Below are 230,686 nucleotides of genomic sequence, written 5' to 3'. Positions count from 1 at the left end.
CCGAATGTATGCTTCGTTTAAAAACCGTTAAAGCACTGATTGCGACCAATAATGATTTTCTAAAAAAAGGGTACAGAATCAAATTATATGATTGTTACCGTCCTTTAGACATTCAGAAAAAAATGTGGGAGATTGTGTCGAATCCAGAATATGTGGCAGATCCAAAAAAAGGCTCCATCCATAACAGAGGAGGAGCCGTAGATATTTCTTTAGTTGATGTAACAGGAAAAGAAGTTGATATGGGGACTTCTTTCGATTTTTTCGGAATTCAGGCCAGTCATAATTTCAAACAGCTTTCAAAAGAAATTCTCTCAAAAAGAGCTTATTTGAAAAAAGTGATGATTAAAAACGGCTTTAATTCATTTGATTCAGAATGGTGGCATTATAATTTAAAAACAGGTCTAAAAGATAAAGTTGCCAATCAGAAATGGAAATGTGATTAACTATTCAACACATCGAATATTTTCGATAAAATAAGTATTAGGATGTGTCAATTTACCATTTAATTCAGAAGTTAGATCTGCTTTTACGATATAATCTTCGGTATTAGTCAGGTATTTAATTCGCATGATCGAAATCGGTGATTTTTTTAGTTCTTCAAAATTATCTTTCATAAACATAAAGATCCCTGTATTTACACGGTTATCAAAACCTTTGTCATCGCGAATTAATGTACCGCAGTTTTCCTGATTAATGTGCATTAAGGTTACAATCTTTCCGTTTTCTAATTGTAAAAATATTTTTGAATTTTTGTCAAAACAGTTAGCCTTAATAAAGTCTTTACTTTTTTTGTATCGACTGCAGGTTCAGTGTTGGTAAACCATCTGTTTGTGCCAGAGAGAAGAAAATATAATTAAAGTCGCCTCCAAAATATTTTTCACTCATTAAATATTCGTTGGTAACTTTATAACTTCCAATTGAGTCATTTACATTTACGCTGTATTCACATGGTTTTTGGGCAAATGCGGTAATAGTTAATAAAAAAAGAGTTAGAGTAAATAGTTGTTTCATTGTTTAGATTATTTTGCTTGCAAATTAAAACTATTTTGTTATCTTTTACATCTGTTGTAAAAAAACAATACAAATTCCCTCCATTTTTTATTTTCCATTTTTTACGAATGTTTTCAACTGTTTCAGGAAAATTACGAGTCGTTATATTAGCCTGCTGATTAGCAAGTTCGGGTTTCATTTCATTTTTATTGTATGAAATAACTTTTTGGATCTCAAATCTGCGCCCTGGAAAATCAATTAAATTTTCTGAAGTATATAAATGCGAATGCTTGTGTAATTTATCAATTTCAAAGGAAATACTCACTTCGTCAAATCCGCCCGATTTCATTATAGCGGCATTCGGTTCGTAAAGATATTTTTTGGGTAAATCAAATAAAGGAAATGACATTTCTTCGCCTAAAACAAATTCAAAAGTTTCTGTTTTTTCTTTTAGAAGATTGGCTGTTTTTATGGTGATATCTCCCGAATAATTTTTGTGAATTTCAAAAAGCGGCTCTTTAACTTCATTTTCAAGAGCGATTATATGAATGTTTTTTACATTTTTTAATTCAGATAATCCAGCCGAAATATCTAATAATGGCGCTGTTTTAATTAAAATAGAATCTGCTTTTTCAAAATAAAAATCAAGAAGTTCAGGAACATTTGGCAGACAGTCTTTCAGCATAAAAACTTTGCCTTTTGCATCGTTTCTTCTTGACGGATCAATATAAATCCAATCGTATTTTTGATTGGATTCTTCTAATAAATGAATAGAATCTCCAACATGAAAACTACAATTTTCAACTTTTAATTGATTAAAATTATGCTTTACAACGGCGACCAAATCTTCATTGATTTCGCAGTGTGTTATACTATTAAATTTCTTCGAAAAATAATAATCATCCACACCAAATCCGCCCGTAAGATCAATTAAAGTTTGGCCGGAAATCAAATCAGCTTTATACGCTGACCGTTTTTTCAGATGAAGTCTGCTCAACTGAAATCTTGCTTGGATAAATAATATTAGAAGCCGAAAACCAAGTTGGAAGTTTCTCTTTTGCTTTTGTTCTCGCCTCAATTTGGTTTAAAATTAAAATCCATTCCACATCGGGAAATGGATTTTTTTGCAACGCTAATTTCGTTATGTCTGCACCAGTATTTTGAATTATAAATTCCTGAATATCTGGACGCAAAATAGAAGTGTTCAAAGCTAAATTCTTTGGGTTAAAACGGATATAATTTTATTGTCAGGAAAGAATTCTTTTAAAATTACTTTTACCATTGTAAAAAGAGGAACTGCAATAATCATTCCGACGATTCCAAAAGTAATTCCACTAATTAAAATAATTAGAAATATTTCCAGCGGGTGCGAATTTACACTTTTTGATGAAATTATTGGCTGGCTGATATTGTTATCAATCGCCTGAACGACTAAAAATCCGATTACCACGTAAATAGTTGTCGGCAGAATTTCAGATCTGAAATCTTGTCCGATTAAGCTGATCATTGTTAAAAGTCGTTGCTAAAATAGTTCCTATAATTGGTCCTAAATACGGAATGATATTTAAAATAGCACACAAGAATGCTATTACAAATGCATTTTTGTTTCCAAATATTACCAGTACAATTAGGTATAGTATAAAGACAACAGTTAATTGCGAGCAATAAACCAATAAAATAGCGAGTTAAAAAATGATTTATTTTAATAACCGAATTGATGATTTTATCCTCATTAGAGTCTGGAAGTATTTCTCTTACTGTAGTTTTAAAATTATCCTGATCTTTTATAAAGAAAAAAGTAATAAAGAAAACAGAAACTAATCCCATTCCCATATCAGCCATAAAATTTATGATTGAATTTAGAAAGCCTGTAAAATAGGTGAAATCTAACATTGAAGTGATCTTAGAATCTTTTAGAACTTTATTTAAATCAACATGTTGAATATTAAAATAAGCTTCAATACTCTGTTCTGTTTCCATGAATTGGGATTGCGGCTGATTGGTGTCTAACAATGATAAGTTATTGGCTTGGGAAATAATTAACGGCACAAACAAAAAGATAAAACCAACGAGAAGCAGAACAAAAAGAATAATCGTTGTGGCGCGACCATCGAATTACCAAATTTAAGTTTTTGTTTAAAAAATAAGATCATCGGATTTGCGAGCAGGCATAATAGTAATGAAATACATAAGTATACAATTACGGTTTGAATTGAATATAAGAAGTATAATACGATGCCAATTATTAAGATTGTTGCTAAAGCTCTTAAAATTCCGTTCGAAATAGTTTTTGACGTTATCATGTTTTGATTTTAGACTATAAATATAGCGAAAAGCTTTTTAAAATATGGGTTTAAACAAAAAAAGCGAGATGAAATCCATCTCGCTTTGTCGGTTATTTTTAGCGACAATTATTGTGCAAATGAAGCTCTTGCGCCTCCAGATGTAAAAATTGCAGAAATTCTGTTTTTTTGTCCTGTCGAGAACATGTACATTGCCGCATCATCAACATAATCCATATAGTTCATAGTCATCTCTACAGGTGTACCAGAACAAGTACTGTAATGTGGATATGCAGGAACTCCATAGTTTTCTTCGTTATGAGTAGGAGTGTCGGCAACAAGATCGCTTCCGCAATTTGCATCTCCCCAGATATGACGTAAGTTCATCCAGTGTCCTACTTCGTGAGTAGCTGTTCTTCCTAAATTAAATGGAGCATTTGCAGAACCAGATAATCCAAAGTAACGAGGGTCAATAACCACGCCGTCTGTAGCAGAAGAACCTCCAGGGAATTGCGCATAACCTAAAATACCGCCTCCAATGTTACACGTCCAAATGTTTAATTTAGTTGTTGGAGAAGTAGGAGCGATTCCACCTTGAGCTGTTTTTTTCATGGCATCATTTGTTCCCCAAGAAGTTTTGGTAGTAGATTTTCTAATAACTTGATCCAAAACAAATGTAATTCCTATATTCGCCTTAACTCCTGAAAACAATGCTGGTACATTATTGTAATCTGAATTTAAAGCATTAAAATCTTTATTCAATACATCGATTTGTGATTGAATTTGTCGTCGCCGAGATATTTTGTGCAGTCGTTCTGTAAAGAACATTAACTACAACTGGAATCTCAATTTTTCCATTTACCAAACGGCCTGTAAAATTAGTAAGAGCATGTTTTGAAGTAAAAGCTTCAATTTCGTTCATCCTGATTGCCATCATCGGATCTGCTTTTAATTGAGCTTCTAAAACTTCTTGTGTTGCGCATCCACGACGAGAACGGCAAGTGCATCTGAATTAGTGGCATCAGATTGTTCATTTTGACATGCAAACAATAGTAATGTTGCAAATGCGGTAATAATAACTTTTTTCATAATAATTTGGGTTTTTGTTATAAAAATGTTGATTAGTTAAACATTGGCGCAATTTTATAACAAAATTGAATTACAGAAAAATTTTATAAAGAATATTTTGTGAGAATTTTTACAGTACCTTACAAACACTGGTTCTTACAAAAAAGAAGTTTAAAATATTAATAAGATTTTACTTTATTTTTATTTTTTTAAATGTATTTCGTCGTAAATATTTGTACGTTAAACGATTATTTCGAGAAATCATATTATTTAAAATCAGGAAAATGGTTAGAAATAATCTTAAGAAGTAAATTTTTTATCTGCAAGTAAGTTCGTAAAGCGCAATGCTCATCGCCTGCACAACATTCATACTGCTGTTTTTGCCAAACATATTAATATGCACAATTTGGTGTGAAAGTTTTAAGAGTTCATCAGAGATTCCATTGATTTCACTTCCAAGCAGTAGTGCAATTTTTTTGTTTTCTGGAATAATGACTTCTTTTAGCGGTTTACTGTTTGAAGCGATTTCTAAAGCAATAATTTCAAAATCATTGTCCATTAGAAAAGATTGAAGTTCTGTAAAATCTTCAATTACAGAATGCTTGCACATGAAGATGTGTACTTCTAGAAGTTTTATTAATTTTACGAGGTGTCAGCGGAATATCTTTTCCGAAAAAGATAATATTTTCTACCCCAAAAGCCTCAGAAATTCTGAATAATGAACCAATATTCTGTTGAAAGTAAATGTGATCACAAACTAAAGTTATGGGATAAGTTTTTCTTTCAAATTGATTTTCTTCGTGAGTAAGTCGCATTTTTTTAGGTGAAAAGTGAATAGTAAATGGTGAATAGTAATTAGTAACTAGTGATTAGTGAATAATGATGAGTCGGATTGTGTATGAAGTTTTTTTTTATTTTATGAATTGCTAATTAGTAATTACTAATTACTAATCACTAGTTACTAATTACTAGTTACTAATCACTAATTACTAATCACTAGATACTAGTACTAATTAGTAAAAATATAATTGATAATGTTGGCACCCATTTTTAGTGCTTTGTCTCTAACATTTGCAGGATCATTATGGACTTCGGCATCTTCCCAGCCATCGCCCAAATCACATTCGTAAGTGTAAAGCAATACCAATTTATTGTCTACAAAAATACCAAATGCCTGCGGACGAGTTCCGTCGTGTTCATGAACTTTTGGTAATCCATTTGGAAAAGGAAAAGGTTTTTGAAAAATAGGATGATTTGCGGGAATTTCGACTAAACTATTATTAGGGAATATTTTTTTGATCTCTTTTCGAATAAACTGATCCATTCCGTAATTATCATCAATATGCAAAAAACCGCCGGCAGTTAAATAATTCCGAAGATTACTTACATCTGAGTCGCTGAAAACTACATTTCCGTGACCTGTCATGTGTACAAAAGGATACGACAACAAATCTGGATTGCTTGGTTCAACCGTAGAAGGTTTACTTTTTATACGGGTAGAAATATTGGCATTGCAAAAACTGATTAGATTGGGCAGAGAAGTTGGATTGGCGTACCAATCACCGCCTCCGCTGTATTTAAGCAAAGCAATTTCTTGTGAGAACGAAGAAACTGAAAAAAGTAATAATAAGTAAAATATTTTTTTCATAAACTATAATTATCTAGTCGTTTTACTTTTTGATTTAAGTCTCCGTTTGTCATCCTGAGGAACGAAGGATCACACTAGAAACTCCACAAAATTTGCCGACGATCTTTATCTAATCGATTGTGATCCTTAGTTCCTCAAGGATGACAAGATTGGGTTTAATCTTTGTCGAGCCAGTTTTTGTCATTTCGACAGAGGAGAAATCTTCGCAAGAAACTCCGCGACTAACTTTATCAAAGTTCGAAACTTTGACAAAGGTTTTATGTAACCAATCAGCTAGATATTCTCATTAAAAAAAACAACACTATGGCAGGCTACAATAGCGGCTGTTTCGGTTCTTAAACGTGTATTTCCTAAAGTTACTGGTTTGTAATTGTTTTCTAATGCCAATGCAATTTCTTTCTCAGAAAAATCGCCTTCGGGTCCAATTAAAATCGTGACATTTTCATTTGGTCGCAAGACTTCTTTAAGAGATTTTTTATCTGTTTCCTCACAATGCGCAATCAATTGTAAACCTTGATGCTGTTTTTTGATAAATTCTTTAAACGAAACTGCTTCATTTAATTTTGGCAGAAAACTTTCGTTACACTGTTTCATTGCCGACAGAATAATTTTCTCAAAACGGTCTTTGTTGATTACTTTTCGTTCAGAACGATCACAAAAAATTGGTGTTATTTCTTGAATTCCAATTTCAGTTGCTTTTTCCAGAAACCATTCAAAACGATCATTCATTTTGGTTGGCGCCACGGCTAAATGCAGATGAAATTTTGGTTTTTCGGCATTGGATATAGAAAGTACTTCAACGATACATTTATTGTCTGAAGCCAATGTAATCTGGGTTTCAAATAATAATCCTGAACCATTTGTAACATGTAGAATGTCGGAATCTTTTTTTCGAAGAACTTTTATAATGTGACGACTTTCTTCTTTATCAAAAGAAAAGCTCTGAGTTGTTTCGTCTATATTCGGATTGAAAAATAACTGCATGATTAAAATTGAATTCTTGCTTTAGAAACAACAGCAGAAGTTTCAAAACGATTAGATAAGTATTTTTGATAGCCCACAATTCCAATCATTGCGGCATTATCTGTTGTATATTCAAACTTCGGAATAAAAGTTTTCCAGCCGTATTTGCTTTCGGTTTCTTTTAATGTGCTTCTAATTCCTGAATTTGCAGAAACCCCGTCGCCAATTGCGATTTGCTTAATTCCAGTTTCTTTTACCGCCATTTTAATTTTATCCATTAAAATTTCGATAATCGTATGCTGAATTGAGGCACAGATATCATTCAGGTTTTCCTCAATGAAATTTGGGTTTGCTTGTTTGTTTTTTTGAATGAAATATAAAATAGCTGTTTTAAGTCCAGAAAAACTAAAGTCTAATCCAGGCACTTTTGGTTTTGTAAAAGTAAATGCTTTCGGATTTCCTTCTTTTGCGTATTTATCGATCAAAGGTCCGCCCGGATAAGGGAGTCCTAAAATCTTTGCACTTTTATCAAATGCCTCACCCACAGCATCATCTGTTGTTTCTCCGATGATTTCCATATCAAAAAAACTATTTACTCGTACAATTTGCGTATGTCCGTACGCTTATAGTTAAGGCTAAAAAAGGAAATTCTGGTTTGTCATAACCTTCTTCATCAATAAAATGGGCTAAAATATGGGCATGCATGTGATTTACAGCAATTAACGGAATTTGTAAAGCCAGAGACAAAGACTTGCTGAAAGAAGTCCCAACTAATAAAGATCCCATTAAGCCTGGACCTTGCGTAAAAGCGATTGCGCTTAACTGTTCTTTTTGTACATTTGCTTTACGAAGTGCGGCATCTATAACGGGTACAATATTCTGCTGGTGCGCTCGCGAAGCCAATTCAGGAACAACACCTCCGTATTGATTGTGAATTAATTGATTGGCTACAACATTTGACAATACTTTGTCGTTATGTAAAACCGTGGCGACAGTATCATCGCATGAACTTTCGATGGCTAGAATAAAAACCTCTGGATTTTGCATATAAAGGCACAAATTTTGAATTATATTTGACAAATCAAATTATTTATTTGATTTAAGAAGTGACCAAAATTAAAGAATTTTTATCAAAAACAGCCGTTCTTTGTCTGTTCAAAATAAATTTAAAAGAAAACTAAAATTAAAACAGTTATCAGAAAAGTAAAGAAAATAATATCACGAACCCTAATTGGTCGCTTTTACTTTTGCTAATACTGGCTATTACGCTGTCAGTCGCCTGTTGTGCAGACTCAGATTGCTAATTATGTGACCAACTCTTTAAACGAAGATTTTAAGGTTAATATCAGCGTTGAGAAAACGGCAATTAACATTTTTGGCGGTGTCAAGTTAAAAAAAGTGATGATTTTAGATCATCATAAAAAAACACTGATTTACTCTGATATCATTACTACAGATATTGCGAGTTTCAGCCGATTACTTGACGGTGATTTAATTTTCGGAGATTTACGCTTAACAGGTTTGATTTTTAACCTGAAAACCTACAAAGGAGAAGACGAAAATAATATCAATAAGTTTATTAAAGCTTTTGAAACAAAAAATCAAACACCTTCAAAATCTACCAAACATTTTTTGCTGACTGCTAAAAATGCTTATATAGATAAAGGGAGATTTTCTGTAGTTGATGAAAACAAAGCCACACCGTTATTTTTAGATTTTACAAAACTAAATGCTTACATCAGTGACTTTAAATTGTATGGACCGGATGTAAATACGAACATTCATCGATTTTCATTTATGGATCACCGCGGTTTGTATGTATCCAATTTTGCTGGAAAATTCACCTATACCAAAAAACAGATTAAGGTTGAAAACCTGGCTGTTAAAACCAAAAGATCTTCCATTTATGGGTTAGCAGTTTTAAATTATAAACCAGAAGATTTTCTTGATTTTACAGATAAAGTGAAGTTTAATGTAGTGTTAGACTCGGCTTCTATTGCGACAAATGATATCCGTTATTTTTATGATGGACTAGGCAAGAATCAACATTTTAAAATCAAAACAAAATTAAGCGGTCCGCTGAATGATTTAACGCTTTCTAAATTAAGATTAAGCGATACTAACGGATCAAAAATTAACGGAACAATAAACTTCAGAAATCTTTTAGGCAGTAAAACGCGGCGATTTTCTATGGACGGAAAATTCGATAAACTGCTTTCCAGCTATGATAATATGGTTGTTTTGCTTCCAGAGGTTTTAGGAAAAAAACTTCCAAAAGAACTTAAAAGAATTGGTAAATTTAATATTGTCGGAAAAGCTAAGGTTTCGACGACAGAATTAGAAACCAATTTTAAAATGGCAACCGACCTCGGAAACGGGCAGGTAGATCTTCATATGAACAATATGGATTTTATCGATAAAGCTTCGTATTCGGGAAATATTATCTTGACTAATTTCGATGTAGGAGCCGTATTAAATCGAAAAGATGTTGGAAAAACAACTTTAAATCTTGATGTTGACGGAGTTGGTTTTACAGAAAAATATTTGAATACTATTATTAAAGGAGATATTTCGAAATTAGATTACAACAAGTATACCTATAATAATATAGTAGTCAACGGAAATTTTAAACTTCCTTATTATAAAGGACAAATTGCCGTCAATGATCCAAACTTAAGTTTAAGTTTTGATGGTTTATTGGATTTGAGTAAAAAAGAAAACCGTTACGATTTTCATATCAATGTGGAGAATTCAGATTTAAGAAAATTAAAATTCGTTGGTGACTCAATTTCTCATTTTAGAGGAGATGTTGTGGTTCAGGTTACCGGAAATTCTATCGAAAATCTTCAAGGAGATATTTTTATAAAAGATGCCGAATATCAAAATCCGAAATCCAATTATGTTTTTGAAGAAGTAACAATCAGCTCCAATTTTGATGCAGATCGATTGAGAACTATTACCATTGGTTCCAATGATGTTGTGGACGGAAAAATTGTTGGAAAATTCAGATTTGACCAATTGGATAAATTGGTAATGAACTCTGTTGGAAGTTTATATACTAATTATAAACCTTACAAAGTTAAGAAAGGACAGTTTTTACGCTTTAATTTCCGTGTTTACGATAAAGTCGTAGAAATGCTTTATCCAGATATAAATATTGACTCTTCTACGGTTGTACGAGGAAAGATAGATTCGGATCTGCAGGAATTTAAATTCCGTTTCAGATCACAGAAAATTACGGCGACCAAGAATACATTTGATAATATTCGAATCAATATCGATAATAAGAATACCCTTTACAATGCGTTCATCGAATTAGACAGTATTAAGACGCCTTATTACAAGATTCGCGATTTTAATTTGATCAATGTTACATCAAAAGATACATTGTTTGTACGCTCCGAATTTAAAGGAGGAAATACTGGAGAAGATTATTTTAATCTGGATTTATATCATACAATAGATAAAAATAAAAACAATATTGTCGGAATCAAGAAATCCGAGATGAAGTTTAAAGACTACTTATGGTACTTAAATGAAGACGCCGAACAAGACAATCAGATTGTTTTTGATCAGTATTTTAAAAATTTCACCATAGATAATATTGTTTTATCTCACGAAAATCAGAAAATTGATTTGAATGGTGAGATTAAAGGGAACGATTATAAAGATCTGGTGCTGAATTTTGAAGATGTTGACATCAATAAAATTACGCCCGTAAATTCTAAATTTGTATTCAATGGTAATTTAAATGGTAATATAAATTATAAACAGAATAAAAATGTTTACCAGCCCACAGCGACCATAAAAATTGATCATCTTGTTTTGAATAAAACAGAATTGGGTACGCTTAATTTTGATATTTCTGGAGATGAAACATTTAGAAAATTCACAGTTAATTCGTCTATACAAAATGGTTTTACAGAATCATTTAGAGCTAACGGAACTTTTGCAGTAGAGAATAAAGAAACTATAATGGACATGAACATGAAATTGGAAGGATTTAATCTGGCCACTTTAGGAACAATTGGAGGTGATGTTTTATCTAATGTTCGTGGTTCGGTTTCTGGAAATGCCTCTGTTGTTGGAAATTTGAAAAAACCAGAAATCAACGGTCGTTTGTATGTTGAAAAAGCAGGAATGACTGTGCCTTATTTAAATGTCGATTACGAATTAAGTGATCGAACAGTAATTGATTTGACCAATGAAAAATTCCTGTTTAGAAATAATCAGCTGACGGATACTAAATATGGAACAAAAGGACTGCTGAACGGAAGTATCGAACATCAGAATTTTGGTGACTGGAAATTAGATTTAAATATAACATCAAAACGTTTACTGGCACTTGATACAAAAGACAGCGATGATGCTGACTTATTTTGGTACGGCTTTTATTAACGGATCAGCAAGTATTCGTGGCCCTGTAGAAGGTTTATTTATTAAGGTTGATGCTAAATCTGAAAAAGGAACCGAAGTCAAGATCCCTATTAATAATGTGCAAAGTGTTGGAGAGAGCGACTGGATTCATTTTGTGACGCCAAAAGAAAAGTATAATCTCGCTAATGGAATTGTTGAAAAAACAAGAAATTACAACGGACTTGAACTGGAATTTGATTTTGATATTACCCCAGATGCTGAAGTAGAAGTTATTCTCGATCGAAATTCTGGACATGGTATGAAAGGAAAAGGATACGGATCGCTTTTGTTTAAAATTAATACGCTTGGTAAATTCAATATGTGGGGAGATTTCCAGGCATACGAAGGAACATATAACTTTAAATACGGCGGACTTATCGATAAAAAATTCTCGGTTAAAAAAGGAGGTTCGATTATTTGGGAAGGAAACCCGATGCGTGCCCAGTTAAATTTGGAAGCGGTTTATAAAACTACAGCAAATCCTGCAGTGCTTTTAGATAATGCTTCTTCATTCAATAAAAAAGTACCAGTCGAAGTTGTTATTGGATTAAGAGGAGATTTAGCGAGTCCAGAACCTAATTTTGATATTCAATTTCCATCTGTGAGCGGCGTGTTGAAATCGGAAATACAATATAAGTTAGACGATAAAGACATTCGTCAGACACAAGCATTATATTTATTGTCTACAGGTTCGTTTATGAGTACAGACGGATTCAGTCAGGGAGATTTCTCTGGAACATTGTCAGAAACGGCATCAAGTTTATTTGGTAACATTATAAAATCTGACAATGATAAGGTAAATATCGACTTAAACTATATTGCTTGCAGACAGAAGAATGGGACAGGAAGCAGATGGTCAATTCGTAGCTAATATATCTTCTCAGGTTAATGAACGCATTACCATAAATGGAAAATTAGGAGTTCCGGTCGGCGGTGTAAATGAATCTGCAATTGTGGGTGATATTGAAATTCTATATCGTGTCAATGAGGATGGTACAATGAATCTGCGACTATTTAATAAAGAAAATGATATTAATTATATCGGACAGGGAATTGGATATACGCAAGGAGTTGGTATTTCTTATGAAGTAGATTTTGATACTTTTAGCGAATTAGTCAATAAACTGTTTAAGAATCATAAAATTGAAAAGGCTGTAAAAGGATCATCTGATGATCTTCAGGATTCTTATCTCAATCCTGACTATATGAACTTTACAAGTAAAAAGGATTCAGATAAAAACAAAAAGAAAACTGCCAAAGAGGAAGAGAAAAGGAAAAAAGAGGAGGAGAAAAAGAAAAAGGAAGATGAAAACAAGCAGAAACAAGAGCCAAGTAATAATCAGGGACTAATTCCCGACAATGATTATTAACACTTTGTTAAAAAAAGACATTTATAAAACCATTATTCTCATAATGGTTTTTTTTGTGCTAAATTTAGCGGCTCTATTAGAATTTTTCATCTGAGCGAGAAATTCCGATTTTTATAACACTTCATTTAGGTATTGTTAATTTTGACGATTTAATTAAAAAGATAGTGATTTATTATTTTTAATGAAATTTTTTCCTAGAAAAAACTTATTAACGAAAACGTTTGAATTTAACATATTTTATTAATTTATGATAATCGTAACCTGAAAAGTGCTTAATGTTTGCTAATTTTACACTTTAATACTTAAATAATGCCAAAAACAATAAAAAAAGTAGGTGTTCTTACGTCAGGAGGAGACTCACCTGGAATGAATGCTTGCAATTAGATCAGTTGTTCGAACTTGCGCATATCATAATATAGAATGCATCGGAATTTATAGAGGGTATCAAGGAATGATTGAAGGAGACTTCAAAGAAATGGGACCCCGAAGCGTAAATAATATTGTAAACAAAGGTGGAACGATCCTAAAATCGGCTCGTTCAGTTGAGTTTAGAACCCCAGAAGGTAGAAAAAAAGCACACGAAAATCTTTTAAAAGCAGGAATTGATGCTTTGGTGGTTATTGGTGGAGATGGAAGTTTTACTGGAGGTTTGATTTTTAATTCAGAATATGATTTCCCAGTTATGGGAATTCCGGGTACAATTGATAATGATATTTTTGGTACGAGTTTTACTTTAGGTTACGACACTGCCTTAAATACTGTTGTAGATTGTATTGATAAAATTAGAGATACAGCAAGTTCGCATAACCGTTTATTCTTTGTAGAGGTTATGGGTAGAGATGCTGGTCACATTGCGCTTAATGCAGGTATTGGAGCAGGAGCAGAAGAAATTCTTATTCCTGAAGAAGACTTAGGTTTAGATCGTCTTTTAGATTCACTTCAAAAAAGTAAAGCTTCAGGAAAATCATCAAGTATAGTAGTGATTGCTGAAGGAGATAAAATTGGTAAAAACGTATTCGAATTAAAAGATTATGTTGAAGCTAATCTACCAGAGTACGATGTAAGAGTATCTGTTTTAGGACACATGCGACGTGGTGGTTCTCCATCTTGTTTTGACCGTGTTTTAGCAAGCCGTTTAGGAGTAAAAGCAGTAGAATCTTTAATTGAAGGAAAATCAAATTATATGGTTGGACTTAAAGAAGATAAAGTGGTTTTAACGCCGCTTGAGCAGGCTATTAAGGGGAAATCTGAAATAGACAGAGAATTATTAAGAGTGTCTGACATTATGTCGACATAATCCAATATAAAAGTTTAAAAGAAGAGAAGTTTATTGTGAGGAAATTAGACTTTGAAATAGTGTAATAAAAACAAAAGCAAAAATTTAGTAAAATGTCAAAAGTAAAATTAGGAATAAACGGATTTGGACGTATCGGAAGAATCGTTTTTAGAGAGTCTTTCAATAGAGATAATGTAGAAGTTGTTGCAATCAATGACTTGTTAGATGTAGATCACTTAGCTTATTTATTAAAATATGATTCAGTTCACGGTCGTTTCGATGGAACTGTAGAAGTTAAAGAAGGAAAACTTTACGTAAACGGAAGAAATATCCGTATTACTGCAGAAAGAAATCCTGCTGATTTAAAATGGAACGAAGTTGATGTTGATGTAGTAGCTGAATGTACTGGTATCTTCACAACTATCGAAACTGCAAATGAGCACATTAAAGGTGGTGCTAAAAAAGTAATCATTTCTGCTCCATCTGCAGATGCTCCAATGTTTGTAATGGGAGTAAACCACGAAACTGCAAAAGCTTCTGACTTAGTTGTTTCTAACGCTTCTTGTACTACAAACTGTTTAGCTCCTTTAGCTAAAGTTATTCACGATAACTTCGGAATCGTTGAAGCTTTAATGACAACTGTTCACGCTACAACTTCAACTCAAATGACAGCTGACGGACCTTCAAGAAAAGACTGGAGAGGTGGACGTCTTGCATCAATCAATATCATTCCTTCTTCAACAGGTCTTGCAAAAGCGGTTGGAAAAGTAATTCCAGATTTAAATGGAAAATTAACTGGTATGGCTTTCCGTGTTCCTACAGCTGACGTTTCTACAGTGGATTTAACTGTAAAAGTAGCTAAAGAAACTTCTTATGAAGAAATTATGGCTGTTTTGAAAAAAGCTTCAGAAAACGAATTGAAAGGTATCTTAGGATATACTGAAGATGCAGTTGTTTCTCAAGATTTTATTTCAGACAAAAGAACTTCAATCGTTGATGCTACTGCTGGAATTGGTTTAAATTCAACTTTCTTCAAATTGGTTTCTTGGTATGATAATGAGTACGGATACTCAAGCAAATTAATTGATTTATCTGTACATATTGCAGGTTTAAAATAATAATAAATATTTTTGAAAAATCCCGTTATCCAATAGCGGGATTTTCTTATTTTGTTACCTCTATGATTAATGTAGAAAATACACTTTTGAATTAGTAATAGGGAAGACCTAATCCAAAAACAAAAAAAAATGAAATTAATAGTTGATAGTGGATCTACTAAAGCCGATTGGATTGCAATTGATGATAATGGAAAAGTATTATTCACGACACAAACCCTAGGATTAAATCCTGAAATTCTTGACGGTCCGGAAATTATCGAAAGATTAAACGATCGTTTTGATATTTTACAAAACAAAAAAAATGCTACTCATTTATTCTTTTACGGTGCCGGTTGTGGTACTGATAGAATGAAAACAGCACTATCACAAATTTTCCAAGAGTATTTCGTTAACGCTATTGTTGATGTTCAAGAAGATACTTATGCGGCAGTTTACGCAACAACTCCAAAAGGACAAGAAGCAATTGTTTCTATTTTAGGAACTGGTTCTAACTGCAGTTATTTTGATGGAAAAGTATTGCATCAAAAAGTTCAGTCATTAGGATATATCGTTATGGATGACTGCGGCGGAAATGTTTTCGGAAAAGAATTAATTAGAAAGTACTATTTTAATAAAATGCCTAAGGAATTAGCTTCTGAACTTGAAAAAGAATATGATGTTGATCCAGATTTTATTAAAAATAAATTATATAAAGAACCAAATCCAAATGCTTACTTAGCAACGTATGCGAAGTTTTTAATTAAGCACAAAGACACTGAGTTCTGCAGAAAAATTATCTTTAAAGGAATGAAATCTTTCGTTAAGAATTACATTCAGCAATTCGATAACTGTAAAGAAGTTCCAGTTCATTTCGTAGGTTCTATTGCATTTTATTTGAAAGATGAGTTACAAGAGACTTTCAATAAATATGAACTTCAATTAGGGAATGTTTTAAGAAGACCTATTGATGGATTAATTGCTTACCATGTCGCTAATCAATAGTTCTGGTTTTATGGAAATTGCCATTATTGCTCATGATGGAAAAAAAGCTGATTTAATTGATTTTTTAATTAAAAATGAAGCTGTTTTACACAATGAAAAAGTAAGGCTGATTGGTACAGGGACAACTGGAGGAAAAGCTGAAGCGACTGGATTTAAAACGCAAAGAATGCTTTCTGGTCCTCTTGGAGGCGATGCGCAGATTGCAGGAAGAGTAGCGGAAGGAATAACTCAAATGGTTTTCTTTTTTAAAGATCCACTGTCAAGTCATCCGCACGAAGCTGATATTAATATGCTGATTCGTGTTTGTGATGTACATAATGTCATGCTGGCAACCAATGAAGCAACGGCACAATTATTATTAGATGCTATTGCACAGCAATTATAGAAATTTCAACATTTACATTTTTTGGCAGACAAGCCACTTGAACCGTTTCACGAGCTGGAGCGGTTTTTTCGTTAAAATAGGAACCGTAAACCGTGTTTATTGCTCCAAAGTTATTCATCTCCATAATGAAAATAGTAGCCTTTACTACATTCTCAAAAGTCATCCCTGCAGACTTCAAGAATTGCGGCAATGTTCTGCATAACCTGATTGGTTTCGTCATTAATATTGTCTGTAATCAGTTCTCCTGACTCAGGATTAATTGCAATTTGTCCAGAAGCATAAAGTGTATTTCCAGATAAAACGGCCTGATTATAAGGTCCGATTGGAGCCGGAGCTTTCTCGGTAAAGATGATTTTTTTCATAATAAAGTTATTTGATTCGAAAGTAGTTTATCTATTAGAAACGCTTCGTTTGTTCCATTTAATATCACTAAGCATACCAGATTTAATACCGATGAAGAAATTCCAGTTAGAGTTTGTTCCAAGCGGTACGCCAGTTAAATGCCATTCTCCAGCTCAATAAGTCTCTTTCAAAACGGAATTGAGTAAAAGTAACACCTTTTTGTACAAAGTCATAACCAGTAGAAACCCCGCCTTTCCATTTCGGCGTAATATCTGTATTGATCGAAACCATTAGAGAGTTTCCTGAAATTTCATTTTGTCTTCCCGTATTTGAGTATGTAAGGGAGTAAGCTAAAGTCATATCCCATGGAATTTTCGAATTAAAAAACTCCGTAATTACATCTTCTTTTTCAGGTTCATCGACAAACTGGCTGTTACGGCTGTCATTCAAGTCGGTATTTGTACCAAACAAATCATCGCTTCGACCTCCATTCCGCTGACTCTGTGTATTTTTTCTCTTTGCCGGTGCCCTTATTTGAAAACGAATAATTTACAGTTACATTCGCACTGGTTAATCGAAATAAACTTCCTCCATTATCAATGTTGAACTTATTGATTTTTTGGTTACCACTATCAAGCGCATAAGGATCAAGTGTTGCGCCAAAATTCATGTTCATTTTATTGTCAAAAAATTGTGTTCCACCGCTTACTAAAACAGGTCGCCATGCAAATGTTGATGTTCCATCAGCATCGAAGTTGTAACTTGTGCTCAAGTTTAAGTTGTTTAACAGCATTATCTTTTTTAGGCTCTGTTTTTGTGCTGTCTCGATCTCTAACTTTGGCTTCAAAAGTATTGCTTAATGCAAAACCGACAATGTTAGAATTTTCTTTGCTTGGCTGTCCAAAAATACCATTCTCAAACCTTGTATATTCATTAGTTATTCTTCCAGTTGCATCAACTGCATAAGTGTCGTAATAACGCTCAAAACTTGGGGTGTAAGCATAAGTTATACTCGGACGCATTACGTGTCTAATAGACTGTATTCTTTTATCTTCTCCAAAATTAAAAGTTCCGTAAATAGTAGTTCCTAAATTGGTGCTGAAATTGTAAGTTCTAAAAGAATCAAAACCATTTACAGGTGTATCTACAGATTTTCCTTGAGAGGGATCGTAGCTTTTATCTATAGTTTTATTAACCCATGTTTCTTGATAAGTAGTAGAAGCTCCAGCACTAAAATATTTAAAAAGCTTAAAGTTCGTACTCAACGGAATAGTGTCTTCGCATTCCTAACTGGGCATCGTTAAACATCTGCGGTTTAAAAAATAATGAATCTTTTGTTTTAAAGTAGTTTTTACCACTTACGCTGTATTGAAGGTTAATGTTTTTAATAAAACCTTTTTTAACGCCATTTTTACCAACAAAAGGATATACACGGTCAATACTTCCCTGTAAAGATGGAAGTGTCATAATAATGTCTTCTGTCTGCGTATTTTGACTATGTGTTGCAGATAACGCAATACGAGAACCAGGAATCGTATTAAAAGTTTTGTTGTAGGTAATAGAGGAACTTAAAGTATTATTTAAGTTCGATCCAATATTGGCTTGGTTGATAGACTGCTTGAAGTATTTACTACTACCCATGTTAACCGATGCTGAAAAGGTTGAATTAGGGTTTGATTTTGTGTCTTTAGAGTGCGACCATTGAATGTTGTAAATACCTTGTTTTGTATAATCCGGATAACCACGCTCACTATTAATAAGATTTTCAAAACGAACATTGATATTTCCGCGATACTTGTATCTTGTAGCATACGCCGATTCAAAACGCATGGCGTAACTTCCATTGGTATAATAATCTCCAAGTACGGTTAAATCATAATTATCGCTCAATGCAAAGTAATAACCTCCATTTTGCAATGAAAAACCTCTTGTATTCGAATCGTTGTAACTTGGAACTATAATTCCTGAAACGCTTTTTTCTTGACTCAAAGGGAAGTATCCATAAGGTAATGCTAGTGGAGTAGGAACATCAGCAATAACCATTTGAGTTAAACCTGTTACGATTTTTTTTCCAGGAACAAATTTGATTTTTTGAGTTCGGAAATAATATTCTGGATGATCAATATCATCGGCAGTGGTAATAATGGCATTCTTTAAATAATAAACAGAATCATTTTCTTTTTTAGTAACCGCTGACTTTTATGTTTAATTCACCTTGTTTGGTTCTTGAATTGTAAATTAAAGCTTTTTTTGTTTTGAAATTAAAACGGATAGAGTCGGGTTGTACTTCGCTTGATCCTTGTTTGAAGTTTGGATATTGAGTTAAAACTCCCGCAGAATCTTTAATTCTTCCGGCGTAAACTTCATCTTTTTCGTAATTAAGAACAATTATACCAGATTTTAATTCAACATCTTTATAGTATAATTCTGCCTCATTATACAAAGTGATCGTTTTTCTCTTTTGATCTATCTTCGCATAATCTTTAGCCTTGTATCGCACCTTTCCGTCCAAAAAAGCTTTTTTCGGTTTTACGGTATCAAGCTTTATAGTGTCTGTAATTGCTGGAGCTTCTTTATCTGTTTGTTTTACAGCAGGTAAAGGCTTTTTTTTATTTTTTATTTCTTGCGAATATAAATTACCACAACCTATAGTTAGGAAAAATGATATTAAAACGATATTAAATAAGTTTGTATGCAAAGGTTTAAATGCTATTTTTGTAAAAGTATGGCGTGTTTTTTGACATGTCAAACTTACATATAATTTTTTGGCAAAAATAATCAATTCTAAAAATTATAACTGTCTGCATTTTATTAAAATTAACTTTTAGATTTATGAATAGAATTAACAAATTTAAGGTAATATTTACTTTATTTCTAACGATACTGTCTTTTTATGCTCATAGTCAGTCAAATGTGTTTAAGGTGACTTTGGATGCCGGACACGGAGCTCATGACTTTGGAGCAGTTTATAGCGACAGAATTGAAAAAAATATTGCTTTAGCTATTGTTTTAAAAGTGGGCAAAATTTTAGAGCTTAACCCAAATGTAAACGTAATTTATACTCGTAAGACCGATGTTTTTATAGATTTGGTCGAAAGAGCAAATATTGCAAACAGAGCAAACTCAAATATTTTTGTTTCTATTCACTGTAACGCAAATAAAGTTACTACTGCGGACGGAACTGAGACTTATGTAATGGGATTAAGTAAAGTTGCCTCTAATTTAGAAGCCGCGAAAAAAGAGAACTCGGTAATTACTTTAGAGAAAGATTATCAACGTAAATATGAAGGATTCGATCCAAATTCTCCTGAATCAATGATCGGAATGACTTTAATGCAGGAAGAATATTTGGATAACAGTATTTCATTAGCAACTAAAATTGAAGATAACTTTGAGAAATTAGGTAAAAAACTTCGTCAAGGCGGTGTAAAGCAAGCGCCGTTTATGGTACTTCATAAAGCATACATGCCGAGAGTTTTGGTTGAAACAGGTTTTGTTTCTAATCCGACAGAAGGAAATATTTTAAATTCAGAAGAAGGACAGGACGACATTGCGAGAGCAATTGCCGAAGCGATCTTAAGTTATAAAAGAGAATATTTTGGATCAGGAGCACCAGAAGTCGCTGAGAGTAGACCAGTAAGAGATACTTCAACTCCAGTAAAACCAAAGACTGCGGCTGTAACAGTCGCGAAGAATGCCCCAAAAGGAACATTTTTTAAAGTACAGCTAATAGCAAGTATCAAAAAAACACCTTTAGAACCAAAAAACTTTAAAGGACTTAAAAATGTATCAATGCTATATGAAAACAATATTTATAAATATTTCTACGAAGAAACTTCAAGTTACGAAACAGCGCAAAAATATTTGCAAGAAGCTAAAAGTAAAGGGTATGGCGCAAGCATTTTTAGTGGCAACCAAAGATGGAGAAAAAATCAATATTCAGGACGCAATTAAATAATAGGCGCAAGTTCGAATATTTATATTAATTTTGTATAAACACTTAGAATTTTGAAACTAACAAGAGAAATTAAAACGGCTATATTAGTCATCGCATCGATTTTATTATTTATCTGGGGATATAGTTTTTTAAAAGGCAGAGACCTTTTTACAAATTATAAAGTATTATATGCTGAATATGATAATGTTGAAGATTTATCAGCATCAGCACCAGTAACACTTAACGGACTTGCGATTGGTAAAGTAAATAAAATTACAATTGACGAAGTAACAGGTAAATTACTAGTTGAACTTCAATTAAAAACTGATTTTCCAGTTTCTAAATCAAGTACAGCGACAATCTATTCCCCAAGTTTAATTGGAGGAAAGCAAATTAAAATTGTTCCTAACATGGCTGATAAAGAATTAGCTGAAGACGGGCAAAAATTAACTTCTACTGTAGAACTGGGCCTGACAGAATCATTGGGAGGGAAAATAGAGCCAATTCAGCAGAAGCTGGATAAAATGCTTGTAAATATTGACGTTCTAGTTACTGGATTAAACAATACTTTAGATAAAACTACGCAAGAAAACCTAAAGAAAACAATTGCTGAGTTGAGTCAGACTATGCGACAATTTCATAGAGCTTCTGGAAGTTTGAACAATATTTTGGATACCAATAAAGGTCAAATTAATAGTGCAGTGTCAAACTTGAATAAAATGTCAAGTAACTTTAATAAGATATCAGATTCTTTGAATAAAGCAGATTTAGGAAAAACAGTTCGTAATCTTAATCAGGCTTTGGCAAAAGTTGATGGCTTAATGAATAATTTAAATTCTGGTAAAGGTACTGCAGGTAAATTATTAAATGATGATGCGCTTTATAATAACTTAGCTAAAACTTCAAAAGAGCTTGAATTGTTATTGCAGGATGTACGTCTTTATCCAACGCGTTACGTAAACGTTTCTCTTTTTGGAAAGAAAAATAAACCATACGTAGCACCGCCAGCAGAAGAAACAAACTCAACAGATAAAAAATAATTATAAATGAGTTATTTAGATAATATTTTATTCGCAATACTTCTTATAGTAGGTTTCGGTTTTTTTGCGGCGAGCGTAAAAAAAAATCATCCGAAATATAAATTTGGGAGTTGATGTAGATCGAAAAGATAATCCTAAAGCTCGTTGGAAAAACATGGCATTGATTGCTCTTGGGCAGTCAAGAATGGTGAGACGCCCTGTTGCTGGAATACTGCATATCTTTGTATATGTTGGTTTTATAATAATTAATGTCGAATTATTAGAGATTATTATTGATGGACTTTTTGGAACACATAGAATTTTTGCTCCTTATTTAGGTGTAGTTTATGATGTTTTAATTGCGTCATTTGAAATATTGGCAATATTGGTAATTTTTGCGGTTACCGTATTTTGGATTAGAAGAAATTTTATCAGACTGAAACGTTTTATTCATTCTGATTTAAAAGGATTTCCCAAAAGCGATGCCAATTACATTCTGTATTTTGAAACCGTTTTAATGATTTTGTTCTTACTAATGAATGCCGCAGATCTTCATTTACAAAATGTTCCAGGCGGTGTTTTTCATAAAGCAGGAAGTTTTCCAGTAAGTCAGTTTATTGCACCGATTTTTAATGGTCTGTCAAATGAATTGGTAGTGCTTTTATTTGAAGTGTTCTGGTGGATGCATATTGCAGGTATTTTAGTTTTTATGAACTATTTATACTTCTCGAAACATTTACATATTCTTTTGGCTTTCCCAAACACCTATTTTGCAAACTTGAAACCAGAAGGGCAGTTTGATAATTTAGAATCTGTAACCAAAGAGGTGAAGTTAATGATGGATCCAAATGCTGATCCGTTTGTCTGCGAAGCACCGCCTGCAGATGAAAATGCTTGCGCCATCTAAATTTGGAGCAAGTGATGTTCAGGATTTAAACTGGGTTCAGTTGTTAAACGCTTACACGTGTACAGAATGCGGACGTTGTACATCTGCTTGTCCAGCAAATCAAACAGGTAAAAAATTATCTCCTCGTAAGATTATGATGGATACAAGAGATCGTTTAACTGAAGTTGGAAAAAATATTGATGCTAATAAAGGTGTTTTTGTTCCAGACAACAAAATGCTTTTAAATGATTATATCACTCCAGAAGAATTATGGGCTTGTACGTCTTGTAATGCTTGTGTAGAAGAATGTCCGGTAAATATTAGTCCGTTATCTATTATTATGGATATGCGTCGTTATTTGGTAATGGAACAAAGTCGTCGCTCCAATGTCATTAAATGCGATGATGACTAATATTGAGAATAATGGCGCTCCTTGGCAGTACAGCCAGCAGGATCGATTGAACTGGAAAAACGAAAATTAAAATAGTGTTTAATCGGTTAATTGTTAATTTGTTTAATCGTAATTAGGGTTCGACAAGCTTGCGATTAACAATTAAACAAAATCAACGATTAACTTTTTAATTGATTGAATAAAATATTATAGGTTTTTAGTGGGTTATAGTTAGGAGTACGATTAACCAAATAAACGATTAACCGATTTAACAACAAAAGAAGATGTCAGAAAGTTTAGTAGTGCCAACAATGGCAGAAATGCTAGCCCAGGGAACACAGCCAGAAGTTTTATTTTGGGTAGGTTGCGCAGGGAGTTTTGATGATAGAGCAAAAAAAATTACTAAAGCATTTGTGCGTATTTTAAATCGTACGAATGTTTCTTTTGCGGTTTTAGGTACAGAAGAGAGTTGTACTGGAGATCCTGCAAAAAGAGCTGGAAATGAATTTTTGTTTCAAATGCAGGCCATGATGAATATCGAGGTTTTGAATGCTTATGAAGCAAAAAAAATTGTTACCGCTTGTCCGCATTGTTTTAATACGTTAAAAAATGAATATCCTGAATTAGGCGGTAATTACGAAGTAATTCATCATACAGAATTTTTGAAATCATTAATTGATGATGGAAGGTTAACTGTCGAAGGTGGACAATTTAAAGGAAAGAAAATAACTTTTCATGATCCTTGTTATTTAGGAAGAGCAAATAAAGTTTATGAAGCGCCGAGAGATTTAATTCAAAAGTTAGATGTTGAATTAGTCGAAATGAAACGTTCTAAATCAAATGGTTTATGTTGTGGGGCAGGCGGAGCACAAATGTTTAAAGATGCCGAACCTGGAAACAAGGAAGTAAACGTACTTCGTACAGAAGATGCTTTGGAAGTACAGCCGGATATTATCGTCGCGGGTTGTCCGTTTTGTAACACGATGTTAACAGATGGAATTAAACATGCACATAAAGAGGGAGAAGTAAAAGTAATGGATGTTGCAGAGTTAATTGCTAATGCGCAAGATCTTTAATTTGTTAGGTTCTAAGGTGCTGAGTTTCTAAGATTCTCAGGTTTTTAACTTGAAACCTAAAACTTGAAACTTTCAAAAAAAAAAACAACAATCTAAAATCTAAAATTAAAAAATGTATATACCTTTTGAAGATTTACCTGGTGAATCCAGAGTTTGGATTTATCAATCGAACAGAAAATTTTCTGAGGAAGAGTTTTCTGAAATCGAAACTGATTTAAAAGCTTTTGTAGAACAATGGGACGCACACGGTACCAGTCTTGAAGCTTCTTTTTTATTGAAATATAACAGATTTATAATATTGGCTGTTAATCAAGATGTTCAGGTCTGCGACGGGTTGTTCTATAGATAGTTCTGTAGAATTTATCCAAAGTTTGGAGAAGAAATATAATGTTGATTTATTGGATAAAATGAATGTTACTTTTAAAAACGGTGAACATATCGCTCATAAAACATTAATCGATTTTAAGAAAATGGTTAAAGATAAATCGGTTTCTGAGAATACGATTGTTTTTAATAACTTGGTTAATAATATTGAAGAATTCAACGAGTCTTGGGAAGTTCCTGCCGCCGACAGCTGGCACAGTAGATTTTTCTAAGAATCGCTTATGATATTTTAAAAGGCATGAAATTTTAGATTTTGTGCCTTTTTTTGTTTTATACTTTTTTTTTGTCATTCAAGGATGACAAAACTGAGTGAAGCTATTCAACAAATTGTACCGTGTGAAAAATAATAGAACTATTCAAAAAGATAATTCAGAAATTCAAAAGTTGGATTAAAATCTTTTATCAAATCAATTTTTCTTACCCTAATCCATCCTTTCAATTGTTTTTCTCTTGCAATTGCTTCTTGGATCCAAGTGAATTTCTCGTAATACACCAAAAATTCAATGCCATACTTAGAAGCGAAGGTTTTAACATTATTTTGAATCTTTTCCTTATGCTCGCTTAGTCTTTCTCTTAAATTTTGAGTTACCCCAATATAGAACGTTGATCGATTTTTGTTTGTAATAATATAAATATGGTAGGTATGATACCCATCTTGAGGATTAAATATTTTTACTTTTTTATAAGAATATACTTGTTTTATTTTTTTGTCATCCTGGGGAACGAAGGATCACACTAGAAACTCAATAAGGTAATTCCGTAAAGTAAAATAGTCAATCTTTGTCGATTCCCGAGTGTGATCCTTCGTTCCTCAGGATGACAAACCGTGCGAAGTATGGAAAAAGTAAACAACCAATCTTTGTCGATTCCCGAGTGTGATCCTTCGTTTCTCAGGACAACAAAACCGTGTTAGTTATGGAAAAGTAAAGAACTAATCTTTGTCGATCCCCGCGTGTGATCCTTCGTTCAGAATGACAAACTGGGGTTAGCTTTGTAAAAGTTTTACACTTTGACAAAGTTGGCGCTAGTAAGTTCTTATAAAAACAAAAACGTCTAATCTAGCCCCGATGGGAGCGTTATCCTTTTTCTGTTCTCGTTTCTTTAACGAGAACAGAAAAAGATATAGCGGACAGCGGGACTAATGGTTCTTTTGGAAATAATTGTCTCGCTCATCGAATTATTTATCAACTATAATTAATCTAATTTTGTCAAAAATCTAACAATTTAAAAGGCTATTTAAACGCTATTTTTGAGTATTTTCGTAGAATTAAATTTAATACATGAAAATAGCAATAGTTTGTTATCCTACTTTTGGCGGTAGTGGTGTAGTAGCTACTGAGTTAGGTCTTGAATTGGCCAGAAGAGGACACGAAATACATTTTATCACATACAGTCAGCCAGTTAGATTGGCTCTTTTAAATCCGAATGTTCATTATCACGAAGTAAATGTTCCGGAATATCCTTTGTTTCATTATCAGCCTTATGAATTAGCGCTATCGAGTAAGTTGGTAGATATGGTGAAGTTGTACAAAATAGAACTTCTTCACGTGCATTACGCGATTCCACACGCTTACGCAGGTTATATGGCAAAACAGATGTTGAAGAATGAAGGGATTAATCTTCCGATGATTACAACGCTTCACGGAACGGATATTACTTTGGTTGGAAATCATCCTTTTTATAAACCGGCAGTAACTTTTAGCATCAATAAGTCGGATTATGTGACTTCGGTTTCGCAAAGTTTGAAAGATGATACGTTGAAGTTATTTAAAATCAAGAATAAAATTAAGGTGATTCCGAATTTTATTGAACTTGATAAAGTTAAAAAAGATCCATTGGCGCCATGTCATCGTTATGTAATGGCAAATGAAAATGAGCGTATTATAACGCATATTAGTAATTTTAGGAAAGTAAAACGTATTCCAGATATTATTAAGATTTTCTATAATATTCAGAAAGAAATTCCGGCTAAACTAATGATGGTTGGTGATGGACCTGAAAAAGAAAAAGCGGAAATTTTATGTCAGGAATTGGGGATTTTAGATAAAGTAATTTTCTTTGGAAACAGCCATGAAATTGATAAAATTTTATGCATGACCGATTTGTTTTTGCTTCCTTCTGAAACGGAAAGTTTTGGTTTGGCGGCTTTAGAAGCTATGGCGTGCGGTGTTCCTGTAATTTCTAGTAATTCGGGTGGTTTGCCTGAGGTGAATTTCGATGGTTTTTCGGGGTATTTAAGCAATGTTGGAAATGTTGAAGAAATGGCTGAAAATGCGTTGAAAATCTTGAGAGATGATACGGTATTGAATCAATTTAAAGCAAATGCGCTTGAGGTTGCTAGAAAGTTTGATATTAAAAATATTCTGCCTAAGTATGAGGCTTTGTACCAAAAAGCAGTTGATGACTATAAATATGAAAAGCATTAATTTTAAAAAGAAATAAATGAAAAAAGTAATTTCTGTATTAGCGGTTTTTGTTATGATTTCTTGTGGTGTAAAGAAAACGGAAGAGTCGAAAGCTTTGTATGAGGTTTTGACTACGCAGTCTAATGGCGGACAATATTAAATTCTTCGAGATTTTGACTGAGCCAAATGAAATTAAAATGCTTGAAAACGATCCGATTTTAGCTGATAAAATGAAGAATCCTAACGTTCATGATTATAACTATGTAATCTTGAATATGGGGGAGAAAAATACCAGCGGTTACTCTATTGATGTTGAAAAGGTAGAAGAAACGGATAAGAATATCATTATTACAGTAAAGGAAAACAGTCCTGCTCAAGATGCAATGACAATGCAGGTAATTTCATATCCTTACACTGTGGTGAAAATTCATTCTAAGAAAGAAATTATTATTAAGTGATTTAAGTTTTTTGGTTATTAGTTCTTAGTTCTTAGTGATTAGTCATTAGTTCTTAGTTATTAGTCATTAGTTCTTAGTTCTTAGTGATTAGTGATTAGTCTTTAGTATTTAGTCTTTAGTATTTAGTCCTTAGCGATTGTTCTTAGTGATTGGTTCTTAGTGCTTAGTCTTTAGTCTTTAGTAGTTAGTTCTTAGTGATTGGTTCTTAGTCTTTAGTAGTTAGTGATTAGTTCTTAGTCTTAGTAATTAGCTATGGTTATGAGTTTTATGATTTAAATGTCAGGCTGAGCGAAGTCGAAGCCCTTTTTTATATCTTAATGCCTTTGACTTCTCTAACGGAAACTTAGTTTATTTAAAAGCATAAAAAAAACCTGTCGTTTATAAGCGACAGGTTTCTTTTTACAATTATTTTTTAATTTTATTTTAGAATCTGAATTTAACGCCTAATCCAACGTCGAATCCAAAGTTGTCATCGTCATAATATCCTGAACCAATTTCTGGTCTAGCATCTAACGATAGTGTAATTGGCACTTCACTAAATCTATATTCAATACCAATATCTCCAGCAACAAAAACGTAAGTTCCGCTGTCATTATATCTGAAATTGTTGTTGTAGTAATCGTAATCCCATGCGACAACACCTCCACCGACACCAGCGTACCAGTTAAAACCTCCATCGATGTTCCAAACCCATTGGTAAAGAGCAACACCTTTAACAGCGTCTACATCTCTGCTGTTTCTCCAGCCTAAATCAAATTCAAGTCTGTTTTTTTGGCTTAATCCTAGTTGGTATGATACTTCACCTCCAAATCCGTTATTGTCTCCTAAACGTAAACCTAGGGCATGTTTCGAAATTTCTTGTGATTGAGCCGTAAACGCTAATCCTAAAAGCATCATGGCAGATAAAATGATTTTTTTCATAAAATGGTTAAATTAATTTTTTTCAAATGTATAATTACAGTCCAAGACAAAACGTATAAAATTTTTGAAAATTGTTATATAATTCACATTTTATAAATTTTAGATTCATAAAATTGTTAAAAAAAGTATTTGTAGTATAAGTTATTTTAGGATTATGGAAGATATTAATTGTGATGTTAAGATGTCTTCCATTTCAAATAAATTCTCTTCCTCTGCAAAATTTGTCGCTTTATAAGAGAATAATTTCCAACGTTTTTTATGGTATTCCAATGCTGTCAAGTTTTCTACCCAATCGCCGGAATTAAGGTATAAAGTCGATCCGTGTTTGTTTTCTTTAGTCATGATTTTTGGTTCGTGTATATGACCGCAGATTACGTAATCGTAATTTTTTTCGATTGCTAAATCGGTTGCAGTAGTTTCAAAATCAGAAATAAATTTAACGGCTTTTTTAACGCTTGCTTTTATTTTTTTGGAAAACGAATAAGGTTCGCGTCCTAATTTTGACAAACACCAGTTTACAAATCGATTGATTAGAATTAAATAATCATATCCTAATCCGCCTAATTTTGCAATCCATTTCGAGTGCTGTACGGAAGCGTCAAAAACATCTCCGTGAAAAATCCATGCTTTTTTATCGTCTAATTCTAAAACTAATTTATCGACTAAAGCAAAATTTCCCATATTCATGTCGGTAAATTTTCGAAGTATTTCGTCGTGATTTCCAGTAATGTAATACACTTTTGTTCCTTTAGAAGCCATTCCGATGACACGTTGAATGACTCTTAAATGTGCTTTTGGGAAGTACGATTTTCGAAACTGCCAAGCATCAATTATGTCGCCGTTTAAGACTAAAATTTTAGGTTTAATGCTTGAAAGATAGTTGTTTAATTCTTTTGCATGACTTCCATAAGTTCCCAAATGTACATCAGAAAGAACGACCAATTCGACATTTCTTTTTTTCAATTTTTCTTGATTTGAAGTTTTACAAATGAAAGAAATTCTGAGTCTTTTTGTTTTATCAAAAGGTTATGAAAAAGCGGATAATTTTACCAAATTGTGATTTTTATACGGTTTAATGTTTAGTTAATAATACCAGTTTTAAATTTTTTAATTTAATTCATAAAACTTACATTTGCTCAAAACAAATTACAATGGCAGGAAACAGCTACGGCACCCTATATAAAGTTACAACATTTGGAGAATCTCATGGTGAAGCATTAGGCGGTATTATTGACGGATGCCCTCCAGGAATAGAACTTGATTTTGAAGCGATTGAATTGGATATGGCCCGAAGAAAACCGGGACAGTCGGCAATTGTTACCCAAAGAAAAGAACCAGATGCAGTTCAGTTTTTGTCTGGGATCTTTGAAGGAAAGACTACAGGAACACCAATTGGTTTTATTATTCCAAATACCAATCAAAAATCAGATGATTATTCACATATAAAAGATAATTACAGACCAAGCCACGCTGATTATGTTTACGATCAGAAGTATGGTTTTCGTGATTATCGCGGCTGATGGAAGAAGTTCTGCAAGAGAAACTGCAAGCAGAGTGGTAGCTGGAGCAATTGCAAAACAAATGCTTCCAGAGATTAAATTTAACGCTTATGTTTCATCTGTTGGTCCAATTCATTTAGAAACGCCTTATCAAGAATTAGATTTTTCGAAAATTGAAAGTAATCCGGTTCGTTGTCCAGACGAAAAATCGGTCGCGATTATGGAGGAATATATTCGCGATATTCGCAAGCAGGGAGATACTGTTGGTGGTGTTGTAACTTGTGTAATTCAAAATGTTCCAGTTGGTTTAGGAGAACCTGTTTTTGATAAACTTCATGCAGAATTAGGAAAAGCAATGCTTTCTATTAACGCAGTAAAAGGTTTTGAATACGGAAGTGGTTTCTCAGGTTCTGAAATGAAAGGAAGCCAGCACAATGATTTGTATAATCCTGACGGATCTACAAAAACAAATCTTTCTGGCGGAATTCAAGGCGGGATCAGCAACGGAATGGATATTTATTTTAGAGTAGCTTTTAAGCCTGTTGCAACTATTATGCAGACTCAGGACTCATTAGATAATAAAGGTAACATTACACCAATGACTGGAAAAGGACGTCATGATCCGTGTGTAGTGCCTCGCGCAGTGCCAATTGTAGAAGCTATGGTCGCAATTGTTTTGGCAGATTTCTATTTGTTCAACAAAACATATTAATAAAAGGTAAGACAGTGAGGGTCTTATATTTTAATAATTAAAAAATAATTTAATGCAAGAAGTTACAGAAACTAAAAAAAAATCATTTCTTTCAGGATTAACAGGGCAGATTATAATTGCAATGATTCTTGGAGCTATTTTAGGAATCATATTACACAATACAATTTCGCCTGAAGCAAGACAGTCATTTAGTACTAAAATAAAAATGCTGGCAACAGTTTTTATTCGTTTGGTGCAGATGATTATTTCTCCTTTGGTTTTTACCACTTTGGTAGTAGGAATTGCAAAATTGGGAGATATTAAAACTGTTGGAAGAATTGGAGGAAAAGCTATTGGATGGTTTTTTACGGCTTCATTTATTTCTTTACTTATTGGATTATTCTACGTAAATATTTTACAGCCTGGAGTTGGTTTAAAACTGGAACATGTTGACATGGCAGCTACTTCTGAGGTAACAGGTAAAACCCAAAATTTATCTTTCGAAAACTTTGTAGAACACATTGTGCCAAAAAGTATTGTGGAAGCAATGGCAACAAATGAAATACTGCAGATTGTAGTTTTTTCTATTTTCTTCGGATTAGCAAGCGACTTCTTTAGGCGAAAAAGTAAAGCCCATTGTTAACGCTTTTGATAAATTGTCGCACATTGTTTTAAAAATGGTAAATTATGTCATGAACTTTGCTCCAATTGGAGTATTTGGAGCTATTGCGACTGTATTTGCGATTAGAGATGCTGAAGAATTGGTAATTACGTACTTTAAATTTTTCGGATCGTTTTTAATTGGTATAAGCACATTGTGGGTTCTTTTAATAGCTGTAGGTTATATTTTCTTAAAAGGAAGAATGACAGAGTTATTAAAACGTATTACAGGACCATTAGCAATTGCTTTTGGAACAACGAGCAGTGAAGCTGTATTTCCTAAATTGACTGAAGAATTAGAAGGTTTTGGAGTAAAGGATAAAATTGTTTCTTTCATGTCACGCTTGGTTATTCTTTCAACCTTGACGGAAGTATGATGTATATGACTTTTGCAAGTATTTTTATCGCGCAGTTCTACAACGTGCATCTTGATTTGGGAACGCAGATGGCCATGCTTTTAGTTTTAATGTTAACCAGTAAAGGTATTGCAGGTGTGCCAAGAGCAAGTTTGGTCGTTGTTGTGACAACTTGTGGTATGTTTGATATTCCAATTGAAGGAATTGCATTAATTCTTCCAATTGATCATTTTTGTGATATGTTTAGAAGTGCAACCAACGTACTTGGAAATGCCCTAGCGACTTCTGTAGTAGGTCAGTGGGAGGAAAATAAAGAATAAGAGATAAGAAAATTAATACTAAGAATTTGATTTTTTAGTCTTAATATCCTAGATAACAATAGAAAAGCTGTATTTTTTTATGAAATGCGACTTTTTTTTATTTTAAAGTGTATATTTGGCAAAATTGCCGATTAATGCCCCAAATACGGATTTTTTTACTCTTACTTTTTGGTCTGAATTGCTTCGCCAATTCGGCGATTTCGCAATCTAACTGCAACAAAGATCCAAAGATAGATAAGCTTGTAAAAGAAGCACTTTTAAACTTTAGGGAATCAAATTTTGAGCAGTCACTTAAGATTTCGAGAACAGCTTTAAATGTCGCAACATTAATAAAAGACTACTGTCTGATTTCTCGTTCCTATAATATCATTGCGGCTAATTACAATGAATTGTCAGACTATGATAAGGCTATTTTTTTCTATAAAAAAAGTTTATACTACGCCAATAAAACTAGCAATGATTCTCTAAAATGCAATATTTATAATAATTTGGGCAACATGTATTGTTTTGAGAAAAAACAATTTGATGAGGGAATCCGATATTATAAAAAATCTGTTGCATATAGTTTGAAGATTAACGATCTAAAGGAAGTTTATTTTACAAACGTGAATATTGCCTGGGCTTACTTTGATGTTAAAAATTACGATCAGGGCTATCTTTTTCTAAAATATATAAATAGTACTAAAAACAAATACAGTGACGGCTCTACCGAAGTTATTGTAGATATGCTGAATGCAGTTTATTTAAGTCACAAAAATAAAAATACCGCCGCAAATACCTTTTTTTAAGTGCAATTGAGGCAGGAAAAAGATCTGATGAAAAAACAGATTTATCGAATGTTTATTTAGAATATTCCAAGTTCTTGGATAAAATTAATAAACATAAGCAGGCGTATCAGGCATTGGTAAATCATAACGAAATATCTGAAGAACTATATAACGAGAGAAAACTTAAAAAAGCATCAATAGCTGGAATTGGTCTGGAACTGGATGAATACAAAAGGCAGATTGATAAAATCGAAAGTGAAAAAGTAGAACAGTCTCAAAGTCTTAAAAAATCAAGAATTATTGTAATTCTCTTTATTCTTATTTCTTTTATTCTTTTGTTTTTAATTGTCACGTTGGTTAAGAATATCCGTTTTAAGAAAAAACACAATTTAGAGCTCCTTAAAGCGAAAGAAATTGCAGAAGAAGCTTCCTTGCTCAAAACTCAGTTTATATCGACTATAAGCCATGAATTGCGTACGCTGCTTGTATGGTGTTGTTGGAATTACAAATATGCTTTGCTGGAAGAGCATAAAGAAATTTCGAGAAGCCAGCATTTGAGTTCGCTCAAATTTTCGGCCAGATATTTATTGTCTTTGGTAAACGATATTCTTCAAATTAATAAAATCGAAGAAAATAAAATTGTACTCGAAAATTTGACATTCAACATTGCTGATGAAATAACGGTTATTAAAAACTCGCTTTCTTTTCTTTCCCAAAAAAATAATAATAGAATTTCGATCGATATTGATCCTGCAATTCCAGAATATTTGATTGGAGATAAATTACGTCTGGCTCAAATTTTAATGAATTTAGTGAGCAATGCATTGAAATTTACAAAAGATGGACAGGTAGAAATAATAGTGTATCTCAGTAAAGTGGAGGGAAAACTTAATTTTCTTCATTTTTTAATTAAAGATAATGGTATCGGAATCGCTATTGTCGATCAAAGCAAAATTTTTGAAAAATTTGTTCAGGTCGGAAGAAAAGACGAAGATTACCAAGGAACAGGTTTAGGATTAAGTATTGTAAAAAGACTGCTTGGACTTTTTGGAAGTACAATTACATTGGATAGTGATCTTGGCAAAGGTACTTCGTTTTCGTTTGAAATTGGTTTTGAACATGATTTAGCAAAAACGAAAAGTATTATCGATGAAATAGAAGTGGATTTAACTTCAAATGAAGTGTATAGCATTTTGGTGGTCGAAGATAATTTGATCAACCAGCTGGTGACAAAAAAATTATCGAGAAAAATAATTATATCTGTAAAGTGGTAGACGACGGTTTTGGCGCGCTTAAAATTTTAGAAGACCAAGAGTTTGATTTGATTCTGATGGATATAAATATGCCGCTAATGAACGGATTTGAAACCACAAAAAGAATTCGCCTTTTAGGAATAGATACTCCAATTGTAGCTTTGACCGCTTTTGATAAAGATGAAATTACAGATGAAGCAATTTCGTCTGGTATGAATGATATAATCATTAAACCTTTTGAGCCGGTAAAACTATTTAAAATAATCAATTACCTTATAAAAGAAAAAAACGCTGTTTAGTACCAGCGTTTTTTATTTTTTTTAGAAGTATTTGATTTTCTAGATTTGTGAGCATCTCCGCTTCTGTTAGAAGAGTTTTTAGGCTTTTCTCCAGCTTCAGGACTTCCTGACTGCCATTGATACGGATGATCTGCAATTGTTTTTACATCAACTTTTATCAATTTCTGAATGTCTTTCCAATACGGAAGTTCATCTTTTCCACAGAAAGAAATCGCAACACCGCCGTTTCCTGCACGACCCGTACGACCAATACGATGAACATAAGTTTCAGGAATATTTGGAAGGTCAAAATTAATTACAAATGGCGACTGATCAATATCAATTCCTCTTGCTCGCAATATCTGTCGCGACCAAAACACCAACTTCTTTGTTTTTAAAAGCATCCAAAACTCTTTGTCTTGCATTTTGAGATTTATCACCGTGAATTGCTTCAGCAGGAATATCTTTTTTGCGAAGTGCTTTTACAACATTATCGGCACCGTGTTTTGTTCGAGAAAAAACAAGAACATTTGATAAATCTTCATTTTTAATTAAATGATATAATAGATTTCTTTTTTCTGTTTTGTCAACAAAATAAATGCGTTGTTCTACATTTTCTGCTGTAGATGAAACAGGAGAAACTTCTACTTTTTCTGGATCTTGAAGAAACATTTCAGCTAATTCACGAATTGCAATTGGCATCGTAGCAGAAAAAAGTAATGTTTGTCTGTTTTTTGGAGTCAGTTTTACGATTTTTTTGACATCATTTATAAAACCCATATCCAGCATTTGATCGGCTTCATCTAATACTAAAGTGTGCAGATGATCTAAATCAAGGAAACCTTGTTTTTGAAGGTCAAGCAAACGTCCCGGAGTTGCAACTAAAATGTCAATTCCGTTTTTTAAAGCGTCAACTTGCGGATTTTGAGAAACACCTCCAAAAATAGTCAGCTGTGTTAAATTAGTGTATTTGGCATAAGTTTCAAAACTCTGGCCTATTTGTACCGCCAATTCGCGGGTAGGTGTAACTACAAGAGCACGAATTTGTTTGGCTTTTTTTGATGAACCAACAATTCGGTGTAATTGGTGTATAATTGGAATAGCAAAAGCGACCGTTTTTCCTGTACCTGTCTGCGCACAGCCAATTAAATCGCGACCCGCTAAAACTATCGGAATAGATTTTTCCTGAATTGGTGTCGGATTTAAATAGCCTTCTTCAAATACGGCTTTTTGTATACTTTTTGAAAGTGATAAATCTTCGAATAACATATCTTAGGTATTAAGTATTTTAGTTTTAAGTACTAAAATGCCGTGCAAAGATAGTTTTATTCGGTCAATCGTTTGTTTGAATTGGCGATTATTTGGCAAAACCGCTTCATTTTAGAATTCGATTTTGCCATTTAATTAATCTTTTTCGATGTTTGCCTTGATAAAATCGGTTACTAAATATCCTATTAATTTACCAATTAAATTATTATTAGGGGCATTGTCTAAATCTGGAGCTCCTTCGCAGACATGCAGATAAGTCGCGTTTTTGTGTTCGGCGAAAAAAGAAACAAACTGTCTCAATTCTTCTACAGAAAAACCACTGATTGTCATAGCGTCGCTGGCAATATTTGGAATAGCATCTAAATCAATTTCAATTCCAAAAGCATCATTTTTGACAAAATCCAAAGCGGCAATCATTTCTCGATTGAAGTCTTTTTCTTTTCTAATATTTACGCTGTCGTAGGTATTATAGCGAACTCTGTCTTCCAGTTTTTTAATAATATCTAAGACACTTTTTGAGGTATAATTTTCGTGTAATCCAAAAATGAAATATTTCTTTAAGAAACCTTCTTCATAGGCGTATGAAAATCCGTTACCACTGTGACGTCCTTCCAAGATCCTAAAATCAGAATGGGCATCAAAATTAATGGCGTTAATAGGTTTTCCTTTCGCTAAAGCGGCACCTTTAATATTTCCGTATGCATTATTGTGGCCTCCGCCGATAATAATTGGTGTTTTTCCAGCTTTAATTATAGTAAAAATGATGTGAGAAACTTCTTTATCTATTTTCTCCACCAGCTGACTTAACTTCGATCTGTCGTCAATATCATTAAAATCAAGATTTTCGACTTGGCGCATTTCGTCTGCAACATTAATTTGTCCTAAAACAATAATGTTACTTCCTTTACAAAATCGATTGTGTTGAATATTAGCAATACTTTTTATCGCACTCTGCCATGCAGATGTTGCTCCAGGTCTCCCATAATTGGCGCGTACACCAATATCTTCGGGGATTCCAAGAAGTACATATTTAGCTTCACTGTCCTTTAAAAAAACAACTTTATCAGCCCCGGGAGGGATAACAATCATTTTTTCTCCGAACTTTATTTCACCACTTCGATGATTTGTGACTTTTGCTAAATCATTTATAGTGAAAGGGATTAATTTCTCCATTAAAAAAATTTATTTTCCAAAAATAATATAATTGTAGAAACTTACGTTATTACCTTATATTAATTCTTAAATTTGTTATTAAAGAAAATTATTAAATATGGAAAACCCAAAGAACAACAATTCAAGTCTAAAAGCGATAATCGCAGTTTTAGCAGTCCTACTGATTGGTAGCTTAGTGTATATTTTTAAATTATCATCTGATACAGATGTAGTTAAAACAGAACTTACAACGACTCTTACAGAGAAAGAATCTGTTATGAAAGATTTGCAGGAATTAAAAGCAACGTATGATGCTTGCAATCGCTGAAAACACTTCTATGTCTGACGAATTAATCCAAGAAAGAGATAAAGTAGTAGCTTTAATGGATGATTTAAACAAGTCTAAAGGTGATGTTTCTAAATACAGATCTCAAGTACAGGCAATGCAAAGTAAAATGAAAACTTTGGTTGCTGAAAATGATGAGTTGAAAAAACAAAACGGAGTTTTGACTACTCAAAGAGACAGTACTATTGTAGTTCTAGGTGAATCTAAGAAATATAACGAAGTATTAGTTGGTCAAAACGAAGAGTTAGCTAAAACAGTAGAAAAAGGAGCTAAATTATCAGTTTTAAATACAAAAACTTCAGCTTACAAATTGAGAAGCTCTGGAAAACAAATTGAAACAGATAAAGCAAGTCGTGCTGATGTTTTAAAAGTTAGTTTTACTATCGCTGAAAATCAAATTGCTAAATCTGGAGATAAAACGTATTATGTACAAGTTATCGATGCTAAAAACAATGTTTTAGGAGAAAAGAAAACAGAAAGTTTTGGTGATAACTCATTAACTTACAGTTTTAAAACTACTGTAAAATATGAAAACAAAACGGTACAGGTTAGTGAAGATCTTCCAGGAAAAGATTTTGCTAAAGGAACTTACTTTATCAATGTATTTGATAATGACGAATTAGTTTCTAAAACTAGTTTCAGTTTAAGATAATTTCTGCCGAAGGGATACAATACCACTTAGATATTAAAGGTCTGTGATTTTTCACAGGCCTTTTTTGTTTTTAAATGATGTCCCATGGTTGGAAAAAAAATCTATTAAAACTTTGGAAAAATAGAATAAAAATTAACACAGAGAGCGTAAAGTTCTTTAAATATTTAAATTGAGTGAAAATATAAAACTCACAAAGCTTTGCGAACTTTAGATAGTGTAAAACAACTCAAATCTTAGTAAACTCTGCGATAAACCTTCGTGTCCTCTGCGTTAAAAAAAAATAATTAGATCTATACTGTTTTAATGTTTAGTCGTAAACATTTACCGTTGATCAGTTATAACCGTGGACTGTATTTATTATATGATTTTACCTTCGATAAAAACTGATTCAATCAAATTGCTTCCAAAAGCGTATGGAATTTGATAATACGATGAAATAGGTTTTGTTAGTATTAAATTGGCTTTTTTTCCTTTTGTAATACTTCCATGGGTTTCTGAAAGTCCCATTGCGTAGGCGCCGTTTATTGTTGCCGCATTTATAGCTTCTTCTGGAGTCATTTTCATTTTAATGCAGGCCGTTGCCACAACAAAATTCATATTTCCAGATGGAGTAGAGCCAGGGTTAAAATCTGTTGCTAATGCTATTGGTAATCCTGCTTCGATCATTTCGCGTGCCGGCGTGTATGGAATACTTAAAAAGTAAGAGCAAGAAGGTAAGGCTACAGGCATTGTTTCTGTGTCTTTTAAAGCTTCAATGTCTTCTGGGTTCATAATCTCAAGATGATCAACAGAAAGCGCGTTAAATTTAACGCCAGACTGAATACCTCCAATAGAGTTGAATTGGTTTACGTGAATTTTTGGTTTTAGGCCAAATTCAATTCCTGCCTGCATGATTTTTTCGGTTTCTTCAACGGAGAAATAACCGCTTTCACAGAAAACATCTACATATTCAGCTAGTTTGTCGTTAGCAATTTCTGGGATCATTTTATTGATAATTTCTTCAATATATCCATCTTTATTGTCTTTGTAATGTGTTGGAAAGGCATGTGCACCTAAAAATGTAGCTTTAATAGAGATTGGATAATTCTCAGCTAATTTTTGAATTACACGAAGCATTTTTAATTCCCCTTCAATAGTTAATCCGTAGCCCGATTTTATTTCAACAGCACCAGTTCCTAAATGTATTACTTCTTCCAGACGAATTTTAGATTGCTCGTAAATTTCTTCTTCTGTAGTTTCATTAAGTTTTTTAGCCGAATTTAAAATACCGTCGCCACGATTGGCAATTTCCTCATAAGTTAGTCCGTTAATGCGGTCAACAAATTCTTGTTCACGATTTCCTGCGTAAACAATATGAGTGTGACTGTCGCACCAAGCGGGAAGTATTACTTTTCCTGATGCATCAATAATTTTGTCAGCATTGATTTTAGGAAGGTTTTCCATTGGTCCGAAATCGGCAATAAGGTTATCTTCTAAAACTAAAAAAGCATTTTTTATAGTAGGAAGTTCTGCCATTTCAGCTCCTGAAACTTTAGCGATTGAAGTTTCGCGGACTTGGAGGAGTTCTTTTATATTTGTAATTAAAGTAAGCATGCGAGTGAATTTAATTATTTTAAAACTAATGATATAAAACACAAATTTCACAAATTATCACGAACTAATCCGTGAAATCTGTGAAATTCGTGTTTGGTATTTGAAATTTAAAATATTGAAATTTTATTTCAAATTTATTCTGAAACCGTGATTTCGAATATTTTATCCCAGTATTTTCCAGTAACAAAAATAGTTTTAGTAACAGGATTGTATGCTATTCCGTTTAAAACTTCGGCATTTTTGCTTTTTACCAATTTACGAAGATCAGATAAATTGATAATTCCTTCAACTGCACCAGATGCAGGATTTACAACAGCAATTGCATCTTTCTGCCAAACATTTGCATAGAATTTTCCGTTGATAAGTTCTAACTCATTAATTGCTTTAATTTTTGCAACTCCAGAATATACATTAATGTAATCAATTAACTTTTGAGTAGCTGGATCCATTTTCCAGATTTTCTCTGTTCCGTCAGAATGATAAATATATTTGTCGTCATGTGTCATTCCCCAGCCTTCGATATCTTTATCGTATTTAAAAGTTTTTTCCAGCTTAAAAGTATTGGCATCATAAATAAAACCTGTTTTTTCCTGCCATGACAATTGGTATATTTTTCCGTTGAAAAATGTAATTCCTTCTCCAAAATATTCTTTAGGAAGATCGACTTGTTTGATTACTTTTCCTGTTTTGTAATCAACTTCTCTAAAATAAGAATCTTCTTTTTGTCCCGTGCTTTCAAAAAGTCTTCCATCGTGAAATTCTAAACCTTCTGTAAATGCAGTAGTATCGTGCGGAAAAGTATTTACGATTTTAAATTTTAAAGCTTTTGGTTCAACATCCGAAACAACTTCAATTCTTTTGGTAGCATCAGAAGAATCTCCGCCAAAATAAACAGTAGCTTTTAAGTACTGATACCCTAATTTTTGATCTAATAATTCAAATCTAAATTCTTCAGCGGCTTTTGTACTTCCAACTCTTTGGTCGTTTACGAAGTAGGCAACGCTGTCGATTTCTTTCGATTTTGGGTTTAAAATTCCGATTGTAAGCGCATCTTTTTGCGTTAAATGAGCCGGAAAAGCAGAATCATCGATAGTAAATAAAGAATTTTCACTTTTATTTTTATCTCCACATCCAATTAATGTGATTCCTAATAAAATGACAGTTAGGAAGTTATAATTTTTCATAGTTTAAAATTTGAATAAGCCAATATACGATGATATTTTTATAGCGAGCAAAGCTCTTGCAAAAATATAAAAAGATTGTATATTTGCACCGGCAAGTCCTACACGACCAGCTCCTGCAGACTCCCCCAGGATGGGAACATAGCAAGGGTACGCGGTTGAGCGGTGCGATGTAGGTCGCTTGCCACTTTTTTTTAGAATAAATTTAATTTGTAATCTTCCTTTTCAGGAGGATTTTTTTATTTTTGGACCTATCTAAAGTTAGATGTTATTGGTTAGAAATTAAATGCTGTGTATTGTCACTCAGATTAAAGCCGATTCCAAAAACTTATAACTATAACCCAAAACTCATAACTCAACAAAATGAATAAAGTCGTTTTAATTACTGGAGGATCATCAGGGATTGGAAAATCTATTGGTGAATTTTTGCATCAAAAAGGTTTCGTTGTATACGGAACGAGTAGAAATCCTGAGAAAGTCTTAAATTCAGTTTTTCCTTTAGTTGCTTTGGATGTTCGAAATTCGGAGTCAATTAAAACTGCTGTTTCTAAAATTATTGAAACTTCTGGCAGATTAGATATTGTGATTAACAATGCAGGAGTTGGAATTACTGGGCCTTTAGAAGAAATTCCGACGGAAGAAATTCGCAATAATTTTGAAACTAACTTCTTTGGACCAATTGAAGTTATGAAAGGCGCAGCGCCACAAATGCGTAAACAAAATTCGGGACTTATTATAAATATTACTTCGATCGCAGGATATATGGGGCTTCCTTATAGAGGTGTTTATTCGGCATCAAAAGGAGCTTTGGAGTTAATTACTGAGGCTTTGAGAATGGAGGTTAAATCTTTTGGTGTTGAAATTACAAATGTTGCGCCAGGAGATTTTGCAACAAATATAGCGACGGGACGTTATCATGCGCCAGTTGTTAAAGATTCTGCATACGAAAAGGTTTATGGCGATGTTTTGGCAACAATGAACGATCATGTTGATGCAGGAAGTAACCCGAATGAGATGGCAGAAGCGGTTTATAAAATTATTCAAACCAAAAAGCCAAATGTACACTACAAAGTTGGTGCTTTTATGCAGAAGTTTTCTATTGTTTTAAAACGCGCTCTTCCAGATAAAATGTACGAAAAAATGTTAATGAATCACTATAAATTATAATATTATGGATAAGATTACAGAATTATGGCCTACAATTTTTGGCGTTTTAGTTATAGTTTTTATTTGGTTTGTAATTCGTAGAATATTCTCTGCTGTAAGTGATAGAATAAATAATTCTGAGATTTACAAAGAAGAAACGGTAAAAGTTCTTCAAGAAATTAGAGATGAATTGAAAGAGTTAAATAGAAAAAACTCTTCAGGAAATTTATAAATGGTTAATTTTTAGTTGCTTTTGAAAATAAGAATGTTGCCTTTTTTAAAACTGAATTAAATTTCTTCTTTACAATTATTTTGTGAATTTTAGTATAATTTACAAATTGATTTGGTTTTTGAAATTGTTATTGGTATTGATTTCGTAATTTTGCGACTGAATTTGCGTGAGGGATAAAAGCTGATCTGCCTCGGCGGAGCGTTAGCCCAACCAGATTTGAAAAGGGGATCATTAATGTTTTGTTGAGTGAACCTTTTACAAATGTGGTCACGCCTTGTTAATCAACACAATTTAAATATAATAGATTATGAAATTTTTATTGACACAGCTAATTTAGCTCAAATTAAAGAAGCACAAGCTTTAGGTGTTTTGGATGGTGTAACAACTAACCCGTCTTTGATGGCGAAAGAAGGTATTACCGGAAAAAACAATATTTTAAAGCATTATGTTGACATTTGCAATCTTGTTGAAGGTGATGTAAGTGCTGAAGTTAATGCGCTTGATTTTGACGGAATGGTTAAAGAAGGTGAGGAGCTGGCTGAATTACATGACCAAATCGTTGTAAAACTTCCTATGACTAAGGAAGGTGTTATGGTCGCAAAATATTTTTCTGATAAAGGAATTAAAACTAACGTGACTCTTGTTTTCTCTGTAGGGCAAGCGCTTTTGGTCGCTAAAGCTGGTGCTACTTATGTTTCTCCGTTTGTTGGTCGTTTAGATGATATTTCTACTGACGGATTGAATTTGATTCAAGAAATTAGAGAAGTTTACGATAACTACGGTTACGAAACTCAAATTTTAGTCGCTTCTGTTCGTCACACAATGCATATTGTGAACTGCGCTAAAATTGGTGCTGATGTTATGACTGGACCTCTTTCTGCAATTTACGGATTGTTGAAACATCCTTTAACAGACATTGGTTTAGCTCAATTTATAGCTGACTTTGAGAAGGGAAATAAATAATTCTCAGATACTTATAAAATTAAAATCGCCTTTTTTTCTAACGAGAAAAGGCGATTTTTTTTACTTTTATATGAATCTTAAATAGTTGATTATGAAAGTTGTATTGATAATGTTGTCTTTTTTCGCAGTTAGTTTTTCAGTAAATGCTCAAGCGAAAGTTATTACTTCTGTAAATGAGGCTGGAGATGTGGCTACTTATGAATTGGATAGTTCTGTAAAATTTCAAACGCTGGCAAAAGGACTTCGGTATAATATTACGAGACATGAGTTCAAAGGTCCGGAGATGAAAAACAGCTACAGGTCGCTTTTGGTTATGGATGGCTTTTATTCGAAAACATTAAATAAGGAAATGACTATTTCTGCTGTTTTAAGTGACGGAAGTGTTATAGAGTCCAAAAAGATTATTGAGGATGACGGCTTTTTTGATGGAGCCTGTACTTTGAAAATAAAAGACCCTGAAGCGCTTTTAAAGGCTGATATAGATAAAGTAATTGTTCATGCTGATAAAGATGTCGTTTATTCTTTATCGGCTAAAAACAAGGCTGTTTTTAAAAAGAATTTGAGTAATGTTATTAGTGCTAGGTAAAGGGGCTAAGGTTCTGAGGTTCTAAGATTCTAAGGTTTTTTATAAAAGATAACTGTTGTTCTGAAAAAAAAATCAATCCCCATTATTATAAAGTTGGAATTTGGAATTTTTATAATAATAGAATAGATGTAGTAAACCTGACAGGTTTTTAAAACCTGTCAGGTTTGTTTGAATTAAAAATCCAAATACCAGTCATTGTAAAGTTGGAATTTGGAGTTTAAAAAAAATTGGAATTTTTATAAGAATATATGTAGTAAACCTGACAGGTTTTTAAAACCTGTCAGGTTTGTTTGAATTAAAAACCCAAATTCCAGTCATTTTAAAGTTGGAATTTGGAATTTAATAAATTGGAATTTTATAAAAAACCTCTCGGATTTCTTTAAAGTAAAAAGTTCCAAATCCCAATTAATAAGAATTGGAATTTGGAATTTATCCCGAGTCTTCGGGATTGAATTTTTTTATAAATTTTTAGTGACCTCCGCCACCACCTTCAACGTGGTTGATACCTTGTTTTTTTAATATAATAGGGCAGTAGTAGCCGTAGAATCCTAAATACGCAAACCCTAAAAGAGGCACGATATAAGAGAAATGTGTCCACGTAATTCCGAAAATTCCTCCTGGATGAGAAACGTCAAAGTCACAAATACTTCCTTGAACTAATGGAATAACACCACCTCCAAGAATCATCATGATTAAGAAAGAAGACGCTTTTCCTGTATTTTTTCCTAAACCTGCAATAGCTAAATCGAAGATCGACGGCCACATAATAGACAAGAATAAACCTCCTGAAATAAAGAAGAATTTAGCTATTTCTGGATTTGGCCAAACTAAACCTAAAACCATCATTAATAACCCTGAAATTCCGAAAAGCATTAAAGTTTTTCCAGCATTTTTACCTCCAACAAAACTTACTGCGATAAACAATAAGATCCAGATTGGGTAAATGTAAAATGAAGAAACATCATGTGCGGCAAAGATATTTGCTCCAATAATTACTCCAAATGCTAAAGCAGGAACGATGAATTTTAATGCAGTGTTTACAAGATTTGAAGTGTTGAAAACGTTCACACCACCATTCCAACGGCCAATCATTAAACTTCCCCAGTAAAGGGCAATAAAGGGTGCGATGGCATCTTCCAGAACGTTTCCGAATTCGGCAGTATGCAATAAAGCTGGCAAATTACTAATAATTGTAACCTCAGTTCCAACATAAATAAAGATTCCTAACATTCCTAAATAAAGTCGCGGGTAATCTAAAATGTTGAATTTTTCGTGAGCAGTTTTAACTACTTCAACTTCTTCTTTTTCAGGATCTTCGATTTTAGAGAAGTTCATAAAAATGGCAACAACAATAAATGCTAAACCAAGAATGATGAAAGGTAATTTGATATCTTCTAATGAAAGTGTAGTGTTTTTGTTGTCTCCCATTCCGAATAAAGCGATTCCTAAAAGAATAGCTCCAATTGTTGTTCCAAAAGAGTTAATACCTCCTGCTAATGTTAAACGGTGTGCTCCGGTTGCAGGACTTCCCATTTTAATAGCTAACGGATTAGCAACAATTTGTTGTATTGAGAATCCTAAACCTACAGTAAATAAAGCTGTTAAAAAGAAAGGGAAACTTTCCATTGTTGCTTGCAGGAATGAATAAAAATGATCCTACTGCTGAAAGGAGTAAACCAGCTGAAAGGGTCTTTTTATATCCGAATTTTTGTAAAACGTCCATTTTCAAGGATACTAAAAAGAAAATAATAGATCCTACGAAGTATGCGGCATAAAAAGCCCAAGCCACTAATTGTGATTGTACTTGCGATAAAGTGAATACTTTTTTGAAAACTGGGATAAGGATATCATTGGCAGAACCAACAAAACCCCAAAAGAAGAAGACGATTATCAACGAGATAAACTGCCCCCATTTGGTTTGCACATTTTCTGAACTCATAATAATAAGGTTAATTTTTTATTTTATTGTTTTTTGAAGACCGTAAATATATTTGTTAGGATTATCAAAAAAAAATAAAAAGGTATAAATAATGTTAAATTTATACCAACGGCACTCTTTTTTCAACAAAGTGTTAATTTTAACCTCTTTAGAAAATGTAATTTGTAATTATATTTACTCTAAAATTTTATTTTTTACCTCTTTACTGTAGTTTCTTCCTATCGGAATGTTGTATGATTGGATCTGAACACGGTTTCCTTCTATGGATTTTACCTTGTTTAGTGCAATTACATACGATTTATGGATTCTAAGAAAGCGATCGGCAGGGAGTTCTTCAGATAAGGATGTAAGAGATTTATGTGTAATATAGGTTTTATCAGGTGTGACAACTTTAATATATTCCTTCATTCCTTCGACAAACAAAATTTCCTCAATATTAATTTTCATCATTTTTTTATCTACCTTAATAAAAATATGAGAATCACCTTTTGTAGTTTCAACTTTAATATTGTTTTTGAGATTGTATTCGGTTGTAATTTTATTGATGCATTTAATAAATCTCGGAAGCGGAATAGGTTTTACTAAATAATCTAAAACATCCAGATCATAACTTTCGGCGACAAATTCCCTAAAAGCAGTTGTAATGATAACTTTTGTTTTGTTTTCTATTAGACTAATAAGTTCAAAACCGGTCATCATAGGCATGTTGATATCTAGAAAGACGGCATCGACAGGTGTACTGTTGATAAAATCCAGCGCCTCTAAAGAGTTATTGAATGTTCCTATAACTTCAAAATCTGTAAAATTGGTGAAATAATTTTGCAGGACTTTGATCGCTAATGGCTCATCATCAATTAACACGCATTTAATCTTCATTCTGAGTAGGTATTTGTAATCTGATTATGTAGAAATTAAGTTTGGTTTTGTGCTTAAGGCTAAAATTGTTTTTATAAATGAGTTTTAATCTCTTTTTTGTGTTCACTAAACCAATTCCTCTTTTCGGATTATGACTTTGTGAAATTACAAAATTATTTAAGATTTCAAAATCGAGCGTTTTATTGTCGGTCACTTTACAATTGATCTTAATCTTTAAATTTTTATTGTTTACGCCTCCATGTTTAAAGGCATTTTCTACTAATGAAATAAAGATAAGCGGCGGTACTACAACATCTTCGATATTCGATTCCAAATTTACGGTTACTTCGACATTTTCAAAACGAAGTTTTTCGATTTCAATGTAATTTTGAATGTAATCGATTTCTTTTATTAATGGTACAAATTTAGTTCCTTTTACATCGTAAAGCACATATTCCATTAAATTAGAAAGCTTAATAATTACGTCTGGAACTTTCTTTGACGATTCTAATGATAACGCATATAAATTATTTAAAGTATTGAAAAAGAAATGCGGCTGAATCTGATTTTCGAGATATTTTAATTTGATTTTAAACTGATTTTCTCTTAAAGATCTATTCCTTTCTCTTTCCTTAAGCCAAGTTAAGGTAAGGTAGACAGAAGATGCCATTGCAACAACGTATAATTCACCTATGCATACTGCTACAATATGATTGATTTCGAAAGGATGATATTCTCTATTCGCTTCCGGCCAGATATTTTCTGAAATAATATAATAAGTCAGTGCCGTTTTTAATAAATAGATTCCAAAAAGACTCATTAACAGCCAGACTGTATACTGAATGTATTTTTGCTTTAATACATATTTGGGTACTAAAACAAATAAATTCAAATATACTAAAGGAATTACAAGTGAAAATTCAATTAAGTTAGATTTGAACGCGTAGGGGTAATCATTAAAGTAAGCACCCCATCTTAAAAAGTTCAATGTAAAGTATACTCCCCAAAACCAAATGTGATTTTGCAGTTTTATATCAAACTTAACTTTTCGTATTTCTTTCAATTGGTGGTAATTAGCTTATTTTGGGTTTTTCTTAACATCATTAATTATTGTGCAACTTTAAACAATTAAAGGCAAAGGCGCAATTTTTTTGAATAAAATTTCATAAAAAAAGGAAATTCGTCTTTTATTTTTGAAATAGAACGTTTTCGTAAAACGCATTATTGAATGATTTATGTCGTTCGTTTAAATTTTATTGCTGTTGGTTTAATTTATTTTTTTAACAATGTCTTAAGAATAATTTTACTTCATAACTAACAAAATAAAATAAACATGAAAAAAATTTTCTTAATCTTTATGATTGTTTTTACGGCGCAGGTTTCGCTTGCACAAGTAAAAAGTGTCAAGGGTGTGATTACAGATTCTGATGGTTTACCATTACCGGGTGCATCTGTTGCAGTGCAAGGAGGTCAAAAGGGAGCTACTACCGATTTTGACGGATTGTATACCATCGAAGCTCAAAAAGGTCAGACTTTAGTTTTTACTTATGTAGGACTGGAAACTCAGACAATTGTTGTAGGTGATCTTGCAACTATTAATGTAAAATTGGTTCAAGGTGCTTCAAATGCCTTAAATGAAGTTGTTGTAACCTCTTTAGGTATTAAAAAATCAAGAAAATCTTTGGCTTATGCGGCGCAAGAGCTTAAAGGAGAAGAATTAACTCGTGTAAAAGATGCCAACTTAATTAATACTGTTGCTGGTAAAATTGCCGGTGTTGCGGTAACAAGAAGTTCTTCTGGAGCAGGTGGAACAACAAAAGTTGTTATTCGTGGTAATTCTTCTTTCGTAAACAATCAGCCATTATATGTAATTGATGGTATTCCATTATACAATGGAGGTGCTGGACAGCCAAATGGAACTTTTGGAGATTTAAATGGTGGTAACAAAGATGGAGGAGATGTTGTTTCTTTAATAAATCCAGATGATTACGAAGGAATGACAGTTCTTAAAGGTGCTTGCAGACTTCTGTTTTATATGGTTCTCAAGGAGCAAATGGAGTAATTTTATTATCTTCTAAAAAAGTAAAAGCTGGTTCAGAATCTTTCAATGTAAATTCAGTAACTACTTTTGAAAGTCTTGCTTATCTTCCTGAATTTCAATCGGACTATACTTCTAACGCAGGTGACCCTAGAAGCTGGGGTGCAAAACAAAAAGTAGAAGGAGATAAAGACATTAAAGATTTTTTTGAAGTAGGAAATACTCAAATTACTTCTATGACTTTTTCAAAAGCTACAGAAGGTGCTTCGACAGCTTTAAGTTATGCTAATACAGATTCTAACGGTATTGTTCCAGGAAATCACTTAAAGAAAAATAACTTTGGAATTCGCCAGACTAGTAAATATTTTAAAGATAAGTTAAGCGTTGCAGTAACTGCAAATTATGTTACTCAGACAATTAACAACAGACCAACTAACGGTTTGTATTTTAACCCAATCGCTGGTGTTTACAGTCACCCAAGAGCTTTTACACTAAATGATTTGAAAGAGTTTGAGGTTTTTGATCCTGTTAAAAACATGATGCGACAAAACTATCCTGGTTTCGCGACAGTAAACGAAAGCAATGAAAACCCTTATTGGCAGATCAACAGACAAAAATCTGTAGATACAAATAATTTCTTTACAGGTTCTATCGCTTTAGATTATAAAATTGCTGAATGGTTTCATTTAACTTCAAGATACAGCTATAACAGAAACGAAAGTAATTTCCAAAAAGGAATGTACGGAAGTTCTGCTAGTTCTTTAGTACATCCAACAGGAAGATATATCAACGCAAATCTTATAGGAACTCAAAATTATGCTGATTTAATTGCTTTGTTTAATACAAAAATTAATGACAATTTTAGTTTTAATGGAACTTTAGGAACAAGTATCAATCATTCTAGAGCTACTGGTCTTACAGTTGATTCAGGAATTGGAGGAGGTCTTGTTTATGATAATATCTTTACTTTAGGAAACTTTGTAAATAATAACGGAAATGTTCAAACTGGTGCAGAGAGAGAAGTTCAATCTGTATTTGCAGCGACAACTTTAGGTTACAAAGATTATTTATTCTTAGATCTTGCAGGAAGAAACGATTGGTCTTCTACACTTGCAAATACTGATACTCCAGGGTATTTTTATCCATCTGTTGGAGCAACTGCAATTCTTAGCGAAATGGTCGCAATGCCTGAATTTATTAGCTATGGTAAAGTTCGTGCAACCTTTGCTCAAGTTGGTAACGATATTGCTTCTACAATTACAAGTCCTACATCTGGTATTGTAGCTGGAAATATTGTAAATCCTCCTGTTGGACCAAAACCAGGTACAAGTTTAAAAAACGAATTAAAATCTGAATGGGAGTTTGGTACAGAATGGAGAATGTTTAATAACAGATTAGGTTTTGAAGTGTCTTACTATTCTTCTGATACTAAAAATCAATTCCTTCAAGTTCCAGCAGAATCTACAAACCCTAATGGTTATACTAACTATGCTATTAATGCAGGTAGTATTTCAAATAAAGGTTTTGAGGTTGTTTTATTTGCTGATATTATTAGAGGTGAAAAATTCAATTGGGAATCAAGAATTAACTACTCACAAAACAAAAGCAGGGTAAATGATATTCCATCAGAATCTACAGGAGGAAGAATTGTTCTTACAGATCCAGGATCTAACTCATACAGATATTCATTAATTGAAGGAAGACCATTTGGTGTAATCGAAGGATATGACTTCAAGAGAGATGCTCAAGGAAGAATCTTAGTTAATGATGATAATACATTACAAAGAACAGATTGGACAGAAATAGGAAATGCAAATCCTGATTTTATGTTAGGCTGGTCTAATACATTCAAAATTGGAGCTTTTACTGCTAATATTTTACTTGACGGTCGTTTTGGAGGCGAAGTACTTAGTTTAACACAAGCAATCAATGATTTCAACGGTGTTTCAAAAGCAACAGGTGATGCTAGAAATGCTGGTGTAGTTAATATCAATGGTGTTAAAGCCAGCGACGGGACTGCAGTTACTTCAATGGATCCTTACGAATATTACAGTAATACAGCAGGAAGAAACGGTGTCAGCAGTCAATACATCTATGATGCTACAAACGTTAGTGTTAGAGAGATATCTATTGGATATACATTCAATAAAGCAACATTGCCATTTGTTCAAACTGCGTCAATCTCTTTAATTGCTAGAAATTTATTCTTTATTTATAAAGATGCTCCATTTGATCCAAATGTGGCACTAAGTACAGGTGAAGGTTTACAAGGTGTTGATGTATTCGGAATGCCGTCAACAAGAAGTATCGGTCTTAATTTAAACTTAACATTCTAATCTTACTATCATGACATTAAATATAATAAAAAGAACAGCGATATGCTTCTCGCTTCTGACAGCTATTAGTTGTACAGATAATTTTGACGAGATGAATCAAAATCCTGTAGGAGCTACTACACCGGATTTAGAGCAAAATTTTAATAATATAAAAGGTTTAATTAAGCCTGCCTTTACGAGACTTTATATTTCAGATGTTACTTGGCAGTATCAGTCGCAACAGAGTTTGCAAGCAGACGGCTGGTCTGGATATATGACTTCTCCGAATGAGTTTGGGGGTATTAACAACCACAGTTACAATCTAAATCCAGCTTGGAATACTTATGCTTGGGATGATGCTTATGTAAATATCATCGCCAACTTATATAAAGTAGAACAAAGAGCAAAAGGAAAATACGATGAGTTTTATGCATGGTCACTTATTATAAAAGTGGCAACTATGCGACGTATTACAGATATGTATGGACCTGCAGTATATTCTAAATTTGGAGGAGAAGGTTTAGCAACTTACGATTCTCAGCAGCAAATTTATACACAGATGTTTAAAGATTTAGATTTTGCTGTTACAGACTTGACGGCAAGAGTAGCTAGTGGTGAACTTTCTAAATTTACAGAAACAGATCAGTCAAATTATGCTGGGAACTATACGCAATGGGTTAAATATGCAAACTCACTACGTTTGAGATTAGCAATGCGTATCTCTAAAGTGGATCCTGCTTTAGCTAAAACAGAAGCAGAAAAAGCGGTAAGTCATTCTATAGGAGTTTTCAAAATTAATAATGATTTAATCAAAATTAAATCTCCATTAGATTTAAATGTTATAGATGTAATGAGCCATGTTTGGGTAGGTTTATCAATGGGAGCTGATATGGAGTCTATTTTAGTAGGATATGATGATCCTCGACTAGCGAAATATTGGGAATCTTCAACTCAGGTTCCAGGAGAATACAGAGGAGTTAGAACAGGAATTGTTTATCCAACGCCTTCGACTTATGCTAATTTTTCAAGAACTGGAGACAGAACAAAAACTGGAGAAGTTACTTGGATGTCTACAGCCGAAGTTTATTTCTTAAGAGCTGAAGGTGCTTTAAGAGGATGGAATATGGATGGTGCGGCTAAAGATTTATATGAAGCTGGTATTAAAGCATCTTTTGACCAAAATGGTGCTGACGGTGCAGTTGCTTATATTGCAGATAATGTAAAAGTTGCAAAAGATTATGTTGATCCAATCAATGCTGTAAATAATGCACCAGCAGTTTCTAAAGTAACTGTAGCTTGGGGCGCGACGAATGAAATCAATTTAGAAAAAATTATCACTCAAAAATGGATTGCCACATATCCTGATGGGCAAGAAGCTTGGTCTGAATATAGAAGAACAGGTTATCCAAAATTATTTAGAATCACTAACAACAAAAGCGGCGGAATTATCAGTACTGAGTTAGGTGTAAGAAGATTGCCTTTTGCCCAGTCTGAAACTACAAACAACCCTAAAGGAGTTGAATCTGGTGTAGCTGTACTTGGCGGTCCAGATAACGGAGCAACAAGACTTTGGTGGGATGTTGATAAAGCAAACTTCTAAAAAGAAACAAGGATATTGAGTTTGGTTAGTAGTGAATAGTATAGATAGTGAAAGCTGTCTATACTATTTCTTAAAACCAAAATGATAATTACTACAAAAAAGAAAAGAAATGAAAGGTGCTTTAGAAATAAAACCTGATATCAGTTACAAAAGCGCTGGAAAATTTGAAGAAACTCGTTATGAGAAAATTCATAACGAAATCTTCAAAAGTTCTATAGAAGCTTCTACAATTGTGGCACAGGAAATTGCGCAGTTAATTAGATCTAAGCAGGAGAAAAATAAATCTTGCGTTTTAGGTCTGGCTACGGGTTCTTCTCCTATTAAAGTTTATGAAGAGCTGGTGAGAATGCACAGAGAAGAAGGACTAAGTTTTAGCAATGTAATCACTTTTAATCTGGATGAATATTATCCAATGACTAAAGAGAACAATCAGAGCTATCATTATTTCATGCATCAGCATCTTTTTAATCATATTGATATCAAACCTGAAAACATTAATATTCCTGACGGTACAGTTGCAATTGAGGAAATCAATCAATATTGTATCGATTACGAAATGAATATTAAAAACGCAGGAGGCCTTGATTTTCAATTGTTAGGAATTGGACGTACAGGACACGTTGGTTTTAATGAGCCAGGTTCGCATATTAATTCGGGAACCCGAATTATTACATTGGATCATATCACAAGAGTCGATGCTTCATCTGCCTTTAATGGTATTGATAATGTGCCGAAACGTGCTATTACAATGGGAGTTTCAACCATCATGAGATCGAAACGTATTGTTTTGATGGCATGGGGACAAAATAAAGCGGATATCATCAAAAGAACTATTCAGGGCGATATCAGCTCAGAAGTTCCAGCAACATTTTTACAGAATCATCCTAATGCTACTTTCGTTTTAGATCAGTCTGCGGCTTCAGAATTAACCCGTTTTAAAACACCTTGGTTAGTTGGGGAATGTCTTTGGACAACTGAATTAAAAAGCAAAGCTATTGTTTGGCTGTGTCAGAAAACGAAACAATCTATTCTGAAATTGACAGATCGTGATTATAATAATAACGGAATGTCTGATCTTTTGGCTCAGGAAGGTTCTGCTTACGATATGAACATTAATATGTTTAATGTCTTACAGCACACTATTACAGGCTGGCCGGGAGGAAAACCAAACACAGATGATTCGCATCGTCCTGAAAGAGCTAATCCAGCAAAAAAGAGAATTATTCTTTTTAGCCCGCATCCAGACGATGATGTGATTTCTATGGGAGGAACATTTTCGAAGTTAATCAAACAAGGTCACGATGTTCATGTAGTTTATCAGACTTCTGGAAATATTGCGGTTACAGATGATGAAGCATTAAAGTTTGCTGAAGTTGCCAGTGATTTTCTTAAAGGTCATTCTGATATTAATTTTAAAGAAGTAATTGAATTTCTAAACAATAAATCAGAAAATCAAATTGATTCTTTGGAAGTTAGAAAATTAAAAGGACTTATTCGAAGAAGAGAATCTTATGCGGCAACACGCTATATTGGGCTGAAGGATGAGAATACACACTTTTTAGATCTTCCTTTTTATGAAACTGGACAAGTAAAAAAAAATCCGTTAGGTACAGAAGATATTGCTATTGTAAAAGATATTATCGCAAAAATAAAACCGCATCAAGTATTTGTCGCCGGAGACCTTGCAGATCCGCATGGAACTCATGAAGTATGCTTGAATGCCATATTTGTCTGCTTTAAAAGAACTAAAACCAGAACCATATATGCAAGACTGCTGGTTATGGCTTTACAGAGGAGCTTGGCACGAATGGGATATTCATGAAATTGATATGGCTGTTCCGCTAAGTCCGTCAGAAGTTTTATTAAAGCGACATGCGATTTTATATCATCAGTCTCAAAAAGACAGGGTTATGTTTCAGGGAAATGATTCGAGAGAATTCTGGGTTAGAGCAGAAGATCGAAACAAAAACACAGCCATCTTATACGATGAATTAGGTTTGGCTGAATATGAAGCAATAGAAGCCTTTAAACGTTTTGATTACTAATGAATTGAAGATTCGGTTTTGAACGAATCAAATGACAAAATTCAGATGTTTACTGAGAAATGTGAGGTAATGCAGGACGCATTCTGAATTTTGTCATTTTTTTATATAATTTTAGGATACTTACAAAAACTATCCAAACCAAAAAAAAGAAAAATGAAATATCTATTTGTACTATTATTTGCAGGTATATCTGCAGGTGCTCAAATTCAAAAAGAAGCGACTCAACCTTATGCCTTGGCCTCAAAATGTTGTTATTAATGAAGGAAATTTTAATTTAACTAAAAATTTTAAAGTTAACATTACAGGAAATCCAAATCCGCGAATTTTTGGTGGAGTAACTCGTTTTTTGCGCCGTTTAGATGGTAGAACAGGGATGTTTTTCGAGCAAGGTTACATTGCCAAATTAAATGAAGTTCCAAATGCCGAATTGCAGATCAATTGTACAAAAAGTGGAAAAATCGGTTTATACGAAGATGAAAGTTACCACTTAGATATTACTTCAAATAAAATTACTTTAAACGCTTCAAGTGATTTAGGCGCATTGCACGGTTTAGAGACATTGTTGCAAATGCTTCAAAATAATTCAAGCTCTTTTTACTTTCCAGCTTCAAAAATCTCAGATTTCCCAAGATTTACTTGGAGAGGTTTAATGATTGATGCTTCAAGACATTTTCAGCCGGTTGATGTTATCAAAAGAAATATCGACGCATTGGCGGCAATGAAAATGAATGTTTTTCACTGGCACTTGGTAGATGATCAAGGCTGGAGAATTGAAATGAAAAAATATAAAAAGTTTATCGAATTAGCTTCAGATGGACTTTATTACACACAAGAGGAAATTAAAAATATCGTAAAATACGCAGATGAGCGCGGTATTTTGATAGTTCCAGAAATAGATGTTCCAGGTCACGGATCAGCAATTTTGACTGCTTATCCAGAAATAGGAAGTAAGGTGATTACTTTGACTGGCGGGACATCCGAAAAAAATATTCAAGGTACAGCAATCGCTACCTATGGAATTGAAAGAAATGCAGGTATTTTTTCGCCTACATTAGATCCTTCAAATCCTAAAACATATCAAATATTAAGCGGTGTTTTTGATGAGGTTTGTCCATTATTTCCAGGTGCTTATTTCCATATTGGAGGAGATGAAAACGAAGGAAAAGACTGGGATGAAAACCCTAAGATTCAGGAGTTTAAAAAGAAACATGATTTAAAAACCAATCACGAATTACAAACTTACTTTACCATGCAATTGGCACCGATGTTAAAGAAACACGGAAAACAATTAATGGGATGGGAAGAAATCTTAACCAAAGATTTGTCTAAAGAAGCTATAGTACATTCTTGGAGAGGTCCAAATGAAGGAATGGCGACAGGACAATCTTTAGTAGATGCGGTAAAAAAAGGGTATAAAACAGTTTTGTCAAATGGCTATTATCTCGATTTGATGTATCCAATTGCAAGTCATTATTTAAATGACCCAATGCCAAAAGGAGCAAATTTAACTGCAGAAGAAAAAGCTAGAATTCTAGGCGGTGAAGCTACAATGTGGACAGAACTAGTAACATCAACAACGATAGATTCCAGACTTTGGCCTAGAACAGTCGCAATTGCAGAAAGACTGTGGTCTGCAGAAGATATTGTAGATGTAGAGAACATGCGTAAACGTTTAGAGTCTGTTTCCTTTAGATTAGAAGAACTGGGTATTACTCATATTCGTAATAAAGATGTGATTTTACGAAATATTGCAAATAATCAGGATATTAAAGCGCTTGAAGAGTTCTCGTTTGTAAGTGAACCATTAAAAGGATATACACGTAACAAGGGCGGAACAGAATACCAAATGTATTCTCCATTTACATTGTTTGCAGATGCCTGTGGTCCAGATGCCAAAGATGCTTTAGCATTTGATGCGAGCAGTTACACAATATCTGTCTAATAAATCGGCAGAGAATAAAGCTAAAGTAACAGCATTTTTCAATAAATGGATTGCCGTACATAAAGGCTTAACCGACTTAAGTGCCAATTCGCCATTAGTGCGACCATTATTGCCCTTGTCTAAAAAATTAAGCGACGCTTCGCAAGAACTATTATTAGTTCTGGATAATAAATCGACTTTGAAATCGGATAATTTGAAAAAGTTAGTCGAAGATTGTAATACAAAAGATCATGCAGATGTTGAACTAGCTGTTTATACAAGCTTGAAAAAATTATTGTAAAATTAGTTTGAATTAGTGTTTAGTAAATTATTGCCTTTATTAATTTAAAATTATTTATCTCTGCCAGAATCCATTCTGGTAGAGATATTTACAAAAAAAGAAATTTTTCTGGTCAGATCAAATGACTAGAATCAGATATATTTTCAAGAGTTAATAACAAAGTTCATGAAAATTAAGTGAGGTAAAATTTTTGGTGGGTTAAAATTGAGTTTGGTTATTTATTTTTTAATCTAAATTTTATTTCAAAACAATGTATCGAGTTTAGGTAATTTGTTATTTGGTTTTTACCTGAATAAGGACATTTATAGAACCTGACAATTCGTTGTCAGGTTTTTTTATTTTTAAAGAAAAAATAATTGTTTAAATAAATTTTAACGCTATTTTTATCACATAAAATCAAACCAAAAACCATGAGAATATTTTCTATTATTAAATATGTATTTCTTATTATTGGCGTCGCTTTATTGACCGGTGCTTTTTTTCTTTATCAAAATAAAAAGGCTTTTGTAGAAAAAGCAGAAAGTGCTCAGGGAACTGTTATAGAAATGGTGGCAAAAAGATCTGACAATTCTACAACATACAGTCCAATTGTTTCTTTTAAAACAAAATCAGGACAAGAAATCACATTTGGTTCTTCAATTAGCAGTAATCCACCAAGTTATAGCGTGAATGAAACTGTACAAATTTTATATGATCCAGCAGATCCAAAAGACGCAAATATTAATAGTTTTAGTTCACTTTGGATTGGTTCGCTAGTTCTGGGAGGAATAGGAATTGTGTTCTTTTTAATTGGTTCATTAGGTATTTTCTTTGACTATTTGAAAAAGAAAAAGGCTGACAAATTTGCGTGGCGACGGTAAGCCAATTTCAACAAAATTTACTCATGTACAGCTAAATTCCAGTTTGAGTGCTAACGGTAGAAATCCTTTTCAGATTTACAGCCAATGGCAGGATCCACAAACTAACGAATTATATGTTTTTAAAAGTGAAAATATCTGGTTTGACCCGACTGATTTTGTGAAAACAGAAACATTAAAAGTATTTATAAATCCGGAAAATCCTAAGAACTATACTATGGATACTTCATTTTTGCCAACTCTTAAAAATTAAAATAATATTACAAAGAGAAATCACAATAGTTAAAAATGTGATTTCTCTTTTTTTAGAATAAAGATCAGATCAGAAATAAGTCTCGTGGTTTAAAACTAATTAGAGGTAAAATTAATTTTAAGTACTTTTGAAATAAAATTATTTTTTAAGAATCCATGCAAAAAGCAATCAGCATAATTTTACTTCTATTATCCACATCAATTTTTAGTCAATCTAAATTTGGAAAACCAGAAGTTGATCCAATTCAAATTCAGAAAAACTTTACTGAGTGGTCGGTTTATCAAAACAAAAATATAATGCTTTCAAGGGATTTTATTGCTCTTGATTTGACTTCAAAAGAAATTTCAAAAGAAGCTTTTTTGAATGCGTTAGCAAATGAAAATTTTATTCCAGTTCGGCTAAAATCGGAGAACTCCGTATACTATTATAAGTTATTCAAAATCCAGCCCAAAACAGATACCAGTATAAAAGCAACCATTAATCAAATAGGTTTTGATGCTTATAAAAACTACAAAATGGAAGGATCCGTTTTTCCTGAATTTTCATTTAAGGATTTAGAAGGAAATTTGGTTTCAAACGAATCCATGAAAGGAAAAATTATCGTTATTAAATGCTGGTACATTCATTGTACGCCTTGTATAAAAGAATTTCCGCAGGTAAATAAATTAACTGAAGAATACAAAGACCGAAAAGATATTGTTTTTATAAGTCTGGCAGAAGATTTACCAGAAGAATTAAAAACATTTTTGGCTAGAAAACCACTGTCGTATGCTGTAATTCCAGATATGAAAATTTATATGAACGAAGCTTTGCAGTTGAATTCATTTCCAACCCATTTTATTTTGAATAAAGACGGGATTATTTCTAAAGTGCTTCCTAATTTTGAAAGTTTAGAAGCGACGCTGGCAAAAGAAAGCAAATTGTAATTTTTTTTAAACCATATAAGTAATATAGGAAATTATAAGTTTACTTATATGAACTTATAGAACTGTTGAATTAATCTCGCAAAGACGCCAAGTCGCAAGGTTTTTTTTACTGTGTTTTTAAGTTATTAAGTTTAAATGAACTTATATCACTTATATGGTAAATTTTTTTTGCATAAAGTTTCTTTTCTCTGCGCCTTTGCGTCTTTGCGTGAAATTTTCTTTACAGCATAAAAACTTAGAACCTTAGTACCTTTGCAACTTAGAACCTTTTTCCGTACTTTTGCACCAAATTAATTAAAAAGACATTCATGTTAACAGTCAATAATTTATCAGTTCAATTTGGCAAACGAATTTTGTTTGACGAAGTAAATACCACATTCACTCACGGAAATATTTACGGCGTTATTGGAGCCAATGGTGCTGGAAAATCAACATTTCTAAAAATCATTTCAGGTGATATGGACCCAACTTCTGGGCACATTCATTTAGAACCGGGAAAACGTATGTCGGTTTTAAACCAAAATCACAACATGTTCGACGAGCATACTGTTTTGGAAACCGTTTTAATGGGAAATAAAGTTCTGTATGCTGTTAAAAAAGAAATGGATGAACTTTATTTAGATTATAATGATGCGAATGCAGACAGAATAGGCGAGCTTCAGGTTCAATTTGAAGAAATGAACGGATGGAACGCTGACTCTGATGCGAGCATCAATGTTATCTAACTTAGGAATTAACGAAGAGCATCATTATACATTGATGAGCGATATGGAAGGAAAAATGAAAGTTCGTGTGCTTTTGGCGCAGGCTCTTTTTGGAAACCCAGACGTATTAATCATGGATGAGCCTACCAACGATTTGGATTTTGAGACAATCGCTTGGTTAGAAAACTTCTTGGCAAACTACGAAAATACTGTAATTGTTGTATCTCACGACCGTCACTTTTTAGATGCGGTTTGTACACATATTTCTGATATTGATTTCGGAAAAATCAATCACTATTCAGGAAACTATACTTTCTGGTACGAGTCTAGCCAATTAGCGGCAAAACAACGTGCACAGCAAAACAAAAAAGCAGAAGAGAAGAAACAAGAATTGGAAGAATTTATTCGTCGTTTTAGTGCAAACGTGGCGAAATCGAAGCAAGCAACTTCTCGTAAAAAAATGATTTCGAAATTAAATATTTCAGAAATTAAACCATCAAGCCGTCGCTATCCTGCGATTATTTTTGATCAGGATCGTGAAGCTGGAGACCAGATTTTAAATGTGGAGCATTTATCTGCGTCTGTAGATGGAGAAGTTCTTTTTAAAGATGTTCATTTGAATATGGCAAAAGGCGATAAAATCGTTCTTTTCTCTAAAGATTCACGTGCAACAACTGCTTTCTACGAAATCTTAAACGGTGAACAAAAAGCAGATGCTGGAACATTCGACTGGGGAATTACAACCAATCAAGCGTATTTGCCAGCTGAAAACCACGATTTCTTCGAAAATGATTTGACGTTAGTAGACTGGTTACGCCAATATGCTAAAACAGAGGAAGAGCGTGATGAGGTATTTATTAGAGGTTTCTTAGGAAAAATGATTTTCTCTGGAGAAGAAGCTTTAAAAACGTCTAGAGTTTTATCTGGAGGAGAAAAAGTGCGTTGTATGCTTTCTAGAATGATGATGGAACGTGCTAACGTTTTAATGCTGGACGAACCAACAAATCACTTAGATTTGGAATCTATTACAGCTTTCAACAACTCATTAAAAAACTTTAAAGGTTCTATAATTTTTACAACGCACGACCACGAGTTTGCACAGACTGTCGGTAACAGAATCGTAGAATTAACACCAAATGGAGTAATCGACCGTTACATGACATTTGACGAATATCTTGATGATGAAAAGATTCAGGAACAAAGAAAAAAAAATGTACAATCTTTAATTTTTAAATTCCAATAAATTGTAAATTCCAATAATTGAAATTCCAAATTCCAATTTACAATATTTGACTTTACAACTTTGTCAAAGTTTACAACTTTGACAAAGTTCCAGATCCATAAAAAAAATCCCAAATTCCAGATTAAACTTGGAGTTTGGGATTTTTTAATTTTTTATTGACTACTATTTACGGCCGAACATTTTTGCAAAAATCCAGATAATAATCGCAACAATAAAGATTACGATAAAAATTCCGAATCCCATTCCGGCTTTAAAAATGTCTCCTACTAGTTCGCGACTTGTAAATGAAAATAGTATTACGAATACCATTAACAAACGTGTAATTTTATTTTGCATGATGTTGAGTTTTTAAATTCAAGAATAAAATTACTTCAAGAATAAGGGAAATGTGTTATAGAATTTTTGAGAAATGTTTTAGGATTTATGGATTGCCAGAATTTAGTAGATTAAAGATGATTCTCAATATCCATCATCTGGTGTAAAATTCTAATGATTTCTAATTGATTTTCTTTTATATTAATCTTGTAGAATATTAAGTGTGATTTTGCTTTACTTCTAAAATAACCTTTTCTAATATGATTGACATCATTTCCGGATTTAGGATTTAAACATAAATATTCGATTTCGTTTATAATTAAATCTATATATCTATGTGCTTGTTCACGTGACCAATTTTCAAAAGTATATAACCAAATTTTTTCTAAATCAAAGGATGCTTCTGTACTGATCTTATAATTCATTGCCAGAATACTTTTTATCTAGATCGTCCAAAAAGCGAACACGATCAAAATCTTTTAGAAAACCAGATTTTTCGCCTTTTTTTAATTCCTTAATTAGCTCACTTTTTTTTGTCTCCTCATCTTCAAACATTCTTAACGCTGCTCGTATAACTTCGCTGGCAGATGAGAATCGTCCAGTTTTTATCTGAGAACTTATAAAGTTATCAAAATAATCACCTAATAATATTGATGTATTTTTTGGCATGACTTAAAAATTTATCAAATATACCAATTATTGGTATTTACTGCAAGTTAAATATTATAAGTGAATTCTGTTTGGTTGGAATAATTTTTATCATTTAATTTCTAAAATATGTTCGTTAAAGTATTGGTAATATAAAGTTTTAAAATAAAAAATAAGAAAGCAAAGTTTGTTTTTCTTTGATCATTTGAAATTTGAGAGAATTATGAATTATTCTCGAAAAAATATTTCCCCACTTAACACCCTTACAAATAAATTCTGATTTCGTATATTTGCCCAACCAAACATTACAATTACTTATGAGCCAAAAAGTATTACTTAATTCGAAAGAAGTTACTATCATACTCCATCGTTTGGCTTGTCAGTTAATCGAAAAACATCTTGATTTCTCCGATACTATTTTGGTGGGAATTCAGCCAAGAGGTGTTTATTTAGCTGAACGTTTAAAACAAATATTAGAAGACGAATACAAGGTTCCTGAAATTTCTTTAGGATATCTAGACATCACTTTTTTTAGAGATGATTTTCGACGTACTGATAAACCGCTTGAAGCCAATAAAACGCAAATCAATTTTATAGTAGAAGACAAAAAAGTCATTTTTATCGATGATGTTTTGTTTACGGGACGCAGTATTCGTTCGGCGCTGACCGCAATTCAATCTTTTGGAAGACCTTCAGAAATTGAATTATTAGTGTTAATCGACAGACGTTTCAGCCGTAATTTACCAATTCAGCCCGATTACAGAGGCCGTCAGGTAGATGCTATTAATGGCGAAAAGGTAAAAGTGAGCTGGAAAGAAAATGATGGTGAAGATGTTGTTCACTTAGTGACTAATTAAGTTTGGTTAATCGTTTAATCGGTTAATTGTTTAATCGATTGATTTCGATTACTCAATTAAAAAATAGTTGAAGCGTGAAATTGTTTATTGATTTAACGGCCAAAAAAGGACGATTAAACGATAAAACAAATAAACGGTTAAACAGCAAAAAACGATTAAACAGTAAATAAACAAATAAACAATAAAAATGAAAGAATTAAGCGTAAATCATTTATTAGGAATAAAATATATCAATGAGAATGATATTAACCTGATTTTTGAAACGGCAGATCATTTTAAAGAAGTCATTAACCGACCGATTAAAAAAGTTCCTTCATTACGAGATATTACCATTGCCAATATTTTCTTTGAAAACAGTACCAGAACCAAACTTTCTTTTGAATTAGCGCAGAAACGTTTATCTGCTGATGTCATCAGTTTTTCTGCGACTCAATCATCTGTTAAAAAAGGAGAAACCCTGATTGATACTGTAAATAATATCCTTTCGATGAAAGTTGATATGGTTGTAATGCGCCACTCCAATCCCGGAGCGGCTTATTTTTTATCTAAAAATGTCAAAGCCAGTATCGTAAACGCCGGAGACGGAGCGCACGAACATCCTACACAGGCTTTATTGGACAGTTATTCTATCAGAGAAAAATTAGGAGATGTTGCCGGAAAAAAAGTTGTGATCGTTGGCGATATTTTACACTCGCGTGTAGCGCTTTCGAACATATATGCTTTGCAAATGCAGGGCGCAGAAGTAAAAGTATGCGGCCCAAAAACGCTTATTCCAAGATATATTGAATCTCTTGGTGTTACGGTTGAACCTAATTTACGTAAAGCTTTAGAATGGTGCGACGTTGCCAATATGCTTCGTGTACAAAACGAACGTATGGATGTGAATTTCTTCCCATCAACACGCGAATATGCACAGCAGTACGGAGTCGATAAACCGCTTTTGGATTCTCTTGGAAAAGAAATCGTAATCATGCACCCAGGACCAATCAACAGAGGAGTAGAGATAACTTCTGAAGTTGCCGATTCTGATCATTCTGTAATCTTAAATCAGGTTGAAAATGGTGTAGCGATTAGAATGGCGGTTATTTATTTGTTGGCGTCTAAGATTCAGTAAATGTTGTAGTGTTCAGTTTTAAGTGATCAGTTTACAGTCGCAGTATTCAGCGCTAAATACCTATTATATTTGTCAGGCTGAGGGAAGTCGAAGCCCACGTTTACATAGTACGTTTCGATTTTAAAAAGCACTTCGACTTCGTTCAGTGTGACACTTGTTTAAAAACTTAAAACTGAGACCGAGACTGAAAACTCTAAAAAAAAACTTCGTACCTTAGCTAGTAGAAAATCAATTTTTATATAAGCCCCACAAATTTAAAAAAATGAAAGTAGATCAAAAAGGACATACCATTACTATTAAAGACACACAGGGAGATGTAAATTCTTTCCTTGAAAAAGTGACGCAAGCAGATTAAAACCTTCGAAAAACACAATATTATAATCGATTTGTCATCAGATTCTAAAATCTCAGAAGATGATTTGAAGCTTTTTTTACCGCTTTCTAAAACTCAGAAAAAAGGAAAAAAATCATTCGTAATTGTAGCTTCTGATCTTGATTTTAATGCTGTTACTGATAAATTAGTCGTTGTACCTTCTCTTTTAGAAGCTCACGATATTATTGAAATGGAAGAAATCGAGAGAGACTTAGGGTTTTAGATTTCAGATTTTAGTCCCGAAGCCTCGGGATAGATTTTAGATTAGCACTGAATCTAAAATGCTTTTATCAATTCTAAAATTTTTTAATCAATCTAAAATCTAAAATCAACAATCTAAAATGAAGTTGACTATACTTGGCTGTTATGCCGCAACTCCCAGAACACTTACTAATCCAACTTCGCAGGTTTTAGAGATTAAGAACAGATTGTTTTTAATTGATTGCGGTGAAGGAACTCAGGTGCGACTCGAAAGAATAAAATTAAATTTTCAAAAATTAATCACATCTTTATCTCGCATCTTCATGGAGATCATTTATATGGATTAATTGGAACGATTTCGACTTTTTCGCTTTTAGGAAGAACAACCGATTTACATATTTACGCTCCAAAAGGAATTAAAGAATTAATTCTTCTTCAACTAAAATTGACAGAATCCTGGACGACTTATAATTTGTTTTTCCATGAATTAGAGTCGAAAGAAAGTGAAGTTATTTTTGAAGATAATCGCGTGATTGTAAAAACGATTCCGCTTAAACATCGTGTGTATACGAACGGTTATTTATTTCAAGAAAAACCTGGAGAACGAAAACTAAATGTGGAAGCTGTTCAGCAATACAATATTCATACAGCATATTACCAGAAAATAAAAAATGGCGGTAATGTGACGCTTGATGACGGAACTGTAATCGAAAACGAAAAATTATCTTTTGATCCAGTGCCGGCTATGAGTTATGCTTTTTGTTCGGATACGGTTTACAATGAAGCAATAATTCCGATTATTCAAAATACAGATATTTTATACCATGAATCTACTTTTCTAGAATCAGAAGCTCCTTTGGCATTTAAAACACTGCATTCAACTGCAAAAGAAGCAGCGAGTATTGCTTTGAAAGCCAATGTAAAACAATTAATTTTAGGTCATTATTCCACACGCTACGATGGAATTGAGCGTTTTAAAGAAGAAGCTGAAACTATCTTTCCCAATGTGCTTTTGGGTGATGATGGATTGAGTTTTGAATTCTAAGATTCTGAGTTATTAAGTGACTAAGTTTCTAAAGTTTTTAATCTAAAATCTATCCCGAGGCTTCGGGACTAAAATCTAAAATAAAAAATCATGAACGATTTAAGCAATTATAGAAAGTCTTACGAGAAAAGCGAATTACTGGAAGACAATATTCCAGAAGATCCGATTAATCTTTTTAACAGATGGTTTCATGAAATGGAGGATTTCGACGGAAGCGGAGAAGTAAACGCCATGACCGTTTCGACAATCGGTTTGGATGGTTTTCCAAAATCCCGTGTTGTTTTATTGAAGAAATTTTCCGAAGAAGGATTTATATTTTATACCAATTATAATTCTGAAAAAGGAAAGGCGATAGAAGCAAACCCAAATGTCTGTCTGTCATTTTTCTGGCAGGAAATGGAGCGTCAGGTTATTATAAAAGGAATTGCCCAGAAAACCTCTGAAATTATTTCTGATAATTATTTTGATTCAAGACCAGAAGGAAGTAAACTCGGCGCAATCGTTTCGAATCAAAGTGAAATCATTCCGTCCAGAACTTTCTTAGAAGAAAATTTAAAAAAACTAGAATCAGAATTTGAAGGAAAATCAATTCCGAGACCTGAAAATTGGGGCGGTTATTTGGTTACGCCATTACAAGTAGAATTTTGGCAGGGAAGAGCTAACAGGTCGCATGACAGAATACGTTATACGAGTCAATCTGATTTTACGTGGACGATCGACAGATTATCTTCTTGATTTGTAAGATTTTTATATTTAAAAATAAAAATCAGATGTAGTTCATCGATTTATTTTGTAGTTTAACGGTAAATTGAATATGTTTGGTATAGAAAATCAGACAAAATTATTCAAAAATAAATTTAAAGGATTTGCCCCAACATCTACTTTAAACTGCTAAAATGCTGTTGATTATGAAAAAGATTATGCGCATCATGTTGTTCATTGCGATTCTATTCGCAATGAACGCATGTTCTGCAGATATTGCCGAAGGAAGCGCGAATAATACTCCGATAGAACCGCTTGCGACCAATTATACTTACAATGATACAGAAATAGAAACAATGAAGTTGATAAATGAATACCGTGTGAGTATTGGTTTAAACACTTTGGAAAGAATTAATCATATATCTTTTAAATGTGAAGAACATAATAAATATATGATTGAAAATAATGTTGTAAATCATAATGACTTCGTCGAAAGAGCCAAAAATATTACAAATGTTTTAGGAGCCACAAAAGTTGCTGAGAACGTTGCCTACAACTATAAAACTCCTGAAGCGGCTTTGAGAGCCTGGCTGGAGAGTCCAGGCCACAAAGAGAATATCGAAGGCGATTATACGCACTTCGGATTATCTGTGACTACAGACGCGACTACAGGTAAAAAATATTACACTAACATTTTTGTTAGAATTTAATCGAATATTGAACAGGTTGGTTTTTTAGAGGTCGTTGTAATTCTTAGAATTGCAACGACTTTTTAATTAAAAAAAAGCTGTCAATTATTGACAGCTTTTCTATTGATCTTGATGTATTACAAAGCAGTTATAATAAATTCGCTTCTTCTATTGGCTTGATGTTCTTCTTCGGTACATGAAACTCCATCTGCACATTGATTTACAAGCTGGGTTTCGCCATAACCTTTTCCACTTAGTCGGTCTGGAGCTACACCATTTTTAACGAGCCATTTAATTGTCGATTTTGCTCTTCTTTCAGATAAGACTTCATTATATTTATGCGTTGCTCTGCTGTCTGTGTAGGAACGAATATCCAGTTTCATTGTCGGATTATCGTTTAAAACAACCAGTATTTTTTCTAAATCTAATGCCGCTTCTGTTCTAATATTGAATTTATTTAAATCGAAATAAATCATTTTAATGCCAAAACATTTTCCAAGATCATCGCCAACTGTGACTTTACAGCTTGATTTTTCCAAAGCAATTGGAAGACTGGTTTTACCGCTTGTTTTTGCAATAGTTACACTTAATTCTTTGGTAGTATATTCTGGTTTTTCAGCTCTTACATAATAGGTTTTTCCGCATTCTACAGCAAAAGAATATTTCCCGAAGCCATCTGTAACAGTTGAATTTTTAACGGACATTTGATTATCAAATAAGGTAATTTTTGCTCCAGGCAGAATGATTCCTGTTTCGGCATCCGTTACTACACCTTCAAGCTCTTGAATGCATTTTAGTTTTTTGGTTTCAAGAAATGTATAAATATCATCAGAACCTTGTCCGCCGTCTTTATTTGAACTAAAGAAGCCTCGTCTGGTACTGGGATCAATAATATAGGCAAAATCATCTTTTGGTGAATTTATATCAGCTCCCACATTTTGAACATTACTGATTGTTCCATCTTCTTCGAGATTCGCGACAAAAACATCTAAACCGCCTAATCCTGGATGTCCATCTGATGAAAAATAGATTTCATTTTCATTTGTCACATAGGGATAAGTTTCTTTTCCTTCTGTATTAATTGTATTTCCAAGATTTTCAGGAGTTCCGTATCCGCCGTTAGGATTAATGCTGACTTTATACAAATCGGATTGTCCTATTGAACCCGGCATATCAGAAGAAAAATATAGTGTTTTTTCATCTGGACTTAAAGCTGGGTGTCCCGCGCTGTAATTATCGCTGTTGAAAGGAAGTTCAGTAATGTTACTCCATTTATTTTTTTCGTCTAAAGTGGCTTTGTAAATTTTGATTAAAGTAATTTTATGATCGTCTTTACCTTTTTTTCCATCAATAAAATTATTTCGTGTAAAATAAACTGTTTTTCCATCTTCCGTAAAAACGGGTGATGCTTCGTGAAATTTAGTATTAATAGCAGATTTAAACTTATTTACTTTTAGTGCTTTTTCAGATTCGGGATCGAGATCAGCATTGTATATATTAGTAAAATATTCTCCAGTCCATTTATGTTTGCGCTGCGAAAAATTTCCAGTATCCCTAGCCGAAGCAAAATAGATTTTGTTGTTGTAAACGATAGATCCGTAATCTGAATATTTGCTATTAATCCCCGCATCTTCAATTTTATATCTACCAGAATTAGCTTTAATCTGATCTAGATAATTTACATCATTTTTGTAAAGTTTTGCCCTATTATCGCTTTTGGACTTGGTATTAAATTCATCAAAAATTTTATTTGCTTTACTAATATCTCCAGTTGATTTTAGAGATTGTGCATATCTATAGTAATATTCTGGTTCGACAGCAGTATTCATGGCAAATAACTCGCCGTACCATTTTGCAAGCACCTTCAAAATCAGAATTAAAATAGTAGGAGTTGCCTAACTTTTTAAACATATCTTCAGATTTATAGCCTTTGTTGGCTACTTTTTCATAGGTTTTTATGGCATCAACATAGGCGTAATTATCATATTTTTTATCTCCTGAATTTATTTTTGACTGCTGTGCATAACTGTTATATGAAAAAACACTTATAATTGTAAGGAAAAGTAATGTATAGTTTTTCATGATAGTTTTTTTTAGAAGAAACGAGGGGTTGTCATTTTACCATTGTTTTTGAAGAATTCAAATCGCAGAAAAATTTCATGTGATCCAGAACTGTAGTTTCTTAAATTGGTGGTTTCATTGTCATATCCATAACCAATATATAATCCGTCACTAATTTGAAATCCCGCCATTGCACTTACTGCAAGCATCCCATCTGTAAGCAACTCCCAAAGTTAATTTTTCAAAAAACATAAAATTTGCAGATACGTCGACTTGAAGCGGTGCTCCTTCGACCATTTTAGTTAAAACTGCTGGCTTGAATTTTACTTCTTGAGAAAAATCAAAAACGTAACCTCCTATTAAATAATAATTTATTTTGTCTTTATAAATGGCTACATCATTATCATCATAGCGATTTGTTTGAATGAAATTTGGAACCGATAATCCTATGTAAGCTTTGTCAGAATGCCAGTAAATACCAGCACCGACGTTTGGAGAAAAATCATTGTCTAGATTCTGAAATTGCGTGTCGCCTTGAGTCTCGGGATTTAATTTATTTATATCAAGATTAAAAATATCCGCTGTACCTTTTATACCAAAAGAAAGTTTCCATGTTTCAGAAGTAGGTACGCTATAAGAAAGATCTACAGAAAATTGATTTTCGTTTGTGGGGCCAATTTTATCGTTAACTAAAGATACTCCAAGACCAATATTACTATTGTTTATTGGGGTGTTAACAGAAATTGTATTGGTTTTAGGGGCGCCATCTAATCCGACCCACTGATCGCGATGTAAAGCAAATATGCTTAATGCACCACGAGAACCAGCGTATGCAGGATTTATGTTTATTGTATTGTACATGTACTGGGTAAACTGTGCATCTTGCTGTGCATGCCCTATATATGTCACTAATAAAATGATGAAAAAAAATAGTTTTGTTCTCATAATAGATGATTTTATTGCCATTGATTTTAACGTACTGTAAATCAAATAGTTTTTTTTGTTTAATAAATGTTATTTAGACAAATAGAGATACCCGTCTAGTTTATTATCTTGGATATTGTTCTGCCCATCAAGTGATTTGTAATTAATGATATAGAAGTAAGTACCAGTTGGTAAACCATCAGATTGCTTAACCGTGGTTCTGCCTCTAGAAGTTCCATCGAACATATTGGTTGTATTGTTATAGTTTGTGGTTTCAAAAACCAGAACTCCCCATCGATTATATATTTCAACCTTATTTTCGGGATAACAGATTAAATCATCAATATTGTCAATTTTAAAAATATCATTCATTCCGTCGCCATTAGGAGAAAATGCATTACGAGCCAAAACATTTCCGCAGGCCAATACTTTACAGTCATTATTTACTTCCATATTTAAAGTGATTGTTCTTGGGCATTTTTCGTCAGCTATTAAATAGTCAAAAGAATAATTTCCGAGTGCCAAACCAAAAGGATTAAAAATACTTCCTTGAAGGGTATTTGTATTATTTTTATCAACCCAAGTTCCAGTAATAGGACTGCCCGTTGGAAGTAAATCAGTCAAGTTGATTAGCGATGAATCATCATTACATGCTGTACTTAAAATTTCTGTAACACCATTTGGATTTACTGTAATAGTTACAATTGCCGTATCGCAGTTTTCAGAACTCAATTTATCACAGATTCTATAGTTGTAAGTGTAAGTTCCTGCTGGTGTTAAACTTGAAACGGTTACATTTCCAGAGCTGTCAATTGTAATATTTGGATCTGTTTTAGCACTATTGTTTTCTGTAAGAAGTGTAAAGTTTACTAACGCTAACGTTGCGGGACTAGCTCCTTTAAAGTCATTGCTTAATACGTTTCCAACAAGTCCAAAAGTATTGCATCCGATATTGATATAATTGTCATCATTTGCGACTACCGGAGTTGGCAGCGAAGGAGGAGTTGATACGATTACCGTCACAATAGCCGAATCACAGTTTCCAAAATCTGCTTTTTCACAAATTTGATAAGTCAATGTATAAGTTCCCGCGGGTGCATTAGCCGCAACATCTATAGATCCATCAGGGTTTAGGGTTATTACTCCTTTTGGGTCTGGGGTTACAGTGGTTAATGTAACATCGGCAGGATTTACCGGAGTGTTATTTAATATATCGTTAGTAAAAACGTTTATGATATTCGTTACCGCTCCAGATCCTGTAATTGGTGCTGGGCTGTCATCATTTGCAACAATTACAAATGTAGGTCTTGCAATACAATACGGATCAGCTGGCGGATAATTTACTGTAATAGTTTCAGTTGGATTTAAAGTTAGGATCAAATTAGCTGTAGGACGAAATTTTTCAAATCCGTCTGCGCCTTGTACCCATTTATTATTTTCAAAAATCCATCCCGGCCAGTCAATTCCTTTTCCAGTTCCGTCAACAACAGCTCCAGGCCATAATAAACGACCGCTTAATGGTAAATTTGTAAGGGTTGTAACAACGTTATTGCTGTTGTCTGCCCAAGAAATTGTTAAGCCGTTTATAGGGGTAAAGTTTACAGGAGTTACTACATAATCAACATACGGAACGTCATTAACACATATTGGTGTAGCCGTTACTGTCATTTTTGGTGCTTCTATTGTAATGGTAACTGTTGCTGTATCACAATTATCGGGTTGATTTGTTTCACAAATTTGATAGACCAGCGTTAATGTTCCTACAGGTGCATTTGGTAAAACGTCTACAGAACCATCAGGATTTAAGTTTAAATATGTATTTGGAGTTATTGTGGTTAAAATTACATCAGCTGGTTTTACAACTACGCCGTCAAGAGTATCGTTTGAAAATACATTTATAACATTGGTAACAGTATGGTTTACGCCGGCAATAGGTCCTGCATTATCATCATCAGCTACGATCTTTTTGTAGACTTTACAATTTACGGTAAAGGTTTGAACCAGTTCTGTTTTATTTCCAGCACAATCGGTTAAAGTATATGTTCGAGTTAAAATATAGACGTTTCCATCACATCCATTATTAGTATCTGCAAAAGTTACATTTACTGATGAACTGCAATTATCCGCGACATCTTTTATGTCCGTTGGACTTCCAGCAGGAATTAAATCAATGCTTGCTAAGTTAGTTACATTCGCAGGAGCTGTGCCTGTGGGAGCCGTTTTATCTCTTACTGTAATTATTTGAGTGTAAGAAACTGTATTGTTGCCGCAATCGCTGGTTTTCCATGTACGGGTTAAAGTATAATTTGAAGGGCATCCATTTTGAATATTTGATTTTGTTTCAGAAAATACTATTGGTAAACTGCCATTACAATTATCAGAAGCATTCATTTCTGCAGGTTCAGGAACTGCATCGCAAGATACTTCCGTATCAAGCGGAAGGATTCCAGTAAATATTGGCGCAGTTGTATCTTGAATCGTAATCACTTGTGTGAATGTGTCAGAAATGTTTCCACAGTCATCTTTCACAGTCCAAGTATTGGTATAAGTTCCAGCATTTCCGCAATTAGCAGAAGCTGTAAACTGACCGCTCATTTTTACAATATTGGTAACATCATTGTCGCAGGAATCAGAAGCAGTTGGAAATAAAGCTTGAGCGTCTGTCAAAGCTGGCGCGTTGCCGCATTCAATTGTTTTATCTAAAGTTCCTGCTTGAGTTGTCCAAATTGGAACTGTATTATCTTGTACAATTATGGTTTGACTAACTGGAAGCGAAATATTGCCGCAAGCATCTTTTGCAGTCCAGGTTCTTGTTTTAGTATAGGATCCAGCACAATTTCCTGTTGTTATACTATCTACATAAGTTAGAGAAGAAATAGTTCGATTATCGTCTGAGGCAGTGCCTGCTCAAAAACTGGTTCTACTGGACAATTAATTGTTGTGGTTTGTGGTAACGGATTTATTATTGGTTTAACCGAATCGCCATCTAAAATTACAAATGATTCAGAAATACTACATCCATTTGCATCTGTAATAGTAACAGAATAATTTCCGGCGGTAAGATTATTAACTGTCGCTTTTGTTTGCGTAGGATTTGTATTCCAAAGATAATTATATCCAGTAGTTCCTCCAGAAACTGTAACTGTTGCTGTACCATTATTGTCACGCTGCAAGTAACATCTGTTTGAGTTTTTACCGCACTAAGTACATTTTGAGGTCGCGAAATTGTAACCGTACAAGTTGTAGTGTAACCTAATTTATCTGTAACAGTAACAGTATGTAAACCCGCATTCAGAGCGAGTGCCTGAGCGGTTGTTTCGTTATTATCCCAAAGGTAAGTATAGTCACCATTACCACCAATAGCAGTTACAGTTGCTTTACCCGTATTTTCTCCAAAACATTTAGCGGGACTGTCCTGCAAAATCTTGCAAGAAAGTATATTTGGTTCTGTTATAGTAACGGAACAGGTTGTCGTACAGCCTTTAGAATCGGTTATGGTAACCGTATGTAAACCTGCATTCAAAGCAATAGCTTGAGCAGTTGTTTCCTTATTATCCCATAAATAAGTATAACCGCCATTTCCTCCAATTGGTGTTACTTTTGCCTCTCCATTACTTAATCCATTTGCAGTAACCGATTTGTTTTGAGTAATCGAACAGCTTAAAGCAGTATTTGGCTGTACAATAGTAACAGAATTCGATTGAGAAGAACAAGAATCTGTTACGGTTAAAGTATAAGTTCCCGCAGGCAGATCTGAGACCGAAGCTGTAGTTCCGACTTCAAAATTTGCGCTGTTTTTCCAAGAATAAGTCACTGTCCCAACTGCATTTGATACCGCGCCAGCTGTTACAGTTCCGGTACTTTCACCAAAACAAGAAACATCTGTTTTAGAAGAATTATCCAAAGCTAAACACGCACTTGGCTGTACAATACAAATTGTTAGTGTTCCTTGACAGCCATTTTTATCGGTTGATGTAACCTCATAGTTTCCAAATCCTAAATTATTTAGGGTTTGAGAAGTACCAGCATATACAGCGCCATCTTTTTTCCATGAATAAGTATATGGTGCGACTCCTCCAGAAGCATTGTTTACAGTAATTGATCCCGTAGATTGATTAAAACATTTTACATTCACATGAGAAGCTTTTAACTCTGTAACGGTAACAGTACTTTTTGTAACTACAACTGGTTTTATATCGTAACAATTAGAGCTATTGGTTCCTTTAATGTAATAAGTACCAGGAACAGTTGCTTTAAAATCTGTATACGGAATTGTAGCCGTTTCGTTGGCCCAATACGTATACGTTAATCCTGATGTGCTTCCAGCAGTGATACTTGAAGTGGTTAAATCTACTGAAGTCGCTGGCGCACAAATAGGAAACGGGTTAGTTATAGTTATTGTTGGTTTTGAATTTATATTTACTACTATCGCTTTTTTAGGACCAATGCAGGCATTAGTTTTTCCTTCAGCAACATAATAGGTATATTGTCCCGCAACAGCAGTTGAAGGAGTTAAGGACTGTCGCCCTGTTGAAGACGCAGTTTCGTAATAGTATAATGTATATTCTGGTTTACTTGGTACAGCAGTCAAAGGAACTGCAGTATCACCAACACAATAATTTATAGGATCTGTAACAGTTGGTTTTGTTGTAATGCTCTCTATATTGATGGCAAATTGAAAAAAGCATCCACTATCAGCTCCGGGAGGAATTGCGTAATAAGTTGAATTTCCTACTGTTGCAGGGAAGGTATTGTTAATTGTATATTGTGTGGTTGTTCCTGCCACTACTGGATAAGCATTGTAAAATGTAGATCCAGGAGGAAATGAACCTGTTACATCTGTAATTGATATTGATGATGCATTATTGCAAAACGTAAAAGCAATTGTAGGCGAAGTCGACTGACAATTAGCATTAGTATAATTGGTAGAATTTATTGTGGTTTGAAGCGGTGCAGAAATTGCTGTTCCCATGCAGTTTCCAGACGAAGTATAACCTAAAATTAAAGATTTGTTATTTACAGATACGCCAGAATTTATACCTTGTCCGCTTAACAAACCGTTTACTTGAATTACATTGCTTTGCAGTTCGAATTTTTAAGCAAGGCACAGTTTTCCGTAGATTTTAGTTTGAATGTTAATTCGGCTAAAACAGTAGTAGGATCAGAAGGTAAGGGCAGTGAACCAATATTCCAAACAATAGATCCGTTTGCACCAATTGTAGGTTCATACGTCAATGAATTTGGAGTAGGTGCGGGACTGAAATTTATAGTTTTTGCTAAACTTCCATTAACAAATGAAGCGTTATACGGAATTGGAATTACAATTTTGCTGTTTTGTACAGCTTCAGAACCTCTGTTTTTAATTTGTATTTTATAACCAAGTTCTTCACCAGGTAAAACATCGTATGGACCAGCTCCAGCAGAATTCCCATTAATTGTCGTAGCCGTAAGCGTGCCTTCAATCTCTGGAACATAAGCATCGACTGCCATAACAATTGAAAATATACTGTAGGTGTCAATAGTCGATCCATATTTAAAAGTGGTAGACGTTTGATTGTTTCCAATTATATCTTTTGCACTATTTGGAAGATCAAACATACTAATATCAATTCCTGAATTATTGACCAAATTCGGATTTCGGGCATTTCCTCCAGTATTAATTGATGAATTAAAGAAATTATTTGTTGAATTTCCTGCTCGGCTTAAGCTTAGATAATTGTTAGTATTCAGTTTTCTAATTTGAAAATAATCGCCATCATAATTAACATCACCTTCACCTGCCATAACACCAAGCTTAATACCAACTGGTCCCGATGTAACAGAATTAAACCCAGAAACTGGAATAGTATAATTTGCAGTGGTTTGATTTTGTACAAAAGCATGACCATCAAAAACGGTAATATCTCTATTTTTCATGTTAGAATTTTCGTAAACCACGACCAAACCCCATCCAGCATATTTTCCTATCGCGCCTCCATTAGATCCTTCAGTTGCGGCAATATTGGCGACAAAATATTCCCCAATTCCGTTTGTTTTCACATAGTCGGTAACTTCAGCATAAGCTGTAAACATATTATTATCAGCATTTGTTGGAAAATAAATATCAGAAGCAGTAAACTCATCATAAGAAGTATCATTAGGCCCTTTAAATAAAATTTTTCTTTTGTTTAAAGTTTTGGTCACACCATTTTTAGTCACATTGAAAGAATCTGGACTAGTGCTGGCATCAGAAACTCTTCCTGTCCAGTACAAACCCGCATAAACAATGTTATAGCAGTTTGTTAGTTTCGTTCCCCCATCATTCAGTAAATCTAAAGTAGCCGAAGAAGAGTTATGAGTTTGATTATCATTATCCTTATCCACATAAATCATTGGATTTGATGCGTTGGTTCTGTCTACAGCATAATTCTGCAAAGTCAAATTCGTGTTTCCAATCATCGTAAAATCCCCTTTAATTTTATAGATTGTTTTTTCAGGAGAGTACGAAGAAGTTCTTTCTTTAAATGGTTTAATTACTTGCGCATTTATTTCAGTTGTACTAATAGTCAGTATTAAAAAGAAATAAAAAACCGCAAAATATGGAGAGTATAGTTTTTTCATAGTCATAAGTTTTTTAAATTATCCGCCTATAGAAATTTTATAAAGAAGAACATATTTTGAAGTATTATTTTTAATCAAATTATTGATAACAGAAGGATTTGTTTCGATTTCAGAAACGATGAAGATATATTTCAACTTTCCAAAACCAGAGAAAGAATTCAAGTCAATAGACTGATTTAAATCTGAAGCCTTTTCAATTTTAATTGTTGCGATTTCAATATCGTTTTTTAAAGAAACAGAAGAGTTAAGGCTCTGGATAGAATTAATATCTGAGAATAAAGAAGTAGGCTGTTCACCATAAACCGTTATTTCGCTTGAAGAGGCATAGACGGCAGATTGTAAATCATACAAAAGATGGTTGAGGTGGCTAAGATTAGAATCCTGTCCAGAATTTTCCAAGTTCATTAAGTAAGAATCCACATTTTCAGTTTGAGAAAATGAAAAAGTGGTAATTAAAAAAAACAGGACAAAAAATATATTTTTTTGAAAGATGTTCTTTTTGAAAGAAAAAATAAACTTACAATTATTGACAAATTTTACTGCTTTTGCAAGAGTAGATTTAGTTCCCATAACTTCAGATTTTGTTTTAAAGTATTAATAGTATTTTAACAGAATCAAAGTTATATGGTAGGTTTATTTTTGATTTTTTTTGTCTGTAACTAACCTAAAAACTCGTTGAAGTGTTCTTTTTGTAAAAAAAACAGCGTCGAAAAGCACTTTTTTTAGCCTGATAAAGTAATTTTTTTTGAAGTATTTTTTTGCTTTTTTGATCAAAATTATTCTTTTTTAAATATTGTAAATGACTAATAATCAAATATTTAGTTAAAATTATATAAATATTAATAGTATCGATCAAGTACTTATTTTATAGACGAAGTACATAAAATTGAAAATTTTGAGTTTTATATATTTTAGTGTCATTCCCGTTTTACGAAGTCCAGATTCTTGTTAAAATTTGGATTAAATGTTAACGGAAATAAAAAAAAGAAAAGGTTTAAAATATCTTTTGTAAATTAGAACTTAATTAAAAATATAAGCCTGCAGATCAGGTTTTTAAAATTGCTCCTTATGAAAAATCTCATTTTAATACGTCATGCTAAATCAAGTTGGGAAGCACCATTAAAAGATTTCGATCGTCCGCTGATGAAAAGAGGAATCCTAGATGCGCATGATGTATCATTACATATTTCAGATTATCTGCCTAAAACCTTTATAATTTGGAGCAGTACTGCGGCGAGAGCTTCGGAGACAGCTTTAATATTTGCACAAAATCTTTCTTATCCTATAGAAAGCATCATTTATAAGGACGACCTTTATACTTTTGATGAAAAACAACTCGAAAAAGTTATCAAATCGTGTGATAATAGTTTTGAAAGCGTTATTCTTTTCGGACATAACGAGGCTATTACAAATTTTGTTAATAAATTTGGGGATGTTTTTATAGATAATGTTCCAACATCGGGCTTTGTCTCCCTGCAGTTCGATGCAGACAACTGGAATACTATCAATAAAGGCAAAACACATAAAACTATTTTCCCCAAAGATTTAAAATAATTACAGTGTACGAACAGAAATATATCGATAGAGAAAAAAGCTGGTTAGCGTTTAATGCAAGAGTGCTTCAAGAAGCGACAGATAACACGGTTCCGCTTTTAGACAGACTGCGTTTTGTTGGAATTTTTTCAAACAATTTAGATGAATTCTTTAGAGTTCGCTACGCGACCATTCGTAGATTAAGTCTCTCTGGGATTTCTGGCGAAAAATATCTGGGCGGTGTTTCTGCTCAGCAGTTAATTAAAGATATTACAGAAATTGTAATTCAGCAACAATCAGAAAGTTTACGTATTCTAGGAAATATTGAAGCAGAGCTTGAAGCCGAAAATATTTTTATTATCAACGAAGATCAGATCACGCCTAAACAAGAATGTTTTCTAAAAGACTTTTTTACACAAAAATTAAGTCCTGAATTGGTAACAATCATTTTGAACGATCTGGCTGTTTTTCCTATTTTAAAAGACACATTGGGTTATTTGGCAGTTCGTTTGGAACTTAATAACGATGAAGTTCGTTACGCTTTAATCGAAATTCCAAAAAACATAAATAGATTTGTTGTTCTTCCTTCTGATGATGAAAAACAATATGTAATTCTAATTGATGATGTTATTCGTTTCAAACTGAAAAATATCTTTAATATATTCGATTACAAAACAGTATCTGCACACATGATCAAAATTACTCGTGATGCACAATTAGATATTGATAGTGATTTGAGTAAAAGTATGCTCGAAAAAATCGCGACATCTGTAAAAGATCGTAGAATAGGTGAACCCGTTCGTTTTATTTATGATAGTTTAATTGAAGAAGATACTTTGCGTTTCTTCTTAGACAAAATGAAAATTGTAGAAACCGACAGTATAATTCCGGGAGGAAGATATCATAACCGTCGTGATTATATGAGTTTCCCGAATTTAGGACGTTTCGATTTGTTGTATAAACCAAATGAACCGCTTCCAGTTCCAGGTTTAAGTTTGGACGGAAGTATTTTGGAGAAAATCAGTAAAAAAGATTATTTAGTACACGCTCCATATCAGTCTTTTTCATATCTGACAAAATTTTTGCGTGAAGCGACTTTAGATCCAAAAGTTACCAGTATTAAAATTACTTTATATCGTTTGGCTAAGAACTCGCAGATTATTAGTTCGCTGGTTAATGCCGCTAAAAATGGTAAAAAGGTCGTGGTGCAGATTGAACTTCAGGCACGTTTTGATGAAGCTTCGAATATTTCATACGCAGAACAAATGCAGACAGAAGGGATCGAACTTATTTTCGGAATTAAAGGCCTAAAAGTACACAGCAAAATTTGTGTTATTGAAAGAACCGAAGAAGGAAAAAATCGTCGTTACGGCTTTATTTCAACAGGAAATTTCAACGAATCTACTGCTAAAATTTATACAGATGTAACCCTTTTTACGTGTCATCAAGGAATTTTAAAAGACACATCAAAAATATTTGAGTTTTTTGATATTAATTACAGAGTGCATCGATACAAACATTTAATCGTGTCGCCTCATTATACAAGAACCAAATTTATAAAACTGATTGACCGCGAAATTCTGCATGCACTGGCAGGTAGAAAAACACATATAAAATTAAAAATGAATAGTTTATCCGATTTTAAAATGATCGATAAATTATACGAAGCTAGTAATGCCGGCGTAAAAATACAGCTTCAGGTAAGAGGAATTTGTTCGTTAATTCCAGGAATTCCAGGAATGAGCGAAAACATAGAAGCAATAAGTATCGTCGATAATTATTTAGAACATTCTAGAATTTATATTTTTGGAAATGCAGGTTTAAACGAAGTATACATTTCATCAGCCGATTTTATGACAAGAAATCTGGATGGAAGAGTCGAAGTAACCTGTCCTATTTATGACCTTGAAATTAAAAAAGAATTAATAGATAATTTCAACATTGCCTGGAAAGGAAATGTAAAAGTAAGATATCATTCCTATAAATTAGATAATAAATATAAGCCTAAGAACCATCATGCCCCATTTAGAGCACAATTTGAAACCTATAAATATTATCAAGATAAATTTGCAATACTAGAAGAGGTTCCTCAAAAAGTAAATTAATAACAATACCAATTTCAAAATCATAAATTGAGCATGATTAATATTAGGAAATTTGCGGCGATAGATATCGGTTCAAATGCCATGAGGCTATTGATATCGAACGTTGTAGAACAAGATGGCAAAGAACCGCAGTTTAATAAAAGTTCCCTTGTTCGTGTACCAATTCGTTTGGGACAAGACGCCTTTACAGTTGGAGAAATTTCACCAGAAAATATAGATCGAATGGTTGATGCCATGAAAGCATTTAATCTTTTGATGAAAGTACATAAAGTAGAACGTTATATGGCATTTGCAACTTCAGCGATGCGAGAAGCTTATAATGCAAAAGAAGTGGTGGCTCTAATTAAGAAAAAAGCCGACATTAAAATCGAAATTATCGATGGTAAAAAAGAAGCGACAATTATTGCTTCTACAGATTTGCATCATTTACTAAAAACAGACGAAACCTATCTTTTTGTTGATGTTGGAGGCGGAAGTACCGAGTTTACTCTATTCTCTGATGGAAAAATGATCAACTCAAGATCTTTCAAAGCGGGAACAGTTCGTTTATTAAATAATATGGTTCACGATGTAGTTTGGGATGAAATTGAAAAATGGATTCGAACTAATACGGCCGATTACGAAGAGGTAACTCTAATTGGTTCTGGAGGGAATATCAATAAATTATTTAAAATGTCTGGAAAGCGGCAAGAAAAACCGCTTTCGTACATTTATATTAATTCGCAATATGCTTTCTTGAATTCATTGACTTACGAGCAAAGAATCGCCGAATTAGGCTTAAACTCTGATCGTGCCGACGTTATTATCCATGCAACACGTATTTACCTAAATGCAATGAAATGGAGTGGTGCGCGCCAGATTTATGTTCCAAAAATCGGACTTTCAGATGGAATCGTAAAAGCAATGTATTACGGTAAAATTTAATGAAATCTGTCTTTCAGTCCATTCAGGATTTTTCTGCGGAAGAATTAGATCTTTTAAACGATTTAATTACGTTCCGTACATTAAAAAAAGGAGCTCTTTTATTGACTGAAAATCAGGTTTGTAATGAAATAGTGTTTATAAAAAAAGGAATTCTTCGTTCCTTTTTTATGAATCACAAAGGCGATGAAATTACCAATTGTTTTGCTTTCGAAAATGAATTTATGGCTTCTTTTGCAAGTTTTATAACCGAAGAAAAAGCCGAAGAAAGTATTCAAGCTTTAACAGATGTGGAAGTACAAATTCTGGACCGCAAAGCCTTAGAAAAATTATATCAATCAGGTTCTAACTGGCAGGAAGCAGGTAGAAAACTTACCGAATTAGAATTTGTAAATCTGCATAAAAGAATGGTTTCTTTTCAGAAATTATCTGGTGCACAGCGTTATGAAGAACTTTTTGAGAATCATCAAAAATATATTCAATTAATTCCATTGCAATATTTAGCTTCCTATTTAGGAGTTACACCAAGACATTTAAGCCGAATTAGGAAAGCAGTTTTGTGATTATTTTGTTTTTCGCCGATTTTGCAGATTGAGCGGATTCTTTCTTCTCAGTTAATAAGCTAAAAATAAATCTGCTTAATCTACAAAATCTGAGAGAGAAATAAATTTTTCAGGACATTTGTCCAGTAAAATAAAATGTACTAAAAGTATTTTTGAAAAAACATTAATATGAAAAAAATACTGATTATAAACGGACATCCAAATCCCGAAAGCTTCAATTTTGGAATCGCTGAATCTTATAAAAGCGGTGCTGAAGCTTCTGGAGCCGTTGTAGAAACCATTACAATTGCAGCGCTAAACTTCAATCCAAATTTAAAATTCGGCTACCAAAAACGAACAGAATTAGAACCCGATTTACTCGAGTCTTGGAAAAAAATTAAAAGAGCAGATCACTTAGTTTGGATTCATCCCGTTTGGTGGGGCGGACTTCCTGCTATTACAAAAGGTTTTATTGATCGCTTATTTCTGCCAGGAATGGCTTTTCAGTATCGGGAAAACTCGGTTTGGTGGGATAAATTATTGAAAGGAAAAACAGCGCATATTGTTACCACTTTAGATCAGCCAAGCTGGTATTATCGCTTGTTTTATGGAAGACCAAGCGTAAATCAGTTAAAGAAATCTACTTTGGAATTCTGTGGTGTAAAACCCGTAAAAGTCAGCTATATTGGAGTTATTAAAGGTTCTGAAGAAAAGCGGCGAAAAAAATGGCTTGAAAAAGTTTATAAATTCGGACTGCACCAAAAATAGTTTGTGACTACTGCGACTCTAATCATTCAATTCTAATCCAAATGTTGAACGCAAAAGTTCAATGTTTGGATTGATTTCTAAGAAACGATTGTATCTGTCTTGGTCGTTATAACTTCTTTTTAATTCTATTTTCTCATTCACAACAACTTCAATTGTGATGTCATGATTATGTAAATGTCCTTTCAAATGTCCCAAAAGAGCATTCATCTGACTTTCAAATTCTAGTTTAGAACCTTCGTTTGGCAGTTCGTAAATGATTTTTGTTCCATCCAAAACAGGATCGTTGATCAATAGAATAGATTCCATAATCTTGAAACCTTTTTGTCCTAAACGCTCTGCAAATTTGTTCCAATGCAATAACATTTCAGTTTCTGTAAACTCCTCAGTTAGTAAGACAGATGTAGGTTTTACGTACGATTTTGTACTCGCTTCTAATTCCTTTTTCTTGCGGATACTCGCCAAAGAAAATGCAGAAACTTTTGGAGTATTACTTGTTTCGGTCTTCGGAGTTTCTGGAGTCTGAACCTTCGGAGTTTCAGCGACCGGAGTTACATTTGCAGTATTTGAAGCGACGAGATTTATCATTGTCATTTTGATTGACATTGACAGTGATTTTTTCCTCCGAATTTGGAATTTCGGATTTAGTACTCGGAATTTGGGACTTAACTTCAGTTATAGAGAAGCTTCCGTTTTTATAATAAGTGGGCGGAATTATGAATTGCTCAACTTTTTTTTTCTCCATCAAAGTTGATAGAGGCCAATTGCATCAAGCATAATTCGACTAAAAGGCGCTGATTCTGACTCAATTTGTATTTTAAATCGCAGTCGTTTGCAATATCAATTCCTTTCAATAAAAATTCCTGAGAACATTTTTGCGATTGAACGCCGTACATTTGCTGTGCTTGTTCTCCAACTTCTAATAATGCAATAGTTGCAGGCGTTTTGCTCACCAAAAGATCTCTAAAATGAGAAGCTAATCCAGCAATAAAATGATGCCCGTCAAAACCTTTTGCCAGAATATCGTTGTATGCCAATAAAAGTTCTGGAATTTTATTTTCCAAAAGTAAGTCGGTAATCGAAATGTAAGTTTCGTAATCTAAAACGTTTAGGTTTTCGGTTACGGCCTGACGTGTTAAATTAGTTCCGCAATATGAAACCACACGGTCAAAAATAGATAAAGCGTCACGCATGGCACCATCTGCTTTTTGAGCAATAATGTGCAGTGCATCATCTTCAAAATTGATTCCCTGACTTTTAGCAACTTCAGCCAAATGTTCTTTAGCATCTTTTACTGTAATTCTCTTGAAATCAAATATCTGACAGCGAGATAAAATCGTTGGAATGATTTTGTGTTTTTCTGTTGTTGCTAAAATAAAAATAGCATGCTTTGGCGGTTCTTCTAATGTTTTAAGAAAAGCATTAAAAGCGACCGAAGACAACATATGAACCTCGTCAATAATATATACTTTGTATTGTCCGGTTTGCGGCGGGATTCTAACCTGATCAATAAGGCTTCGAATATCATCAACCGAGTTGTTTGAAGCAAAGCATCTAACTCAAAAACGTTAAAAGCAAAATCTTCATTCGGATCGTCATATCCAGGCTGGTTTATTTTACGGGCCAAGATACGCGCGCAGGTAGTTTTACCAACTCCACGTGGTCCAGTGAACAAAAGGGCAGAAGCAAGGTGATTGCTGTCAATAGCATTCAACAAAGTGTTGGTAATGGCTTTTTGCCCCACAACATCCTTAAAGGTCTGCGGGCGGTATTTACGAGCCGATACTACAAATTGTTCCATATTCTTTTTTATTCGATAGCAAATATATGACTTTTGTTTCGTTGTTTAAAGTCGATTTTATTTATTTGACGAAATTCTTTTTCTTTAAAATTACAAAGATTAAACTTAGAAATAATACGATGTTGACAATCAAAGAAATGATGATGTATCTGCTGTTTTTTTCAAGTTTTGCCTCGGTTTTTTCTTTATCAGAAATTTCTTTTTGAGTTTTTTTATATATCCTTAATTTCTCTAATTGATAAATCCAATCTTGTAAATTTCGATTTTCAAATTTCAGATCCCAAGCATAAAAAGACAATGCTTTTATTTGATCATCTGTCTTTTGAGAGATTTTGATATCTGGTGGAGGAGGCATGGAGTCACTCCCGTAGGGTTTAAATCCAGTACTTGGAGAACAACCACTCACTTCGATAGTTTTATCGTCATTAAAATTGGCATAAACAATCCAAAGTTGTTTAACAGATGGAATAATAGAACAATTACCAGAATATTTTTGTTTAATGAAAAAAGAATTGTAATTTCCTTTAAAGAGTTCTAAGATTCTAAAAGTATAAATTCTGTTTATTGAGTCCACTTTTATAACTTCTCCGTAAAATACAATTTCATGCTTTAATCCTACTTCTACCATATTTTCTCGTTCAATTGGCTTACATTCACAAGAAAATGAATTGTTCCAAATAAAAAAGAATGCAATAACAAAAATGTATCTAAGCTTCATAAAGTTGATTTTGAATACAATAATAATTAATTTTTTGTAATAAAAAATGCACTATTTTTATTCCAAATGTAAAATGATGAATTATAAAAAAAGTAGTTCATTTATAAAGTTGATATGAAGTAATACTATACGATTTCAAAATGAAAAAAATAACAAATAATTTTTTTATCCTATCTGTCCTGATTTTTATAGGATGTAATAGAACAGCTGAAAAGTTAGAAGAAAGAACAGCTGTAGATAAAAATTTGGAAATTTTCAATGTAAGTAAAAAACAAAACATAATAACTGCTGAGATTATTGATAAGACATCTGATGCGAATTTGGAACAGATGATTTCAGATAACATCTTGGAATGGATTAGTATGGATTACGAGAATGAACTTCTTCAAGTTAAATCGTTAACGAAAGGGCAACAAATGTTCTGGTCAACTTGGAAATTAGAAGGTGAAGTGAATAATGGCGGATTTAATCAGTTTTATTATAATTCTAATCAAGAATTTGGTCAAATGGCTGAAGATGGATTTCAAATCATAGGATTAGAAAAATATGCTGAATTAACTCATAAGGCAAACAAGATTTATAAAGAAAACAAAGTTAATTTAGAAAAATTTGATGATGGAACAATGAAAAGTTTCAGTGAATCTTATAAAAATAATCCTTTAAATGAAATAGATCATGAATTTTATGAGTTGCAGTCAAAGCAGGGAATTAGTGATGCTCGAATTAAGTACATTCGCAATCATAAAGATGAATTTACTAAAGTCTTTTAAACTTTTATGGAACAATATAACTTCGTTAACGATACATTAAAACTAAAAGTAAAGAAATCTCCATTCTTAGTTAGAACAGTAATGTTTGCATTAGCTTTTTCGTTTTTTATTTTTCCAATAGTTGGTGCAATTTTTAGTGTCTTACTTGGAAGCGGTTTACATATTGGTTTCTTTATTGGAATTGGTATCTTCTCCCTAATTGGATTTTATACACTTAGAGTTTCTTTATGGAATACTTATGGTGAAGAAACTATTACATTTTTAGAAGATAAAATTATTTATGAAGCCAATTATGGCTGGTTTAAAGATGGAAAAAAAGAAACATTAATTTCAAATCCGAATTATCATGCTATACCTGCTGGATATGAAGAAGATAATGAAGGCGTTTTAGTTATTGCTTCTGAAAATACTGAAATACAATCTGTTGTAAAAATGAAAATGCCTCATTTAGAAGAATTGATTTCGGTTTTAAAAACTTCAAAAATATAAGATATTTATTTCTTTTTTACTGGAAATGATATAAACTCCTTCTAATATCATATAATGTTTTGATAGTTAATCTGTTTAATTTTAGATAGTTAATTATTAAAAAAATGTTATTATGAAAATTCAAACAATTTTACTGGGAATCGGACTTTTTGTTTCACTTGCAAACTTGCGCTCCAAAAGATGCAGATATTGAAAAAGCTATCAGCGAAAAACTAAGCGACACGCCAAACATACAGGTAACTGTGCATGATGGTGTAGCGACAATTACTGGAACCTGCGACGACGAAATTTTCAAAAAAAATATCGAAAAAAGTGTTAGAGCAACAAAAGGAGTAAAATCTGTTGTGAATACCTGCGAGATTGCGAGAGCCAATCAAGAACCAGCGGCGAGCAACTGTTGTTATTAATCCTGATACAGAGTTAGATAAATCGATACATAAAGTTGTAGATGCTTACGATGGAGTAAGTGCTACGGTTGTAGGCGGTGTAGTAACACTTTCTGGTGAAATTAAAAGAGATAAACTACAGCCCTTAATGCAAAGTATACAGGAATTGAAACCGAAAAAAGTGGATAACAAATTAATCATTAAATAGTTATGATGAGTTTACAAGATAAATATAGAGATGTGACAGATTTGGCAGGTGAATTAGGTATCGCCAATTTGCAGGTAAGAGAACAAGATAATGTTTTGTATATAGACGGTCAAGCCAAATCGGCGGCAGATAAAGAAAAATTGTGGAATGCTTACGGAAAAATAGATCCGGATTATCGTTCTGCTGATGTGGTAATGAATATTGAAGTCGAAGAAAAAGTTTCAAAAGAATATACCGTTGAAGCTGGTGATTCTCTTTCTAAAATAGGAAAAGCATATGGCGTTTCTTGGCAGGATATATTTGAAGCCAATAAAGATATTATTTCCAATCCTGATTTAATTCAGCCCGGTTGGAAATTGAAAATACCAACAGTATAACTAATGTTATGGTGTTTAAGAAAGTCCGTCGTAATGATGGGCTTTTTTTTATGGAAATAATGGATTTAAAAAGTAAATTTTACTAGTTTTTACCGCAAAGGGCGGAAAGATTTTCCAAATTTTATGTCATGTTGAGCGAAGTCGAAACACTCAAACTATAAAGGTCTTCGACTTCGCTCAGACTGACAAACATTGTGGTTACTTACTTAAAATGGAAAGATAATTTGTTATGAAATCTAATGTCCTAGCCCCGATAGAAGTGAAAATCCTTTTGTGGCGGCGTTCGCCATAAAAGATTGTAACGAATAGCGGGATTTAGCTCCTTAAAATCTATCTTCCTCTAATACTCAAGTTAAATAAAAACTGTGCTGTTTCCTGATCTGAATCGGCAGAGAAACCAGCAACGTAAACACCCTTTTTACCACTGGTAGATTTAATTCCGTATACAACTGCCTCATCTGCGGGGTCAGATTCCCCTTCGTATCGATACACATGAACAATTTCAAACTTTTCAGGATTTTTTTTAATCATGTCTGCATTTCGATTAAAATCGCACGTAAATCCTTTTTCATTCAATTGATCTAAAGCCTTTGAGACAGTTGCGTAATGATACATTCTTTTCATGATAACTGAATTTAAAATTAATAGATTTTTAAAGATAACTATTTTAAAATTAAAAAGTTAGGATAAAAGTCATAAAATCGGAAATTTAAAACTAATATAGTTAAGTGATAAAATCGTACTTTTGTCAGCGCAGACCGCCTTATCGTCGTCTCGTCTTTTGGGACGAGAGGGAGGAAAGTCCGGACACCACAGAGAAGCATAGCGGGTAACACCCGTCGGCGTTAGAAATAGCGCAAGGACAAGTGCAACAGAAAGTATGTACAGGTAATGCTGTAGTGAAACCAGGTAAACTCTATGCGGTGAAATACCAAGTATATCAGCATTTAAGGGCTTCTCGTCCGTTGTTGAAGGGTAGGTAGCTTGAGTTCCGAAGTAATTCGGAATCTAGATAAATGATAAGGTATTGTCGCGTTGCAAAACGAGACAAGAACAGAATCCGGCTTATAGGTCTGCTTTTTTTATATATTTGTGAAACTATCTAAACCTGCTTCATGAATATTGCTTGCTCCAAAACCTTCTTCCAAAACTAAAAAAAGTATTTTTCGCGCTGTAATTACCAATCTGACATTTTGGGTTTTGATTGCTATTATTGCCGGGGTTTTGCTTGGCCATTTTTTCTCCTGAAAATGGAATAAAAATGGAAATTTTAGGTAAAAGATTTGTTGATCTAATTAAACTCTTTATAGGTCCAATAATTTTCCTGACAATTGTTTTGGGGATTTCTGGAATGGGAAATCTAAAGAAAGTCGGCCGAATTGGTGTAAAAGCTTTAGCTTATTTTGAAGTAGTTTCGACAGTCGCGCTGGCAATTGGTGTTGCCGTTGCTTATTTGTTTCAACCTGGAAAAATTGACAAATCTGGATTGACTTTGGGCGATGCAAGTCAGTATACAAATGCGGGTGCAGAAAACTTTTCGTGGCTTCAGTTTTTCTTTTCCAATTTTACGTCGCAGGTTTTACTGGCGGCAATTGTATGCGGAATTGCTCTGAATTTTTATAAAAAAAGAGAACAGACTATTTTGGTTTTAGAACGAATTTCAAACGTAGTTTTTCTAGGCTTAAAATATGTAATGTATCTCGCGCCAATTGGTGCTTTTGGCGGCATGGCGTATACAATTGGAAAGTTCGGATTGGGAACTTTAATTCCGCTTGGCAAATTGATGCTCTGCGTTTATTTAACGATGGCGCTTTTTGTGTTTTTAATCTTGGGAAGTATTCTGAGATATTACAAAATAAGTATTCTTTCGATTTTAAAATATATTAAAGAAGAACTTTTACTGGTTTTGGGAACATCATCATCAGAAGCCGCTTCTGCCGAGTATTATGGTAAAATTGGAAAGAATGGGCTGTAGTAAATCGGTTGTTGGATTGGTGATTCCCACGGGTTATTCTTTTAATCTTGACGGAACTTCGATTTATTTATCAATGTCGGTAATATTTTTAGCGCAGTTGTACGATGTACATTTGAGTTTCTTCGAAATTTTGACCGTTATCGGAATTTTGATGATTACTTCAAAAGGTGCGCGGGAGTTACTGGAAGCGGATTTATTGTTTTGGCATCGACTTTAACAGCACTTCATAAAATTCCAGTGGAAGGTTTGGCTTTTTTATTAGGAGTCGATAAATTCATGAGCGAAGCCAGAGCTATTACAAACCTAATAGGAAATACGGTTGCAACAATTATAATCTCTAAAACCGAAAGAGATTTTACAGAATTGAATCTTGATCCAGTTTTAGAAGAAGTTCTTTAAAGGTGCAAAGGGACAGAGGTACATAGGTACAAAGTTTTAAAAGTGTCTTTAAAACTTTGAACCTATTAATTTTTCACTCCAAAAAAATATTGATTTGAATACAGTTTTAGAGGAATAGTTTTTTTAAAATTTGAAGGGACAAAGGTTCAAAGGTTCAAAGTTTTAAAATTGGCTGTAGCCTTTGTCTCTTTGAACCTCTGTATCTTTGTCCCTCCAAAAAACACTATGATTCGTCTTTTGTTGTACGAACCAAACTGATTCCTGACATAAAAAAAACGATTCCCAAAATACCGTAAATAATCAATGATTTGATATCTCTGGTTTCTCCCGATGTGCCGGAAAAAATCACGGCAGTATATATAAGTCCTACAATTCCGAGTATTGTCAATAATCCTCCGAAAAATCTTTTTAGGTTCATGATTGTTAGATTTAAAATTTCTACTCAAATGTATTATTGAAATTGCTATTAATTGTTATACAATTGTTTACTAAACTTATATGATTTGCAGGACGAAGTTCGAACCAATTTAACAAAAAACCATGACCAAAAACTACTTCGTTCTATTTCTTTCTGTCCTTTTTATTACTGCTGCCAACGCTCAAGATGATGCTCCTGTTTCTGTGGTAAAACATCAATTTAAGATAAACGCTTTATTATTGCCTGGCTTTGTATATGAACATGGATTTTCTACCAAAAATACTTTGTATTCTGAAGCAAGTATAGTTCTTGGTTATCGACATAATAGCTGGTACGACGAATCTACTTGGTATTTTACACCAAGAATTACAGAACAGTTTCGTCATTATTACAATTTAGAAAAAAGAAGCGGCTAAAGGAAAAAGAACAGACTTTAATTCTGGAAATTTCATTGCTTTACATGCTAATTATGACTTTCAGTCTATATCTGCAAATAAATGGTTTAACGAAGAAATCCCTTCTTTTGCAATAGGTCCGGTTTGGGGAATTCAACGTACTTATAAGCGAAAATTAAATATAGATTTGTATGTTGGAGCAGGAGTATTAATCGATAAATATGATACGGAATTTACTCCCCTTGCAAACTTTAGTTTAGGATGGGTAATTGGAAAATAAAATTTCATTTAAAATAGAAAAACCTTGACTTATCAAGGTTTTTCTATTTTAAATTCTAAGCCAATATTACGAACACTTTCAATTTTGATTTTTGGATCTGAATTAAAGTATTTTCGAAGTCTGCTGATAAAAACATCCATACTTCGGCCGGAGAAATAATCGTCTTTTTTCCAAACTGACATTAAAATTTGATCTCTCTTTAATAATTGGTTATGGTTCAGATATAAATACTCAATAAGAGAAGCTTCCATTTCTGTAAGCTGTTGGACATGATTTTTATTATTGAGGGTTAGTCTTTCATTATCAAAAACATACGAGCCAATTTCAATTATATTATTCCCTTCCAGACTTCTTTTTTGTTCGATTCTCTTTAGGATATTCTGCAGACGCAGAATCAATTCGTCGACTTCAAAAGGTTTTATGATATAATCATCTGCACCCAGCTTCAATCCAATAATTTTATCTTCTTTTAGCTTTCTTGCGGTCAGAAAAATAAATGGAATTTCGGGATTGATTGTAATTATTTTTTCGGCCAATGAAAATCCGTCCATTTTTGGCATCATTACATCAAAAACACAAATATCAAAAGTCTGGTTTTTAAAATATTCTAAAGCTATTTCGCCATTTTCTGCCCAGATAACTTCGAATTGATGCAGTTCTAAATATTGTTTTAAAATGGTCGCAAAATCAAAATCGTCTTCAGCTAAAAGTAATTTTTTCAAAATAAGGTAATTAAACTTTTAATAAAATAGTAAACTGAGTTCCTTTTCCTAAATCGCTCACAACGTTAACAGAACCCTGATGCGCTTTGATAATTTGATCAACATAGTACAATCCTAAACCTAAGCCTTTTGTATTATGAAGATTTCCCTGTTGTACGCGATAAAACTTATCGAAAAGGAGTGATTGCTTGTTTTTCTCAATTCCGATTCCGTCATCTTCAATGCTGATCGAAAATTGATTTTCTATAATTCTGGTTTTTATCGTAATTGTTTTCGAACCATATTTTACAGCATTTTCCAGAACATTTAAAAAAGCAGTTGTCAAATGGAATTTATCTAAAACTAAAATCGTTTTCTGTGTTTGAAAATCGGTTTTAAGATTAATTTTTGGAAATGTAATTTTAAAATCATTTACAATGGAAAGCAGAAAATCTTCGGTTTCTATTTTTTCTTTCTGTAATTCAATTTCGTTTTCTGCCAAAGAATTCGCCATCACCTGATCAATTAAACTCTGCAGACGATTGTTTTGGCGCGAAATGGTATTGACAATTGCATTGAAATTTTCGTCGTTGTCACGAATATTTTTCTGTTCTAAAATCTTTGTCGAAATACCCAAAGTCGCTAACGGCGTTTTAAGTTCGTGCGTAATGTTATTGATAAAATCAGTTTTTACATCGCTAACTTTTTTCTGTTTAATTAAAGCTTTTAAAGCGATTATGAAAAGTGTTATAATCGTAAGAATAGAGAATAAAGATAGAATAAGAATAAATGTCATTCTTCTTAAAATAATCATTTCCCAATCGACAACTGAAACATACATAGAATCTTCTGTCAATAATTTATATTCCTGATTTTCAAAAGTTCCGTTTGTGGTGCCAACATAACTTCGAACCAAAAAAGCTTGGTTTAAAGAAGCCAGATTTCCATATAATTTATTTTCAATAAAAGGCTTTTCAGAGAAAATAGTGTCTACTTTTCTTGTGTTTTTGTAGAGTATAAATTTGTTTAGAACAATTGCGAAATCAATTTTGAAATTGGGTAAATCGCGTTCAAACTTTCGTTGTATTTTTTGTGTTATAGAATCTCGAAATTCATTTTCTAAAACACTGTTTTTGATGTCCAATTTGGTGTCTTTTCCTTTAATATAATTCTGAGACAAATTTTTATAAAGCGCTTCTTTTTTAGAAACCAACGCCGAATCAATGTAACTGTAATTATTAGTGATCTGTGCAATTTCATTTTTAATCTGTGTATGGAACTGCGCCACTTTATATTCATATGCGGTTTTTACCAAATAGCATTGCACCGTCATTAATACAATTAATGCGACTACAGAAAATGCGATTAATAAATTGATTCTTTGCTTCATTTATATAACACGAAGATTAAACTGATTGTATATTTTTTATTTTCTCGCAGATTTTGCAGATAAATTGTATCTGAAAATCTTAGTAAATCTGCTTAATCTCCAAAATCTGCGAGAGATTATTACACACAGAAAAAACGATTTATACTAATTCCTATATTTTTTATTTTCCCGCAGATTAAGCAGATTTTGCAGATAAATTGTATCTGAAAATCTTAGTAAATCTGCTCAATCTCCAAAATCTGCGAGAGATTATTACACACAGAAAAAACGATTTATACTAATTTCTATATTTTAATTTTCTCGCAGATTAAGCAGATTTTGCAGATAAATTGTATCTCAAAATCTTAGTAAATCCGCTTATTCTCCAAAATCTGCGAGAGATTATTACACACAGAAAAAACGATTTATATTAATTCCTATATTTTTTATTTTCCCGCAGATTAAGCAGATTTTGCAGATAAATTGTATCTCAAAATCTTATTAAATCTGCTTAATCTCCAAAATCTGCGAGAGATTATTACACACAGAAAAACGATTTATACTGATTTCTATATTTTAATTTTCTCGCAGATTAAGCAGATTTTGCAGATAAATTGTATCTCAAAATCTTATTAAATCTGCTTAATCTCCAAAATCTGCGAGAGATTATTACACACAGAAAAAACGATTTATAATAATTTCTATATTTTAATTTTCTCGCAGATTAAGCATATTTTGCAGATAAATTTTATCTCAAAATCTTAGTAAATCTGCTCAATCTCCAAAATCTGCGAGAGATTATTACACACAGAAAAAACGATTTATACTAATTTCTATATTTTAATTTTCTCGCAGATTAAGCAGATTTTGCAGATAAATTGTATCTCAAAATCTTAGTAAATCTGCTCAATCTCCAAAATCTGCGAGAGATTTACAACCCGCCGATCTGTAAAATTTCGATTTTACTTCTCGATTCAAAAATAATGCTTTTATAAGACAATTTCGAGATTAACTGTGCATTAACCTTCGATTAACTTTCGGAGCGCCTTTTTAGAAGCATTTTTGCAGTGTAATTAACCAAAATTTTTATTTAAAAAATGAATATTTACCTGCCCCTAAAACTTCTAATTGCACTTTTGCTTTTTTGTTCTTTCATTTGTCGCAAACGCTCAAAATGAAATTCCGAAAGATTCTATTTCGCAAAAACTAAACGAAGTTGTTATTACTCAAAACAAAAAGACTTTTACCAATTCAAACGGAAATATAAAAATCGATGTTGCGAATTCTATTTATAATGCAATTCCAAATCCTGTTGATCTGCTTTCCAGACTTCCGTTGGTGCAGGTAAACCCAAACCGCGAAAGTATTTCAATTGTGGGAAAAGGAAATCCGCTTATTTATATCGACAATCAACGCGTTGGAATGAATGAGTTAAATGCCTTGGCTGTCGCCGATATCAAAACAATTGAGATCATTCAGAATCCATCTTCAAAATATGAAGCCGAAGGTCGAGCTGTGATTTTAATTACCAGAAAATTGAGTAAAAAAGACAGTTTTAAAACAGAGATTACCGAAACAGCCTCTTTTAAAAAACATTATAATAACTATTTGGGTTTTAATTCCAGTTTTAAAAAAGGTAAATTGGAGTGGAAAGCCAATTTCAATTACAATCGCCGAAATCCTTGGGAAAATCACAGTATTGCTTATCAGATTCCGCAGGCCGGTATTATTTCTGATTATGATGTAACGGCCAATTCTCATGTCAATCAATATATTTTTGGAGGAGGTCTGTTTTATAAAATTAATGAAGAAGATTATTTTTCGGTAAATGTCAATTCTAATCTTCGAAACGATACTTTTGATATTAATACGTTTACTTTTAATCAAAATCAAAATGACCAGAACAATGTTTTTACGCTAAGCGATAATTCGAGTAAAAGAATTTCATCAATTCTTTTGTGAATTATTCTAAAAAAATAAAAGCAATTGACACTAAACTTTTTGCTGGTTTTCAATATTCGAATTTCAATCAGCATTTGTGGAGTTTGGTTGAAAATAATTATAATGAAACCGAATTGGAATTATCTCAAAACCGTGATCAAAAATTTAATGTTGATGCTTTTTCGGGGCGAATTGATTTAGAAAAAAAGTTTAAAAACGAAATGAATCTAGAATACGGCGGACTTTATTCGGCGCACAAAATCTAAATCAGATTATGATGTTTTTGATTATCAAAAAGATGAAAACACCACTTTTGATTATAACTTTAATGAAGCCAATTTAGTCGCTTATTCACAGCTTTTTGGGAAGATTAAAAAAGTCAGTTTTTCTGTTGGACTTAGAGTTGAAAACACGAATGTAAGCGGAAAATACAGTACAGATAATGCTTTTTTAATTGATAAAAACTATACCAATCTTTTTCCAAAAGCGCAGTTTTCGTTTTCAATAGACAGTACTAAAAATGTAAGTGTAGATTATTCTAAAAGTATTTCGAGACCCAATTATTCTTCTTTGAGTATGATTGCCACCTACATAAATCCGTATTTTATTTACGGAAGTAATATCAATTTAGGGCCTACATATATGGATGTTATTTCGACTGTTTTTCAGTATCATGATAAATCGCTAAAACTGACTTTGTATCAAAACAGAAATCCCGTCTATCAAGATTTTGTATTTGATAATGAAAATAACATCTTGACTTTTACAGAGAAAAATTTCCAAAAAGAATCGGGATATAATATTGAGCTGACATTACCTTTTACCTATAAATTCTGGACAAATACAAATTCTTTAGTTTTTACTAAAAATAAAATTGAAGATGAAAATGCATTATTTAATTCTTCTAAACCTTATTTATATTATTACTCCAATAACAGTTTTAAACTCCCAAAAGATTTTACATTCGTCTTGTCTTTTTGGGGAGCAACCAAACAAAAAGAAGGTGTTTTTGAGCGAAATGCAAAATTGATTTTTGATATGTCGCTGGCAAAATCCTTTGGTAAAAACTGGAATTGTACTTTGAGTTACAATGATGTTTTTAAAAACACTATTTACTCAGAAAGATTTACGATAAATAATATAAGTTCTAGAGCGAGATATTTGGTTGATGCAAATGAAATTTCTGTTACCCTTCGATATTCTTTTGGAAAAATAAAAGAAAGTGAATTTAAGGAGAAAAGTGTAAACGAGAATGAAAGCCGAATCAAGTAAAATGAAAAATTCAAAAAAAAAAAATTCAAATTCCAATTTGAGACTTGGAATTTGAAATTTAAATATTAAAAAATTGAATTAATTATCCTTCGTCTTCTTCAACTTCTTTTTTAGAACTGTCGTGCGGTAATTCCTCATCGTCATCGGTCGAATTCAATTCAAAGAAACTAAAAAACGAACCGCCATAACTTTTTTGAAAAGAGAAATTACTCAGATGATCCATTTTAGTGTATTTAGAATGCTCGATAATCATCATCCCGTCATCCTCCAATAAATCTTTTTCAAAAACCGTTAAAACAATTTTTTCAAAAGTTGTCTGATCCAATCCGTATGGTGGATCGGCAAAAATAATATCGTAAGTTGTTTTGCAGTTTTCTAGAAACTTAAAAACATCACTTTTAGTCGCGACAATATCAAAATCATATTCTGATGAAATTTGTTTGATAAACTTTACACATCCAAAATCACCGTCAACAGATGTAATTGGAGCACTTCCGCGTGAAGCGAATTCATAACTGATATTCCCAGTTCCCGAAAATAAATCGAGCACCTTTAAGCTGTCAAAACTAAAATGATTATTCAAAACATTAAATAATGCTTCTTTACTCATATCAGTCGTTGGTCGTACAGGCAGGTTTTTTGGCGGAAAAATTCTGCGTCCTTTGTATTTTCCTGAAATGATTCTCATGATTGAAATAAGATATAATGTTTTTGATTTTGAGCAGTTGTGAAATTGTTCTTTTCTTGCAGTTTTGTAACGTCTAGAAAAGAAATATGACGGATATATTTGTATGCAATAGCATAAAACGGATCATTTTCTGTAATGGTTCCCAGTAATTCCAATTGAAAACTTTCTGGGTTCAGGCTCAATTGTTCTGCGGTAAATAAGATGTAATAAATAAAATCTTCCGGTGTATTGTATTCAAAAGAATTGAACAATAAAAGCTTCTGATTTTGAACGACAATAATCTCGAAATTCCCTGGATTAAAATTAATTACCATTTTCTTTTCGTCATTATTGCGCGAATTATCCAGAATTTTTTCGACCAAAATACTATTGGCATGTTTGTAATCAAAAGAACCAACATTGTCAATCAAGAAATTATTGATGTTGATGTACGGAATGTAAACCGAATTCATCTGATAATTTGAAATTTGATCAAAGGTAAAAAAGTCAGTTTCAAATACCTTGGTAGTATATTGAAGATAACTTCCTAAATAGTTTTCATCAAACAAAGCGACTGGCACAAAAGTCGAAAGATTGTTAGTATGAATAACCAATACTTCATCATACGTATTTCTTAATTCAGGATTATTCTTGAATGCATCGCTGAATAAATCTTCAATTTTAGGAGTTTTGTAGGAAGTCTCAAACTTAATTTCTTTAAACGAAGTAATCACATTATTTAAAGTATCGAAACAGCAAAATGAAAATCCAGTCAGAGAAACCTGAATAGAAAGTTTTTTGTAATTTTTTGAAGTAATGTTAGTGTTTTGTAATGACATAGTTGATTTACAATTCGTTACCTGTTTTAAATCAAGAAAGAATTTAGGCGACCACAAACTTACAAATTAAAAAGGAACAATTATAACTGCAATTTCAAAAAACAATTTGAATTAAACTTTACTGTAAGGTTATTAAACGGTTTATTTATTTGAAATATAGGGAGTTGTGTTTTGTGTAGATATGATTTGATTGTAGTCTTAAATGTTTAGCATTATTGCATTGAATTTTAAAGTTTGGAATTTGGAATTTGATTCTTGGAATTTAAAATTAAAAAGTCGACCTTTGTATTTCAATATTACTTTATGAATTCTGCACTGTTTTACGGTATTTTACAAAAACGATTTCCTTTTGCTCCAACTCACAAACAGGATATTTTTTTTCAGAAAATTGCAATTTTTTTAACCGAACCTCAAAATGATACAATTTTCGTTTTGAAAGGATACGCCGGAACGGGAAAAACAACCGTTATTTCGACTATTGTTCATAATTTGGGCGATATCAATAAGAAGTTTGTGTTGCTTGCACCAACAGGCCGCGTGCAAAAGTAATTGCTAATTACTCCAATACGCCAGCATTTACGATCCATAAAAAAATATATTTTCCTAAAAAATCATCGGGTGGAGGAGTGGCTTTTACCAAACAGCAGAACAAACATAAAAATACCATTTTTATCGTCGATGAGGCTTCGATGATTTCAGACAGTACTTTAGACAGCGGTTCACTTTTGGATGATTTGATTAATTATGTCTATTCTGGAAACAATTGTAAAATGATTCTTTTGGGAGACACAGCACAGCTTCCTCCTGTAAATTCAGATATTAGTCCAGCGCTTGATATTCAGACTTTAGGAATACATTACGATAAAGAAATCGAACATATCGAACTGGACGAAGTAATGCGTCAGGAAGAAAATTCGGGGATTTTATTCAATGCGACGGAATTACGTGAACTTTTGAAAGAAAGTTTTATAACCGAGTTCCGATTTAATGTAAAGAAGTTTAAAGACATTGTTCGTTTAACCGATGGTTACGATATTCAGGATGCAATAAATATGGCGTACAGCAATTATAGCATTGAAGATACGGCTTTTATTGTTCGTTCGAATAAAAGGGCAAATCAATACAACGAGCAAATCAGAACCCGAATTTTATTTAAAGAAAGCGAACTTTCTGTCGGCGATTTTTTGATGGTTGTCAAGAATAATTATTTTTGGCTCAAAGAAACCGATGAAGCGGGATTTATTGCCAACGGAGATATTATTGAGGTTTTAGAATTATTCGGAATCAAAGAATTATATGGTTTTAATTTTGCAAAAGTAAAAATCAGAATGGTCGATTATCCAGATCAAAAACCGTTTGAAACGGTTTTAATTTTGGATACCTTAAAAAGCGAATCTCCGTCTTTAACCTACGAGGAATCAAATCGTTTATATGAGGAAGTGATGAAAGATTACGAAGATGAAACTACGAAATACAAAAGATTCCAAAAAGTAAAGGAAAACGAATATTTTAATGGTTTACAGGTAAAATTCTCCTACGCAATTACCTGCCATAAATCGCAAGGAGGGCAGTGGAATACGGTTTTATCGATGACCCTTTTTACCAAATGGCATTGACCGTGATTACATACGATGGCTTTACACGGCAATGACACGTGCTAAAAATAAGTTATATTTGATAGGATTTAAAGACGAGAATTTTGAAGAATAGTTTTTTTTAAATGTAAAATTAAAGGATATGAGGTTCTCACAAAAGATAGGAATGACTTCTATTAGAAATGTACTTCAAGTTGATTCTATAGATAAGAAATTAGAGAATCGACTTTGGAATACAATTCAAGAAAGTTTTTTTGATAAAATAGGATTGAATGTTTACGGCACTTATAAAAATTCAGATTTAGGTAATCTTTTGATTTTTATTTGGCAGGAATTTTATGGAAATTTAGTGGATGAGATTCCTCATAAAAGTATTGATGAGATTTCAACAATGAAATTTATTGATTATGTTAAAACATCTTTTTTTAATTGCCAGTGGTTTGAAAAATATGATTTTTTGGAATTTTTATCTAAGATAGATATTGATGGTGAGATTGGATTCGTGAAGAATTGTAATGATTCTTTAAAAAAGGAGATGTCAGCATATCGTTTAATTGATGGGTGTGTAGTTCAAATTACATCAGAAGAAGAAGTAAAAGAGATTGAGGAGGCTATTTGCAATTCAAATAAATGGGAACCTGTAAATATTCATTTGAAAACTGCAATTTATTACTTTTCGAATAGAGAGAATCCTGACTATAGAAATTCGATAAAAGAAGCTATTTCTTCAATAGAATCTTTATGTGTAATTATCACAGGAGATTCAAAGGCTACATTAGGTCCAACATTAGGAGTTATTGAGAAACAGTATAAAATTCATGGTGCCTTAAAAAGTGCATTTACTTCTTTGTATGGATATACAAGTGATTCAGGAGGTATTAGACATAAATTATTGACGGATGACATTGAGGTTTCTATGGAAGATGCGAAGTTTATGTTAGTTTCTTGTTCTGCATTTATAAATTATTTACAGGTTAAGATTGAAAAGTAGTATTAAAATGACAACATTAAACGATTTACATTCCATTTCATCAAAGTTTTCGAATACTGATAAAATGCCGGTTTTGTTTTTGGGACACGGAAGTCCGATGAATGCGATTGAAGAAAATCAGTTTGTCGCAGGTTTTCGGGAATTGGCCAAAACATTACCGCGACCCAATGCCATTTTATGCGTTTCGGCGCATTGGTTTACCAAAGGAACAAAAGTGACTGCGATGGAAATGCCCAGAACCATTCATGATTTTGGAGGTTTTCCGCAGGCTCTTTTTGATGTGCAGTATCCTGCAAAAGGAAGTCCAGAATTAGCTCTTGAAACTCAGAAAATCCTAGATCCCGTAATGGTCGAATTAGACGAACACTGGGGATTGGATCATGGCGCATGGAGCGTAATTAAACATTTGTATCCCAATGCAGATGTTCCTGTAATTCAGTTAAGCATTGATTATACCAAATCGGGTCAATATCATTTTGAATTGGCGCAGAAATTACAAGCATTACGTTATAAAGGTGTTTTGATTATTGGAAGCGGTAATATTGTTCATAATCTACGAATGGTTGATTTCAGAAATTTTGATAAAGACAATTATGGATACGATTGGGCTATAGAAGCGCGCCAGACTGTAAACGATTATTTATTGGATGGTAATTTTCAGCCTCTGATTGATTTCGAAAAAATGAATAAAGCCGTTCAGATGGCTGTTCCAACGCCAGAACATTATTTGCCATTGCTTTATACTTTAGGTTTAAAAGACAAAACAGATGAATTGGATTTGTTTAATGATAAATTATTAGCTGGTTCTTTAAGTATGACTTCAGTAAAAATTATATAAAGAAATTCAGTAAATCTCTGTGAAAATCTTTGTGAATCTCTGTGTTAGATTATTTTGCAAAGTTGCACGTAGATTTTTTACAGAGTTTTACAAAGAAAAATAAATTTAAAAAAATTAGAATGAAAATAATAGCGGTAATTCCGGCGCGATATGCATCAACACGTTTTCCTGCAAAATTAATGCAGGATTTAGGAGGTAAAACGGTAATTTTAAGAACCTATGAAGCTTCTGTTGCAACAAACTTATTCGATGATGTTTTTGTAGTAACCGATTCTGATTTGATTTTTGATGAAATCGTTTCCAATGGGGGAAAAGCAATTATGAGTATCAAAGAACACGAATCTGGAAGCGATCGTATTGCCGAAGCCATTGCAGATCTTGATGTTGATATTGTGGTAAATGTTCAAGGTGATGAACCTTTTACAGAAGCAAGACCTTTAGAGCAGGTTTTGTCTGTTTTTAAAAATGATCTGGATAAAAAGATTGACTTGGCTTCGCTAATGCGCGAAATTAAAGATGAGGACGAAATCAACAATCCAAACAATGTAAAAGTTGTGGTGGATCAGTCGCAGTTTGCGTTGTATTTTTCAAGATCTGTGATTCCGTATGCAAGAGAGAAAAATGTTGGAGTACGATATTTCCAGCACATCGGAATCTATGCTTTTAGAAAACAAGCTTTGTTAGACTTTTACAGCCTTCCTATGAGATCTTTAGAAGCTTCTGAGAAACTGGAGCAGTTACGTTATTTAGAGTTCGGAAAACGCATTAAAATGGTTGAAACAACCCATGTTGGAATTGGAATTGATACGGCTGAGGATTTGGAAAGAGCTAAGGCTATGTTGAAGGATATTTAGATTGATTGTAATTGAACACTGATAAAACGGATTCGCTTTCGCGAAAGCGCTGATGCGACTGGATTTTTACGTACAATTTGTCATCCTGAGGAACGAAGGATCACACTCGTTAATCGGCAAAGGTTGATGACTTTCTATTCGGAGTTTCTTGTGTGATCCTTCGTTCCTCAGGATGACAAATGCAAAAAAAAGCTCCAAAATTTTGGAGCTTTTTTAGTATCTAAAACATTCTAAATCTTAATATAAACTAGGAAATTTAGAAGGATTAACTTCATGCATCATGTCGTACACTTTCTCAAAAATATCTTCTGCAGAAGGTTTAGAGAAATAATCTCCGTCAGTTCCGTATGCAGGTCTGTGCGCTTTAGCGTACTAAAGTCTGCGGTTTGCTGTCTAGATATTTATATGCATCCTGTTCTTCTAAAATTTGTTGTAAAATGTATGCCGAAGCGCCACCAGGAACATCTTCGTCGATTACTAAAAGACGGTTTGTCTTCGCAATACTTTTTACAATATCTTTATTAATGTCAAACGGAAGAAGCGATTGAATGTCGATAACTTCGCAGTCAATTCCTTGCTCTAATAATTCGTTAGCGACCTGCTGTACTAATCTTAAAGTAGATCCGTAAGAAACTAAAGTAATATCTGCACCCTCTTTTAGTGTTTCTACAACTCCAATTGGAGTTTTGAATTCACCAAAATTCAGCGGTGTTTTTTCTTTTAGGCGGTAACCGTTTAAACATTCAATTACCAAAGCAGGTTCGTCACACTCTAAAAGTGTGTTGTAAAATCCTGCGACCTGCGTCATATCTCTCGGAACCAAAACGTGAATTCCACGAATCGCATTGATAATCATTCCCATTGGAGAACCAGAATGCCAGATTCCTTCCAAACGGTGTCCACGGGTTCTAATGATTAATGGTGCTTTTTGTTTTCCAACAGTTCTATATTGTAAAGTAGCTAAATCATCACTCATGATTTGAATAGCATACAATAAGTAATCTAAATATTGAATTTCGGCAATTGGTCGTAAGCCTCTCAAAGCCATTCCAATTCCTTGACCGATAATAGTAGCTTCACGAATTCCGACATCGGCAACACGAAGTTCTCCGTATTTTTCCTGCATGCCTTCTAAGCCTTGATTTACGTCACCAATGTTTCCAACATCTTCACCAAAAATTAAAGCTTCTGGATATTTAGAAAATAAAACATCAAAGTTATCACGTATAATCATTCTTCCATCTGAATCTGCTTTTGCATTTTCAGCGTATTTAGGGAGAACTTTTTCAACAGAAAAAATATTTTTAGAAGATTCAGAATACAAATTACTGCTGAAATTTTTCTGAGTTTCGGCGATGAAATTCGTAATCCAATTTGATAAAAGCACTTTACTGTTTGGAACTTCAATAAAACGAAGAATCTTTCTAGCGTAAACCAATAGTTCCTTTTTCAAAGGCGCTTTGATTACACTTAGCTCAGCAATTAATTTTTTAATTCTGTCTTTATGATTGATACTTGCTTCAGCAATTTGTTCCAATAAACTAAGAAGATTTTTTTGATCTTCTATAATCGGATTGATGAAAGAATTCCAAGCTTCTTTTTTAGCTTCTAAAACCTCTTTCTTTAATTCGAAATCAAGTTCTGCTAATTCCTCAGGAGAAGCAATATTAATGGCAATCATCCATAAACGCATTTGGCGGATACAGTCAAAATCTTTTTCCCAAGCCAGTCTTTCTGCACTTTTGTAACGTTCGTGAGAACCAGAAGTAGAGTGGCCTTGAGGTCGCGTCAATTCATTTACATGAATTAAAACAGGAATATGTTCTTCGCGCGCAATTGCTCCGGCTCTTTCATAAGTCGAAACCAATTCGGCATAATCCCAGCCTTTAACTCTAAAGATTTCATAACCTTTAGCGTCTTCATCGCGCTGGTATCCTTTTAAAATTTCAGAGATATTTTCTTTAGTAGTCTGATGTTTTGCATGAACCGAAATTCCGTATTCATCATCCCAAACACTCATAACCATTGGTACTTGTAAAACTCCTGCGGCGTTTATAGTTTCAAAAAATAAACCTTCAGAAGTACTTGCATTACCAATAGTTCCCCAAGCAACTTCATTTCCATTTACAGAAAATTTGTCTTTGGTAGTAATTCCGTCAACATTTCTATAAATTTTAGAAGCCTGCGCTAATCCCAATAATCTTGGCATTTGGCCCGCAGTTGGAGAGATATCTGAGCTTGAGTTTTTTTGTTTAGTTAAGTCTTTCCAAGAACCGTCTTCGTTTAGACTGTGCGTTACAAAGTGTCCGCCCATTTGTCTTCCGGCAGACATTGGATCAAAATCTAAATTGGTATGACCATATAAACCAGCAAAAAACTGCTTTGGACTCAATTCGCCAATAGCCATCATAAAAGTTTGATCACGATAGTATCCAGAACGGAAATCACCATTTTTAAAAGCTTTAGCCATGGCCAGCTGTGGTACTTCCTTTCCGTCACCGAAAATTCCAAATTTAGCCTTTCCTGTTAATACTTCTTTTCGACCTAAGAGACTACATTCACGGCTTGTTACAGCAATTCTGTAGTCATTCAATACCTCAGTTTTGAAATCTTCAAATGTCAGTGTAGTATTGTTTTTTTCTTTTATCATAATCTTGAAGGGTCATGTTTATGTCGCGAAATTACTTAAAAACAATCAATAATCATAATTCTTTAAACTAAATATAATTTAATTATTTGTATTTAAAATCAAAAAACTACGTACTTTTTTTATGTTATTTCTATTTAAAATTTATTATTATTGGTAAATCCGCAAGTTTTTGTTTAAAATTTATTTGATTAAAACCATTTTCGGGTAAAAAGAGTGACTAAAGTTTTTGGCGAAAATGTGATAATAAATCGTATTTTTTCATTGTATTTCGTTTGTGCAACTTCCCATCCGTTATTAGAATAAACAGGGAAATAAAGTTCAAAATAGTCTGGAACCAGATTTAATCGAACGCCAGTATCGTATGCAAAGTAATCTTTATGATGTTTATTTTTCAGAAAACCAACGTCACCGTAAAGTTCTACCCAATTCCAAACAGCATAACTGGCATTTAAAGTGGTCATCCATTGATTGGCGTAAGAAGGTTCTAATTGTGACTTAAAACCACCTTCGGCAATTACATACTGCTGACTGAAAAAGCCTGTCGTTTCCGATCTTCCAAAGAGATTATAATCAAATAAATAATCCGTTGGGCGATCTAAACCAAAACTAAAATAATCTGAATTTGTTGTATTGTAAATGAAACTTCCAGCAAATAATCTTAGGTTTAGTTTGCGATTATTTTGAAATAATCTTCGATATTCAACTTCTCCAGAAACTTTTCCAAAGCCTCCCGAAAATTGTAAATCGGTCATAAAGTTAAAATGATCAATCAATTCTGTTTTTGTATTGGAATATCGGGCGTTAAAAACAGAATAATTTGGTTCTGAATTGTCAGTGATAAATTCGCTCGCTTCACGATTTACAATGACCTGGCGAAATAAAAACTGTTGTTTTCTATTGTCTCTAAAATCTTTTTCGCGAATGCGGAAAACTACCATCGGATTCAATCTTAAATAAGTTGCATCTGGAGCGTAGTGAAAATAGTTCTGACTGATAGAATAACGTACATTAAATAAAGTGCTGTTTCTATAATATTGATTCCAAGAAAAAGCAGATGAACCTGAAATTGTCCCCGCCTTTATGGAATATGCGGGATTTATATCGAAATTAAAAGGCTTATCTAAAATGGTTTTATTATGAAAACGAATTCCCGGCGTAAAACCATCATAGTAATTATAAGTTAAAGTCGGAATATATAAAATCTGATTGTAGTAAGGATCTTCTAAATCCTTAGCAAAATTAAATTTAATCGGGCGATTGGTTACCGCAAGATGTTTTAATGATTTCCAGTTGTTTCTTTGGTTGTATTCAGGAACTTCATTGTCATAGTTGATAACAATTTTATCCGCATTTTTTCTGTCAAATTCGTAAACAGAATCTTTGGTTTTTGGTTCAATCCATTCTTTAAAAACGACTTGATTTTTTTTAAGGCCGTAAACAGGAATAGGAGCATAAATTCCAGTTTTATTTTTAATCCAGAACTTTACACTGTCTGCGGTTCTCGAAACATGCGAAAATTTATAATCAATAATATCTCTCGAATCAATTATCGTAGAAAAGAACCAATCTATATTTTTTGGACTTTTTTTAATTAGTATTTTTTCAAAATCATAACGATTCGTTTGTTCCTGTTTGTTGAGATTGTAAAATTCTTTTATGCTTTCAGGAACAATATTATGATTCAAATAATCATCCAAATAACTCAAACTTAAACCTGCGCGGTACTTGCTCGCGATTTGTTCGTTAAATTTGATTAAAGTGTTTTTAGGATCTCCTAAGGGCTGATCTAAATTTTTACGCGCCATCAGCATATAATAATAGCTGTATTGCTCATTAAAAGTTAGGTTGGTAATATTGTAACTTTTAAAAAGTTTCATGTCCGAAAGTCTTCCCAGCATTTTTTTATCCAAATGATTTTCTTCCATGTATTTCATCATGGCATAAATCTGAATTCCGTCGTAAACCCAATTGTCTTTTCGTGGATCAAGACGCAGACTATTTTTGAGATATGTACTTAAAAATGTTTTTAAAAACTGAATTTCAAATATAAAATCATCTGAAAACGGACTTATAAACGAAGGAAGCTGATTTAACCCATAAAAAGGATTTCTGTCATAATCTATCTGAGAAATCGTGATTTTTTCATGCGGATATTTACCAATAAAAGTTTCAGCAAAAGAGGCAACTCTGTCAATAATTAGGGCTTTCTGAATTTCGTCAATCTTCTTGTTTTTTAGATTTGTCTCTACTTCTATAGATCCATTATCATACGCTCTAAAGCTATTTTGTCTTTCGATATACAGACTAAAATCAGTTCTATTTTTACCCGAAAACGAATATGTGCTGTAATCGCTGTACTCTGTATTTTTAGAAACCGAATTCAAATCTGTTGAAACAGAATACTGATTCGGGATTTTAATCTCAACTTCATAATCTGTTGCGAGCATTCGCAATATCATCTAAATTGAAATTGTTATATGCTATAAACGAATGATTTTCATAACGTACAGGACTTATAAACCAGTTTTTTAAAGCCATTCCGCCATTTTGGTCGAAGCCAAAATTGGTAAACTTATCGTTAGGGGTTTTTGAGATATAAGTAAGATGTAAATCAATTTTTTCGCCAGGGGCAAGTTTCCGATTTAATTTTACGATAATATAATCAGGATTTTTGTCTGTTCTTTCCCATTCAAAAGCCATGGAATTGCTGTCTAAAAGATTTAGAATGGTAGTTTTTCCTCTATCTGCCGCTTTTGCTAAATGAAAGCCTCGGTAAAATTCATCCGAAAAACGTTTTGCCAAAGGCGTGTTTTTATCTGCGAAAGCATTATTCCAATCGTTTAAAGTAATTGAAATTAAGGTGTCGTTAGAAGTATTGTAGTACGTAATATCTTGTTTTACGTTCAGTGTTTTTAGTTCGAGATTTACCGCCACCTCCATCTTAGATTGATGTTGTGCTGTAAGTTTTATTGAACTTAATAAAACCAAAACGGTGCAGATAATTTTAAAAAACAATTTCAAGTATGGCGCAAAATTTATCAGATATACTTAAGTTACGTACATAAAGTTACTTCGGATTTTTGTAAAAATAGCATAAAAAAAAGCTGTTTAAAAAAACAGCTTTCAATTTTTATGATTTTAACCATAATCAAGGAATAGTCGAAAATTTAAATTTGCTTAGTTTCGATGCTAAGATTAAAAGAACTTATATCACTTATATGTTGGAAAAAAATTAGAAATTCGGACTTAGATCGTATTTCTTGTAGAATTTATCCAACACATCAACTACTTCATCTTCAGTATCTACAATCTTAAATAAGTTTAAATCATCTGGACTTACCGTATGCATTTTTTCAACCAAAACAGTCTTAACCCATTCGATCAAACCAGACCAAAATTCAACTCCAACCAAAATGATCGGGAATTTTCCAATTTTCTTAGTTTGAATTAAAGTGATCGCTTCAAACAACTCATCCAAAGTTCCAAAACCACCTGGCATAACCACAAAACCCTGCGAATATTTTACGAACATTACTTTTCTCACAAAGAAATAATCGAAATTCAAGTTTTTATCGTGATCAATATACGGATTAAAATGCTGTTCAAAAGGCAGTTCGATATTCAAACCAACCGAAATGCCGCCACCCAAATGTGCGCCTTTATTTCCAGCTTCCATAATTCCAGGACCACCGCCTGTAATTACACCATATCCCGCTTTACTAATTTTGTAAGCAATTTTTTCGGCCAATAAATAGTACTTATCATCTGGTTTTGTTCTCGCAGATCCAAAAATAGAAACACAAGGACCAATACGTCCCATTGCTTCGTAACCATTTACAAACTCCGACATAATTTTAAAAATTGCCCAGCTGTCATTCGTTCTAATTTCATTCCACGTTTTTTGTTTCAAACGGTCCTGAATTACTTTATCTTCATCATTATCAAAATCTTCTAATCTCATTTTAGGTATTTTAATTTATTATTTTGTTATTTTTTTCCTTGTTTTCATCTTGAGCGTGGTCGAAGGATAAGGAGCTATTTCCTGCTGTCCGCTCTATCTTTTGTGGTGAACCCCACCACAAAAGGATGCTTGCTTCCCATCAGGGCTAAGGCAGTTGGTTTCATAAGTTATTTAAATCTTGAAATAGAAATCTCTCAAAATTCAAATTTTTTACAAAAACGGCTAGCTAAATTAAGTCTTTTTTTGAGAATTGTCACAAGAATGCATATTTATTAATTTAAATGTAACAAATATGATTGGGTTGGTTTTGGTTTTTGGTTCATTATCAGTGTATTAATAAGTTGAATCAAAATTGGATCTTTATTATTTAAAAAGCTCCATTAATTTGACAAGTCAATGTATGATACGCAGAGAAAATCATTGGCATTTTTTTCATTCCCAGAAACGAGGAATCTCCGTAAGAAACTCCTCAATCAAAAATCGCAAATCTTTGTCGAGCTCCCTGTGGAGATTCCTCGTTCCTCGTAATGACAATGATTATGGAAAGATCCGAAGTATGCTATATTGTAGGGACGGATTTTAATCCGTCCTTTTTATATAAATAAATTACTCTAACTCTTTTTTCAAAAACTTAGCCGTATAACTTTTTTTATTTTTAGCTACTTCTTCCGGAGTTCCTTTTGCGATTAATTGTCCGCCTCCTTTTCCGCCTTCAGGGCCAATGTCGATAATGTAATCTGCAAGTTTGATTACGTCCATATTGTGCTCGATTACCAAGATGGTGTTCCCTTTATCAACCAATTTATTGATTACTTCCATTAAAACACGAATATCTTCAAAATGCAATCCGGTTGTAGGTTCGTCAAGAATGTAAAATGTATTTCCAGTATCTTTTTTAGACAATTCTCCAGCCAGTTTTATACGCTGCGCTTCACCACCCGAAAGCGTTGTACTTTGTTGTCCTAGCGTAATATAACCTAAACCAACATCTTGAATCGTTTTGATTTTTCTATATATCTTAGGAATATTTTCAAAAAACGGAACTGCTTCATCAACCGTCATATCCAAAACATCTGAAATAGATTTTCCTTTGTATCTAATTTCCAAAGTTTCTCTATTAAAACGTTTCCCTTGACACGTTTCACATTCAACATAAACGTCAGGTAAAAAGTTCATTTCGATTGTTCTTACACCAGAGCCTTCACAGGTTTCGCGAGCGTCCGCCTTTTACATTAAAACTAAAACGTCCCGCTTTGTATCCGCGAATCATACTTTCAGAAGTCATGGTAAACAGATTTCTAATTTCTGTAAAAACTTCTGTATACGTTGCTGGATTCGAACGTGGCGTTCTTCCAATCGGACTTTGGTCAATATCAATTACTTTATCAATATGTTCTAAACCTTCAATCTTTTTATAAGGCTGTGGTTTTTTTACGCCGTTAAAATAATATGCATTTAGAATAGGGTAGAGGGTTTCGTTAATTAAAGTCGATTTCCCGCTTCCTGAAACTCCTGTAACGCAGGTTAATTGGCCTAAAGGTATTTCGATCGAAACATTTTTCAGGTTATTTCCGGTTGCTCCAGTTAGTTTCAAAAACTTCCCATTTCCTTTTCTGCGTTCTTTCGGAATCTCTAATTTCATCGTACCATTCAGATATTGAGCGGTAATTGTGTTTGATTTTAGAGTTTCTGCCGGCGTTCCAATACTAATGATTTCTCCGCCGTATTTTCCAGCTTTTGGACCAATATCAATTACATAATCTGCTGTTTCAATCATGTCTTTATCATGTTCTACTACAATAACAGAATTTCCGATATCACGTAATTGTTCCAAAGATTTAATTAGTTTTTGATTGTCTCTTTGGTGTAAACCAATACTCGGCTCATCCAAAATATACAAAACCCCAACCAATTGCGAACCAATTTGTGTAGCCAGACGAATACGCTGTGCTTCACCACCAGAAAGTGATTTTGAACTTCGGCTTAAAGCCAAATAATCTAAACCAACATTCATCAAGAAATTCAAACGGTCTTTGATTTCCTTTACAACTTCAGAAGCAATTAAAAGCTGTTTATCGGTTAAATGATTATTTAAATCACTAAACCAAGCTGTTAAATCTGAAATATCCATATCACATAATTCCGTGATATTTTTCCCATTTACTCTAAAAAACTGTGCTTCTTTTTTTAGACGAGAACCTTCACAGACAGGACATTTAATTTCGTCCATAAAGTCTTTTGCCCAGCGTTTTATACTCGTTGTGGCACTCTCGTCGTATTGATTTTTGATGAAATTCGAAATTCCTTCAAAATCGATTTTATATTCTCTTGTAACGCCAAGATCTTTTGAGTTTACAGCAAATTTATCTTTCCCGCCATGTAAAATCATGGACATCGCTTCTTCAGGAATTTTCTCAATTGGATCCGTAATTTTAAAACCAAATTTTTCTCCAATGGTTTCTAACTGCTTAAAAATCCAAGAAGATTTATATTCTCCAAGAGGTGCAAAACCACCGCTTTTAATAGATAATTTAGGATTCGGAATAATCTTTTTTACATTGATTTCATGAACCGTTCCTAATCCGTTACAATGCGGACAGGCTCCTTTTGGAGAGTTGAATGAAAATAAATTCGGCTCTGGATTTTGGTATGAAATTCCAGTTGTTGGACACATTAAATTCCTGCTGAAATAACGAACTTCATTGCTGTCCTGATCTAAAATCATCAAAACATTTTCACCATGATGCATTGCGGTATTGATGCTTTCAGACAATCTTTTCTGATTATCCGGCGTATCTTCAATCTGCATTCTGTCTACTACAATTTCAATATCATGCGTTTTGTAACGGTCTAATTTCATTCCAGAAACCAAATCCTGAACTTCACCGTTTACACGAACTTTTAAAAATCCTTGTTTAGTGATTTGTTGGAATAATTCTGCATAATGTCCTTTTCTGGCTTTAATAACAGGAGCAAGAATATTAATTCGTTTTCCATTATAATCCTGAATAATCAAATCTTTAATTTGTTCATCAGAATACGAAACCATTTTTTCGCCTGTGTTGTAACTGTAAGCGTCTGCGCCACGAGCGTATAAAAGTCTCAGGAAATCATATATTTCAGTAATTGTTCCAACCGTAGAACGAGGACTTTTACTCGTAGTTTTTTGTTCGATCGCGATAACCGGAGAAAGTCCATCGATTTTATCCACATCCGGGCGTTCTAATCCGCCAAGGAATTGTCTCGCATACGCCGAAAAAGTTTCAACATAACGACGCTGGCCTTCGGCATAAATAGTATCAAATGCCAAAGATGACTTTCCAGAACCAGATAAACCTGTTATAACAACAAGTTTTTCTCTCGGAATGGAAATGTCTATATTTTTTAGATTATGAACTCTTGCACCAAGAACTTCAATAGTATTGTCTTTTTCTAACATAATTTTGAGCAAAACGCAAAGTTACCACTTTGATTTGTTCTTTTTGTGCTCGATAGCAAAACTTTATGTTACAATTAGTAACAAAAAACGCTAACTGTGAGTTAGCGTTTTCTTTTTCGGGTTGCCATATATTCTTCGATAGCTTCTTTGGTTGTGTACCAATTTCGGCCTTCTTTGTAAGCGTCAATTTTTCCTGTTCGGGCTAGTAAGCTTACATATTCCTGACCGTAATGGGCTTCTGGTTCGCTCACGATATTTTGTATGGGCTGATAATCGTAAGTGCTTCCTGGCATGGCTGTTAAATAGATATTTAAAGTTCTTTCGAGAGCCTGACACATCAAAAGAGTTAATTTTTGATAATTGCCATTGTTTGCCTGGTTAAGCGCTTCGTAATATTTCTTTCGATCATTCTTTAAAATAATTGCAGGAGGAAAGCCGCAACGCATCAATAATAAATTCATGCTCAAACGAACGGTTCGCCCATTTCCATCAAAAAAAGGATGTATCCAGACTAGTTTATGATGGTAAATAGTAGCGAGTTCAATATCATTTAATCCTAAAGGATTTGTGTTTATAAACTCAATTAATTCATCAAGATAATCTGAAACTTTATTTGCATTTGGAGGCATAAAGTTAGCACCAGAAATACGAACAGCCGCCATTTCGAATGCGTCCTGCAAAATCATCCTCAATAGATCGAAGGACTAAGCCATGAATCGAAAGAATATCAATACTTCTTAGTTTGTAATTATCATCAACAATTGAATATAAATAATCAATTGCTTTATCGTGATTGTGAGTTTCGAAATGTTCCCGAAGCGATTTCCCCTTAATCGTGATTCCTTCCTGAATTACCATTTGGGTTTCGCGCAAGCTCATTGTATTTCCTTCAATGCTATTAGAATTGTATGTCCATTCTAGAGATAAACTCTCGCGAATTTTGTGCAAAGCGATATTGGGCAATGGTCTGCTGTTTTGCAGGTCAAGCCTTTTTTTGTATAATCGATCAAATGTTGATTGAAATTCTTCTCGGTATGTTAAGTCAATATTCCACATAATCCTACAAAAGTACTTCTTAATATCGGATGGTGCAAATTTTTAACTTATCCGATATTAAGCTTATTCAATTGTCATGGAACGCAGTTTTGTTCTATAAGCCTCTAGTGCTATTGATTTAGAAATGAAGCCGTGGTATTTGCTATTTCGTAAAACAGGAAGAAATGCCGATTTTGAAATTTCAAATTTACTCATGACGATTTCCATGCTGTCAAAAGAAGTAATGGTTGCGTACCGGCGTTTTCATCACATCTTTAATTTGTGTGTATTTCACGCGGTACGGATTGAAAATAATTTCTCGGATATCATTAAAATGTACAACTCCGACCAAATCTTTTTCATGATCAACAACGGCAAAAACAACTTGATTAGAATGCGAAATAAGATCGACTAATTTGCCTAAATTTTCATCAGGATGCACCGTTAAATAATCACATTGAATGATAGCATCAATATCTAAAGTCGATAAAATATTAGAATCTTTATTACTGGTAAAAGCGTGGCCTTTTTTAGCTAATCCTTTTACGTCAAGCGAATATTTTTCAAAACGTTTCGAAATAGCGAAACTAATGGAAGATACAATCATAAGCGGAATCATTAATCCGTAACCTCCTGTTATTTCTGCAATTAAGAAAATAGCCGTCAATGGGGCATGAAATAAACCACTTAAAATTCCAGCCATTCCAACCATTGTAAAATTGGAAATAGGAAGTTTTGATAAACCTACGAGCGTTACAAGTTTAGAAAAGAAATAACCTAAATACGATCCTAAGAATAGAGAAGGAGCGAAGTTACCACCGTTTCCGTCGCTTCCAAGAGTAAGACCTGAAGCAAAAACTTTCATCATCATTGTTGCGCCTACAAAAAGCAGTAAAACCCATTGATTGTTTCTAAAATCTGCAAACAAAGTATTGTCTAATATTTTTCCTGGATCTGATTCAGATAAAGTTTTAATACTTTCATAACCTTCACCAAATAAAGTAGGGAAAATAAAAATAAGCAATGCTAAAAGCGACGAACCAATTAATGCTTTTCTGTAAGGACCAATTTGCTGCTTTGAAAAATAATGCTCTACTCTTTGAAAATTACGAGAATAGTAAATAGCAACCAGTCCGGTAAGAACTCCTAAAAGAACATAAAAAGGGATATTATGATAATCGAATGTTTCTTGTTTTTTGAAGCTTAAAAGAATGCTTTCGTCCAAAACAATGGCAGAAACTAAGGCACCAGTTGCGGCAGAAATCATAATAGGAGTAAAGGCAGAAATGCTGACATCTACCAGTAAAACTTCAATAGCAAAAAGAACTCCAGCGATTGGCGCATTAAAGGCGACCGAGATTCCAGCGGCAACACCGCATCCAATTAATAATGTTCTGTCTTTGTATTGCAGTTTGTAGTTTTGGGCAAAATTAGAACCAAAAGCGGCACCAGTTATCACAATTGGACTCTCTAAACCTGCCGAACCACCCAGACCAACAGTTAACGAACTCGTAATAATTTGAGCGTACATCTGCTTTTTCGGAATGATACTGGCTTTTTTAGCCACCGCATAAAGGATTTGTGAGGTACCTTTTTGGATAGTTCCGTTCAGGACTTTTTTAACCACAAAAACAGTCAGCATTATTCCAACAATAGGTAAAATACTATTGATGAAACTTAATTTCAGAATTCCGTTAATGTAAGTTGCAAACGAAAATACGCTGTGCGCAAAAGTTTTAAGGACAATAACGGCAAGGGAACACGATATTCCAATTAGAACGCTCGATAAAAAAATAAACTGTTTTGGAGTCATTAAGGATTGTCCCAAAGCAATTATGCTTTCTAATCTTCTGAAATATTTCTTTAGCATTCTCTTTAAAAATTATCGTTCTTACAAAATTAGTTTATAATCTTAGATTAAAAAAATAAAAGGACCAGTATTAAAAACCAACAGCGGTATCATCTCCTCTAAAGTCAGCTCCTGCTTCTAATTTTTTATCTGGTAAAACCAAAATAGCATCTACTTTTCCAATAATAGGAGTTGGTTTTTCGTTTATGAGATAATTTTTAGCTTTTAGTTTGTCTATGGTTTTGGTATCAAAAGTGTTAGGTTCAAAGGTAATTAAATCAGGCGACCATTGATGATGAAAACGTGGTGCATTTACGGCGACCTGCATACTTAAATTATATTCATACACATTTAAAATAGTTTGCAAAACAGAAGTAATAATCGTAGAACCGCCTGGAGTTCCCACAACCATAAATAGTTTTCCATCTTTTTCGACAATTGTTGGCGTCATAGAACTCAACATACGTTTTTGGGGTGCAATGCTGTTGGCTTCATTGCCAACCAATCCAAACATATTTGGAGAGCCTGGTTTGGCACTGAAATCATCCATTTCATTATTTAAGAAGAAGCCTAACTCATCGCAATAATATTTTGAGCCGTAACCGTCATTCAATGTTGTGGTCGCGACAATTGCATTTCCAAATTGGTCTACAATAGAATAATGTGTAGTTTCGGTACTTTCGGCATAATTCACTTTTCCTTCTTTTATTTCAGAAGATAATGTCGCTTTTTCAGGATTAAAACTTGCCATTCGGTTTCGTAAATAATCTTCGGACAATAATTCTTTTACAGGTATTTTGACAAAATCTGGATCTCCTAAAAAGAAACTTCTATCAGCATAAGCTCTTCTTTCTGCTTCTACAATAACTTGAATGGATTGATCAGAATTATGTCCCATTTTAGCTAAATCATACGGCTCAAGCATTTTTAAAATTTGCGCTAAACAAATTCCGCACTGCTTGGAGGAGCCATCGAAGTAATTTTTAAATCTTTATAAGTAAACTGAAGCGGTTTTCGCCACTTTGCTTCATATTTGGCTAAATCCTGCAGGGTAATGATACCGCCTTTTTTCTGAAGATAATCGACTAAAATTTTGGCCGTTTCGCCTTTGTAAAATTCATTTCGCCCTTTCTTCTGGATTCTTCTTAAAGTTTTGGCAAGTGCTGGATATTTTATAGTATCGTTTTCTTTAAAGTTTCCAGATAAAAGTGAAGATTCCCCGTTTATTTTAACAATGCTTTCGTGATAATCCTTTAGTCTCTTTTCTTGTTTTTGTGTAACTATAACACCTCTTTCTGCTAAAGCAATAACAGGTTCTAAAATTTTAGAAATGGGCATTGTTCCGTACTTTTTATGTACAGCAAAAACACCGGCAATAGTTCCAGGAACACCAATCGCAAGAGCAGTTTCGGTACTTTTTCCTTTAATGACATTTCCGTCACTGTCCAAAAACATATCTTTTGTAGCCGCCAATGGTGCTTTCTCTCGATAATCTAAAGAACCGACTTCACCATTTGCTTTTCGATACACCATAAAACCGCCGCCACCAATATTTCCAGCGAAAGGAAAAGCAACTGCCAGCGCCAATTCGGTTCCTACCATAGCGTCAAATGCGTTTCCGCCTCTTTTCATGATATCGGCTCCAATTTTGGAGGCTTCTTCGTGGGCAGAAACAACCATTGCTTTTGTTACAACTAATCCAGTTGGATTTGCATTCGTCTGTTGTGCATTGGAGTTGAAATATATGAGGGCAATTAAAAGCGTAATTTTTTTCATTTAAGCGTAGGTTTATAATGGAGAATAACGATTTAAAGAGAAATCAATTTTGCTTTGGCCTGTACTTTTATTTCTTCAAAAAAGGAAGTAAATTCTTCTTCAAAATCGTCGTAAAATTCATTCAGTTCTTCAATTGCAAATTGCATTTTAGAAATATTCTTAGAACGGCGGTCCATTTGAGTCAGAATTTGATGGATCCCTTCAGTAGTTTGATAACTTAAAAGCCAGTTTCTCTCAATCATATAAGGCATTAAACCTTGTGTTTTTTCGGTTAGAATATCATAATTATCATGCGGCGAATTATAGAATCGATTGATGAAACTCTCTAATTTTTCGTCTGAATAATTAGTCCAGTTTTTGGCCAAAAAATGATCATAAACAATATCTACAATTACTCCCGAATAATGATGGTATCTGTCGTGTAAGCGTTTGGTGCTTTTTCTAAAAATATCGTGCGAATCGGTATAAGTATCTATGAAGCGATGCAGTAAAATTCCTTTTTGAACATCTTCTGGAAAATGGGCAAAATGTTTTCCGCGAATTCCATCGGCCATAAAATTTCCAATTTTGATTAAATCATTTTCGCCAGAAAGATATATGTGGGCTAAGAAATTCATTTTTTTTGAGTTGCTAAGGTTCTGAGATTCTAAGTGGCTAAGATTCTCAGGCGCTAAGTTATTTTAGTAAATGTATAAAAACTTTTTTAAATGATTTTGTTATAAAACTGAGTTGTTCTAACACAGACGTGTAATGTTAATTTTGAAATCTTACAAAATTAGCACCTGAGTAACTCGGTAACTTTTCTATATTTGTAATAAAATAACCCTAACTCACAAAAATGACTCTAATAAAATCTATTTCTGGAATCCGTGGGACGATCGGAGGAAAAGTAGGAGATAATTTAACTCCTGTTGATGCAGTAAAATTTGCGTCGGCATACGGAACTTTCTTAAAAAATAATATTGCTAAAGATAAATTGACGGTTGTAATTGGTCGTGATGCCAGAATTTCTGGACCAATGATTCACAACTTGGTTGTAAATACTTTAATAGGTTTAGGAATCAATGTAATTGATCTTGGACTTTCTACAACACCAACCGTTGAAGTTGCTGTGCCTTTAGAAAAAGCGGATGGCGGTATCATTTTAACTGCTTCGCACAATCCAAAACAATGGAACGCTTTAAAATTATTGAATGCTAAAGGAGAATTTTTGAGCGGTGCAGACGGTGCTAAAATTCTTGAAATTGCTGAAGCTGAAGCTTTCGATTTTTCAGATGTTGATAGTTTAGGTGAAATTACACTAAACGATGCGTACATGGATATTCATATCGATGAAGTTTTAAACTTGCCATTGGTTGATATTGAAGCCGTTAAAGAAGCTAAATTTAAAGTTGTTGTTGATGGAGTAAATTCATCTGGAGGAATTATTATTCCTAGACTTTTAAAATTAATGGGAGTTGAAGTGGTAGAATTATACTGCGAACCAAACGGACATTTTCCGCATAATCCAGAACCTTTAAAAGAGCATTTGACGGATATTTCTGAATTAGTTGTTAAAGAAAAAGCGCATTTAGGAATCGTTGTGGATCCAGATGTAGATCGCTTGGCTTTTATCAGCGAAGACGGAGAAATGTTTGGTGAAGAATATACTTTGGTTGCTTGTGCAGATTATGTATTAAGTAAAACCCCAGGAAATACAGTTTCGAATATGTCATCTTCTCGTGCCTTACGCGATGTAACTGCCGCACATAACGGAAGTTATGAAGCAAGTGCAGTAGGTGAGGTGAATGTTGTAGAATTGATGAAGAAAAATAACGCTATTATCGGTGGTGAAGGTAACGGTGGAATCATCTATCCTGAATTGCATTACGGAAGAGACAGTTTGGTTGGAGTTGCTTTATTCTTGACGCATTTAGCAAATAAAAAAATCAGTGTTTCTGCTTTAAGAGCCTCTTATCCGGAATATTATATGAGTAAAAATAAAATTGAATTGACACCGCAAATTGATGTCGATGCGATTTTAACTCAAATGACAGAGAAATATAAAAACGAAGATATTTCTACAATTGATGGCGTGAAAATTGATTTCGCAACAGAATGGGTTCATTTAAGAAAATCAAATACAGAACCAATTATTCGAATTTACACTGAAGCACCTTCTCAAGATGCGGCAGATAAATTGGCTCTTCGTATCATTGACGAAATTAAAGTAATAGCTGGAATCTAAGATTTTAGTTTTTTAAGAGAACAAAGGGCTGTCTTCAAAAAAGTAGACAGCCCTTTTTCTTTTTTTTACGAAAACTCAGCTTTTTAGTTTGTCACGTGAAGTTATCATTCCATAGGAATGTTTCATTGGTAGAAAAAAATTGCCAGCCGTATTTACAAGTTCCGTAGGAACGTTTGATATGTAGATCGTTAAAAAATGATGTGAATCAAACGTTCCTACGGAACGAAAAATCGGATAACGTTATAATTTTCTACCGATGAAATGCTCCGATGGAGCAAAATATTTAGACTACTAGAAAGAATGTCTCCATTTTTGATACTGTATTTATTTTTTATGATAGCCTGAAATTAGCTCTTTAGTTTGTCACGTGAAGTTATCATTCCATAGGAATGTTTCATTGGTAGAAAAAAAATGCCAGCCGTATTTACAAGTTCCGTAGGAACGTTTGATATGCAGATCGTTAAAAAATGATGTGAATCAAACGTTCCTAAGGAACGAAAAATACGCTAACATTATAATTTTCTACCGATGAAATGTTCCGATGGAACAAAATATTTACACTACTAGAAAGGATGTCTCCATTTTTGAGACTGTATTTATTTTTTATGAAAGCCCGAAATTAGCTCTTTAGTTTTTCACGTGAAGTTATCATTCCATAGGAATGTTTCATCGGTAGAAAAAAAATTGCCAGCCTCATTTACACGTTCCGTAGGAACGTTTGATATTGAGATTGTTAAAAAATGATGTGAATCAAACGTTTCTACGGAACATAAAATAGGATAACGTTATAATTTTGTACCAATGAAATGTTCCGATGGAACAAAATAGTCGCTAGTTTTTAATAATCTTAACCGATTTTTTTACCTTTCCATAAACAGCATTTACCACATAAACCCCTTTTGGTAATTTATCGCCAATTTTAATATCTTGATTGGTAAAATAAGAATCAGAAGAAAAAATGATGTTTCCATTCATGTCTATAATTTTCAATTTTACAGATTCTGTTTCAGTTGATTTGATATGAAGAATCGATTGGTTTTTTACTGGATTTGGATACACTGTAAAACTATCTTTTCCAAGTTCCGATTCTCCAACACCGAGATTAGCAACCGCAACATCAATATAGTTGAAATTAAAATCGTTTGACTTGAATTTAATTTTCAAGTACACTTCGCCTTTTGGCAATGCAACAGCATTTACGATTTTATCAGCAAAAGTTTGATAACCGCCAGTGGCTGGAAATGTTTCGTCTGTTTTTACCACAACATCATTTACAAGTATGTCAAACTTACCAGTATTAGTGTAAGAAGCCACTCTGAAAGTCAAATTATAAGTTCCAGCATCTGGAACATTTAGCATAAATTCGTTCCAGTCTCCATCTTCAATAAAGCAAACATTTTGTCCTGTATTAGAATCTGTAGTAGTTTGTAAGCCAGTTCCTTTTCTTCTGTAATGTTTATTTGCTTGCGATACGACCTGGAACCGTTATTTTTTTTGAGGTATAAGGTACACTGATATATTCAGTTCCGATAGGTCTTAGAACACCGCTTTCTGGTGCCAATAATGGATTTTCGGCCATGTCTTTCCACGCAGAATTTACTCTTCCAGAAAACCAAGAATAGCGAAATATATCAGGATCATTTTCAAAGCTGGTCAAAATTTGCTTCATGAATGCCGTTTTATCTGCGACCGACTGAATTACTCTATTTGAAAACTCCGTAATCCAAAGCGGGCGGTTAAATTTCTTTAAAAGTCCCGTAACTCCAATTACAGATCCAGCAGTGGCATCATAGGTATGAAAAGCTATATAATCGACTTTGCAGGTGGGACATAATTGAAAGAACTGGTTGTGCCAAACCACAGGGTCAGAAATGCCTCCGTAATTTTCAGGTCCGTTATAAGCTGGCGAGGCGCTGACAATTTCCAGATTTTTTGCTGTCGCTATTTTTTCAATATTGACCCAGGCATTAACCGCTTCTTGAGGCGTTAATCTGGCGCCGTCGTTAAAGTTTGGTTCATTAAAAGCCAAAAGATATTTTGCTCCAGGTTTTATTTTATTGATGAAATCCTGAACTTGCACATCGCTGATTTTTCCCCATGCCATTGGGACAAATTCAACTCCGAGTGATGCATAATTGGCATTTAAAGCGGCGTCAGGTTCTGGAGACCAATTGTACCACCAAGAAAGGCCGGGCCTTAGTGCCAGCATATCTGCCTCAGAATGATATCCATAAGCGATGCCTCGTTTTGGACTCTGTGCAAAGAGACAGCAATGTAGAAACAGTACTAAAACTGTAAAATGTAATTTTGTGATCATGGTTAATGATTTTGTGGTTTTTTACGATAAGTAGAGAACTTCAAATTTATATCCTTTCCCTTTTTTATCAGTCTAAAAAAATCATTACAAAAACACATCAAAAGCCTTGCAGAAAGTTGATTTTGCGTTTTCAAGCCACTATTTAAAAAGAAAATCCGAAAAGCAGATACTGCTTTTCGGATTTTTTTGGATTGTTATTTAACGCGGTGTTTCCATCTTTTGTGTGTCCATAAATAGAATTCTGGAGTTTCAAGAATCTGTTTTTCGACTTCGTTTAAATATCTTTCTGTTATTTCAAAATCATTAAATTCTTTCGGATTATCAGCAATAGGAAGAAAAGTCGCTTCATAATATCCTCTTGCCACTTTTTTAACCTTTACCATTACAACACTCAAATCGTATTTTTTGGCCAGCATTTCGGCTCCAGTATGCACGGGAACTTCAATACCTAAAAATTTCATTGAATGAAAAATGCGGTCTAATTTAGGAGACTGGTCACTTGCTAAACCATACATGCTTAAAATTCCGTTGCGCTGGTTTTGGGCCATTGTTGGAATTGCTTTTCTGGTTTCAATCATTTCTGTATTGTATTTTGATCGAATTTTTCGAATCAATTTATCAAAATAAGGATTGGCAAGTTTTTTATAAACCGCAATTCCTTTAAAACCAATTTTTGGGTTAATGGTCAAAAGCCACTCATAACTTGCATAATGTGAAGCCACAAGAATTACACTTTTTCCTTTTTTAGCATAATCCAAAACCAGATCAATATTCGTTACATGAAATCTCTTTTCCATTTCTTCTGGAGAAATACTCATAGTTTTAATCATTTCTAAAAACATATCGCACATATGTTTGTAGAATTTCTTTTCTATTTGTTTCCTCTCAGCATCACTTAAATGTGGTAAAGTAAGCGCCAGATTCTCGCGCACTACTTTTTTGCGATATCCTATTACTCTGTATACTAGAAAATATACGAAATCTGAGAATAAGTAAAATAATCGAAAAGGTAATATAGAGATCAGCCAAAGTAAAGGGTAGGCTAAAATATAAACGAGAAACTGCATGGAATTTTTTTTACAAATATAAATTAAAAATGATTAATGATTGATATTTTGCTTTCTGCCGAACTTATGTTTTAGAATCTGTATATTTACAATTCACAATAATTATATTTTATGAATATCATTTTAGTAGGGATTATCGTTGCCAACGTTGTTATTAGTTACAAAGGTTTTAATGATCTTTCTTTTTTTAGAAAGTATGAGTTTCATGTAGGAAGTATTCGTTCTGGAGAACAAATTAGAATGTTATCTTCTGGTTTTCTGCATGTAGATATGATGCATTTAATATTTAATATGCTGACGCTTTACTTTTTTGCACCAGTTGTTATAGGCTGGCTTCATGCTTTTTCTTTTATTCTTATTTATTTTGGAAGTTTGATTTTTGGAAATCTCCTCACCATGTTATTTCATAAAAATGATTATAGTTATCGCGCTGTTGGAGCTTCTGGAGCTGTAACCGGCGTTTTATATTCAGCAATATTACTGCAGCCTGACATGATGCTCGGAATATTTTTTATAATTCCGATGCCAGCATATATTTTTGGAATTTTATATTTATTGTATTCTATTTACGGAATGCGCGCCAAAAATGATAATATTGGACACACAGCACACTTTGGAGGTGCTATAGGCGGTTATTTGATTACTTTGATAAAACAGCCGTCTTTATTTACAGATCAAACTTATATGGTAATCCTGCTTGCGATTCCGATTTTGATACTTTTTGTAATGGCAAAATTGGGAAAAATATAATGCTGGCATAACTTTTGAAAAGTTTTTATCAAATATTAAAATATAACAAAAATGAAAAAACTAGTATTATTTTTAACAATCATGTTTATGACTATGTCTTACGGCCAGGAAATCAAACAAGTACCTCTAATTAATGTTAATGGAGAAGGAAAAGTAAAAGTAGCACCTGATCAGGTTTGTATTTCAGCTTCGGTTGAAACAAAAGGGAATAATGCTAAAGACGTTAAAAAACAAAACGACGAAAAGATGGATGCGGTTCTAAAATTCATCAAAAAAATGAATATTCCAACGGCAGATTTCAAAACAAAACAAGTTGCGCTTAATCCGCAGTACGATTATGAGAAAAAGAAAACTTCTTATAATGCTGTACAGACTGTAGAAATTATTGTAAAAGATTTATCTAAATATGATGAATTGATGGAAGGTTTAGTACAACAAGGAATTAATCGTATCGACAAAGTTTCTTTTGAATCATCTAAATTAACACAATATCAATCTGAAGCTAGAAAATTAGCAATGAAAGATGCAAAAGTAAAAGCTGAGGAATACGTATCTGTTTTAGGACAGAAAGTAGGTAAAGCATTTACAATCTCAGACAATTCTCAAGTTTACCACCCACAGCCAGTTTATGTCGCTATGCGTATGAAAGAAGCAGATTCTATGGGAGCTTCAAATGAAACTTTAGCAATTGGAGAAATTGAAATTACAGCTAATGTTAGTGTGAGTTTTGTTTTAGACTAAACGATATAAATTTTCAAATTTTTAAAATCCAAATTCCAATTTTATGTTGGGATTTGGATTTTTTTTGCTTCTAATAAAAGTCTTATACTGTTGTTTTTATGGCTTTTTGAGCACTTTTATATGGGATTTTCAAGTTTAATTTTGCTGAGTTATTTAAGTGAAATAACAATGAATTTTTTAAATTAAAATCGTCTAAAAATCAAAAAAAACAAATGAAAAAAACGGTTTTATTTCTCTCATTATTTATAATTTTCTTTTCCTGCAACCATAATACAGAAATCAAGAAAAATCATGCAATTGTAAAAGATTCTATTGTTCAGAAAGAGGATACAATTGCAGAAAAAAACACAGATACAATATCGACAAAAAAGAAAGGACCTCCAAAACCCGAAGATTTTGACGTAATTGTGCAATTACCAAAAAATCGTTATGCACTTATAACTTTGGAAGCTTATTTGGATAAAGAACAAAATTATGATTGGTTAACATGGTCATATAAACCAAAATGTATAAAAGTATTTGATGACAAAACAAAAAAACAAGTGCCACAAACACTACTAAATAATTATTATTCGGATAAGAGTGATAGCTTAGGTAATTATTATGTTGATTATGGCGATTTTAACTTTGATGGAAAAATGGATGTAGCTGTTAGAGGTAGAGAATCAGGTTACCGAGCTTTTTGTTATTGGAATTTTTTCTTGGCAACTTCAAAAGGCTATAAGTTTAGTAAATCATTTTCGGAAATAATGGATTCTCCAATTGCCTATTTTGAACTTGATGCTAAACACAAAAAAATTATTGCCTACAGAGAAGCTGAATTTAATGGTCGTTTTGAATATAAGGTCCAAAAAAACAAGGCACAATTAGTAAAAGATGTTAGATCTAGCCGATTAGTATTTCAGCCATTTAATTATCATTCAGAAGAATATTGGAATGGAAAAAGATGATTTACACGCGAGGTGCAATCTTCAATAAAGACTTCATAGAAAATGATTATGAAAAAGCATTTTGGTCTTTTAAAATTAAAAATAAAAAAGAAAAAGTTGTAATTTTTGATGATGAACTTTCTAACCTCTATTATTCTGTGGTAAAAAATGACAGTTTAATCGATTATATGTATTCTGAAAAATTCAAATATAATGCGAAAAACAATACACTAGAGTTTACAGATAAAAATAAAATTTACAAAGTGTTTGAAACAAATGATAATATAGGTGTTGAAATAAAATCAAAAGGAAAAACAATAAAATTAATTGGAGATATTAAAAGTAAAAAAGGAAACTTATCTAGGACGATATATTTAAAAAGAAACGAAGAAGACAACTCTAATAGTAATTTTGAAAATGTTGTTATTGAAAAATAATTGAAATTAAATTCCAAGATTTATAAAAATCCAAATTCCAATTTAACTTGGGATTTGGATTTTTTTGCTTCTAATAAAAGTCTTATACTATTGTTTTTATGGCTTTTAGAGCACTTTTATATGGGATTTTCAAGTTTAATTTTGCTGAGTTATTTAAGTGAAATAACAATGATTTTTTTAAAATTAAATCATCTAACAGCTTACAAATTCAAATGAAAAAAACAGCATTATTAATTTCATTATTTATAATCCTTTTTTCCTGCAACCATAATACAGAAATCAAGAAAAATCATGTAATTGCAAAAGATTCTATTGTAAAGAAAGAGGATACAATTGCAGAAAAAAACACAGATACAATATCGACAAAAAATAGTGAAGCGGAAAAAATAAAAGTTGATAAAGGATTGGTTGTTTTGTTACCTAACAACCGTTATGCAGTTATTGTTTTAGATTATGATATTAGAAAAGATAGAGATTGTATAATTAAAAAAGTTAAAGTCTATGATCGTACAACAAAAAAGCAAGTACCAGAGACGAGGCTAGATAATTATTTTGCAAATCAACATGATGATATTGAAGAAGATAAGGTTTGGTATGGTGATTTTAATTTTGATGGAAAAATGGATGTTGCAATAAGTGATAAAGGGTCAGGTTACCGTAATTTTACTTTTTGGAATTTCTTTTTAGCAACTTCAAAAGGTTATAAGTTTAGTAAATCTTTTTCTAAAATAATGGATGATCCTATTGCTTATTTTGAACTTGACGCTAAGAATAAAAAAATTATTGCTTATAGGCAAGCTGAATATGATAATAGCTTTGAATACAAAATTGAAAATAATAAAGCCAATTTAATAAAGTTTACTTCAGAGGGCAGTCGTATTGGACCATTTTATGATCATCATGAAACCTCTTGGATAGGAAAAAAAGAAATTACAACAGATAAGCGTACAATAAAGGAATACAATGAGGAAATTTTATCTTTTGATATTGAGAACAGTAGAGAAAAAAATTGTGCTTTTTATTAATGAAGATTATTCACCAACCCTTTATTATTCTTTAGTAAAAAGTGATAGTTCTGTGGTTTTTGACTATTCTGAAAATTTCAATTATAGCATAAAAAATAATTTGCTGGTATTTAAAGATAAAAATAAAACATATAAAGTTTATGAATCAAAAACTAACGTTGGCGTTGAAATAATAGAAAAAGGGAAGACAAGAAATCTAATAGGAAATTTCAAAAGTAAAAAAGGCAGTTTATCTCGCATAATATCTTTAAAAAGAAACGAAGAATACAGCACTAATAGTAATTTTAAAAATGTTGTTATTGAAAAATAATTGAAATTAAATTCCAAGATTTAAAAAAATCCAAATTCCAATTTAACTTGGGATTTGGATTTTTTATTTTACGTAGATTTTTCGTTGAACTAATTAATATTTAAATTTACTTTTAAAACCACTTTATGACTAATCCTGCGGAATTTTTAAGAACACATATTGAGAAAGTAGTTTCTTTGACAGATGAAGAAGTCGCGTTTATTACTTCTCATTTTACATTAAAAACTTTTGAGAAAGGTCAATTTATTATCGAGGAAGGGAATGATGTAAAAGAAGTATATTTTGTAGTGTTTGGACTTATCAAATTGGTTTATGAAGATAAAGATGCTAAGAAACACATAGTTTCTTTTGCGATGGAAGATTGGTGGGAAACCGATTTTCAGGCTTTTTATACAAAAGGGAAAGCATCATTATCGTTAGAATGTATTGAAGAGACTATGCTTTACAGTCTTTCGCTGGAAAACTTTGAAAAACTGTGTAATGAATTACAGAAAATGGAGCGTTTTTTTCTTCGAAAATCTATTGCAGGACATATTGGATCGCAAACTAGAATATTATCATTCCTGACATCAAATGCACGCGAACGATACGAACAGTTACTGCTTAAAAATCCTTCGTTACTGCGACGTGTTCCTAAATCCTCTTTGGCTTCTTATTTAGGAGTTTCGCGCGAGACGCTGAGCCGACTATTTTGATAATTTAAAATTGTGATGTTTGTCACGTCGCAGAAAATACGGATTTATTGATTTTTGCATCTATAATTTTTAAAATATAAAAGATGGAAAAACGAGTAATAAATCCATGGAAATGGCAGGATGCAAGAAACTATGTTCAAGCGGTAGAAGTGAGTAATGTAAAAGGAACTCTTTATGTTTCTGGACAGACCGCTATTGATGAAAATGGGATTTCCAGCGATGCTGATATGCGAAGTCAGCTGTTTCAGACAATCGAAAATTTGGAAAAAGTAATTTTTGATGCCGATTATGAATTAAAGAATATCGTAAGACTTAATATTTACACAACAGATAGTGCCGCGTTATTTGAAAATTTCGATGTTTTCCAGACTTGGATTCAGCAAAATGAAATAACACAATCGAGTACAGTTCTAGAGGTAAAAAGTCTTTTTGAAACCTTAAAAGTTGAATTTGAAGCTACAGTTGTAAAGTAATCTCTTTTAAAAGTAGTTTTTTTCTGCAAGAAATTTATGTTCATTTCTTAAACTATTCTTTGTTTGCGCTGTTCACTTTTAACTTAACATAGAGTTTATATTTAGGTGACCTTGCGATTGTATACTTGTAAGTTTAAAATACAAACAATGGCAAGGTCACTACTATTACTATTTTCTTTTTTTACTATTTTCTCCTTTGGACAACAGATAAAATTTGAAAGTTTTACTGCAAATCACGGTTTATCTAACAATTCGGTTGCTGATATAGAGAGCGACAAAGACGGAGGTTTATGGATCGCGACTTGGGATGGTTTAAATTATTTTGATGGATATAATTTTAAAATTTATAAAAACAATTTAAATGATCTTAAAACCATTTCCAGTAATTATATTACCAAACTAAAAAAAGATGTCGAAGGACAAATCTGGCTTATTACTAAAGAGGGAAATATAAACAGCTATCTGGGAAATGATGAATTTAAAGAGTTTAAGTTTAAAAGTCTTCCAAAAGATATTCATTTATCTCAAAAAGGAAATATTGTAGTAGAAACCAGCACAGCGTTCTATGAATTTAAAAATAAATCCTTTGTAGAAATACCTCAAAATAAAGTAAAAAGAAAAGATTTTAATTCTCTCAAAAACATTCTGCTGAAAAAATATCCTAAACTTATTATCAATGATATTTTAAAAGATAAATTAGGAAATATATGGTTTGCAACTCGAGAAAATGGACTCTACATTCTAACTAATGATTCTGATGAGAATAATATAGAACATATTACGGCTGATATTTATGCATCGTATTCTTTTAAAAGCAATGAAATCGAAACACTCCACGAAGATGATTTTGGCAATATTTGGTTAGGCCAGAAAGACGGAGGTTTGAGTATGGCATATACTGGCTCTCAGGAAATCAACTCGATTATGCCCCATCCTGTAAAAGAGCCTTTTCTGCCTGCTGAAACTATCAGGGCAGTTACCAAAGACACTAAAGGAAAAATTTGGCTGGGTTATTACACAAGAGGGCTTTATCACTACAGTGAGAACAGACGTCTTTTTGAAAAGTTTAAAATAGAAAAGGCGGGTCTAGATCCAGATTGGGAGCGAATAAGAACGTTGTTTACGTCAAGCGACGGCTCGGTTTGGGCTGGTACATATAAAGGAATTTTGCGTATTTCAGGAAATAACGTCACCAGTTACGAGAACAGTAACGCAGATGGAATGAACATTACGAGATGTTACTCTATTTATGAGGATCAAAATAAACAATTATGGATGGGATGCTGGGGCGGACTTGCTAAATTTAATCTTACAGCAGGCAGATTTGAAAAATTTAAGGGACAAGAATTAGTAAAGAAATACCACATTAGATGTGTTAAGAAAAATAACCAGAACCTTATATTGGCAACAGAAAACAATGGAGTAATTGTGTTTAATTCTACGACAGGCACTATAAAGAAAATTACCACCAAAGAAGGAATTTTAGGTAATAGTATTTACTCACTTTTTGTTGATAATGAATCAGATAATTATTGGATTGCTTCTCTGGGAGGTGTAACTGTTTTTAATAAAAAAACGGGCTTGGTAAAAAACATTACGGAATCGGAAGGTCTGCCAAGTCATATGGTGTACGGAATTATAGACAATGGAAACAAAGTTTGGATTAGTACCACAAAAGGAATTGCTTCTATTGATAAAAAAACATACACGGTTACTTCTTATAATCCGAATAACGGATGGCAGGCACCAGAATTTTCGGAAGGAGCTTATTTTCAGGATTCGAAAGGAAATTTGTTTTTTGGAGGAGTAGCGGGACTTAATTATTTTAATCCAAATACGATTTATTCGAATGAGGCAAAAGCAAAAATAAAATTGAAAGTAGATGGCGAGACAGCTTATGCGAAAGAACAATTGAAAAAAGTTTTTCCCACAATGAATTAGAAATAGAATTAATTCCGATTCTGTTTCCTAAGAAAAAAACAGATGTTTATTATAAACTGGAGGGAAAAGATGAAAAATGGATTCTTGCAGTTCCGAGCAGTAAAATAAAATATTCTCATTTATCTTCTGGTGATTATCATTTTTTAATCAAACAGGGAAGAGACGGAATTCCAGAACCTGTGTTTTTTACCCTTACTGTTGGCAAAGCTTTTTATGAATCAATATCGTTTTATATGCTTTTATCGGGCTGTATTCTACTTTTCTGTATAATAGTCGTTTATGTAAAAAACAAAGCAAGCTCAAACGCGAGAAAAATATCTGGAAGAATTGGTAACGGCTCGTACCTCTGTAATTGAGAATCAGAAAAAAAATCTGGAAGATATTAATGTAGAACTGGATCAGAAAAATAAAAAAATAGAAGAACAAAAAGAAAAACTTTTAATTCTTCACAGCGATTTAAAAAACGAAAATTTTGAGATCGAAAAATTTAAAACTTTTATGCTGGCTGAATTTCAAAAACCAATCTCAGAAATAATTAAAGTTTCCAGTTCCTTTAAAAAAGATACAGAAATACATCGGGAACTATTGCTGAAAACGAGCAAATTGGTAAATCTTATTTCGGAGTGGAATTATTTGGAACACGTTAAAGATCTTGGTCCCGTAAAAAAGACAGCGACTAATTTGTTTCCTGTTTTAAAAAATAATGTAGAAAAATTAAAAAAGAATCTGCAGACTTAATCAGGTAAATTTAAATTGTGAAATTGACAATACAAATTGTTTTGCAATGATCGATATATTACGATTAAAGCTTTCCATGCAGTACTTTTTTAATGACATCTGCAAATATTCGGATAAAGACAGTACATTGAATATTGCCATTAGTCGCGAAAATAATTTGATACAAATTAAAGTCGATTCGGATAGTATTATCTTAAAAAACAACTGGTACAACATTTCTCATTACAGTCCTTATTTTACAGCTTTACAAATTTTATTACAAGATTTAAAGGCAGAGTTAATTCCGTCTTCAGATGGACATTTTCAAGCAGTATTGAATATTCCGATAGAATTTGTTGATCCAGATGTCAATTTTAAAGAAACAATTTCTTGGAAAAATTTTAATTATGAAAATCAATTTTCTGAAGGTAAAAAAATGTCTTTTAGTTTTTGGTGATCCGTATAACAATCCAGTCGCAAATCAGGTTTTGGAAAGCGAAAATTATAACATAATCTATGAAAGTTCGATTTCTAATTTAAACGCAGTAATAAAACAGATTGATATTGTCGCTTTGGTTTTCTATCAGGCATCATTTTCAAAAGAGTCGCTTAACTTTTTACAGTTAAACAAAGAAAATTCGAATATAAAAATACCACTGATTTATATTTCCGAAGATATCAATTACGAACTGGACGAGCAATTATTAGAAATAGGTATAGATACGCATATTAAACTTCCCGCCAGCGTTTCTTTTGTCCGAAAAAAGATCGACAGTTTGATTCATCAAAATGTTGAACCTTTAAGAGAACATAAAATCCAGCAGAAAATATTTGAAATTCTGACCGAAGATAATGAACATGTTACAGCAAATGAAAAACTATTAAAAAGAGCATTAGAAATAATAAAAGAACAATTGCAGAATCCTTTATTTAATGTAGAAATGCTGGGTGAAGAATTGGGAATCTCTAGAGTAAAATGCTATCGCGTATTTAAAGAAACTTTAAATCAATCTCCTTCGGATATCTTAATGTCGCTTCGATTACAAAAAGCTGAAGTCTTATTAAAAACGAAAAGATTAAATATTTCTGAAATAAGTTTTGAATGCGACTACAATGATCCAAAGTATTTTGGACGTTCTTTTAAGAAGTATTTCGGAAAAACACCAAAGGAATATAAAGAATCTAAGGAATTAAAAGAGCAGACAGTTTAGAATTCCTGTTAGCCCTGTATTTACGCAAAGTTAGCCTAATGTTAATGAGCAATAAAGCCCCTTTTTTGCGTTAATTATATCCTAAATTGAATTAAAAGTCCTCTTTTGAAAAACAAAAATCCTCCTTTTGGCAGGATCCATAAAATACTTTTGGCAAAACATAAAAAAGTATTTTAAATGAAAAAAATTTATGCATTGTTAATTCTTGCCCTAGGATGTATGTCATATACCCATGCGCAAGTTTCAGTATCAGGAATCGTGGTTTCTGATGTTGAGAAAGTACCTGTACCAGGAGTATCTGTGTATATAAAGGGAGAACCAAAAGGAGCTGTAACTACAGATTTTGATGGTAACTTTAAGATTAAAGCACAGCAAAACAATGGTGTTTTGGTTTTTTCTTATGTAGGATTTCAAACAAAAGAAGTTTCATTCTCAGGCGGTGCAAAATTAAACGTTTCGCTTGTTGAAGAAGTAAGCACTTTAAATGAAGTAGTAGTGGTTGGTTACGGTTCTCAAAAAAGATCTGATGTAACTGGAGCTATCGGTTCTGTAAAAAGTGAAAATTTTAACAAAGGGGTAGTCGCAAATGCAGGACAATTGATTCAAGGTAAAGTTGCCGGGGTTAACGTTGTTGCAGCTGAGTGGTGAACCTGGTGCAAATCAAGATATCATTATACGTGGTGTTGGAAGTTTACGTTCTGGAACAACGCCGCTTTATGTAGTAGACGGATTTGCATTAGATAATTCTAATACTGGTGTTGCTTCAAATCCGCTAAACTTTATCAATCCTCAGGATATCGAAAGTATTGAAGTCCTTAAAGATGCATCGGCTTCTGCGATCTACGGGTCAAGAGTCGCAAACGGGGTAATTGTAATTACTACTAAAAAAGGATCAAAAGGTCAGACTAAAATTAATCTTAATGTAACTACTGGATTTTCATCTTTAGCAAATAAAGTGGATGTTTTTGGTGCAGATGAATTTAGAAGACAAGTTGTCGCTGTAAACGGAAATTTACAAGACGGCGGATCAAATACAGACTGGCAGGATGAATTAACGAGAACTGGTGTTTCTCAAAATGTTAATTTCTCTATGAGCGACGGAACAGAAAAATCAACTTATGTCGCATCTGTTGGTGTAGATAATCAAGAAGGTATTTTGAGAAATAGTGATTTAAAACGTTATTCTGGACGTTTAAACTTAACTCAAAAAGCATTGGATGATAAGTTTAATGTTGCTTTTAACATGACAGCAACTAAACTTGAAAATTCAAGACCAGACGCTAGAACTGTTGTAGGGAATATGTTGACAATGAATCCTACTGATGCGGTTTATGTGAACGGACAGCCAAATGTTAATTTAAGTAATGATATTTTAAATCCGTTAATTAGCGAGCAAAACTACTCTGATATTACAAATAACAATCGTATTTTGGCGAATATCGCACCGTCTTACGAATTCATAAAAGGATTAACGTATAAATTTAATCTTGGTGTAGATTATTCTATGTCTGAAAGAGACATCCAAGTTTTGCCATACTCATCGGCAACTAATACGACTTTGGGTTCTTTGAACAATATTATGACTACCAATAATAATATTTTATACGAAAACACATTAACGTATAACTTTAGTGCAAAAGCTCACAATTTTACGGTTTTAGCTGGTCAGTCTTACCAAAAAATTCAAGTAAACCAAAAGAGTTACAATTTATCTGGATTCCCTGATAATGGTGTGGAACCAAAAAATCAAATTGAAACAGCAAGCGAACGTACAACACAATCTTCATCTGCTGTAGAAAATGAGCTTCAGTCTTTCTTCGGAAGATTAAATTATGCTTACGATAATAAATATTTATTGACAGCAACAATGCGTGCTGACGGTTCTTCTAAATTTGGTAAAAACAATAGATACGGATATTTTCCATCTGTAGCATTAGGTTGGAATATTACTAAAGAAGATTTTTTAGCTGAATCTGAAACATTGAATAATCTTAAATTAAGAGCAAGCTGGGGACAAACAGGTTCTCAGGAGATTCCTTCTAAAATTACAAAAGCAAGTTATACAGAAAGTAATACAGGAAACGATACGTATCCGCTAGATCCTTCTGCTACAGACTTGAGCGGTTATCCTTATGGTTCAATCTACACACGTTTGGCGAATCCAAATATTCAATGGGAGGTTTCTACTCAAACAAACATTGGTTTAGATTTTAGTTTATTTAATAATAGATTATCAGGTACTCTTGATTATTTCAACAAAGTTTCGGAAAATATTTTATTAGAAGTAGCACCAGTAGATCCTATTCAGCCTACATCAAAATATTGGACAAATATTCCAAACATGCAGATTAAAAACAATGGTATTGAGGTGGCTTTAGATTACAGCAGTGATAAAAGCAAAGATTTCTCATACAGCATTGGTGGAAATGTGTCTTTCACAGACAATAAAGTAGAAAACTCTCCTTATAAAATATTAACAACAGGAGGCGCACAGGGAGGCGGACAATCTGGAGCAACGATCAACGGAGTTCTTAATGGACAGCCTATTGGTTCTTTTTATATGCTTCAATTTACAGGAATTGGTGCTGATGGTTTAAACCAATTTGCAGATACAAATGGAGATGGAAGTATCCTTGACGATGACCGTATCGTTGCTGGAAGTGCATTACCAGATTATATCTACGCTTTTTACTTGAATTTAAGATATAAAAACTTTGATTTTGGTGCGAATTTTAATGGTGCAGGCGGTAATAAAATTTACAACCACGTAGCAATGACTTCATTTAACAGAGGAAATTTAGCAAACTCTTTTAATACTACAGACAGAGCTTCACAATATTTAAATGAATCGTCTACCAATTCAAATACAGTTTCTACAAGATATTTAGAAGACGGAAGTTTCTTAAGATTAAATAATGCAACACTGGGATATAATTTAAGCCCAAAATTAATCGGACTTGATAATGTAATGGATAACATTCGTCTTTCGATTACGGGACAAAACTTATTTGTAATCACAAAATATAGTGGTTACGATCCTGAAATTAACACTGGAACTTCAGTTGGCGACATTCAGTCTTTTGGAATTGACTATTTCAGTTACCCTAGAAGCAGAACCATTGTATTTGGCTTAAACGCAAGATTTTAATCAAAAATAAAAAACATGAAAAATAAAATAATAGTAGCGACTCTTGCATTCAGTTTGTTCTTTACCTGGAGCTGTACTGACTTAGAAGAAAAGGTACTTGACGAATCTTTAGATGGTGCCGGACAAGCAGATGCAATCAGCGGAGCAATTGCTCCAGCATACGGACAATTAAAAGCAACATGGATTCATACCAATAATTTTGGTTTGCGACTAATTGCCAGTGACGAAGGTATTTTACCTTACAGAGGAGGAACAGACTGGTACGATGGAGGTAAATATTTAGCCGTTCACGCACATACTACAACACCTACAAATGACTTAGTTACCAGCACTTGGAACGAGCTTACTAAAAATATTTCCAGAACATTATCTGCTATTGAAGTGTTAACTCCTCTTGCAGAAGGAGGTAATACAGAGGCACAAGGAGCACTTTATGAAATGAAAGCGCTTAGAGCTTATTTAAACATGATGACATTAGACAGCTGGGGGATTGTGTTTAAAAAAGAATCATCAGCAAGTACTTCTGAAATCCTTCGCGGACAAGATGCAGTGACTTATATAGAAAACGAACTTCTATCTGTTGCCGATGTTATTAATAATACAAGAGGACCAGGAAGAATGACTCAGGCGACTGTTTGGGGACTTCTTGCAAAATTAAACCTAAATGTCGCCGTGTATCGTGATCCTTACGGAACGCCTTCCTTTACAACAGCAGATATGGACAAGGTTATTAAATACACAGATAATATTGTTAACTCAGGTAAATTCAGTTTATCACCAGAGTATTTTGACTTATTTGATGATAATAATAATTCAAATAAAGAAGTAATTTTTGCAATGGATCAGCGTGGTGTTTTAAAAGACGAAAATAACCGCTGGGCATATTGGTCAATTCCTGGATCAATGTTTCCAAGACCAGAATCAATTAATGCAGACGGAACGGATGGTCCTGCAATTACATCAGATTTTTATCAAACTTGGGTTGATGCTTACGGTAACGTAGATCCTGCCGATGCCGATTCTAGATTTTATAAAAACAATGCAAAAGTGCCTGAAAATTTAAAAGATCTTACTGGACTTTCACCTTTAAACGATCAGGATCATTATTACTGTGTAAAAGCTGAAGAGTTTGAAATTGACAGAGGAATCATGAGAGGTATTCCATGGGTCGCAAGAAAAGATGCCAACGGAGCATTCTTTAAATGTGATGGCGGCTATAGAATTTACCCAGTGAAACAAATTAAAGGTAACGGACCTGATAAAAATGTTGGTTATGTTGACCTAAAGCTGAAAGTTGATTTTACTAACGAAGGAAGTCTGCACTCTTCTGGATATAGAGTTTCTAAATACCAGTTCAGCCATACTTCACCAGATGGAAATTATTACAGCAGTGTAGATATGGTATTACTAAGATACGCTGAAATTTTGATGATGCGTGCTGAAGCTAAATTGAGAAAAGGAGATAATGCAGGTGCATTGGCCGATATGAATACAGTAAGAACTTCAAGAACGGCACGTGCTCCAATTCCAGCAGCCGCTTCCATCAATTAGTTTAGATATTTTATACAGAGAATATGGTTTCGAATTTTACTGGGAAGGTTTAAGAAGAAATACTCAGATTCGTTTCAGCCATTTTGAAGATAAATGGACGGAAAAAAACAGATACAGATGTAAATAAAAGATTGTTCCCAATTCCGCAGGTAGCAATTGATGGAGCTTCTAACACTCCAGGATATTTAGTACAGAACAAAGGATATTAAAAAAGTTAGTTTTAGTTTGAGTTGAATTTTACTGCTCATTTTCATTTGATGAGCAGTCTTGTGTTAGTTGTTTAAAACAGGGTAGTTTTAAAATTTTAAAACCCCTGTTTTTTTTTATTTTTTTATGAATTTGTTCTAGTTGTTAGAGTAAATATTTTACTTTTTTTATTGCCAAATCAGCCTTTTTTGCCCCAACATAATCGCCGCTGTCTTTTTGTTACCCAATTCATTAATTTATTTCAAAATGAAAAAATCTTTTTTATTCATTAGTCTTTTCTTGTCCTTTTTTGGAGCAGGAAATCAATTGTATTCTCAAAATATAGTTAAAATACATTCTCACAATGATTACAACCAAACCATTCCGTTTTGGGATGCTTATTCAAATGGAGCTTCCTCTATAGAAGCTGACATTTTTTTGAGAGATAATAATTTGTATGTTGCCCACGATCAGCAAAATATTACTGATTCCAGAACAATAGAATCTTTGTATTTAAAGCCTTTAGAAACGGCTTTAAATATGAAATATAAAAAGGAGCAGACAATTATTTTTGTTGATAGACATTAAAACAGATGCCGAACCAACGCTTAATAAACTTATTTCTATTTTAAAAAAGTATAAAACCATAACTGAAAATCAGAATATTAAAATCATTATATCTGGAAACAGGCCAAATTCTGACACCTATTCAAAATATCCTGATTTTATTAATTTTGATTTTCAGGAATTAGGAAAAACTATTTCAAAAGAGAATTGGGAAAAAGTAGCCACGGTAAGTGTCGATTTTAAAAATTATTCCAAATGGAATGGTTTAGGCAGATTAACCGAAGAGGATTATGAGCGCGTAAGTTCCATTATTTCTAAAGCAAAAGCGACCAATAAACCATTTCGTTTTTGGGGAGCTCCAGATACAAAAAGTGCTTGGAAAGCATTTTCAGAATTAGGTGTAGATATTATCAATACAGACAAACCTTACAACTGTGTTCACTATCTAGAAACCCTGCCAAACAGACTTGTTACAGCCAGTAATTTTTCAAAAGTTTATACTCCAACTTATAAAACAGACCAAAAAGATCTTCCCGTAAAAAATGTAATTCTTTTAATTGGAGATGGAAATGGATTATCGCAGATTTCGTCGGCTGTTTTGGCTAACAGCGGTGCATTATCAGTAACACAATTAAAAAGTATTGGTTTTATAAAAACACAATCTGCAGACGACTTTACAACAGATTCTGCCGCTGCAGGAACAGCATTGGCAACAGGTCAAAAAACAAATAACAGAGCCATTGGAACAGACAGTTTGAGAAAACCAATTCCTAATATTTTGGAAATTTTACAAAGCAGAAAATTTTCTACAGGTGTCATCACTACAGATGAAATTACCGGCGCAACACCGGCTTCTTTTTATGCGCATAGAGAAGAAAGATCTGATACAGAAGGGATTTCTAAAGATTTATTAAGCAGTAAATTAAATTTATTTGTTGGCGGAGGCGGAGCCACGTTTAAAAATACAGCACTAGATTCTAAATTTAAATTATTGTCATCTTTAAAAGATATCCAGACAGTAAATCAAGATGCTGTTGGCGTTTTTATTTCTCAAAGCAGAGTGCCGTCTGTTTTAGAAGGCAGAGGAGAAGTATTAGCAGAAGCAACAAAATACAGCCTTGAATTTTTAAACAAAAAAAACAAACCCTTTTTTCTAATGGTTGAAGGTGCGCAGATTGACAGTTTCGGACATGTTAATAATGTCGCCGGAATAGTTGCTGAAACTATAGATTTTGATACAGCTATTACCCAAGCTCTTATGTTTGCTGATAAAAACGAAGGGACACTAGTTATTGTTACAGCAGATCATGAAACATCTGGATTTGCGATTCCGCAAGGAAACGTGAAAAAGCACAAAATCGAAGGAGATTTTATAACGAATGACCATACTGCAACGATGGTGCCTATATTTTCTTATGGACCTCACTCACAGGATTTCCAAGGAGTATATGAAAACAATGAAGTATTCAATAAAATACTTTCATTATTAAAATAAAAAGTAATTAATGCAAAAAAAATAAACCAGACAAATAGAAATAAATGTCTGGTTTATTATAGTATTTCTGTTGACAGAATTAATTCAATACAACTTCATTAGTGTAAACTACACCTTCGTAACATGCATTATAAATATCTTTCAATTCTTCGACGCTTGTTACACGCGGATTGAAACCTGTACATGGATCAATGAATGCATTGTTGGCAATATAATCCAAGTTTTTTTCCCAGTCTTCTTTTGAAATTCCGAATTCTTTTATAGAAGAAATATTATTTACTCTTTTTCTCAATCCTTCAATCGCCTGCGCTAATTCTTCTGCAGTCTGCAATCCGATTACTTTTGCTAAAGATGGAAATTTAGAAGTAGCTGTGCTGTTGTAACGAATTACGTTAGGAAGGAAAATTGCATTTGCACATCCGTGTGGAATACCGTATAGAGCACCAACTTGATGAGAAAGCGAATGAACAATTCCTAACCATGCATTATTAAAAGCCAAACCTCCCATAAAAGAAGCATCGTGCATGTTTTGGCGTGCAGTGATATTAGAAGGATTTTTTACAGCTTCTTCAAGGTTATCAAAAACAATTTCCAATCCGCCTTTTGATAAAACATCAGCAAAATTGTCGTCAATATTCGAAACATAAGCTTCAACACAGTGCGTTAAAGCATCTAATCCCGTATTTGAAGTAACGTGAGCCGGCATCGAAGCGCAGATTTCACCATCGATTATAGCAATATCCGGAGTCAATTCATACGATACAATAGGATATTTGACACCTTTATCACGATCTGTAATTACTGCTAAACCAGTTGTTTCAGTTCCTGTTCCGCTTGTAGAAGGAATTGCAATAAATTTAGCTTTATTTCTAAGTACTGGTACACTGAAAGGTTTAATAAGTGAATCGAATTCAGTTTCAGGATGTTCGTAGAAAATCCACATTGTTTTTGCCGCATCAATAGCCGAGCGTACGCCAATACCTATAATCCAATCTGGTTGAAATTCGCGCATCGCTTCGGCACCTTTAAAACTTGTAGCAGATGATGGATCTTCTTCAACACCATCAAAAACAAAAGTTTCCATTCCTGCTTCATTTAAAAAAGCTACAGCTTTATCTAGAGTACCGCTTTTTTTCATAGAGCTTCCACCAGTTACGACAAAAGCTTTTTTACCTTTTATATTTTTTAATTCTTCAAGACTTCCCGGACCATGGAAAACCTCTCCTGCAACAAATAATTTGCTCATCTTTAATAGTATTTAATTATTGAGACAAAATTACTTCGACAGACAGCGACGAATGTTATACAAATAGGACTATGCGGTATAAATTTGCGCCAATTCCTGCTCGCAGTTCGGTAGGCGTTTCTTTGAGTTTTGCCCTCACAAATTTATTAAGTGCCGACGGAGAGCTGAATCCCAGATCAAATGCAATTTCTTTATGAGACAAATCAGAAAACAATAATTGGCGTTTGATTTCTGTCAGGATGCGGTTATGAATCGCATTTATGGCTGTTTCACCACAATGTTTTTTGGTTATTTCGTTGAGTTTTTTAGGAGTTATCGAAAGCTTTGAAGCATAATATTGTACCGTGCGTTCGCTTCTGTATTGCTCATTCAATAGTTTTTTGAAACCAATATAAATATGCTGATTTGTTTTTTGATGCAATACAGGATGCTGTCCGTGAATGGATTCGATTAGTCCCAATAAAAATACTTTGATATAAAAACGGGCCTGTTCTTTTTTGACAAGACTTGGCTTATTATAGATATTCTGAATGTTTTCTACAAGTGTAAGCGCTTGCTCAAATTCGGGATTTGGAAGTGCTGTACAATTCAAATTTGCAGAAAGATTTACATTGTACGGACTTAATTCATTCTTTAAAATATCAGAACAAAATAACACTTCTTCAAATAAAATTATTTTACCCGTTAAGTCATCACTGAAATTAGTAATACAGCAAACTTGATCTGGAAAGACGATGGAAATTTTGCCTGTTTTTAGAAAATGAATTTTGTCTTCGATTTGTACATCAACTTTTCCAGTTTCTACAATGATAATAAAAAAGTGATCATTTTTACGAGGTCGCAGATAGTTTTCTATATGTTCTTTGTTTAAATCAAAAACACGAAAAGATAAATTTTTGTCTTCTGCTTTTTCAATAATTTTCTTGATCTCTAACCTTTTTATATTCATTTTAAAAAATTCTATTTGCGCAAATTTACGGAAACTATTTTTGGTACTACAGAATTTTAAAAAGTCGCAACCGTGAAATCCTATATAAAAGAAATAGGATTATGGTCTATAAATGCTTAAATTCAAGCTGTTAATAATGTAATTATGAATGGTAATCTTATACTATAAAAAAAATGGATAGACGGAAATTTGTAACTCAGTCAACATTGGCGGTAACTGCGGCAGCTTTTTGTGTGTCTTTACCGTCATTCGGAAATTTTTTAAATACAACTGTTATGAAAGAAAGTGATACTAAAAACAAACGTTACCGTCCATTAAGTGTTTCAGGATTAGGCGGTGTAGCGACAGGAAACGGATTTCATGAGAATCCAGATAATAGTGTAACCGCGGCGCTTGAAGCGACAGTGGGACAGCGGTGTACGCTACTTTGATACTTCACCGTGGTATGGATTGGGATTAAGTGAGCGTCGTTTTGGACATTTCCTTAGAAACAAAAAAACGCGAAGAATATACCCTTTCTACAAAAGTGGGACGTTTGCTTACTCCAGACAAAGATTTTAAACTTGAAAAAGGATTATGGAAAGGAAAACTTAATTTTTCTTACCGTTACGATTATTCCGCGACCGGAACCAGACGAAGCATCGAAGACAGTTTACAGCGCTTAGGAGTTCCTTATTTGGATATTGTTTACATACATGATCTTTCTCCAGATAATCAGGACATGAAAGAAAACTGGCTCAAATATTTTGATGAAGCCATGAAAGGCGCAATTCCTGAACTAACCAAAATGCGTGAAGAAGGAATTATAAAAGCTTGGGGTTTTGGTGTAAATACTTTGGAACCAGCCTTAAAAGCAATCGAACAGGCAGATCCTGATATTTTTCTTTCTGCAACACAATATTCGCTGATCAAACATGAAGAAGCATTAAATAAGTTATTTCCAGTCTGCGAAAAAAGAGATATTTCTATAGTGGTTGGTGCGCCTTTAAATGCGGGATTTTTAGCAGGTGTGGAGCGATACGACTATTCGGGAACTTTTCCTGACGGTGTAATTGAAAAGAGAAATAAACTAATTACAGTTTCTAAAAAACACGGCGTTGATCTTCGTACGGCGCCGCTTCAGTTTTGTGCGGCGCCAAAAGTGGTTTCAGGAGTTATTCCTGGTGCGTGGAATCCCGAACAGGTTAATGCTAATGTCGCCTCTTTTAAAGCTTCAATTCCTAAAGCATTTTGGGACGAGCTTAAAAGCGAAAAACTTATTGCAGAAAATGCTCCGGTTCCTAGTGATAAGTAAGAATTAGGTTTTAGAAATATGCTAAAAATTTTTGAATCAAAGTTTCAAATTGGAACTGTCTCAAATAGAAAAATGTGCTTGATTATCAAGCACATTTTTTATATATAAATGAATTTAAAAAAAAATTAGTCTTTTGATTCAGGTTCAAAAAGATCATCTGAATTTTCAGTGATAGGAATATATAAACGTTCCCAAACGTCATTGTCTACTTTATCCCAGCTGTGACCTTTACCTTTAAGATCCTCTGCCACTAAAACTACTCCAGGTTCAATGATAAAAGTACTGCCGTCTGATACCTTAAATTTGATTTTACCTTTAACCGTTATTACAAATTGTTTTCTTGGCGCAGGATGTGCATTTTTTTCCCAATCTTCTGTTTTATTGCTATACCAAAACGAAGCCGTATTCATGTGCTTTAACGATGGTATAGTACCTTTTTCAAAAGAACACGTTCCATCGGGATTATTGTAAAGACGGTAAGCTGGAATATCAGAAGCTTCTTCCAGAGATTTCACCTTAAGTTTTTTATTTTCTTGTGCATTATTGCTGTTTACTGACATAAGAGCCAAAATTAGGATGAAACCTTTTAATAGATTTTTCATTTTGATAGTAATTTTAAAGATAATAATTATTTTTTTATTGATTATAAACTGAATCGTGAACCATCATTTTATTAAAAAATGGTTTGTATTTTGCAACCAGCGCAAGATGTCCGTCAAGCTTTCCGTAGGTTTCTAAATCTTCCAGAGAATCAAATTCCATAGAAGCGTTGTAGCTAAAAGAATTGTCCATAACAGGTCTTGGCGTTGAGTTTGCCGGTCTGCCGTAACGTACATTTTTTACGTAAGGCAGTTTTTTAAGTCCTTCAAAAAAGTTTTTAAATTCTTCTACCTGAGTTTCTGTCAATTCTGGTTTAAGCCAAAATAGGAGGTAATGGAAATAAACCGTTTTAGGCTGTTTTTCTGTTTCTTTTATAGTGTTTGCCAACACGTTTTCTCCAGTAAGGGCAAGTGCTCCCGCGCTCGCTGATGCCATAATAAAATTTCTTCTTTTCATACTATTATTTTTTAATTAAAGTCGATTCTGTATTTCAAAACAAACTGCCATTTTCTGTCTGATACATCGGCTTGACCGGAATTATTTAAGGCATAAATAGGTCGGTTTTGAGCGTCAACGGTAAGTCTTGAAGACATTCCGTTCATTAGTAAGGATACACCAGCATCATAAGTCAGTGCTTTGTCATGAAGTCCGTCAAGATCAGATAACATTACACTCGCAAGAGGCTGTAACTGCAAATTGTTTTTGTCTTTGTTGAAGTAGGGAAGAGTCCCGCCAATTTGTACATAATACGTATTACCAGTTCCAATAACAGGCGAATTATTACCAGCACCATTCAAACTGCTATCGGCTGGATTTACGCCGTTTGCAGGATTACTTACACCAGAATAACGCACATAGTTAGGACCATAATTATTGTTCATCGCCATGGCATAAGCACTAAACGATGTACCGCGTTCTTTGTTTATGGGTGTGTCATAGAAAAGGTCGACAGCAAAGCTTTTTTCATCATCATTAATAGTAGTTTTCGCTTCGTCTAAATGCCACAATGCATTGTGCATATATTCAAATCCTGCTCCTAATGCAAGCACTTTCTTTTTTTGCCGCTGTACGTTCCAGAATGGAAGGGTGAAGAGTTATTTTCAGATTCAAAGAATTCGTATTTAAAGTATCCTGAATAATCTTTGTTTGGATGTGTTTTACTAAACGTTGCCAAGTTATACTGCGGGTCTGCGCTCACATTCGTATACGGATCTGCAATGACCAAACGGTAATCGAATTGGCCAATTTGTCCTTTTGCATAAATGCTTAATTGTCTTACTGTTTCATCAGATATTCCCGCATTTCCAGTTGCATAAGAAGGTAAATCGTATAATAAAGTGTTCAAAGGGCCTGTAGTAAATCTCGATAAACCTCTCCAAGTTGATCGCCCCGCACCGGCAGCAATTATATCATTAAATTTATATTCTGCGTAAGCGTCTAAAAGTTCAAATGCTGGAGTAGTTTTAGAAGCGACATTTACGTTAGTCAAACCACCTTGCAATACAAAAGTGAAATTTTCAGTAGGCTGGTACGCCATTTTTACCCTGACTCTTCGCAATGATAAATCGGATATACTATTGACTTGTTCACCATTTACCAAACTTCCTGGATTAAGTTCCAAATAACGCGCCCATATTTCGGTATAACCGCTAAAAGAGATTGAGCGTGTTTTTTCGTCGTTTAAATAATGTGTAAGTGTTGGATTTCCAAAATCGTTCTTTTTTGGGCACTTACCGTGTTTAGTAAGCCTGTTAGAAGAGAAAAACATATCCCAATTTTTAAATAACCTGTTTTCATGTATCGTTAAAATTTACATTTTGTTTGTAGTGATCACTACTTTGTTTTTGACAGGACAAAGGTAGATTCACCATGGTCTTTGGGTTATTAGAAAAGTATTAGAAAGGCTTTAGAATGTTATTAGAGAAAGGGTTGTTTTGGATTTAAAGAATTGAAATTCAGTGGTTTTTTGGTGATGTTGTAAATAAGCGACAGATTAGTACCCTTCAGAAAAAGAAAATATTGTCGTAATTTTGAGCCAGATTTAAAAGGCACAGATAGAATGAAGATCTTAATAGTGGAAGATAACAGCCGGGTTTCTGCATTACTGAAACGCGGATTAGAAAGTCAGGGGTATCAAGTTTATATTGCAGAAGAAGCAGAGGAAGGATTGATACTTCTAGAAAAAATAGATTTCAATTTGATCATTACAGATATTATGCTGACGGGAATGGACGGAATTACTTTCTGTAAAAAAATCCGCCATTCTGGAAAAAAAATCCCAATTATTATGCTGACGGCACTTGGAACTATCGATGAAAAAATTGAAGGTTTTGATGCCGGTGCCGATGATTATCTCGTAAAACCTTTTGAAATACGCGAACTTTACGCAAGGGTAAAAGCGTTGTTACAGCGCAAGAGCGATACGGTTCATACCTCTGAAGAAAGTTCTCAAATTACCTACAATGATCTGGTGATGGACAAACGCACTAAAGTTATTTACAGACAAGGTGTAACCATTAATCTTACTCCGAAAGAATTTAATCTTTTGCATTTTATGATGCAGAATCCAGAAAGACTTCTCACGCGTGACGAAATAGCCGATAATGTCTGGGGAAATAATTTTGATACCGGAACCAATTATATTGATGTCTATATCGCGTATCTGCGAAAAAAAATTGACAAAGGTTTTGAACAAAAACTTATTCATACTAAAGTAGGAATGGGATTTATTTTAAGCAGTAAAATATGAAATTAGTAACCCGAACTGCTCTTGCTTACGCTATTTTAACTGCTTTTATTCTTTTCGTATTTGCCTACAGCGTCTATTTTGTTTCGGAACAAAACAGGAAAGAGGAATTTTTTGATCGTTTGGATTATAAAATAATCTGGCGTGCCGAGTTTATTTTTGATGCACAAATCAATAAAAATCTGATAAAATTTCTTCATACAAAAAACAAAAAAGTGCTGAATGAAGCAGATATAAGTGTTTACGACAGTGACTTTGATCTTTATTTTTCAGACAATATGCCGCCACTTGGCGATAAAAAAATATTGAAGTCTATAAAAAAGCATAAATCAGTAAATTGGGAAGATGATAAATACCAGTACCGCGGTATTTTATATACAGATAATAACAAAGAATATTACATTATAGGAAGGGCAATAGACGTAACAGGCATGAATCATATCAATGCTTTTAAGGAAAATGTACTTTACGTATATTTTATTTCTATTGTATTGATTTTTATAATTGGTTTCGGATTTTCGTATTATACCTTACAGCCTTTAAAAGATATTATATTTCAAATCAGAGATATATCCGAACATAATCTTAATAAGCGAATCGTAGTTCCAAAAGCAAAAGATGAACTTTATGAGCTTACGCAGACTTTTAATGAAACCTTTAATCGATTAGAAAAGTCGTTTAATAATCACCGAAATTTTGTTACTACAATTTCGCACGAATTCCGCACGCCTTTCTATTTTAATTGCAGAAATTGAACTCGGAAAAGAACTCAATCAGACGATTGACGATTATAAAGTTTCCCTAGACAATGCGTTGGAAGAAGCCAATCATGTTTCGCGACTTTCGACCGCACTTCTTGATTTTGCCCGCGCCAATTATGATATTTCACAAATAACAATGTCGAATATTCGAATTGATGAGGTTTTGGTCGACGCCAAATTAAATCTGCTGAACAAGAAAGATGTAAAATATAAAATTGGCATAAGTTATTCTGATTTAGATGATACCGATGCGAATTTTTATAATTATTTGGGAAATCCCTATTTACTGCAGATTGCTTTTTCGAATATTATGGAAAATGCCTGTAAATATTCTGAGGATCATTCTTGTAATGTTGACATAAATGCTTCTTCGGAAAAAATCATACTCACTTTTTCAGACAACGGAATTGGTATTCCAGAAGCAGATCTCGAACAAATTTATAATTTGTTTTACAGAGGAAAAAACAAAAATTACGAAAATGGTTACGGTGTAGGATTGTCAATTGTAAAGCAGATTATTAGTCTCCATAACGGAATAATTGAAGTGAGTTCAATTGTTGGAAAAGGAACTGTTTTTACGATTACATTGCCGCTTTAGCCGAATTAAGCATTTTTGAAGCTCAAAATCATAACTATTTTTTATTAGCCTTCAGTATAAGGTTCATTCCACAATGAATTTGGTTTTAAATACACTTTGTTTTTCTGAAAATCCAAAATAGTATTGAATCTTTTTAAAACTTCATTACCTAAAATATGGGTTTTGAATCTGGCAGGATTATTTGAAGAAAGTAATTGCACAGGAACATTGTAAAGACATAATTTTTCGAAAATAAGTTTTTCATTTCTTACCATAATTACTGGAATTTCTTCACCTTTTCCGTTTTTCAAAATTGTTTTTTTCAGCACAAAAAGATCCTCTTTTGGATATTGCTGTTCCTCTACCATTTGTTTGTCGAGCATTACAGTGCGCTGATAGCCATTGTTGAAAAGGAAACGCCCGTTATAATTTTTGTTTTTTATCTGTAATGTACCGTTAATACAAAATAAAGTATTGGTAAATTCCATATTCAAACGAATATAGCCTTTGCTTGGTTTTGGCAGTTTAGAATGAACTATAAAGTACTTTTTATCATAATCAATTTCTACAATCTTACCGTCAAATAAATTCCAGCCAAAGCGACCTACAGTTCCATGTCCAGAAACTTCAACAGGATAAATTTCCTGATTTTCCCAAGTTTGGTTTCCCAGCTTAAAAGTGTTATTTCTAAGACTGCTCAGTTTGAGTTCTTTCAAGACATCATTAGTCAGCAGAAAATCTGAAGTTCCCGAATCAAATTTAAGATCAAGAGTATCTTTTTTATTCAGTGTAACTTTAAAAATAATATTATTGTAATCTGAAAGCACAAACGGAATGGTATCGTGTATTTCTGGTTTTAACTTCGAAAAATCATTCAATTTAGGACATTCAATTCGGGTGTAACAGCTGTCTTTTTCCTTTAAAAGAACAACAAAATCAACATGTTCTGCAGGTTTTAGCTTAATCTTAATAGAATCTTTATCTGTAAAAAGTAACCGTTTTTCCTTCCGGGCTTTTATTGGTCACATATACATCTGGTTTTATTTTTGGATTAATATTCCAGCGTGATTTTTCTTGCTTTCCTTCTTTTATATAGGCGGTCGCGAGCACCTGCCTTAATTACAATTTTTTTAGTTTGTGCTTGAGAGACTGTAAATGCGGTCAAGATTAGTAATAATGTTATTTTCATGTTTATTATATTCAGGAATATGAATTGACATTAATTGTATTTTGTTTCAAGTAAAAATAAGTTAAATGTGGAATTTCCAACCAAAAAAGTAAAGAAGAAATGTTTGAACGAGCATAAATTAAAATAAAAATGATAAAATTAATGATCTTTCGCATCCAAAATTTAGCAGAATCATTTCACTAGCGCGCAGGATCAAGTTTTTTGTATAAAAGACGAAAAGTATTGATTTTACTGGGAATTCGTATATTTGTAACCACAAAACGCCCTAATGTTCAAATTTTTGCCCCTAGATCCTAAAACGGTTTTTCTTCTTTATTTTTGGGGAAACTTGTTTATCTGTATTCTTATTTTTAGTTATTCCCTGTCGTATGCAACTCTTGAGAATAGAAAAAAATTAAGAACATTTGGATATGGAAAAGTTTTACTGACCATTGGCTGGGTATTTATTTTTTTAAGAAACATAATTCCAGATTTTCTCTCCATCAATCTTGCCAATAGTATTATCCTGGCAGGATGCTGTTATGAAACCATAGCTATAATGGCTATGATCAAAACGAAAATACATAGACAGCGTCGTTTTCAAATCGTATTAACTTGTATAGGGGCGGTGGTTTTTAATGTGGTAACCTTTTTAGGAGGTTCGATTAATACTCGGGTTATAATCATGTCTCTCGCGATATTTGCGATTTATTTACCACCAACATTACTATATTTTAAAGTAAAGGGGAATAATTTATTCCGCATTTTTTATCTGTTTTGTTATGTATCGTTCGAAATTTTAATCTTTCTGCGAGCGGTTTATAGTTTTATAGATCCGCAGAAATATTTTTTTAGAGAAAGTAATTTTGATAGTTTGTACAATATAGGTTTGTTTTTATTGACCCTTATTGGTACAGTCGGATTTTTATTATTGGTAAAAGAAAAACAAGATCTTAAAATACAAAAACTCCTAAAAGATAAAAACTTGTTTTTTTCTATAATTGCCCATGATTTAAAAGGTCCGTTGGGATCCTCTCTCGCTTTGTCTGAAATAATGGCTGAGGAAATTGACGGATACAGTCGTGAAGAAATTAAGGAGATAACAGGAATGTCTGCACGAATCGAACAAAAATATTTACAAACTCCTCGAAAATCTTTTGGATTGGTCCAAAATGCAGACTGGGATGATGGAATACAATCCTCAAGAAATAGTATTAAATAATTTGATTGAGGAAAATGTTGAAATTAATAAAAATGCAACTCTTAAATAAGAATATCGATCTGAAGTTTGAATCAACTGAAGTTATTAAAGCTGAGGTAGATAAAGGTATGATTGATACCGTTTTAAGAAACCTTCTGACAAACGCGATTAAATTTACAGATCAGCAGGGTAAAATTATCATATCGATGCAAAAGAGAAGTCAGAACGTAGAAGTATCGATTACAGATAATGGTATAGGAATTCCAGACAGTATAAAAGAAAAACTATTTAAAATTAATGAAAAAAGTGATCCAAAAAGGAACTGAAAATGAAATTGGAAATGGATTAGGCTTATTACTTTGCAGTGAATTTATTAAAAAGCATCAAGGTCAGATATGGGCGGAAAGCAAACTTGGTAAGGGAAGTACTTTTAAGTTTGTTCTGCCACTCAAAAGATAATAAAAATTGAAACGTCTTAACTTATATTCCAATATTGATTTTTAAAAAGCTCATTGAATGCTGTTTTTTAAAATCTATAAAAAAAGCATTTTATTCTTACTTTTTTGCAGTACTTTAAGGGATTTGATGATAATTGTTTTGTAAAAATAATGATTTGTTGATATAAAATTTATATTTGCGCAAAGAAAGAAAACAAAAAATCAGCTTAGAACAAGAAAATATCAAGATCGATGAAGCATACTACAAAGAACTATTTTATTCTTTGTATCCAAGACTTGTGAGTTATAGTTTCGGATTTGTAAAAGATAATTTTCTTGCCGAAGAAGTAGTCGAAAATGTGATGCTCGCGACTTTGGGAAAACCGCATCAAATTTGAAAAAATAATTGATGTTAAGTCTTATCTATATACAATGGTCAGAAACGGTTCTTTGCAGGCTTTGAAAAAAGAGCAAAAGAACGTTGAACTGGATTATAAACTTTCCGATCAAACTTCAGAATTTGATTTTAATATTCTGGAAGAAGAACTTTATACCGCCTTAATTGAGGCTTTAAATTCGTTACCAGAAAAATGTAAAGAAGTTTTTGAACTTTCTTGTTTAGAAGGAATGAAATATAAAGATATTGCCGAGCAGACTTAATATTTCTGTCAATACAGTAAAGTCGCAAAGCGTGCCCGCGCTATCGAATTATTGAAGGAAAAACTTAAAAATCACTCCGAACTTTTATTTATTTTATTATTTCTTTAAAAAAAATCAAAAATCTTTCCACCCATTTTTAATGTTTCGTACTCTTAGTTGTATAACATTTACTTAAAGTGTTAATAACCGATACTTAATATTAAAAATATGTCTTTAGGAAAGAAAGAATTTGTAATCGCTGATCTTATAAGAAAAGAATTGCTTATAGGTGAATTATCGATTGAAGAAAATGCTTTTTTTGCAGGAATGGCTTTCTGTACCCAAAAATCTAGAATATTATCAAAAAGTTATTGATTTAGAAACTTTACAATTTAAAGAAGCATTTTACAATTCCATAAATATTGATACTGCTTTCGAAAGAATTCAGGAAAAGCTTCATTTTAATGAGCAGACTCGGTAATTTCACTTTTCAATTATAGAAAAGTATGGAAATATGTCGTGGTTATTGTATTCCTAGCTGGAATCACATCTGTTTTCTTTTATGTAAACAATAAAGAGGCTTCTAACAAGGATGAGGTAGTTGTAAATAGTATTGAGCCTAAATACAATAATCCTACTTTAGTTTTGGCAGACGGAACAGTTATTTCTTTAGAACCTAAGAAAGAAAAAATTGTTTCTAAAAACGGAGTAATTTCGAACGTAAATCATGTTTTGGTTTATGATGCTAAAGACCTAAAAGGAGTTGTTTCAACTGGAGACAATACTTTAATTGTTCCTGTTGGCGGTATTTATGCCGTTAATCTTTCAGATGGAACAAAAGTCTGGCTTAATTCAAAATCTTCTTTAAAATATCCTGTAGAATTTAGCGGTAACACACGTAATGTAACTTTAGAAGGAGAAGCCTATTTTGAGGTTAGTAAAAATCCGCACAGTCCTTTTACGGTTAAAACCAAATCTGGAAAGGTTACTGTTTTAGGAACTCATTTTAATATCAGTGCTTACGAAGAAGACAGAAATTTTGAAACCACACTTGCCGAAGGAAAAGTAAAGGTTTCAGGAATAAGCAAATCAAAAGAAAATGAATCGGTTGTTCTAAGTCCGGGACAGCAGGCTAAAGTTAGAAATGAATCCGTGAGTGTGGCAGAAGTTGATGCATCAGTATACAGCGCTTGGAAAGACGGTAAATTTTACTTCGAAAATGAAAATCTAAAAAACATTTTGACCAAAATGGCAAGGTGGTACAACTTTAATGTGAAGTTCGAACAAAAAGCATTAGAGCAGATAAAATTCACCGGAATTGTTTTGAAAGACGAGCCAATAGAGCATTTTCTGGATATAATTAGTAAAACATCGAATGTGAAATATAAAATAACCAAAGTAAACCAAACGTATGAAGTAACCGTAAGTAAGTAAATAAAAAAAACCGGAAAATGTTTGCACCATTTCCCGGCGAGTATTTGTTCAGTCGAAAAAAAGAGTTCGAAATCTATTAACCAACCAAAACATTTTAAAAGTATGAAAAAAAACCTATCCGCAAAAGATTGTGGGGTAAAATCCGCGCTTTGGGATAAATTTCTTGAGATGATGAAGAAATCCCTAATATTATCAATATTTCTTTTTAATATAGTTGCTTTGGCGTATTCGCAAAAAAAAGTAACGATTAATGCTAGAAACCAGTCTGTTTCATCTGTTTTAAAAACAATTACAAAGAAAACTAATGTTGAGTTTTTCTACAGTGATGACATTTTTGACGCGCAGAGAAGAGTAGATATATCAGTTAATAATGCCGATGTAATGGCAGTTATTAAAGAATTAATAGGTGACAACTATAGAGCAGAATTTGCCAATAATAAGTTGATTGTTATTGCATTAAACCCAAAAATAAAAACTATAGCCATTTCTTCTGTAATGGAAGAAAGAGTAAAAATAAAAGGAGTTGTAACGAATTCTAAAAAAGAATTTTTAATTGGAGCAACAGTCTGGGTAAAAGGAACAAAAGATGGCGCTGTTACCAACTTTGACGGCTCTTATGAAATTATGGCCAAAAAAGGAGATATCCTTATTTTTGAATACTTAGGCTATAAAAAAACAGAAGTTACAGTTACAGACAGTTTAATTATCAATCCGATTTTATTAGAAGATGTAAGTGCACTAGACGAAGTAAAAATCGTTTCTACAGGTTATCAAAATATTGATAAAGAGCGTTCTACGGGATCTTTTGTAACCATTACAGCTAAAGATTTAGAAAAAATCCCCGTAAACAACGTCTTACACAGGTTAGAAGGTCAGGTTGCCGGTCTTCAGTTAGATATATTAGATTCCGATAATACTTTTGTGTATGGAAGAAAATTTGGTTCGGGATCTGAAAAAACAGCATATAATATTTCTATTAGAGGAAAATCTACTATATCGACCACATCCAATGCAATGCCATTAATTGTACTTGATGGAACACCTACAGAATTGGACATCAGAACGATAAATCCAAATGATATAGAGAAAATTACTTTTCTAAAAGATGCGCAGTAGACTTCTATTTATGGTGCAAGAGCCGCAAATGGTGTAATGGTAATTAATACCAAAAAAGGAAAACAGGGACAAACCAGAATTAATTTTTCTCAGAATTACGGTTTTTCTAATAAACCTACTTTATCAAAATTGCCATTGATGAATTCGTCTCAGGTTTTAAATTTAGAACAGGAATTTGTAGATAAAAATCTGGTTACAGATCCGGCAAGTGTAACATACATGCTTACTACGCCAGTTAGCCAGGGAATGGATTTGATGTTTCAATACAAACGTGGTCAAATAACACAGGCTCAGAGAGATGCCGGTCTGGATGTTTTACGTAACCGTAATACTTATGGTCAGACAGAGCAGTATTTACTGCAGGCTTCGACAAGTCAAAATTATGATTTGTCTTTTAGCGGAGCAGAGAATGATTATTCTTATTTCATGTCAGGATCCTATTCTAAAGAAGAAACTCAGGCAAAAGGAAGCGATGGACAACGTTTGACTTTATTATCTAATCAGGATTTTAAGCTTTTTAATTATGTAAAAATGACAACCAGTTTAAGGGGTTCGCTTTTTAAATACAATGAAAATAGTTTAGGACTTTCTCCGTTAGGAACTTCATTGAATACTTTACTGCCATATGATCAAATTGTTGGAGATGATGGTAACTCAGTTGATTATTACCGTCGTTATTATGCCGGACAAACTATTCCGTTGGAACAGAAAGGATATTTGCCTTGGACTTATAATTATATTGATGAATTAAACAATAAAGATAATGCCATAAATGAGCAAAATTTTGGTGCTACCGTTTCAGCTACACTTCCTTTGTTAAAAGGTTTAGATGCTGTTGGTACGTATTCTGTAGAAACTTCAACTTCATCAAATGATAATATGTATAATGAAAATACCTATTACACTCGTGATATGATCAATTCTGCTACGTCAATAAACAGTAATGGTGATTTAGTGTACGGAATTCCGTTAGGAGGGGTTTTTCAAAGTAATAAATTTGGAAAAACCAGCTCTACCATGCGAGGACAATTAAATTATGATGGCATTATTGGCGAAGATCATTTAATTAATGCTATGGGAGGTATTGAAGCAAGAGAGACTGGAGAAACTCAAGATTCGAGAATACTTTATGGTTACAATTCAAAAACTCAGACTTCTGTAAATCCCCCATCACAAAATTATGTAGATGTTAACGGATATAATTATACTTTAAATAATGGTAATGTACATAAAGATTTCCACAGAAGATTTTTATCTTATTATGCGAATGCGGGTTATACTTTCAGAAATAAATACACGCTTACAGGAAGTGCACGTTTAGACGATTATAACAATTTTGGAGTTAGTAAAAAATTAAGAAGAACACCATTGTGGTCTACTGGAGCAAAATGGAATATTAAAGAAGAATCTTTTCTTAAAGACGTAAATTTAGTTAATAATTTAGCTTTAAGAGCAAGTTACGGATTTAACGGAAATATCAACTTAGAGGTTTTTCCTTTTACAAATATTAGTATAAGTGATTTAGATACTTTTTCACAGCGACCTTTATGCTTTTATCTCGCGACCTGCAAATCCAAATTTACGTTGGGAGAAAACAGGGATTTTAAACTTTGGAGTAGATTTCTCGCTCTTAAACAGCAGATTAAATGGTACAGTTGAATATTATAAAAAAGATAGTAAAGATTTAATTGTTGAGTTTCCTGTTTCGCCATTTTATGGCGTATCAAACAATACATTAGTACAAAATGCAACAACTTTAGCAGGCCATGGAATCGATTTAAGTTTAAATGGAACCATCCTTAAAGCGAAAGATTTTTCATGGAATTCGGCTCTTGTCGTTTCTTTCAATAAGACAGAAGTTACAGATTCTCGTTTTCAAAATTTCAGCCAGTATTTAAATGGTTCAGGAGGAACACCACCAATTGAAGGTTATCCTTTAAACAGTATATTTGCTTTTAGATCAGCAGGATTAGATGCAACTGGTAGAACTCAGGTATATGATAAAGACGGTAATATTGTAAATTCTTTTACTTCTCTAAAAGATATCGCAGATATGAAATACATGGGAACTAATATTCCTTCGTATTACGGTAGTTTTAGCCAGACTTTCAATTATAAAAAATTGTCATTATACATTTTAGCCACTTACAAGTTTGATTATGTATTATTTAAGCCAACTTACGGAGGTTATGTAAACAGACAAGGAAGGTTTAATCAATATGATTTAAATACAGATATCGATCAAAGATGGAGAAATCCGGGAGATGAAGCTACGACGTCTGTACCTGGGATTCAGGGATCAACAGGATTAAGTTATGTAAGATATGTTCAAGGAGAAGATCAGATTATGCAGGGAGACCACATTCGTTTTAGAGAACTTTCTTTAAAATATGATATGACAAGCCTTATTAACAGAGGAATTGTAAGAGGAGCTTCGATATCTTTTACAGCCAGAAATCTTGGTTTCTTCTGGAGAAAAAACAAAGACGGTTTAGATCCTGACTTTTTACCTTACACGGGAGTAAACATGAAATTGCCTGCTATGGCTATGTATTCAATTGGTTTTAATGTTAATTTTTAATTTTTTAAAGATGAAAAATTTTTTAAAATACATCGCAATTGCAGGATTCGGAGCAATTGTGTTGAGCTGTGATAATTATGTAGATATTAAGACCGAAGGGAAACTAATACCTGAAGAAACATCAAATTACAGATATCTTCTAAACAATTCGTCTACATTAGACAAAAGTTATGGTAATGTAGATATACCATCAGATGATATCAGTTTTCAGAATGAGGCACAAACTACCGCATTAGGTGCATCTGATTCTTATCGCCCTTTTATCAATTTGTACAAATGGTCTGATGTTGTCTATTTTGACGGGGAGACAGATTATGATATGAATAGTCTATATAATGCATTATACAGTGTTAATATTGTTATTAATGAAGTAATGAAAAGCACCAACGGAACGGTCGCAGAAAAAGCGACCATAAAAGGAGAAGCAGAAGTACACCGTGCTTTTATTTTTCTTACTCTGGTGAATACTTTCGGAAAAGCATATGATGCTACAACTTCTGCAACAGATCTGGGAATTATTCTTTTTACAACTCCAACAGTATCAGAAGATCCAAAAAGAACTTCAGTTCAAGCGACTTATGATGTAATATTAAGCGATCTTCAAGATGCTGTAAATTCAGGATTAAAACCGGTTAATTCAGGTAATAATGTTGCATTTCCTTCTCAGGCGCTGACTTATGCACTTTTATCAAGAACGTATTTGTACATGCGTAATTATCCTTTGGCTTTAGAAAATGCCGAAAAGGCGCTAGCATTGCAAAGTACACTTAACAATCTGGAAGATTATGAATTTGCGACTTATCCATCAAGAAGACTTGATAAAGAATTAATCTTATCAAAATGGAATGGATACGGTACTTACTCTTATGCACCGCAACTATTATCGTTAAGCAATGAATTGATCAATTCTTTTGATACCAATGATTTACGCTACGTATTGTTTACACAGCCAACAAGCACTTTTAATTCTGAATATACTATAGGAAGGACTTATGCTAAGGAAGGTTTGACTGGAGAAAGCAGAAATGCAGGCCCAACTGTACCGGAGATGATGCTTATAAAAGCAGAATGTCTGGCAAGATCTGGTTCTGGCGAATTAGCAATGGCTGAAATAAATAAATTAAGACAAAAAAGATTCAGAGCCGGAGAATATGTAGCCTTAACTGCAACGGACAGTAAAGATGCATTACTAAAAGTATTGGCAGAAAGAAGAAGAGAGTTAATGGCAACTGGCGGTTTTAGATGGTTTGATTTGAAAAGATTAAACAAAGAACCAGAATTTGCCAAAACCATAACTCATGATTTTGCGGGACAAACCTTTACACTTGCTCCAAATAGTGATCGTTATCAAATGCCTTTTGCACCAATTTATTTTGAATACGCTCCAGACTTACAACAGAATCCATAATTAGATTAATCTTATAAAGTGCACTCATCATTTTTGAGTGCACTCATTTCAAAAAAAATAATATGAAAAATTTCAAACTGATACTATTTGTTTTTAGTATTACAACAAGTTTATTTGCTCAAGACATAGCGATTAAGCTTTCGCCAGAGCATCCAAATCCGGGAGAAGAAGTTACGCTGACTTATGATGCATCTAATGGGCCTCTTGCCAATGCAAAATATGTAAATGGTGTAGTTTATACTTTCGATAACTTCAAATGGCTTATCAATGATATCACTTTAAAAGCCGACGGAAATAAAAAATGGACCACAAAAATGAAGCTTTCAGATCATGCTTCTTTTATCAATTGTGTTTTTAAATCGGATACAATTGTAGACCGAGGAGAAAAAGTACCTCACGCTTATATGTTTGCGCAAGTTCCAGGTGCTTATACAGGCTGGGGAATTTTGAGAAGCAGCCGCATTTCAGGACGAAGTTCCAAATGTGGTGCATGACAGTGCCTATATAAAAGAGGAAGTTGGGTTAATGTGGATTAAATACGAATTACAGTATCATCCTCAATCGCGTAATAAAGTTTTTTACTATGGTTTAAAATTAAAACAGCTTTCATCAAAAGAAGATCAATCGAATGTTATCAAGAAAGAACTTCGTTTTAATATGAATGAAGCTAATTTAAGTAATGTAACGCAATATCAAATCCAGAAAACATTGGGTTTAATGCCACAGCCAGAAAATAAAGTTTTTACAGACTCTGTTCAAAAAGTTTTATTGACTAAATATCCAAAAGGTGTTTGGGCGCGTGATATCGAAATTAAGAAAATCTTTATGGAATCTGATTTTGATAAAAAAATAAAGCAGTATGCTGAATTCGAAAAAAACTTTATGGCAGATAAATTCTTAGATGTTGTGACAGAGACGGAAAGTCTTTTCAGCGATAAATTATTTAAGGCTATTGCTTACAATTATATTGTAAAAAACAAAGATTACAATTTCGCTTTAAACAGCGTTAAAAAAGTATCATTCAATAATGTTTTAGATTATAGCTGGCACTTGGTTTCCATTCCTTTTAATAGACATGAAGAGGGAATCGAGAAGACAGATTTGGAAACACTAAAAAAATATGCGGATATTATAATTCCAGAAATGGAAAGCAGAGAAGCATTTGTACCTAAAGAATATGCGCAGAAATTATCTCTTAAAGAATGGCAGGCACAAACAATAAATTTCGCCGCAAGAGAATATTTTACGTATGCAAAACTTCAGGAAATCTTTAAAAACTATGATCTAGAAAGAAGATATTTGGATAAAATTAAATCATTTTATGGTTACAAAGATGCAAGTTACAACGAAGTGTATACCAGAATGCTTTTAAGAGAAGGAAAAACGCTTGACGCCAAAGAATTATTAGCAATAAGCATTAGAGAAAACAAATCGACTCCAGAAATGCTGGCTTCACTAAAAGCAATTTATTTAAAAGAAGGTGGAAAAGAAGCGGGTTTTGAAGCTTATGTTAATTCCTTTAAATCAGACACTAATATGCAGGAACACAAAGCCAAACTGATTGCAGAATTAATCAATATGCCAATAGAAGGTTTTGATTTAGAAAGCGACAAAGGCGTTAATGTAAAATTAGCTGATCAAAAAGGAAAAATCGTCGTACTTGATTTTTGGGCAATGTGGTGCGGACCATGTAAAAATGCAATGCCGGGAATGCAGATGGCAGTTGAAAAATACAAACAAGATCCTAATGTGAAATTTTATTTTGTAGATACGCAGGAATACATCAAAGATTTTAAAGCGCAGACACAAGCTTTTATTAAAGAAAAAGGATTTGACTTTACGATTTTGTACGATGGAAAAAATCCGAAAACTGGAAAGTTTGACCAAGTATATGAGAAATATGCTAAAGCCTTTCAATTTTCTGGAATTCCTGAAAAAATGATTATCGATCAAAACGGAAAATTAAGATGGAAATCTAATGGATATTTTGGAAGCCCAACAGAATTGGCCGACGAAATTTCGATCATCATTGAATATTTAAAAGCTGAGAAAAAATAATTTAGTTAAAGGTTAAAAAAAATGAAAATTGTTAATTTTTTATATCTCAGTATTTTACTATTGTGCTGTCAGATTGGTTTTTCGCAAACCATCTGGCAGGGACAATACCAGTCCTACAGAATTATTGTATCTGGAGATTTCGATACCAAAAAAGATTCGCTGTCCTTTAGTATTCCCGAATTAGGTTCAGAATGCAAAGTTGCTTTAAAAGTTGCCGCTGATAGTGTTTCTTTTAAAAATGACATGTATGGGTATACTTTTAAAGGAAAATACAATGCAGATAAAACTGAAGTTACAGGAGTTTTTAATAATTACTCGATTCCAAATGCATCAATTGTATTAAAGAAACAAAACAGTATACAGCCTTTGTTTTTTGCGCAAGCATCCGCAGAAACCGTATCCGTATCAAGTGATTGATATGACTTTTTTGGGTAAAACCACAAAACTTACTTACGGAGGAACATTGACACTTCCGCAAGGGAAAAAGAAATATCCGCTGGCTATTTTAATTTCTGGAACCGGACAGCATGACCGCAACTATACGTTCATGGGAAGAGAATCTTTTACCGTTTTGGCCGATTATCTGGCGCGTAACGGAATCGCCTCTCTTCGTGTAGACGACCGCGGATTTGGTAAAACAACCGGGGATTTTGAAAACGCTACAACTGGAGATTTTGCAAATGATATCGAAGAAGAAATAGCGTATTTAAAAAGTGACAAAAACATAGATGCATCTTACATTGGTTTAATCGGTCACAGCGAAGGCGGCATGATTGCCTCTATTGTAAGTTCTAGAAATAAAGATGTAAAATTCATGATCAGTTTATCTGGAGTAGGAGTTAGCGGTTTAGAAATGCTGAACCTTCAAAATACATCGATTTTAAAAAGCTATAATTTTACAGATAAAGTAGTGGCAAAGCAGATGGAAATGTACAACATCATGTTTAAAGTAGTGTATGATACAAAAGATAGTGAATCTGCAAAACCTGCAATGGAAATAAAATTGAAAGAATGGATGCAAGAAGAAGACTCTACAATTCTGAAAGAAATTCATATGTTGGACGGACGTGATAAGGATTTCTTGTATCGATATGGAAAAGATGCTGACAGAAAATGGTACCGTTACACCATTCATTACAATCCAGAAAATTATCTGCCAAAAATTACGATTCCGGTATTTATAGCAAATGGAGATAAAGATATTCAGGTTCCGGCTGTAGAAAATGTAAATTCATTTAAGAAATACCTCGGAACAAAAGATCTTACGACGAAAATTTATCCGGGCTTAAATCATATGTATCAGCATTGTACAACTTGTACGCAAAAAGAAGTCAAAGAATTAGATGAGGTTTTTGCACCAGAGGTTCTCGATGATATTTCGAAGTGGATTTTAGTTCGTTATAAAAAGTAATAGTTTGTCACCCTTAGCGATCTCGAAGCTTCGGGATCACTAAGGGTGACAAAACGTTAAGCAATCTGAAATCTAAAAAAAAATCAATTTTCTTTACCATGAAAAAATTAATTCTTTTTATCGCAATTTTCTTTGCGATGCATAATCTTACTGCCCAGATTTACGACCCCGTATCGTTTAAAACATCTGTAAAAGAAGTTGATAACGCTAGTTATGAATTAAGCATTACAGCGCAAATAGACAAAGGCTGGCACATGTATTCGCAAAAAGTTCCCGCAAACGGACCAATGCCAACCAGTTTTGTATTTGCGAAATCTAAAAATTATACAGCAAAAGGAGGCGTTGTTGAGCCAAACGGACACGAAATTGATGATCCGATTTTTAATATGCGCATCAAACTTTTTGAAACAAAAGCTGTTTTTACACAAAAAATAGAAAGAAAAAATAACGATGCTTTTAAGGTTAAAGCAACTATAGAATTTATGGTCTGCAATGATCAAAGCTGTTTACCGCCAACCGAAAGAGAATTTGTTTTTGAGATTCCGAAAGGTGCTTGCGAAAGAAGAAGTAAAAGTGGCAGAAACGGTTCAAACAGATACCATTGTTCCTATTAAAGAAGATACAATTACGACAGAAGTTCCTGTGAAAACAGAAATAAAAAAAGAGGTTGTATCGCTTCAAAAAAATGAAAATACAGCAAAGGGAGAAAATATCTGGAGTATTTTTTTATTAAGCTTTTTAGGAGGATTAGTCGCTTTGTTAACACCTTGTGTTTTTCCAATGATCCCAATGACGGTTAGTTTTTTTACCAAACAAAGTAAAAATAAAGCGACCGGAATTAGAAATGCTTTAGTATATGGCGTTTTCATCATTATTATTTATGTGGCTTTAGGAACATTGGTAACCACTATTTTTGGTGCCGATGCCTTGAATGCACTGGCTACAAATGTGGTATTCAATTTAATATTCTTTTTATTATTAGTTGTTTTTGCCATATCATTTTTAGGAGCATTCGAAATTGTTTTACCAAGTTCATGGCTTACTAAAGTCGATAATAACTCGCAAAAAAGCGGTATAATCGGCATCTTTTTTATGGCTTTGGCGCTTGCTATTGTATCCTTTTCATGTACGGGGCCAATTGTGGGAACATTATTAGTTCAGTCGGCTAGTCAGGGCGGGTTAGCACCTGTTATCGGAATGTTTGGTTTTTCATTGGCAATCGCTTTACCGTTTACACTTTTTGCCGCTTTTCCAGGATGGATGAATTCACTTCCAAAATCGGGAGGCTGGTTAAATTCGGTAAAAGTAGTTTTAGGATTTTTAGAATTGGCTTTGGCTTTTAAATTTTTATCCAATGCCGATTTGGTTTTGCAATTGCATTTATTAGAAAGAGAAACCTTTTTAGCAATTTGGATAGCCATTTTTACAGCCTTAACCTTTTATTTATTTGGAAAAATCCAGCTTTTGCATGACTCGCCTGTAACACATCTTTCTGTAGGAAGATTGAGTTTCGGAATTGTAGTTCTCGCTTTTACCATTTATTTAATTCCGGGATTATGGGGCGCACCGCCGCAATGGATCAGCGGATTTCCTCCTCCAAAACAATACAGCGAATCGCCAAACGGAATCGGAATGTCGGCATCGTCAAATACAGTCGCAACAATTCTGCCTGAAGGTGCAGAAGAAGGTCCAAACGGAATTACGGTTTTCAGAGATTATGATTTAGGATTGGCTTATGCTAAAAAAGTTAACAAACCCGTAATGCTTGATTTTACCGGATTTGCCTGTGTAAACTGCCGTAAAATGGAAGAACGCGTCTGGCCTGATCCGCAGGTTTTATCACAATTAAAAAATGATGTAATCGTAATTTCATTATATGTAGATGACAAAAGACCACTGGAAGAAAAGGAGCAGATTATCTCAAAAATTACTGGAAAAAAATTAAAATATATCGGTCAGAAATGGAGTGAATTTCAAATCCTGAAATACAAAACAAATGCCCAGCCGTACTACGTTTTAATCGATCATAAAGGCGAAAACTTAAATCAGCCTACAGCTTATAATCCTGATATTCCATTTTATACCAATTGGTTGAAAGAAGGTGTTGGGAACTTTAAGAAATAGTTTTAAAAAAGCTGATAGTAAAGTACAGCTTGTCAATTTCGACGAAGGAGAAATCGCACACATAACTCGACAAAGATTAGTGATACACTATACGGAGTTTCTAGTGTGATCCTTCCTTCGTCAGGATTGACAAAATGATGGAAAAAAAAATAAAAAATATCAAATGAAATTATTTCAAACACAATATCTATTCCTCATACTTTTATGTTTTGGGATTAAAAGCAACGCGCAGTTTTCGACCACGATTCCGCTTAGTAAAGAGGTGGCTTCGGGAACTTTAAAAAACGGAATGAAATATTATGTGCTTCATAATGAATGGCCAAAAGATCGTGTCAGTTTCTATTTTGCTCAAAATGTGGGAGCCATTCTGGAAAACGACGATCAAAACGGATTAGCACATTTCCTGGAGCACATGGCTTTTAACGGAACTCAGAACTTTGAAGGAAAAGGAATTATCGATATGCTGGAGAAAAAAGGAGTTCGTTTTGGTGCTGATATTAATGCTTATACGGCGCAGGATCAAACGGTTTATAACTTGAGTAATGTACCTTCTACTGATGATAAATTAGTAGATTCCTGTCTTTTAGCCCTGCACGACTGGTCTGGTTTTCTTTCTTTAAAAGAAGCAGAAATTGATGCAGAACGCGGTGTGATCAGAGAAGAGTGGAGAACAAGAAGAGACTCAGATTTCAGACTTCGTTTAGAAACCGATAAAACCCTGTTTAAAGGTTCTAAATATGCAAAACGTGATGTAATTGGCGATTTAAATATCATCAATAATTTTGAATATAAAGTTCTTAGAGATTATTATAAAAAATGGTACCGCCCAGATTTACAATCTGTTATTGTAGTTGGAGATATTGATGTAAAACAAGTAGAGCAAAAAATTATAGATATTTTTTCTTCTATAGAAATGCCAAAAAATCCTGCTGAACGTTATTATGTTTCGATTCCGAAAAATAAAGGAATCGAATATGTTTTAGCAAAAGATAAAGAAGCGCAGGAAACAGCAATAGTTCTTTACTATAAAAAAGATTTTGATAAAGTTAAAAACACAGCAAACATCAGAAAAGATTTGGTAGATAATCTATGTACAGATATGATGAACAGGCGTTATCAGGAATTTATTCAGAATAACGAAACATCGGTTTTGAAAATGGCCGGAGGAGCTTCAGAAGTGTCGAGATTAAGCAATTCATACAGCTTATATGTGGTTCCGAAAAACAATAAAACAACAGCTGGGTTTAAAGAATTAATGATCGAAACCGAAAGAGCTGTTCGTTATGGTTTTACACAAAAAGAATTAGACCGAAATAAAGAAGGAATTTTAAGTTATTATGAAGATTTACTTCAGAATAAAGACAAAATCAACAGCGATGAATTTGCAGAAGAACTAGTTAATTATTTCTTGAAAGCGGTTCCGTTTGAAAGCATTGAAACGCAATATGAAAACATTAAAAAACGTCTGGCTTCGATTACACTTTCTGAAATAAATGAGGCTGTAAAAAAACTGCAGACCACTGATAATATTGTTTTAACAGTTACGGGTCCAGATAAAAGTGATGTTATTTATCCGTCAAAAGAAGAGTATCTAAGCATTATGGCATCGGTAAAAAAAATGCCTTTGGAAAAATACAAAGAGACAGATACAGATCAGCCTTTGATTACAGCAGAACTAAAAGGTTCTAAAGTATCTAAGGAGTTTAATGTTGAGGGAATTGCCGGTGCAAAAGGGTATGTTTTAAGTAACGGCGCCAAAATTATTTTGTATCCAACCACTTTAGCAAAAGATGAAATCTTGTTTTCTGCATTTAGTAAAGGAGGAAGTTCTATACTTAAAACAGAAGATATTCCATCTTCACAAATTGCGGTCGGTTTAGTAGAAAGTTCCGGATTAGGTAATTTTAAAAGTACTGACTTACAGGATAAACTAAATGGAAAAATTGTAAGCCTGAAACCATACATAACAGAATTGACGGAAGGTTTTAAAGGTTCGAGCAATCAAAAAGATATAGAAACTTTGTCTGCAATTGCTTTATTTGTATTTTGAAAATCCAAGATTTGATAAAGATTCATATGCAAGAATGCTGACCAGTTTTAGCAATTCTTTAGAAAATCTCGCAAATACAAATCCGAAAGTGTTTCAGGATACTATTTCGCTTTTAAATTCAAATCGCAATAAAAGGGTACCGCTTTTTAATGAAGCATTTATCAAGCAGTTGAGTTTCGAAAAAGCATCAGAAATCTATAAAAACAGAATTAAAAATGCGACCGATTTTACTTTTGTTTTCACCGGAAATCTTCCTGAAAATACGCTTTTCTCGCTTGAAAAATATATTGGTAGCATTTCATCTGACAACAGTAAAACGGAAAATTTCGTAGACAATCATATCAATCCTGCTGATGGAATTTCGAAACAAGTATTAATTCGTGAAATGAATGTGCCAAAGGCGAGCGTTTACATCCGATTTTTAAAAGAGTTTCCGTATACCTATAAAAATGTATTTACGCCGCATATTTTATCTGAATTGTTATCTAAAAAATACTTGGATTTGATTCGTGAAGAAGAGGGCGGAAGCTATGGTGTAAATGTTTCTTCAGTCGTGAGCAGACTTCCTTCTGATGAATATTCGATGACCATTAATTTTGATGCTGATCCTGAAAAAGAAGAAAAGCTGACCAAAATTGTTTACGAACAAATTGAATTAATGCAAGAAAAAGAGGTAAAAGAAGAAGACGTTCAATCTGTAAAAAATACAGTTTTAAAATCAAGGGCCGAAAAAGTTTTAAGCAATGGTTTTTGGCTGGCTAATTTAAATAGTATGTTTTTAAATAATGAAGAATTTAAAGATGATACGATTTACAAGAAAACCCTAAACGAAATTACTCCTGCAGATATAAAAGCTTTTGCCAAACAGTTTTTTGCCAAACCAAAAACGGTTGAAGTAATTATGAAATCGAAAACTCAGAGTACTAATGCTCAATAACAATAAAAATGGTTTTTCATTGATTTTTATTTTGAAGTATATGAATTAGTAAGCTTGTACATTACACTTGAAAAACCTAAAAGAGCTGTTTTGCCAACAGCTCTTTTTTAGTTTTTTAGATTTATAACTTAGAAAAGGATCAGATTATGCTGTTTTACTTGTTCAAAATTTCAATAAAACAGCAAATAATTATATTGCCCTATTTTGGCTAAAATGCTTTAGAATTTGTTTTGGCGCTCCAATAACTTCTCCTTTTCGAGAGTCAAACCATTCTATTTCTTTGGTTACTTCCGCACAGCATTCGTTTTTGGAGTTGAAAAAACTACTTTTAATATTGATTTTATCCGCTATATAACAATGTTTGAGTTCAACAAAAAAGTGTTCCGTAAACATGAGGTCTTTATAGCAGACAAATACATGATTTCCTTCGTGTAAATCGAGATTTAAGATATGGAGTTTCTCTTTTGAAAATCCGTTTCGAAATAAAAAATGATAGAATAATCGAACGGTATATGAAATGTATGAATCGCTTTCCATAACCATAAAATCATTCACATCTTCTCCGGTAACAACATAATTTTTGCAGATCATTTTGTTTGAATTGAAGTTAAAAAAAGAGGCCGGCTTAATACAAAACCGACCCCAGAACATAGTCATGTTTAATGATCTTCCAAATCAAAAGACTTTTATTTAACTAATAAAAAATTGTAGTTGATTTTTATTTTATCAGCGATTTTCTTTCTAACAAGACTTGGTATTTCGATGTCAAAATCTTCTGGTTTTACTTCAAAAGAACCAATTGTATTAAGTCCGTTTGTTGCTTTCGAAATTTTCATGATTACAGTTATCGGTTTTGTTTTTCCGTGAATAGTAAGATCTCCTTTTAAAGTAAAATTTTTAGGCGCGTTTGTGATTTTAGAAATATCAAAATCCTCTATTTTTCCTTTTAAAGTGGCTTTTGAAAACTTTTCAGATTCCATGTAATTTTCGTTAAAATGCTCTTCCATTAAAGCGACTTTAAAGCGGAAACCTTTTATGAGAACCAAAGAAGCGAAATCACCTGTTGACTGTTCCAAAACTGCCGATACCGATTTGTTTTCTGCGGCGATTTCTTCATAAGAAGGCACAGTAGCCTGAAATTTTATATTTCCTGTTTTTGTAATTAATTTTTGCGCAGTTACGTTTTGTGTTACAATAATAATTGACAGCGACTGTAAAGAAATTAATGAATGATTTTTTCATGATATTTAATTTTCTTTTAGTCCGTCAGTATTCCATTTTACAACCAAGTCAATATTAGCCTGAGACATTCTTCCTCCTTGAGGCATAAGTCCCTGCTGACCGCTTTGCAATTGAATTCGGCCTAATAAACCAGCACTTTCAACAGTCGCTTTTACTTGGGCATAAGTAACCAAAGGTCTGAAAGCAACGAGATCTTCCGCTTTGATGACAGCTGATACAATTGGCATCAATAATTGATTTTACATCTTTAGTATAAGTAATTGAAGTAGTTGGAGTCGTAGGAGTTGTCGGATCTGTTGGATTCGTTGGGTTTGTCGGTGTCGTTGGGTTTGTTGGTGCTTCGATATCTTGAACAGTATCAGAATCACTACAGCTTGCAAAGGCGACCAATAAGATTGTAAGTACGATTGTTTTTTTCATGATCAGTTGTTTATAGTTATTAAAATACTCGGTATAAGTTAAATCCGAAGAAGAAATCTCCTTTGCCCCAGTCCCCGCTCGCATTTGTGAGGTAACCGCTTTCACTCATCGATTGTGAGTTGGTAAATATTAATTGAAAAACGTGTCCGCCTGTTTCTACATCAAGACCTACGGAAAGTGGATTTTTATAAAAGTCTGGTTTGTCAAAATTGTGCATATATTCTAAATTCACAGATAATCTTTTAGTGATTTTATAACGTCCGCCTCCGCCAAAAGAAAACTGATTATCTCTTTCGATATCAGGATTATAAAGGTTTTTGTGTATAAATGATGGAACTAATTCTACTGACAGCTTTTCACTAACTTTTCTAGAGATCAGCAATTGCTGTACGTAGATCATACGATGCTTAAATTCTAAACCTGGATATTGTTCTTTTTCTAAAAAAGTATTGATATCAGCAACGCTGTATCCAACAATGTCCAAAGGAAAATTATCGCCTTGTCTTGTCAACCTATATTTAAGTCCGGTTTCGTACATTTTATTCAACGTATGTCTCGACAGACTTACTGATAACCAGTCTGTAACCCCATAAATTCCGCCTAACTTTGTAGTCGCATTGTCAAGACCAAAAAAACTGTCAAAACCATCTTTAACAGTTCCAAATCGGTGTGAAACCACAAAATAGAATTCTTTTTTTGCAGGCATTTTGGTAGTCTGCGGCGTCACGAGCTGTAAAGCTTTGAAAGTTGCACTGGAATAATTTTCTTCTACCTGAGTAGAATCAAGACTATTCAGTAAATCATCTTGCGAGTATGCCATGGTCGCCAGAAAAAGGCAGATTGGAACTAAAAATTTCTTCATAAATTGATTATTTGATTTGTTTGTTTATTAATGTGCACTGATCTAATTTGACTTCCTGAAATAATTCATCATAGCCAATACATTTTCCTTTAACCGTTACTTTTGTATTGACCAGCTCGGCTTTTATTTTTTGATTGAAGAGACAAAAAACGTTACCCTCAACGGTATTTACAGAATCTGTTTGTTTGGTAACTACGCCGGTAATTTCAATAGTTTTGTTGAGGTATAAGGAATCTGCTTTTTTAGGATTTGAGTTGTAATCATCAAGGAGTTTTACCGCTGTTATTTCATAATCTGGCGCCTCTGATTCTATATTACGGGCTTCTTTAAATAGAAATCCGTAATAAAAATAGATACCGGCTGAAACTGCTATCAATAGTATCGCTGTAATAATTGCTGTTTTTTTTCTTTTCATATGATGGTTTGTGGGGTCAGTTTTTTAATTAATAATTGCTTTATTTTGATGAAGAGATTTCATTACGCATTTTATTCCTGTGCAGAATACCAAAATCCCGTAACGATTTTAAAATGGGTTCAAGCGAGAAGCTGTAGTCTGTTAATTGGTATTCCGTCTTGGCTTGACTTTGGGCATTTGGTTTTTTTTCAACAAATCCGTTTAGCTCCATTTCCTTTAATTCATGAGCTAAAACTTTTGAAGTAATTTTGTGTACTTCTTTTTGAATTTCAGAAAACCTTTTATTGCCTTCCATCAATACTAAAGTGATCGGAATTCTCCATTTTCCGTTTATAATATATAGAGCATCCATGATAGGTACGATTTCAGATTTGTATTCTGACGCGGTGCTTATCGCCGATGTATTGTTTGTTGAATTTTCTAGAGTTTTCATGTCAAAAGCTGTTCGATCAAATTATGATTCTATAAATGAAACAGCCTTGGTGCAGATTACCCTACCAAAGAATTGATGTTTTTTGAAAAAAAATAAAAAAGAAGAATAAGAGTTCTTAAAACTCTTGTAGAAATGGTGTTAAAGAGAAACTCTAAAACTCACATTTGGAGTTCTTTGTAAGGCGAATGTTTCAACTTCTTCTATAGAATTTGTTAGGGAACTTATTCTATAATATTCGCTGATTTCGTTTTTCCTATTTAAGATATTTAAAATAGAAATTCCTATTTTGTATTGAATTCCATCTGCAGTTTCCCACTTATAAGTAGAGGAAATGTTAACCTGCGAAAAGATATGCAAGTTGGTACTGTTTGGTTTATTGTATAACAAAACAGGATCTGATGGATTAAATTGAGAAAGATCGGGAGATGTTTTGGGTCTGCCCGAAGACCATTTTGTTCCCAAAGCAATTTTAAAATTGTTTTTCTCGTAAATTCCTGCCCAAGAAACCGTATGCATTAATTGAAAATTATTGGGAAAAGTTGGGTATTCATAATTAGCAAAATGATAATTATTATGGTTATACGTATAGCTCAACCAAGTTAGAAAGTGATTCATTTTTTTCTGAACCAGCATTTCTGCTCCCCAAATTTCATAGTCCCCCGTTGTTCTCACAAACTCCAACTGGTTCTGAAAACCCTGACTGGAAGTTGTAATACCGCTTACTTTTTTGTAGAAATTTTCGATATCCAGAAGCCAGTCATTTTTTTTGTAAAATAAATTTAAAGATAACTGCCTGCTTCTCTGAATAGGGATTGTAGTATTATTGGAGATAATCCAGCGCCTTTTTTCAATACCGAAATAATCTTTTTGTAAATCAATTATTTGTTGTGAATTCTGACTTTTCATCTCGCCGAGCAACTCTAAATTTAGATTTTTATTAATGCCGTAGCTAAATTGCAAGCGCGGTTCTACAATGTATTTTTTAAATTTTTCAATATAATTAATTCGCGTTCCCGCTTTAAAATAGATTTTGGAAATCGTGTCGTTGTATTTTCCTTCAACAATAAAAGCATGAGTTCTCAAAACGTCTTTAACTTTACGATAGAAATCTGGATTAACTACCTGCTCCAGATTAGTAATACCAATTTCATTAAACTGATAACCATCGTTTAAGCTGAATTTAGAGTTAATAATATGATTGTTCTCTAAATTAACTCCATTATTGTTAACGGTATTTTCCTGAATTACAACTTGGTCTGCAAGAGTTGTTTTTTGGTTCGCCAAAAGTTCATAAGAAGAATTGTAAATATTAATTTTCGTAGTGTTGAAGTTGTTCCAGTTTCTTTTCCATAATAAATTTCCACCGTAATTCTGCTGGCGCAAAACATTGTTTTCAGATTTATTGATGTCGTAAACAGTCGCACTTTGAAAAACTTCCAGATTATCTTTTATGGTAATCAAATCTAAAATTAACTGATCTTTTGAGCCTATTTTTTGCGCGTACTTCAGCGTAGCATCATAGAAACCAAATTTTTTATCACTCTTATAATCTATATTTTGATTTTGAGAAAAGTCAGTAATCGTGGTGTTTTGAAATATTTTGTCGAAATATTCCTTGTAAGTAGGAGTTTCTACAAAATCTGTAATCGACTTACGTGACGAAATTTCGATATAACTTTTTTTCGAAAGATTGTACTTTGCATAAACATCAGCATTAATCATATTGATTCCCGCGCTAAAAGCATTTTTTTCTGCTGTTTCAGGATTAGAACAAATCGCTACAACACTGGAAACGCTTTCTCCATAAAAAGCAGAACTGCCATTTTTGTAAATAGAAATCGTGTGTGCCAGATTTGGGTTAAAAACAGATATTAAACCAAAAAAATGTCCCGTTTGAAACATTCGTATTCCATTCCACAAAAACAAATTTTGATCGTGCGTGCCAGCCGCGTACATTGATGCTCGATACACTTTCGTCCAGACTGTTTACGCCTGGAATTTGCTGCATAGTTTGTAAAGCATCCGGCTCAATAAGCCCGGGCAGAATACCAAATTTTTTGGGTTTAATTTGAATAGATCCATCAGCATTTTTTGAAATCCCAGAAGCTAAAATAGCATTAGTTTTAATCTCATGAAGTTCTGTAATTTCAGGCTCTAAAACAATCTGAAGGCAATTTTTGGAACCTAAACTTCCTGCTGTAATTCTTTTAGAAACAAAACCAACGTGACTAATTATAAAAGTATTTCTGTCTTCTTTAGGAAACTCAAAATAACCTTCTGAATCGGTTGTAAATTGAGTTTTGTTAAGTAAGCTGATATTCACATTTTCTATGGGTTTTTTATCCAAAGCAGAGAAAACATAACCGCAGATTATTCTTTGTTCACGCTCTTTTTTATAAATATTGATGAATTTGTTTCCAATATTTTCAAAAGATAAATTGGTTTTTCTAGAAAGATATTCCAGTTTCTGATCTAGTGAAAGCGACTTTTTCGGAGGATTTAATTCCAGATCTGCAATATTATCCTCGGTATAATTAAAACTAACCCCATGCTGTTTTTCAATATCAATTATTATTTTTTTAAAAGACACAGCTTTTCCTTTGTCCTGACCAAAAAGATTGAGGACAAGAAAGAAAAGAAAAACAAAAAATGAAATTGTCTGGGGCGCGACATTTATTTTTCGTCAAAAATTATTTTATTTCCAGAGGCTTTTTTGGCCTCTAAATGATAGGTTGTACTAATAATCTGCAAGGCTGTATCTAAGTCTTTTGCTGGTAATTTTCCAGTAAATAGAGAAATAGAATCTTTTGTATTTAATTGAATTTTAATATTGTATTGTCTTTCAATTTCGTCTAAAAGACTTCTAATGTTTTCTTTATAAAAACATATTTGATTGTTCATCCATTCCGGCTTCAAGGAATTCACCGTTATTTTAATTTCTTTTCCATTTTCAAAACTTACGCTTTGTCCGTGAGTTAATAGAATTTGAGTTGCGACATAATTTACTTTTACTCGACCTTCATAACACACCACATCAAACCTGTTTTTTCTGACTTTAACATTAAATTGAGTTCCTAAAACGGTTACTTTTCCAAGACGCGTTTCTACTTCAAATTTTTGACCTTTAGCGACTTTAAAATATGCTTCTCCTTTAAGTTTCAAATGTCTGTTGTTGTCCCAGTTCCATTTTTTATAATTGATTTCAGAACCTGAGTTTAGTACTACTTCCGAATTATCGGGTAACGAAAAAGTAGTTTTTTCTCCAAAATCTGCTGTTTGTGATTCGGGTATGAAAAAATTCATTACAAAGGTAATTCCAAGCGCTAAAACAAATATTGCAAGTACTTTAAACATCATTTTTTTGTATAAAGGAACTACTTTTGGAGTCGTTTTTTTCTGGCTCAAAATGGTAGAAAGCATTGCATTTTCATCGAAATCATTTACTTCTAAATGATTCGTATACTCTTTAATCTTTTTATATTTTTCAAAATCGGGATCCGCCTCAAATGCCGCTAATTCATCCGGAGATAAATCATCATTGAGCCATTTTGCTAATAAGCGATTTTTTTTCATTTTATCGTATTATTTAATTAAAACAATTAGAACTAAATTTACCCTACTTTTATAAATCAATTTCTTTGCGTAAGCTTAACAAAGCCAAATGAATGCGTTTTTCGACCGCTTTCACGCTGATGTTTAACTCTAAAGCAATTTCACTGTACTTTTTACCGTCTATTCGATGCATTAAGAAAGCGGTGCGTTGTTTTTCGTTTAAGTTTTCGATGGCTTTCAAAAGTTTGGACTGAAATTGTTTTTCTTCCAAAAGATATTCCGGACTTTCATTTGTTTTATCTAAACCGGTAAAGTTTTTTTCATACCTCAAAACCACTTTTTGGTGCGCAATTGCATTAAGACTGCTGTTATTTGCAATGGTGTAAATGTATGATTTTGCTTTTTCTAGTGGTACCGAAGCGCAGTTCTGCCAAAGTTTTACAAAAGCTTCCTGAGCGACATCTTCTGCTTGGTCTATGCTTGCCAAATTTGTAAAAAAGAAAGTTCCGAAGTGCTTTTATATGACTTTTGAAGAAAGATGAAAAAATGATTTCATCGCAAGTATTAGATTCGTTTTTAGATGGCATTTAGATTTTCAATTTGTACGACGCAAAAGTATTTGTTTTTAATTTAAGTAGGGTAAAAGCAAAGCTGATTGTTTTATAGAAGATTAAAATGCTATTGGCTTTTGATAATTTAGTATTGAAGAAGATACTGTAAGCCTTGCTGTTAATTTAGTAAAAAAACTTTTCTTTAAATTATTACCTTTGTAAAAATATAAATATGTTCCTTTTGAAAAAATATTTATCAATCGCAGTTTTAATGTTCTTACTGTTTTCCTGCCAAAGCGAAACATATGAGCAGAACGATAATGCGCAAGGAACAATTACCAGTGTTTCGCCGCTTACCACTTATCTGCAAAGGGTTGCGATGGTTAAAACCGTACAGGATAATATGATCGACGGATCTAGTTATTGTACCATAAAACTTCCGTATACCATTACTGTAAATAACGAGCAGATTGCAGTAAATACTACCTCAGATTATCAAAAAGTAATCGATAATATTAACGCCAGTACTTATGACGATGATATTGTAAAAATAGATTTTCCTGTAACGATGGTATACTATAATTACATCGAAAAATTTATTCCCAATCAGGCAGATTTTGATTCTTTAATCGATTATTGGAATTCGTATCCAGATCTTTTATCTAAAATTAACGGCTTAAATATCAATTATCCTATAACGATTAATATCTATAACAGCGCCAGCCAAATTGGAAGTTCTCAAACTATAATAAGCGATCAGGCATTTTTTAATTTTATTAAAAATTTAAATGACAGTCAGTATATTTCTTTAAAATATCCAATTGCTATTGCAGATTACAATGGGCAGACAAAGGCGATTACAAATAATTTGGAGTTCGAAAATGCTATTAAATATGCTATTGATTACTGTCCCGAAAATAACATTGTAACACTTGATTTTGTACAAACCATTACAAACGGCTCTTGGGAAATTCCTTATTTTTTTGATGGTTCTGTAAAGACTTCAAATTACAGCGGCTATTCATTTGTTTTTAAAAGTGACAAAACAGTCGTGGCCACCAATGGGACAGTTACAGAGACAGGGCAGTGGGAAAGTACCATTCAATATGGTGTTGGAGAATTGAAACTGAATTTCACATCTCAATTACTTGGAAAATTGAATTTTAATTGGAAGTTATTTGAGTTTACTAATTCTCAGATACGTTTACGAGATACAGGTACTACGACTAGTTATCTTTACTTCCAAAAAAGAGCAAATTCTTCTCTGAGTTACTACTAAAATTTTGTGATTTTTTTACCGCAAAGTCGCGAAGTTTGCGTAAGCTTTGTTAATTTATTTCACGCAAAGTCGCCAAGTTTTTATAAGCTTTGCTAACTTATTTCACGCAAAGTCGCTAAGGCGCAAAGTGCATTATCTTTGCGACTTCGCGACTTTGCGTGATTAATAGAAAACCTTGCGAACTTTGCGAAAAACCTTTGCGCTCGTTGCGGTAAAAACCTTTTTACTTTTTCTTCTTCCTTCCCAGCCAGATCAACAATCCCGTAATAGGCAGTGTCGCTGCAAAAGGCATACCAAAAAAGCTATAATTTTTGTTGGATAACCATAAATACTTCCTGTATGAATAGGATAAATAAGACGTCGCAAATTATCGCCATTACTAAAAGATTCGTAAGGTTTTGTTTTTAAAAGGTCGCCTGTATATTTATCAAAATACGCCAAACTTGAAATATTCGGAATCGATTTTTCAAGATTGAGTTTAATGACCATTATACTGTTTATAGTGTCTGAAGGAATTCTGATTTGCGTATCTCCTTTATAGGTATATATACTGTCTGTTTTTGAAAATATGTTTTGATAAAAGAACGTTTTCTCAAGTTTAGGATCGACTTTTGTCGGATTTTCTACTTTTGCCGAAGGCTTTTTGGTGGTTCCATCTGCCAATAAATAAATCCCGCTTTCAAACCATTTAAAAGACCATGTTAGTCCTGTCAGCGATATTGTTAGAAGAAATAAAAAGCTGTAGAAACCAAAATTCGAATGAAAATCCCAATTAACTCTTTTAAAAGAAGCACTCCATTTTACGGTTAATCTTTGCTTAAGGTTTTTTATTTTTTTCGGCCACCATAAAATAAGACCCGAAATGAGCATAAAAGCAAAAATAAGACAACTACAGCCGGTAATAAATTTGCCAACTTCTCCTAAAATTAAATGCCTGTGCAAATCAAGTACAACAGAGAAAAACCTGCTTTTTTCAGGAACTGACGCTAATACTTTTCCAGTATATGGATCGATAGAGAAAATCTGATCCTTTTTGTCGGCGTCGGTTCCAGAAATAATTACACTTCTTTCCGGATCGTGATAAGTTTGAATGCGATCTAATTCCGTTATTTTATATTTTTTCTGAATGGCATTAACGTAAAAATCTACAGGTATTTTTTTTGTTCCGACAGTCGAAACTTTATAAAATTCAGGATTTATGAAAGCATCAATTTCTTTTTCAAAAACTAAAATGCTTCCAGTTAGAGCTACTATAAATACAATAAGCCCGGACGAAAGTCCGAGCCATAAATGTAAAAAACCAATGTTTTTTTTAAATGTTTTGTTCATGTAAAAGGATGCGGAAAAATATTTCCAAATATAATTAAAGCTTTTTAAAACGAGTAACCAAGAGTTAAAAGCCAGTTTGAAGGCGCACCTGGGAACAAACGAATAAAATCATAACCACCAACCCAATAGGTTTTGTTTAATATGTTATTAGCATTTACCTGAATTTTAAATTTATTGATGTTGTAATACAATGCAGACATTAAATAAAGTGTAACCTGGAATTGTCTGAGTGTCTGTTTGGCTTAATGTACGCGTAGTGGCAAAATTAGTTCCAAAACCAAGACCAAAATCTTTTAACGCTCCGTCTGTAAAATTATAACGTGTCCATAAATTTCCCTGCTGACGAGGCGTGTTTGGTTTTTGTCTTCCAATTTCAGATTCGATTGGACTATCAGAAATTGCGGCTTCGTTATATGAATAAGCGACAGAGATACTCCAGTTTCTTGTGATATTTCCGTTCAAATCAATTTCGATACCTTTAGATTCTTCTTCACCTATCGCACGCATTAAATCAGGATTTGTTATATCGTTTGCCGGATATAAAGTGTTTTTCTGCTGAATTTTGAAAACCGCAACGGTTACAAAAAGTTTCTCTTTAAACCATGAAGATTTTCCTCCAAACTCAATCATATTGCTTTCTAACGGATCGAAAGGCCCTCCAGCATTTGGATTTGATAAAGAAGAAGCCGTCTGCGGATTGTATCCTTTTACATAAGTTCCGTATAAGTTAATATTTGGATTTAGCGTATAAGTAAGTCCAAAACGCGGTAAAAACGAGTGTTGTTTTACTTTGTTTTCTGCGACTTTTTTATAGTTTTCCTTATCCGTGTATTCGTCGTAACGCACTCCAATTAAAGCCTGAAATGCACCAAATTTAATATGATCCTGAAGGTAAACTCCGTACAATGAATAAAAAGTAGGATCAAAAGGGCGAGCCGCATAAAAATACTTACTCATGTCTTTTAACTGTTGTGATCCAGACGGATTGGTCAAGTCAAAATGCGCTACGTTTGGTACCGGATTTCCTTTGGCATCCAATAAATAATTAGCTTTATTAGCAGGGTTGTAAGTTGCAATTGATCCAGTATTGGCGAGCATTTCTATATCCTGTCGCCTGCAGTTGCGAACCTCCCGCTGGCACTTGCTCTTGCGCATAATCGTAACCCAAAATCAGGTTATGGTCTAAAGCTCCAGTTTTGGCTTCGTATTTAAAAAAGGTCGAAAGATTATCAATATAGCGTTTACGTTTACGCATAAAAACCTGCATTTCAATAGAAGTTGGAATCGTAGTTCCATCGCCCGCAGAGGCATATTTATTAGCACCGCGATGCTCTAAAAGATCTTCTGTATAACCTGTTCGGATATAAGATCCAGAAAATGATAAACGATCTGAAAACTGATGATTTAAGGAAGTCGTTACAATGTAAGTTTCTTCATTTAAATAATCATTTGTAGAGTTTAAAGAGTTGGATGTTTTGGTAGAGTATAAATTATTTTCATACGTCGATTGTCCACGATCCAGTATACTTTTTGAACTTGTATAAATTAAATCAAAATTCACACTGGTTTTGTCATTTGGAAGAAAGGAAAGGGAAGGAGCAAGGACAATATTTTTATCAAATTGTAAATCTCTAAAAGAATTCGCATTTTCATAACCTAAATTCAATCGGTATAAAAGCGATTTATCTTCAGTCAATGGTCCTGTAAAATCGGCCAAAGCTCTTAAAGTATTAAAACTTCCGGTAGAAAAACTCACGCTGTTAGCCGCCTGATCCAAAGGTTTTTTGGTAACTCTGTTTATAACTCCTCCAGGAGAAGCGTTTCCAAACAAAGCAGAAGAAGGCCCTTTTAAAACTTCAACACGCTCCAGATAATTGGCAAGCGACTGTTTCCAGAAACCTGTAGAAGTTCGCATTCCGTTAAGCGACTGTGTGTTACTTCCTCCGTTTATTCTAAAACCTCTAATCGAAATATCATCATAAAAAGTAAACTGACTTACCCCGCTGAAGTTTTTTACCACTTCGCCTACGCGGATAGAACCCTGATCTGCGATTAACTCTTTGGTAGCATAAGATACTGCCTGTGGTAAATCTTTCAGAGCAATTTCTGTTTTTGCTCCTATAAACGATTTTGTATTTCGATACGATTTCTCTTTACGTCCTGTAATTTCAACTGTTTGTAAAGTATTGATGTTTTCTTTTAAAACTACAGAGAGATCAAGACTTTCATTTTCATTTAGTTCGATGTTTTTTTGTTCAACAGTAAATCCCATTGCCGAGAAATAAACGGTATAGCTTCCAGCGGCAAGGTTACTGATTTCAAAATTTCCTTTGTCATCAGAAACTGTATTTTTTTTAAGACTTTTTATGGAAACCGAAGCATAGGAAACAGCTTCGTTATTTTCGGAAACAATTTTTCCGGTAATTTTGGCATTCTGAGCCAAGCCAATATTAAAAACGGCAAGCGACAATAATGAGAATGTAAACTTCATGGCGGTTATTTATTTTTAGACCGCAAATTTATATCTATTTAGATTAAATCCAAATAAGATTTTTTAAATAACAATTTTCTGCTTCCCGATTATGTCTTTTTTATGAACGCGATTTGTTATTTTGATAAATTCAATTTTTATAATTTGACATACTTTAAAATAAAGAACTGAGTTAGAAAATATATCTTTTTTTAGTTGTTAAAGTGTTTATTCATAGTAATTAATGGGTAATTTTAGACTAAGTATTATTGTTTTTTGTTTCCAAATTAGGAGTAGTGAATCCTAAAGTTTAAAATTGAAATCGCTTAAGAAATAGAGCTAAAAGCAGTTACCTAAAAGTAAGTGACTTTTAATTAAAAGATGATAAAAATAATAGAATGTCTTCTTTTTTAGCTTTTTTCTGTCAGGAGGAATATATTTTATTGCTTCCAAATTAGAAAAATGACCTAAAGTTTATAGAAAGAGATTTTTCTATTTCAACAAAAAAAGCAAGCCATGCTATTTTTTGTATTTTTAAACCCAAAAAAGCATATGACATTTTACATCAATACAGAACATTTAAGAAAGGAACTTGCATATCCAGATCGATATCAGTCTCAAAATCTTATCAAAAGCTCTGTTATTGTGTTTTTTATCATTCTAATATTTCTGTTATTGTTTAAACCATTTGGAGTCTACGATCCAGAACTCAAGATGCATTATTTGTTCATTTGCTTTTTTCATGCTTTAGTTCCGGCACTTATTTTATTTGTGTATTTCAGGATATTGAATTATTTCAGAAAAACGAGAAATCAAACTAAATGGACTTTACTGCAAGAATATATTCAGATAGGAGTACTATTAGTGTTAATTGGCACAGGAAGTTTCTTGATACGGGATTTACTCTATAACAATCCCAACAACTGGTCATGGAATTATTTGTTTGAAGAAATTAGAAATTGTCTTGTTGCGGGTATTTTTTTCTATTTTTTTCTGAGATTATCTAGTTTCTATTTTGAAGCAAAAAAAGGATCTCCATTTGTTCTTCAATTTATTCCGCTGGCAGTTGAGCCAGAAAAAACAATTTTTAAACCTAATCTTTTTATAAGTACACAGGTAAAGCAAGATGACTTCAGTTTAGATATAGATCAATTACTTTTTGCAAAAGCAGATGGTAATTATATCGAGTTAACTAAATTTGATGGTACGCCAAATTAGTACAGAAGTAAAAAGAATTTCTTTAACTCAATTTGAAACTCAGGTAACCAATTATCCGCACTTTTTTAGATGTCATAGAACCTATTTAGTCAATATGTTTAAAGTTGAAAAAGTATCTGGAAATTCTCAAGGCTACTTATTATCCTTTAATGAAACCAGTATAAAAATACCCGTTTCCAGAAAACAAATTGATAGTTTTAATAGCTATTATCAGGAGCTCCGTAATAAATATATCGCTTAAGCTTGTTGCTCGTCACAAAAGCTTGTTGCCAGTAACAAGCCTTACTGTGCCTGTATTTTCCTGTTGTATGTTTGCCATCAATAACGCTAAATCAATTTATTATGTCAACAGCAGCCTATTGCCGCAACTACCAATGTTTCTTCTTCAAATAAGTTACTATACATAGACAATATTAAAGTTCTATTGACCATATTAGTTGTACTTCACCACACTTTTATTGCTTACAGTTCTTCTGACGGATGGTATTATACGGAACAAACCAGTATCATTGCAAAGCACGAATTCCGATGACATTGTTTGTAAGTATTAATCAATCTTTTTTCATGGGGTATTTCTTTATGCTGGCGACTTATTTTACCGGTTCTTCGTATTCCCGTAAAGGAACTTCTAAGTTCATTAAAGATCGACTTCTCAGATTAGGAGTTCCAATACTTTTTAACTCGTTTATTCTTTCCCCATTCATTTCGTACATTGTCTATTATTTTGCAAAAGGGCATCATATCAACTATTTTCATTATCTAAGTTTATATGACAGCTGGATTGATCTTGGAGTTACGTGGTTTGTTGCCGCATTACTATTATTTGTTTTGGTATATGTCGCGGTCAAAAGAATCTTTAAGGTTCGTTTTAACAACTCTTTAAAAACACCAAATTCAAAAACGATATTCTTATTTATTTTGGCATTGGGAATTTTAAGTTTTTTGGTCAGAATCCAATTTCCTGTGGGCTGGGTTCTTGATCCAGTCGGTTTTCAGCTGGGTCACTTTCCGCAGTACATAGCTTTGTTTGTTGTTGGATTAATAGCGGCAAAAAACAATTGGTTTGAACAGTTTTCTGATAAAATGGGAAGACAATTTAAAATATCAGCATTAGTCTCTTTATTGTTTTTCTCTGTATTCATTATAATCAAATTTACACTTAAAACTCCTTCGTCTTGGTTTTCTGGCGGTTTTCATTGGGAAGCATTATTATATGCCATCTGGGAACAGTGGATTGGACTTTCAATATTAATAACGATCTTAATTAAAGCAAAAAGAAGCTGGAACAATTCGTCTAAATTACTTACTAATGCATCCCGTTGTAGTTTTGCCGTTTACATTTTTCATCCGTTGGTAATTGTTGTTTTCACTGTAGCGTTAAGAAACTGGACTATAGATCCTGCCGTAAAACTTTTAGCTGTGGCCCCTTTAATAGTAGTTGGCAGTTTTGTACTTGGATCACTTATTTTACTAATTCCTGGAGTAAAGAAAATCATTTAATTATAAAAAAATGGCGCCAACTGTTTTCAGTTGACGCCATTTAGTATTCGGGTAGTGAATATTAGAATATGATTTTAATTTTGAAATTACGGAATCAATACTGCACGTCCTTTTATTTTTCCTTGGCGCATTTTGTCGTAAACTTCGTTAGCCTGCTCTAAGTCAAACTTTTCAATTTCAATATGGATTTTTTCCTGTCTAGCCAGTCCTACAACTTCCATAAGTTCCGTACGAGATCCCCAATATGGATTGGTCATTGTAACACCAAAAGGCAGTCCGTTCATACTGTATTGGTAATATCCGCCGCCTAAGCCCACTATTGTTAAATCTCCATCCATACCTACAACTTTAGTTCCCAGTTCAATTGTAGAAGTTGCTCCCACAAAATCTAAAATTACTTTAGCTTTTTTGATTCCGGTAATTTTTAAAATTTGTTCTGCCGCATCTGCGTCTTTAGAATTAACTGTATGGGTCGCACCCAGTTCTTTGGCAAACTCTAATTTATCTTCCGTAACGTCGCATGCGATTATTGCGACACCCGATATTTCTCTTAAAATCTGTATAGCAACATGACCAAGGCCGCCGACTCCAATAACAACCACATATTCATCAGCCATAAGTTTAGGCAGTGATCTCTTAATTGCAGAATAGGGGGTCAGCGCCGCATCAGTTAATGGGGCAACAACTACTGGATCCAGGTCATAAATTGGCACTAATAATCTAGAAGATGGAACAAGCATGTATTCCGCCATACCACCATTCAAACCAAGTCCTCCGCCATAACCTAGTTCACTTTGATGATCACAATAATTTTCTTTCGACTGCTGGCATGGTTTACAATGTCCACATCCCCACGGTCCATAAACCAGTACAGCGTCACCTTTTTTATAATCTTTTACAGTTTCACCAACAGCTTCAATCCATCCAGCGTTTTCATGGCCAAGGGTAAATACAAGATCTCCAACAGTTCCTTCATCAATAATATGAAGATCAGAATGGCAGACTCCCGCTCCTCCAATCTTTAACAGAACTTCATCTCCTTTAGGAACTGGTTTTTCTAAATCGTTAACAACTCTTACGTCTTTATGTCCAAAATAGCGTACTGCTTTCATAATTTAATGCTTTTATGTTAATGCTTCATTAAGAAGCAATTTACGAAAAAAAAGTGGAGGGCAGGATCGTTATGATTTTAAACTTATGTTAAACGTTGTAGTTTTTTTATAATCTTTGAAGGTTAATACAATAGTTTTTATTTTGTATTTAAAGAGTACTATGCGACTGATTTAGCAGTTTAGTTGAAATAAAAAGTTCAGCTAAGGTAGAAGTCAAATTAAGACTAGTTTTAATTAATATGGTGGTTTCTGCATAATGGTTTATTGCAGATATCTACTTTGACTTTTTATCATTTTTTAGTTTTCCAGAAGACGATTCGCTTTTAATTTTTTTCTCGATGCTCGCATTCCCCATTTGGTCATTGCTCCAACAACTTCTTCAAGGGTATGACTATAAGGAAGCAGTTCGTACTCTATACTTACAGGATAGCCATTTTCTACTTTTTTGATGATAAAACCATTCATTTCCAGTTCTTTTAATTCGCTGGAAAGAACTCTTGCAGAGATTCCAGTAACCTGCCTTTGAATTTCGGTAAATCGTTTATTTCCTCTTGCCATCGCAATTATAATCATTAGTTTCCATTTACCGCCAATCGCATATAAAGCATCTGAAACTGCCATTAAAACTTTATGACATTCATCTGTAAATGCTTTGTTATCTACTTGGTTTTCTTGTGTTTCATTCATAACTATGCTGTTTGTTACCTGCTAACCTTTAGGTAATTACTAATAAAATGTAAGCAAATATAATATAATTTTGACTCGTAATAAATACAGAAAATAATTTTTCAATTTTAATTAAACAACAAAATTATGACGCTAGAAATTTTAAGAACAAAAGAAGATTTAAGAAACCTTATTGACGATTATGCCTATTTAAGTGATGACAAAAAAATCGCTGACGTAATGAACCTATTCACACCAGATGTTAAATATAAAGTCTACATGGGTGGCGCGTTGGTGGCCGATGTTTCTGGAAGAGAAAGTATGGAAAAAGATTTCAACCATCATGCTTCTCTGGTTAAAACCTATTTTACATTAAATGGGCAACGATACTGTAAAGATCGACAGCGAAACCGCTACGGGAGTTTCTTTTACTCAAATCAAAATGATCAGAGATGTTGAAGGAAAAGATATTTTGACTGATTACAGTGTAAAATACGATGACAGTTATGTGTTTCAAAATGGAAAATGGTTGATCAAAGACCGAGTGGCTCATTTCCTTATTATCGAATCGAGACCCGTTTCTTAATATTTATCTTTATAAAAAGCTTTGTAATCTAATTTTGATTTCAAAGCTTTTTTAGATTGTCTAATATAAAATGGCGAGAACGAGAATAAAATAATTTGATTAAAATTAAAATAGAAAATTTTGATTAGGTTTGATTTTCTTAACTTTGTAAAATGATAGAGAAGATAATAAGAGAAGTTTCCAAGTTTAATAACGAGCTGAAACTGCAGGGGTTTAAAGCATTCCAAATAGAAGATGATGGTGCGGAAACCAGAACCTACAGTAGAAAAGAATTTTATAAAATCTGCCTGACTACTGGTAAAAGCAAAATTCATTATTCTGACAAAACTTATGAACAGGAAGGTACGATTCTGTTTTTTGGAAATCCGCACATTCCGTATTCATGGGAAACAATTTCTACGACTTATATTGGGTATACTATTTTGTTTTCAGAAGAGTTTTTTAAAAACTCCGAACGTTCAGAAAGTCTGCGACAATCTTCTTTTTTAAAATTGGCGGAACACCCGTTTTGAAAATTACAGAAGAGCAGAGAATTTTTCTTAATACGATCTTTCATAAAATGATTTCGGAACAGGAAAGTGATTATGTTTTTAAAGATGAGCTGATTCGCAATTACATCAGTCTCATTATCCACGAATCCTTAAAGATGGAACCTTCTGAAAATTTTGAACAAAACAAAAATGCATCTTCTAGATTGTCATCTGTATTTTTGGAATTACTCGAAAGACAATTTCCTATTGAAACGACTTCTAATCCGCTTCAATTAAAAACAGCACAACATTACGCACAACATCTGAATGTGCATGTCAATTACCTAAATCGAGCCATCAAAGAAGTTACGGGAAAATCGACAACGACTCATATTACCGAGCGTATAATTACAGAAGCAAAAGCACTTTTGCCGCATACCGACTGGAGTGTTTCTGAAATTGGTTATGCACTTGGGTTTGATTATCCAACTTACTTCAATAATTTCTTTAAAAAAAATACAGGAACCAATCCAACAGCATTTCGTTTAGCGGAAGTTTGAATTTCTTAATCTTTGGATTGATAATTGTTACCGCCTTGCTTAAAGGTGGTCTTACCTTTGTATCTGCTTATTTAATTCAAATAATATGTCAGATACAAAACCTATTTCCGATTCTACACCATTTCAAAAAGATATTTTTGACAGGCTTTTAGCTGGAGAAACGATACTTCCTAACGATCCGCAAATGGGCAGATTGAGAGAGGAAGCATTCGCTGTTAAAGCATTACTTAATCAGATGAACAGTTCTTCAAATCCTGAAGATATTACGCAGATACTAAGTAGGATTTTAAATAAAGAAGTTCACAATGTTGCTGTATTTACCCCGATTTATATCAATTCAGGAAAACATATTTCCATAGGTAAAAACGTATTCGTCAATTTTGACTGTACCTTTTTGGCATTGGGCGGAATTACAATTGAAGACGACGTTTTAATTGGTCCGAAAGTAAGCCTCATTACCGAAAGTCATCCATTAAATCCTAAGGAAAGAAAAGGACTGATTGGTAAACCCATCCTCATCAAAAAAAATGCGTGGATTGGCGCCAACGCTACCATTTTACCAGGCGTAACAATTGGAGAAAATGCAGTTGTTGCAACTGGAGCCGTAGTTTCTAAAAACGTTCCTGATAATACAGTTGTAGGCGGAGTTCCTGCCAAATTTTTAAAAACAATTTAATTTAATAAAATGAAAAAAGCATTTGCGATAGCAGTATTATTGCTGATAACAGGGCAAACATTTGCACAAAAAGTAAAATCTAATTTAGAGAAAATGAATACATCAAAAGAACATTATACTTTTCAATTAAGTGATAAAGTAATTCGACAAAAAGTAAGTTTTAAAAACCGTTACGGCATTACATTAAGCGACGATTTATATCTTCCAAAAAATGCTGGAAACGAAAAATTGGTCGCATTAGCAATCAGCGGACCCTTTGGAGCTGTAAAACAACAATCATCTGGACTATATGCGAGTCAAATGGCAGAACGTGGTTTTGTAGCTTTAGCTTTTGATCCGTCTTATACAGGAGAAAGCGGAGGCGAACCACGAAATCTAGCATCTCCAGAAATTAATACCGAAGATTTTAGCGCCGCAGTTGATTTTTTAGGATTACAAAAAAAGGTAGATAGAAATAAAATTGGGATCATCGGGATCTGTGGTTTCGGAGGTTTTGCCCTAAACGCAACCGCTGTTGATAAACGAGTGAAAGCCGTTGTCTGCGACAAGTTTATACGATATGACCAGAGTAATGTCAAGGGGGTACAATGACTCAGTAACTCCAGAACAAAGAGCCCAAACATTGAAAACTTTGGGTGAGCGAGCGCTGGAAAGATGCAGAAACCGGAAAACCGGCAGATGGTCCCCGAAATTTACCAGAAACATTGAAAGGCGATGAACCGCAATTTGTAAAAGAATATTTTGATTATTACAGAACACCGCGTGGTTTTCACGTTAATTCGGTGAATTCAAACGGAGCGTGGCTGGTAACCAATCCAATCTCGTTTATGAATATGCCAATACTTACTTATGTAAAAGAAATTTCGCCAAGACCATTGCTTTTAATCGCGGGAGAAAATGCGCATTCAAGATATTTTAGTGAAGATATTTTTAAAGCGACAAATGAACCAAAAGAGTTAATAATTATTCCAAATGCAGTCCACGTTGATTTGTATGACAAAGTAGATATAATTCCTTTCGATAAGTTAGAAAGTTTCTTTAATTATAATTTGAAATAATATATAATTACCGCAAATTTTAAACCTCCAAATTCATTTGATTTTGGAGGTTTTTTAAAATTTGTCTCGTTCTAAAAAAGTTGACTATAATGTTTCCATTTATTTAATTAAATTTTTTGCATTACACCCAACGCCTAATTCTACAAAAAAACTACTGATTATTTTTCAACCACTCCAAACGTCTTTGATCTGGAAGGTGTGTAATTTTAAAATCTTCAAAAGTTGCCGTAAATCCTTTTCCATCAGGACTTACTGCCATCATACCCACTTGTACTGTTTTAAATTCAGGAAAATACACGGTATTAGTCATTGTATAATTTACTCCATCAATAGAATAGAAAATCTCCAAGGCGTCTAGTCGGCGTACGGCTTTCATCCAGACATTTTTAGGTTTTTCTTTTAAGCCCATAACGCTCCATGAACTTTTATCGATAGTATGAACGGTACTAATATTGTAAACTCCATCTACATATTCTACACCAGTTTTTACATAATTGTTTTCATCAATACGAAGCATAAGGCAGACTTGGTCAAATCTAGTCTTATAAACACCGCTCATTTTTACCACAACTTCAAACTCACCGCTTCTTTCTGTATAGAGAAAAGGTCCGTCGTAAACAGTAAATCCATAATGGCTTTTGTTCCAATAATCAGATTGAGGCGTAACCTGCATAATAAGTTTATTGTCTTTTATTTCCCAGTCAGCTGGTTCATTGAGCCAGTTCATTGCAGTTAGTTTTTGAGCGTTTCCTTTTACAGCCATAATGCATATACATATTAAAACTAAGTGAATTCTCTTCATGATTTCTTAAATTTGAATTTTATTAATAATTTACAAAGAATGTAATTTGAGTTTTTTACAGCAATAGTTAAATATAACCATTTTTAAAATCACTCTAACTTAGTAAGTAACTAACGAATTATAGTTATGAATCCTATCTCGAACCTGGAAGATAAATTTTCTTTTGAATCAATTGATAGCCCTGAAAAGCGTAATGAAGCATTAAATGAGGCTATAGCAATGATGGAGGCATACGTGAAATTGGATAATTCAGTAGCTGTACTCTCAGATTTAGCGAGTAATAAGAGCTATATATTTGCGGGTAATTTTGGGAATTTTTTTGATATCCATACATCTGGATTTACAACAATTGATTCTATTTGGGAAGAGGACATTTACAACCGCATTCATCCCGATGATCTTTTTCAAAGACATCTTTTAGAATTAGAGTTTTTTAATTTTTTAAAAACAATACCTTCTGAGGAAAGATTAAATTATGCTACAAAATGCAGAATTAGAACCCTAAACACTACAAAGGAATACCAATATATTTTGCATCGCAGTTTTTATATGAAAAACAGTTCAGAAGGAGGGTTGTGGCTTGCTGTTTGTCTTTATAATTATTTATTAGAAAAAACAGCAGGGGTAAATGGTATCGAAGGAAAAATTATCAATACTAAAACAGGAGAAATTTTTTATGTAGATACGTATGAAAATTGTGTAGATCTTTTAACTTCTCGCGAAAAAGAAATTTTAGTATTAATCAGCCAAGGTGTGATTAGTAAAGAAATTGCATCAAAACTCAATATCAGCATTAATACTGTAAACAGGCACAGACAAAATATTCTGGAAAAACTAAATGTAAATAATTCTATTGAAGCAGTTCGAACAGCAGAGGCTTTAAATTTGTTATAAAATAAACCTTTACTTTCGATCCTTTGATAGCACAGGTTAAAAAATAAACTGCAAATCTGCAGATTTAAATTTAAAATTATCCTGCGTACAATCATTTTATAAAAAGTCTCCATAAAAAGATTATATAAAAAAAACGGATTACAGTTTATGCTATAATCCGTTTTAAATAAATTATTTGGAATTATGAATTACCATAAAGGTTCGATTCCCCTCCGTCAATTGCAATGGTCTGCCCATTTACGTATTGGCATTCATCACTAAGCAGGAATGCAACAAGATTACCTACATCTTCCGGTTTACCTAATTGTCTTGTTGGGTTTCTTTGTGCATAAGTTGTTTCAGTTGCTTTCGGATCGGATGGATTTACCTGTTTAAAAGCTTCCGCAACCATTGGTGTCAAGATAGCCCCAGGTGCAATTGCGTTAGTATATATTCCATCTTTACCATATTCTATAGCGGCATTTTTGGTCATACCTGAAACGGCATGTTTACTTGCAACATAAGGCATTTGATTAACGACACCTCTTATTCCGCCTACAGAAGCGACGTTTACAATTTTTCCTCCGCCTTGTTTCTGCATTACCGGAATCACGTATTTTAGGCCGTAATAAACCCCCATAAGATTGATGTCAATTACTTTTTTAAATATATTGATGTCATAGTCAACTAATGGTGCCTGTTTTCCTTCGATACCTGCATTATTGTAGAATCCATCGATACGGCCAAACTCTTCCACTGTTTTGTCTACATAATTTTTGACTGCTTCTTCATCTGAAACGTCAGCAACTATAGTTATGATTTTTGCAGTTGGTGCAACTGACTGGATTTCTGCTTTTGCTTTTTCGAGTGCTTCTGCATTGTAATCTACAATAGACAGATTAGCCCCTTTTAGTGCTACTGCTTTACTTAGCTGCTAGTCCAAGACCCATAGTCGCTCCAGTAATAATAATTGTTTTGTCTTTAAAAATGCTCATGATATATATAATTAAATGTATTATTGAAAAATTACTTATTTAAAATCCAAATTATTGGCTCATGCCTCTCCAAATCATATTAAAGGAGTCATTTATGAGCTCTTGGCTGAGTGGAAATAACTTTTGGATGATTCCTGTAGAACACGAACGTACTGCACCATCAAAAAAGCTGATAAGTACAATTGCATCCAATATTTTTATAATTCCTTCCTGCTGTCCTTTTTCTAAAAGATCATATAGCGGTTTGTTCTGTTTTTCATACTCCAGCAGTTGTTTTGTGAAATTCAGCTGTATGTAGCCTGACTGTTGATATTGGTCAATAAATACAGTTTCGTCGTAGTTATTAAGCCTGTAGTTGAGCATGTTGATGTAAATCTGTTTAAGCGATTCCTTTATTGGTACATTAATGTCAAAATCACGGTACATTGCCTGTGTCATTTTATCCTCTACAGCGACGTAGGCCAGCTGTACTACCTCTTCCTTATTTTTGAAATAGATATACAAAGTTCCAGTGGCAATTCCGGCTATTTTACTTATACCTGAAATGGTAACACTTGCTAATCCCTGTTTGCCTGTAAGAACAAATACAGACTTTAAAATTTTTTCTCTTTTATCAGGATCTAATGGTCTCATATAGTAAAGTTAAATGAATTAATATTCATTTAAATAAAAAAGGCCAAATTATAACTTTTATTTAAGGGAGTTTGTGTATTAGTAACAGCTGTAATATACTTTTAATATAATTGAATCTAAAGTTGTTTAAGACCTATTTTTCGAGGGAAATATTTTTGAAAAGCACGATGAGCCACAAATGTGCAGTAAAACTTTTAACTGTTTAACAAGATTGAAAATTGCTTTAAAACAAAAACCTGTAATTCTGTAGATTTGAATTTTGGCATTAGAATTAAGGTATAAAAAAAGTCCTAATTTCATTAGGACTTTTTTGGTGGGGAGAGCAGGATTCGAACCTGCGAAGTTCACACAGCAGATTTACAGTCTGCCCTCGTTGGTCGCTTGAGTATCTCCCCTTAAGCTTTATTTGTTGTGCTTTGTTGTTCTAAGCGGTTGCAAAGATAGGAACTCTTTCTACATTTGCAAACAAAAAATGAACTTAATTTTAAGTTATTTTAAAGTTATTTTTTAATTCATTGGAATTGAATAAAATAAAAAAATCTCCACTAGGGAGATTTTTTAAAGTTTTTTAAAAAGTAGGATTATTTTGATAACATTTCTACGATTTTTGCTTTCAATTCTGGACCTCTTAAGTCTTGAGCAACCACTTTTCCTGATGCATCAAGAATAAAAGTTGCAGGAATCGATTCAACATTATATTGTTTCGCAATTGGCTCGTCCCAGAATTTTAAATTAGAAACGTGAGTCCAAGTTAAACCATCTTTTGCAATCGCTTCTTTCCATTTTGCGACATCTTTATCTAAAGACACTCCAATAATGTTTAAACCTTTTGAGTGCAGTTCTTTATAAATTGCAACAACATTTGGGTTTTCTTTTTCGGCATGGTCCGCACCATGAAGCCCAGAAATCGACGATAGTTACTTTTCCTAAACTTTGTTTAAGCGAAACTACTTTTCCTTCTGGATTAGGAGCTGAAAAGTCTGCTCTTCATTTAGCACTTCCTACTGGAGGAGCTGTAGCACCAACAGACGGCATTTTTGCTTGACCAAATCTTGTTTTAATTTCTTTTCCAGGAGTTGTATTTTTCATAGACTCATCTAAAGAATTGTAAAGGCTTTCTAATTTTTTAGTATCAGTCGCTGGGTCATTCAATAAATTTTGGATAAGTACAACTGTGATGTAAGATTTTGGATGACTTTCAGCATAAGTATAATATTTCTTTTTGCTGTTTTCTCCAACTTCTTTTTGAATATCCATATATTGTTTCATCAAGCCATTGATAACTGCTGTATCTTGAGCCTGCTGTGCTTGCCGCATTTTTTGATTGTTCTTTTTCTGAAAATCAATTAAGCTTTTTTGAGTTTTTGTAATATCTTCAATGAAAGTTACATACTCATCGTTGTTGTAAGTTCCAGAAACTTTAGATTTTTGGATACTGTCTTTATCAATTGCAACTTTAATTTCTCCACTTTCAAGAATTAATGGAATAGGACCATTAGCTCCTTGTAAAATTAATGTATGGAAAGCTGGTTCAGTTACTTTTCCTTTTATTTCAAATTTTCCGTTTTCAACTTTTACTGTATCAAGAGCAACAGGCATTCTTGTAGCAGGATCTGCACCTTGTAAGATAATAGTTTTTCCGTTTTCAATTCCTGTAGCTGTACCTGTAATTAGGTATTCTCCATCTTTAACTTTGCTTTGCAAGAAATGATAGCCGCAGAAGCTGTAAGTACAAAAAGTATTTTTTTCATTATAAAAAATTAATTAGTTAATTGATTTGTGCAACAAAAGTATCTAAAATTATAAAACATACAGAATTTTGTAACCTAAAATTTTGTTATAGTTTTTCTGGTCTTAAAACCCATTAAATCAGGATGTTTGTGTGTTTTTTTTGATTTGAAACTCTTGATTAGAAATGATTTTTAAATCAATATAAGCGATTTTTAAATTTTTTGACATAAAAAAAGCGCTCGTTTAACAGAGCGCTTTTTTATAAATATAGTGTTTAAAACTATTCTTGGTTTGTTTTCTTTCTCCAAGTAAAAGAGTTTAAGATATGTCTTTTAGCAAATCTTCCAGGAGAATCTGCATTTACCATTTTAACGTAAGTTGCTTTAGGAACACTAATGTATTCGTAAACACTTCCGTTAGAAAAGTCAATGATTAAACGACCTTCAACAAATTTATAATCTGTAATAGTACAAGTTGAAATTGTTTCTGTGTACTCAGGTAAATTAAGCTTAATAGTTTCAGGGTGAATACTTACTAAAAAGTGGTAAGCTTCGATAATAGTTTTACTTTTCTCTTCTGCTTCTTTTAAACCAGCGTCATCTCCTTGAAATTTATCAGGATGCGCTTCTTTCATTGCATTACGATAAATTGTTTTTAACTCTTTTAACTCTGCAGTCTTTTCTACGTTTAGTAACTTGCGGTATTCAACTATTTTTTTCATAAATAAAAGGTAACTACTTGTCTATTAGTTTGAAATCGATATTAATTAGTTCAAATCGACAAATTTTTTGCAAAGGTACACTTTTTTTTAACTTTTTACTTTTGATCGAAAAAATATTCGTTACGGAATCGTTAAGAGTTAAAAGAAATTTGATATAATGGTAGTTTTACTGCAAAGTGCGCAAAGAAATTTTATTTAAGCTTATGCATGAACAAAGGTAAGTTCGCAAAGCTTTGTGTTGATACCGTGTTATGATGGTATTAAAGTTTATTTTTATTTAACCGCAAAGTGCGCAAAGAATTTTTATTTAAGCTTGTGAATGAACAAAGGTAAGTTCGCAAAGCTTTTTGTTGATACCGTGTTATGATGGTATTAAAGTTTATTTTTATTTAACCGCAAAGTGCGCAAAGAATTTTTATTTAAGCTTGTGAATGAACAAAGGTAAAGTTCGCAAAGATTTGTGTTGATAACGTGTTATGATGGTAATAAGGTTTGTTTTATTTAACCGCAAAGAGTGCAAATATTTCTACAAGCTTTTATATTAAACCTCAAAAGTTCGCAAAAGCTTTGTATTGATAAAGCTTTGCGAACTTTGTGTTTATAAACGTTCCTTTAAAGAAAAAAACTTTGCGCTCTCTGCGTTAAAAATTAAACGTTCCAACCTAAAACTTGAAACTTGAAACAAAAAGAACTATTCCGGCTTATGATTAGCCTTATCGAAGTTTTTTGATTTCTTTGGATATTTGTCATAACTGATATCGCTTGGATTTTCAATAATTGACTTTATAGTAATCCAATCACCAACTTTAAAATTAGATTGAACCAATTTATAGTCTAAAAGATATTCATGCCAGAAATAATTATTGTTCTCATCTTTTTCTATAATACCAGTAAAAACTCCTTTTTGCGGCATTTTTTGTTCTAAATCTTTAGACATCTTTTTTTATTTTGAAATTACGAAGCAAAGATAATCAATTTATGTTTGTTTTAGGGAGTTCCGCACAATCTGAGTATATTTGCAGCATGCAGAAAAACTTTAAGCCACATCCTAATTCTTTCAAAAATACCTTTTGCGCCTTTCATGAAGTGCTTGCCAAATGAAATTGAAGGTTTAAAGAAACAATTTGAAAGTAAAGCAGGAAGTGCCTATTATTATACAGAAGCAGGAATGTACCGCGTTTCCAATCATTGGGGAAGATTGGCAAACAGCAAATGGCGTTTGATTGCCCGCGAGCCAGAAACAGAATCGAAAACTAAAATAGGTTTTGCAAAGTGGGAAGAATTTTATCCTGATAATGCAGAAGAAAAACTCTATTATATAGAAGCAGATTTTGAAAAGAATCTCGCTAATTATCAGCATAAAAAAAATCCAGATTATGATGGAAAAGCGGTCTTGAGAACAAGTTTTGAAACTACAAAAAGACTGAAACAAATTAGAAATTTACAGCGACTAACTTCTTGGGCAAAACATTTTGACTATGAAGATATTGATGACTTACGAAAAGAGATTATCAACGAATTAATTTTCACAGAGAAAAGTTTAGAACAAATTAAAAGAGAGATATATGGGAAGGAATAACGAAAAAAATATTAAAAAGCACAACGATAAATTGCACAAAGCCCAAGCAAAAGCGAAACAGGCCGAAATTTCCCGCAAGGAAAAATTGAAAGAAATCGTAAAGAAATTTAACGAAAGCAAAAAAGAAGAGTAAATAGTTTCAAGTTAACGCTCTGTGTGTGAAACCGGAAACCTGAAACCTTTAAAAAAAAACAAAAAGTAAAAATATATGAATAGTAAATTTGAAACCTTAAAAGCCAGCGTACAAGAAATTATCGATTTAATCGCCGCAAAAAATGAAAGAGAAGCTAATAATAAATTATTGGAAGTAAGCGAAACATTAGACGAAATGATTGATTTTGCAGAAGAAGATGATGAGGTGAGAGAAATTACCCGTTATCAGGTTTTATTAAACCAAGTCGCATGTAAAAATTAATGGAGAAGAGCCAGTTGATGGAGAATAAAAAATGCTTTTGCGATACAGGATTACTGTTTGAAAATTGTCGCGGATTATATTTGGAGAACAATCAAAAAGCACCTTCTGCACTGGCATTAATGCGCTCGAGATATTCGGCTTATGCTTCTCATAATGCTGATTATCTTCTTGAAACAACTTATGTTTCTGAAAGAAGATATTACTCAAAACCTGAAATTTTAAAATGGGCCATTTCCAATAAATGGCGAGCAACTCGAAATTGTAAGTTTTACAGAAACGACTGTCGAATTTAAAGCTTACTTTTTAGATTCAAATAATAAACCACAAGTACATTATGAGTTTTCTACTTTTAAATTTGAAAATGGATCTTGGTATTATGTTGATGGAAAATTTGAATAATTAATATATCTAACATTGTTAATTGTAGTTTTTGATTAAATATTTTAACTAAAAATTAATAAACGTTTCGTTTTTCATAATTCTAAAAAGACGTAATTTTAGATTTATGAAAAACGAATTTAAAAAAGGCTTTTATTTTAAGACTTACGAAGCTCCTTTTCAGTCTCCGTTTGATAAACTTTTTACGATTTTTAAAGAGTTGATCACCCATACTTCGGGCGATTTTGATGAAGCCATCAACTGGCTTCGGGAACTGGATATAGAATACAAACTTACCGACGAAAATTATACAATTGACGATTTTATCGAAGACCTGAAGAAGAAAGGATACATCAGAGATGAAGTTAAGCAAGATGGAACTCCAGGTTTAGGAATTACGGCAAAAACAGAAAGAGCAATCAGACAGCAGGCTTTGGATCAGATTTTTGGGAATTTAAAGCGTTCTGGAAGCGGTAATCATAAAACAAAACATGCTGGAAATGGTGATGAACACACAGGAGAATTCCGTGAGTTTAATTTTGGAGACGGTTTAGAAAGAATTTCTTTAACAGAAAGTCTTCGAAATGCACAAATTAATAATGGCGTGGAAAGTTTTATGCTGACCGAAAATGATTTGGTTGTCGAAGAAACGCAGTACAAAGCACAAATGAGTACCGTTTTAATGATTGATATTAGCCACAGCATGATTTTATATGGTGAAGATCGAATCACGCCTGCTAAAAAAGTTGCTATGGCGCTGGCAGAATTAATCACAACGCGATATCCAAAAGACACTTTAGATATTTTAGTTTTTGGAAATGATGCCTGGACCATTCCAATCAAAGATTTGCCTTATTTGCAAGTTGGTCCATATCATACTAATACTGTTGCAGGTTTGCAGTTGGCAATGGATATCCTGCGACGAAAACGAAATACCAACAAACAGATTTTCATGATTACCGATGGAAAACCAAGTCGCGTTCGCGAACGTGATGGTTCCTACTATATGAATAGTAATGGTTTGGACGAATATATTGTAGACAAATGCTACACGCAGGCACAACAGGCAAGAAAACTCCACATTCCGATTACGACTTTTATGATTGCAAAAGATCCGTATTTACAGCGTTTTGTAAATCAGTTTACAGAAGCAAATCAGGGAAAAGCATTTTATACTGGATTAAAAGGTTTGGGTGAAATGATTTTTGAAGATTATGAAACGAATAGGAAGAAGAAGATTAAATAAGGGACTAAGGTTCTAAGGTGCTAAGATGCTAAGGTTCTTTTTTACCTATAATAAACATTACGTATATCGTAGAGACGCACTGCAGTGCGTCTACGTAAAGGAACTAATAAAGGTTCTAAGTTGCTAAGGTTCTAAGATACTAAGGTTTCTTTTTTACCTAAATAAACATAACGTATATCGTAGAGACGCACTGCAGTGCGTCTACGTAAAGTAAATAATAAAGGTTCTAAGGTTCTAAGATGCTAAGATACTAAGGTTTCTTTTTTACCTTAAATAAACATAACGTATATCGTAGAGACGTACTGCAGTGCGTCTAATTAAGGTTCTCAATCTCAGTTGTCATGCTGAGCGAAGTCCAAGCGAGATTACACAATGCATGTAAGACCTGCCAAATCAATTAATAAACAATCTATATTTCAATAAAATGGAAATAAATACTATAAAGACCTTAGGTCAATTAAAAGTCGCTGGATATAAAAGTACAAGTATAAAAGACGAATTGCGAAATAATCTTCGCGAAAAAATAAAATCTGGAAAACCTGTTTTCGAAGGTGTTCACGGTTTCGAGAATACCGTAATTCCAGAATTAGAAAGAGCTATTTTATCACGACACAATATAAATCTGCTTGGACTTCGCGGACAGGCAAAAACGCGTTTGGCGCGTAAAATGATCGAATTATTAGATGAATATATTCCGTTTGTGGCGGGTTCAGAAATTAATGACGATCCGTTAAATCCGATCTCTCGCTTTGCGAAAGACTTAATTGATGAAAAAGGAGATGAAACGCCAATTTCGTGGTTGCATAGAAGCGATCGTTTCTTTGAGAAATTAGCAACTCCAGATGTAACAGTTGCCGATTTAATTGGAGATGTAGACCCAATTAAAGTCGCAAATTTAAAATTATCTTATGCAGACGACCGTGTAATTCACTTCGGAATGATTCCGAGAGCCAATCGCTGTATTTTTGTAATTAACGAATTACCCGATTTACAGGCTAGAATACAGGTTGCATTGTTTAATATCTTGCAGGAAGGCGATATTCAAATTCGAGGTTTCAAGTTGAGAATGCCTCTTGATATGCAGTTTGTTTTTACAGCAAATCCAGAAGATTATACCAATAGAGGAAGTATTGTTACACCTTTAAAAGATAGAATTGGTTCTCAAATTTTAACGCATTATCCTGAAAATATTGCTATTGCAAGAACAATTACAGAGCAGGAATCTAAATTAGATCAAAATCAGACTGATGTTGTTTATGTGCCGAGTTTGGCCAGAGATATTTTGGAGCAGATTAGTTTTGAAGCGCGCGAAAGCGAATACATCGATAATAAAAGCGGTGTGAGTGCAAGAATGAGTATTACGGCTTTTGAAAATTTAATAAGTACTGCCGAACGCCGTGCTTTGATTTCTGGAACTGACAAAACAACTTTGCGTTTATCTGATTTTGTTGGAATTATTCCAGCGATTACAGGAAAAGTAGAATTGGTTTATGAAGGAGAGCAGGAGGGCGCCGATGTTGTGGCAGAAAGTCTAATTGGTTCTGCTATTAGAACTTTGTTTCCAGAATATTTCCCAAAAATCGAAAAATTAGAAAAACCAGACGAAAAAACACCCTATTCGGATGTTGTAGAATGGTTTTTCGCAGAAAGCGGATTCGAATTATTAGACGATGCTTCAGATGCAGATTACAAAAGTATTTTGGATGAAGTAACTCCATTAGACGAGTTGTTAAAAAAATACCAGTCGCAATTAGCAAAAGAAGATCAATACTTTATGAAAGAATTTGTTTTATGGGGATTGGTAGAATATAGAAAATTAAGTAAAGACCGATTTGCAAAAGGAAATCAGTTTAGAGATATTTACGGAAGTTATATCAGCAAATTTTAGATAGAATTTGTTGTTGAATGTTAATCTGGTCTAACTGGTTTTTTTAAACCGGTTGGGCCTTTTTATTTTGGAATAGTTTACTTTTACAGTCCAAATAAAAATTTATGTTATTTCTTATTCTAAGCATTTTATGCAGTGTTATAGTAGGTGTTATATTTAAGATTTCCAGAAAATATAATGCCAATCCTTCCCAGATAATTTCGTTCAATTATATAACCGCAATTACGCTTTGTTACTTCACTTTTAGTCCAGATTTTAAAGCTTTAGATAATAATGCACCTTTTGCAATTTACACCGCAGTTGGAGTTTTACTTCCAATTGTGTTCTTGTTTTTGGCACTTTCAATCCGATTTATGGGAATTGCAAAAACAGATGCTTAGCGCAGAGATTGTCACTTTTTATTCCCATTTTAGTCGCTTGGTTATTGTTTAACGAAGAATTTAATACCTATAAAGTTATTGGTGTTTTAGTTGGCTTTGCGGCGCTGTTATTTATTTTAAGAAAACAATCTCATAACAGCGAAAATAAGTGGATATATCCCGCTGTAGTTTTATTTGGCTTCGGACTTGTAGATATTCTCTTTAAGAAAATTGCCTTATATACTGTTGTTCCTTATACAACTTCTTTGTTTTTGGTGTTTCTAATCTCTTTTGTAGTTTCTGTGTTTATTGTATTGTATAAAGTAGTAGCAGTAAAAGAAAAACTGGAAGTAAAAAATATTCCTTTCGGAATGCTCGTTGGCGTTTTTAATTTCGGAAATATATTGTTTTATCTAAAAGCACATAAAGCATTCCAGCAAAATCCGTCAACGGTTTTTGCTGGAATGAATATGGGGGTTATTATTCTTGGAACTATAATTGGCGCTTATTTCTTTAAAGAAAAGCTTTCTAGAACTAATGTTTTTGGATTGTTTTTGGCTTTAATTGCCATTGTTTTCATCTTTTTATCACAATTATAATAATTTTTTTTTAAGAGGTAATGCTTTAATTTACAGTTGATTTAATGTTATGTTTTTAATTTATTGAAAATAAACTCGACTAATTCTATAGAATTTATAAATATAATTTGTAGATTTGCCTCAACAATGAAAAACTATAGCCGAAATGTGATAACGTTTTCTCGATGCTGACTTTGCGATGTCTTGCATGATGAACCACGTTATGAAATGGCGTTAATAGAGAAAGTACTTGTTAGTTATTTTTTTTTTTTAGCCTTTCATTGCACCATGAAAGGCTTTTTTTTTGAATTAGTAAAAAATGAAAATATGAGAACCAATCGAAATAAAAATATGTTGATGCACTGCTGTTTAATTAAAATTCCGTGTTGCATTTTAAGTAACGAGTAAGCGCATTAATCCATAAAATTAACCCCAACTAAAAACTATATAGTATGAGTTCAGAAATTATAAAACATAATCCCTTTCAATCGATGATTGATCGGTTTAATATTGCGGCAGATATTTTAAACTTAGATGATTCTATCAGACAAAAACTGCGAGCGTCCGGAAAAACAAATCACAGTAAATTTTTCGATTGTTTTGGACAACGGAACCGTTCAAAATTTTGAAGGGTATCGCGTAATTCACAACACCGCTTTAGGACCTTCAAAAGGTGGTATTCGTTATGATACCGCTGTAAATCTAGATGAAGTGAAAGCACTTGCCGCCTGGATGACCTGGAAATCTGCTGTAACTGGAATTCCGTTTGGAGGTGCGAAAGGCGGTATTATCTGTGATCCAAAAAAGCATTCTAAAGCAGAATTAGAAAAAATTACAAGAGCATACACCAAAGCTCTGGCCGATATTTTCGGACCAGAAAAAGATGTTCCAGCACCAGACATGGGAACTGGTCCAGACGAAATGGGCTGGCTGATGGATGAATTTTCACTCTTACACGGACGACCAATTCATGCCGTAGTAACTGGGAAACATCTTCATTCTGGAGGATCTCTGGGCAGAGTAGAAGCTACTGGAAGAGGAGTGAGCATTATCAGTCTTTTGGCACTTCAAAAATTAAAAATCAGACCTGCAAGAGCTAGCGTCGCGATTCAGGGTTTTGGAAATGTAGGATTGCATTCGGCTTTGTTTTTATATGAAAAAGGAATAAAAGTCGTTGCAGTAAGCGATGTTTCGGAAGCCTTGTATAATCCAGACGGAATCAATATTCCTGAACTGATTTTATATTACAATTTGAATAATAAAACGATAAAAGGATATCCAAATTCTGTTGCCATTAAACATGAAGAGTTATTGCTTTTAGAGGTTGATGTTTTAATTCCGGCGGCTAAAGAAGATGTTATCACGCAGAAAAATGCGGGTGATATTCAGGCAAGAATTATTGTTGAAGGCGCTAACGGACCAGTTTCTTCAGATGCCGATCAGATTTTGCACGATAAAAATATATTAGTTGTTCCTGATATTTTAGCCAATGCAGGAGGAGTTACAGTTTCTTATTTCGAATGGCTTCAGAATTCACTTTTGGAGTCTTGGAGAATTCACCAGATTAATACCCGTCTGGAGGATATTTTAGAGAAAGGTTTTGATACTGTTTTTAGAGTTGCAGTAAAACATAGTGTAACGCCTCGTATTGCCGCTTATATTATTGCTTTGAAAAAAGTAGCCGAAACGCAGTCTATAAAAGAGATTGCTGTTGCGAGCACCACAATATAAGCAGAATTAAATCAGGTTTACTTCGTAAAAGATCATTTTCGTTGATTACATTTTTAGTGTCCCTAAAAGCGTAATTGGTGGAAATGTCTTTTTCGTTTGATGTTTTTAATAAAATTTTTAGAATCGAAAGAATCATACAAATGAAAAATATTAATTTTCTGGCATTTGCCATGCCGGCCTTTTTTCTTTTTTTGTTTTTGGAATATAAACTTGCGCAGCGCAGAAAAAGGCCTGAAATTTTTAATTACGAAAGTTCCGTTTCTAATATCAGTATTGGTATTGCAGAGCGATTAATTAACTTATTTATTGTCGCCAGTTTTTACCAGTTGTATTATTTGATCTATGATGATTATCGAATATTTGATATTCCGAGTAATGCCTTGGTTTGGTTTGCCCTAATTCTTGCAACGGATTTTGTCTGGTATTGGTATCACAGATTAGGACACGAAGTCAATTTTTTCTGGGCGCCGCATATTGTGCATCATCACAGTGAAGAATTTAATTTTACTGCGCTGACCAGAATTACTACTTTTCAAGCCATTGTTCGAACAGGTTTTTGGTGTATTCTGCCCTTAATAGGTTTTCATCCAAGTATGGTAATTACCATGCTCATCGTTCACGGAGCTTATTCTTTCTTTACGCATACACAGCTTATTGGTAAAATAAAATGGCTGGAATACGTTTTTGTAACTCCTTCTGTTCACGGCGTTCATCACGCATCTGACGAAAAATATTTAGACAAAAATTACGGAGATATGTTCACCTTTTGGGATCGTCTCTTCGGAACTTTTCAAACGGAAGAAGAAAAACCAAAATACGGATTGACACATCCGCTGAAAAGTTATAGTTTTTTATGGCGGCATTTTCATTATTATTTCGAAATTTACGAATTATGGAAACGCTCCAGCGGATTTAAAGCCAGATGGAAAGCTGTTTTTGGAAGTCCGGCGCACATGGATCAAGATATCCGCCCAATTCTGGAAAAGCGCTTTCTGCAGGATAAAAGCAATCCGCATCAAAGGCTTCGATTTAAAAATTACCTTTATATTCAATTGGGAATCTGCACGTTGGTTTTAACCGTTTTTACCTATTATTTTGATTATCTAGAAATTTACGATAAGGTATTTGTGCTTTCTTTTATTTTAATAACTTTAATTAATTGCGGTGCTTTATTAGAACAGCGAAAATGGATGTATTATTTAGAATACGCCCGCATCTTAATGATTACGACGTATTTTTTATACGAAGAAGATTTAGTTGTATTTTTCTTTATACCACTTGCGATAATGATTTTTGTCGAGCAGTTGTTTTCATTAAGTAAGATCTATCAAAATACGATTTTGCAATTGGAGACTTCCGAATAATAAAAGACAGCCACGACTCGCTATAGAGAATAGGCGAAGCAATTCAAGAATTGAGATGTAGTGCGTACGAAATGTTTTATCAGAAAAAAAAATATAATGGAAATTGTTCTTTTTATCAGAAGTCCCAGGGGGACGAAATATTTATAGAAAAATATTTGTTATACAAAAAGCTCCAGCGGAGCGATAAATTTATATGTCGCTCCGCTGGAGCTTTTTAGATGCTGTTAATTATTCCTATAAATATTAAGCTCCGCTGGAGCTTTTTCTTTATGATACAATTAATTCCATTATGCTGAAAAAAAACTTAGAACCTCAGAATCTTAGTATCTTTAAATAGTTTTAATCTCCATAATCTTCTGCTCAAAAGTATCTTTAAAATCAGATTTACTTTTGATTCTGGTTTTATACGTATAAATTGTAGCTACAGAAAGTTCGAGAAATTCTGCCATTTGATTACTGTCTTGAATTCCTAATCGGTATAAAGCAAAAATTCGTAATTCAGTATTCAGTAGTTCACCTTTTTTGACAATACATTTATGATCGTTTGGGAATAATTTGTTGAATTCTGTTACAAAAGTGGGAAATAATCTCAAGAAGATTTCATCAAATTGATGGAATAAATTCTCTCTTTCTTCCTTTACATTATAACGTTTCAAACTCGCTATGACTTCATCTGTTTTCTTAGTAATAATCTTATGGAGCGTACTTTTCTGGATATGATCAATCTTATTGATGAAAGCCGAAGTTGCCTTAATAAAATACGTTATATATTCTTCTTTTATGGCATTTGCCTCACTCAAACTCACATTCATTTCCTGCAATTGCAAATAAGAAGAAGCCATAATTTTTCTGGCCTTATTTTTTTCCTTCAATTGTTTAAAGATGATTCCTAAAAACAGAAAAATGATAACCGTAAGAATCGTCAAAAGAATAATGATTTTTTCCAGTTTGTCATTTTTATCTTTTACATTATTCAACTGTGCTTTTTCGATAATAGGCAAAATCGACGAAATCTCAATTTTTCGATGTCTTGCATTGTAGAAAGTAGCGTCATCCATTGCGATATTGATGTATTCGTTGGCTTTATCCAAATAACCCATTTTAAAAAGCTCGTTGGCTAAATTTCGAAGAGCAACCGTTTCCTTCGTCGCATTTTTTACATCGGCAATAGCGGCAAGTGCGAGATATTGAATCGCTTTTTTGGTGTAACCGCGTTCAGAATAAATGTAACCGAGACTCGAAGTGGCAATTCCATAATATTCCGCAGGCAGATTATAGTTGTTAATCCAATAACTAAAAGCAAATTCAGCACCGCGCCAGTCTTGTTGCTTAAGGCGTTTCAGGCTTTCTGCTGCCCAATATTCGTTTGTATTAGTTCCAATTAATTCTAATGCCTTTTTTAAGAAATGATTTCCCTGTTGTACATAATGAATATTAAAACGCTGATCGCGGTTGTAATCGGCTAGATCGTAATAAGCACGGGCCTTAATATTGTAGTATTCAAATTTGTTTTTAAGATCCAGCTTAGTATCGTCAATAACATTCAATGTATCAATAGCTTCTTTAAAAAGTCCTGAAGATAATAGCACAAAACCCTCTTTGATTCGGCTTTTAGATAAAAACTTTGGATCTTTTAAGATTTTAGCTTTGATTTTAGATTGTTCCAAATAATAATAAGCAGAGTCATATTTAAAAGATTTGTATTCGTCAAATAATGATATATAACAATTGTACAGCTCCTCATTGTTTTGATTGAGCGTGAATTTGGAAATATTTTTCTTTAAAGCTTCAATTTTTCGATATTTCTGTTTCAGGTAAATGTCTTTTTTCAAAAGCACCTGATCTAATTCTTCTAAATAAGGATTTGTCTCTTTCGCAGTTAAAGAAAAACCTCCAATGAAGAAAAGCAGTATCAATATTCTTCGCATGATTTAGTTGTGGTTTAGGGTAAAAAAATGGTTGTTAGATAGATTTAGTTAATTCGTTTTAAAATTAAAAATAAGTTAGAAAATACAGAAAGCCTCGTTTTTAGAATCTTGTAAATTGTTTAATAACATCGCTTTAGAAAGTGGTTTTTGAAATGAAAATAAGCTGTAAATGTTAAAAACAGATAAATTATTTGCAATTATACAATAAAAAGAGGTTAGATATGTGTATAGTGAAAAAAATATACTGATTATTTTACATATTGTCATTTTTACCATTAAAAAATCATCGTTTTTGATCTAAACACCATCTTGATTTTTCAATTGTAAAAATAATTATAAATAATTGATTTTTAATTAGTTGTATTATAAAATGTCTGAATTTTATCTTGATTTTTCTCAGATATTTTTTTTAAGATTTATTTAACTTCTAGCTTCGCTCTATCCTTTTGAAGGGTTAACAAACTAACAAAAACCAAAATTTATGAAATGTAAAAGTCTTTACTGGTTAGCTTTTATAATGTGTTTTTTTGCTCTTGCATGCGATAACACAGAAGATGGAAGCTACGTAGATCCAATTACCATTTATGAGAAAGTAAATGGGAATTGGCAATTAGCAAATCTGAAAATGGTTGATGAAGTTGCGAAAGCAAATAAGATCGAACCAAATGAAGAAAACTTGAATACCTATTTCAATTACGAAGATTTTAAAATCAACTTCAGCGTAGATGAAAACAACAGGCCAACAAGTTATGAAGTAACAGGAAATGTCCCTCCATTATTTGCTCCAAAGGGATATTGGGCGCTCAGCTCAGATTTTCAGCCGACCAATTCCGGCACAACAAAAATCTACTTGTACAGCGATGCACAAAAAACTCAAAAAACAGACGAACTTCGATTGATTTCCGTTCCGGGAAAGAATGATGAAATGCAGATTCAGTTAACGCATTCTTCAGACGGAGTAGATTTTGTGTCTTATGTATTTAAATTAAATGCTATTAATTAAAAAGTAATATGAAAAATTTTATATATACAATTTTACTTGCCTTGTTGATGGCTCCTAATTTTATTCAGGCGCAGGAAACTACAGGAGCTGTAGGGGCAATGTCATCATTTCCTGTAGTGTACAAATACGATGAACAAGTTACTTGGTATTTTGATTTATCGGGAACTACGTTTGCAGAAAACGAAAATTTATACATCTGGATCTGGTCTCCATCTGAGCCGGATGCTGGAAACTGGGAAAACTCTTCTGAGTTTGCAAAACTAAAATATGAAGGAAATAAAGTTTGGAGTTTTACTTTAACCCCAACAGTTTATTTTTCTAAAACTCCGGCTGAAATTGCTTGCAAGTGCTGGTTTTTGGTTTCGTTTGAAAAACAAAAACGGATCTAAACAAAGTGAAGTTGCCAATATGCCCTACACTGATTTCTCTTCATTTTATACAGCAAATGAGGTAATTAGATCTTATCCAACAAAACCACTAATCGATAAACCGGTAAGTATTTTATTTAACTCTAATTTAAAAGATGGTTTTGAAGGTGTTGAAAGTGTTCATTTTCATAGTGGATTAAACAACTGGGCAGTTTTACAAGAATATCAGGCTTGGCTTCCTGATGTATCTGAAAAAACAAAATTGAAAGATCTTGGAAACGGTTTTTATAGAATGGATTTGATTCCGCAGACAATACTACAATCCACCGGCGGGCTTTGTTATGGAAAATATAACTTTCCTTCTTGTAGCAAAAGACTGGACAACTAACTCTGGCGACCAAATTATTTATGCTGGAGAATTTATTCCGTCGCCACCGCCGAGTTTCAATTTCTTCCCATTGCAAATCAGTCAAAAAGATTTTCTTGGAATGTCTAGAAAAAATAACGAACCAGGCGTAAACAAATTACTCTACACTATTACGGCCGGCGCGAAAACATTCTCTGGTGAGTTTTCTGGAGGAACTGCAGAAATAAAAGGTTTTGTCAATTTAGTTTCTGAACTAAACGGCGTTTCAAATTTGACTGAAATTCATGTTTTGGTAAAAGACAACAAAGACAAAACGATTTCAGACACGACAATTCCGCTAAAAACTCTAGATAAATAATTCACTATTAAATTAAAACACCAATTCTAATGAATAGTAAAAATACAAAAAGCGTCCTGCATCAAATGTGGATTGCTAAATCGGCGGTATTGATGATATTTATGCTTTTTCTTTCTGCAGGCATTTTCGCGCAGACGAAAAAACAAATATCAGGAACCGTTTACGACAATACTGGCACTGTATTGCCGGGAGCTTCTATCATTGAAGTAGGAACTAAAAACGGAACTACAACAGATTTTGATGGTAAATTTAGCCTTCAGGCGACCGTAGGAAGTGCGATTGAAGTTTCTTTTATAGGTTCAACAACGCAGAGAGTTCAAATTACTGGATCAACTTCAAATCTTGAAGTACGTCTGCAAAACGACGGTTATACCTTGGCAGAAGTACAAGTGGTTTCGGTAGGTTACGGAAAAGTAAAAAAATCTGATTTAACAGGGGCAATTTCTACCGTTGGAGCTGATGATTTAGTAAAAGGAACGATTTCCTCTACAGAACAGGTTTTACAAGGAAAAGTAGCAGGATTGAATATTATTCGTCCTTCTGGAGATCCTTCTGCGGGTTCTACAATACGCTTGCAGCAGCGGAACTTCTTTAACAGCTAGCAACAGTCCGTTAATTGTGGTTGACGGAATTGCGGGTGTTGATATTAACGTGGTGCGACCGGCAGATATTAAATCGGTTGACGTGCTTAAAGACGCTTCTGCAACAGCTATCTACGGTTCTAGAGGTGCAAATGGGGTAATTATGATTACTACTAAATCGGGTACAAAAGGAGTTTCTGTGGTATACAGCGGTTTATCAAGCATTGGTTATGTGACAGATAATTTAGATCTTTTATCGGCAAATCAATGGAGAGGTTATGTTCGTGATAATGGACTTGCAGATGCTGTGGACTACGGCGGTAATACAAACTGGCAGAAAGCAATTGAACAGACAGCTATTTCGCAGTCACATACTTTGAGTATTAATTCTGGTAAAGCAGACAGCGGTTTTAGAACTTCCCTTTCTTATTTAAATAACGAAGGCGTTATTAAAAGATCTGGTTTAGAAAGAATCAGCGGAAACGTAACGGCGTATCAATTTCTGGGAGACAACAAAGAGGTAAAATTCGATATGGGTTTATTTGCTAATATCGATAAATGGCATCCAATTGATTACAGAATTTTTGAAAGAGCTTACAACCTAAATCCAACAATTCCAGTTTACAATTCTAATGGAGAATTTTCTGAAGTAACTGGAAATATTTATCAAAATCCAGTTGAGATTTTAACCAACAGGACTATTGATAATGAAAGACACAGATTGTTAGGTTATTTTAAAACAGATGTGAAATTCTTAAACGATTTTACCGCTACTGCTAATATTTCGTTAGAACATAATGCCGTAAAAGGAGGAACTTATAAACCATCTTATGCTGTTATGGAAGGACAGACAGAAGGCGGTTTTGCACAAAGAAGTTATGGTGAATTTACAAACGCACAAGGGGAACTTTATGTAAATTATGCTAAAACTTTCGACAAACATAATGTTAGTGCATTAGCTGGGTATTCTTATCTGGAAAATATTTACGAAGGTTTTGGAGCACAAAGAGGCGGTTTTGTAACAGATGCTTTCAGCTATAATAATTTGGGTGCAGGTTACAATTATCGTTTGGGCGATGTGTACTCATACAAAGGAAAATCAAATTTAGTTTCGTTTTATGCTCGTGCCAACTACGGTTACGACGGCAAATATTTATTGACTGCAACTGTAAGACGCGACGGATCAAGCCGTTTTGGAGAAAACAATAAATGGGGAACTTTTCCATCTGCTTCTGCGGACCTGGAGAATTTCTAACGAAGCATTTATGGAATCGTCAAAAGGTTGGTTAGACAACTTAAAAGTAAGAGTGGGTTACGGAGTTACAGGAAATCAAGACGGAATTGGCGAATACAAATCGCTTTCTATTCTTGGAGTTGGAAACGACAGTTACTACGATCCAATTACTAAAACGTGGAGTTTGGCCTATTCGCCAAAACAAAATCCAAACCCTGATTTAAAATGGGAATCAACAGAGCAGATAAACGTTGGTTTTGATTTCGGACTTTTTAATAGGATTACTGGTTCATTTGAGTGGTATTCTAAAACAACAAAAGATTTATTATATACGTATGAAGTGCCTCAGCCTCCATATTTGGTTGGAACAATGCTGGCTAACGTAGGCGAAATGTCGAATAAAGGAGTTGAATTAACTCTAAATGCAAATATCGTTAAAGGAGATAAATTTACTTGGGATGCTAATTTGACGCTTGGGCATAATGTTCAGAAAATCGAAAAACTTTCAAATCCAACTTATAAAACAGATGTTATCTACAGCGGTTCTTTACACGGTTTAGCGGGTATGTCTGGACAATATTCTCAAATTATTGCAGAAGGATATCCAGTTGGAACTTTCTGGGGATTCAAAAATGCTGGTTTAGATGCTGATGGAAAAATACAGTATTACAATGCGGCAAATGAAGTAGTTGCAGAAAGTGCTTTAGTTGATGCTGATAAAAGAGATTTAGGAAATATTCAGCCAGACCTTACTTTAGGTATTGGGATGAATTTTACTTATGGAAATTTTGATCTTGGAATTTCAGGATACGGAATGTTTGGTCAAAAAGCATTGAATGCAACCAACATGATGTTAAACGATCCAAACAGATTACCAGCTTTTAACGTGCCCGATGATTTCTTAAACAGTGGTATTACTTCGGCGCCAAAGTATTCTGATTATTGGATTGAAGATGCTTCATTCTTTAGACTTCAAACTTTATCACTTGGTTATACTCTGCCATTAAAATACAAAAAATCTAAAGTTAGATTCTATGTAATGGGAGAAAACCTGTTTGTAATTACAGGCTACAAAGGTGTAGATCCAGAGATTGGTTTAAATGCTCAGGACGGAATAAATCAAACTGGAGTTGTAGACCAAACGGGATTAGCGACTCCTGGAATTGACAGATACAATAATTATCCTCGACCAACGACAATTTCTGTTGGATTAAATTTTACGCTGAATAACTAAGCGAATTGATAACCATAAAATATTAAAAATGAAAATCAAAATAACAGCGGCGATACTTTTAAGCATGCTTTTTACGGTGTCATGTACTGATTTGGACGAACAGTTATATGATCAGGTAGAAGATGGGAATTTTGGAAATACAACTAAAGAAATTGATGCGCTGGTTGGAGGAGCTTATTCTTCGTTAAGAGGATTCTCTGATGCAATATCAAATAATTTCCCAACTTGTGAATATGTCTTCTTTTTGAATGAAGTAGTTTCAGACGAAGCCACAATTCCAACAAGAGGAACCAACTGGTACGACGGCGGGCAATATCAAGATGCACAAAAACATACTTGGAAAGCAGATAATAGAATGATTCTTTCGGCTTGGCGTTACAATTATACTGGAATTGCTAAGATCAACGCGATCATTTATCAAATCAATAAATCGTCTTTGACAGAAAAAGCAAAAGAACCCATTTTTGCAGAATTAAAGGCTTTGAGAGCATATTACTACTACAATCTTTTGGATTTATTTGGAAATGTGCCCATCGTAACCAATTTTGAAGATACAGATCTTCCAAGCAATTCAACAAGAAAAGAAGTTTATGATTTTGTTGAAAAAGAGCTTACAGATGCAATTCCGTTTTTAAATGGAAATGTGGTGTATTCTAAATTAACTAAAAACGTGGCGTATTCTATTTTAGCAAGATTGTATTTGAATTCTGAAGCATTTATTGGCACAGCGCGCTGGCAGGATTGTTTAGAGGCATGTCAAAAAGTTACGGGATATACTTTAACACCAGATTTCTTTACCAATTTTGCCACAGAAAATCAAACCTCAAGCGAGATTATTTTTGCTGTTCCTTACGATTCAAAAGCGGGAACTGTTGGAAACTACATGAATTCAATGTCTGCACATTACAATCAAAAATTAGCTATTTCTCCAATAGGAAATTACCCTTGGAGCGCTAACGGAATGTGTGCACAGCCAGGAGTATATTCAGCTTTTGCAGACACAGATAAAAGAAAAAAATGTATGCTTGCGGGAGATCAAATCAATCTTGCAACAGGTTCTGTAATTATGATGGACAATGGAGAGCCATTAACTTACACAGAAAACTTAACAAGTTTGGGAGATGCCAAAGAAAATGAAGGAGTTCGTCTCGCGAAATACGAAATGAAAGCGGGAGAACAATGGGAACGCGATCATGATTTTGTTTTAATTCGCTACTCAGAAATCTTAATGATGCAGGCAGAATGTTACGTGCGTTTAGGTTCGCCAGATTTAGCAAGACCGTTTTTACAGCAGGTGACAGCCAGAGCAGGAGAAGAAATGCCGGCAACTATAGATCTTGCTTTTATAGACCAAGAACTGCTTAAAGAATTTACATTCGAAGGAAGAAGAAGAACAGATAATATCCGTTTTGGAACATTCTTCCTGCCATGGTGGGAAAAAGGAACAACTGAAAAATACAGAGCAATTTTCCCAATTCCAAGCACTGTTTTAACTACAAATAAAAACCTAAAACAAAATCCTGGATATCCTTTGAATTAGGTTTTAAACTGTCAGTCTTCCATGTTGGTTAGTCGTGGAAGGCTGATATGTTTATATGAATTTACTAAAGTTTTTTTATACACTAATAATAGTAAAGTTCCAGAGGAGCTGAATGTTTATGGGATAGTTAAGAATTATGATTAAAACTCCGTTGGAGTGACATTTGGGCGACAACAAAATTTGACCCCGCTGGGGTTCTTTTTGACATTATGTATGAATGTTTTCTATAAATATTTTGTCTCGCTGGGTCTATTGTATAAATCTTCAAATGGTCTTACAGCGAGAGTTATTAGAAGTGGAAAAACTTGCAAATAAGAGTTCTAAATAAATAATACAAATCAGTATGAAAAGATATATCACAGCGATGGTTTTTGGTTTAATGAATATTGTGATGGTTGCCGGATGCGCGGCGATGACAAAGGTTCAGATAAACCAGTAGAACCAGAAGTAGTAAAACCTGTTGCGATTGAGAAAACCAACAGTACCAAAATTTATATGCATTATATGCCGTGGTTTGAAACTAATGAAAGCAGTGCCGATAAAAAATGGGGTTATCATTGGACAATGGCAAACAAAAATCCGAACAATGTAGGAACAAACGGCCGAAGAGAAATAGCATCTTATTATTATCCGCTGATTGGACCTTATCACTCAGGCGATAAAAATGTGATTGAAAATCATTTATTATTAATGAAATATTCAGGAATTGATGGAATCCTGATCGACTGGTATGGCACCTATGATGTAAACGATTATAGAATGGTCAAAGAAAATACCGAGCAGTTAATTGAAATGCTGGGCAAAGTAGGTTTAGAATATGCAATTGTATACGAAGACCGATTTTTAACGAATGTTGTAAATGCAGGAAAAGCAATTTCGGCGACAAGTGCAGCAAAAACAGATTTAGCTTATGTACAAAATAATTATTTTACTGATGCTAATTATATTAAAATTAATGGAAAACCTCTGTTAATGAATTTCGGTCCAATTGTTTTGCAGACTCCTGCAGAATGGACAAACGTATTGAATACCTTAACTACAAAACCAACATTCCTGACACTTTGGGATCATTCTGTAAAAGCAGGGGAGAACGCGACTGGAGAGTACGCATGGGTGTATAAAGACAATAGTTTCCTGACTAATTTTTATACGAATACCAAACCAAAATTAGGAGTTGCGATGGGAAGTGCTTATCCTGGCTTTAAAGATTTTTATGCCGAAGGCGGAGGCGGAGGCGGCAATTGGCTGGACAATAGAGCATAATAACGGAGCGACATTGGATGCAACACTTTCATTAGCAAAAAATGCAAATGTAGATTACCTGCGACTTATTACTTGGAATGATTTCGGAGAGGGAACAATGTTCGAACCAACAGTTGAATTTGGATATTCTTATGTAGAAAAAATAAAAGCATTTGCCGGAGTAACAAACTCAGAAAATGTTTTTACAGAAATCAGCAAATTGTATGATTTACGCGTACAGAAAAAAGGAAATGTAGAAGCCCAGAAAAAACTCGATCAAGCGTTCAATTATTTTGTTTCCATGCAGTCAGCAAAAGCAAAACAAATATTGAGCGAAATTAAATAGAGCTGTAATTAATACAATTAAATAATGAAAAACAAAACATATAGATACTGCCTCATGGCACTGGCATCAATGCTGATTTTTGCCTGCAGTACTAAAAAAACGTATAAAATCAGTTCTCCTGAAAAAATTTCTGAATTAACTTTTGAATTAACACCATCAGGACAGCCTCAATATAGTTTTTCGTCTAACGGAAAATCGGTTATTGAACCTTCTCTGCTGGGATTCGAATTTCAAGGCCTGCCAAAAATGACTGAAGGTTTTGAAGTAGTTTCAACAGAAGAAAAATCGGCAGACGAAACTTGGGAACAGCCTTGGGGCGAATTCAAAAAAGTCAGGGATCATTATAACGAACTAATTGTTCATCTAAAAGAAACAAAAGGTGAGGAGCGTTTGGTTGATATTATCTTTAGAGTTTTTGATGATGGTTTGGGTTTTCGTTATGAATTTCCGAAACAGCCTAATCTAGGAAAAGTCAAAATTTCTAATGAAATAACGCAATTTACTTTCAAGGATAATAATGAAGTTTGGTGGATTCCAGTTCACCGTGAAAATAGCTATTACGAAAGTGAATACAGCAAAACATTAATGAGTAAGACCGATACTATTAATACTCCTGCAACTTTTGAAACAAAAGATAAATTGTATGTAGCTATTCACGAAGCCAATTTAACCGATTTTGCCTCAATGACACTTTTAAAAACTACAGACAAACAATACAAAAGTGATTTAGTACCGTGGGCAGATGGCGTAAAAGTTTATGCAGAAACGCCTTTTAAAACGCCTTGGAGAACCATTGTTGTCGGTAAGAATCCTGGAGAAGTGGCGGCTTCAACTATTATGCTGAATTTAAATGAACCATCAAAAATTGAAGATCTTTCTTGGATTACGCCTTCAAAATATATTGGAATCTGGTGGGGAATGCATTTAGAAAAATACACTTGGGGACAAGGAGCCAAACATGGTGCAACAACCAAAAACACAAAAGAGTACATCGATTTTGCGGCGAAAAATGGTTTTGATGGAGTTCTAGTTGAAGGCTGGAATGAAGGTTGGGATGGCGATTGGACGGCAGATGGTTCTGCATTTAGTTTTGTAAAAGCATATCCAGATTTTAATTTGGAAGAAATCACAAAATATCTCTGCTATAAAAAATGTTCGTTTAATTGGACATCATGAAACGGCTGGAGCAACCAAAAACTACGAAAGTCAGTTAGAAGATGCTTTTAAACTGTATCAAAAAATGGGCGTGAATTCAGTTAAAACGGGTTATGTTAATAAATATTTAGATAAAAAAGAATGGCACGACAGCCAGTATGGAGCGCGTCATTACAGAAAAAGTAATTGAAACAGTTGCTAAATATCATATTATGATTGATAACCACGAACCGATGAAAGGAACGGGTTTACAGCGTACCTATCCCAACTTTATGTCGCAGGAAGGCGGAAGAGGGCAGGAATACAATGCGTGGTCTGTAGATGGAGGAAATACACCAGAGCATTTAACAACGCTTCCTTTTACCAGAATGCTTTCTGGACCTTTTGATTACACGCCTGGGAATTTTAATTTTGATTATAAAACGCCTTCTGGGGCAAAAGTACAGACTACATTAGCAAATCAATTGGCATTATATGTAATTATTTTTAGTCCGCCGCAAATGGCTTCCGATTTACCAGAAAATTATGAAGGTAAACCAGAATTTCAATTTGTAAAAGATGTTCCATGCACTTGGTCTGATACCAAATTTTTAGATTCTAAAATTGGTGAATATACTACAATTGCCCGTAAAGACTGGGACGAGAAAAACTGGTATTTGGGTTCCATTACAAATAGAAGTGCCAGGGATTTAAAAGTGACGTTATCGTTTTTAGATAAAGATAAAGAATACGAAGCGAGCAATTTACGCAGACGGAGCTGGAGCAAATTATAAGACCAATCCGTATCCAGTTACAATCTCTAAACAAAAAGTAAACAACAAAACCATATTAAATATCAAGTTGGCGGCTGGGGGAGGAACAGCAATAAAATTTTCTCCAATCGAGAAATAAATTAGTTGAGTTTTATTTTGAGTTAATTAAGTTTAAGTATGGCAGTAAACCCGATAGCAGAGCAGTTATCGGGTTTGTTTTTTTGTTTCAAGTTTCAGGTTTCAGGTTTCAAGTTTTTTGTCTTTGTGGATAGTTTTATCGCAAAGTGCGCAAAGATTTTTTTATCCACTAGGTTTTATAAAAACGCAAAGTTCGCAAAGCTTTGTGTAAAAAATTAATCTCGCAAAGTCGCAAAATCGCTAAGAATATAAAACTTTGCGACTTTGCGACTTTGCGAGATTATTCCATCAAGCTCAAAAAACTTAGCGAACTTTGCGTAATTCCTAGCGCTCTTTGCGGTAAAAATAGTTTTCAGTTCTAAAAAAACTCAGAACCTTAGCCTCTCAGTATCTTAGCACCTTTAAAAATTAATTTTTATAAAGTTTCACATGATTTCCAAAACTATAAGTTGCAGTTAAAGTCGGACCATTATAACCCCATTTAAAGAAACCATTTAGTCTTTCTTTTTCCATGTCAACTCTTATATTTAATCCCGTATATCCAGCTGTCAGACTAAAATTTTCGTAAACATTATATAAAACAGATAAATTATAGCTCAATAATCTTCCATCAAAATCATCGATTTTAATCGCAAAATAGTTAAAGTTAGCATATAAGCCGACTTTTCTGCCCAATACAAATTCTCCCCAAATTCCGACATCCGGTAGAGGCGCAGTAAAATTAAAATTATCTTTATATTCTGCTTCAATTGTTGCTCCCTCTAATCTCATTCCGATATCTCCAAATAAAACATGCGCCCCAATAAGAGCACCAATTTCGTATTTTGGTTTTGATATAAAGGCATAACCGTAGGTAATTCTTCCAATGTGATTATCCATAAAAGCCGAAACTGTGGCATTGACAGGATAAACGTGATCCCTAAATTCAATTTCTCTCTGAAGTGTTTTGGTAGAACTTCTGCTTAAATAATAATACTCTGCTCCAAGTCTTGACCTTCTTGAGATTCTCCATTCAAAAGTTCCAAAGAAGGAAACGGAACTTTTATTAAATCCGAGATCGTTCTCAAAATCAATTAGATTTCCAAAGTTTCCATTATTGCTTCCAACTTCAACCTCAGTATTATTTACAGGAAAAAAAGCACCCGCAGTTACCTTGAACCGTCTCGCATGCCACGGAAGATCGTCGGCATAACTGTCTTGCAAATCTTCATTTTCAGTTTTAAAAGATGCTGTACTTTCGGTTGAAATATTTTCTGCAGTTGTTTGAGCTTTTAACGGAATCCAAAAGAGCGTCAGTACCAAAAAAACAAATAATTTTTTCATCAGATTAGTTTTTTAAATTTTGGTTAGGAAATATTTAACAATAAAGTTAGTAAAAATAATCGTTCATTTTTATTTTTTGTGTTCTGATTATCAATAAAATACTCAGTTGAGGTTCAGAGGTTCAAAGGTTCTGAGGTTCAAAGGTTCTGAGGTTCTGAGGTTCAAAGGTTGAAAGGTTCATAGGTTGGGAGGTTCAGATATTCAGATATTCAGAGGTTCAAAGGTTTCAGATATTCAGAGGTTCACAGGTTGAGAGGTTCAAAGGTTCAAAGGCTTTATCGACTTATGAAATAAAAAAAGACGCAATTATTTGCGTCTTTAAAAACCTTTGTCCCTTTGAACCTCTGAACCTTTGCCCCTAAACTTAAAATTCCTAAACTCTATGATAATCTGCTTTCCAGTGTACGATTGCTTTTTTGATGGCGTCTCCACTTAAATTGTTTTTTAAAACATCATCTACAAGCTGAATTAGTTCAGTGTCTGGTGCGAATCTTAAGGCAAATATTTGATCGTCTGTAAGTTTGTATTCAAAATCTTCAAATCTTTTTCCTGTTAAAGAGAAATAACGATAGCGCATTTCTAAACGTACAATTCTATTTTGAAGCGTAAGTGCATAATGCTGGCGCGACATAAAAGCCAAAGCAAATAAAAATATAAAAACAACGCTTATAAATCCCCAGATTAAATGTTCGTCTGTCGTTACAGCAAGATAAATGCTGGCGATTAAAAATAATATTAAAATAGGATAATATATAAAATGGTGCGGTGTGTAAAATCGTATATGATTGTAATAGGTCTGAATTTTCATGTTTTTTCGTTTTAAGTATCGTATAAAAACAAAGTCGCTCTATAAAATTATAGAGCGACTTTTTCCCAAAAATAAACTAACATAACCAATGTTCTCTTTATAATCTAAACTCGTTAAAGTTTGTTAAGTAATTTTAATAAGAAGAAAGCCTTTCCTTTTCGTTAATCAAATTTTCAACAGGGCTTATTTTTCTTTGTTTTCTACGATGTAAAATTACTTTTAGAGCGACTATAATTTGTTATATTTTAAAAGGAAAAAGTTACATGATTCCAATATTTGCTATTTAATTCTATAAAATTCATGCCTTATAATAAGGTCTGAATGATATTCCATTCTTCCAGTTTGTTTTTAAAATCCTTGCTGGCATTGGCTGGACTAGTCGATGGAAGCGTCATTTTTTTATAATCCTTTTCTAAGTGAACATATTTTTTAAAAAATGTCTGCGACTTTCTGTCCATTAAAAAATATGTATTCTATTTGAGGATGACTTTCTAGAAACTTTTCAAAATCATTTGCAATTTCATTTTTAATGGCGCTGTCTAAACTCCCAACACGATCGCAAAATTGTAAGACATCCCAAAGAGCAATATTGTTTTTAAGGAGTAATTTTTTTCTGGTTTCATAATCCTGTGAAAATTCTTCTCCTAATATAGTGAACATAAATTTCCAAAAGTTGTTTTGATTATGACCGTAATATTGATTGAGTTCTAATGATTTTGTTCCAGGCATTGTGCCTAAAATCAGTATTTTAGAATCTTTAGAACTAACTGGTGCAAAGGAGAAGCTTTTCATATTTTAATAGCGTGATTTTTTTGTATTTGTTAAAATAATCATTTATAAGGAATTATAAAACAAAACGATAAAATTATATAACATTTTTGGTTTGTGTTTAGACGAACTTTGAATTTCAGATTTGTAGAGCATGCAGTACCTGAACCTCTTTTAAATCTGAATAGCAAATTATAGAATTTAAATCCAGTCACCATGAAAATTGTTACTATAAATACAGAAAAAACTCAAAATATATTTGATGAACTTCATACTAACTTTGGTGGAAAAGTGACTTTTGACTTAGACGAGTATACACTTGAAGTAGAAAATAGTTTTGCAGAAGGTTCGATTATCGGCGCTTCTTTCAATGATAATATTTCATATGTTCAATTTGATATGACATTTTCAAGTGATGTCAGATTGGATATTTTAAATGTAAAATCGTCACCTATATATTTTGCGTATTGTTCTAAAGGAAGTTTCTCACACAGTTTTGGACTAAACGGCGAAGAAAGAAAATTAAAAACTTTTCAAACTGCAATTGTTACTTCAAAACAAAATCAGGATAATGTTTTATTTTTTGAAAAAGGAAAGAAAACAAAACTGACTTTAATTATAGTGGGCACTCAAGTTGATGCCAAATCGCAATTGCATTCTTTAAACCAAAGAGTAAAAGATACTTTTTTTGAAAACAATCTTGTTCAGGATTTCTTTTATATCGGTTCTTATAATTTACAAATTGCAGAAAAAATTGAACAGCTTAATTCAATTACCCAAACCGGAATTGTTCGCAATTTATTGAAAGAGGGAATTATGAGAATTATTCTGGCAATGGAAATTCAACAGCATTCAGACGATTTACATGCTTTTGCAAACGAATCAAGCGGATTGACTTTAAGAGAAATGGAAGAAATTAAAGAACTTTCAGAATTTATTAAAGCAAGCCCAGAAGAAGCTTTTTCTATTAAATCTCTAAGTAAAAAATCTGGTTTATCTCCAAACAAACTTCAGGAAGGTTTTAAAATGATCCATAATCGTACGGTCAACGACTATATTACGCATATGAGAGTTTTAAAAGCTGAAATTTTAATTCGAACATCAGATCTAAATATTTCAGAAATAGTGTATTGCATCGGTTTTACCAGCAGAAGTTATTTCTCTAAAATTTTCAAACAAAAATTCAACTGCGGACCCAAAAGAGTATAAGTTTAACTTGAATTCGCTGGCAATTACTGCGTAGTTGCAAAGGTTCAAAGGCTCAAAGTTGCAAAGGTTTTAAATTGCGAATATAATACTCCTTTGAACGTGAAATTATAAATAAATAATGTCGCTAGCTTATAAGCAAGATATATACACAAAAGCGCTAAGATTCTAAACGTCTAGTTTTTAGATTTCACTAAAAAACCTGGCATTTAGAATCTTAGCTTTTTAAGCTCCAATATTTAATTAAAAGTCAAAGTGTTCAAACTTTGTACCTATGACCCTTTGTAGCTTTGAACCTAAAAAAATCTTTTTGTAAAGATTTTTTTTATACATTTGCATAACTAGTTATATAATTAATTATTGTTACTATGGAATTTTTTAATAAAGTTGGCAAAGTGGCTTTAGGCGACCGTTTACGTTTAATGACGGCAAGTTTTACAGACGATGCTTCAAAGATTTATGAATTATATGGAGTCGATTTTAATCCGAAATGGTTTCCCGTGTTTTATACCATTGCAGAAGAGAGAGAACTGACGATTACAGAAATTGCAAATGAAATTGGTCATTCTCAGCCGTCCGTAAGTAAAATTATTCAGGAAATGATTGGAGCTGGAATACTGGAGGAAAGTGTAAAAACAGACGATAAACGCAAAAACAATGTTGTTTTAACCGATAAAGGTATTTTGATTTCGAAGAAACTCAAACAACAATTATTAGATATTGATGTAGCTGTTGAAGGTTTAATTGCTGAAGCCAAACACAATCTTTGGGCGACCATTGAAGAATGGGAATTTTTATTGCGACGAAAAGTCTTTATTTAAAAGAGTAAGCGACCAAAAGAAAATTCGCGAAAGTAAAGATGTTGAAATCGTGGAATATAAACCCGAATATAAAGAAGCATTTAAGTCCTTGAATGTTGAGTGGATTTCGACGTATTTCGAAATGGAAGATGCTGATTATAAAGCACTGGATAACCCCGAGAGTTATATTTTGGATAAAGGAGGAAAAATTTTAGTGGCTTTACATCAAAATGAACCAGTTGGCGTCTGTGCTCTTATAAAAATGCAAAACAGCGAATATGATTTTGAAATGGCTAAAATGGCAGTTTCACCAAAAGTACAGGGCAAAAATATTGGCTGGCTTTTAGGAAAAGCAATTGTAAATAAAGCTAAAGATCTTGGGGCGAAAAAGATATACTTAGAAAGCAACACTATCTTAAAACCTGCAATAAACTTGTATTATAAATTAGGTTTTGAGAAAGTTTTTGGAATTTCAACACCGTATAAGCGATGTAATATACAGATGGAGTTGGTTCTTTAAAAGAGTTTCAAAGGTGCAGAGGCTCAGAGGTGCAAAGATTTAAACCTTTGTCACTTTGCACCTCTGAACCTTTGTACCTATAGAAAGAAAATCATCTCCCAAACCTATAATACTCTAAATCTGTGTTTTTTTTGCCAGCAGAGAATCCAGAATAGAATTCATTCCGATCACGCTGAAAGTGATTCCATTTCCTCCGAAACCTAAAATATAATGTTCGTTTTTTCTCGGATTTGGTTTTCCGAAATAGGGAAGCCCGTCTTTAGTTTCTCCAAAAGTTCCTGCCCACGAATAATCAATTTTAAAATCAAGATCTGGAAATCTTTTGGAAAAATGTTTTAAGAGATACTCTTCTTTTTTTGGAATTAATTTATCACGTTTCGTAGTATCTTTAAAATCTTCGTCGCCGCCACCCATAATGATGCGGTTGTCTTCGGTAGTTCTAATGTAATGATAAGGTGAAGCCGTATCCCAAAATATAGCATGTTTAAAACTCTCAGGAAGATCAGGCTGACTTTCAGAAGCAATAACATAAGTGCTTTTTAGGTCAACAACTTTTTCTGTTAAAGTTTCTGTACTTTCATAACCAGTGCAATGTATAATATGCGAGGCAGTTATAGTATGTTTTGAGTCGGTTACAGCGATTATTTTACCTTTTTGATGCTGTATGGAACTTACATTTGTTCGATCGAATATCTGCATGCCTTTTTCATGACAATGAAATAATAAATCACTTGCAAGTTTAAAAGGATCCATTACTGCAGCAGTTTTAGATTCTATGGTCGCAATGGCTTTTAAACCCATTTTTTGCAGATCAGTTCTATTGAGCCAGCTTATTTCAAAACCGTGCTGTTTACGAACTTTAAATTCATTCTTTAAATAAGGAACATCTTTTTTTAAGGTTGTAAAATGAATGCTTTTTTTAAACTCAAAATCACAATCACTTCCTACGGTGTCAATAATGTTGCGAAGTTCAAAAATGGCTTTTTTACCATTTTGATAACTTTCGACGGCACATTTTATTCCACGTAGTTTAATAAGCTGGTGAAGCGGCACATCAATTTCATATTGCAATAATGCTGTACTGCCAGATGTACTGCCGCCACAAACATCGCGACGGTCTATGAGAACTATTTTTTTTCCTTCGTTGATTAGTTTATAAGCCATCAACGCTCCAGTAATGCCTCCGCCAATAATCAAGATATCAGTAGTGGTATCTGAATCGATTGAAGGATAACTTTGCTTCATGGCATTTTTTATCGGCCAGTATGTTTCTGCAGAGCTTAATTTCATTTTTTGGTTGTGTTTTTAGAGTTGTTTTTGGGAGTATTTTTTGCAGTGTCCTTAGAAGCAGTTTTGCTTGTTTTTGTGGATACTGGTTTATCGTTCTTTTTCTGTTTCCGATTGTGAAGTTCATGTGCTTCGGCAATAGAATGCGAAGTTCTGATACTTTGTTCTTTTTTAGCCAGTTCACTTAATCGGTGGTAATATTTTTGAATGATAATCATTTCTTCCTCCGTCATACTTTCTATATCAACAAGACTATTGCTGGATGATTCACTAGAAGCAACGAGTTCATTTAGTTTAAGCTGAATGGCAAGCGAATCTTTATTCTGTGCTTTCTGAATCAAGAAAACCATCAAAAATGTAATAATGGTTGTTCCGGTATTAATTACCAGTCGCCAGGTTTCAGAATAATTGAAAATAGGACCAGAAACTGCCCATGCAATAACAATAATAAATGCTCCAATAAAAGCAGTCGTGCTTCCCGTCGCTTTGGAAACTTTGGTCGCAAACTTTTCGAATGCACTGCTTTTATTTTGAGATTTAGATTCCATTACGATTTTGTTTTGGATTTGCTTACTTTTTCTTTTCGAACGACTTTGTTATTTTTTTCGTCATAAACCGCAGGATTAATTTCCTGACCCGTTTTACTAAATATTTTAATTTTTGGAGCGTCATGTGTTCCTGTTATCACAATTGGAAAACCAATAAGTCCGAAAAGGGGAAGACCCAGGCGCATTCTAAGATCCAAAAGTCCGTCAAAGCTTGTAGTTCCTTTAACTGTAGGTTTAAAACCAGCCACAGTAAAGGTAAATGGCTCAATATTTATAAGATTTTTATCTATTGTAGATTTGACTTCAATTCCTTTCATATCAGGATTGTTCAAACCATTTTGTCCTGTTTTAGAACTTATTCCGTCAAACAATTTTAGTCCTTGAATTTTTACGTCTCGTAAATTCAGCGTACCGCCTCCTTGAAGAGATGCATAAATTGGACTCATATTTCCATCCAGATCACCTTTTATTTTATAGTCAACAGAAATTATTCCGTGAGCTTTTTCGGTCGCAGTAACCATATCATGGAACATCGGAATTTCTTTGTAAGCTCTTTGTACATCAAAATCTTTGGCACGGAAATGAGCATCAAAATGTGCGGCTGTAGGAGATTCATCCTTGTACGAAGCATCAACCCCTAAAATGCAGTCAATGATATTAAAGGTAGCATTTTCTAAATAAAATCCACCTTTTGTAATACCAGTTTTTCCGCTAAGTTTGTTAAATTTCAATCCGTTGTATTCTACTTTATCGGCATTTGCATTTAAACTCACATTCAAATTTTTCGGAATCATAACCACACCGCTCATTTTCGGATGATCTTCTTTGGCATATTCTACTTCCGTTTTTCGATCTTTATTTTCTCCACTTTCTAGTGCCATAAATTCGTCAACATTGATCAATTTTGATTTCAGGTTGAAATTACCGCTCAAAGTGCCGTTCGATTCTAAAAAGTAATTTATAGTATTTAAAAGATAACCGTTAATGTCAAAATCAGATTTTCCGTAAGAAGCATTAAATTTCTCAAACCACATTTTTTCATTTTGGAAACGGAAATTTCCTTGTTTGATAAAAAAGGCTTTAGGGAATAATTCAGAAGTCGCTTTTATGTTTTTTAAAATTAAAGTTCCTCTATTGTCTAACTTATCATATTGTCCGTTTGTAGCGTAACTTTGTTTTCCTTTCAAAGAAAGATCCGCTTTTGCATAACCAGTTAAATCAAGGCCTTTTTGAGAGAAAACCTGATAGATTCTGCCCACATTTAATTCGCCTTTTATTTTTGCATTGTATGCCAAATCACTAAAATCTGATAATGTTGCGTTTACATAAACCGGATTTCCTTCAAAAACAAAAGAGGCAGGGGCAAGGGCAACAATCAAATCCTGATATGTTCCTGCTTTATTCAGCATATTGGCAATAAAAGTGATATTGGTAATTGGATTTGGATAATATTCGGTTTTAAGCCAGCCGTTTCGTAATGAAATACCGCCTTTTGTTTTTGGAAACAATTTTTTTGAAGTACTAAATTTACCTCGTGCCTGAATATCGGTTTTCAAAATTCCTTTTAAATCAAAACTGCTTAAACCTAAAGCGGCATCGACAACAGCTAGATCCAAAGCGCCTTTTACGCTGGCATTGATATCCATTTCGCTTAAACCTTTACTATGCAGATAGGCATTGAAATAATCTTTTTCGCCCACTTTAAATTTCAATGTTCTCAGGTTGACCAATAATTGCTCTGTATCCAGTGACGGAAGCATCGCATTCAAATCCATTTGGAAATCGGTCAATGGAACGGGTGCGTCTTGATAATTTACAGAACCTTCATTGATTTTTAAATTGAAAGCTAAATTTGGTTTCTGTTTTTTCTGAACATTGTAATCTCCTTTAAAAGTTAGGAGCAAGTCACTTTTTCCTGAGATTTCTGTTTTTTCCAGCCAGGTTAAATATTCTGGTGGCATAACAGAAAGTAAATCTTTTACAGTTGTATTTTCTGAAGTCAGCCTTGATATTAATTTTATAACCATCTCTTAAAATGGTAAACAGCCCTGAGAATTTCAAAGGAAGTTTATTGATTCGTAATTCATTTTTTTGAAGAATAAAAGAAAGGGCGTTTGTATTGATTCTGGTAATTAAATCGGCTCTCACTTCTTTTTTTCTTATGTAACCCGTTCTGTCGTAAAAGAAATCAAGTTCGTCAATTTTGGCATCTGTTGCAAGATCAAAAATATCTTCGCTTAAATTTCCTTTTCCAACATAATTAAAGCCTTTTGCATCAACCAAAATCTTCGCCGAACGATCATTATATTTTACGTGACAGTTTTTTAAATCAATTCTTTCTAATCGAATTGCTGTTCCTTCTTCTGGTGCGTTTGGATCTTTTTTCTCGTCTCTGTTTTCTGGAGCTATGTATATATTATAATTGGCTTGACCTTTTTCGTTAACCATTACATTGATCAAAGCATCAGAAACATACAGTTTGTTGATTTTTACTTCGTTATCAAAAAGCAGTCGTTTGAGGTTGATTCCAAAGGCAACTTCATCGGCTTTTAATAAAGTATCATTGCTAAATGGTTTTGAACCAGTCAGCGATAAATCGTCTAGTGAAACTGTAAGCGAAGGGAAATGCGTAAAAAAAGAAAGCTTAGATTTTGTAAAGTCCAGTTTGGTATCTAAACGTTCGTTCGCAATTTTCTTTACTTCCGAAGCAATTTTTCCAGGAAATAGCGACGGAATTATAAATAGCAAAAACAAAATAACCGAAATCGTAATTCCGGTAATTTTTAAGGCTTTTATGGCGGTATGTTTAAATGAAGCAGGCATATACTGTAAGTTTTTGCTGTCTAAAAAACAGCAGTTAAATTTAGTAGTAAAAAGAGTTTCAAATTATAATGATGTGTTATAAGTTATTATTGATAGTAATAAGTTATGAATTACAGAAATTTTAGAATTTGGAATTTGGAATTTACTTTTTCTTCTCTTCCGCTTTTTTAGCATCTTCCTGTTTTTGTTTTTCCTCTTTTTCTTTTTGCTCTTGTAATTCTTTTTCCTTTTTCTCTTTTTCTTTTTGAGCTTTCTCTTGTTGTTCTTCTTTTTTCTCTTTTATTTCTTCTTGTTTTTTAACTTTTTCTTTCTCTTTTTTCTTGTAATACCCTCTTAAAAGGAAATTGCTTTTCGCAGACTTCCATATTATCACTAAAACCTTTTGTTCCAGATTCAAGGTTAGAAAGCGTATTCGAAACACTGTTGGCCATTTTATCATCTTTAACCAATCTGGCTAGAGCACCGTTTCCATTGTTCATACTATGACTAAAAATGGCTATCTCGTCTGAAATCACACCAATATTGTCAACGCTTTTCTTAACGCTTTTCATAATATCATGCATTTCAATTCCGTCCACAGAAGCAAGCTGACCATTATCTTCAACAATTTTTTGGGATTTTGCACCAGGAGAAATAGTCAAAACTTTATCACCCATTAATCCGTCAGAACCAATGCTTGCCGTAGCGTCTGTTTTAATGAATTTTCGAACATCTTCTTTCATTACTAAAACAACGATTACTGTTGAGTCATTTTTTAATTGAATCTGTTCTACAGTTCCCACATTAATTCCTGAAAAACGAACGTTATTTCCAACCTCCAAACCACTTACAGTTTTAAACTGAGAAGTTATATGAAAGGTAGAACCAAATAAGTTTTTCTGTTTTCCGATAAAATATATGGCCATTACAAAAAGCAGTAAACCTATTGTTACAAACATTCCTAATTTCCAAGTATATCCCGATTGCTTTTCCATGATTTCTATTGTTTATTTTGCTTTATTCAAAAAATGAGCGTACCCATTCGTCTTCGTCTTTTTCTAATTCTTCGTATGTTCCTTCGGCGTGAATTACACCTTCTTTCAAAACAATAATTCGATCGGCAGTTAGTTTTGCGCAGGCCATATCGTGTGTTATAATAATTGCAGATGTTTTTTGTTTGTGTTTAATATCCAAAATCAATTCACTAATTTCTCTTGATGTTATCGTATCCAAACCTGTTGTAGGTTCGTCGTATAAAATAATTTCAGGCTTTAAAATTAAAGTTCTTGCCAAGCCGATTCTTTTTTCATACCACCCGAAAGTTCAGAAGGCATTTTGTCAACCGCATCGGCTAAACCAACATTTTCAAGAGCTTCCATTACTTCACTGTCTATTTCTTCTGCACTTAAATCACGTTTGTGTTTGGTCAGTGTAAAAGCCAGATTTTCTCTAACCGACATCGAATCGTAAAGAGCGCCGCTTTGAAATAAGAAACCAATTCTTACTCTAATGGCATTCAGTTCATTTTTAGGAATATTAAGAACGTTTTCATCAAATACTTTAATTTCGCCTTTATCGGGTTCAATTAAACCAACGATGCATTTTATAGTAACAGATTTTCCTGATCCTGATCGTCCTAAAACCACTAAATCTTCTCCTTTATTTAAGGTTAGATTTACGCCTTTTAAGACTTTATTATCTTTACCAAAAGTTTTGTGCAGATCTTTAATCTCAATAATTGGTTTTAGATCTTTTTCTTTTGTTTTAGGTTCTTTATGTAGTTTTTCTTTGGTCATATTTTAAAAGAATAAATCGGTTATTTGAACGGCAACCATATCAATTATAAAAATGCTTAATGATGCTGTTACAACTGCAGAATTCGTCGCCTGACCCACACTTTCTGTTCCATTTGATGCATTAAAACCCTTAAAACATCCAATCATTCCGATAAAAAATCCGAAGAAAAATGTTTTGATTGTGGCAGGAAACACGTCTAAAAATTCTAATGATTGAATAATTTGAGTCAGATATCTGTAAAAATTCACGTCTCCATGAATATTAATTCCCACATATCCGCCTACAATTCCAATTGCATCGGCAAAAAATACTAAAAGCGGCACCATTAAAGTACAAGCCAAAACTCTCGTTACAACCAAATAATTATACGGATTCACCGCTGATACTTCCATAGCATCAATTTGTTCGGTCACTTTCATAGATCCTAATTCGGCTCCAATTCCAGATGAAATTTTCCCCGCACAGATCAAAGCCGTAATTACTGGAGCAATTTCTCTAATTAAGGAAAGAGCAACCATTCCCGGCGACCAGCTTTCGGCTCCAAATTTTACCAGAGTTGGTCTGGATTGAAGTGTAAGTACCAAACCCATAATAAAACCCGTAATCATTACCAAAGGCAGTGATTTATAACCGATAACATAGCATTGCTTTAAAAACTCTTTGGTCTCATAAGGCGGAATAAATACCTCCTTAAAAAACTTCTTGGCGAAAACTGTAGTTTCTCCGATTTCGGTAAACGTATTTTTTAGGTTGAGAATCAAAATGTTTTTGTTTTATGTGAATGATATAAAATGAAAATCAATTATTTAACAGTTTTCACAACTGATTAAATTATAGATGAAAGTTAGCTCAATACTTGTTAAAATATTTTACAGAACTTTTTTCCCTGCTTATATAATTTTCATCCTCTCACAATAATTAAAACAAAAGAACGTTGCGATTTATGCAAACAAAAAATCCCTTTCATTAAGAAAGGGATTTTCCGGGTTTAAAAATAGAAGTTTGGTTAGCTTCGTCTTTATATTTTTATGAATTAATTGCTATTCCAGTGCGAGATTTCATTAAGGGAATAACTTTAGATTGTGAGATTGCTAGTTTTTCCATTAATAATCTTGCCGTTAAGAAACAAACGGTAGATTCTGCGCCTTGGTTTAGGTTAACATTTTCTTTTTCAAGTCCGTCATAACCACCGTCACTTACAGGATTGTACATAATTTGATTTAAATGGTTTTTACCTAAGAACCAGTTAAACGCGACTTTCATTTTCTTTTTTGTATTCAGGCGTTTTAAATGCTTCATAGAAAGAATTTAATGTCTGAATTGTATATGTAACATCTATTGGCTGTTCTCCATATTGTTGTGGTTCTGAGCCTTTATGATGCCAGCTTTGATTTGAAATAGCTTTAAAGTTTCCGTCTACGAAAGTTTTGGAAATCAAGAAATCTAATGAATCTAAAGCCACTTTTTTGTAAACTGGTTTGTTAGTAATTAAATAAGCATACAGCATAGATTCTGGCAGAATACCATTTCCGTACGTTAAATAATTTTCAAACCACTGCCAGTCTTCAGTAGCTGTATCTTCGTAATTGGCTAATAATTTAGCATTCAATTTATTGATAATTGCGACTACGTACAAATTTGGAATTGTTGAATGATATAAATACAAACCTTTTGTTGCAAAACCAATTGAACGAGGCGATTGTATAGTTTCTGCCCATTTTAATGAGTTCAATAAACATCTTGTCGCTTTTTTAGTAATTGCTTCTGGAAGAATGTCTGAAAGCGAAACCACAGTTCCTAACGCCCACAGCGCTCTTGCATTTGAATCTTCTAAATTCACTTCGGCATTTTGCTCTACGTGTTCGCGGTTTTCCTGATCCACATAGTTGATAAAATCGCCTTTTGGTTTTTGACAGCGTTGAATGAAATCTAAATAGATTAAAATATATGCTAAGTCATCTTTATCCTGAGTTAGTTTGTAATGCATACAGAAAGCGATAAGGGCTCTGGCATTATCATCTAATGTATATCCAGTATCTAAATCTGGGATAGAAATTTTACTGAACTGAACGATTCCCAATTCTGTAGTCAATCTTTTAATATGTCTTAATTGAATTGAAGGATAACTGTATTTTATCTCTGATGGATTTTCAATTAAGTTTTTATACGCATTCATATGTGTAATGGCGGCATTTTCCCAAGAAGAAGCGCGCATTTTTGTAAATGAATTGATTCCCATTTCGTGACGTAAATTTTCGTCGGCAATTAATGTAATCGTCGCATCAGCAAATTGATCTACATCTCCTATATCAACTAATATTCCAGAATCTGGAGTTAATACTTCTTTTGTATGTGGAATCTTAGAGGCAACTATCGGACATGCGCGGCTCATTGCATAAGCAAAAGTGCCGCTAACCGCCTGATTCGGGTCTTTAGACGTAAACATATAAATGTCGGTTGCTTTTAAATATTCTAAAAGCTCGTCAGTATCTAAATATTGGTTGATAAAACGTACGTTGTTTTGCAGGTTTAATTCTTCAACAATACCTTCCAGTTTATCTCTATAAGTATCGATTCCGTCTTTAATTAAATTTGGATGTGTTTTTCCAATAATTAAATATAAGGCGTTTGGTGCTTTTTCAACGATTTTGGGAAGTGCTTGAAGTCCAGTTTCAATATTTTTTCCTTCACCTAAAAGTCCGAAAGTTGATAATACCAATCGATCTCCAATGTTTAATTTTTCTTTTGCATTTTGAGGAGCTTCATAAACTACGATATGAGTTCCATGAGGTACACAAGTAATTATTTCTTCACTGATTTCATAGTCATTAATTAATATTTCTGCTGACCTATTTGTCATTACAAAAACCGAATTACTGTAGCTCAATAACAGTTTTACAAATGTTCTTAATTCCTCGTTTGGATTTGGAATTACACTGTGAAAAGTATAAGTAACGGGCTTTTTAACTGTATTTAAAAAGTCTAAAAGATAATCTCCATAATTTCCTGAAAACAAACCAAATTCATGCTGAATATGAACCAATTTTACAGCTGGATCATTATTAATTTCCTCTGCTACTCTTGTATATTCTTCTCTATTTTTAGTATTTAAGGTATATGCTTGTGTTGGATTTTCTTTTGGTTCATTAACAAGTTCGCAGATCTCGCATTTGATAGATTTACCGTAAACGTCTGTAATCCCCTTAATTGTGTCTTGTGTGTAAGTTGCAATGCCGCATTGTGTTGGCGGAAAAGTAGATAGAAAAACTATTTTAGATTTGTTTGATATTGTTTTCATGAGGATTAATTTTTAGCTCGGTTAATAACTCGTTCAGTTTCAAAGATGCTCACCGCAATTTTTCATCGGCGGCATCATAATAAATTTTATATTGATTAATCAAAATTTGAAGTTCCAGTGTGAAACTACGTAATTGACATAACTATGTATTTTATAATATTAAAAGGTGAAAATAATTAGTTTTCTAAATGAATCCCAATTAATTTTGCTGGATTTCTAAGTTTTGATCTTTTTTTCTAAGATTTACCAGACTTTTTGGCTTATTCCTTTACCTTATTAATTTTCGATAAAATTACTTTGGGATAGGAGCAGTGATTAATCCAATCCATTAAAAAATTAACTCTAAAGCCTAAACATGGTAATTCTGTAAGACTAAAAAGTAATAATGAAAACTAACCGTAAATACTTGTAATTTAGTTTATTGAGTTAATTTAAAAAGCCATTTGAGTTAACAAGGTTTGTAGGAATAAAATAAATTTGAATAACAAACAAAACAGACTATTGAATAGTCGTATTTACGAACTAAAAAATCTAATATTATGTTACGCTGGACAGTCATTTTTATTATTCTTGCTATAATAGCTGGAATTTTTGGTTTTGGTGGTATTGCCGCAGGAGCCGCGAGTATTGCAAAAGTATTGTTCTTTATCTTTTTAGTGTTATTTATCATTTCACTAATATCAGGTAGAACAAAGGTTTAAGCACTCTTAAAGAAGATATTTTTTTAACATATAAGTAATCCAGGTGATAAACTTGGATTGCTTTTTTGTTTTTAAAGGAATATATACAATGATCAAAGGAATTAAAGGCTAAACTCAACCTCTGCAACTATGAACCTCTGTACCTTTCTACCTTTTTTTCTTAATACCATTTAGCATAATATTTCCGCGTTATAAAGGCAATTGGTATTCCTACGCAACAAATTACAATTAAAATAGAGAGCAATAGCGGTAAATCTAATTTCTTTTCAGGTAATACAGGAAACACAATTGGGAGGACGATTAAATTCATTACAACCCAAATGAAAAAACCATACGAAACCCCAGATAAAGCAGTGTTTATTTTAAAGAATGGGATATAAGGGAAAATCTTAAAATAAAACCATGCAAAAATAAAAGTAATTAAGAAATGAAGTCCTAATCCCATAAAAGTCATTTCTGTTCCTGCAGTATACGCTTCTTTTTTAAAAATGCCGCTTGCAACAGACTGCAGAATTTTTTCGGCTGTTGTTTTATGAAGAATCACTGCATAAATTAAAATGGCGGCAGTAATGTCTAATGTTCCCGCTACTAGACCAGAAGAAACAATGGTCTTAACTTTTGATCTCATAAAAATCCGTTTTGAGTTAATTCTGAATTATCCTTTATTGATGTTTTCGTAAATCAATTTTAGTTGATGTGTATGGCGCTGGGTATGAATAATGGCAAAATGAATCCATTCGTAAATAGTGAAGTTCTCAAAACCGGGCATTTGGAAACCAACGCAGGTCAATGTTAAATCGTAGGTTTCTGCGACTTCAAATAAATCGTTTTGTATCTTTTTTATTGAAGACTTTAACTGCTCTTTATCGTAATCAATTTTCGCAGGTTTTATATTTTCTGGAGATTCCATTTTTGTATCGAAATCTAAAAATATTTCATCGAGTTTTTTAACGTTCTCGTCAGGTTTGCGTGTTGTTTTTTCTGTTTTTCCGGCAAAAAGCTGTGGAAATCCAGAACAAGCCAGGATAATATGCTGTACAGTTTGTCCAGCTGTCCAGCTTCCTTCAAATGGAACAATATTGATTTCTTCTGGAGAAAATAAAGAAATAGTATCATTTAAGTTACTATAAATTTCTAAGATTGTATTTTGAATACCGCTTTTCATTTTGTTTAATTTTAAATTAGACAATAATAAATGTGAACCGATAGGTTTAAGAAAACCTGCGACCATTTTTATTAAATTAAATGTATAGAATTAGGGGAACGAAAAGTATTTCAAATATACAATAAAAATTTAAAATACTATTAGTCAATAATTTGTGTTTTTATTTTTGCTTATTTACAGAAGTAATCCACCATACATTTCCAAACGGATCTGTAACACCGCAGGTTCTGCCATAATCCTGATCGCTTAATCCCATTAAGGAAGAAGCCCCATTTTCTATAGCTTTTTTATAAGTTTCATCGGCATTTGGAACATATACAAATAGGTGAGAAGTCTGCTTTGCCCAATCCGTAATTTCATCTGTAATCATAATTGTACTTCCGTTTAGGGTCACTTCTGCATGCATTATACTTCCATCTTCGCGAATTGATTTTGTATTAGTTTCTGATGCTCCAAAAACAACTTTTGTAAAATCGATAAATTTTGATGCGCCTTGTAAAATTAAATAAGGCATTATAGTTTGATGTTCTGCCGGAATATTCATTTGTGATATTTTAAAAGTTAGATTTCTAAAATTACAATTTTTTATTCTAAATTTCTATAAATCAATAAAGTATGATTTATAGAAGTTCCTCACAATGAAAACCATATGAAGTAACGAGTTCAATTATTCTATGATTTGAAATTGCAGCAGCATGAATTCTCAAAATTTTATCGCAGTCTTCAAGGTTAAAATTGATAGCGCTGTTGGGAAAATGCTCAAGAAGTTTCCTCACAATCATAATTGACTGCTCGACTTCTTGAACATTTGTTTTAAAAACTTCAATCATAAAGTTTTGATTTTTACAGCGCGATATTTTTGTATCGTTCTATTTTATGATAGGTTACATAAGAAATCACAAGAATTGCCAAAACAATTAAAGGAAAAAAGGATTGGAAATTTATTCCATCAACAGCAAAATGACTAATTGATGCAAAAATAAAATCGAATGCAAATCCCGCATAAGCCCATTCTTTGACACGCGCTGGTACTTTTGGAATAATCAGCGCCAAAACGCCCAGAATTTTAAAAACTACTAATGCATTTCCGAAATATTCTGGATAGCCAAGATGTTTTATCCCTTCTTTCGCTAATTCTGTCTGCGAAGTCAAAGCCGGCATAACGCCCTCAAATAAAAAAATAAGAATTGTACTAGTCCAGAAAATGATTTTGGTTGTTTTCATGTAGATTATTTTTTAAATAGTTATTGGTTAATGTATTACAAATATACTATTACTACTATTTTCATGAAATACATATTTGCGACTATTTTAGGGGCATTTGGGACAAGTTGAAGATTTTAGATTTTAGTCCTGAAGCCTCGGGATTAGATTTTAGATTTTTTGTTCAATAATAAACCGTAAAGTTGTGTGATCCTTCGTTCAGGATGACATGAAATAAGGAAACTATTAAGCGATTGGAACTTAATACAATTGTTAGTCTGAGCGAAGTCGAAGACCTTTTATATATTGAAGGACCTTTATGCTCCGAAACTGCTTCGACTTCGCTCAGCATG

General features: G+C 33.3%; 213 protein-coding genes, 1 tRNA gene, 2 other RNA genes and 36 pseudogenes (1 of these 252 only partly in view). 148 read left to right on the top strand and 104 right to left on the bottom strand.

Annotation, left to right across the window (positions count from 1 at the left end):
• A protein-coding gene (locus ACZZ95_RS25045; RefSeq protein WP_463471159.1) for a M15 family metallopeptidase crosses the window boundary here: on the top strand, window positions 1-443 show its 3' portion. 205 nt of this gene lie to the left of the window's left edge; 443 of the gene's 648 nt are visible here — the last part of the coding sequence; its start codon lies beyond the left edge, outside the window; it ends in the stop codon at window positions 441-443.
• On the opposite strand, the gene ACZZ95_RS25040 is transcribed toward ACZZ95_RS25045, so the two are convergent.
• The 10 genes and pseudogenes from ACZZ95_RS25040 to tsaD form a co-directional block, all read right to left on the bottom strand.
• Window positions 444-701: a hypothetical protein gene (locus ACZZ95_RS25040; RefSeq protein WP_463471158.1), complete on the bottom strand. Its 258-nt coding sequence runs from the start codon at window positions 699-701 to the stop codon at window positions 444-446. It abuts the gene before it with no gap.
• 79 nt (window positions 702-780) lie between these two features.
• Window positions 781-1,011, bottom strand: coding sequence for a hypothetical protein (locus ACZZ95_RS25035; RefSeq protein ID WP_463471157.1), 231 nt, complete (start codon window positions 1,009-1,011; stop codon window positions 781-783).
• Between the two features lie 13 nt (window positions 1,012-1,024).
• Window positions 1,025-2,198 (bottom strand): annotated as a pseudogene (locus ACZZ95_RS25030) (class I SAM-dependent methyltransferase); the annotation flags it as partial.
• A gap of 2 nt (window positions 2,199-2,200) precedes the next feature.
• Window positions 2,201-3,293: pseudogene (locus ACZZ95_RS25025) on the bottom strand (AI-2E family transporter).
• A gap of 108 nt (window positions 3,294-3,401) precedes the next feature.
• Window positions 3,402-4,361, bottom strand: a pseudogene (locus tag ACZZ95_RS25020) (zinc metalloprotease).
• Window positions 4,362-4,656: 295 nt separating this feature from the next.
• Window positions 4,657-4,950 carry a TrmH family RNA methyltransferase gene (locus ACZZ95_RS25015; protein WP_463471156.1) on the bottom strand — a complete coding sequence of 98 codons (294 nt, stop codon included), beginning with the start codon at window positions 4,948-4,950 and terminating at the stop codon, window positions 4,657-4,659.
• The gene (locus tag ACZZ95_RS25010) at window positions 4,928-5,155 is read right to left on the bottom strand and encodes a TrmH family RNA methyltransferase (protein WP_463471155.1); all 228 of its coding nucleotides are present in this window, start codon (window positions 5,153-5,155) and stop codon (window positions 4,928-4,930) included. Before ACZZ95_RS25010 ends, ACZZ95_RS25015 begins: the two co-directional genes overlap by 23 nt.
• Before the next feature lie 194 nt (window positions 5,156-5,349).
• Window positions 5,350-5,988, bottom strand: coding sequence for a DUF4159 domain-containing protein (locus ACZZ95_RS25005; RefSeq protein WP_463471154.1), 639 nt, complete (start codon window positions 5,986-5,988; stop codon window positions 5,350-5,352).
• Window positions 5,989-6,261: 273 nt separating this feature from the next.
• A complete protein-coding gene (locus tag ACZZ95_RS25000; RefSeq protein WP_463471153.1) occupies window positions 6,262-6,972 on the bottom strand; it encodes a 16S rRNA (uracil(1498)-N(3))-methyltransferase in 711 nt (236 codons plus the stop codon).
• Between the two features lie 2 nt (window positions 6,973-6,974).
• Window positions 6,975-7,998: pseudogene (tsaD, locus tag ACZZ95_RS24995) on the bottom strand (tRNA (adenosine(37)-N6)-threonylcarbamoyltransferase complex transferase subunit TsaD).
• A gap of 237 nt (window positions 7,999-8,235) precedes the next feature.
• Here tsaD and ACZZ95_RS24990 point away from each other — a divergent pair.
• The 7 genes and pseudogenes from ACZZ95_RS24990 to ACZZ95_RS24960 all read left to right on the top strand — a co-directional run bounded on the left by ACZZ95_RS24990 (window position 8,236) and on the right by ACZZ95_RS24960 (window position 16,497).
• A complete protein-coding gene (locus ACZZ95_RS24990) occupies window positions 8,236-11,349 on the top strand; it encodes a translocation/assembly module TamB domain-containing protein (protein ID WP_463471152.1) in 3,114 nt (1,037 codons plus the stop codon).
• Complete coding sequence (locus tag ACZZ95_RS24985; RefSeq protein WP_463471151.1) at window positions 11,297-12,238, top strand: translocation/assembly module TamB domain-containing protein; 942 nt, start codon at window positions 11,297-11,299, stop codon at window positions 12,236-12,238. The genes ACZZ95_RS24990 and ACZZ95_RS24985 overlap by 53 nt, the downstream gene beginning before the upstream one ends.
• Complete coding sequence (locus ACZZ95_RS24980) at window positions 12,186-12,737, top strand: translocation/assembly module TamB domain-containing protein (protein WP_463471150.1); 552 nt, start codon at window positions 12,186-12,188, stop codon at window positions 12,735-12,737. Before ACZZ95_RS24985 ends, ACZZ95_RS24980 begins: the two co-directional genes overlap by 53 nt.
• 309 nt (window positions 12,738-13,046) lie before the next feature.
• A pseudogene (gene pfkA, locus ACZZ95_RS24975) lies at window positions 13,047-14,034 on the top strand (6-phosphofructokinase).
• 92 nt (window positions 14,035-14,126) lie between these two features.
• The gene (gene gap / locus ACZZ95_RS24970; RefSeq protein WP_463471148.1) at window positions 14,127-15,131 is read left to right on the top strand and encodes a type I glyceraldehyde-3-phosphate dehydrogenase; all 1,005 of its coding nucleotides are present in this window, start codon (window positions 14,127-14,129) and stop codon (window positions 15,129-15,131) included.
• Between the two features lie 129 nt (window positions 15,132-15,260).
• Window positions 15,261-16,112, top strand: coding sequence for an N-acetylglucosamine kinase (locus ACZZ95_RS24965; protein ID WP_463471147.1), 852 nt, complete (start codon window positions 15,261-15,263; stop codon window positions 16,110-16,112).
• 10 nt (window positions 16,113-16,122) lie between these two features.
• The gene (locus ACZZ95_RS24960; RefSeq protein ID WP_463471772.1) at window positions 16,123-16,497 is read left to right on the top strand and encodes a methylglyoxal synthase; all 375 of its coding nucleotides are present in this window, start codon (window positions 16,123-16,125) and stop codon (window positions 16,495-16,497) included.
• Here ACZZ95_RS24960 and ACZZ95_RS24955 read toward each other — a convergent pair.
• Window positions 16,478-16,859, bottom strand: a pseudogene (locus ACZZ95_RS24955) (Rid family detoxifying hydrolase). The gene ACZZ95_RS24960 and the pseudogene ACZZ95_RS24955 sit on opposite strands and share 20 nt — an antisense overlap.
• 27 nt (window positions 16,860-16,886) lie before the next feature.
• Window positions 16,887-19,588: pseudogene (locus tag ACZZ95_RS24950) on the bottom strand (putative LPS assembly protein LptD).
• 83 nt (window positions 19,589-19,671) lie between these two features.
• Between ACZZ95_RS24950 and ACZZ95_RS24945 the strand changes: the two are divergent.
• The 5 genes and pseudogenes from ACZZ95_RS24945 (at window position 19,672) to ACZZ95_RS24925 (ending at window position 24,744) form a co-directional block, all read left to right on the top strand.
• Window positions 19,672-20,797 (top strand): annotated as a pseudogene (locus tag ACZZ95_RS24945) (N-acetylmuramoyl-L-alanine amidase family protein).
• 50 nt (window positions 20,798-20,847) lie between these two features.
• Window positions 20,848-21,816, top strand: a complete 969-nt coding sequence (locus ACZZ95_RS24940) for an MlaD family protein (protein WP_463471146.1) — start codon at window positions 20,848-20,850, stop codon at window positions 21,814-21,816.
• 6 nt (window positions 21,817-21,822) lie between these two features.
• A pseudogene (locus ACZZ95_RS24935) lies at window positions 21,823-23,163 on the top strand (4Fe-4S dicluster domain-containing protein).
• 193 nt (window positions 23,164-23,356) lie between these two features.
• Window positions 23,357-24,148 carry a (Fe-S)-binding protein gene (locus ACZZ95_RS24930; RefSeq protein WP_463471145.1) on the top strand — a complete coding sequence of 264 codons (792 nt, stop codon included), beginning with the start codon at window positions 23,357-23,359 and terminating at the stop codon, window positions 24,146-24,148.
• 112 nt (window positions 24,149-24,260) lie between these two features.
• Window positions 24,261-24,744 (top strand): annotated as a pseudogene (locus tag ACZZ95_RS24925) (ABC transporter ATPase).
• 140 nt (window positions 24,745-24,884) lie between these two features.
• On the opposite strand, the gene ACZZ95_RS24920 reads toward ACZZ95_RS24925, so the two are convergent.
• Entirely contained in the window at window positions 24,885-25,160 is a 276-nt protein-coding gene (locus tag ACZZ95_RS24920) for a GIY-YIG nuclease family protein (protein ID WP_463471771.1), read from the bottom strand.
• 652 nt (window positions 25,161-25,812) lie between these two features.
• On the opposite strand from ACZZ95_RS24920, the gene bshA reads away from it, so the two are divergent.
• From bshA to ACZZ95_RS24905, 3 genes are read left to right on the top strand one after another with little or no spacing between them, the layout of a single operon-like run.
• A complete protein-coding gene (bshA, locus tag ACZZ95_RS24915) occupies window positions 25,813-26,958 on the top strand; it encodes an N-acetyl-alpha-D-glucosaminyl L-malate synthase BshA (RefSeq protein WP_095954351.1) in 1,146 nt (381 codons plus the stop codon).
• A gap of 16 nt (window positions 26,959-26,974) precedes the next feature.
• On the top strand, window positions 26,975-27,097 hold the full coding sequence (locus ACZZ95_RS24910; protein WP_463471144.1) for a hypothetical protein: 123 nt from the start codon (window positions 26,975-26,977) through the stop codon (window positions 27,095-27,097).
• Window positions 27,081-27,395, top strand: a complete 315-nt coding sequence (locus tag ACZZ95_RS24905; RefSeq protein WP_463471143.1) for a protease complex subunit PrcB family protein — start codon at window positions 27,081-27,083, stop codon at window positions 27,393-27,395. The genes ACZZ95_RS24910 and ACZZ95_RS24905 overlap by 17 nt, the downstream gene beginning before the upstream one ends.
• Window positions 27,396-27,818: 423 nt before the next feature.
• Here ACZZ95_RS24905 and ACZZ95_RS24900 read toward each other — a convergent pair whose 3' ends face one another.
• Together ACZZ95_RS24900 and ACZZ95_RS24895 are read right to left on the bottom strand one after the other, a co-directional pair.
• Window positions 27,819-28,316 carry a hypothetical protein gene (locus ACZZ95_RS24900; RefSeq protein WP_463471142.1) on the bottom strand — a complete coding sequence of 166 codons (498 nt, stop codon included), beginning with the start codon at window positions 28,314-28,316 and terminating at the stop codon, window positions 27,819-27,821.
• Between the two features lie 141 nt (window positions 28,317-28,457).
• On the bottom strand, window positions 28,458-29,279 hold the full coding sequence (locus tag ACZZ95_RS24895) for a UDP-2,3-diacylglucosamine diphosphatase (protein ID WP_095954354.1): 822 nt from the start codon (window positions 29,277-29,279) through the stop codon (window positions 28,458-28,460).
• A 188-nt stretch (window positions 29,280-29,467) separates the two neighbouring features.
• Here ACZZ95_RS24895 and aroC point away from each other — a divergent pair.
• The 6 genes and pseudogenes from aroC (at window position 29,468) to ACZZ95_RS24865 (ending at window position 34,161) form a co-directional block, all read left to right on the top strand.
• A pseudogene (gene aroC / locus ACZZ95_RS24890) lies at window positions 29,468-30,527 on the top strand (chorismate synthase).
• Between the two features lie 52 nt (window positions 30,528-30,579).
• Window positions 30,580-31,149, top strand: a complete 570-nt coding sequence (locus ACZZ95_RS24885; RefSeq protein WP_463471141.1) for a dicarboxylate/amino acid:cation symporter — start codon at window positions 30,580-30,582, stop codon at window positions 31,147-31,149.
• A gap of 34 nt (window positions 31,150-31,183) precedes the next feature.
• Window positions 31,184-31,842 (top strand): annotated as a pseudogene (locus tag ACZZ95_RS24880) (dicarboxylate/amino acid:cation symporter).
• Between the two features lie 134 nt (window positions 31,843-31,976).
• Window positions 31,977-32,630, top strand: a complete 654-nt coding sequence (locus ACZZ95_RS24875; protein WP_463471140.1) for a tetratricopeptide repeat protein — start codon at window positions 31,977-31,979, stop codon at window positions 32,628-32,630.
• 74 nt (window positions 32,631-32,704) lie between these two features.
• Window positions 32,705-33,883 carry a sensor histidine kinase gene (locus tag ACZZ95_RS24870; RefSeq protein WP_463471139.1) on the top strand — a complete coding sequence of 393 codons (1,179 nt, stop codon included), beginning with the start codon at window positions 32,705-32,707 and terminating at the stop codon, window positions 33,881-33,883.
• Window positions 33,877-34,161 (top strand): response regulator, encoded by a 285-nt coding sequence (locus tag ACZZ95_RS24865; protein WP_463471138.1) that lies wholly within the window; start codon window positions 33,877-33,879, stop codon window positions 34,159-34,161. Before ACZZ95_RS24870 ends, ACZZ95_RS24865 begins: the two co-directional genes overlap by 7 nt.
• On the opposite strand, the pseudogene ACZZ95_RS24860 reads toward ACZZ95_RS24865, so the two are convergent.
• A pseudogene (locus ACZZ95_RS24860) lies at window positions 34,158-35,409 on the bottom strand (DEAD/DEAH box helicase). The gene ACZZ95_RS24865 and the pseudogene ACZZ95_RS24860 overlap by 4 nt on opposite strands.
• 135 nt (window positions 35,410-35,544) lie before the next feature.
• Complete coding sequence (locus ACZZ95_RS24855) at window positions 35,545-36,582, bottom strand: formimidoylglutamase (RefSeq protein ID WP_463471137.1); 1,038 nt, start codon at window positions 36,580-36,582, stop codon at window positions 35,545-35,547.
• Between the two features lie 97 nt (window positions 36,583-36,679).
• On the opposite strand from ACZZ95_RS24855, the pseudogene ACZZ95_RS24850 reads away from it, so the two are divergent.
• Window positions 36,680-37,559: pseudogene (locus tag ACZZ95_RS24850) on the top strand (hypothetical protein).
• A gap of 357 nt (window positions 37,560-37,916) precedes the next feature.
• On the opposite strand, the gene hutI reads toward ACZZ95_RS24850, so the two are convergent.
• Complete coding sequence (gene hutI, locus ACZZ95_RS24845; RefSeq protein WP_463471136.1) at window positions 37,917-39,152, bottom strand: imidazolonepropionase; 1,236 nt, start codon at window positions 39,150-39,152, stop codon at window positions 37,917-37,919.
• Between the two features lie 134 nt (window positions 39,153-39,286).
• Window positions 39,287-40,336: a glutaminyl-peptide cyclotransferase gene (locus tag ACZZ95_RS24840; protein ID WP_463471135.1), complete on the bottom strand. Its 1,050-nt coding sequence runs from the start codon at window positions 40,334-40,336 to the stop codon at window positions 39,287-39,289.
• 89 nt (window positions 40,337-40,425) lie between these two features.
• On the opposite strand from ACZZ95_RS24840, the gene ffs reads away from it, so the two are divergent.
• The 5 genes from ffs (at window position 40,426) to ACZZ95_RS24815 (ending at window position 43,260) form a co-directional block, all read left to right on the top strand.
• Window positions 40,426-40,523, top strand: an RNA gene (gene ffs / locus ACZZ95_RS24835) — signal recognition particle sRNA small type.
• Window positions 40,524-40,696: 173 nt separating this feature from the next.
• Window positions 40,697-41,500: an SDR family oxidoreductase gene (locus ACZZ95_RS24830; protein ID WP_463471134.1), complete on the top strand. Its 804-nt coding sequence runs from the start codon at window positions 40,697-40,699 to the stop codon at window positions 41,498-41,500.
• A gap of 4 nt (window positions 41,501-41,504) precedes the next feature.
• The gene (locus ACZZ95_RS24825; RefSeq protein WP_095954364.1) at window positions 41,505-41,711 is read left to right on the top strand and encodes a hypothetical protein; all 207 of its coding nucleotides are present in this window, start codon (window positions 41,505-41,507) and stop codon (window positions 41,709-41,711) included.
• A 261-nt stretch (window positions 41,712-41,972) separates the two neighbouring features.
• Window positions 41,973-42,674 carry a fructose-6-phosphate aldolase gene (gene fsa / locus ACZZ95_RS24820; RefSeq protein WP_463471133.1) on the top strand — a complete coding sequence of 234 codons (702 nt, stop codon included), beginning with the start codon at window positions 41,973-41,975 and terminating at the stop codon, window positions 42,672-42,674.
• 91 nt (window positions 42,675-42,765) lie between these two features.
• Window positions 42,766-43,260, top strand: coding sequence for a hypothetical protein (locus ACZZ95_RS24815; RefSeq protein WP_463471132.1), 495 nt, complete (start codon window positions 42,766-42,768; stop codon window positions 43,258-43,260).
• A gap of 468 nt (window positions 43,261-43,728) precedes the next feature.
• Here the strand turns inward: ACZZ95_RS24815 and ACZZ95_RS24810 are convergent.
• The 3 genes and pseudogenes from ACZZ95_RS24810 to ACZZ95_RS24800 all read right to left on the bottom strand — a co-directional run bounded on the left by ACZZ95_RS24810 (window position 43,729) and on the right by ACZZ95_RS24800 (window position 47,117).
• A pseudogene (locus tag ACZZ95_RS24810) lies at window positions 43,729-45,199 on the bottom strand (MFS transporter).
• A gap of 174 nt (window positions 45,200-45,373) precedes the next feature.
• A complete protein-coding gene (locus tag ACZZ95_RS24805; protein ID WP_463471131.1) occupies window positions 45,374-46,075 on the bottom strand; it encodes a LytR/AlgR family response regulator transcription factor in 702 nt (233 codons plus the stop codon).
• The gene (locus ACZZ95_RS24800) at window positions 46,065-47,117 is read right to left on the bottom strand and encodes a sensor histidine kinase (RefSeq protein WP_463471130.1); all 1,053 of its coding nucleotides are present in this window, start codon (window positions 47,115-47,117) and stop codon (window positions 46,065-46,067) included. Before ACZZ95_RS24800 ends, ACZZ95_RS24805 begins: the two co-directional genes overlap by 11 nt.
• A 270-nt stretch (window positions 47,118-47,387) precedes the next feature.
• Between ACZZ95_RS24800 and ACZZ95_RS24795 the strand changes: the two genes are divergently transcribed.
• The 10 genes and pseudogenes from ACZZ95_RS24795 (at window position 47,388) to ACZZ95_RS24750 (ending at window position 60,257) form a co-directional block, all read left to right on the top strand.
• On the top strand, window positions 47,388-48,116 hold the full coding sequence (locus tag ACZZ95_RS24795) for a carboxypeptidase-like regulatory domain-containing protein (protein ID WP_463471129.1): 729 nt from the start codon (window positions 47,388-47,390) through the stop codon (window positions 48,114-48,116).
• The gene (locus ACZZ95_RS24790) at window positions 48,071-50,428 is read left to right on the top strand and encodes a TonB-dependent receptor domain-containing protein (protein WP_463471128.1); all 2,358 of its coding nucleotides are present in this window, start codon (window positions 48,071-48,073) and stop codon (window positions 50,426-50,428) included. Before ACZZ95_RS24795 ends, ACZZ95_RS24790 begins: the two co-directional genes overlap by 46 nt.
• A gap of 10 nt (window positions 50,429-50,438) precedes the next feature.
• Complete coding sequence (locus ACZZ95_RS24785) at window positions 50,439-52,007, top strand: RagB/SusD family nutrient uptake outer membrane protein (protein ID WP_463471127.1); 1,569 nt, start codon at window positions 50,439-50,441, stop codon at window positions 52,005-52,007.
• A gap of 109 nt (window positions 52,008-52,116) precedes the next feature.
• Window positions 52,117-54,052, top strand: a pseudogene (nagB, locus tag ACZZ95_RS24780) (glucosamine-6-phosphate deaminase).
• A 229-nt stretch (window positions 54,053-54,281) separates the two neighbouring features.
• Window positions 54,282-55,994, top strand: coding sequence for a beta-N-acetylhexosaminidase (locus ACZZ95_RS24775; protein ID WP_463471126.1), 1,713 nt, complete (start codon window positions 54,282-54,284; stop codon window positions 55,992-55,994).
• A complete protein-coding gene (locus tag ACZZ95_RS24770) occupies window positions 55,966-56,274 on the top strand; it encodes a hypothetical protein (protein ID WP_463471125.1) in 309 nt (102 codons plus the stop codon). The genes ACZZ95_RS24775 and ACZZ95_RS24770 overlap by 29 nt, the downstream gene beginning before the upstream one ends.
• A gap of 410 nt (window positions 56,275-56,684) precedes the next feature.
• Window positions 56,685-57,134, top strand: a complete 450-nt coding sequence (locus tag ACZZ95_RS24765; RefSeq protein WP_463471124.1) for a DUF3592 domain-containing protein — start codon at window positions 56,685-56,687, stop codon at window positions 57,132-57,134.
• Between the two features lie 43 nt (window positions 57,135-57,177).
• Window positions 57,178-57,384, top strand: coding sequence for a hypothetical protein (locus tag ACZZ95_RS24760; protein ID WP_463471123.1), 207 nt, complete (start codon window positions 57,178-57,180; stop codon window positions 57,382-57,384).
• 155 nt (window positions 57,385-57,539) lie between these two features.
• Window positions 57,540-58,310 carry a TlpA family protein disulfide reductase gene (locus tag ACZZ95_RS24755; RefSeq protein WP_463471122.1) on the top strand — a complete coding sequence of 257 codons (771 nt, stop codon included), beginning with the start codon at window positions 57,540-57,542 and terminating at the stop codon, window positions 58,308-58,310.
• A gap of 308 nt (window positions 58,311-58,618) precedes the next feature.
• Window positions 58,619-60,257, top strand: a pseudogene (locus ACZZ95_RS24750) (ABC-F family ATP-binding cassette domain-containing protein).
• A 162-nt stretch (window positions 60,258-60,419) separates the two neighbouring features.
• Here the strand turns inward: ACZZ95_RS24750 and ACZZ95_RS24745 are convergent.
• From ACZZ95_RS24745 to ACZZ95_RS24735, 3 genes are all read right to left on the bottom strand, one after another.
• A complete protein-coding gene (locus ACZZ95_RS24745; RefSeq protein WP_463471121.1) occupies window positions 60,420-60,593 on the bottom strand; it encodes a hypothetical protein in 174 nt (57 codons plus the stop codon).
• Window positions 60,594-60,703: 110 nt separating this feature from the next.
• Window positions 60,704-60,997, bottom strand: coding sequence for a type II toxin-antitoxin system RelE/ParE family toxin (locus ACZZ95_RS24740; protein ID WP_463471120.1), 294 nt, complete (start codon window positions 60,995-60,997; stop codon window positions 60,704-60,706).
• Window positions 60,987-61,241, bottom strand: a complete 255-nt coding sequence (locus ACZZ95_RS24735; RefSeq protein ID WP_463471119.1) for a type II toxin-antitoxin system ParD family antitoxin — start codon at window positions 61,239-61,241, stop codon at window positions 60,987-60,989. Before ACZZ95_RS24735 ends, ACZZ95_RS24740 begins: the two co-directional genes overlap by 11 nt.
• A 296-nt stretch (window positions 61,242-61,537) precedes the next feature.
• Between ACZZ95_RS24735 and pyrR the strand changes: the two genes are divergently transcribed.
• From pyrR to ACZZ95_RS24705, 6 genes and pseudogenes are all read left to right on the top strand, one after another.
• Window positions 61,538-62,077 (top strand): bifunctional pyr operon transcriptional regulator/uracil phosphoribosyltransferase PyrR, encoded by a 540-nt coding sequence (gene pyrR, locus ACZZ95_RS24730; RefSeq protein ID WP_095954379.1) that lies wholly within the window; start codon window positions 61,538-61,540, stop codon window positions 62,075-62,077.
• A 187-nt stretch (window positions 62,078-62,264) separates the two neighbouring features.
• Window positions 62,265-63,191: an aspartate carbamoyltransferase catalytic subunit gene (locus tag ACZZ95_RS24725; RefSeq protein WP_463471118.1), complete on the top strand. Its 927-nt coding sequence runs from the start codon at window positions 62,265-62,267 to the stop codon at window positions 63,189-63,191.
• 262 nt (window positions 63,192-63,453) lie between these two features.
• Window positions 63,454-63,787, top strand: a pseudogene (locus ACZZ95_RS24720) (ribonuclease Z).
• A 118-nt stretch (window positions 63,788-63,905) separates the two neighbouring features.
• Window positions 63,906-64,810: pseudogene (locus ACZZ95_RS24715) on the top strand (ribonuclease Z).
• 90 nt (window positions 64,811-64,900) lie between these two features.
• On the top strand, window positions 64,901-65,545 hold the full coding sequence (pdxH, locus tag ACZZ95_RS24710) for a pyridoxamine 5'-phosphate oxidase (RefSeq protein WP_463471117.1): 645 nt from the start codon (window positions 64,901-64,903) through the stop codon (window positions 65,543-65,545).
• Between the two features lie 173 nt (window positions 65,546-65,718).
• Window positions 65,719-66,222, top strand: coding sequence for a CAP domain-containing protein (locus ACZZ95_RS24705; RefSeq protein ID WP_463471116.1), 504 nt, complete (start codon window positions 65,719-65,721; stop codon window positions 66,220-66,222).
• Window positions 66,223-66,338: 116 nt separating this feature from the next.
• On the opposite strand, the pseudogene ACZZ95_RS24700 reads toward ACZZ95_RS24705, so the two are convergent.
• From ACZZ95_RS24700 to ACZZ95_RS24670, 7 genes and pseudogenes are all read right to left on the bottom strand, one after another.
• Window positions 66,339-68,283, bottom strand: a pseudogene (locus ACZZ95_RS24700) (OmpA family protein).
• A gap of 11 nt (window positions 68,284-68,294) precedes the next feature.
• Window positions 68,295-69,207: pseudogene (locus ACZZ95_RS24695) on the bottom strand (PorP/SprF family type IX secretion system membrane protein).
• Window positions 69,208-69,276: 69 nt separating this feature from the next.
• On the bottom strand, window positions 69,277-71,853 hold the full coding sequence (locus ACZZ95_RS24690) for a gliding motility-associated C-terminal domain-containing protein (RefSeq protein WP_463471115.1): 2,577 nt from the start codon (window positions 71,851-71,853) through the stop codon (window positions 69,277-69,279).
• Window positions 71,854-72,050: 197 nt separating this feature from the next.
• Entirely contained in the window at window positions 72,051-72,359 is a 309-nt protein-coding gene (locus tag ACZZ95_RS24685; RefSeq protein WP_463471114.1) for a SprB repeat-containing protein, read from the bottom strand.
• A gap of 152 nt (window positions 72,360-72,511) precedes the next feature.
• A pseudogene (locus ACZZ95_RS24680) lies at window positions 72,512-74,158 on the bottom strand (SprB repeat-containing protein); the annotation flags it as partial.
• Window positions 74,159-74,256: 98 nt separating this feature from the next.
• The gene (locus ACZZ95_RS24675) at window positions 74,257-75,786 is read right to left on the bottom strand and encodes a hypothetical protein (RefSeq protein ID WP_463471113.1); all 1,530 of its coding nucleotides are present in this window, start codon (window positions 75,784-75,786) and stop codon (window positions 74,257-74,259) included.
• An 18-nt stretch (window positions 75,787-75,804) separates the two neighbouring features.
• Window positions 75,805-76,206: a hypothetical protein gene (locus ACZZ95_RS24670; RefSeq protein ID WP_463471112.1), complete on the bottom strand. Its 402-nt coding sequence runs from the start codon at window positions 76,204-76,206 to the stop codon at window positions 75,805-75,807.
• A gap of 648 nt (window positions 76,207-76,854) precedes the next feature.
• On the opposite strand from ACZZ95_RS24670, the gene ACZZ95_RS24665 reads away from it, so the two are divergent.
• The 5 genes from ACZZ95_RS24665 to ACZZ95_RS24645 all read left to right on the top strand — a co-directional run bounded on the left by ACZZ95_RS24665 (window position 76,855) and on the right by ACZZ95_RS24645 (window position 81,655).
• Window positions 76,855-77,340, top strand: a complete 486-nt coding sequence (locus ACZZ95_RS24665; RefSeq protein WP_463471111.1) for a SixA phosphatase family protein — start codon at window positions 76,855-76,857, stop codon at window positions 77,338-77,340.
• Between the two features lie 5 nt (window positions 77,341-77,345).
• The gene (gene ppk1 / locus ACZZ95_RS24660) at window positions 77,346-79,424 is read left to right on the top strand and encodes a polyphosphate kinase 1 (RefSeq protein ID WP_463471110.1); all 2,079 of its coding nucleotides are present in this window, start codon (window positions 77,346-77,348) and stop codon (window positions 79,422-79,424) included.
• A 33-nt stretch (window positions 79,425-79,457) separates the two neighbouring features.
• Complete coding sequence (locus ACZZ95_RS24655) at window positions 79,458-80,348, top strand: Ppx/GppA phosphatase family protein (protein WP_463471109.1); 891 nt, start codon at window positions 79,458-79,460, stop codon at window positions 80,346-80,348.
• Window positions 80,348-80,908 carry a Crp/Fnr family transcriptional regulator gene (locus ACZZ95_RS24650; protein WP_463471108.1) on the top strand — a complete coding sequence of 187 codons (561 nt, stop codon included), beginning with the start codon at window positions 80,348-80,350 and terminating at the stop codon, window positions 80,906-80,908. The genes ACZZ95_RS24655 and ACZZ95_RS24650 overlap by 1 nt, the downstream gene beginning before the upstream one ends.
• Before the next feature lie 168 nt (window positions 80,909-81,076).
• On the top strand, window positions 81,077-81,655 hold the full coding sequence (locus ACZZ95_RS24645) for an NAD(P)H-dependent oxidoreductase (RefSeq protein WP_463471107.1): 579 nt from the start codon (window positions 81,077-81,079) through the stop codon (window positions 81,653-81,655).
• 18 nt (window positions 81,656-81,673) lie between these two features.
• On the opposite strand, the gene ACZZ95_RS24640 is transcribed toward ACZZ95_RS24645, so the two are convergent.
• The 3 genes and pseudogenes from ACZZ95_RS24640 to ACZZ95_RS24630 form a co-directional block, all read right to left on the bottom strand.
• On the bottom strand, window positions 81,674-82,258 hold the full coding sequence (locus tag ACZZ95_RS24640; RefSeq protein WP_463471106.1) for a DNA polymerase III subunit gamma/tau: 585 nt from the start codon (window positions 82,256-82,258) through the stop codon (window positions 81,674-81,676).
• Between the two features lie 119 nt (window positions 82,259-82,377).
• A pseudogene (gene dnaX, locus ACZZ95_RS24635) lies at window positions 82,378-83,453 on the bottom strand (DNA polymerase III subunit gamma/tau).
• Between the two features lie 61 nt (window positions 83,454-83,514).
• Window positions 83,515-84,171 (bottom strand): hypothetical protein, encoded by a 657-nt coding sequence (locus tag ACZZ95_RS24630; RefSeq protein WP_463471105.1) that lies wholly within the window; start codon window positions 84,169-84,171, stop codon window positions 83,515-83,517.
• A 140-nt stretch (window positions 84,172-84,311) separates the two neighbouring features.
• Here ACZZ95_RS24630 and ACZZ95_RS24625 point away from each other — a divergent pair, with 140 nt between their 5' ends.
• The 5 genes from ACZZ95_RS24625 (at window position 84,312) to ACZZ95_RS24605 (ending at window position 86,401) form a co-directional block, all read left to right on the top strand.
• On the top strand, window positions 84,312-84,941 hold the full coding sequence (locus tag ACZZ95_RS24625; RefSeq protein WP_463471104.1) for a DMP19 family protein: 630 nt from the start codon (window positions 84,312-84,314) through the stop codon (window positions 84,939-84,941).
• Between the two features lie 6 nt (window positions 84,942-84,947).
• A complete protein-coding gene (locus tag ACZZ95_RS24620) occupies window positions 84,948-85,430 on the top strand; it encodes a hypothetical protein (protein WP_463471103.1) in 483 nt (160 codons plus the stop codon).
• 158 nt (window positions 85,431-85,588) lie between these two features.
• Window positions 85,589-85,837 carry a BON domain-containing protein gene (locus ACZZ95_RS24615; RefSeq protein ID WP_463471102.1) on the top strand — a complete coding sequence of 83 codons (249 nt, stop codon included), beginning with the start codon at window positions 85,589-85,591 and terminating at the stop codon, window positions 85,835-85,837.
• Window positions 85,791-86,024, top strand: a complete 234-nt coding sequence (locus ACZZ95_RS24610) for a hypothetical protein (protein WP_463471101.1) — start codon at window positions 85,791-85,793, stop codon at window positions 86,022-86,024. The genes ACZZ95_RS24615 and ACZZ95_RS24610 overlap by 47 nt, the downstream gene beginning before the upstream one ends.
• Window positions 86,025-86,026: 2 nt before the next feature.
• Complete coding sequence (locus ACZZ95_RS24605; RefSeq protein ID WP_463471100.1) at window positions 86,027-86,401, top strand: LysM peptidoglycan-binding domain-containing protein; 375 nt, start codon at window positions 86,027-86,029, stop codon at window positions 86,399-86,401.
• Window positions 86,402-86,731: 330 nt separating this feature from the next.
• Here ACZZ95_RS24605 and ACZZ95_RS24600 read toward each other — a convergent pair whose 3' ends face one another.
• Window positions 86,732-87,025, bottom strand: a complete 294-nt coding sequence (locus tag ACZZ95_RS24600; protein ID WP_095954399.1) for an SH3 domain-containing protein — start codon at window positions 87,023-87,025, stop codon at window positions 86,732-86,734.
• A gap of 126 nt (window positions 87,026-87,151) precedes the next feature.
• Between ACZZ95_RS24600 and rnpB the strand changes: the two genes are divergently transcribed.
• Both rnpB and ACZZ95_RS24590 read left to right on the top strand, forming a co-directional pair.
• Window positions 87,152-87,485: RNase P RNA component class A (gene rnpB, locus ACZZ95_RS24595), an RNA gene on the top strand.
• Between the two features lie 35 nt (window positions 87,486-87,520).
• Window positions 87,521-88,775, top strand: a pseudogene (locus ACZZ95_RS24590) (cation:dicarboxylate symporter family transporter).
• Between the two features lie 223 nt (window positions 88,776-88,998).
• Here ACZZ95_RS24590 and ACZZ95_RS24585 read toward each other — a convergent pair.
• Complete coding sequence (locus ACZZ95_RS24585; RefSeq protein ID WP_095954401.1) at window positions 88,999-89,193, bottom strand: hypothetical protein; 195 nt, start codon at window positions 89,191-89,193, stop codon at window positions 88,999-89,001.
• A 122-nt stretch (window positions 89,194-89,315) separates the two neighbouring features.
• Between ACZZ95_RS24585 and ACZZ95_RS24580 the strand changes: the two genes are divergently transcribed.
• Window positions 89,316-89,609 (top strand): hypothetical protein, encoded by a 294-nt coding sequence (locus ACZZ95_RS24580; protein ID WP_463471099.1) that lies wholly within the window; start codon window positions 89,316-89,318, stop codon window positions 89,607-89,609.
• A gap of 291 nt (window positions 89,610-89,900) precedes the next feature.
• Here the strand turns inward: ACZZ95_RS24580 and ACZZ95_RS24575 are convergent, their stop codons facing one another.
• Window positions 89,901-90,590, bottom strand: a complete 690-nt coding sequence (locus ACZZ95_RS24575; protein WP_463471098.1) for a response regulator transcription factor — start codon at window positions 90,588-90,590, stop codon at window positions 89,901-89,903.
• Between the two features lie 10 nt (window positions 90,591-90,600).
• Window positions 90,601-91,959 (bottom strand): sensor histidine kinase, encoded by a 1,359-nt coding sequence (locus tag ACZZ95_RS24570; protein WP_463471097.1) that lies wholly within the window; start codon window positions 91,957-91,959, stop codon window positions 90,601-90,603.
• A gap of 1,107 nt (window positions 91,960-93,066) precedes the next feature.
• On the opposite strand from ACZZ95_RS24570, the gene ACZZ95_RS24565 reads away from it, so the two are divergent.
• The 3 genes from ACZZ95_RS24565 to ACZZ95_RS24555 are packed head-to-tail and all read left to right on the top strand — an operon-like array spanning window position 93,067 to window position 95,151.
• Window positions 93,067-93,900, top strand: a complete 834-nt coding sequence (locus ACZZ95_RS24565) for a TonB-dependent receptor (protein WP_463471096.1) — start codon at window positions 93,067-93,069, stop codon at window positions 93,898-93,900.
• On the top strand, window positions 93,897-94,145 hold the full coding sequence (locus tag ACZZ95_RS24560) for a hypothetical protein (protein ID WP_463471095.1): 249 nt from the start codon (window positions 93,897-93,899) through the stop codon (window positions 94,143-94,145). The genes ACZZ95_RS24565 and ACZZ95_RS24560 overlap by 4 nt, the downstream gene beginning before the upstream one ends.
• Window positions 94,126-95,151, top strand: a complete 1,026-nt coding sequence (locus tag ACZZ95_RS24555) for an outer membrane beta-barrel family protein (protein WP_463471770.1) — start codon at window positions 94,126-94,128, stop codon at window positions 95,149-95,151. Before ACZZ95_RS24560 ends, ACZZ95_RS24555 begins: the two co-directional genes overlap by 20 nt.
• 82 nt (window positions 95,152-95,233) lie before the next feature.
• On the opposite strand, the gene ACZZ95_RS24550 is transcribed toward ACZZ95_RS24555, so the two are convergent.
• Both ACZZ95_RS24550 and ACZZ95_RS24545 read right to left on the bottom strand, forming a co-directional pair.
• Window positions 95,234-95,839 (bottom strand): RsmD family RNA methyltransferase, encoded by a 606-nt coding sequence (locus tag ACZZ95_RS24550; RefSeq protein WP_463471094.1) that lies wholly within the window; start codon window positions 95,837-95,839, stop codon window positions 95,234-95,236.
• On the bottom strand, window positions 95,836-96,657 hold the full coding sequence (locus ACZZ95_RS24545; protein WP_463471093.1) for a DUF3822 family protein: 822 nt from the start codon (window positions 96,655-96,657) through the stop codon (window positions 95,836-95,838). Before ACZZ95_RS24545 ends, ACZZ95_RS24550 begins: the two co-directional genes overlap by 4 nt.
• Before the next feature lie 303 nt (window positions 96,658-96,960).
• Here ACZZ95_RS24545 and ACZZ95_RS24540 point away from each other — a divergent pair.
• The 4 genes and pseudogenes from ACZZ95_RS24540 (at window position 96,961) to kdsB (ending at window position 100,935) form a co-directional block, all read left to right on the top strand.
• Window positions 96,961-98,367 (top strand): annotated as a pseudogene (locus ACZZ95_RS24540) (ATP-dependent DNA helicase).
• 27 nt (window positions 98,368-98,394) lie between these two features.
• On the top strand, window positions 98,395-99,243 hold the full coding sequence (locus ACZZ95_RS24535; RefSeq protein WP_463471092.1) for an AbiJ-NTD4 domain-containing protein: 849 nt from the start codon (window positions 98,395-98,397) through the stop codon (window positions 99,241-99,243).
• Window positions 99,244-99,250: 7 nt separating this feature from the next.
• Window positions 99,251-100,081, top strand: coding sequence for a 4,5-DOPA-extradiol-dioxygenase (gene ygiD / locus ACZZ95_RS24530; RefSeq protein ID WP_463471091.1), 831 nt, complete (start codon window positions 99,251-99,253; stop codon window positions 100,079-100,081).
• Between the two features lie 119 nt (window positions 100,082-100,200).
• The gene (gene kdsB, locus ACZZ95_RS24525) at window positions 100,201-100,935 is read left to right on the top strand and encodes a 3-deoxy-manno-octulosonate cytidylyltransferase (RefSeq protein ID WP_463471090.1); all 735 of its coding nucleotides are present in this window, start codon (window positions 100,201-100,203) and stop codon (window positions 100,933-100,935) included.
• Between the two features lie 237 nt (window positions 100,936-101,172).
• Here kdsB and ACZZ95_RS24520 read toward each other — a convergent pair.
• The 8 genes and pseudogenes from ACZZ95_RS24520 to ACZZ95_RS24485 all read right to left on the bottom strand — a co-directional run bounded on the left by ACZZ95_RS24520 (window position 101,173) and on the right by ACZZ95_RS24485 (window position 116,262).
• A pseudogene (locus ACZZ95_RS24520) lies at window positions 101,173-103,585 on the bottom strand (alpha-ketoacid dehydrogenase subunit alpha/beta).
• A 188-nt stretch (window positions 103,586-103,773) separates the two neighbouring features.
• Window positions 103,774-106,525, bottom strand: a pseudogene (locus tag ACZZ95_RS24515) (gluzincin family metallopeptidase).
• Window positions 106,526-106,817: 292 nt separating this feature from the next.
• Entirely contained in the window at window positions 106,818-107,546 is a 729-nt protein-coding gene (locus ACZZ95_RS24510) for an LOG family protein (RefSeq protein WP_095954412.1), read from the bottom strand.
• Window positions 107,547-108,152: 606 nt separating this feature from the next.
• Window positions 108,153-110,985, bottom strand: a pseudogene (uvrA, locus tag ACZZ95_RS24505) (excinuclease ABC subunit UvrA).
• Window positions 110,986-111,086: 101 nt separating this feature from the next.
• Window positions 111,087-112,041 (bottom strand): annotated as a pseudogene (locus ACZZ95_RS24500) (Fic family protein).
• A 63-nt stretch (window positions 112,042-112,104) separates the two neighbouring features.
• Window positions 112,105-113,890, bottom strand: a pseudogene (locus ACZZ95_RS24495) (chloride channel protein).
• A 70-nt stretch (window positions 113,891-113,960) separates the two neighbouring features.
• Window positions 113,961-115,645, bottom strand: a pseudogene (gene ggt, locus ACZZ95_RS24490) (gamma-glutamyltransferase).
• 32 nt (window positions 115,646-115,677) lie between these two features.
• Window positions 115,678-116,262, bottom strand: a complete 585-nt coding sequence (locus ACZZ95_RS24485) for an acyl carrier protein phosphodiesterase (RefSeq protein ID WP_463471089.1) — start codon at window positions 116,260-116,262, stop codon at window positions 115,678-115,680.
• Between the two features lie 221 nt (window positions 116,263-116,483).
• Here ACZZ95_RS24485 and glmM point away from each other — a divergent pair, with 221 nt between their 5' ends.
• Window positions 116,484-117,872, top strand: coding sequence for a phosphoglucosamine mutase (gene glmM / locus ACZZ95_RS24480; RefSeq protein WP_095954418.1), 1,389 nt, complete (start codon window positions 116,484-116,486; stop codon window positions 117,870-117,872).
• Between the two features lie 831 nt (window positions 117,873-118,703).
• Here glmM and ACZZ95_RS24475 read toward each other — a convergent pair.
• From ACZZ95_RS24475 to ACZZ95_RS24460, 4 genes and pseudogenes are all read right to left on the bottom strand, one after another.
• Window positions 118,704-118,931: a T9SS type A sorting domain-containing protein gene (locus tag ACZZ95_RS24475; RefSeq protein ID WP_463471769.1), complete on the bottom strand. Its 228-nt coding sequence runs from the start codon at window positions 118,929-118,931 to the stop codon at window positions 118,704-118,706.
• Window positions 118,932-119,003: 72 nt separating this feature from the next.
• Window positions 119,004-119,291, bottom strand: a pseudogene (locus ACZZ95_RS24470) (carbohydrate-binding protein); the annotation flags it as partial.
• Window positions 119,292-119,328: 37 nt separating this feature from the next.
• A complete protein-coding gene (locus ACZZ95_RS24465) occupies window positions 119,329-120,189 on the bottom strand; it encodes a glycoside hydrolase family protein (RefSeq protein ID WP_463471088.1) in 861 nt (286 codons plus the stop codon).
• Window positions 120,190-120,383: 194 nt separating this feature from the next.
• Complete coding sequence (locus ACZZ95_RS24460; RefSeq protein ID WP_463471087.1) at window positions 120,384-121,256, bottom strand: lysophospholipid acyltransferase family protein; 873 nt, start codon at window positions 121,254-121,256, stop codon at window positions 120,384-120,386.
• A 111-nt stretch (window positions 121,257-121,367) separates the two neighbouring features.
• On the opposite strand from ACZZ95_RS24460, the gene ACZZ95_RS24455 reads away from it, so the two are divergent.
• From ACZZ95_RS24455 to ACZZ95_RS24365, 19 genes are all read left to right on the top strand, one after another.
• Window positions 121,368-122,006, top strand: a complete 639-nt coding sequence (locus ACZZ95_RS24455; RefSeq protein ID WP_095954280.1) for a rhomboid family intramembrane serine protease — start codon at window positions 121,368-121,370, stop codon at window positions 122,004-122,006.
• A gap of 51 nt (window positions 122,007-122,057) precedes the next feature.
• Complete coding sequence (locus ACZZ95_RS24450) at window positions 122,058-122,747, top strand: SIMPL domain-containing protein (protein ID WP_463471086.1); 690 nt, start codon at window positions 122,058-122,060, stop codon at window positions 122,745-122,747.
• Window positions 122,748-122,959: 212 nt separating this feature from the next.
• Window positions 122,960-123,697 (top strand): XAC2610-related protein, encoded by a 738-nt coding sequence (locus ACZZ95_RS24445; protein ID WP_463471085.1) that lies wholly within the window; start codon window positions 122,960-122,962, stop codon window positions 123,695-123,697.
• Entirely contained in the window at window positions 123,694-124,113 is a 420-nt protein-coding gene (locus ACZZ95_RS24440) for a hypothetical protein (protein WP_463471084.1), read from the top strand. Before ACZZ95_RS24445 ends, ACZZ95_RS24440 begins: the two co-directional genes overlap by 4 nt.
• Before the next feature lie 212 nt (window positions 124,114-124,325).
• Window positions 124,326-125,138, top strand: coding sequence for an XAC2610-related protein (locus ACZZ95_RS24435; protein ID WP_463471083.1), 813 nt, complete (start codon window positions 124,326-124,328; stop codon window positions 125,136-125,138).
• Window positions 125,125-125,448, top strand: a complete 324-nt coding sequence (locus ACZZ95_RS24430) for a hypothetical protein (protein ID WP_463471082.1) — start codon at window positions 125,125-125,127, stop codon at window positions 125,446-125,448. Before ACZZ95_RS24435 ends, ACZZ95_RS24430 begins: the two co-directional genes overlap by 14 nt.
• A 125-nt stretch (window positions 125,449-125,573) precedes the next feature.
• Window positions 125,574-126,143 carry a Crp/Fnr family transcriptional regulator gene (locus ACZZ95_RS24425; protein WP_463471081.1) on the top strand — a complete coding sequence of 190 codons (570 nt, stop codon included), beginning with the start codon at window positions 125,574-125,576 and terminating at the stop codon, window positions 126,141-126,143.
• 83 nt (window positions 126,144-126,226) lie between these two features.
• On the top strand, window positions 126,227-126,616 hold the full coding sequence (locus ACZZ95_RS24420) for a RidA family protein (protein ID WP_463471080.1): 390 nt from the start codon (window positions 126,227-126,229) through the stop codon (window positions 126,614-126,616).
• Window positions 126,617-126,763: 147 nt separating this feature from the next.
• A complete protein-coding gene (locus tag ACZZ95_RS24415; RefSeq protein ID WP_463471079.1) occupies window positions 126,764-128,557 on the top strand; it encodes a ligand-binding sensor domain-containing protein in 1,794 nt (597 codons plus the stop codon).
• Window positions 128,488-128,913, top strand: coding sequence for a triple tyrosine motif-containing protein (locus ACZZ95_RS24410; RefSeq protein ID WP_463471768.1), 426 nt, complete (start codon window positions 128,488-128,490; stop codon window positions 128,911-128,913). Before ACZZ95_RS24415 ends, ACZZ95_RS24410 begins: the two co-directional genes overlap by 70 nt.
• Window positions 128,885-129,295, top strand: a complete 411-nt coding sequence (locus tag ACZZ95_RS24405) for a hypothetical protein (protein WP_463471078.1) — start codon at window positions 128,885-128,887, stop codon at window positions 129,293-129,295. The genes ACZZ95_RS24410 and ACZZ95_RS24405 overlap by 29 nt, the downstream gene beginning before the upstream one ends.
• 46 nt (window positions 129,296-129,341) lie before the next feature.
• Window positions 129,342-129,731 (top strand): hypothetical protein, encoded by a 390-nt coding sequence (locus tag ACZZ95_RS24400; protein ID WP_463471077.1) that lies wholly within the window; start codon window positions 129,342-129,344, stop codon window positions 129,729-129,731.
• The gene (locus ACZZ95_RS24395; RefSeq protein WP_463471076.1) at window positions 129,682-130,485 is read left to right on the top strand and encodes a helix-turn-helix domain-containing protein; all 804 of its coding nucleotides are present in this window, start codon (window positions 129,682-129,684) and stop codon (window positions 130,483-130,485) included. Before ACZZ95_RS24400 ends, ACZZ95_RS24395 begins: the two co-directional genes overlap by 50 nt.
• 177 nt (window positions 130,486-130,662) lie before the next feature.
• The gene (locus tag ACZZ95_RS24390; RefSeq protein ID WP_463471075.1) at window positions 130,663-131,133 is read left to right on the top strand and encodes a carboxypeptidase-like regulatory domain-containing protein; all 471 of its coding nucleotides are present in this window, start codon (window positions 130,663-130,665) and stop codon (window positions 131,131-131,133) included.
• On the top strand, window positions 131,117-133,633 hold the full coding sequence (locus tag ACZZ95_RS24385) for a SusC/RagA family TonB-linked outer membrane protein (protein ID WP_463471074.1): 2,517 nt from the start codon (window positions 131,117-131,119) through the stop codon (window positions 133,631-133,633). Before ACZZ95_RS24390 ends, ACZZ95_RS24385 begins: the two co-directional genes overlap by 17 nt.
• Before the next feature lie 15 nt (window positions 133,634-133,648).
• Window positions 133,649-135,184 (top strand): RagB/SusD family nutrient uptake outer membrane protein, encoded by a 1,536-nt coding sequence (locus ACZZ95_RS24380; protein ID WP_463471073.1) that lies wholly within the window; start codon window positions 133,649-133,651, stop codon window positions 135,182-135,184.
• A gap of 83 nt (window positions 135,185-135,267) precedes the next feature.
• Window positions 135,268-135,393, top strand: coding sequence for a hypothetical protein (locus tag ACZZ95_RS24375; RefSeq protein WP_463471072.1), 126 nt, complete (start codon window positions 135,268-135,270; stop codon window positions 135,391-135,393).
• A gap of 244 nt (window positions 135,394-135,637) precedes the next feature.
• Window positions 135,638-135,958, top strand: a complete 321-nt coding sequence (locus tag ACZZ95_RS24370) for a hypothetical protein (RefSeq protein WP_463471071.1) — start codon at window positions 135,638-135,640, stop codon at window positions 135,956-135,958.
• Complete coding sequence (locus ACZZ95_RS24365) at window positions 135,945-137,432, top strand: alkaline phosphatase (protein WP_463471070.1); 1,488 nt, start codon at window positions 135,945-135,947, stop codon at window positions 137,430-137,432. Before ACZZ95_RS24370 ends, ACZZ95_RS24365 begins: the two co-directional genes overlap by 14 nt.
• A 79-nt stretch (window positions 137,433-137,511) precedes the next feature.
• Here ACZZ95_RS24365 and ACZZ95_RS24360 read toward each other — a convergent pair whose 3' ends face one another.
• Together ACZZ95_RS24360 and ACZZ95_RS24355 are read right to left on the bottom strand one after the other, a co-directional pair.
• Window positions 137,512-138,678 carry an iron-containing alcohol dehydrogenase gene (locus ACZZ95_RS24360; RefSeq protein WP_463471069.1) on the bottom strand — a complete coding sequence of 389 codons (1,167 nt, stop codon included), beginning with the start codon at window positions 138,676-138,678 and terminating at the stop codon, window positions 137,512-137,514.
• Window positions 138,679-138,733: 55 nt separating this feature from the next.
• The gene (locus tag ACZZ95_RS24355) at window positions 138,734-139,627 is read right to left on the bottom strand and encodes a helix-turn-helix domain-containing protein (protein ID WP_463471068.1); all 894 of its coding nucleotides are present in this window, start codon (window positions 139,625-139,627) and stop codon (window positions 138,734-138,736) included.
• A gap of 173 nt (window positions 139,628-139,800) precedes the next feature.
• Between ACZZ95_RS24355 and ACZZ95_RS24350 the strand changes: the two genes are divergently transcribed.
• Window positions 139,801-140,058 (top strand): hypothetical protein, encoded by a 258-nt coding sequence (locus ACZZ95_RS24350; protein ID WP_463471067.1) that lies wholly within the window; start codon window positions 139,801-139,803, stop codon window positions 140,056-140,058.
• Window positions 140,059-140,099: 41 nt separating this feature from the next.
• Entirely contained in the window at window positions 140,100-140,921 is an 822-nt protein-coding gene (locus ACZZ95_RS24345; protein ID WP_463471066.1) for an aldo/keto reductase, read from the top strand.
• Window positions 140,922-141,046: 125 nt separating this feature from the next.
• On the opposite strand, the gene ACZZ95_RS24340 is transcribed toward ACZZ95_RS24345, so the two are convergent.
• The 4 genes from ACZZ95_RS24340 to ACZZ95_RS24325 are packed head-to-tail and all read right to left on the bottom strand — an operon-like array spanning window position 141,047 to window position 143,289.
• On the bottom strand, window positions 141,047-141,523 hold the full coding sequence (locus tag ACZZ95_RS24340) for a cupin domain-containing protein (RefSeq protein ID WP_253251096.1): 477 nt from the start codon (window positions 141,521-141,523) through the stop codon (window positions 141,047-141,049).
• Between the two features lie 34 nt (window positions 141,524-141,557).
• Complete coding sequence (locus ACZZ95_RS24335; protein ID WP_095954269.1) at window positions 141,558-141,977, bottom strand: Dabb family protein; 420 nt, start codon at window positions 141,975-141,977, stop codon at window positions 141,558-141,560.
• Between the two features lie 11 nt (window positions 141,978-141,988).
• Window positions 141,989-142,570, bottom strand: a complete 582-nt coding sequence (locus ACZZ95_RS24330) for a hypothetical protein (protein WP_463471065.1) — start codon at window positions 142,568-142,570, stop codon at window positions 141,989-141,991.
• Window positions 142,558-143,289 (bottom strand): hypothetical protein, encoded by a 732-nt coding sequence (locus ACZZ95_RS24325; RefSeq protein WP_463471064.1) that lies wholly within the window; start codon window positions 143,287-143,289, stop codon window positions 142,558-142,560. The genes ACZZ95_RS24330 and ACZZ95_RS24325 overlap by 13 nt, the downstream gene beginning before the upstream one ends.
• Window positions 143,290-143,580: 291 nt before the next feature.
• Here ACZZ95_RS24325 and ACZZ95_RS24320 point away from each other — a divergent pair, with 291 nt between their 5' ends.
• The 3 genes from ACZZ95_RS24320 to ACZZ95_RS24310 are packed head-to-tail and all read left to right on the top strand — an operon-like array spanning window position 143,581 to window position 145,626.
• On the top strand, window positions 143,581-144,270 hold the full coding sequence (locus ACZZ95_RS24320; RefSeq protein WP_463471063.1) for a response regulator transcription factor: 690 nt from the start codon (window positions 143,581-143,583) through the stop codon (window positions 144,268-144,270).
• On the top strand, window positions 144,267-145,022 hold the full coding sequence (locus ACZZ95_RS24315) for a HAMP domain-containing protein (protein WP_463471062.1): 756 nt from the start codon (window positions 144,267-144,269) through the stop codon (window positions 145,020-145,022). Before ACZZ95_RS24320 ends, ACZZ95_RS24315 begins: the two co-directional genes overlap by 4 nt.
• On the top strand, window positions 144,964-145,626 hold the full coding sequence (locus ACZZ95_RS24310) for a sensor histidine kinase (protein ID WP_463471061.1): 663 nt from the start codon (window positions 144,964-144,966) through the stop codon (window positions 145,624-145,626). The genes ACZZ95_RS24315 and ACZZ95_RS24310 overlap by 59 nt, the downstream gene beginning before the upstream one ends.
• 44 nt (window positions 145,627-145,670) lie before the next feature.
• On the opposite strand, the gene ACZZ95_RS24305 is transcribed toward ACZZ95_RS24310, so the two are convergent.
• Both ACZZ95_RS24305 and ACZZ95_RS24300 read right to left on the bottom strand, forming a co-directional pair.
• Window positions 145,671-146,483 carry an aspartyl protease family protein gene (locus ACZZ95_RS24305; protein WP_463471060.1) on the bottom strand — a complete coding sequence of 271 codons (813 nt, stop codon included), beginning with the start codon at window positions 146,481-146,483 and terminating at the stop codon, window positions 145,671-145,673.
• 100 nt (window positions 146,484-146,583) lie between these two features.
• Window positions 146,584-146,715: a hypothetical protein gene (locus ACZZ95_RS24300; RefSeq protein ID WP_463471059.1), complete on the bottom strand. Its 132-nt coding sequence runs from the start codon at window positions 146,713-146,715 to the stop codon at window positions 146,584-146,586.
• A gap of 347 nt (window positions 146,716-147,062) precedes the next feature.
• Between ACZZ95_RS24300 and ACZZ95_RS24295 the strand changes: the two genes are divergently transcribed.
• From ACZZ95_RS24295 to ACZZ95_RS24205, 19 genes are all read left to right on the top strand, one after another.
• On the top strand, window positions 147,063-147,995 hold the full coding sequence (locus tag ACZZ95_RS24295) for an ATP-binding protein (protein WP_463471058.1): 933 nt from the start codon (window positions 147,063-147,065) through the stop codon (window positions 147,993-147,995).
• 32 nt (window positions 147,996-148,027) lie between these two features.
• On the top strand, window positions 148,028-148,300 hold the full coding sequence (locus ACZZ95_RS24290; RefSeq protein WP_463471057.1) for a sensor histidine kinase: 273 nt from the start codon (window positions 148,028-148,030) through the stop codon (window positions 148,298-148,300).
• Window positions 148,272-148,433 carry an ATP-binding protein gene (locus ACZZ95_RS24285; RefSeq protein ID WP_463471056.1) on the top strand — a complete coding sequence of 54 codons (162 nt, stop codon included), beginning with the start codon at window positions 148,272-148,274 and terminating at the stop codon, window positions 148,431-148,433. Before ACZZ95_RS24290 ends, ACZZ95_RS24285 begins: the two co-directional genes overlap by 29 nt.
• A gap of 175 nt (window positions 148,434-148,608) precedes the next feature.
• On the top strand, window positions 148,609-148,809 hold the full coding sequence (locus tag ACZZ95_RS24280) for a hypothetical protein (protein ID WP_463471055.1): 201 nt from the start codon (window positions 148,609-148,611) through the stop codon (window positions 148,807-148,809).
• Window positions 148,799-149,071: an RNA polymerase sigma factor gene (locus ACZZ95_RS24275; RefSeq protein WP_463471767.1), complete on the top strand. Its 273-nt coding sequence runs from the start codon at window positions 148,799-148,801 to the stop codon at window positions 149,069-149,071. The genes ACZZ95_RS24280 and ACZZ95_RS24275 overlap by 11 nt, the downstream gene beginning before the upstream one ends.
• A 289-nt stretch (window positions 149,072-149,360) precedes the next feature.
• Window positions 149,361-149,531, top strand: coding sequence for a hypothetical protein (locus ACZZ95_RS24270; RefSeq protein WP_463471054.1), 171 nt, complete (start codon window positions 149,361-149,363; stop codon window positions 149,529-149,531).
• Between the two features lie 38 nt (window positions 149,532-149,569).
• Window positions 149,570-150,484, top strand: coding sequence for a FecR family protein (locus ACZZ95_RS24265; protein WP_463471053.1), 915 nt, complete (start codon window positions 149,570-149,572; stop codon window positions 150,482-150,484).
• A gap of 102 nt (window positions 150,485-150,586) precedes the next feature.
• Window positions 150,587-151,600: a carboxypeptidase-like regulatory domain-containing protein gene (locus ACZZ95_RS24260; RefSeq protein WP_463471052.1), complete on the top strand. Its 1,014-nt coding sequence runs from the start codon at window positions 150,587-150,589 to the stop codon at window positions 151,598-151,600.
• A gap of 36 nt (window positions 151,601-151,636) precedes the next feature.
• A complete protein-coding gene (locus ACZZ95_RS24255; protein WP_463471051.1) occupies window positions 151,637-153,259 on the top strand; it encodes a hypothetical protein in 1,623 nt (540 codons plus the stop codon).
• A 394-nt stretch (window positions 153,260-153,653) separates the two neighbouring features.
• The gene (locus ACZZ95_RS24250; RefSeq protein ID WP_463471050.1) at window positions 153,654-154,181 is read left to right on the top strand and encodes a hypothetical protein; all 528 of its coding nucleotides are present in this window, start codon (window positions 153,654-153,656) and stop codon (window positions 154,179-154,181) included.
• A 10-nt stretch (window positions 154,182-154,191) separates the two neighbouring features.
• Window positions 154,192-155,589, top strand: coding sequence for a RagB/SusD family nutrient uptake outer membrane protein (locus ACZZ95_RS24245; RefSeq protein ID WP_463471049.1), 1,398 nt, complete (start codon window positions 154,192-154,194; stop codon window positions 155,587-155,589).
• Between the two features lie 62 nt (window positions 155,590-155,651).
• Window positions 155,652-156,083 (top strand): hypothetical protein, encoded by a 432-nt coding sequence (locus ACZZ95_RS24240; RefSeq protein ID WP_463471048.1) that lies wholly within the window; start codon window positions 155,652-155,654, stop codon window positions 156,081-156,083.
• Window positions 156,073-157,647, top strand: coding sequence for a TlpA family protein disulfide reductase (locus ACZZ95_RS24235; protein WP_463471047.1), 1,575 nt, complete (start codon window positions 156,073-156,075; stop codon window positions 157,645-157,647). The genes ACZZ95_RS24240 and ACZZ95_RS24235 overlap by 11 nt, the downstream gene beginning before the upstream one ends.
• Window positions 157,648-157,668: 21 nt before the next feature.
• Window positions 157,669-158,064, top strand: coding sequence for a hypothetical protein (locus ACZZ95_RS24230; RefSeq protein ID WP_463471046.1), 396 nt, complete (start codon window positions 157,669-157,671; stop codon window positions 158,062-158,064).
• Window position 158,065: 1 nt separating this feature from the next.
• Window positions 158,066-159,058 (top strand): alpha/beta hydrolase family protein, encoded by a 993-nt coding sequence (locus tag ACZZ95_RS24225; RefSeq protein ID WP_463471045.1) that lies wholly within the window; start codon window positions 158,066-158,068, stop codon window positions 159,056-159,058.
• Window positions 159,059-159,156: 98 nt separating this feature from the next.
• Window positions 159,157-159,672, top strand: coding sequence for a protein-disulfide reductase DsbD N-terminal domain-containing protein (locus tag ACZZ95_RS24220; protein ID WP_463471044.1), 516 nt, complete (start codon window positions 159,157-159,159; stop codon window positions 159,670-159,672).
• Window positions 159,608-161,182, top strand: a complete 1,575-nt coding sequence (locus ACZZ95_RS24215) for a protein-disulfide reductase DsbD family protein (protein ID WP_463471043.1) — start codon at window positions 159,608-159,610, stop codon at window positions 161,180-161,182. The genes ACZZ95_RS24220 and ACZZ95_RS24215 overlap by 65 nt, the downstream gene beginning before the upstream one ends.
• 163 nt (window positions 161,183-161,345) lie before the next feature.
• Window positions 161,346-163,232, top strand: coding sequence for a M16 family metallopeptidase (locus ACZZ95_RS24210; RefSeq protein WP_463471042.1), 1,887 nt, complete (start codon window positions 161,346-161,348; stop codon window positions 163,230-163,232).
• Window positions 163,213-164,169, top strand: a complete 957-nt coding sequence (locus ACZZ95_RS24205) for a M16 family metallopeptidase (RefSeq protein ID WP_463471041.1) — start codon at window positions 163,213-163,215, stop codon at window positions 164,167-164,169. Before ACZZ95_RS24210 ends, ACZZ95_RS24205 begins: the two co-directional genes overlap by 20 nt.
• A 189-nt stretch (window positions 164,170-164,358) precedes the next feature.
• Here ACZZ95_RS24205 and ACZZ95_RS24200 read toward each other — a convergent pair whose 3' ends face one another.
• The 11 genes and pseudogenes from ACZZ95_RS24200 to ACZZ95_RS24150 all read right to left on the bottom strand — a co-directional run bounded on the left by ACZZ95_RS24200 (window position 164,359) and on the right by ACZZ95_RS24150 (window position 171,680).
• Window positions 164,359-164,760, bottom strand: a complete 402-nt coding sequence (locus ACZZ95_RS24200) for a hypothetical protein (RefSeq protein ID WP_463471040.1) — start codon at window positions 164,758-164,760, stop codon at window positions 164,359-164,361.
• A 95-nt stretch (window positions 164,761-164,855) separates the two neighbouring features.
• Window positions 164,856-165,296 carry a YceI family protein gene (locus ACZZ95_RS24195; protein ID WP_463471039.1) on the bottom strand — a complete coding sequence of 147 codons (441 nt, stop codon included), beginning with the start codon at window positions 165,294-165,296 and terminating at the stop codon, window positions 164,856-164,858.
• Between the two features lie 120 nt (window positions 165,297-165,416).
• Window positions 165,417-165,584 (bottom strand): hypothetical protein, encoded by a 168-nt coding sequence (locus tag ACZZ95_RS24190; RefSeq protein WP_463471038.1) that lies wholly within the window; start codon window positions 165,582-165,584, stop codon window positions 165,417-165,419.
• The gene (locus ACZZ95_RS24185) at window positions 165,550-165,831 is read right to left on the bottom strand and encodes a hypothetical protein (RefSeq protein ID WP_463471037.1); all 282 of its coding nucleotides are present in this window, start codon (window positions 165,829-165,831) and stop codon (window positions 165,550-165,552) included. The genes ACZZ95_RS24190 and ACZZ95_RS24185 overlap by 35 nt, the downstream gene beginning before the upstream one ends.
• 19 nt (window positions 165,832-165,850) lie before the next feature.
• Window positions 165,851-166,693, bottom strand: coding sequence for a DUF5777 family beta-barrel protein (locus ACZZ95_RS24180; RefSeq protein WP_463471036.1), 843 nt, complete (start codon window positions 166,691-166,693; stop codon window positions 165,851-165,853).
• 7 nt (window positions 166,694-166,700) lie between these two features.
• Window positions 166,701-167,108 (bottom strand): OB-fold protein, encoded by a 408-nt coding sequence (locus ACZZ95_RS24175; protein WP_095954255.1) that lies wholly within the window; start codon window positions 167,106-167,108, stop codon window positions 166,701-166,703.
• Window positions 167,109-167,148: 40 nt separating this feature from the next.
• Window positions 167,149-167,541 (bottom strand): winged helix-turn-helix transcriptional regulator, encoded by a 393-nt coding sequence (locus ACZZ95_RS24170; RefSeq protein WP_463471035.1) that lies wholly within the window; start codon window positions 167,539-167,541, stop codon window positions 167,149-167,151.
• Window positions 167,542-167,679: 138 nt separating this feature from the next.
• On the bottom strand, window positions 167,680-169,461 hold the full coding sequence (locus ACZZ95_RS24165; protein WP_463471034.1) for a TonB-dependent receptor: 1,782 nt from the start codon (window positions 169,459-169,461) through the stop codon (window positions 167,680-167,682).
• Entirely contained in the window at window positions 169,400-170,131 is a 732-nt protein-coding gene (locus ACZZ95_RS24160; RefSeq protein WP_463471033.1) for a carboxypeptidase-like regulatory domain-containing protein, read from the bottom strand. The genes ACZZ95_RS24165 and ACZZ95_RS24160 overlap by 62 nt, the downstream gene beginning before the upstream one ends.
• Window positions 170,132-170,214: 83 nt before the next feature.
• On the bottom strand, window positions 170,215-171,114 hold the full coding sequence (locus tag ACZZ95_RS24155) for a FecR family protein (RefSeq protein WP_463471032.1): 900 nt from the start codon (window positions 171,112-171,114) through the stop codon (window positions 170,215-170,217).
• Between the two features lie 49 nt (window positions 171,115-171,163).
• Window positions 171,164-171,680, bottom strand: a pseudogene (locus ACZZ95_RS24150) (RNA polymerase sigma factor).
• A 196-nt stretch (window positions 171,681-171,876) separates the two neighbouring features.
• On the opposite strand from ACZZ95_RS24150, the gene ACZZ95_RS24145 reads away from it, so the two are divergent.
• The gene (locus tag ACZZ95_RS24145; RefSeq protein ID WP_463471031.1) at window positions 171,877-172,923 is read left to right on the top strand and encodes a hypothetical protein; all 1,047 of its coding nucleotides are present in this window, start codon (window positions 171,877-171,879) and stop codon (window positions 172,921-172,923) included.
• A 252-nt stretch (window positions 172,924-173,175) separates the two neighbouring features.
• Here the strand turns inward: ACZZ95_RS24145 and ACZZ95_RS24140 are convergent, their stop codons facing one another.
• From ACZZ95_RS24140 to ACZZ95_RS24125, 4 genes are read right to left on the bottom strand one after another with little or no spacing between them, the layout of a single operon-like run.
• A complete protein-coding gene (locus ACZZ95_RS24140) occupies window positions 173,176-174,252 on the bottom strand; it encodes a PepSY-associated TM helix domain-containing protein (RefSeq protein ID WP_463471030.1) in 1,077 nt (358 codons plus the stop codon).
• 44 nt (window positions 174,253-174,296) lie between these two features.
• Entirely contained in the window at window positions 174,297-174,452 is a 156-nt protein-coding gene (locus ACZZ95_RS24135) for a hypothetical protein (RefSeq protein WP_463471029.1), read from the bottom strand.
• Complete coding sequence (locus ACZZ95_RS24130) at window positions 174,424-175,350, bottom strand: TonB-dependent siderophore receptor (protein WP_463471028.1); 927 nt, start codon at window positions 175,348-175,350, stop codon at window positions 174,424-174,426. Before ACZZ95_RS24130 ends, ACZZ95_RS24135 begins: the two co-directional genes overlap by 29 nt.
• On the bottom strand, window positions 175,307-176,743 hold the full coding sequence (locus tag ACZZ95_RS24125) for a carboxypeptidase-like regulatory domain-containing protein (protein ID WP_463471027.1): 1,437 nt from the start codon (window positions 176,741-176,743) through the stop codon (window positions 175,307-175,309). Before ACZZ95_RS24125 ends, ACZZ95_RS24130 begins: the two co-directional genes overlap by 44 nt.
• 495 nt (window positions 176,744-177,238) lie before the next feature.
• Here ACZZ95_RS24125 and ACZZ95_RS24120 point away from each other — a divergent pair, with 495 nt between their 5' ends.
• From ACZZ95_RS24120 to ACZZ95_RS24110, 3 genes are all read left to right on the top strand, one after another.
• Window positions 177,239-177,940: a hypothetical protein gene (locus ACZZ95_RS24120; protein WP_463471026.1), complete on the top strand. Its 702-nt coding sequence runs from the start codon at window positions 177,239-177,241 to the stop codon at window positions 177,938-177,940.
• Window positions 177,924-178,181, top strand: a complete 258-nt coding sequence (locus ACZZ95_RS24115; protein WP_463471025.1) for a LytTR family transcriptional regulator DNA-binding domain-containing protein — start codon at window positions 177,924-177,926, stop codon at window positions 178,179-178,181. The genes ACZZ95_RS24120 and ACZZ95_RS24115 overlap by 17 nt, the downstream gene beginning before the upstream one ends.
• Before the next feature lie 239 nt (window positions 178,182-178,420).
• Window positions 178,421-179,440 carry an acyltransferase family protein gene (locus ACZZ95_RS24110; protein ID WP_463471024.1) on the top strand — a complete coding sequence of 340 codons (1,020 nt, stop codon included), beginning with the start codon at window positions 178,421-178,423 and terminating at the stop codon, window positions 179,438-179,440.
• 86 nt (window positions 179,441-179,526) lie between these two features.
• On the opposite strand, the gene ACZZ95_RS24105 is transcribed toward ACZZ95_RS24110, so the two are convergent.
• Together ACZZ95_RS24105 and ACZZ95_RS24100 are read right to left on the bottom strand one after the other, a co-directional pair.
• On the bottom strand, window positions 179,527-180,552 hold the full coding sequence (locus ACZZ95_RS24105) for an NAD(P)-dependent alcohol dehydrogenase (protein ID WP_463471023.1): 1,026 nt from the start codon (window positions 180,550-180,552) through the stop codon (window positions 179,527-179,529).
• 297 nt (window positions 180,553-180,849) lie between these two features.
• Window positions 180,850-181,239, bottom strand: coding sequence for a winged helix-turn-helix transcriptional regulator (locus ACZZ95_RS24100; RefSeq protein WP_463471022.1), 390 nt, complete (start codon window positions 181,237-181,239; stop codon window positions 180,850-180,852).
• Window positions 181,240-181,365: 126 nt separating this feature from the next.
• On the opposite strand from ACZZ95_RS24100, the gene ACZZ95_RS24095 reads away from it, so the two are divergent.
• The 6 genes and pseudogenes from ACZZ95_RS24095 to ACZZ95_RS24070 all read left to right on the top strand — a co-directional run bounded on the left by ACZZ95_RS24095 (window position 181,366) and on the right by ACZZ95_RS24070 (window position 184,568).
• Window positions 181,366-181,677 carry a nuclear transport factor 2 family protein gene (locus ACZZ95_RS24095; protein WP_463471021.1) on the top strand — a complete coding sequence of 104 codons (312 nt, stop codon included), beginning with the start codon at window positions 181,366-181,368 and terminating at the stop codon, window positions 181,675-181,677.
• The gene (locus tag ACZZ95_RS24090) at window positions 181,595-181,804 is read left to right on the top strand and encodes a nuclear transport factor 2 family protein (protein ID WP_463471020.1); all 210 of its coding nucleotides are present in this window, start codon (window positions 181,595-181,597) and stop codon (window positions 181,802-181,804) included. The genes ACZZ95_RS24095 and ACZZ95_RS24090 overlap by 83 nt, the downstream gene beginning before the upstream one ends.
• Window positions 181,805-181,956: 152 nt before the next feature.
• The gene (locus tag ACZZ95_RS24085; RefSeq protein ID WP_463471019.1) at window positions 181,957-182,316 is read left to right on the top strand and encodes a hypothetical protein; all 360 of its coding nucleotides are present in this window, start codon (window positions 181,957-181,959) and stop codon (window positions 182,314-182,316) included.
• On the top strand, window positions 182,313-182,834 hold the full coding sequence (locus tag ACZZ95_RS24080) for a helix-turn-helix domain-containing protein (RefSeq protein ID WP_463471018.1): 522 nt from the start codon (window positions 182,313-182,315) through the stop codon (window positions 182,832-182,834). The genes ACZZ95_RS24085 and ACZZ95_RS24080 overlap by 4 nt, the downstream gene beginning before the upstream one ends.
• An 85-nt stretch (window positions 182,835-182,919) precedes the next feature.
• Window positions 182,920-183,510 carry a sugar O-acetyltransferase gene (locus ACZZ95_RS24075; protein WP_463471017.1) on the top strand — a complete coding sequence of 197 codons (591 nt, stop codon included), beginning with the start codon at window positions 182,920-182,922 and terminating at the stop codon, window positions 183,508-183,510.
• Between the two features lie 93 nt (window positions 183,511-183,603).
• A pseudogene (locus tag ACZZ95_RS24070) lies at window positions 183,604-184,568 on the top strand (alpha/beta hydrolase).
• Between the two features lie 151 nt (window positions 184,569-184,719).
• Here ACZZ95_RS24070 and ACZZ95_RS24065 read toward each other — a convergent pair.
• Window positions 184,720-185,370 (bottom strand): DUF1349 domain-containing protein, encoded by a 651-nt coding sequence (locus tag ACZZ95_RS24065; RefSeq protein ID WP_463471016.1) that lies wholly within the window; start codon window positions 185,368-185,370, stop codon window positions 184,720-184,722.
• A 126-nt stretch (window positions 185,371-185,496) separates the two neighbouring features.
• Between ACZZ95_RS24065 and ACZZ95_RS24060 the strand changes: the two genes are divergently transcribed.
• Complete coding sequence (locus tag ACZZ95_RS24060) at window positions 185,497-186,264, top strand: response regulator transcription factor (protein WP_463471015.1); 768 nt, start codon at window positions 185,497-185,499, stop codon at window positions 186,262-186,264.
• A 181-nt stretch (window positions 186,265-186,445) separates the two neighbouring features.
• Here ACZZ95_RS24060 and ACZZ95_RS24055 read toward each other — a convergent pair whose 3' ends face one another.
• From ACZZ95_RS24055 to ACZZ95_RS24020, 8 genes are all read right to left on the bottom strand, one after another.
• Complete coding sequence (locus ACZZ95_RS24055; RefSeq protein ID WP_463471766.1) at window positions 186,446-187,135, bottom strand: SDR family oxidoreductase; 690 nt, start codon at window positions 187,133-187,135, stop codon at window positions 186,446-186,448.
• Window positions 187,136-187,289: 154 nt separating this feature from the next.
• Window positions 187,290-187,871 (bottom strand): TetR/AcrR family transcriptional regulator, encoded by a 582-nt coding sequence (locus ACZZ95_RS24050; RefSeq protein ID WP_463471014.1) that lies wholly within the window; start codon window positions 187,869-187,871, stop codon window positions 187,290-187,292.
• Between the two features lie 311 nt (window positions 187,872-188,182).
• Window positions 188,183-188,266: transfer RNA gene (locus ACZZ95_RS24045), tRNA-Tyr, on the bottom strand.
• Window positions 188,267-188,452: 186 nt separating this feature from the next.
• Window positions 188,453-188,710 (bottom strand): peroxiredoxin family protein, encoded by a 258-nt coding sequence (locus tag ACZZ95_RS24040; RefSeq protein WP_463471765.1) that lies wholly within the window; start codon window positions 188,708-188,710, stop codon window positions 188,453-188,455.
• 4 nt (window positions 188,711-188,714) lie between these two features.
• Window positions 188,715-188,786, bottom strand: coding sequence for a hypothetical protein (locus tag ACZZ95_RS24035; protein WP_463471764.1), 72 nt, complete (start codon window positions 188,784-188,786; stop codon window positions 188,715-188,717).
• 72 nt (window positions 188,787-188,858) lie between these two features.
• Window positions 188,859-189,575 (bottom strand): DUF4369 domain-containing protein, encoded by a 717-nt coding sequence (locus ACZZ95_RS24030; RefSeq protein WP_463471013.1) that lies wholly within the window; start codon window positions 189,573-189,575, stop codon window positions 188,859-188,861.
• A gap of 307 nt (window positions 189,576-189,882) precedes the next feature.
• Window positions 189,883-190,323: a KTSC domain-containing protein gene (locus ACZZ95_RS24025; protein ID WP_095954234.1), complete on the bottom strand. Its 441-nt coding sequence runs from the start codon at window positions 190,321-190,323 to the stop codon at window positions 189,883-189,885.
• 691 nt (window positions 190,324-191,014) lie between these two features.
• A complete protein-coding gene (locus ACZZ95_RS24020; protein WP_463471012.1) occupies window positions 191,015-191,260 on the bottom strand; it encodes a hypothetical protein in 246 nt (81 codons plus the stop codon).
• A gap of 86 nt (window positions 191,261-191,346) precedes the next feature.
• On the opposite strand from ACZZ95_RS24020, the pseudogene ACZZ95_RS24015 reads away from it, so the two are divergent.
• The 11 genes and pseudogenes from ACZZ95_RS24015 to ACZZ95_RS23965 all read left to right on the top strand — a co-directional run bounded on the left by ACZZ95_RS24015 (window position 191,347) and on the right by ACZZ95_RS23965 (window position 199,861).
• Window positions 191,347-191,902 (top strand): annotated as a pseudogene (locus ACZZ95_RS24015) (hypothetical protein).
• The gene (locus ACZZ95_RS24010; protein WP_095954231.1) at window positions 191,889-192,035 is read left to right on the top strand and encodes a hypothetical protein; all 147 of its coding nucleotides are present in this window, start codon (window positions 191,889-191,891) and stop codon (window positions 192,033-192,035) included. Before ACZZ95_RS24015 ends, ACZZ95_RS24010 begins: the two are co-directional and overlap by 14 nt.
• A 75-nt stretch (window positions 192,036-192,110) precedes the next feature.
• Window positions 192,111-192,317 carry a hypothetical protein gene (locus ACZZ95_RS24005; protein ID WP_463471011.1) on the top strand — a complete coding sequence of 69 codons (207 nt, stop codon included), beginning with the start codon at window positions 192,111-192,113 and terminating at the stop codon, window positions 192,315-192,317.
• The gene (locus ACZZ95_RS24000; RefSeq protein WP_463471010.1) at window positions 192,317-192,610 is read left to right on the top strand and encodes a YchJ family metal-binding protein; all 294 of its coding nucleotides are present in this window, start codon (window positions 192,317-192,319) and stop codon (window positions 192,608-192,610) included. The genes ACZZ95_RS24005 and ACZZ95_RS24000 overlap by 1 nt, the downstream gene beginning before the upstream one ends.
• The gene (locus tag ACZZ95_RS23995; RefSeq protein ID WP_463471763.1) at window positions 192,555-192,716 is read left to right on the top strand and encodes a YchJ family metal-binding protein; all 162 of its coding nucleotides are present in this window, start codon (window positions 192,555-192,557) and stop codon (window positions 192,714-192,716) included. The genes ACZZ95_RS24000 and ACZZ95_RS23995 overlap by 56 nt, the downstream gene beginning before the upstream one ends.
• A 106-nt stretch (window positions 192,717-192,822) precedes the next feature.
• Window positions 192,823-193,941: a vWA domain-containing protein gene (locus ACZZ95_RS23990; protein WP_463471009.1), complete on the top strand. Its 1,119-nt coding sequence runs from the start codon at window positions 192,823-192,825 to the stop codon at window positions 193,939-193,941.
• A 424-nt stretch (window positions 193,942-194,365) separates the two neighbouring features.
• Complete coding sequence (locus ACZZ95_RS23985) at window positions 194,366-195,829, top strand: AAA family ATPase (protein WP_463471008.1); 1,464 nt, start codon at window positions 194,366-194,368, stop codon at window positions 195,827-195,829.
• Window positions 195,830-195,933: 104 nt separating this feature from the next.
• Window positions 195,934-196,209, top strand: a complete 276-nt coding sequence (locus ACZZ95_RS23980) for a hypothetical protein (protein WP_463471007.1) — start codon at window positions 195,934-195,936, stop codon at window positions 196,207-196,209.
• Window positions 196,210-196,217: 8 nt separating this feature from the next.
• Entirely contained in the window at window positions 196,218-196,787 is a 570-nt protein-coding gene (locus tag ACZZ95_RS23975; RefSeq protein ID WP_463471006.1) for an EamA family transporter, read from the top strand.
• A gap of 513 nt (window positions 196,788-197,300) precedes the next feature.
• Window positions 197,301-198,497, top strand: coding sequence for a Glu/Leu/Phe/Val family dehydrogenase (locus ACZZ95_RS23970; protein ID WP_463471005.1), 1,197 nt, complete (start codon window positions 197,301-197,303; stop codon window positions 198,495-198,497).
• A 140-nt stretch (window positions 198,498-198,637) separates the two neighbouring features.
• Window positions 198,638-199,861: a sterol desaturase family protein gene (locus ACZZ95_RS23965; RefSeq protein WP_463471004.1), complete on the top strand. Its 1,224-nt coding sequence runs from the start codon at window positions 198,638-198,640 to the stop codon at window positions 199,859-199,861.
• Window positions 199,862-200,190: 329 nt separating this feature from the next.
• Here ACZZ95_RS23965 and ACZZ95_RS23960 read toward each other — a convergent pair whose 3' ends face one another.
• Window positions 200,191-201,789: a DUF6377 domain-containing protein gene (locus ACZZ95_RS23960; protein WP_463471003.1), complete on the bottom strand. Its 1,599-nt coding sequence runs from the start codon at window positions 201,787-201,789 to the stop codon at window positions 200,191-200,193.
• A gap of 481 nt (window positions 201,790-202,270) precedes the next feature.
• On the opposite strand from ACZZ95_RS23960, the gene ACZZ95_RS23955 reads away from it, so the two are divergent.
• The 14 genes from ACZZ95_RS23955 (at window position 202,271) to ACZZ95_RS23890 (ending at window position 212,108) form a co-directional block, all read left to right on the top strand.
• Complete coding sequence (locus ACZZ95_RS23955) at window positions 202,271-202,792, top strand: DUF5004 domain-containing protein (protein WP_463471002.1); 522 nt, start codon at window positions 202,271-202,273, stop codon at window positions 202,790-202,792.
• Between the two features lie 8 nt (window positions 202,793-202,800).
• Window positions 202,801-203,181, top strand: a complete 381-nt coding sequence (locus ACZZ95_RS23950) for a hypothetical protein (RefSeq protein WP_463471001.1) — start codon at window positions 202,801-202,803, stop codon at window positions 203,179-203,181.
• Window positions 203,129-203,548: a hypothetical protein gene (locus ACZZ95_RS23945; protein WP_463471000.1), complete on the top strand. Its 420-nt coding sequence runs from the start codon at window positions 203,129-203,131 to the stop codon at window positions 203,546-203,548. Before ACZZ95_RS23950 ends, ACZZ95_RS23945 begins: the two co-directional genes overlap by 53 nt.
• The gene (locus tag ACZZ95_RS23940) at window positions 203,502-203,885 is read left to right on the top strand and encodes a hypothetical protein (protein ID WP_463470999.1); all 384 of its coding nucleotides are present in this window, start codon (window positions 203,502-203,504) and stop codon (window positions 203,883-203,885) included. Before ACZZ95_RS23945 ends, ACZZ95_RS23940 begins: the two co-directional genes overlap by 47 nt.
• A gap of 29 nt (window positions 203,886-203,914) precedes the next feature.
• Window positions 203,915-204,487 carry a carboxypeptidase-like regulatory domain-containing protein gene (locus tag ACZZ95_RS23935; protein WP_463470998.1) on the top strand — a complete coding sequence of 191 codons (573 nt, stop codon included), beginning with the start codon at window positions 203,915-203,917 and terminating at the stop codon, window positions 204,485-204,487.
• 16 nt (window positions 204,488-204,503) lie between these two features.
• Complete coding sequence (locus ACZZ95_RS23930; protein WP_463470997.1) at window positions 204,504-205,721, top strand: TonB-dependent receptor plug domain-containing protein; 1,218 nt, start codon at window positions 204,504-204,506, stop codon at window positions 205,719-205,721.
• A 10-nt stretch (window positions 205,722-205,731) separates the two neighbouring features.
• Window positions 205,732-206,934, top strand: coding sequence for a TonB-dependent receptor domain-containing protein (locus ACZZ95_RS23925; protein ID WP_463470996.1), 1,203 nt, complete (start codon window positions 205,732-205,734; stop codon window positions 206,932-206,934).
• Between the two features lie 28 nt (window positions 206,935-206,962).
• Entirely contained in the window at window positions 206,963-208,474 is a 1,512-nt protein-coding gene (locus ACZZ95_RS23920; RefSeq protein ID WP_463470995.1) for a RagB/SusD family nutrient uptake outer membrane protein, read from the top strand.
• Window positions 208,475-208,876: 402 nt separating this feature from the next.
• Entirely contained in the window at window positions 208,877-209,737 is an 861-nt protein-coding gene (locus tag ACZZ95_RS23915) for a glycoside hydrolase family 71/99-like protein (RefSeq protein WP_463470994.1), read from the top strand.
• Window positions 209,688-210,062, top strand: coding sequence for a hypothetical protein (locus ACZZ95_RS23910; RefSeq protein ID WP_463470993.1), 375 nt, complete (start codon window positions 209,688-209,690; stop codon window positions 210,060-210,062). Before ACZZ95_RS23915 ends, ACZZ95_RS23910 begins: the two co-directional genes overlap by 50 nt.
• Window positions 210,063-210,086: 24 nt before the next feature.
• On the top strand, window positions 210,087-211,238 hold the full coding sequence (locus tag ACZZ95_RS23905; RefSeq protein WP_463470992.1) for a glycoside hydrolase family 97 N-terminal domain-containing protein: 1,152 nt from the start codon (window positions 210,087-210,089) through the stop codon (window positions 211,236-211,238).
• Window positions 211,165-211,407: a glycoside hydrolase family 97 catalytic domain-containing protein gene (locus ACZZ95_RS23900; RefSeq protein ID WP_463471762.1), complete on the top strand. Its 243-nt coding sequence runs from the start codon at window positions 211,165-211,167 to the stop codon at window positions 211,405-211,407. The genes ACZZ95_RS23905 and ACZZ95_RS23900 overlap by 74 nt, the downstream gene beginning before the upstream one ends.
• Window positions 211,376-211,990: a glycoside hydrolase family 97 catalytic domain-containing protein gene (locus ACZZ95_RS23895; protein ID WP_463470991.1), complete on the top strand. Its 615-nt coding sequence runs from the start codon at window positions 211,376-211,378 to the stop codon at window positions 211,988-211,990. The genes ACZZ95_RS23900 and ACZZ95_RS23895 overlap by 32 nt, the downstream gene beginning before the upstream one ends.
• Window positions 211,932-212,108, top strand: coding sequence for a glycoside hydrolase family 97 C-terminal domain-containing protein (locus tag ACZZ95_RS23890; protein ID WP_463471761.1), 177 nt, complete (start codon window positions 211,932-211,934; stop codon window positions 212,106-212,108). The genes ACZZ95_RS23895 and ACZZ95_RS23890 overlap by 59 nt, the downstream gene beginning before the upstream one ends.
• Window positions 212,109-212,515: 407 nt before the next feature.
• On the opposite strand, the gene ACZZ95_RS23885 is transcribed toward ACZZ95_RS23890, so the two are convergent.
• The 3 genes from ACZZ95_RS23885 to ACZZ95_RS23875 all read right to left on the bottom strand — a co-directional run bounded on the left by ACZZ95_RS23885 (window position 212,516) and on the right by ACZZ95_RS23875 (window position 215,030).
• The gene (locus tag ACZZ95_RS23885; protein ID WP_463470990.1) at window positions 212,516-213,430 is read right to left on the bottom strand and encodes a hypothetical protein; all 915 of its coding nucleotides are present in this window, start codon (window positions 213,428-213,430) and stop codon (window positions 212,516-212,518) included.
• 373 nt (window positions 213,431-213,803) lie between these two features.
• Window positions 213,804-214,238: a DUF6526 family protein gene (locus ACZZ95_RS23880; RefSeq protein WP_463470989.1), complete on the bottom strand. Its 435-nt coding sequence runs from the start codon at window positions 214,236-214,238 to the stop codon at window positions 213,804-213,806.
• Window positions 214,239-214,667: 429 nt separating this feature from the next.
• On the bottom strand, window positions 214,668-215,030 hold the full coding sequence (locus ACZZ95_RS23875) for a DNA-deoxyinosine glycosylase (RefSeq protein WP_463470988.1): 363 nt from the start codon (window positions 215,028-215,030) through the stop codon (window positions 214,668-214,670).
• Window positions 215,031-215,222: 192 nt separating this feature from the next.
• Between ACZZ95_RS23875 and ACZZ95_RS23870 the strand changes: the two genes are divergently transcribed.
• The 3 genes from ACZZ95_RS23870 (at window position 215,223) to ACZZ95_RS23860 (ending at window position 217,532) form a co-directional block, all read left to right on the top strand.
• Entirely contained in the window at window positions 215,223-216,215 is a 993-nt protein-coding gene (locus ACZZ95_RS23870; RefSeq protein WP_463470987.1) for a helix-turn-helix domain-containing protein, read from the top strand.
• 365 nt (window positions 216,216-216,580) lie between these two features.
• A complete protein-coding gene (locus tag ACZZ95_RS23865) occupies window positions 216,581-217,033 on the top strand; it encodes a MarR family winged helix-turn-helix transcriptional regulator (RefSeq protein WP_463470986.1) in 453 nt (150 codons plus the stop codon).
• Complete coding sequence (locus ACZZ95_RS23860) at window positions 216,990-217,532, top strand: GNAT family N-acetyltransferase (RefSeq protein ID WP_463470985.1); 543 nt, start codon at window positions 216,990-216,992, stop codon at window positions 217,530-217,532. The genes ACZZ95_RS23865 and ACZZ95_RS23860 overlap by 44 nt, the downstream gene beginning before the upstream one ends.
• A gap of 114 nt (window positions 217,533-217,646) precedes the next feature.
• Here the strand turns inward: ACZZ95_RS23860 and ACZZ95_RS23855 are convergent, their stop codons facing one another.
• The 9 genes and pseudogenes from ACZZ95_RS23855 to ACZZ95_RS23815 all read right to left on the bottom strand — a co-directional run bounded on the left by ACZZ95_RS23855 (window position 217,647) and on the right by ACZZ95_RS23815 (window position 227,264).
• Window positions 217,647-218,822, bottom strand: a complete 1,176-nt coding sequence (locus tag ACZZ95_RS23855) for an NAD(P)/FAD-dependent oxidoreductase (RefSeq protein ID WP_463470984.1) — start codon at window positions 218,820-218,822, stop codon at window positions 217,647-217,649.
• Window positions 218,819-219,367: a low affinity iron permease family protein gene (locus tag ACZZ95_RS23850; protein WP_463470983.1), complete on the bottom strand. Its 549-nt coding sequence runs from the start codon at window positions 219,365-219,367 to the stop codon at window positions 218,819-218,821. Before ACZZ95_RS23850 ends, ACZZ95_RS23855 begins: the two co-directional genes overlap by 4 nt.
• 1,905 nt (window positions 219,368-221,272) lie before the next feature.
• Window positions 221,273-222,190 carry an AsmA family protein gene (locus ACZZ95_RS23845; RefSeq protein WP_463470982.1) on the bottom strand — a complete coding sequence of 306 codons (918 nt, stop codon included), beginning with the start codon at window positions 222,188-222,190 and terminating at the stop codon, window positions 221,273-221,275.
• Window positions 222,191-222,332: 142 nt separating this feature from the next.
• On the bottom strand, window positions 222,333-222,587 hold the full coding sequence (locus tag ACZZ95_RS23840) for a hypothetical protein (RefSeq protein ID WP_463470981.1): 255 nt from the start codon (window positions 222,585-222,587) through the stop codon (window positions 222,333-222,335).
• On the bottom strand, window positions 222,487-223,164 hold the full coding sequence (locus ACZZ95_RS23835) for an MlaD family protein (RefSeq protein WP_463470980.1): 678 nt from the start codon (window positions 223,162-223,164) through the stop codon (window positions 222,487-222,489). The genes ACZZ95_RS23840 and ACZZ95_RS23835 overlap by 101 nt, the downstream gene beginning before the upstream one ends.
• A gap of 22 nt (window positions 223,165-223,186) precedes the next feature.
• Window positions 223,187-223,965 (bottom strand): annotated as a pseudogene (locus ACZZ95_RS23830) (ABC transporter ATP-binding protein).
• A 3-nt stretch (window positions 223,966-223,968) separates the two neighbouring features.
• The gene (locus tag ACZZ95_RS23825) at window positions 223,969-224,727 is read right to left on the bottom strand and encodes an MlaE family ABC transporter permease (protein ID WP_463470979.1); all 759 of its coding nucleotides are present in this window, start codon (window positions 224,725-224,727) and stop codon (window positions 223,969-223,971) included.
• 265 nt (window positions 224,728-224,992) lie between these two features.
• Window positions 224,993-225,229 (bottom strand): hypothetical protein, encoded by a 237-nt coding sequence (locus ACZZ95_RS23820; protein ID WP_463470978.1) that lies wholly within the window; start codon window positions 225,227-225,229, stop codon window positions 224,993-224,995.
• Window positions 225,213-227,264 carry a glycosyltransferase gene (locus ACZZ95_RS23815; RefSeq protein WP_463470977.1) on the bottom strand — a complete coding sequence of 684 codons (2,052 nt, stop codon included), beginning with the start codon at window positions 227,262-227,264 and terminating at the stop codon, window positions 225,213-225,215. The genes ACZZ95_RS23820 and ACZZ95_RS23815 overlap by 17 nt, the downstream gene beginning before the upstream one ends.
• A 539-nt stretch (window positions 227,265-227,803) precedes the next feature.
• On the opposite strand from ACZZ95_RS23815, the gene ACZZ95_RS23810 reads away from it, so the two are divergent.
• A complete protein-coding gene (locus tag ACZZ95_RS23810) occupies window positions 227,804-227,965 on the top strand; it encodes a DUF1328 family protein (RefSeq protein ID WP_095954205.1) in 162 nt (53 codons plus the stop codon).
• A gap of 160 nt (window positions 227,966-228,125) precedes the next feature.
• Here ACZZ95_RS23810 and ACZZ95_RS23805 read toward each other — a convergent pair whose 3' ends face one another.
• The 4 genes from ACZZ95_RS23805 to ACZZ95_RS23790 all read right to left on the bottom strand — a co-directional run bounded on the left by ACZZ95_RS23805 (window position 228,126) and on the right by ACZZ95_RS23790 (window position 230,354).
• Entirely contained in the window at window positions 228,126-228,593 is a 468-nt protein-coding gene (locus ACZZ95_RS23805) for a DUF1440 domain-containing protein (protein WP_463470976.1), read from the bottom strand.
• Window positions 228,594-228,620: 27 nt separating this feature from the next.
• Window positions 228,621-229,196, bottom strand: coding sequence for a DinB family protein (locus tag ACZZ95_RS23800; RefSeq protein WP_463470975.1), 576 nt, complete (start codon window positions 229,194-229,196; stop codon window positions 228,621-228,623).
• Between the two features lie 94 nt (window positions 229,197-229,290).
• Complete coding sequence (locus ACZZ95_RS23795; protein ID WP_095954202.1) at window positions 229,291-229,674, bottom strand: VOC family protein; 384 nt, start codon at window positions 229,672-229,674, stop codon at window positions 229,291-229,293.
• 299 nt (window positions 229,675-229,973) lie between these two features.
• Window positions 229,974-230,354, bottom strand: a complete 381-nt coding sequence (locus tag ACZZ95_RS23790) for a DoxX family protein (RefSeq protein WP_463470974.1) — start codon at window positions 230,352-230,354, stop codon at window positions 229,974-229,976.
• Between the last annotated feature and the right edge of the window lie 332 nt (window positions 230,355-230,686).

The sequence above is a fragment of the Flavobacterium sp. AC267 genome (assembly GCF_979258715.1).
Note: the sequence above shows the minus strand (reverse complement) of the source record. Positions and strands in the feature narration are given on the sequence as shown.

Coding starts and splice junctions, on each gene's coding strand:
- ACZZ95_RS25040 (WP_463471158.1), bottom strand. CDS start 701: ATGCACATTAATCAGGAAAACTGCGGTACATTAATTCGCGATGACAAA.
- ACZZ95_RS25035 (WP_463471157.1), bottom strand. CDS start 1,011: ATGAAACAACTATTTACTCTAACTCTTTTTTTATTAACTATTACCGCA.
- ACZZ95_RS25015 (WP_463471156.1), bottom strand. CDS start 4,950: ATGTGCAAGCATTCTGTAATTGAAGATTTTACAGAACTTCAATCTTTT.
- ACZZ95_RS25010 (WP_463471155.1), bottom strand. CDS start 5,155: ATGCGACTTACTCACGAAGAAAATCAATTTGAAAGAAAAACTTATCCC.
- ACZZ95_RS25005 (WP_463471154.1), bottom strand. CDS start 5,988: ATGAAAAAAATATTTTACTTATTATTACTTTTTTCAGTTTCTTCGTTC.
- ACZZ95_RS25000 (WP_463471153.1), bottom strand. CDS start 6,972: ATGCAGTTATTTTTCAATCCGAATATAGACGAAACAACTCAGAGCTTT.
- gap (WP_463471148.1), top strand. CDS start 14,127: ATGTCAAAAGTAAAATTAGGAATAAACGGATTTGGACGTATCGGAAGA.
- ACZZ95_RS24965 (WP_463471147.1), top strand. CDS start 15,261: ATGAAATTAATAGTTGATAGTGGATCTACTAAAGCCGATTGGATTGCA.
- ACZZ95_RS24960 (WP_463471772.1), top strand. CDS start 16,123: ATGGAAATTGCCATTATTGCTCATGATGGAAAAAAAGCTGATTTAATT.
- ACZZ95_RS24930 (WP_463471145.1), top strand. CDS start 23,357: ATGTCAGAAAGTTTAGTAGTGCCAACAATGGCAGAAATGCTAGCCCAG.
- bshA (WP_095954351.1), top strand. CDS start 25,813: ATGAAAATAGCAATAGTTTGTTATCCTACTTTTGGCGGTAGTGGTGTA.
- ACZZ95_RS24910 (WP_463471144.1), top strand. CDS start 26,975: ATGAAAAAAGTAATTTCTGTATTAGCGGTTTTTGTTATGATTTCTTGT.
- ACZZ95_RS24905 (WP_463471143.1), top strand. CDS start 27,081: ATGGCGGACAATATTAAATTCTTCGAGATTTTGACTGAGCCAAATGAA.
- ACZZ95_RS24900 (WP_463471142.1), bottom strand. CDS start 28,316: ATGAAAAAAATCATTTTATCTGCCATGATGCTTTTAGGATTAGCGTTT.
- ACZZ95_RS24885 (WP_463471141.1), top strand. CDS start 30,580: ATGCAAGAAGTTACAGAAACTAAAAAAAAATCATTTCTTTCAGGATTA.
- ACZZ95_RS24875 (WP_463471140.1), top strand. CDS start 31,977: ATGCCCCAAATACGGATTTTTTTACTCTTACTTTTTGGTCTGAATTGC.
- ACZZ95_RS24855 (WP_463471137.1), bottom strand. CDS start 36,582: ATGGAGAAATTAATCCCTTTCACTATAAATGATTTAGCAAAAGTCACA.
- hutI (WP_463471136.1), bottom strand. CDS start 39,152: ATGCTTACTTTAATTACAAATATAAAAGAACTCCTCCAAGTCCGCGAA.
- ACZZ95_RS24840 (WP_463471135.1), bottom strand. CDS start 40,336: ATGAAAAATTATAACTTCCTAACTGTCATTTTATTAGGAATCACATTA.
- ACZZ95_RS24830 (WP_463471134.1), top strand. CDS start 40,697: ATGAATAAAGTCGTTTTAATTACTGGAGGATCATCAGGGATTGGAAAA.
- ACZZ95_RS24825 (WP_095954364.1), top strand. CDS start 41,505: ATGGATAAGATTACAGAATTATGGCCTACAATTTTTGGCGTTTTAGTT.
- fsa (WP_463471133.1), top strand. CDS start 41,973: ATGTGGTCACGCCTTGTTAATCAACACAATTTAAATATAATAGATTAT.
- ACZZ95_RS24815 (WP_463471132.1), top strand. CDS start 42,766: ATGAAAGTTGTATTGATAATGTTGTCTTTTTTCGCAGTTAGTTTTTCA.
- ACZZ95_RS24805 (WP_463471131.1), bottom strand. CDS start 46,075: ATGAAGATTAAATGCGTGTTAATTGATGATGAGCCATTAGCGATCAAA.
- ACZZ95_RS24795 (WP_463471129.1), top strand. CDS start 47,388: ATGAAAAAAATTTTCTTAATCTTTATGATTGTTTTTACGGCGCAGGTT.
- ACZZ95_RS24785 (WP_463471127.1), top strand. CDS start 50,439: ATGACATTAAATATAATAAAAAGAACAGCGATATGCTTCTCGCTTCTG.
- ACZZ95_RS24775 (WP_463471126.1), top strand. CDS start 54,282: ATGCCTTGGCCTCAAAATGTTGTTATTAATGAAGGAAATTTTAATTTA.
- ACZZ95_RS24770 (WP_463471125.1), top strand. CDS start 55,966: ATGCGAGCAGTTACACAATATCTGTCTAATAAATCGGCAGAGAATAAA.
- ACZZ95_RS24765 (WP_463471124.1), top strand. CDS start 56,685: ATGAGAATATTTTCTATTATTAAATATGTATTTCTTATTATTGGCGTC.
- ACZZ95_RS24755 (WP_463471122.1), top strand. CDS start 57,540: ATGCAAAAAGCAATCAGCATAATTTTACTTCTATTATCCACATCAATT.
- ACZZ95_RS24745 (WP_463471121.1), bottom strand. CDS start 60,593: ATGCAAAATAAAATTACACGTTTGTTAATGGTATTCGTAATACTATTT.
- ACZZ95_RS24740 (WP_463471120.1), bottom strand. CDS start 60,997: ATGAATTATAAGATCAGTACAGAAGCATCCTTTGATTTAGAAAAAATT.
- ACZZ95_RS24735 (WP_463471119.1), bottom strand. CDS start 61,241: ATGCCAAAAAATACATCAATATTATTAGGTGATTATTTTGATAACTTT.
- pyrR (WP_095954379.1), top strand. CDS start 61,538: ATGAGCCAAAAAGTATTACTTAATTCGAAAGAAGTTACTATCATACTC.
- ACZZ95_RS24725 (WP_463471118.1), top strand. CDS start 62,265: ATGAAAGAATTAAGCGTAAATCATTTATTAGGAATAAAATATATCAAT.
- pdxH (WP_463471117.1), top strand. CDS start 64,901: ATGAACGATTTAAGCAATTATAGAAAGTCTTACGAGAAAAGCGAATTA.
- ACZZ95_RS24705 (WP_463471116.1), top strand. CDS start 65,719: ATGAAAAAGATTATGCGCATCATGTTGTTCATTGCGATTCTATTCGCA.
- ACZZ95_RS24675 (WP_463471113.1), bottom strand. CDS start 75,786: ATGAAAAAACTATACTCTCCATATTTTGCGGTTTTTTATTTCTTTTTA.
- ACZZ95_RS24665 (WP_463471111.1), top strand. CDS start 76,855: ATGAAAAATCTCATTTTAATACGTCATGCTAAATCAAGTTGGGAAGCA.
- ACZZ95_RS24655 (WP_463471109.1), top strand. CDS start 79,458: ATGATTAATATTAGGAAATTTGCGGCGATAGATATCGGTTCAAATGCC.
- ACZZ95_RS24650 (WP_463471108.1), top strand. CDS start 80,348: ATGAAATCTGTCTTTCAGTCCATTCAGGATTTTTCTGCGGAAGAATTA.
- ACZZ95_RS24645 (WP_463471107.1), top strand. CDS start 81,077: ATGAAAAAAATACTGATTATAAACGGACATCCAAATCCCGAAAGCTTC.
- ACZZ95_RS24640 (WP_463471106.1), bottom strand. CDS start 82,258: ATGTCAATCAAAATGACAATGATAAATCTCGTCGCTTCAAATACTGCA.
- ACZZ95_RS24630 (WP_463471105.1), bottom strand. CDS start 84,171: ATGAAGCTTAGATACATTTTTGTTATTGCATTCTTTTTTATTTGGAAC.
- ACZZ95_RS24625 (WP_463471104.1), top strand. CDS start 84,312: ATGAAAAAAATAACAAATAATTTTTTTATCCTATCTGTCCTGATTTTT.
- ACZZ95_RS24620 (WP_463471103.1), top strand. CDS start 84,948: ATGGAACAATATAACTTCGTTAACGATACATTAAAACTAAAAGTAAAG.
- ACZZ95_RS24605 (WP_463471100.1), top strand. CDS start 86,027: ATGATGAGTTTACAAGATAAATATAGAGATGTGACAGATTTGGCAGGT.
- ACZZ95_RS24600 (WP_095954399.1), bottom strand. CDS start 87,025: ATGAAAAGAATGTATCATTACGCAACTGTCTCAAAGGCTTTAGATCAA.
- ACZZ95_RS24585 (WP_095954401.1), bottom strand. CDS start 89,193: ATGAACCTAAAAAGATTTTTCGGAGGATTATTGACAATACTCGGAATT.
- ACZZ95_RS24580 (WP_463471099.1), top strand. CDS start 89,316: ATGACCAAAAACTACTTCGTTCTATTTCTTTCTGTCCTTTTTATTACT.
- ACZZ95_RS24570 (WP_463471097.1), bottom strand. CDS start 91,959: ATGAAGCAAAGAATCAATTTATTAATCGCATTTTCTGTAGTCGCATTA.
- ACZZ95_RS24550 (WP_463471094.1), bottom strand. CDS start 95,839: ATGAGAATCATTTCAGGAAAATACAAAGGACGCAGAATTTTTCCGCCA.
- ACZZ95_RS24545 (WP_463471093.1), bottom strand. CDS start 96,657: ATGTCATTACAAAACACTAACATTACTTCAAAAAATTACAAAAAACTT.
- ACZZ95_RS24535 (WP_463471092.1), top strand. CDS start 98,395: ATGAGGTTCTCACAAAAGATAGGAATGACTTCTATTAGAAATGTACTT.
- ygiD (WP_463471091.1), top strand. CDS start 99,251: ATGACAACATTAAACGATTTACATTCCATTTCATCAAAGTTTTCGAAT.
- kdsB (WP_463471090.1), top strand. CDS start 100,201: ATGAAAATAATAGCGGTAATTCCGGCGCGATATGCATCAACACGTTTT.
- ACZZ95_RS24510 (WP_095954412.1), bottom strand. CDS start 107,546: ATGAGATTAGAAGATTTTGATAATGATGAAGATAAAGTAATTCAGGAC.
- ACZZ95_RS24485 (WP_463471089.1), bottom strand. CDS start 116,262: ATGAATTTCTTAGCCCACATATATCTTTCTGGCGAAAATGATTTAATC.
- glmM (WP_095954418.1), top strand. CDS start 116,484: ATGACTCTAATAAAATCTATTTCTGGAATCCGTGGGACGATCGGAGGA.
- ACZZ95_RS24465 (WP_463471088.1), bottom strand. CDS start 120,189: ATGATCACAAAATTACATTTTACAGTTTTAGTACTGTTTCTACATTGC.
- ACZZ95_RS24460 (WP_463471087.1), bottom strand. CDS start 121,256: ATGCAGTTTCTCGTTTATATTTTAGCCTACCCTTTACTTTGGCTGATC.
- ACZZ95_RS24455 (WP_095954280.1), top strand. CDS start 121,368: ATGAATATCATTTTAGTAGGGATTATCGTTGCCAACGTTGTTATTAGT.
- ACZZ95_RS24450 (WP_463471086.1), top strand. CDS start 122,058: ATGAAAAAACTAGTATTATTTTTAACAATCATGTTTATGACTATGTCT.
- ACZZ95_RS24445 (WP_463471085.1), top strand. CDS start 122,960: ATGAAAAAAACGGTTTTATTTCTCTCATTATTTATAATTTTCTTTTCC.
- ACZZ95_RS24440 (WP_463471084.1), top strand. CDS start 123,694: ATGATTTACACGCGAGGTGCAATCTTCAATAAAGACTTCATAGAAAAT.
- ACZZ95_RS24435 (WP_463471083.1), top strand. CDS start 124,326: ATGAAAAAAACAGCATTATTAATTTCATTATTTATAATCCTTTTTTCC.
- ACZZ95_RS24425 (WP_463471081.1), top strand. CDS start 125,574: ATGACTAATCCTGCGGAATTTTTAAGAACACATATTGAGAAAGTAGTT.
- ACZZ95_RS24420 (WP_463471080.1), top strand. CDS start 126,227: ATGGAAAAACGAGTAATAAATCCATGGAAATGGCAGGATGCAAGAAAC.
- ACZZ95_RS24415 (WP_463471079.1), top strand. CDS start 126,764: ATGGCAAGGTCACTACTATTACTATTTTCTTTTTTTACTATTTTCTCC.
- ACZZ95_RS24400 (WP_463471077.1), top strand. CDS start 129,342: ATGATCGATATATTACGATTAAAGCTTTCCATGCAGTACTTTTTTAAT.
- ACZZ95_RS24395 (WP_463471076.1), top strand. CDS start 129,682: ATGAAAATCAATTTTCTGAAGGTAAAAAAATGTCTTTTAGTTTTTGGT.
- ACZZ95_RS24390 (WP_463471075.1), top strand. CDS start 130,663: ATGAAAAAAATTTATGCATTGTTAATTCTTGCCCTAGGATGTATGTCA.
- ACZZ95_RS24380 (WP_463471073.1), top strand. CDS start 133,649: ATGAAAAATAAAATAATAGTAGCGACTCTTGCATTCAGTTTGTTCTTT.
- ACZZ95_RS24370 (WP_463471071.1), top strand. CDS start 135,638: ATGAAAAAATCTTTTTTATTCATTAGTCTTTTCTTGTCCTTTTTTGGA.
- ACZZ95_RS24360 (WP_463471069.1), bottom strand. CDS start 138,678: ATGAGCAAATTATTTGTTGCAGGAGAGGTTTTCCATGGTCCGGGAAGT.
- ACZZ95_RS24355 (WP_463471068.1), bottom strand. CDS start 139,627: ATGAATATAAAAAGGTTAGAGATCAAGAAAATTATTGAAAAAGCAGAA.
- ACZZ95_RS24350 (WP_463471067.1), top strand. CDS start 139,801: ATGGATAGACGGAAATTTGTAACTCAGTCAACATTGGCGGTAACTGCG.
- ACZZ95_RS24340 (WP_253251096.1), bottom strand. CDS start 141,523: ATGAAAAATCTATTAAAAGGTTTCATCCTAATTTTGGCTCTTATGTCA.
- ACZZ95_RS24335 (WP_095954269.1), bottom strand. CDS start 141,977: ATGAAAAGAAGAAATTTTATTATGGCATCAGCGAGCGCGGGAGCACTT.
- ACZZ95_RS24325 (WP_463471064.1), bottom strand. CDS start 143,289: ATGTTTTTCTCTTCTAACAGGCTTACTAAACACGGTAAGTGCCCAAAA.
- ACZZ95_RS24320 (WP_463471063.1), top strand. CDS start 143,581: ATGAAGATCTTAATAGTGGAAGATAACAGCCGGGTTTCTGCATTACTG.
- ACZZ95_RS24315 (WP_463471062.1), top strand. CDS start 144,267: ATGAAATTAGTAACCCGAACTGCTCTTGCTTACGCTATTTTAACTGCT.
- ACZZ95_RS24295 (WP_463471058.1), top strand. CDS start 147,063: ATGTTCAAATTTTTGCCCCTAGATCCTAAAACGGTTTTTCTTCTTTAT.
- ACZZ95_RS24290 (WP_463471057.1), top strand. CDS start 148,028: ATGCAACTCTTAAATAAGAATATCGATCTGAAGTTTGAATCAACTGAA.
- ACZZ95_RS24285 (WP_463471056.1), top strand. CDS start 148,272: ATGAAAAAAGTGATCCAAAAAGGAACTGAAAATGAAATTGGAAATGGA.
- ACZZ95_RS24270 (WP_463471054.1), top strand. CDS start 149,361: ATGCTTTTTTTGCAGGAATGGCTTTCTGTACCCAAAAATCTAGAATAT.
- ACZZ95_RS24260 (WP_463471052.1), top strand. CDS start 150,587: ATGAAAAAAAACCTATCCGCAAAAGATTGTGGGGTAAAATCCGCGCTT.
- ACZZ95_RS24255 (WP_463471051.1), top strand. CDS start 151,637: ATGGTAATTAATACCAAAAAAGGAAAACAGGGACAAACCAGAATTAAT.
- ACZZ95_RS24250 (WP_463471050.1), top strand. CDS start 153,654: ATGAAATACATGGGAACTAATATTCCTTCGTATTACGGTAGTTTTAGC.
- ACZZ95_RS24245 (WP_463471049.1), top strand. CDS start 154,192: ATGAAAAATTTTTTAAAATACATCGCAATTGCAGGATTCGGAGCAATT.
- ACZZ95_RS24240 (WP_463471048.1), top strand. CDS start 155,652: ATGAAAAATTTCAAACTGATACTATTTGTTTTTAGTATTACAACAAGT.
- ACZZ95_RS24230 (WP_463471046.1), top strand. CDS start 157,669: ATGAAAATTGTTAATTTTTTATATCTCAGTATTTTACTATTGTGCTGT.
- ACZZ95_RS24225 (WP_463471045.1), top strand. CDS start 158,066: ATGACTTTTTTGGGTAAAACCACAAAACTTACTTACGGAGGAACATTG.
- ACZZ95_RS24220 (WP_463471044.1), top strand. CDS start 159,157: ATGAAAAAATTAATTCTTTTTATCGCAATTTTCTTTGCGATGCATAAT.
- ACZZ95_RS24210 (WP_463471042.1), top strand. CDS start 161,346: ATGAAATTATTTCAAACACAATATCTATTCCTCATACTTTTATGTTTT.
- ACZZ95_RS24200 (WP_463471040.1), bottom strand. CDS start 164,760: ATGATCTGCAAAAATTATGTTGTTACCGGAGAAGATGTGAATGATTTT.
- ACZZ95_RS24185 (WP_463471037.1), bottom strand. CDS start 165,831: ATGAAAAAAACAATCGTACTTACAATCTTATTGGTCGCCTTTGCAAGC.
- ACZZ95_RS24180 (WP_463471036.1), bottom strand. CDS start 166,693: ATGAAGAAATTTTTAGTTCCAATCTGCCTTTTTCTGGCGACCATGGCA.
- ACZZ95_RS24175 (WP_095954255.1), bottom strand. CDS start 167,108: ATGAAAAGAAAAAAAACAGCAATTATTACAGCGATACTATTGATAGCA.
- ACZZ95_RS24170 (WP_463471035.1), bottom strand. CDS start 167,541: ATGAAAACTCTAGAAAATTCAACAAACAATACATCGGCGATAAGCACC.
- ACZZ95_RS24155 (WP_463471032.1), bottom strand. CDS start 171,114: ATGAAAAAAAATCGCTTATTAGCAAAATGGCTCAATGATGATTTATCT.
- ACZZ95_RS24145 (WP_463471031.1), top strand. CDS start 171,877: ATGTTCCTTTTGAAAAAATATTTATCAATCGCAGTTTTAATGTTCTTA.
- ACZZ95_RS24140 (WP_463471030.1), bottom strand. CDS start 174,252: ATGAACAAAACATTTAAAAAAAACATTGGTTTTTTACATTTATGGCTC.
- ACZZ95_RS24135 (WP_463471029.1), bottom strand. CDS start 174,452: ATGTCTGCATTGTATTACAACATCAATAAATTTAAAATTCAGGTAAAT.
- ACZZ95_RS24130 (WP_463471028.1), bottom strand. CDS start 175,350: ATGCTCGCCAATACTGGATCAATTGCAACTTACAACCCTGCTAATAAA.
- ACZZ95_RS24125 (WP_463471027.1), bottom strand. CDS start 176,743: ATGAAGTTTACATTCTCATTATTGTCGCTTGCCGTTTTTAATATTGGC.
- ACZZ95_RS24120 (WP_463471026.1), top strand. CDS start 177,239: ATGCTATTTTTTGTATTTTTAAACCCAAAAAAGCATATGACATTTTAC.
- ACZZ95_RS24115 (WP_463471025.1), top strand. CDS start 177,924: ATGGTACGCCAAATTAGTACAGAAGTAAAAAGAATTTCTTTAACTCAA.
- ACZZ95_RS24110 (WP_463471024.1), top strand. CDS start 178,421: ATGGTATTATACGGAACAAACCAGTATCATTGCAAAGCACGAATTCCG.
- ACZZ95_RS24105 (WP_463471023.1), bottom strand. CDS start 180,552: ATGAAAGCAGTACGCTATTTTGGACATAAAGACGTAAGAGTTGTTAAC.
- ACZZ95_RS24100 (WP_463471022.1), bottom strand. CDS start 181,239: ATGAATGAAACACAAGAAAACCAAGTAGATAACAAAGCATTTACAGAT.
- ACZZ95_RS24095 (WP_463471021.1), top strand. CDS start 181,366: ATGACGCTAGAAATTTTAAGAACAAAAGAAGATTTAAGAAACCTTATT.
- ACZZ95_RS24090 (WP_463471020.1), top strand. CDS start 181,595: ATGGGCAACGATACTGTAAAGATCGACAGCGAAACCGCTACGGGAGTT.
- ACZZ95_RS24085 (WP_463471019.1), top strand. CDS start 181,957: ATGATAGAGAAGATAATAAGAGAAGTTTCCAAGTTTAATAACGAGCTG.
- ACZZ95_RS24075 (WP_463471017.1), top strand. CDS start 182,920: ATGTCAGATACAAAACCTATTTCCGATTCTACACCATTTCAAAAAGAT.
- ACZZ95_RS24065 (WP_463471016.1), bottom strand. CDS start 185,370: ATGAAGAGAATTCACTTAGTTTTAATATGTATATGCATTATGGCTGTA.
- ACZZ95_RS24060 (WP_463471015.1), top strand. CDS start 185,497: ATGAATCCTATCTCGAACCTGGAAGATAAATTTTCTTTTGAATCAATT.
- ACZZ95_RS24050 (WP_463471014.1), bottom strand. CDS start 187,871: ATGAGACCATTAGATCCTGATAAAAGAGAAAAAATTTTAAAGTCTGTA.
- ACZZ95_RS24025 (WP_095954234.1), bottom strand. CDS start 190,323: ATGAAAAAAATAGTTGAATACCGCAAGTTACTAAACGTAGAAAAGACT.
- ACZZ95_RS24020 (WP_463471012.1), bottom strand. CDS start 191,260: ATGTCTAAAGATTTAGAACAAAAAATGCCGCAAAAAGGAGTTTTTACT.
- ACZZ95_RS24010 (WP_095954231.1), top strand. CDS start 191,889: ATGGGAAGGAATAACGAAAAAAATATTAAAAAGCACAACGATAAATTG.
- ACZZ95_RS24005 (WP_463471011.1), top strand. CDS start 192,111: ATGAATAGTAAATTTGAAACCTTAAAAGCCAGCGTACAAGAAATTATC.
- ACZZ95_RS24000 (WP_463471010.1), top strand. CDS start 192,317: ATGGAGAAGAGCCAGTTGATGGAGAATAAAAAATGCTTTTGCGATACA.
- ACZZ95_RS23990 (WP_463471009.1), top strand. CDS start 192,823: ATGAAAAACGAATTTAAAAAAGGCTTTTATTTTAAGACTTACGAAGCT.
- ACZZ95_RS23985 (WP_463471008.1), top strand. CDS start 194,366: ATGGAAATAAATACTATAAAGACCTTAGGTCAATTAAAAGTCGCTGGA.
- ACZZ95_RS23980 (WP_463471007.1), top strand. CDS start 195,934: ATGTTATTTCTTATTCTAAGCATTTTATGCAGTGTTATAGTAGGTGTT.
- ACZZ95_RS23970 (WP_463471005.1), top strand. CDS start 197,301: ATGATTCTATCAGACAAAAACTGCGAGCGTCCGGAAAAACAAATCACA.
- ACZZ95_RS23965 (WP_463471004.1), top strand. CDS start 198,638: ATGAAAAATATTAATTTTCTGGCATTTGCCATGCCGGCCTTTTTTCTT.
- ACZZ95_RS23960 (WP_463471003.1), bottom strand. CDS start 201,789: ATGCGAAGAATATTGATACTGCTTTTCTTCATTGGAGGTTTTTCTTTA.
- ACZZ95_RS23955 (WP_463471002.1), top strand. CDS start 202,271: ATGAAATGTAAAAGTCTTTACTGGTTAGCTTTTATAATGTGTTTTTTT.
- ACZZ95_RS23950 (WP_463471001.1), top strand. CDS start 202,801: ATGAAAAATTTTATATATACAATTTTACTTGCCTTGTTGATGGCTCCT.
- ACZZ95_RS23940 (WP_463470999.1), top strand. CDS start 203,502: ATGGAAAATATAACTTTCCTTCTTGTAGCAAAAGACTGGACAACTAAC.
- ACZZ95_RS23935 (WP_463470998.1), top strand. CDS start 203,915: ATGAATAGTAAAAATACAAAAAGCGTCCTGCATCAAATGTGGATTGCT.
- ACZZ95_RS23925 (WP_463470996.1), top strand. CDS start 205,732: ATGGAATCGTCAAAAGGTTGGTTAGACAACTTAAAAGTAAGAGTGGGT.
- ACZZ95_RS23920 (WP_463470995.1), top strand. CDS start 206,963: ATGAAAATCAAAATAACAGCGGCGATACTTTTAAGCATGCTTTTTACG.
- ACZZ95_RS23915 (WP_463470994.1), top strand. CDS start 208,877: ATGCGCGGCGATGACAAAGGTTCAGATAAACCAGTAGAACCAGAAGTA.
- ACZZ95_RS23910 (WP_463470993.1), top strand. CDS start 209,688: ATGCCGAAGGCGGAGGCGGAGGCGGCAATTGGCTGGACAATAGAGCAT.
- ACZZ95_RS23905 (WP_463470992.1), top strand. CDS start 210,087: ATGAAAAACAAAACATATAGATACTGCCTCATGGCACTGGCATCAATG.
- ACZZ95_RS23895 (WP_463470991.1), top strand. CDS start 211,376: ATGGAGCGCGTCATTACAGAAAAAGTAATTGAAACAGTTGCTAAATAT.
- ACZZ95_RS23885 (WP_463470990.1), bottom strand. CDS start 213,430: ATGAAAAAATTATTTGTTTTTTTGGTACTGACGCTCTTTTGGATTCCG.
- ACZZ95_RS23880 (WP_463470989.1), bottom strand. CDS start 214,238: ATGAAAATTCAGACCTATTACAATCATATACGATTTTACACACCGCAC.
- ACZZ95_RS23875 (WP_463470988.1), bottom strand. CDS start 215,030: ATGAAAAGCTTCTCCTTTGCACCAGTTAGTTCTAAAGATTCTAAAATA.
- ACZZ95_RS23870 (WP_463470987.1), top strand. CDS start 215,223: ATGAAAATTGTTACTATAAATACAGAAAAAACTCAAAATATATTTGAT.
- ACZZ95_RS23865 (WP_463470986.1), top strand. CDS start 216,581: ATGGAATTTTTTAATAAAGTTGGCAAAGTGGCTTTAGGCGACCGTTTA.
- ACZZ95_RS23855 (WP_463470984.1), bottom strand. CDS start 218,822: ATGAAATTAAGCTCTGCAGAAACATACTGGCCGATAAAAAATGCCATG.
- ACZZ95_RS23850 (WP_463470983.1), bottom strand. CDS start 219,367: ATGGAATCTAAATCTCAAAATAAAAGCAGTGCATTCGAAAAGTTTGCG.
- ACZZ95_RS23845 (WP_463470982.1), bottom strand. CDS start 222,190: ATGCCTGCTTCATTTAAACATACCGCCATAAAAGCCTTAAAAATTACC.
- ACZZ95_RS23835 (WP_463470980.1), bottom strand. CDS start 223,164: ATGGAAAAGCAATCGGGATATACTTGGAAATTAGGAATGTTTGTAACA.
- ACZZ95_RS23820 (WP_463470978.1), bottom strand. CDS start 225,229: ATGAAAGTCGCGTTTAACTGGTTCTTAGGTAAAAACCATTTAAATCAA.
- ACZZ95_RS23815 (WP_463470977.1), bottom strand. CDS start 227,264: ATGAAAACAATATCAAACAAATCTAAAATAGTTTTTCTATCTACTTTT.
- ACZZ95_RS23810 (WP_095954205.1), top strand. CDS start 227,804: ATGTTACGCTGGACAGTCATTTTTATTATTCTTGCTATAATAGCTGGA.
- ACZZ95_RS23805 (WP_463470976.1), bottom strand. CDS start 228,593: ATGAGATCAAAAGTTAAGACCATTGTTTCTTCTGGTCTAGTAGCGGGA.
- ACZZ95_RS23800 (WP_463470975.1), bottom strand. CDS start 229,196: ATGGTCGCAGGTTTTCTTAAACCTATCGGTTCACATTTATTATTGTCT.
- ACZZ95_RS23795 (WP_095954202.1), bottom strand. CDS start 229,674: ATGAATATTCCGGCAGAACATCAAACTATAATGCCTTATTTAATTTTA.
- ACZZ95_RS23790 (WP_463470974.1), bottom strand. CDS start 230,354: ATGAAAACAACCAAAATCATTTTCTGGACTAGTACAATTCTTATTTTT.